229 protein-coding genes, 1 pseudogene and 1 riboswitch (2 of these 231 cut by a window edge) are annotated in these 220036 nt (G+C 65.0%); of the genes and pseudogenes, 105 read left to right on the forward strand and 125 right to left on the reverse strand.

All coding sequences use genetic code 11. The annotated features are described in order from the left end of the window. The 3 genes from ML401_RS22430 to ML401_RS22440 all read right to left on the reverse strand — a co-directional run. Positions 1 to 1095 carry the 5' portion of a glycosyltransferase family 2 protein gene (locus ML401_RS22430; RefSeq protein WP_211419009.1) on the reverse strand. Its footprint begins 39 nt before the window's first position, so 1095 of the gene's 1134 nt are visible here — the first part of the coding sequence; its start codon is at positions 1093 to 1095; its stop codon lies off the left edge, out of view. A 243-nt stretch (positions 1096 to 1338) separates the two neighbouring features. Then, positions 1339 to 1542, reverse strand: coding sequence for a hypothetical protein (locus ML401_RS22435; protein WP_128926573.1), 204 nt, complete (start codon positions 1540 to 1542; stop codon positions 1339 to 1341). 70 nt (positions 1543 to 1612) lie between these two features. Continuing rightward, complete coding sequence (locus tag ML401_RS22440; protein ID WP_285806945.1) at positions 1613 to 1993, reverse strand: hypothetical protein; 381 nt, start codon at positions 1991 to 1993, stop codon at positions 1613 to 1615. Between the two features lie 117 nt (positions 1994 to 2110). Between ML401_RS22440 and ML401_RS22445 the strand changes: the two genes are divergently transcribed. Continuing rightward, the gene (locus ML401_RS22445) at positions 2111 to 2932 is read left to right on the forward strand and encodes a DUF72 domain-containing protein (RefSeq protein ID WP_194403074.1); all 822 of its coding nucleotides are present in this window, start codon (positions 2111 to 2113) and stop codon (positions 2930 to 2932) included. A gap of 8 nt (positions 2933 to 2940) precedes the next feature. After that, positions 2941 to 3402, forward strand: a complete 462-nt coding sequence (locus ML401_RS22450) for a DUF488 family protein (protein WP_259213556.1) — start codon at positions 2941 to 2943, stop codon at positions 3400 to 3402. A gap of 51 nt (positions 3403 to 3453) precedes the next feature. Here the strand turns inward: ML401_RS22450 and ML401_RS22455 are convergent, their stop codons facing one another. The 6 genes from ML401_RS22455 to ML401_RS22480 form a co-directional block, all read right to left on the reverse strand. Further along, complete coding sequence (locus ML401_RS22455) at positions 3454 to 4368, reverse strand: PhzF family phenazine biosynthesis protein (protein ID WP_285806946.1); 915 nt, start codon at positions 4366 to 4368, stop codon at positions 3454 to 3456. 554 nt (positions 4369 to 4922) lie between these two features. Next, the gene (locus ML401_RS22460; RefSeq protein WP_259213561.1) at positions 4923 to 6230 is read right to left on the reverse strand and encodes an adenylate/guanylate cyclase domain-containing protein; all 1308 of its coding nucleotides are present in this window, start codon (positions 6228 to 6230) and stop codon (positions 4923 to 4925) included. A 120-nt stretch (positions 6231 to 6350) separates the two neighbouring features. Beyond that, complete coding sequence (locus ML401_RS22465; protein ID WP_211419003.1) at positions 6351 to 7514, reverse strand: ABC transporter permease; 1164 nt, start codon at positions 7512 to 7514, stop codon at positions 6351 to 6353. Next, positions 7511 to 8443, reverse strand: a complete 933-nt coding sequence (locus tag ML401_RS22470) for an ABC transporter ATP-binding protein (RefSeq protein ID WP_285806947.1) — start codon at positions 8441 to 8443, stop codon at positions 7511 to 7513. Before ML401_RS22470 ends, ML401_RS22465 begins: the two co-directional genes overlap by 4 nt. Further along, the gene (locus tag ML401_RS22475; RefSeq protein ID WP_211419001.1) at positions 8440 to 9228 is read right to left on the reverse strand and encodes an HlyD family secretion protein; all 789 of its coding nucleotides are present in this window, start codon (positions 9226 to 9228) and stop codon (positions 8440 to 8442) included. The genes ML401_RS22470 and ML401_RS22475 overlap by 4 nt, the downstream gene beginning before the upstream one ends. Further along, entirely contained in the window at positions 9225 to 9920 is a 696-nt protein-coding gene (locus ML401_RS22480) for a TetR/AcrR family transcriptional regulator (protein WP_285806948.1), read from the reverse strand. Before ML401_RS22480 ends, ML401_RS22475 begins: the two co-directional genes overlap by 4 nt. A 109-nt stretch (positions 9921 to 10029) precedes the next feature. Between ML401_RS22480 and ML401_RS22485 the strand changes: the two genes are divergently transcribed. The 3 genes from ML401_RS22485 to ML401_RS22495 are packed head-to-tail and all read left to right on the forward strand — an operon-like array spanning position 10030 to position 11252. After that, a complete protein-coding gene (locus tag ML401_RS22485; RefSeq protein ID WP_254120966.1) occupies positions 10030 to 10365 on the forward strand; it encodes a helix-turn-helix transcriptional regulator in 336 nt (111 codons plus the stop codon). Then, entirely contained in the window at positions 10362 to 10826 is a 465-nt protein-coding gene (locus tag ML401_RS22490) for an SRPBCC domain-containing protein (protein WP_211418998.1), read from the forward strand. The genes ML401_RS22485 and ML401_RS22490 overlap by 4 nt, the downstream gene beginning before the upstream one ends. 12 nt (positions 10827 to 10838) lie before the next feature. After that, the gene (locus ML401_RS22495) at positions 10839 to 11252 is read left to right on the forward strand and encodes a GFA family protein (RefSeq protein WP_259213597.1); all 414 of its coding nucleotides are present in this window, start codon (positions 10839 to 10841) and stop codon (positions 11250 to 11252) included. 4 nt (positions 11253 to 11256) lie between these two features. Here the strand turns inward: ML401_RS22495 and adhP are convergent, their stop codons facing one another. From adhP to ML401_RS22510, 3 genes are all read right to left on the reverse strand, one after another. Then, positions 11257 to 12282, reverse strand: coding sequence for an alcohol dehydrogenase AdhP (gene adhP, locus ML401_RS22500; protein WP_285806949.1), 1026 nt, complete (start codon positions 12280 to 12282; stop codon positions 11257 to 11259). A gap of 137 nt (positions 12283 to 12419) precedes the next feature. Continuing rightward, a complete protein-coding gene (locus tag ML401_RS22505) occupies positions 12420 to 12830 on the reverse strand; it encodes a DUF2000 family protein (RefSeq protein ID WP_194408378.1) in 411 nt (136 codons plus the stop codon). Between the two features lie 150 nt (positions 12831 to 12980). Beyond that, positions 12981 to 13370: a DUF4189 domain-containing protein gene (locus ML401_RS22510; RefSeq protein ID WP_259213606.1), complete on the reverse strand. Its 390-nt coding sequence runs from the start codon at positions 13368 to 13370 to the stop codon at positions 12981 to 12983. Positions 13371 to 13615: 245 nt separating this feature from the next. Between ML401_RS22510 and ML401_RS22515 the strand changes: the two genes are divergently transcribed. Next, positions 13616 to 13759, forward strand: a complete 144-nt coding sequence (locus ML401_RS22515; RefSeq protein ID WP_285806950.1) for a hypothetical protein — start codon at positions 13616 to 13618, stop codon at positions 13757 to 13759. A 190-nt stretch (positions 13760 to 13949) separates the two neighbouring features. Then, the gene (locus ML401_RS22520; protein ID WP_285806951.1) at positions 13950 to 14744 is read left to right on the forward strand and encodes a hypothetical protein; all 795 of its coding nucleotides are present in this window, start codon (positions 13950 to 13952) and stop codon (positions 14742 to 14744) included. 100 nt (positions 14745 to 14844) lie between these two features. Here the strand turns inward: ML401_RS22520 and ML401_RS22525 are convergent, their stop codons facing one another. From ML401_RS22525 to ML401_RS22560, 8 genes are all read right to left on the reverse strand, one after another. Then, positions 14845 to 16449, reverse strand: coding sequence for a molybdopterin-binding/glycosyltransferase family 2 protein (locus ML401_RS22525; RefSeq protein ID WP_285806952.1), 1605 nt, complete (start codon positions 16447 to 16449; stop codon positions 14845 to 14847). Then, the gene (locus ML401_RS22530) at positions 16446 to 17147 is read right to left on the reverse strand and encodes an XdhC family protein (protein ID WP_285806953.1); all 702 of its coding nucleotides are present in this window, start codon (positions 17145 to 17147) and stop codon (positions 16446 to 16448) included. The genes ML401_RS22525 and ML401_RS22530 overlap by 4 nt, the downstream gene beginning before the upstream one ends. A 2-nt stretch (positions 17148 to 17149) precedes the next feature. Then, a complete protein-coding gene (locus ML401_RS22535; RefSeq protein ID WP_097658284.1) occupies positions 17150 to 17473 on the reverse strand; it encodes an XdhC family protein in 324 nt (107 codons plus the stop codon). A 10-nt stretch (positions 17474 to 17483) separates the two neighbouring features. Continuing rightward, positions 17484 to 18686: a VWA domain-containing protein gene (locus ML401_RS22540; RefSeq protein WP_194403090.1), complete on the reverse strand. Its 1203-nt coding sequence runs from the start codon at positions 18684 to 18686 to the stop codon at positions 17484 to 17486. A gap of 101 nt (positions 18687 to 18787) precedes the next feature. Beyond that, positions 18788 to 19726 carry a MoxR family ATPase gene (locus ML401_RS22545; protein ID WP_211418991.1) on the reverse strand — a complete coding sequence of 313 codons (939 nt, stop codon included), beginning with the start codon at positions 19724 to 19726 and terminating at the stop codon, positions 18788 to 18790. A 62-nt stretch (positions 19727 to 19788) separates the two neighbouring features. Beyond that, positions 19789 to 20595, reverse strand: a complete 807-nt coding sequence (locus ML401_RS22550) for a xanthine dehydrogenase family protein subunit M (protein ID WP_194403092.1) — start codon at positions 20593 to 20595, stop codon at positions 19789 to 19791. 27 nt (positions 20596 to 20622) lie between these two features. After that, positions 20623 to 21108: a (2Fe-2S)-binding protein gene (locus ML401_RS22555; RefSeq protein WP_285806954.1), complete on the reverse strand. Its 486-nt coding sequence runs from the start codon at positions 21106 to 21108 to the stop codon at positions 20623 to 20625. Positions 21109 to 21242: 134 nt separating this feature from the next. Beyond that, the gene (locus ML401_RS22560) at positions 21243 to 21689 is read right to left on the reverse strand and encodes a carbon monoxide dehydrogenase subunit G (RefSeq protein ID WP_285806955.1); all 447 of its coding nucleotides are present in this window, start codon (positions 21687 to 21689) and stop codon (positions 21243 to 21245) included. A gap of 172 nt (positions 21690 to 21861) precedes the next feature. Between ML401_RS22560 and ML401_RS22565 the strand changes: the two genes are divergently transcribed. The 3 genes from ML401_RS22565 to ML401_RS22575 are packed head-to-tail and all read left to right on the forward strand — an operon-like array spanning position 21862 to position 24450. Continuing rightward, a complete protein-coding gene (locus tag ML401_RS22565) occupies positions 21862 to 23217 on the forward strand; it encodes a 3-carboxy-cis,cis-muconate cycloisomerase (RefSeq protein ID WP_285806956.1) in 1356 nt (451 codons plus the stop codon). A 28-nt stretch (positions 23218 to 23245) separates the two neighbouring features. Then, positions 23246 to 24028 (forward strand): 3-oxoadipate enol-lactonase, encoded by a 783-nt coding sequence (pcaD, locus tag ML401_RS22570; protein WP_285806957.1) that lies wholly within the window; start codon positions 23246 to 23248, stop codon positions 24026 to 24028. 29 nt (positions 24029 to 24057) lie between these two features. Next, positions 24058 to 24450 carry a carboxymuconolactone decarboxylase family protein gene (locus ML401_RS22575; RefSeq protein ID WP_285806958.1) on the forward strand — a complete coding sequence of 131 codons (393 nt, stop codon included), beginning with the start codon at positions 24058 to 24060 and terminating at the stop codon, positions 24448 to 24450. Here ML401_RS22575 and ML401_RS22580 read toward each other — a convergent pair. Together ML401_RS22580 and ML401_RS22585 are read right to left on the reverse strand one after the other, a co-directional pair. Continuing rightward, positions 24412 to 24960 (reverse strand): hypothetical protein, encoded by a 549-nt coding sequence (locus ML401_RS22580; protein ID WP_285806959.1) that lies wholly within the window; start codon positions 24958 to 24960, stop codon positions 24412 to 24414. The genes ML401_RS22575 and ML401_RS22580 overlap by 39 nt on opposite strands. Positions 24961 to 25239: 279 nt before the next feature. Then, positions 25240 to 25413 (reverse strand): hypothetical protein, encoded by a 174-nt coding sequence (locus ML401_RS22585; protein WP_181769418.1) that lies wholly within the window; start codon positions 25411 to 25413, stop codon positions 25240 to 25242. 288 nt (positions 25414 to 25701) lie between these two features. Here ML401_RS22585 and ML401_RS22590 point away from each other — a divergent pair, with 288 nt between their 5' ends. From ML401_RS22590 to ML401_RS22610, 5 genes are all read left to right on the forward strand, one after another. Then, positions 25702 to 26619 (forward strand): branched-chain amino acid ABC transporter permease LivH, encoded by a 918-nt coding sequence (locus ML401_RS22590; RefSeq protein WP_285806960.1) that lies wholly within the window; start codon positions 25702 to 25704, stop codon positions 26617 to 26619. Positions 26620 to 26646: 27 nt separating this feature from the next. Continuing rightward, complete coding sequence (livM, locus tag ML401_RS22595; protein WP_194403099.1) at positions 26647 to 27942, forward strand: high-affinity branched-chain amino acid ABC transporter permease LivM; 1296 nt, start codon at positions 26647 to 26649, stop codon at positions 27940 to 27942. Beyond that, a complete protein-coding gene (locus ML401_RS22600; protein WP_285806961.1) occupies positions 27939 to 28772 on the forward strand; it encodes an ABC transporter ATP-binding protein in 834 nt (277 codons plus the stop codon). Before livM ends, ML401_RS22600 begins: the two co-directional genes overlap by 4 nt. Next, positions 28769 to 29512, forward strand: coding sequence for an ABC transporter ATP-binding protein (locus ML401_RS22605; protein ID WP_285806962.1), 744 nt, complete (start codon positions 28769 to 28771; stop codon positions 29510 to 29512). The genes ML401_RS22600 and ML401_RS22605 overlap by 4 nt, the downstream gene beginning before the upstream one ends. Positions 29513 to 29673: 161 nt before the next feature. Then, on the forward strand, positions 29674 to 30792 hold the full coding sequence (locus ML401_RS22610; protein WP_194403102.1) for a branched-chain amino acid ABC transporter substrate-binding protein: 1119 nt from the start codon (positions 29674 to 29676) through the stop codon (positions 30790 to 30792). Between the two features lie 81 nt (positions 30793 to 30873). On the opposite strand, the gene ML401_RS22615 is transcribed toward ML401_RS22610, so the two are convergent. Next, a complete protein-coding gene (locus tag ML401_RS22615; RefSeq protein WP_285806963.1) occupies positions 30874 to 31260 on the reverse strand; it encodes a response regulator in 387 nt (128 codons plus the stop codon). A gap of 236 nt (positions 31261 to 31496) precedes the next feature. Here ML401_RS22615 and ML401_RS22620 point away from each other — a divergent pair, with 236 nt between their 5' ends. Genes ML401_RS22620 through ML401_RS22630 form a run of 3 tightly spaced genes read left to right on the forward strand, consistent with a single transcriptional unit; the run spans position 31497 to position 35620 of the window. After that, positions 31497 to 34304, forward strand: a complete 2808-nt coding sequence (locus ML401_RS22620; protein WP_285806964.1) for a PAS domain S-box protein — start codon at positions 31497 to 31499, stop codon at positions 34302 to 34304. A gap of 57 nt (positions 34305 to 34361) precedes the next feature. Beyond that, positions 34362 to 35357, forward strand: coding sequence for a P1 family peptidase (locus ML401_RS22625; RefSeq protein ID WP_211418983.1), 996 nt, complete (start codon positions 34362 to 34364; stop codon positions 35355 to 35357). Between the two features lie 50 nt (positions 35358 to 35407). Continuing rightward, positions 35408 to 35620 (forward strand): KTSC domain-containing protein, encoded by a 213-nt coding sequence (locus ML401_RS22630; protein WP_211418982.1) that lies wholly within the window; start codon positions 35408 to 35410, stop codon positions 35618 to 35620. Positions 35621 to 35634: 14 nt separating this feature from the next. Here the strand turns inward: ML401_RS22630 and ML401_RS22635 are convergent, their stop codons facing one another. Then, positions 35635 to 36441: an EF-hand domain-containing protein gene (locus tag ML401_RS22635; protein WP_285806965.1), complete on the reverse strand. Its 807-nt coding sequence runs from the start codon at positions 36439 to 36441 to the stop codon at positions 35635 to 35637. A 254-nt stretch (positions 36442 to 36695) separates the two neighbouring features. Between ML401_RS22635 and rpe the strand changes: the two genes are divergently transcribed. The 4 genes from rpe (at position 36696) to ML401_RS22655 (ending at position 38108) form a co-directional block, all read left to right on the forward strand. Next, positions 36696 to 37397 carry a ribulose-phosphate 3-epimerase gene (gene rpe, locus ML401_RS22640; protein WP_211418980.1) on the forward strand — a complete coding sequence of 234 codons (702 nt, stop codon included), beginning with the start codon at positions 36696 to 36698 and terminating at the stop codon, positions 37395 to 37397. A 165-nt stretch (positions 37398 to 37562) separates the two neighbouring features. Continuing rightward, the gene (locus tag ML401_RS22645) at positions 37563 to 37706 is read left to right on the forward strand and encodes a hypothetical protein (RefSeq protein ID WP_211418979.1); all 144 of its coding nucleotides are present in this window, start codon (positions 37563 to 37565) and stop codon (positions 37704 to 37706) included. A 5-nt stretch (positions 37707 to 37711) separates the two neighbouring features. Further along, positions 37712 to 37891: a hypothetical protein gene (locus ML401_RS22650; RefSeq protein WP_194403110.1), complete on the forward strand. Its 180-nt coding sequence runs from the start codon at positions 37712 to 37714 to the stop codon at positions 37889 to 37891. A gap of 25 nt (positions 37892 to 37916) precedes the next feature. After that, positions 37917 to 38108: a hypothetical protein gene (locus ML401_RS22655; RefSeq protein WP_194403111.1), complete on the forward strand. Its 192-nt coding sequence runs from the start codon at positions 37917 to 37919 to the stop codon at positions 38106 to 38108. Between the two features lie 21 nt (positions 38109 to 38129). On the opposite strand, the gene ML401_RS22660 is transcribed toward ML401_RS22655, so the two are convergent. The 5 genes from ML401_RS22660 to ML401_RS22680 all read right to left on the reverse strand — a co-directional run bounded on the left by ML401_RS22660 (position 38130) and on the right by ML401_RS22680 (position 42483). Beyond that, positions 38130 to 39569, reverse strand: a complete 1440-nt coding sequence (locus tag ML401_RS22660; protein WP_285806966.1) for a bifunctional serine/threonine-protein kinase/universal stress protein — start codon at positions 39567 to 39569, stop codon at positions 38130 to 38132. Between the two features lie 6 nt (positions 39570 to 39575). Then, complete coding sequence (locus tag ML401_RS22665; RefSeq protein ID WP_285806967.1) at positions 39576 to 40316, reverse strand: metallophosphoesterase; 741 nt, start codon at positions 40314 to 40316, stop codon at positions 39576 to 39578. 115 nt (positions 40317 to 40431) lie between these two features. Then, positions 40432 to 41037, reverse strand: a complete 606-nt coding sequence (locus tag ML401_RS22670; RefSeq protein ID WP_285806968.1) for a hypothetical protein — start codon at positions 41035 to 41037, stop codon at positions 40432 to 40434. Continuing rightward, on the reverse strand, positions 41030 to 41716 hold the full coding sequence (locus ML401_RS22675) for a hypothetical protein (protein ID WP_259213697.1): 687 nt from the start codon (positions 41714 to 41716) through the stop codon (positions 41030 to 41032). The genes ML401_RS22670 and ML401_RS22675 overlap by 8 nt, the downstream gene beginning before the upstream one ends. Next, positions 41713 to 42483 (reverse strand): MotA/TolQ/ExbB proton channel family protein, encoded by a 771-nt coding sequence (locus tag ML401_RS22680; protein WP_285806969.1) that lies wholly within the window; start codon positions 42481 to 42483, stop codon positions 41713 to 41715. The genes ML401_RS22675 and ML401_RS22680 overlap by 4 nt, the downstream gene beginning before the upstream one ends. 199 nt (positions 42484 to 42682) lie before the next feature. Between ML401_RS22680 and ML401_RS22685 the strand changes: the two genes are divergently transcribed. The 3 genes from ML401_RS22685 (at position 42683) to ML401_RS22695 (ending at position 45120) form a co-directional block, all read left to right on the forward strand. After that, the gene (locus ML401_RS22685; RefSeq protein ID WP_285806970.1) at positions 42683 to 44053 is read left to right on the forward strand and encodes a sensor histidine kinase; all 1371 of its coding nucleotides are present in this window, start codon (positions 42683 to 42685) and stop codon (positions 44051 to 44053) included. A gap of 7 nt (positions 44054 to 44060) precedes the next feature. Next, positions 44061 to 44711 carry a response regulator transcription factor gene (locus ML401_RS22690; protein ID WP_194403118.1) on the forward strand — a complete coding sequence of 217 codons (651 nt, stop codon included), beginning with the start codon at positions 44061 to 44063 and terminating at the stop codon, positions 44709 to 44711. A 112-nt stretch (positions 44712 to 44823) separates the two neighbouring features. Then, a complete protein-coding gene (locus ML401_RS22695) occupies positions 44824 to 45120 on the forward strand; it encodes a hypothetical protein (protein ID WP_285806971.1) in 297 nt (98 codons plus the stop codon). A 32-nt stretch (positions 45121 to 45152) separates the two neighbouring features. On the opposite strand, the gene ML401_RS22700 is transcribed toward ML401_RS22695, so the two are convergent. Then, a complete protein-coding gene (locus ML401_RS22700) occupies positions 45153 to 45740 on the reverse strand; it encodes a TetR family transcriptional regulator (RefSeq protein ID WP_194403120.1) in 588 nt (195 codons plus the stop codon). Between the two features lie 561 nt (positions 45741 to 46301). Between ML401_RS22700 and purB the strand changes: the two genes are divergently transcribed. Together purB and ML401_RS22710 are read left to right on the forward strand one after the other, a co-directional pair. Beyond that, positions 46302 to 47609: an adenylosuccinate lyase gene (purB, locus tag ML401_RS22705; protein WP_285806972.1), complete on the forward strand. Its 1308-nt coding sequence runs from the start codon at positions 46302 to 46304 to the stop codon at positions 47607 to 47609. Positions 47610 to 47716: 107 nt separating this feature from the next. Beyond that, a complete protein-coding gene (locus ML401_RS22710) occupies positions 47717 to 48889 on the forward strand; it encodes a M20 aminoacylase family protein (protein ID WP_285806973.1) in 1173 nt (390 codons plus the stop codon). A 106-nt stretch (positions 48890 to 48995) separates the two neighbouring features. Here ML401_RS22710 and ML401_RS22715 read toward each other — a convergent pair whose 3' ends face one another. Further along, complete coding sequence (locus ML401_RS22715; protein WP_285806974.1) at positions 48996 to 50903, reverse strand: acyl-CoA synthetase; 1908 nt, start codon at positions 50901 to 50903, stop codon at positions 48996 to 48998. Between the two features lie 249 nt (positions 50904 to 51152). On the opposite strand from ML401_RS22715, the gene ML401_RS22720 reads away from it, so the two are divergent. After that, positions 51153 to 52232: a preprotein translocase subunit SecD gene (locus ML401_RS22720; RefSeq protein ID WP_285806975.1), complete on the forward strand. Its 1080-nt coding sequence runs from the start codon at positions 51153 to 51155 to the stop codon at positions 52230 to 52232. A 243-nt stretch (positions 52233 to 52475) separates the two neighbouring features. After that, positions 52476 to 53282: a Crp/Fnr family transcriptional regulator gene (locus ML401_RS22725; RefSeq protein ID WP_211418965.1), complete on the forward strand. Its 807-nt coding sequence runs from the start codon at positions 52476 to 52478 to the stop codon at positions 53280 to 53282. Positions 53283 to 53289: 7 nt separating this feature from the next. Here the strand turns inward: ML401_RS22725 and ML401_RS22730 are convergent, their stop codons facing one another. Beyond that, positions 53290 to 53931, reverse strand: a complete 642-nt coding sequence (locus tag ML401_RS22730) for a glutathione S-transferase family protein (protein WP_211418964.1) — start codon at positions 53929 to 53931, stop codon at positions 53290 to 53292. A gap of 206 nt (positions 53932 to 54137) precedes the next feature. Between ML401_RS22730 and murI the strand changes: the two genes are divergently transcribed. The 6 genes from murI to ML401_RS22760 all read left to right on the forward strand — a co-directional run bounded on the left by murI (position 54138) and on the right by ML401_RS22760 (position 59067). Beyond that, complete coding sequence (gene murI / locus ML401_RS22735; protein ID WP_285806976.1) at positions 54138 to 54935, forward strand: glutamate racemase; 798 nt, start codon at positions 54138 to 54140, stop codon at positions 54933 to 54935. Between the two features lie 61 nt (positions 54936 to 54996). Next, positions 54997 to 55770 carry an HpcH/HpaI aldolase/citrate lyase family protein gene (locus tag ML401_RS22740; protein ID WP_285806977.1) on the forward strand — a complete coding sequence of 258 codons (774 nt, stop codon included), beginning with the start codon at positions 54997 to 54999 and terminating at the stop codon, positions 55768 to 55770. A 67-nt stretch (positions 55771 to 55837) separates the two neighbouring features. Further along, on the forward strand, positions 55838 to 56221 hold the full coding sequence (locus ML401_RS22745) for a cupin domain-containing protein (protein WP_285806978.1): 384 nt from the start codon (positions 55838 to 55840) through the stop codon (positions 56219 to 56221). 105 nt (positions 56222 to 56326) lie between these two features. After that, positions 56327 to 57094 (forward strand): acyltransferase, encoded by a 768-nt coding sequence (locus ML401_RS22750; RefSeq protein ID WP_285806979.1) that lies wholly within the window; start codon positions 56327 to 56329, stop codon positions 57092 to 57094. A gap of 199 nt (positions 57095 to 57293) precedes the next feature. Further along, positions 57294 to 57911 (forward strand): 30S ribosomal protein S4, encoded by a 618-nt coding sequence (gene rpsD, locus ML401_RS22755; RefSeq protein WP_027548656.1) that lies wholly within the window; start codon positions 57294 to 57296, stop codon positions 57909 to 57911. Positions 57912 to 57999: 88 nt separating this feature from the next. Continuing rightward, entirely contained in the window at positions 58000 to 59067 is a 1068-nt protein-coding gene (locus tag ML401_RS22760; protein WP_285806980.1) for a low specificity L-threonine aldolase, read from the forward strand. A 103-nt stretch (positions 59068 to 59170) separates the two neighbouring features. Here ML401_RS22760 and ML401_RS22765 read toward each other — a convergent pair whose 3' ends face one another. From ML401_RS22765 to grxD, 4 genes are read right to left on the reverse strand one after another with little or no spacing between them, the layout of a single operon-like run. Then, positions 59171 to 60433, reverse strand: a complete 1263-nt coding sequence (locus ML401_RS22765; RefSeq protein ID WP_285806981.1) for a serine hydrolase — start codon at positions 60431 to 60433, stop codon at positions 59171 to 59173. A gap of 1 nt (position 60434) precedes the next feature. Beyond that, positions 60435 to 61721, reverse strand: coding sequence for a serine hydrolase (locus ML401_RS22770; RefSeq protein ID WP_285806982.1), 1287 nt, complete (start codon positions 61719 to 61721; stop codon positions 60435 to 60437). A 43-nt stretch (positions 61722 to 61764) separates the two neighbouring features. Then, positions 61765 to 62319, reverse strand: a complete 555-nt coding sequence (locus ML401_RS22775; protein ID WP_285806983.1) for an O-acetyl-ADP-ribose deacetylase — start codon at positions 62317 to 62319, stop codon at positions 61765 to 61767. 2 nt (positions 62320 to 62321) lie between these two features. Next, positions 62322 to 62648 (reverse strand): Grx4 family monothiol glutaredoxin, encoded by a 327-nt coding sequence (grxD, locus tag ML401_RS22780; protein ID WP_181769420.1) that lies wholly within the window; start codon positions 62646 to 62648, stop codon positions 62322 to 62324. 251 nt (positions 62649 to 62899) lie between these two features. On the opposite strand from grxD, the gene egtB reads away from it, so the two are divergent. Together egtB and egtD are read left to right on the forward strand one after the other, a co-directional pair. Next, complete coding sequence (gene egtB, locus ML401_RS22785) at positions 62900 to 64195, forward strand: ergothioneine biosynthesis protein EgtB (RefSeq protein WP_285806984.1); 1296 nt, start codon at positions 62900 to 62902, stop codon at positions 64193 to 64195. Between the two features lie 50 nt (positions 64196 to 64245). Beyond that, positions 64246 to 65217: an L-histidine N(alpha)-methyltransferase gene (gene egtD, locus ML401_RS22790; RefSeq protein WP_285806985.1), complete on the forward strand. Its 972-nt coding sequence runs from the start codon at positions 64246 to 64248 to the stop codon at positions 65215 to 65217. Between the two features lie 11 nt (positions 65218 to 65228). On the opposite strand, the gene ML401_RS22795 is transcribed toward egtD, so the two are convergent. Beyond that, positions 65229 to 66410, reverse strand: coding sequence for a low temperature requirement protein A (locus ML401_RS22795; protein ID WP_285812723.1), 1182 nt, complete (start codon positions 66408 to 66410; stop codon positions 65229 to 65231). Between the two features lie 43 nt (positions 66411 to 66453). Then, positions 66454 to 66690 (reverse strand): BolA family protein, encoded by a 237-nt coding sequence (locus tag ML401_RS22800; RefSeq protein WP_018316584.1) that lies wholly within the window; start codon positions 66688 to 66690, stop codon positions 66454 to 66456. A 174-nt stretch (positions 66691 to 66864) separates the two neighbouring features. Between ML401_RS22800 and ML401_RS22805 the strand changes: the two genes are divergently transcribed. Next, positions 66865 to 67224 carry a DUF427 domain-containing protein gene (locus ML401_RS22805; RefSeq protein WP_285806986.1) on the forward strand — a complete coding sequence of 120 codons (360 nt, stop codon included), beginning with the start codon at positions 66865 to 66867 and terminating at the stop codon, positions 67222 to 67224. Between the two features lie 131 nt (positions 67225 to 67355). Here the strand turns inward: ML401_RS22805 and ML401_RS22810 are convergent, their stop codons facing one another. Then, on the reverse strand, positions 67356 to 67529 hold the full coding sequence (locus ML401_RS22810) for a DUF1328 domain-containing protein (protein WP_027548646.1): 174 nt from the start codon (positions 67527 to 67529) through the stop codon (positions 67356 to 67358). Positions 67530 to 67704: 175 nt separating this feature from the next. Between ML401_RS22810 and ML401_RS22815 the strand changes: the two genes are divergently transcribed. Continuing rightward, positions 67705 to 68883 carry an acyltransferase gene (locus ML401_RS22815; protein ID WP_285812724.1) on the forward strand — a complete coding sequence of 393 codons (1179 nt, stop codon included), beginning with the start codon at positions 67705 to 67707 and terminating at the stop codon, positions 68881 to 68883. Positions 68884 to 69042: 159 nt separating this feature from the next. Here the strand turns inward: ML401_RS22815 and purL are convergent, their stop codons facing one another. After that, complete coding sequence (purL, locus tag ML401_RS22820; RefSeq protein ID WP_285806987.1) at positions 69043 to 71253, reverse strand: phosphoribosylformylglycinamidine synthase subunit PurL; 2211 nt, start codon at positions 71251 to 71253, stop codon at positions 69043 to 69045. A 185-nt stretch (positions 71254 to 71438) separates the two neighbouring features. On the opposite strand from purL, the gene ML401_RS22825 reads away from it, so the two are divergent. Next, positions 71439 to 71918 carry a PaaI family thioesterase gene (locus tag ML401_RS22825; protein ID WP_285806988.1) on the forward strand — a complete coding sequence of 160 codons (480 nt, stop codon included), beginning with the start codon at positions 71439 to 71441 and terminating at the stop codon, positions 71916 to 71918. 76 nt (positions 71919 to 71994) lie between these two features. Beyond that, positions 71995 to 72957, forward strand: coding sequence for a DMT family transporter (locus ML401_RS22830; RefSeq protein ID WP_285806989.1), 963 nt, complete (start codon positions 71995 to 71997; stop codon positions 72955 to 72957). Between the two features lie 3 nt (positions 72958 to 72960). Here the strand turns inward: ML401_RS22830 and ML401_RS22835 are convergent, their stop codons facing one another. Both ML401_RS22835 and purQ read right to left on the reverse strand, forming a co-directional pair. Continuing rightward, positions 72961 to 73932 (reverse strand): tripartite tricarboxylate transporter substrate binding protein BugD, encoded by a 972-nt coding sequence (locus ML401_RS22835; RefSeq protein WP_285806990.1) that lies wholly within the window; start codon positions 73930 to 73932, stop codon positions 72961 to 72963. Then, entirely contained in the window at positions 73929 to 74630 is a 702-nt protein-coding gene (purQ, locus tag ML401_RS22840) for a phosphoribosylformylglycinamidine synthase subunit PurQ (RefSeq protein ID WP_194403143.1), read from the reverse strand. The genes ML401_RS22835 and purQ overlap by 4 nt, the downstream gene beginning before the upstream one ends. Positions 74631 to 74797: 167 nt before the next feature. Here purQ and ML401_RS22845 point away from each other — a divergent pair, with 167 nt between their 5' ends. Next, positions 74798 to 75814, forward strand: coding sequence for a magnesium and cobalt transport protein CorA (locus ML401_RS22845; RefSeq protein ID WP_194403144.1), 1017 nt, complete (start codon positions 74798 to 74800; stop codon positions 75812 to 75814). A gap of 10 nt (positions 75815 to 75824) precedes the next feature. Here ML401_RS22845 and purS read toward each other — a convergent pair whose 3' ends face one another. Continuing rightward, complete coding sequence (gene purS / locus ML401_RS22850; protein WP_007602264.1) at positions 75825 to 76067, reverse strand: phosphoribosylformylglycinamidine synthase subunit PurS; 243 nt, start codon at positions 76065 to 76067, stop codon at positions 75825 to 75827. A gap of 13 nt (positions 76068 to 76080) precedes the next feature. After that, a complete protein-coding gene (gene purC / locus ML401_RS22855) occupies positions 76081 to 76848 on the reverse strand; it encodes a phosphoribosylaminoimidazolesuccinocarboxamide synthase (protein ID WP_173015815.1) in 768 nt (255 codons plus the stop codon). A gap of 321 nt (positions 76849 to 77169) precedes the next feature. On the opposite strand from purC, the gene ML401_RS22860 reads away from it, so the two are divergent. Then, complete coding sequence (locus tag ML401_RS22860; protein WP_194403145.1) at positions 77170 to 77493, forward strand: DUF1476 domain-containing protein; 324 nt, start codon at positions 77170 to 77172, stop codon at positions 77491 to 77493. A gap of 5 nt (positions 77494 to 77498) precedes the next feature. Here the strand turns inward: ML401_RS22860 and ML401_RS22865 are convergent, their stop codons facing one another. Both ML401_RS22865 and ML401_RS22870 read right to left on the reverse strand, forming a co-directional pair. Continuing rightward, positions 77499 to 78068, reverse strand: coding sequence for a substrate-binding domain-containing protein (locus ML401_RS22865; protein ID WP_376717378.1), 570 nt, complete (start codon positions 78066 to 78068; stop codon positions 77499 to 77501). Next, positions 77990 to 78472, reverse strand: coding sequence for a LysR family transcriptional regulator (locus ML401_RS22870; RefSeq protein ID WP_285806991.1), 483 nt, complete (start codon positions 78470 to 78472; stop codon positions 77990 to 77992). The genes ML401_RS22865 and ML401_RS22870 overlap by 79 nt, the downstream gene beginning before the upstream one ends. Before the next feature lie 104 nt (positions 78473 to 78576). Between ML401_RS22870 and ML401_RS22875 the strand changes: the two genes are divergently transcribed. Continuing rightward, positions 78577 to 79404, forward strand: a complete 828-nt coding sequence (locus tag ML401_RS22875) for an oxaloacetate decarboxylase (RefSeq protein ID WP_285806992.1) — start codon at positions 78577 to 78579, stop codon at positions 79402 to 79404. Here ML401_RS22875 and cynS read toward each other — a convergent pair. From cynS to ML401_RS22910, 7 genes and pseudogenes are all read right to left on the reverse strand, one after another. Further along, on the reverse strand, positions 79391 to 79873 hold the full coding sequence (gene cynS / locus ML401_RS22880) for a cyanase (RefSeq protein WP_194403148.1): 483 nt from the start codon (positions 79871 to 79873) through the stop codon (positions 79391 to 79393). The two genes, ML401_RS22875 and cynS, sit on opposite strands and share 14 nt — an antisense overlap. A 1-nt stretch (position 79874) precedes the next feature. Beyond that, entirely contained in the window at positions 79875 to 80810 is a 936-nt protein-coding gene (locus tag ML401_RS22885; protein WP_285806993.1) for an ABC transporter ATP-binding protein, read from the reverse strand. 2 nt (positions 80811 to 80812) lie between these two features. Beyond that, positions 80813 to 81651 (reverse strand): annotated as a pseudogene (gene ntrB / locus ML401_RS22890) (nitrate ABC transporter permease). Between the two features lie 84 nt (positions 81652 to 81735). Then, a complete protein-coding gene (locus tag ML401_RS22895; protein ID WP_285806994.1) occupies positions 81736 to 83115 on the reverse strand; it encodes a CmpA/NrtA family ABC transporter substrate-binding protein in 1380 nt (459 codons plus the stop codon). Between the two features lie 119 nt (positions 83116 to 83234). Beyond that, on the reverse strand, positions 83235 to 84113 hold the full coding sequence (locus ML401_RS22900; RefSeq protein WP_259213942.1) for a sulfurtransferase: 879 nt from the start codon (positions 84111 to 84113) through the stop codon (positions 83235 to 83237). A 50-nt stretch (positions 84114 to 84163) separates the two neighbouring features. Continuing rightward, positions 84164 to 85276 (reverse strand): acyl-CoA dehydrogenase family protein, encoded by a 1113-nt coding sequence (locus ML401_RS22905; RefSeq protein ID WP_285806995.1) that lies wholly within the window; start codon positions 85274 to 85276, stop codon positions 84164 to 84166. Between the two features lie 36 nt (positions 85277 to 85312). After that, positions 85313 to 85855 carry an OsmC family protein gene (locus ML401_RS22910; protein WP_194403154.1) on the reverse strand — a complete coding sequence of 181 codons (543 nt, stop codon included), beginning with the start codon at positions 85853 to 85855 and terminating at the stop codon, positions 85313 to 85315. 246 nt (positions 85856 to 86101) lie between these two features. Between ML401_RS22910 and ML401_RS22915 the strand changes: the two genes are divergently transcribed. Further along, positions 86102 to 86749, forward strand: coding sequence for a TetR/AcrR family transcriptional regulator (locus ML401_RS22915; protein WP_285806996.1), 648 nt, complete (start codon positions 86102 to 86104; stop codon positions 86747 to 86749). An 81-nt stretch (positions 86750 to 86830) separates the two neighbouring features. Here the strand turns inward: ML401_RS22915 and ML401_RS22920 are convergent, their stop codons facing one another. Continuing rightward, the gene (locus ML401_RS22920) at positions 86831 to 88384 is read right to left on the reverse strand and encodes an alpha/beta fold hydrolase (protein WP_285806997.1); all 1554 of its coding nucleotides are present in this window, start codon (positions 88382 to 88384) and stop codon (positions 86831 to 86833) included. A 147-nt stretch (positions 88385 to 88531) separates the two neighbouring features. Between ML401_RS22920 and mddA the strand changes: the two genes are divergently transcribed. From mddA to ML401_RS22935, 3 genes are read left to right on the forward strand one after another with little or no spacing between them, the layout of a single operon-like run. After that, positions 88532 to 89302: a methanethiol S-methyltransferase gene (mddA, locus tag ML401_RS22925; RefSeq protein ID WP_285806998.1), complete on the forward strand. Its 771-nt coding sequence runs from the start codon at positions 88532 to 88534 to the stop codon at positions 89300 to 89302. Then, on the forward strand, positions 89299 to 90276 hold the full coding sequence (locus tag ML401_RS22930) for an NADPH:quinone oxidoreductase family protein (RefSeq protein ID WP_285806999.1): 978 nt from the start codon (positions 89299 to 89301) through the stop codon (positions 90274 to 90276). The genes mddA and ML401_RS22930 overlap by 4 nt, the downstream gene beginning before the upstream one ends. 36 nt (positions 90277 to 90312) lie before the next feature. Then, entirely contained in the window at positions 90313 to 91062 is a 750-nt protein-coding gene (locus ML401_RS22935; protein ID WP_285807000.1) for a hypothetical protein, read from the forward strand. Positions 91063 to 91304: 242 nt separating this feature from the next. On the opposite strand, the gene ML401_RS22940 is transcribed toward ML401_RS22935, so the two are convergent. Continuing rightward, the gene (locus ML401_RS22940; RefSeq protein WP_285807001.1) at positions 91305 to 92504 is read right to left on the reverse strand and encodes a TrmJ/YjtD family RNA methyltransferase; all 1200 of its coding nucleotides are present in this window, start codon (positions 92502 to 92504) and stop codon (positions 91305 to 91307) included. Between the two features lie 339 nt (positions 92505 to 92843). Between ML401_RS22940 and ML401_RS22945 the strand changes: the two genes are divergently transcribed. Together ML401_RS22945 and ML401_RS22950 are read left to right on the forward strand one after the other, a co-directional pair. Continuing rightward, positions 92844 to 94058 (forward strand): NADP-dependent isocitrate dehydrogenase, encoded by a 1215-nt coding sequence (locus tag ML401_RS22945; RefSeq protein WP_211418936.1) that lies wholly within the window; start codon positions 92844 to 92846, stop codon positions 94056 to 94058. A 98-nt stretch (positions 94059 to 94156) separates the two neighbouring features. Continuing rightward, complete coding sequence (locus tag ML401_RS22950) at positions 94157 to 94651, forward strand: DUF3455 domain-containing protein (RefSeq protein WP_285807002.1); 495 nt, start codon at positions 94157 to 94159, stop codon at positions 94649 to 94651. A 4-nt stretch (positions 94652 to 94655) separates the two neighbouring features. On the opposite strand, the gene ML401_RS22955 is transcribed toward ML401_RS22950, so the two are convergent. After that, complete coding sequence (locus ML401_RS22955; protein WP_285807003.1) at positions 94656 to 95882, reverse strand: cyclic nucleotide-gated ion channel; 1227 nt, start codon at positions 95880 to 95882, stop codon at positions 94656 to 94658. Positions 95883 to 95886: 4 nt separating this feature from the next. After that, the gene (gene alaS, locus ML401_RS22960; RefSeq protein WP_285807004.1) at positions 95887 to 98565 is read right to left on the reverse strand and encodes an alanine--tRNA ligase; all 2679 of its coding nucleotides are present in this window, start codon (positions 98563 to 98565) and stop codon (positions 95887 to 95889) included. 234 nt (positions 98566 to 98799) lie between these two features. Continuing rightward, positions 98800 to 98889: riboswitch (glycine riboswitch) on the forward strand. 163 nt (positions 98890 to 99052) lie between these two features. Here alaS and gcvT point away from each other — a divergent pair. The 3 genes from gcvT to gcvP are packed head-to-tail and all read left to right on the forward strand — an operon-like array spanning position 99053 to position 103464. Next, positions 99053 to 100201, forward strand: coding sequence for a glycine cleavage system aminomethyltransferase GcvT (gene gcvT / locus ML401_RS22965; protein WP_285807005.1), 1149 nt, complete (start codon positions 99053 to 99055; stop codon positions 100199 to 100201). 9 nt (positions 100202 to 100210) lie between these two features. Further along, positions 100211 to 100579, forward strand: a complete 369-nt coding sequence (gene gcvH / locus ML401_RS22970; protein ID WP_194403166.1) for a glycine cleavage system protein GcvH — start codon at positions 100211 to 100213, stop codon at positions 100577 to 100579. A gap of 17 nt (positions 100580 to 100596) precedes the next feature. Beyond that, on the forward strand, positions 100597 to 103464 hold the full coding sequence (gene gcvP / locus ML401_RS22975) for an aminomethyl-transferring glycine dehydrogenase (RefSeq protein WP_285807006.1): 2868 nt from the start codon (positions 100597 to 100599) through the stop codon (positions 103462 to 103464). Between the two features lie 323 nt (positions 103465 to 103787). On the opposite strand, the gene recA is transcribed toward gcvP, so the two are convergent. Next, positions 103788 to 104876 (reverse strand): recombinase RecA, encoded by a 1089-nt coding sequence (gene recA, locus ML401_RS22980; RefSeq protein WP_126260835.1) that lies wholly within the window; start codon positions 104874 to 104876, stop codon positions 103788 to 103790. Positions 104877 to 105212: 336 nt separating this feature from the next. Here recA and ML401_RS22985 point away from each other — a divergent pair, with 336 nt between their 5' ends. Both ML401_RS22985 and ML401_RS22990 read left to right on the forward strand, forming a co-directional pair. Continuing rightward, positions 105213 to 105413: a hypothetical protein gene (locus tag ML401_RS22985; RefSeq protein WP_285807008.1), complete on the forward strand. Its 201-nt coding sequence runs from the start codon at positions 105213 to 105215 to the stop codon at positions 105411 to 105413. Between the two features lie 153 nt (positions 105414 to 105566). After that, on the forward strand, positions 105567 to 105734 hold the full coding sequence (locus tag ML401_RS22990; RefSeq protein ID WP_285807009.1) for a hypothetical protein: 168 nt from the start codon (positions 105567 to 105569) through the stop codon (positions 105732 to 105734). A gap of 639 nt (positions 105735 to 106373) precedes the next feature. On the opposite strand, the gene ML401_RS22995 is transcribed toward ML401_RS22990, so the two are convergent. Then, positions 106374 to 106631: a DUF2798 domain-containing protein gene (locus tag ML401_RS22995; protein WP_285807010.1), complete on the reverse strand. Its 258-nt coding sequence runs from the start codon at positions 106629 to 106631 to the stop codon at positions 106374 to 106376. 230 nt (positions 106632 to 106861) lie between these two features. Here ML401_RS22995 and ML401_RS23000 point away from each other — a divergent pair, with 230 nt between their 5' ends. Both ML401_RS23000 and ML401_RS23005 read left to right on the forward strand, forming a co-directional pair. After that, on the forward strand, positions 106862 to 107062 hold the full coding sequence (locus ML401_RS23000; RefSeq protein ID WP_285807011.1) for a hypothetical protein: 201 nt from the start codon (positions 106862 to 106864) through the stop codon (positions 107060 to 107062). A gap of 166 nt (positions 107063 to 107228) precedes the next feature. After that, positions 107229 to 107462, forward strand: coding sequence for a DUF6894 family protein (locus tag ML401_RS23005; protein ID WP_212068217.1), 234 nt, complete (start codon positions 107229 to 107231; stop codon positions 107460 to 107462). A 24-nt stretch (positions 107463 to 107486) separates the two neighbouring features. Here the strand turns inward: ML401_RS23005 and ML401_RS23010 are convergent, their stop codons facing one another. After that, entirely contained in the window at positions 107487 to 107741 is a 255-nt protein-coding gene (locus ML401_RS23010) for a hypothetical protein (RefSeq protein ID WP_212068218.1), read from the reverse strand. Between the two features lie 108 nt (positions 107742 to 107849). Further along, complete coding sequence (locus tag ML401_RS23015; RefSeq protein WP_194403173.1) at positions 107850 to 108143, reverse strand: hypothetical protein; 294 nt, start codon at positions 108141 to 108143, stop codon at positions 107850 to 107852. Between the two features lie 362 nt (positions 108144 to 108505). Between ML401_RS23015 and ML401_RS23020 the strand changes: the two genes are divergently transcribed. Continuing rightward, positions 108506 to 108970 carry a PaaI family thioesterase gene (locus ML401_RS23020; protein WP_259213994.1) on the forward strand — a complete coding sequence of 155 codons (465 nt, stop codon included), beginning with the start codon at positions 108506 to 108508 and terminating at the stop codon, positions 108968 to 108970. Between the two features lie 95 nt (positions 108971 to 109065). Here ML401_RS23020 and ML401_RS23025 read toward each other — a convergent pair whose 3' ends face one another. After that, positions 109066 to 109359 carry an HdeA family protein gene (locus ML401_RS23025; RefSeq protein ID WP_259213996.1) on the reverse strand — a complete coding sequence of 98 codons (294 nt, stop codon included), beginning with the start codon at positions 109357 to 109359 and terminating at the stop codon, positions 109066 to 109068. A gap of 182 nt (positions 109360 to 109541) precedes the next feature. On the opposite strand from ML401_RS23025, the gene ML401_RS23030 reads away from it, so the two are divergent. After that, positions 109542 to 109784, forward strand: coding sequence for a PilZ domain-containing protein (locus ML401_RS23030; RefSeq protein WP_194403175.1), 243 nt, complete (start codon positions 109542 to 109544; stop codon positions 109782 to 109784). A gap of 156 nt (positions 109785 to 109940) precedes the next feature. Here the strand turns inward: ML401_RS23030 and ML401_RS23035 are convergent, their stop codons facing one another. Beyond that, complete coding sequence (locus ML401_RS23035; RefSeq protein ID WP_285807012.1) at positions 109941 to 110165, reverse strand: hypothetical protein; 225 nt, start codon at positions 110163 to 110165, stop codon at positions 109941 to 109943. Positions 110166 to 110341: 176 nt separating this feature from the next. On the opposite strand from ML401_RS23035, the gene ML401_RS23040 reads away from it, so the two are divergent. Next, entirely contained in the window at positions 110342 to 110746 is a 405-nt protein-coding gene (locus ML401_RS23040; protein WP_211418924.1) for a hypothetical protein, read from the forward strand. Positions 110747 to 110846: 100 nt separating this feature from the next. Further along, the gene (locus tag ML401_RS23045; protein ID WP_285807013.1) at positions 110847 to 111179 is read left to right on the forward strand and encodes a hypothetical protein; all 333 of its coding nucleotides are present in this window, start codon (positions 110847 to 110849) and stop codon (positions 111177 to 111179) included. 89 nt (positions 111180 to 111268) lie between these two features. On the opposite strand, the gene ML401_RS23050 is transcribed toward ML401_RS23045, so the two are convergent. From ML401_RS23050 to ML401_RS23065, 4 genes are all read right to left on the reverse strand, one after another. Continuing rightward, positions 111269 to 111625, reverse strand: a complete 357-nt coding sequence (locus tag ML401_RS23050) for a carboxymuconolactone decarboxylase family protein (protein ID WP_212068221.1) — start codon at positions 111623 to 111625, stop codon at positions 111269 to 111271. 10 nt (positions 111626 to 111635) lie between these two features. Further along, positions 111636 to 114860, reverse strand: a complete 3225-nt coding sequence (locus ML401_RS23055) for an efflux RND transporter permease subunit (protein WP_285807014.1) — start codon at positions 114858 to 114860, stop codon at positions 111636 to 111638. Next, positions 114857 to 115867: an efflux RND transporter periplasmic adaptor subunit gene (locus ML401_RS23060; RefSeq protein ID WP_285812726.1), complete on the reverse strand. Its 1011-nt coding sequence runs from the start codon at positions 115865 to 115867 to the stop codon at positions 114857 to 114859. The genes ML401_RS23055 and ML401_RS23060 overlap by 4 nt, the downstream gene beginning before the upstream one ends. Before the next feature lie 113 nt (positions 115868 to 115980). Then, positions 115981 to 116280 carry a helix-turn-helix transcriptional regulator gene (locus tag ML401_RS23065; RefSeq protein ID WP_025037340.1) on the reverse strand — a complete coding sequence of 100 codons (300 nt, stop codon included), beginning with the start codon at positions 116278 to 116280 and terminating at the stop codon, positions 115981 to 115983. Positions 116281 to 116395: 115 nt separating this feature from the next. On the opposite strand from ML401_RS23065, the gene ML401_RS23070 reads away from it, so the two are divergent. From ML401_RS23070 to ML401_RS23090, 5 genes are all read left to right on the forward strand, one after another. After that, positions 116396 to 117682: an NAD(P)/FAD-dependent oxidoreductase gene (locus ML401_RS23070; RefSeq protein ID WP_285807015.1), complete on the forward strand. Its 1287-nt coding sequence runs from the start codon at positions 116396 to 116398 to the stop codon at positions 117680 to 117682. Further along, positions 117679 to 118122 (forward strand): thioredoxin TrxC, encoded by a 444-nt coding sequence (trxC, locus tag ML401_RS23075; RefSeq protein ID WP_285807016.1) that lies wholly within the window; start codon positions 117679 to 117681, stop codon positions 118120 to 118122. Before ML401_RS23070 ends, trxC begins: the two co-directional genes overlap by 4 nt. Positions 118123 to 118135: 13 nt before the next feature. After that, a complete protein-coding gene (locus tag ML401_RS23080) occupies positions 118136 to 118339 on the forward strand; it encodes a DUF2892 domain-containing protein (protein WP_183234801.1) in 204 nt (67 codons plus the stop codon). Positions 118340 to 118375: 36 nt separating this feature from the next. Beyond that, entirely contained in the window at positions 118376 to 119815 is a 1440-nt protein-coding gene (gene ccoG / locus ML401_RS23085) for a cytochrome c oxidase accessory protein CcoG (RefSeq protein WP_285807017.1), read from the forward strand. 151 nt (positions 119816 to 119966) lie between these two features. Next, positions 119967 to 121130, forward strand: a complete 1164-nt coding sequence (locus ML401_RS23090) for a GNAT family N-acetyltransferase (RefSeq protein WP_285807019.1) — start codon at positions 119967 to 119969, stop codon at positions 121128 to 121130. Positions 121131 to 121137: 7 nt separating this feature from the next. On the opposite strand, the gene ML401_RS23095 is transcribed toward ML401_RS23090, so the two are convergent. Next, positions 121138 to 121803 carry a DsbA family oxidoreductase gene (locus tag ML401_RS23095; RefSeq protein ID WP_212068228.1) on the reverse strand — a complete coding sequence of 222 codons (666 nt, stop codon included), beginning with the start codon at positions 121801 to 121803 and terminating at the stop codon, positions 121138 to 121140. Between the two features lie 169 nt (positions 121804 to 121972). Between ML401_RS23095 and ML401_RS23100 the strand changes: the two genes are divergently transcribed. Continuing rightward, a complete protein-coding gene (locus tag ML401_RS23100; protein WP_285807020.1) occupies positions 121973 to 122773 on the forward strand; it encodes a thioesterase family protein in 801 nt (266 codons plus the stop codon). On the opposite strand, the gene ML401_RS23105 is transcribed toward ML401_RS23100, so the two are convergent. The 14 genes from ML401_RS23105 to ML401_RS23170 form a co-directional block, all read right to left on the reverse strand. Continuing rightward, positions 122761 to 123561, reverse strand: a complete 801-nt coding sequence (locus ML401_RS23105) for a helix-turn-helix domain-containing protein (protein ID WP_285807021.1) — start codon at positions 123559 to 123561, stop codon at positions 122761 to 122763. The two genes, ML401_RS23100 and ML401_RS23105, sit on opposite strands and share 13 nt — an antisense overlap. A 65-nt stretch (positions 123562 to 123626) precedes the next feature. Continuing rightward, complete coding sequence (locus ML401_RS23110) at positions 123627 to 124448, reverse strand: helix-turn-helix domain-containing protein (protein ID WP_285807022.1); 822 nt, start codon at positions 124446 to 124448, stop codon at positions 123627 to 123629. Between the two features lie 66 nt (positions 124449 to 124514). Beyond that, entirely contained in the window at positions 124515 to 125588 is a 1074-nt protein-coding gene (locus ML401_RS23115) for a YeeE/YedE family protein (RefSeq protein WP_285807023.1), read from the reverse strand. 96 nt (positions 125589 to 125684) lie between these two features. Continuing rightward, complete coding sequence (locus ML401_RS23120) at positions 125685 to 126128, reverse strand: DsrE family protein (protein ID WP_285807024.1); 444 nt, start codon at positions 126126 to 126128, stop codon at positions 125685 to 125687. 10 nt (positions 126129 to 126138) lie between these two features. Then, positions 126139 to 127044, reverse strand: a complete 906-nt coding sequence (locus tag ML401_RS23125; RefSeq protein ID WP_285807025.1) for an alpha/beta hydrolase — start codon at positions 127042 to 127044, stop codon at positions 126139 to 126141. 15 nt (positions 127045 to 127059) lie between these two features. Beyond that, positions 127060 to 127494 carry a DsrE family protein gene (locus tag ML401_RS23130; protein WP_285812727.1) on the reverse strand — a complete coding sequence of 145 codons (435 nt, stop codon included), beginning with the start codon at positions 127492 to 127494 and terminating at the stop codon, positions 127060 to 127062. Between the two features lie 26 nt (positions 127495 to 127520). Further along, complete coding sequence (locus tag ML401_RS23135) at positions 127521 to 128258, reverse strand: cytochrome c (RefSeq protein ID WP_194403192.1); 738 nt, start codon at positions 128256 to 128258, stop codon at positions 127521 to 127523. Continuing rightward, a complete protein-coding gene (gene soxC, locus ML401_RS23140) occupies positions 128197 to 129468 on the reverse strand; it encodes a sulfite dehydrogenase (protein ID WP_212068233.1) in 1272 nt (423 codons plus the stop codon). The genes ML401_RS23135 and soxC overlap by 62 nt, the downstream gene beginning before the upstream one ends. 6 nt (positions 129469 to 129474) lie before the next feature. Beyond that, positions 129475 to 131166 (reverse strand): thiosulfohydrolase SoxB, encoded by a 1692-nt coding sequence (gene soxB, locus ML401_RS23145; protein ID WP_285807026.1) that lies wholly within the window; start codon positions 131164 to 131166, stop codon positions 129475 to 129477. A gap of 27 nt (positions 131167 to 131193) precedes the next feature. Then, on the reverse strand, positions 131194 to 132015 hold the full coding sequence (soxA, locus tag ML401_RS23150; RefSeq protein WP_285807027.1) for a sulfur oxidation c-type cytochrome SoxA: 822 nt from the start codon (positions 132013 to 132015) through the stop codon (positions 131194 to 131196). Between the two features lie 28 nt (positions 132016 to 132043). Beyond that, on the reverse strand, positions 132044 to 132370 hold the full coding sequence (soxZ, locus tag ML401_RS23155; RefSeq protein WP_212068235.1) for a thiosulfate oxidation carrier complex protein SoxZ: 327 nt from the start codon (positions 132368 to 132370) through the stop codon (positions 132044 to 132046). 19 nt (positions 132371 to 132389) lie between these two features. Then, complete coding sequence (gene soxY / locus ML401_RS23160) at positions 132390 to 132842, reverse strand: thiosulfate oxidation carrier protein SoxY (protein WP_285807028.1); 453 nt, start codon at positions 132840 to 132842, stop codon at positions 132390 to 132392. 18 nt (positions 132843 to 132860) lie between these two features. Beyond that, positions 132861 to 133316 carry a sulfur oxidation c-type cytochrome SoxX gene (gene soxX, locus ML401_RS23165; protein WP_211418904.1) on the reverse strand — a complete coding sequence of 152 codons (456 nt, stop codon included), beginning with the start codon at positions 133314 to 133316 and terminating at the stop codon, positions 132861 to 132863. 129 nt (positions 133317 to 133445) lie between these two features. Beyond that, positions 133446 to 134066, reverse strand: coding sequence for a thioredoxin family protein (locus ML401_RS23170; RefSeq protein WP_285807029.1), 621 nt, complete (start codon positions 134064 to 134066; stop codon positions 133446 to 133448). A gap of 41 nt (positions 134067 to 134107) precedes the next feature. On the opposite strand from ML401_RS23170, the gene ML401_RS23175 reads away from it, so the two are divergent. Beyond that, positions 134108 to 134809: a hypothetical protein gene (locus tag ML401_RS23175; RefSeq protein WP_285807030.1), complete on the forward strand. Its 702-nt coding sequence runs from the start codon at positions 134108 to 134110 to the stop codon at positions 134807 to 134809. Between the two features lie 2 nt (positions 134810 to 134811). Here the strand turns inward: ML401_RS23175 and ML401_RS23180 are convergent, their stop codons facing one another. After that, a complete protein-coding gene (locus ML401_RS23180; RefSeq protein ID WP_285807031.1) occupies positions 134812 to 135543 on the reverse strand; it encodes a cytochrome c biogenesis CcdA family protein in 732 nt (243 codons plus the stop codon). Between the two features lie 102 nt (positions 135544 to 135645). Here ML401_RS23180 and ML401_RS23185 point away from each other — a divergent pair, with 102 nt between their 5' ends. From ML401_RS23185 to ML401_RS23205, 5 genes are all read left to right on the forward strand, one after another. Continuing rightward, positions 135646 to 136017, forward strand: a complete 372-nt coding sequence (locus ML401_RS23185; protein WP_285807032.1) for a thioredoxin — start codon at positions 135646 to 135648, stop codon at positions 136015 to 136017. 37 nt (positions 136018 to 136054) lie between these two features. After that, complete coding sequence (locus ML401_RS23190; RefSeq protein ID WP_024337386.1) at positions 136055 to 136405, forward strand: metalloregulator ArsR/SmtB family transcription factor; 351 nt, start codon at positions 136055 to 136057, stop codon at positions 136403 to 136405. 71 nt (positions 136406 to 136476) lie between these two features. Next, positions 136477 to 137556 (forward strand): YeeE/YedE family protein, encoded by a 1080-nt coding sequence (locus ML401_RS23195; RefSeq protein ID WP_285807034.1) that lies wholly within the window; start codon positions 136477 to 136479, stop codon positions 137554 to 137556. A gap of 138 nt (positions 137557 to 137694) precedes the next feature. Beyond that, positions 137695 to 137925, forward strand: a complete 231-nt coding sequence (locus tag ML401_RS23200) for a hypothetical protein (RefSeq protein WP_259214082.1) — start codon at positions 137695 to 137697, stop codon at positions 137923 to 137925. A gap of 33 nt (positions 137926 to 137958) precedes the next feature. Continuing rightward, positions 137959 to 138357 carry a hypothetical protein gene (locus ML401_RS23205; RefSeq protein ID WP_259214084.1) on the forward strand — a complete coding sequence of 133 codons (399 nt, stop codon included), beginning with the start codon at positions 137959 to 137961 and terminating at the stop codon, positions 138355 to 138357. 93 nt (positions 138358 to 138450) lie between these two features. Here ML401_RS23205 and ML401_RS23210 read toward each other — a convergent pair whose 3' ends face one another. After that, positions 138451 to 139032, reverse strand: coding sequence for an SET domain-containing protein (locus ML401_RS23210; protein WP_212068242.1), 582 nt, complete (start codon positions 139030 to 139032; stop codon positions 138451 to 138453). Between the two features lie 163 nt (positions 139033 to 139195). Between ML401_RS23210 and ML401_RS23215 the strand changes: the two genes are divergently transcribed. Continuing rightward, positions 139196 to 139801 (forward strand): hypothetical protein, encoded by a 606-nt coding sequence (locus ML401_RS23215; RefSeq protein ID WP_259215064.1) that lies wholly within the window; start codon positions 139196 to 139198, stop codon positions 139799 to 139801. On the opposite strand, the gene ML401_RS23220 is transcribed toward ML401_RS23215, so the two are convergent. Next, the gene (locus ML401_RS23220; RefSeq protein WP_285807035.1) at positions 139798 to 140433 is read right to left on the reverse strand and encodes a DUF6321 domain-containing protein; all 636 of its coding nucleotides are present in this window, start codon (positions 140431 to 140433) and stop codon (positions 139798 to 139800) included. The genes ML401_RS23215 and ML401_RS23220 overlap by 4 nt on opposite strands. A gap of 48 nt (positions 140434 to 140481) precedes the next feature. Continuing rightward, the gene (locus ML401_RS23225) at positions 140482 to 141213 is read right to left on the reverse strand and encodes a TetR/AcrR family transcriptional regulator (protein WP_285807037.1); all 732 of its coding nucleotides are present in this window, start codon (positions 141211 to 141213) and stop codon (positions 140482 to 140484) included. A 105-nt stretch (positions 141214 to 141318) separates the two neighbouring features. Here ML401_RS23225 and ML401_RS23230 point away from each other — a divergent pair, with 105 nt between their 5' ends. The 6 genes from ML401_RS23230 (at position 141319) to ML401_RS23255 (ending at position 145611) form a co-directional block, all read left to right on the forward strand. Further along, positions 141319 to 142716 (forward strand): carotenoid oxygenase family protein, encoded by a 1398-nt coding sequence (locus ML401_RS23230; RefSeq protein ID WP_285807038.1) that lies wholly within the window; start codon positions 141319 to 141321, stop codon positions 142714 to 142716. Positions 142717 to 142787: 71 nt separating this feature from the next. After that, positions 142788 to 143051 (forward strand): hypothetical protein, encoded by a 264-nt coding sequence (locus ML401_RS23235; RefSeq protein ID WP_285807039.1) that lies wholly within the window; start codon positions 142788 to 142790, stop codon positions 143049 to 143051. A 75-nt stretch (positions 143052 to 143126) separates the two neighbouring features. Then, complete coding sequence (locus ML401_RS23240; protein WP_285807040.1) at positions 143127 to 143702, forward strand: hypothetical protein; 576 nt, start codon at positions 143127 to 143129, stop codon at positions 143700 to 143702. A gap of 12 nt (positions 143703 to 143714) precedes the next feature. Next, the gene (locus ML401_RS23245) at positions 143715 to 144269 is read left to right on the forward strand and encodes an inner membrane-spanning protein YciB (RefSeq protein ID WP_285807041.1); all 555 of its coding nucleotides are present in this window, start codon (positions 143715 to 143717) and stop codon (positions 144267 to 144269) included. Positions 144270 to 144374: 105 nt separating this feature from the next. After that, a complete protein-coding gene (locus ML401_RS23250) occupies positions 144375 to 144671 on the forward strand; it encodes a hypothetical protein (RefSeq protein WP_194403213.1) in 297 nt (98 codons plus the stop codon). Positions 144672 to 144690: 19 nt separating this feature from the next. Then, complete coding sequence (locus ML401_RS23255) at positions 144691 to 145611, forward strand: SH3 domain-containing protein (RefSeq protein ID WP_285807042.1); 921 nt, start codon at positions 144691 to 144693, stop codon at positions 145609 to 145611. A 123-nt stretch (positions 145612 to 145734) separates the two neighbouring features. Here the strand turns inward: ML401_RS23255 and ML401_RS23260 are convergent, their stop codons facing one another. Then, positions 145735 to 147390 carry a fumarate hydratase gene (locus tag ML401_RS23260; protein WP_211418890.1) on the reverse strand — a complete coding sequence of 552 codons (1656 nt, stop codon included), beginning with the start codon at positions 147388 to 147390 and terminating at the stop codon, positions 145735 to 145737. Between the two features lie 211 nt (positions 147391 to 147601). Between ML401_RS23260 and ML401_RS23265 the strand changes: the two genes are divergently transcribed. From ML401_RS23265 to ML401_RS23280, 4 genes are all read left to right on the forward strand, one after another. Continuing rightward, entirely contained in the window at positions 147602 to 148075 is a 474-nt protein-coding gene (locus ML401_RS23265; RefSeq protein WP_285807044.1) for a hypothetical protein, read from the forward strand. A gap of 310 nt (positions 148076 to 148385) precedes the next feature. Then, positions 148386 to 148559 carry a hypothetical protein gene (locus ML401_RS23270; protein WP_018321873.1) on the forward strand — a complete coding sequence of 58 codons (174 nt, stop codon included), beginning with the start codon at positions 148386 to 148388 and terminating at the stop codon, positions 148557 to 148559. Between the two features lie 388 nt (positions 148560 to 148947). Next, the gene (locus tag ML401_RS23275) at positions 148948 to 150069 is read left to right on the forward strand and encodes a helix-turn-helix transcriptional regulator (RefSeq protein ID WP_285807045.1); all 1122 of its coding nucleotides are present in this window, start codon (positions 148948 to 148950) and stop codon (positions 150067 to 150069) included. A 19-nt stretch (positions 150070 to 150088) separates the two neighbouring features. After that, positions 150089 to 150763 (forward strand): isoprenylcysteine carboxylmethyltransferase family protein, encoded by a 675-nt coding sequence (locus ML401_RS23280; protein ID WP_285807046.1) that lies wholly within the window; start codon positions 150089 to 150091, stop codon positions 150761 to 150763. A 279-nt stretch (positions 150764 to 151042) separates the two neighbouring features. On the opposite strand, the gene ML401_RS23285 is transcribed toward ML401_RS23280, so the two are convergent. The 10 genes from ML401_RS23285 to flgB form a co-directional block, all read right to left on the reverse strand. Continuing rightward, on the reverse strand, positions 151043 to 151750 hold the full coding sequence (locus ML401_RS23285; RefSeq protein ID WP_285807047.1) for a glutathione S-transferase: 708 nt from the start codon (positions 151748 to 151750) through the stop codon (positions 151043 to 151045). 230 nt (positions 151751 to 151980) lie between these two features. Next, positions 151981 to 152661: a lectin gene (locus tag ML401_RS23290; protein WP_285807048.1), complete on the reverse strand. Its 681-nt coding sequence runs from the start codon at positions 152659 to 152661 to the stop codon at positions 151981 to 151983. Between the two features lie 145 nt (positions 152662 to 152806). After that, entirely contained in the window at positions 152807 to 153829 is a 1023-nt protein-coding gene (locus ML401_RS23295; protein ID WP_211418884.1) for a Tim44 domain-containing protein, read from the reverse strand. A 210-nt stretch (positions 153830 to 154039) separates the two neighbouring features. Beyond that, positions 154040 to 156616 carry a cell cycle histidine kinase CckA gene (gene cckA, locus ML401_RS23300; RefSeq protein ID WP_194403221.1) on the reverse strand — a complete coding sequence of 859 codons (2577 nt, stop codon included), beginning with the start codon at positions 156614 to 156616 and terminating at the stop codon, positions 154040 to 154042. Between the two features lie 154 nt (positions 156617 to 156770). Then, positions 156771 to 157850, reverse strand: coding sequence for a flagellar biosynthesis protein FlhB (gene flhB / locus ML401_RS23305; protein WP_211418883.1), 1080 nt, complete (start codon positions 157848 to 157850; stop codon positions 156771 to 156773). 10 nt (positions 157851 to 157860) lie between these two features. Beyond that, positions 157861 to 158631 (reverse strand): flagellar biosynthetic protein FliR, encoded by a 771-nt coding sequence (gene fliR / locus ML401_RS23310; RefSeq protein WP_194403223.1) that lies wholly within the window; start codon positions 158629 to 158631, stop codon positions 157861 to 157863. Between the two features lie 17 nt (positions 158632 to 158648). Beyond that, entirely contained in the window at positions 158649 to 158912 is a 264-nt protein-coding gene (fliQ, locus tag ML401_RS23315; protein WP_015684971.1) for a flagellar biosynthesis protein FliQ, read from the reverse strand. A gap of 114 nt (positions 158913 to 159026) precedes the next feature. Beyond that, positions 159027 to 159347 carry a flagellar hook-basal body complex protein FliE gene (gene fliE, locus ML401_RS23320; protein WP_194403224.1) on the reverse strand — a complete coding sequence of 107 codons (321 nt, stop codon included), beginning with the start codon at positions 159345 to 159347 and terminating at the stop codon, positions 159027 to 159029. 16 nt (positions 159348 to 159363) lie between these two features. After that, positions 159364 to 159789: a flagellar basal body rod protein FlgC gene (gene flgC, locus ML401_RS23325; protein ID WP_194403225.1), complete on the reverse strand. Its 426-nt coding sequence runs from the start codon at positions 159787 to 159789 to the stop codon at positions 159364 to 159366. 41 nt (positions 159790 to 159830) lie between these two features. Further along, entirely contained in the window at positions 159831 to 160235 is a 405-nt protein-coding gene (gene flgB / locus ML401_RS23330) for a flagellar basal body rod protein FlgB (RefSeq protein WP_194403226.1), read from the reverse strand. A gap of 353 nt (positions 160236 to 160588) precedes the next feature. Here flgB and ML401_RS23335 point away from each other — a divergent pair, with 353 nt between their 5' ends. Together ML401_RS23335 and fliP are read left to right on the forward strand one after the other, a co-directional pair. Then, positions 160589 to 161569: a flagellar biosynthetic protein FliO gene (locus tag ML401_RS23335; RefSeq protein WP_285807049.1), complete on the forward strand. Its 981-nt coding sequence runs from the start codon at positions 160589 to 160591 to the stop codon at positions 161567 to 161569. Next, positions 161566 to 162327 (forward strand): flagellar type III secretion system pore protein FliP, encoded by a 762-nt coding sequence (gene fliP / locus ML401_RS23340; protein ID WP_211418881.1) that lies wholly within the window; start codon positions 161566 to 161568, stop codon positions 162325 to 162327. Before ML401_RS23335 ends, fliP begins: the two co-directional genes overlap by 4 nt. 132 nt (positions 162328 to 162459) lie before the next feature. Here fliP and ML401_RS23345 read toward each other — a convergent pair whose 3' ends face one another. The 3 genes from ML401_RS23345 to ML401_RS23355 all read right to left on the reverse strand — a co-directional run bounded on the left by ML401_RS23345 (position 162460) and on the right by ML401_RS23355 (position 168024). Then, complete coding sequence (locus tag ML401_RS23345; protein ID WP_285807050.1) at positions 162460 to 166188, reverse strand: tetratricopeptide repeat protein; 3729 nt, start codon at positions 166186 to 166188, stop codon at positions 162460 to 162462. A 233-nt stretch (positions 166189 to 166421) separates the two neighbouring features. Continuing rightward, positions 166422 to 167315: a tetratricopeptide repeat protein gene (locus tag ML401_RS23350; RefSeq protein ID WP_285807051.1), complete on the reverse strand. Its 894-nt coding sequence runs from the start codon at positions 167313 to 167315 to the stop codon at positions 166422 to 166424. Between the two features lie 58 nt (positions 167316 to 167373). Then, positions 167374 to 168024, reverse strand: coding sequence for a FecR family protein (locus ML401_RS23355; protein WP_285807052.1), 651 nt, complete (start codon positions 168022 to 168024; stop codon positions 167374 to 167376). 365 nt (positions 168025 to 168389) lie between these two features. Here ML401_RS23355 and ML401_RS23360 point away from each other — a divergent pair, with 365 nt between their 5' ends. Then, positions 168390 to 172535, forward strand: coding sequence for a VCBS domain-containing protein (locus ML401_RS23360; protein WP_285807053.1), 4146 nt, complete (start codon positions 168390 to 168392; stop codon positions 172533 to 172535). Between the two features lie 20 nt (positions 172536 to 172555). Here ML401_RS23360 and ML401_RS23365 read toward each other — a convergent pair whose 3' ends face one another. The 5 genes from ML401_RS23365 to fliL all read right to left on the reverse strand — a co-directional run bounded on the left by ML401_RS23365 (position 172556) and on the right by fliL (position 176295). Next, positions 172556 to 172753 (reverse strand): hypothetical protein, encoded by a 198-nt coding sequence (locus ML401_RS23365; RefSeq protein ID WP_285807054.1) that lies wholly within the window; start codon positions 172751 to 172753, stop codon positions 172556 to 172558. A gap of 591 nt (positions 172754 to 173344) precedes the next feature. After that, the gene (locus ML401_RS23370; RefSeq protein ID WP_194403232.1) at positions 173345 to 174109 is read right to left on the reverse strand and encodes a MotE family protein; all 765 of its coding nucleotides are present in this window, start codon (positions 174107 to 174109) and stop codon (positions 173345 to 173347) included. Between the two features lie 9 nt (positions 174110 to 174118). Then, a complete protein-coding gene (locus tag ML401_RS23375) occupies positions 174119 to 174565 on the reverse strand; it encodes a DUF6468 domain-containing protein (RefSeq protein WP_194403233.1) in 447 nt (148 codons plus the stop codon). Beyond that, positions 174562 to 175764, reverse strand: a complete 1203-nt coding sequence (gene fliM / locus ML401_RS23380; protein WP_018321852.1) for a flagellar motor switch protein FliM — start codon at positions 175762 to 175764, stop codon at positions 174562 to 174564. The genes ML401_RS23375 and fliM overlap by 4 nt, the downstream gene beginning before the upstream one ends. A gap of 30 nt (positions 175765 to 175794) precedes the next feature. Then, a complete protein-coding gene (gene fliL, locus ML401_RS23385) occupies positions 175795 to 176295 on the reverse strand; it encodes a flagellar basal body-associated protein FliL (protein ID WP_194403234.1) in 501 nt (166 codons plus the stop codon). A 378-nt stretch (positions 176296 to 176673) separates the two neighbouring features. On the opposite strand from fliL, the gene flgF reads away from it, so the two are divergent. The 4 genes from flgF to flgH are packed head-to-tail and all read left to right on the forward strand — an operon-like array spanning position 176674 to position 180184. After that, positions 176674 to 177435, forward strand: coding sequence for a flagellar basal-body rod protein FlgF (flgF, locus tag ML401_RS23390; RefSeq protein ID WP_211418876.1), 762 nt, complete (start codon positions 176674 to 176676; stop codon positions 177433 to 177435). A gap of 16 nt (positions 177436 to 177451) precedes the next feature. After that, positions 177452 to 178240, forward strand: coding sequence for a flagellar basal-body rod protein FlgG (flgG, locus tag ML401_RS23395; protein ID WP_194403236.1), 789 nt, complete (start codon positions 177452 to 177454; stop codon positions 178238 to 178240). 36 nt (positions 178241 to 178276) lie between these two features. Continuing rightward, on the forward strand, positions 178277 to 179410 hold the full coding sequence (gene flgA / locus ML401_RS23400) for a flagellar basal body P-ring formation chaperone FlgA (RefSeq protein WP_285807056.1): 1134 nt from the start codon (positions 178277 to 178279) through the stop codon (positions 179408 to 179410). Between the two features lie 9 nt (positions 179411 to 179419). Beyond that, positions 179420 to 180184, forward strand: a complete 765-nt coding sequence (gene flgH, locus ML401_RS23405; RefSeq protein ID WP_211418874.1) for a flagellar basal body L-ring protein FlgH — start codon at positions 179420 to 179422, stop codon at positions 180182 to 180184. 190 nt (positions 180185 to 180374) lie between these two features. On the opposite strand, the gene ML401_RS23410 is transcribed toward flgH, so the two are convergent. From ML401_RS23410 to ML401_RS23425, 4 genes are all read right to left on the reverse strand, one after another. After that, positions 180375 to 181154, reverse strand: a complete 780-nt coding sequence (locus tag ML401_RS23410) for a 2-keto-4-pentenoate hydratase (RefSeq protein ID WP_285807057.1) — start codon at positions 181152 to 181154, stop codon at positions 180375 to 180377. Between the two features lie 432 nt (positions 181155 to 181586). Continuing rightward, a complete protein-coding gene (locus tag ML401_RS23415) occupies positions 181587 to 182387 on the reverse strand; it encodes a phytanoyl-CoA dioxygenase family protein (RefSeq protein ID WP_285807058.1) in 801 nt (266 codons plus the stop codon). Positions 182388 to 182683: 296 nt separating this feature from the next. Continuing rightward, a complete protein-coding gene (dksA, locus tag ML401_RS23420; RefSeq protein WP_008554760.1) occupies positions 182684 to 183049 on the reverse strand; it encodes an RNA polymerase-binding protein DksA in 366 nt (121 codons plus the stop codon). Between the two features lie 215 nt (positions 183050 to 183264). After that, positions 183265 to 183876, reverse strand: coding sequence for an NAD(P)-dependent oxidoreductase (locus ML401_RS23425; protein ID WP_285807059.1), 612 nt, complete (start codon positions 183874 to 183876; stop codon positions 183265 to 183267). Between the two features lie 177 nt (positions 183877 to 184053). On the opposite strand from ML401_RS23425, the gene ML401_RS23430 reads away from it, so the two are divergent. Continuing rightward, positions 184054 to 184425: a helix-turn-helix domain-containing protein gene (locus tag ML401_RS23430; protein WP_128917938.1), complete on the forward strand. Its 372-nt coding sequence runs from the start codon at positions 184054 to 184056 to the stop codon at positions 184423 to 184425. A 13-nt stretch (positions 184426 to 184438) separates the two neighbouring features. Here ML401_RS23430 and ML401_RS23435 read toward each other — a convergent pair whose 3' ends face one another. Further along, a complete protein-coding gene (locus ML401_RS23435) occupies positions 184439 to 184852 on the reverse strand; it encodes a flagellar assembly protein FliX (protein ID WP_194403242.1) in 414 nt (137 codons plus the stop codon). Positions 184853 to 185138: 286 nt separating this feature from the next. Between ML401_RS23435 and ML401_RS23440 the strand changes: the two genes are divergently transcribed. From ML401_RS23440 to ML401_RS23455, 4 genes are all read left to right on the forward strand, one after another. Beyond that, entirely contained in the window at positions 185139 to 186263 is a 1125-nt protein-coding gene (locus ML401_RS23440) for a flagellar basal body P-ring protein FlgI (RefSeq protein WP_194403243.1), read from the forward strand. Continuing rightward, positions 186263 to 186631, forward strand: a complete 369-nt coding sequence (gene flgJ, locus ML401_RS23445; protein ID WP_211418869.1) for a flagellar assembly peptidoglycan hydrolase FlgJ — start codon at positions 186263 to 186265, stop codon at positions 186629 to 186631. Before ML401_RS23440 ends, flgJ begins: the two co-directional genes overlap by 1 nt. Positions 186632 to 186642: 11 nt before the next feature. Next, complete coding sequence (locus tag ML401_RS23450) at positions 186643 to 187140, forward strand: hypothetical protein (RefSeq protein WP_194403245.1); 498 nt, start codon at positions 186643 to 186645, stop codon at positions 187138 to 187140. A gap of 159 nt (positions 187141 to 187299) precedes the next feature. Beyond that, complete coding sequence (locus tag ML401_RS23455) at positions 187300 to 187659, forward strand: hypothetical protein (protein ID WP_194403246.1); 360 nt, start codon at positions 187300 to 187302, stop codon at positions 187657 to 187659. A gap of 134 nt (positions 187660 to 187793) precedes the next feature. Here ML401_RS23455 and flaF read toward each other — a convergent pair whose 3' ends face one another. The 5 genes from flaF to ML401_RS23480 all read right to left on the reverse strand — a co-directional run bounded on the left by flaF (position 187794) and on the right by ML401_RS23480 (position 198496). Beyond that, entirely contained in the window at positions 187794 to 188162 is a 369-nt protein-coding gene (flaF, locus tag ML401_RS23460; protein ID WP_008554779.1) for a flagellar biosynthesis regulator FlaF, read from the reverse strand. Between the two features lie 294 nt (positions 188163 to 188456). Further along, on the reverse strand, positions 188457 to 190751 hold the full coding sequence (locus ML401_RS23465) for a DUF1522 domain-containing protein (RefSeq protein WP_194403247.1): 2295 nt from the start codon (positions 190749 to 190751) through the stop codon (positions 188457 to 188459). 219 nt (positions 190752 to 190970) lie between these two features. Further along, complete coding sequence (locus tag ML401_RS23470) at positions 190971 to 193250, reverse strand: DUF1522 domain-containing protein (RefSeq protein WP_285807060.1); 2280 nt, start codon at positions 193248 to 193250, stop codon at positions 190971 to 190973. Between the two features lie 328 nt (positions 193251 to 193578). Continuing rightward, complete coding sequence (locus ML401_RS23475) at positions 193579 to 195858, reverse strand: DUF1522 domain-containing protein (RefSeq protein WP_285807061.1); 2280 nt, start codon at positions 195856 to 195858, stop codon at positions 193579 to 193581. A 358-nt stretch (positions 195859 to 196216) separates the two neighbouring features. Continuing rightward, complete coding sequence (locus ML401_RS23480; RefSeq protein WP_285807062.1) at positions 196217 to 198496, reverse strand: DUF1522 domain-containing protein; 2280 nt, start codon at positions 198494 to 198496, stop codon at positions 196217 to 196219. Positions 198497 to 198815: 319 nt separating this feature from the next. On the opposite strand from ML401_RS23480, the gene flbT reads away from it, so the two are divergent. Beyond that, complete coding sequence (gene flbT, locus ML401_RS23485; protein WP_285807063.1) at positions 198816 to 199256, forward strand: flagellar biosynthesis repressor FlbT; 441 nt, start codon at positions 198816 to 198818, stop codon at positions 199254 to 199256. Positions 199257 to 199331: 75 nt separating this feature from the next. Here flbT and ML401_RS23490 read toward each other — a convergent pair whose 3' ends face one another. From ML401_RS23490 to ML401_RS23530, 9 genes are all read right to left on the reverse strand, one after another. Then, positions 199332 to 200831 (reverse strand): aspartate aminotransferase family protein, encoded by a 1500-nt coding sequence (locus tag ML401_RS23490; protein ID WP_285807064.1) that lies wholly within the window; start codon positions 200829 to 200831, stop codon positions 199332 to 199334. Further along, entirely contained in the window at positions 200828 to 202078 is a 1251-nt protein-coding gene (locus ML401_RS23495; protein ID WP_285807065.1) for a RimK family alpha-L-glutamate ligase, read from the reverse strand. The genes ML401_RS23490 and ML401_RS23495 overlap by 4 nt, the downstream gene beginning before the upstream one ends. A 1-nt stretch (position 202079) precedes the next feature. Beyond that, a complete protein-coding gene (locus tag ML401_RS23500) occupies positions 202080 to 203729 on the reverse strand; it encodes a hypothetical protein (RefSeq protein WP_285807066.1) in 1650 nt (549 codons plus the stop codon). After that, the gene (locus tag ML401_RS23505; protein WP_285807067.1) at positions 203719 to 204504 is read right to left on the reverse strand and encodes a hypothetical protein; all 786 of its coding nucleotides are present in this window, start codon (positions 204502 to 204504) and stop codon (positions 203719 to 203721) included. The genes ML401_RS23500 and ML401_RS23505 overlap by 11 nt, the downstream gene beginning before the upstream one ends. Positions 204505 to 204575: 71 nt before the next feature. Further along, on the reverse strand, positions 204576 to 206459 hold the full coding sequence (locus ML401_RS23510; protein WP_285807068.1) for a flagellar protein: 1884 nt from the start codon (positions 206457 to 206459) through the stop codon (positions 204576 to 204578). Between the two features lie 20 nt (positions 206460 to 206479). Beyond that, complete coding sequence (gene flgK, locus ML401_RS23515; RefSeq protein ID WP_212068762.1) at positions 206480 to 208363, reverse strand: flagellar hook-associated protein FlgK; 1884 nt, start codon at positions 208361 to 208363, stop codon at positions 206480 to 206482. A gap of 34 nt (positions 208364 to 208397) precedes the next feature. Beyond that, positions 208398 to 210656, reverse strand: a complete 2259-nt coding sequence (locus ML401_RS23520; RefSeq protein WP_194403258.1) for a flagellar hook-basal body complex protein — start codon at positions 210654 to 210656, stop codon at positions 208398 to 208400. A gap of 176 nt (positions 210657 to 210832) precedes the next feature. Further along, the gene (gene msrB / locus ML401_RS23525; protein WP_211419746.1) at positions 210833 to 211345 is read right to left on the reverse strand and encodes a peptide-methionine (R)-S-oxide reductase MsrB; all 513 of its coding nucleotides are present in this window, start codon (positions 211343 to 211345) and stop codon (positions 210833 to 210835) included. An 85-nt stretch (positions 211346 to 211430) separates the two neighbouring features. Continuing rightward, positions 211431 to 212900, reverse strand: coding sequence for an FAD-binding oxidoreductase (locus tag ML401_RS23530; RefSeq protein WP_285807069.1), 1470 nt, complete (start codon positions 212898 to 212900; stop codon positions 211431 to 211433). A gap of 92 nt (positions 212901 to 212992) precedes the next feature. On the opposite strand from ML401_RS23530, the gene ML401_RS23535 reads away from it, so the two are divergent. From ML401_RS23535 to ML401_RS23565, 7 genes are all read left to right on the forward strand, one after another. Beyond that, entirely contained in the window at positions 212993 to 213529 is a 537-nt protein-coding gene (locus tag ML401_RS23535; RefSeq protein ID WP_285807070.1) for a histidine phosphatase family protein, read from the forward strand. Positions 213530 to 213595: 66 nt separating this feature from the next. Next, positions 213596 to 214021 (forward strand): universal stress protein, encoded by a 426-nt coding sequence (locus ML401_RS23540; protein ID WP_194403262.1) that lies wholly within the window; start codon positions 213596 to 213598, stop codon positions 214019 to 214021. 42 nt (positions 214022 to 214063) lie between these two features. After that, positions 214064 to 214678 (forward strand): hypothetical protein, encoded by a 615-nt coding sequence (locus ML401_RS23545; protein WP_285807071.1) that lies wholly within the window; start codon positions 214064 to 214066, stop codon positions 214676 to 214678. A 453-nt stretch (positions 214679 to 215131) separates the two neighbouring features. After that, complete coding sequence (locus ML401_RS23550; RefSeq protein WP_285807072.1) at positions 215132 to 216136, forward strand: alpha/beta fold hydrolase; 1005 nt, start codon at positions 215132 to 215134, stop codon at positions 216134 to 216136. 244 nt (positions 216137 to 216380) lie between these two features. Further along, the gene (locus ML401_RS23555; RefSeq protein ID WP_285807073.1) at positions 216381 to 217187 is read left to right on the forward strand and encodes a transglutaminase family protein; all 807 of its coding nucleotides are present in this window, start codon (positions 216381 to 216383) and stop codon (positions 217185 to 217187) included. Beyond that, positions 217174 to 217302: a hypothetical protein gene (locus ML401_RS23560; protein WP_256438851.1), complete on the forward strand. Its 129-nt coding sequence runs from the start codon at positions 217174 to 217176 to the stop codon at positions 217300 to 217302. The genes ML401_RS23555 and ML401_RS23560 overlap by 14 nt, the downstream gene beginning before the upstream one ends. Before the next feature lie 865 nt (positions 217303 to 218167). Then, positions 218168 to 218374, forward strand: a complete 207-nt coding sequence (locus ML401_RS23565; RefSeq protein ID WP_249132327.1) for a hypothetical protein — start codon at positions 218168 to 218170, stop codon at positions 218372 to 218374. A 940-nt stretch (positions 218375 to 219314) separates the two neighbouring features. Here ML401_RS23565 and ML401_RS23570 read toward each other — a convergent pair. Next, positions 219315 to 219551, reverse strand: coding sequence for a DUF1127 domain-containing protein (locus ML401_RS23570; protein WP_259214262.1), 237 nt, complete (start codon positions 219549 to 219551; stop codon positions 219315 to 219317). A gap of 187 nt (positions 219552 to 219738) precedes the next feature. Between ML401_RS23570 and ML401_RS23575 the strand changes: the two genes are divergently transcribed. After that, positions 219739 to 220036, forward strand: the 5' end (the start) of a protein-coding gene (locus tag ML401_RS23575; RefSeq protein WP_194403268.1) for a PLP-dependent aminotransferase family protein. The gene runs 1046 nt beyond the window's last position; 298 of the gene's 1344 nt are visible here — the first part of the coding sequence; its start codon is at positions 219739 to 219741; its stop codon lies off the right edge, out of view.

Here is a 220036-nt window from a genome sequence, read left to right on the forward strand (position 1 = left end):
GTTCCACACCACGCCCATCAGCGCACCGGCCATGCCGGCCAGCCACCAGATCGGCTCCTGGTCGTACACCGAGAAGGCGACGCCGACATTGGCGAGCAGACCGACGCTGCACACGATGTAGAAGGCGATCAGGCCGCGCAGCAGCGCAAAACCCTTCAGCCGCTGGTCGCGATAGGTGAGGAAGTTGTTGAGGATGAAATTGCTGGTCATGGCGACGATGGCGCCGGCGGCCTGCGCCTCCGCGAACGGCGCCTTGAACAGCTGAAGTCCGATGAATAGCGTGGTGAGGTGCACCACGAGGCCGATGCCGCCGACCATCGCGAACAGGATGAAGCGCAGCGAGACGATGTCGTTGCTCAGCTTGGCGAGCACGAGACCGAGGAAATCGAGCGCGACCATGGAATCGAGCTTGCTCTCGCCGTGCTGGCGGGCGCCGAACGTGTAGGGAATCTCGACCGCCCGCAAGGTACCATGCGCGGTCGCGACGACGTCGAGCAGGATCTTGAAGCCGTGCACCGACAGCTCCGGCGCGAGCTGCTCGAACCGGTCGCGGCGGATCATGAAGAAGCCGCTCATGGGATCGGCGATCTCGACCCGGAGCATCTTCCTGGCGACTTCGGTCGCCAGCGCGCTGGCGCCGGCGCGCTGCTTGTTGAAGCCTTCGCTCTTGTAGCCCTCGATGTAGCGGCTGCCGACCACGAGATCGGCCTGGTCGCTCGCGAGCAGCAACAGCATCTTCGGCAGCTGGGTCTCGTCGTGCTGGAGGTCGGCATCGATCACGGCGACAAAGGGCGCACTGGAGGCCAGGATGCCCTCGATGCAGGCGCCCGACAGGCCACGGCGGCCGATGCGGCGAATACAGCGCACGCGGCTATCCTGCTGCGCCAGCGCGCGCACGACGTCCCAGGTGCCGTCGGGCGAATTGTCGTCGACGAACACGACCTCCCAGGCGACGTTGGCGAGCGTCGCCTCCAGGCGCCGATACAGCACCGTGACGTTGTCGCGCTCGTTGAAGGTCGGGACGATGACCGACAGTTCCGGGCCCTCTTGGGCCTGCTGCGGAACGTCGGAGCCCGGTCTGATCGCTTCATTCATGACGGCAGCGTATATCTGCCGCATCCTGCGCTGCCAAGCCGGGAGGTCTGTGGGAAACGCCCCAAAAAGGGGCCCTAAAATGCCAACGACCCCGGAACGGCGGGCCGCGCGTACATCCGGCGCAAGCCCAAGCTATTCCAAGGTCGTCCCAGCGCCGGAGTTTTCGCTCAACGTCGCCGTTAAGGGCTAGATAGGAACGACAAGACCGCTTCGCAAGGGGCCGGAAACCGGAATCCTTGTGCCTTATTGGTTGGGCACTTCCCGGATGATCGGGCCCCGCGGCGCCGGCGCGGCAGGGGCTGCGGGTGCCGCAGCCGGAGCCGGCTCGACCTTTGCCGGTTTGGGCGGCTTGCCATACTGGCCGATCGGCCCGAACACGACGGCAACTGCAAGCACGATCGCGGCAACGATCGCGCCCAAAATGCCCCCCACCGACTCAGACGCCATGGAAACCCATCCCTGTTCCAGATGCATCCTGTGATACCACGGATGCGCGCGGCGCCGGAAGGGCCACGCCCTACTTCGCCGGCGGCCTGTGCTTGACGAAGGCCGTCACGATGTCCTTCTGCGCGGATTCCACCGCCCTGTTCGCGGTGGCGAGATGGGCGCCGGCATCGATATCGGGATACTGCGTGGTGAGGTAGTCGAGCAGCGTCACCCGGTAATATTGGCGCTCCGACGGACAGGCGCCCGCGACCGAGCGGCCAAAATCCTGTTCCGTCATTCCTTGATTGCTGTCGCGCGAATATTCCCGCGCCAGGCAATGCCAGTAATCGTCGCGGCCCTGCTGGGCGAGCTTCCGCGCGCCCTTGGCGTCGTCGTCATCGGCCGTGACCGAGGACATCATGGCAGCAGATGTCATCATGACGAGCGCCGCTCCCAGCGTTGGCATCCGCATCTTGTTCTCCCTTGTCGCAGATCGCATTGCCGAGCTTAGGCTGGAGGCGAGAACTGGCCAATCACATCTCGTTTGACTAGGATGACGTCTTCCCTCCCCGTCGATGCGAGATCCTCCGTGGCCAAAGCAAAAACCGCGTCCAAAAAATCCGGCAACATCTTCATCGGCATCGGCGGCTGGACCTTCGAGCCTTGGCGCGGCGTGTTCTATCCGGAGAAGCTCACGCAGGCAAAGGAGCTGTCTTACGCGGCCTCGAAGCTGACTTCGATCGAGATCAACGGCACCTATTACGGCTCGCAGAAGCCGGAGAGCTTTCGCAAATGGGCGAGCGAGGTGCCCGACGGTTTCGTGTTCTCTGTGAAGGGACCACGCTTCGCCACCAATCGCCGCGTGCTGGCGGAGGCCGGCGATTCCATCAAGCGGTTCTATGATTCCGGCGTGCTGGAACTCGGCGATCATCTCGGGCCGGTGCTGTGGCAGTTCGCGCCAACCAAGAAATTCGACGGCGCCGATTTCGGCAAGTTCCTCGAGCTGTTGCCGCGCAAGCTCGACGGGCGCGCACTGCGCCACGTCGTCGAGGTCCGCCACGACAGTTTCTGCACGCCGGATTTCGTGACGCTGATCCGCGAGTTCGAGACGCCTGTCGTGTTCGCCGAGCACGGCAAATATCCCGCGATTGCCGACGTTGCCGGCGATTTCGTCTATGCCCGGCTTCAGAAGGGCAATGACGAGATCAAGACTTGCTACCCGCCAAAGCAGCTCGACGCCTGGGCCGAGCGCTTTCAAGCCTGGGCTTCGGGCGGTGAACCGGACGACCTCCCGAAAGTCGACAAGGCCAAACCGAAGAAGGAGCCGCGCGACGTGTTCGCCTACGTCATCCACGAGGGCAAGGTGCGCGCACCGGCCGGCGCCATGGAACTGATCGCGCGGGTGAGTTGAGGTGATCCATGGCAAAGGCGAAAAAGCTGTTCACCATCGGCTATGAGCAGACGCCACCCAAGGCGGTGCTGGACGAACTGGAGCAGGCCGGCGTCAAGCTCGTGGTCGACGTGCGCGCGGTGACGTCGTCGCGGCGCCCGGGCTTCTCCAAGAAGCAGTTGTCGGCCGGGCTCGACGAACGCGGCATCGCCTATGTCCACCTCGCCGCCCTCGGCACGCCGAAGGAAGGCCGCCTCGCCGCGCGCAGCGGACAGTACGACGTGCTCGAGAAGATCTTCTCGAAGCACCTGAAGGCACCCGAGGCCAAGGAAGCGATGGACGAGCTCTCGGCACTGGTGAAGAAGGCCGGACCCGTGTGCCTGCTCTGCTACGAGCGCGACCACACCCATTGCCACCGCCAGATGATCGCGGAGATCATCGAGGAGCGCGATGGGGTGACGGTGAAGAATTTGGCGGGACGGCAGGTGTAGTTGGCGCCGTCATTCCGGGGCGCGCCTCTTGGCGCGAACCCGGAATGACGGTTAAGCCTCCCCCGCGAGCCGAAACGTCCCTTCCATCATCTGCACGCAGCTGCCGCCGACATGGGCGGAGACGATCTTGCCGTCCTGCTTGCGCACGCGCGTCAGCAGGATGCTCGGACGGCCCATGTCAAAACCCTGGCCGACTGTGAGCTTGAGCTCGCCTTCCCGCGCGGGGTCGAGGTCGGCGAACAGCGCGGCCGCGGCGACCGTCGCGCTGCCGGTTGCTGGGTCCTCGGCGAGGCCGCCGGCGCCCCGCATGAACATTCGCGCCTGGCGTTCGGTAGGCGCCTCCGACGCGGGCACGTCGCGCGTATAGAACCACACCGAGCGGGCGTCATCGCGCGGCAAGAAACTGCCGAACGCGGCCGCATCTGGCCTCGCTCGCTTGAGGGCATCGCGCGAATGCACCTCCGCCACCAGGAACGGCGTTCCGACGCCGACGACTTGCGGCGCATGATGATCGGTCCGGATGTCATCGGCGCTCAACGAGAGGCAGGCTGCAACGTCAGCGGCGGAAACTTCCGCCAGCCGCGACAGCGGCTGCGGGGCAGTGAGCTCGGTGCTGATGACCCTGCCCTGCTCGCGAAAAATGTCGACCGGCACGATGCCCGCGATCTCCTCGAACAGCAGACGCGGCTTCGGCTCCTTGGCGAGACTCGCCAGCACGAAGGAGGTGCCGACATTGGGATGCCCCGCGAACGGCATCTCCCTTACAGGCGTGAAAATGCGCACCTCCGCATCATTGGCCTTGTCGCGCGGCGGCAGCACGAAGGTGGTCTCGGAATAGTTGAACTCGGTGGCGATCGCCTGCATCTGCGCCGTGGAAAGCCCGCCGGCATCGAGCACAACGGCAAGCTGGTTGCCGCCGAAGGCGCGATCGGTGAACACGTCGACGGTGATGTAGCGGCGCTGCATCGTCACTTCCCCATGCAAAAGGCGGCCGCAACCGACCGCATCGCCGACAGTCTACAAGCCGAAAACATCGCCCGTCATGCCCCAAAATTCGGAGCAATCGGAGCAATTGCAATGACGCGTTGGAAGACGACGCTACAGAGATACACAACGCCGGGCCGGCAAGCTTTGCGCCGGCCCGGCACCGTGTATGCGTCAGTAACCGTATGAGGCGCCCGTGTTCGGCAGGCACGGCGGCTGCGTGTACGGCGCAGAGACATACGCTCCCTCTGCCGGAGCCCTGACGCAGGAGTCGGTCGCCGCCTGAGTGACAACAGCGCGAGGCGGCGTGGCATGGCGCACCGTTGCGGCCTGAGTTGGGGTGACGGCAGCTGCAATCAAGGCGGCCGCAACGAGGGTCAATCGGATCATTGGCTTTCTCCGTGTCACAAAGGGAAGCCGAGACGTTTCAGCTTCCACAGTGCAATACGCGAAAGCTAACCGAGATATTTCATCACGCGCCTTCACCGAAGCGCGACCCCGCTTCAACGAACCGCGACTCACATGTGAAAGGCACGTTAGCCCAGCTGAAACACCGGCACCTTCTGCTCATAGCCGCGCACCTCGACCTCGCCGAGCGCGACCGCGTCGCTGCCGTCCTCGCCCAGCGTCTCGCGCACGGTCGCAGAGATCAGCAATTGCGAGCCGAACTCCTTGTTGAGCGCCTCCAGCCGCGAGGCGAAGTTCACGGTGTCGCCGATCACGGTATATTCCTTGCGCCTGGGCGAGCCGATATTGCCGGCGACGACCTCGCCGAAATGAATGCCTATGCCGATGCGCAGCGGCCAGCTCGTCTGCGCGTTGATGCGGTCCATCGCGCTCAGCATCTCACGGCCTGCGGCAACCGCACGCTGCGCGGCGTCGGAAGCCTCCAGCGGCGCGCCGAACAGCGCGAGAAAGCCATCACCCAGGAACTTGTTCACGATGCCGCCGTGACGGTCGAGGATGTCCACCAGCACCGCGAAGGCGCCGTCGAGCCGGTCGACCACCTCCTGCGGACTGCGCGACTGCGCAGCGGCGGTGAAGCCGCGGAAATCGACGAACATCACAGCAACACGGCGCACGTCACCGCCCGAGCTGGTTCCTGCCGCCATCAGCCGCTCCACCACCTGCGGAGAGACGTGCTGGCCGAACAGGTTCGTCACCCGGTCGCGCGCCGTCGCCGCCGCAATGCTCGCGGCGAACTGCCGGCGCAGCTGGGCGCCGACGGCGCCCGCCAGCACGCCACAGATCAGGATGACGACGCTGCGCACGGCGTGCAGATAGATCAGGGGGTCGCCGGCCTCGTCAGCCGAGTTGAAGTACAGCGCGACGGAGAGAAGCCCGGCCGCGGCCACGAAACCCGTGAATGCGGAGAGCCAGAAGTCGAGCCGTAGGGTCGAGAGGATGACGAAAATGAAGTACATCAGCGGCACGGCGAAGCCGAGCGCTTGGGCCGCGCCCATCGTCCGGATCTGCAGAACGAGAATCAGCGTAGGCAGCGACGTCTCGATCAGCGTGCCGATGTAACGCCGGAATACGGGCAGGTCGCGATCGAGGCGGAGATTCTTCCTGATCTGGGTATGGACCCAGACTTCGAACAGGATGAAGCCGACCAGAAGGCCGTAGACCTCGACGATCCCCTCCGTTCCGCGCCAGACCCGGTTCACCACACTGGGCTCGATCAGATAGATCGCGGTGAGCAACACCATCATGATGCAGCCCGTCATGATCAGCGCGCGCACCCGGAGCAGCTCGGTGCGCAGCACTTCCCGCGTCAGCTCGCGCTCGAAATCCTCCGACAGCGCCGCGTGGTGCCGTGTCTTCCTGCTCGCAAACCTGACCATTCCGCCCCCTTGTCATTCCGGGGCGCGGCGAAGCCGTGAACCCCGGAATCTCGAGATTCTCAGGTGCGCAATTGCGCACCAAAGTTCGATGCCAGCGCATCGCCCCGGCGACAGTTTGCCTCAATCCAGCGTGCGGCGGAAGCGCGTCACGGCGATGGTCATGGCGAGCAGCATCAGGGCCGCCAGCGCCAGCGTGTCGAAGCGCAGATTCTGCATGGTGGCGCCCTTCAGCATGATGGCCCGGACGATTCGCAGATAATGGGTCAGCGGCAGGCATTCGCCGACATATTGCGCCCAGGTCGGCATCCCCGCGAACGGGAACATGAAGCCGGACAGCAGGATGCTCGGCAGGAAGAACATCATCGACATCTGCATGGCCTGGAGCTGGTTCTGCACCACGGTCGAGATCGTGTAGCCGATCGACAGATTGGTGGTGATGAACAATGTCGAGAGCAGCGCCAGCAGGAACAGATTGCCGAGCACGGGGACGCCGAACAGGCCGACGCCGATGCCAATGATGAGGAAGGCCTGGACGAAGCCGACCAGCACGTAAGGCACGATCTTGCCGAACATCACCTCGACTGGCTTGATCGGCATCGACAACAGGCTCTCCATGGTGCCGCGCTCGACCTCGCGCGTCACCGACAGCGCGGTGAAGATCAGCATGGTCATGGTGAGGATGGTGCCGACGAGACCCGGCACGATGTTGAGGCTGGAGCTAGCTGCCGGATTGTAGCGGGCATGCGCGCGGATCTCGAACGGCATCTCGGGGGGATCGCCGATATAGAGATCGTGCTTGAGCGCGGTCTGCACGACCATGCCGAGCGAGCCGATCGCCGAGCTCGCCGCCACCGGATCGGTCGCATCGGCCGCAACCAGCAGCGCCGGCCTGTCGCCGCGCCGCACCGCCCGCTCGAAGCCGCGCGGGATCTCGACGCCGAACAGCACCTTGCCGGATTTCAGCAGGTTGTCGAAATCCTCGACATCGTGCACCTCATAGAGGAAGCGGAAATAGGCCGTGTTCTCCAGCGCCTTCAGGATCGAGCGGGCGAGATCGGAATCCTCCTGGAGCAACACCGCGCTCGGCAGATGGTGCGGCGTCGTGTTGATGGCATAGCCGAACAACATCAGCTGCATCACGGGCAGCATCACGATCATCGCAAACGAGACGCGGTCGCGCCTCAGCTGGATGAACTCCTTGATCAGCATCGCATAGGAGCGCCGCAGGAAGCCGAAGCGCTCCCGGATGTCGCGCCTTGGTGCGGAATGTTCGACGGCGCTCATTGGAAATTATCCTTGGAGCGCCCCATCAGCTCGATGAACACGTCTTCCAGCGAGGGCGACGATTTGTGCCAGTGCAGGCCGCTTCTTTCCCGCCACGGCCCAATGCTGGCTTCAAGCGCGGCGACGTCGCGCCCCGAAACGTGCAGCGAGGTACCGAACGGTGCCACCATGTCGATCCCGGATTTGCCGGTGAGCTCGGCCGCGAGAGCGTTGAGGTCCTCGCCCGTCACCGTGTAGGTCGTCAGCGCGGATTTCGAGATCACCTCCTCCACCGTGCCGTGGGTCAGCAGATGGCCGTAGGCGATGTAGGCGATCTCGTGGCAGCGCTCGGCTTCGTCCATGTAATGGGTCGACACCAGCACGGTGAGGCCCTCGGCGGCCAGCGCGTGGATCTCGTTCCAGAAATCGCGCCGCGCCTTGGGATCGACGCCGGCGGTGGGCTCGTCCAGCAGCAGCAATTGTGGATTGGGCAGCGTGCACGCCCCCAGCGCCAACCGCTGCTTCCAGCCGCCCGAGAGCTCGCCCGCGAGCTGCTCCTCGCGCCCGGAGAGCCCGAGCCGCTTGATCATGTCGCGCGCGGCGCCTCGCGCGTCAGCGAGGCCATAGAGCCGCGCGACGAATTCTAGGTTCTCGCGCACGGAGAGATCCTGGTACAGGCTGAAACGCTGGGTCATATAGCCGACCTGACGCTTGATCTTCTCGGCATCTTTCAGGATGTCGTAGCCAAGGCAGGTGCCCTCGCCACTATCGGGCGTGAGCAACCCGCAGAGGATGCGGATGGTCGTGGTCTTGCCCGAACCGTTCGGACCGAGGAAGCCGTAGATCGAGCCGCGCTTCACCTGCATCGACAAATCGTGCACGACCTCGCGGCCGCCGAACGATTTCGTCAGGCCCTTGACGTCGATCGCGATGCCGTTGCCACCGTTCATCGCTTGTCCGCCACCGGAGTCTTGGGATTGAGATAGACGTCGATCGGCTGTCCGACCCGCAGGGCATCAGGGCGCGAGGGCCGCGCCTGGATCAAATAGACCAGCTTGTTGCGCTCCTCGAGGCTGTAGATGACAGGCGGGGTGTATTCGGCCGAGGTTGCGATGAAATAGACCTTTGCGGTGAGATCGGCCGCGCAATTGTCGCAGGAGACGCGCACCGTATCGCCGATCGAAAGCTTCGGCAGCGCGGTCTCCGGCACGAAGAAACGCAGCTTCATGTTGCCGGGCGGCATGATCGACAGCACCGGCCGCTGCGCCGCCACCATCTCTCCCTCGCGGAAATAGATCTGCTGGATGGTGCCGGCGACCGGCGCAAAGCCCTTGCGCCGCGCCATCCGTGTTTCAGACGTCGCCACCCGCGCCTCCGCGACGCGCAATGCCGAAACAGCGGAGTCGAGATTGGCCTGCGTGCCCGAGCCGGTCTTGCTCAATGAGGCCGCGCGATCATAGGTCTGCTGCGCATTCGCCAGCGTCGCCTTTTGCTGATTGAGATCGGCAAGCTGGAGGTCGTCGTCGACGGAATAGAGGGCGTCGCCGACCTTGACCTCATCGCCCTCGCGGACATTGAGCTTGGTCACCCGCCCCGCCTCGTCCGGGCTGACGAAGATCATGTCGGCCTCGACCCAGCCCTGAAAGCCGGGATCGCGCTTCTCGTTGCAGCCGGCCAGAGAGGTCGCGAGCGCGAGAACCAATGCAATACTGAGAAGTGCGTGCGACGACCTCATGTCGTCCTCCGTTCGCCAAAAATCAAATCGAGATGGACGCGCACCATCTCCTGCGCGTCGAGCGGCGCATGCCGCGCAAACAGGCTCTGCCAGATCACCGCGATCATCGCCGGCGCGACCAGGATCTGCGGATAGCGCGCGAGGTCCTTCTGACGGATCTCGCCGCGGGCAATGCCGAGCTCGATCAGGGCGCGCATGGCGGCGACGCCGCGCGAGACGACCTCGCGATAATAGAAGTCGGCGACGGCCGGAAAGCGCGGCCCCTCCGCCACGATCAGCCGCACCAGATCGCCGCGCCTGGTGCCGATGACCTCTTTGAGGAAGTTGCCGGCAAAGGCCTCGACGAGGTCGCGCACCGAGCCCGTCGGTGGCGGCAACCTCGTCAGCCGCTCCACCACCGGCACGATCACGATGCGCACCAGCTCCTCGAACATCGATTCCTTGTCCTTGAAGTGCAGGTAGATCGTGCCCTTGGCGACACCGGCACGCTTGGCGATGTCGTCGAGCCGCGTCGCGGCAAAGCCGCGGGCGATGAATTCCTCCATCGCGGCCTCCACGATCGCCGCGCGCCGCTCCAGCGCGCGCGCAGCGCGGTTCGACGCGGGCATCCCCTCGCTGCCTGCGCGCGCAGCGCCTTTCGCGCCGGCACGAGCTGCGGATGACGAGGCGGCTTTGGAGGGCTTCTGGGTCATCTTGAATTTATGACTGACTGGTCAGTCATAGTCAAGACAACAGAGCAGACCTGTCGTCCACGAACGAATTAGCCTTGACTAATTCATTAGTAATTGCTAATTGAAATCCATGATCGAAGCTGCTCCAAATTCCGTCACCACCGTGATGCGCGCTCTGGCCGATCCGACTCGCCGCGCCGTGTTCGAGCGCGTGTTCGAGAGCAAGGAGATCAGCGTCGCCGAGCTGACGCGCGGCAGCGGCGTGACCCAGGGCGCGATCTCGCAGCACCTGAAGTCCCTCAAGCAGGCCGGCCTCGTCGCCGAGCGCGCCGAGGGCCGCAACGTCTATTACCGCGCCGCGCCGCAAGGGCTCGAGCCCCTGGTCACCTGGATGGACCATTACGGCGTGTTCTGGCGCGAGCGCTTCCAGAACCTGCGTGACCTCTTGAAGGAGATCGATCCGTGAGTGCAGTTGCTTCCAAAGTCCAAACTCAAGACATCGTCATCGACGAGGTCTTCCCTCACGCGGTCGCGACGATCTGGAAGGCGCTGACCAGCGCCCAGTTGATCGCGCGCTGGCTGATGCCGCCGACCGGTTTCGAGGCCGTCGAAGGCAACACCTTCACGTTCAAGACCAATCCGGCCGGCGCGTGGGATGGCACGATCCAGTGCCGCGTTCTGGAGGTCGTGCCGAACCAGCGCTTTGCCTATGCCTGGAAGGGTGGCGACGAGAGCAATACCGGCTACGGCTCGGCGCTGGATACGGTCGTCACCTGGTCGCTCACACCGGTCGAGGCAGGGACGCGCGTGCGCGTGGTGCATTCCGGCTTCGTGACGCCGAAGAACGATACCGCTTACCGCAACATGAACGACGGCTGGGTCAAGGTGCTGCAGCGCCTCGATGCCATCTCGGGCGAAGACAAGTAAGGAAGCCTCGCGATGGACAAGCCCTATACCGGCGGCTGCGCCTGCGGCGCGATCCGCTACTCGATTGCCGGCGAGCCCCTGTTCAGCAATCACTGCCAGTGCCGGGACTGCCAACGCGAAAGCGGCGGTGCGCACGGCTCGTACGCGACGTTCGCGCGTGCTGGGGTCACGCTCACCGGCGATGCCAAGCATTGGGACATGGTCGCCGACAGCGGCAACGTGAAGACGCGCGGCTTCTGCACGCAATGCGGCGTGCCCGTGTACATGACCTTCGCAGCGCACCCCGGCGTCTTCACGATCCGCGCCGGAAGCCTCGACGAGCCGGCCCGCTACAAGCCGCAGGTGGTCACCTTTGCCGCGCGCGGTCACAACTGGGATCAGATCGATCCCAGCCTGACGAAGTTTGCAGGCATGCCGACAGGCTGAGGCGCTAGCCGAAATCCAGCACCATGCGGCCGTCGATCTTGCCGGCTTTCATCCGGTCGAAGACCTCGTTGATTTGCGCGAGCGGCACCTTCGTCACCTCGGCCTTCACCTTGCCATCCGCAGCGAATGCGACGGCTTCGTCGAGGTCGCGCCGCGTGCCGACGATCGAGCCGCGCACCGTGATGCGCTTGAGGACGACGTCGAAGATCGGCGTCGGGAATTCGCCCGGCGGCAGGCCGACAAGGCTGACGGTGCCCTTCCGGCGCACCATCTTCAGCGCCTGGCTGAACGCGGCGGTCGAGACCGCCGTCACCAGCACGCCGTGAGCCCCGCCACCGGTTGCCGCGAGAACCTTGTCGACCGCGCCATCCGTGAGCGCATTGACCGCGAGATCGGCGCCGGTCTCGCGCGCGAGCGCAAGCTTGTCTTCGGCGATGTCGACGGCGGCAACCTTGAGGCCCATCGCCTTGGCGTACTGGATTGCGACATGGCCGAGCCCGCCGACGCCCGAGATCACCACCCACTCGCCGGGCCTGGCTTCGGTCTCCTTCAATCCCTTGTAGGTGGTGACGCCGGCGCACAGGATCGGCGCGATGGCGGCGAAGTCGACCGTCGCCGGCAGCTTCGCCGCAAAGGCGGCCGAGGCGACGACATATTCGGCGAAGCCGCCGTTGACGCTGTAGCCGGTGTTGTGCTGGTGCTCGCACAGGGTCTCCCAGCCGGTCTCGCAATATTCGCAGGACATGCAGGCATCATGCAGCCAGGCGACGCCCACGGCATCTCCCACCTTCAGATTTTTCACGCCGGGCCCGAGCGCGGCGACGATGCCGGCCGCCTCGTGGCCGGGAATGAAGGGCGGCACCGGCTTCACCGGCCAGTCGCCGGAGGCTGCGTGCAGATCGGTATGACAGACACCGCACGCCTTGACCTTCACCAGGACCTCGCCGGGACCGGGCTGCGGCACCGGCACGTCCTCGATCACCAGTGGCTTGCCGAATTGCTTGACGATTGCGGCTTTCATGGTCGGCATCTGCTGCTCCTATGCGCTTTGGAAGCAGACTAACGATGCCGCCGCGGTGCTCCTTTGACGGGGGTCAAACAGCACAAAGTTTGCGCAAGACCAGCTCCATCATGACACCATAATGACGCTGCGCGAATGTCGAATTGTCAGTTGTGGAACTTGAGGCCGTCGAGGATCTTGTCGATCACCTTGCGCTCGGCGCGCATGGCGATGCCGACGAGATTGAGATCGTCGCGCGCTACTGCCCTCACCGCCTCGCGGTTGGCGGCGTCGTGCGTGGTGCTGAACATCTCCTCGGTATAGACCGCCGGCTTGACGTTGCGCGTGAGCGCACGGTCCAGCGCGCGCGACAACGCCGGACCGTCGGCGCCATAGATCAGGATCGGCTGACCGATCAGCGCATGATATTTCGTGCCTGAGGCGTCTTCATAGGCTTCGCCGATGCATTCGGGAAAAGCCGCGGCGATGCCGCTGGTGAGAAAGGACGCGACGTTGAGCTTCTGCCAGGCCTGGAGATCGGTACGGATCACGACGGCGATCTTGGTGTCGAACTGCATATGGTTCCTCAGTGTCCTTCCAGGCGCGCCAATTGGCGCGAGCTACGGTGCGCAATTGCGCGTCGAGAATCCATATTCACGATGGTGGTCATGGATTCCGGGCGCGATGCTACGCATCGCCCGAAATGACAGCAAGATAGATGGACGGAATCAACCCTTGGCGTCGCAGGCCCAGGCGCGGATCACGCATTCCTTGCCGCCGTATTTGTAGCATTCACGCGTGGCGGCGTTGAGCGAGGCGGAAATCTTCGGCTTGACGGCGTAGCCATAGGCGCCGCAGGGATTTGCGAGATCGACCGACATTGCCGCGCAGGCGCGCTTCATCGTCACGGTGGTGCAATCGCCCTTGCACTGCTTCTGCGCCGCGGCGCGCGCGTCGTGCTCGTGACCATAATCGAAGGCCTGGCCATAAGCGCCGCACTTGCCGACCGCAAACGCGCCCGCGGCATGGGCTTCGGTGATGTAGCGTGCGCCCGTAACGGCAACTGAAAAGACAAAGACAAACATCGCGCAACGGCGCGCGACGACGTTCGAAGCCATGGAAAAACCCCTCCCCCCAAGGCAGGTGGAGGCAACTCTAAGCGGCGGTCGTTTCCACTTGGTGAACGGGTGGTTGAAAAGCGATGCCGGACTAGTGATGCCGCACTTTATAGTTGTATTTTTTCATCGTATTATTTAAGGTCGTCACGTGGCAAGCAGGGCCAAAGGAGGCGACCATGCGTCCAAACAAAACAATGCTGCTGGGATGATAGCGTCAGCCTGTCTGATCGGACTTCCGTCCGCGCATGCGCGAAGCCGTCGCATGGAACGGCATCAGCGCCGGGGCTGATACATTCACGTTCAGCAGCGGCAACAAGGCGCAGCTGACGAAGCAAGGCGTCGAGCTGAGAGCCGGCGGGGTCGAGAAGCTTTCGAACACCAAGAAGTAACAAGCCAGGAACGTGTGCGAGGTGATTGGCGACGCGCCATCCACCTCTTTCGTTTCCGCGAAGGGACGGTCAGTGCGGCCCCCTTGACGGCACCTCATCGCGCCAACAGACGTTGCCAATCAAAACCCTCTGGCCTGATGGCGTCCGCCTGTTTAGGCTTGCCGTCGCAAGCCCGGGAAGCTCGATCGCTATGAAGTACCTTTTGCTCATCATACTCGCCGTCTTGTCGACGACGCCCGCCTGTTCCGCCGCGCAACAAGGCGCCCTGTTTCGCGACGCTTACGCCTGTCCGGATCGGGGGCGGTCTTCCATCTGCGTTTACGGCACAATTCCTAAGGGAGCGCAGGTCACCGTGATCGCCAAGGGCTGGAAGAGCGCAGCCGAGGTCAAGGAACGGTTCTCGAACAAGAACGAGGAATTCCGCAACGGCATTGACACCAGCACACGGCTCAAGGTTGCGACGATGCCGCCGAAGAACGCGCCCATCATCGCCGTCCTGGCTGCGGCAAATGCCGTCAACGAAATCAAGCCAGAGAACGTTCAGGATCGACAGATCGTCGAAAGAATTGGCGGGCACATCAAGAAGGCCCAGGAGCTCAACCTCGAACCCGACATTCGCCTGTTGCAGACGCGCCTGCTCAGGCTGTCTCCGGCGATTCTTCTCTCCGAGACATTTCTCAGTCCGGCCAGCGACGTGGCTGAGCTGCAAAAGCAACTGCCGACCGGATGCGAAGGTTGCGAGAACGTACCGCTGATGGTCGGCGGAAGCGGCCTGCACGACCTGTTCAAGCCGGTCCGCTCATCGAAAAGGAGCAGCGTGGAGCACCTCTGCGGCGGCATCAAGCTGGCGTTCACGGTGTCCGACCGAACCTATGCTCTCAGTCACGCCTTCATCTGCGAAAGCGACGCGATGATGGCAACGCTGGTCCACGATCTCTCGGGGCCAGCTCCAGCACTGGTGCTCAAAGTGGTTGGCGGGCTTTAGGCGTGGTTTCGACAGGGTGGATTAGCGAAGCGCAATCCACCGCCTTGTGTTGCCGCGGACAGGTGGACCACGCCTTCGGTTAATCCACCCTACGGCACCGTCATCCCCGCCGGGCCGCCTCAAGCGCCTGAGGCGTGTCGATATCGAGGAAGGCGCTCTCGCCATCCACCGGCACGTCGGCCACCGCCTCGGCATGCTTGGCGATCAGATGCCGCGCGCCGACGTCGCCGTCGAGCGTCATCAATTCCTTGAAGAACCGGCGCGACCACAGCACGGGATTGCCGCGGCGGCCTTCGCTGACGGGCACGACGATGAGGTTGCCGCGGTCCGGCGCAAAGCCGTCGATGAGGCGGTCGATCAGGCCGGCATCGATAAGCGGCATGTCGCCGAGACAGATCAGCGCGCCGTCGCAAGTTTCCGGCACGGCCGCGATGCCTGATTTGACCGAGCTTGCAATGCCGCCGGCGAAATCCGGATTGCGGACGAATTTCACCTTCAGGCCCTGCAGTGCCTGCTCGACCAGCTCGGCCTGATGCCCGACGACCACGATCACCTCGGACGCCTTCGAGGCCAGCGCCTGCTCGGTCGCGAGGCGCACCAGCTTTTTTCCGTCGAGTTCGGCGAGCAGCTTGTTCGGTCCGCCCATCCGGGTCGAACGACCCGCCGCGAGCACGATGGCCGCGACCTGGCTGTTGCCCTCGGTCTCGGGTTTTGCGCGCGGCTGCGGGCGCGTGACGATCTCCATCAGGAGGCCGCCGACGCCCATGCCCATCAGCTCGGCGCGCGTCACCTTGATGCCGGCAAGAAGCCGCATCAGGACCCAGTCGAACCCGTTCTCGACGGGTGAGCGGGCGCAACCCGGTGCGCCCAGCACCGGCACGCCGCCGGCGCGCGCGATCAGCAAGAGATTGCCGGGATCGACCGGCATGCCGAAATGCTCGATCTCGCCGCCAATGCCGGTGACGGCCGCGGGGATGACGTCACGGCGATCGGCGATGGCGGACGCTCCGAACACGATGACGAGCTCGGCCCCCAGCGCGAGCAATTCCTTGATCGCGGCTGACAGCTCGCGTTCATCGTGCTGGACACGCCGCTCGGCGATGATGGTGGCCCCCGCAGGCGCGAGCCGCTCGGCGGTGACGCGCAGCGTCTTGTCGATCACCTTGGAGGACAGGCCCGGCAGCAGGGTCGAGACCACGCCGACACGCTGGATCACGTAAGGCGCGATTCTGAGCACGTCCTTGCCCGCCGCCTTCACCGCGGCATCGCGCAAGCTTTCTTCGACGCCGAACGGGATGATCTTGACGGTGCCGACCATCTCGCCCTCGACCACCGGCTTGTAGGCGGAGAGCGTCGCAAAGGTGATAGCTTCGTCGATATTGTTGATGCGGTCGACCGCGGCGCGGTCGATCACCAGCACGCCGGGGCGCGCGGCAAACAGATTGGCGCGGCCGGTGAAGGCGCGCTCGACATGGATGCCCTCGCCGCCGACGGCCAGCGCAATGCCGGCGGCCGCGACGTCCTCGGAGACGTCGCCCTTCTCCATGCGCACCACGACGATGTCCTTGATGCCCGCGCGCGTGAGCTGCTCGACCTCGGCAGGGCCGATCGTCGTGCCTTTCTTCAGCACCAGCGGCCCCTGGCGCAGGGTATGGACGGTCACCCCGCCGATCGCATCCTTGGGACTCGCTGGGCCGAATTTCATGCCGCCTCTTCTTTTTCCTTGGGAGGCAGGCGGAGCACCGCCGTGATCTCTGCCATGATCGCGACCGCGATCTCGGAGGGAGAGACCGCGCCGATTGCAAGCCCGATCGGCGCGTGGATGCGCGCGATGTCGCTCTCCTTCGCACCCTGCGCCCGCAGCCGCTCGCCGCGCTTGGCGTGCGTCTTCCGCGAGCCGAGCGCGCCGATATAGAAACAACCGCGCTCGAAGGCGTGCAACAGCGCGGGATCGTCGATCTTGGGATCGTGCGTCACCGCGACGAAGGCGGTGTAGGCATCGACATTGAGCGGCGGCAGCGCGGTATCAGGCCATTCGGCCACCAGCGGAATATCGGGGAAGCGCTCGGGGCTCGCAAAGGCCGTGCGCGGATCGACCACCGTGACGTCGTAACCGAGCGAGCGCGCCAGCGGCGCCAAGGCCTGGCTGATATGCACCGCGCCCACGATGACGAGCTTTGCGGTCGGGGCGTAGACGTTGAGGAACAGCTTCTTGCCACCGGCCTCGACGCTGGCGCTCTTGCCCGTGCGAAGCTGCTTCTCCAGCTCGGCCCGCAGCGGATCTTTGGCAAAGTCCTTGGCCTTCACCAGGCGCTGCTCGCCGCTCTCGGTGTCCGTCACCAGGATCGCCGGCCGGCGCGCGGCCCGCTCGGCATTGAGTTCGTGCAGGATCTCGAGCTTCACGGCTAACCGACCTTCTCGACGAAGACGCGGATGGTGCCGCCGCAGGACAGCCCGACATTCCAGGCCGTCTCGTCGGCGACGCCGAACTCCAGCATCCGGGGTTTGCCGCTCTGGATCACATCCATGGCCTCGGTGACCACGGCGCCTTCGACGCAGCCGCCGGAGACCGAGCCCAGGAACGTGCCCTCGTCGTTGATGACGAGGCTCGAGCCCGCCGGGCGCGGCGCCGAGCCCCAGGTCTCGACGACCGTCGCCAGCGCGACGCCATGGCCGGCCTTCTGCCAGTCCTCCGCCGCCTTCAGGATATCCTCGTCGCGATCGAGCATGGCTGGCCTCTCAAGCTGCGGAACGGATCAGGCTGCGGTGATGCGGCGGCAGCGGCCGGGAGAGCGTCGTGATCAGCTCCTGGATCGAACTCAAATTATGTACCGGGCGGAATTCGTCAACGTGCGGGAGCATCATTTTGATGCCCTGCGCCTTGGCCTCGAAGCCGCCGAACCGCAAGAGCGGGTTGAGCCAGATCAGCCGGCGGCAGGAGCGATGCAGCCGGTCCATCTCGAAGGCGAGCTTGGAATCGGCCTCCCGCTCCAGCCCGTCCGAGATCAGGAGCACGATGGCGCCCTGGCTCAGCACGCGCCGCGCCCATAATTTGTTGAAGTTGTGCAGCGAGGCCGAGATCCGGGTACCGCCGGCCCAGTCCTCGACCGAGGCCGAGCAGCTCGCCAGCGCCTCGTCGGGATCGCGCTGGCGCAGCGCGCGGGTGACGTTGGTGAGGCGGGTGCCGAACAGGAATACCGAAACGCGCTTGCGGGCGTCGCCGATGGCGTGGAGGAAATGCAGGAACAGACGGGTGTACTCGCTCATCGAGCCCGAGATGTCGAGCAGCGCCACGATCGGCGCCGGCTTCTCGATCCGCCCGAGGCGATGGATGTCGATGATGTCGCCGCCGGTGCGCAAGGACGCACGCAGCGTGCGGCGGAGGTCGAGCCGAAGCCCGCGCGGATCGGGCAGATAGCGGCGCGTCAAAAGCTCGGCCTGCGGCAACCTCATCCGCTCGATGGCGCGCAGCGCCTCGGTGATCTCGGCCGCACTCATCTGGGCAAAATCCTTCTTCTGGAGGATTTCCCTGTCGGAGACCGACAGGCGCAGATCCTGCTCCTGATGCTGCGGCGTCTCCGTCATGCGCGGCTGCGACATCGCCTCCTGCACGCGGCGGGAGCCGGCCTGCGGCTTCTTCTTGGCCTCGTCCGGCAGCGGCACCGAATCCAGCATGTGCTTCCACTCCTCGGAGGCGCGGAAGAACAGGTTGAAGGCTTGCTTGAAGATCAGCGCGTGCTCATGGCGCTTGACGAAGATCGCCTCCAGCGTGGTGAAGACGTCGGCGCGGTTGCCGATGTCGATGACCTGGAGCGCGCTCATGGCGTCGATGACGGCACCCGGCCCCACCGGCATGCCCGCAGCACGCAGCGCGCGGGCAAAGCCGACGATGTTGTCGGCGAACTGCTCGGTCTGCTCCGGGGCAAGGTGGTTGATGGCCATGGTCTATCCCCGCTCCGTCATTCCGGGGCGCCGCGCAGCGACCAACCCGGAATCTCGAGGTTCCGGGTGCGATGCCGCGCATCGCCCCGGAACGACGACGATCAATTCTCGCTCGTCGCGTCCTTCAGCACCTTCTGCAGGGTGTCGCCCTGCATGCGGGTGATGTCGTCCTGATACTTCAGGAGCGCGCCCAGCGTGTCGCCGACCACTTGCGGGGTCAGCGAGCGGGCGTCGAGCTCGGACAAAGCGGTGGCCCAGTCGATGGTCTCGGCGACACCCGGCGACTTGTAGAAGTCCTGGTCGCGCAAAGCTTGCACGAAGCGCACGACCTGCTGCGACAGCTTTGCGGAGATGCCGGGCACGCGCGACTTGACGATCGCAAGCTCGCGCTCGGCGGCGGGATAATCGACCCAGTGATAGAGACAGCGCCGCTTCAGCGCGTCGTGAATCTCGCGGGTGCGGTTGGAGGTGATGATGACGATCGGCGGGCTTGGCGCCTTCACGGTGCCGAATTCGGGGATCGTCACCTGGAAGTCACTGAGGATTTCGAGCAGGTAAGCCTCGAACGCCTCGTCGGCCCGGTCGAGCTCGTCGATCAAGAGGACCGGCGGGCCTGCGACGTCGGGCTCCAGTGCCTGGAGCAGCGGCCGCTTGATCATGTAGCGGTCGGCGAAGATGTCGGAGGAAAGCTGATCACGATCGGTGTCGCCCGCGGCTTCCGCCATCCGGATCGCGATCATCTGCGCGGCGCTATTCCACTCATAGACCGCCGAGGAGACGTCGAGTCCTTCGTAGCATTGCAGACGGATCAGCTTCCGCCCCAGCGCCGCCGAGAGCACCTTGGCGATCTCCGTCTTGCCGACTCCGGCCTCGCCTTCCAGGAACAGCGGCCGGCCCATGCGCAGCGAGAGGTACGTCACCGTCGCCAGCGATCGCTCGGCGAGATAGCCGCGCGAGGTCAGGAGTTCGAGCATCGCATCGACCGATGCCGGCAATACAACTGAAGTATTGGCCCCGGAAGTGTTGGCCGCTGAAGTCATGAAATAGCCAGTCTCGCTACGCCCTCACCGGGGACAAGTTTGGGCCGAGGCGTGAGATCACCTCACTCCTTGGCGTTGGCGGCATCGAGCGCGCGCCGCGTCAGCACACCGATGAGATGCGCGCGGTATTCGGCACTGCCGTGGATGTCGCTGTTGAGACCTTCCGCCGGCACCGCGATGCCTTCAATCGCCTTCGACGCGAAGCGCTTCTTGAGGGCTTCCTCAAACGCCTCGACGCGGAACACGCCTTCGGACCCGGCGCCGGTCACGGCCACCCGGACGTCCGACGGACGCCGCGCCACGAACACGCCGACCAGCGCATAACGCGAGGCCTGGTTGCGGAACTTGATGTAGGCCGCCTTCTTCGGCAGCGGGAACATCACCTTGGTGATGATCTCGTCGGCTTCGAGGGCGGTCGTGAACAGGCCCTGGAAAAACTCTTCGGCCTTGAGGCGGCGCTTGTTGGTGACGATGGTCGCCCCCAGCGCGAGCACGGCAGCCGGATAGTCCGCGGTCGGATCGTTGTTGGCGAGCGAGCCGCCGATCGTGCCCTTGTGGCGCACGGCGGGGTCGCCGATCTGGCTCGCGAGATTGGCCAGCGCCGGGATCGCCTCGCCGACGATCGCCGAGGTCGCGACCTCGGCGTGCCTGGCGGTGGCGCCGATCACCAGCGAACGGCCCTTCATCTCGATCGTGTTGAGCCCCTCGATGTGGGAGAGGTCGACCAGATGCGGCGGGCTCGCCAGGCGCTGCTTCATGACGGGAATCAGCGTGTGGCCGCCGGCGATCACCTTGGCGTCTTCGTTCTTCACCAGGAGGTTGGCGGCCTGCCGCACGGTCCCGGGGCGATGGTATTTGAATTCGTACATCTGAATGTCCTGATCGCGGGATGCGCGTTACGCGAGATCGGATTTGGCCATCGCCTTGGCGCCGGCGGAGATCGAGGCGACGATGTTCTGGTAGCCGGTGCAGCGGCAGAGATTGCCTTCCAGCTCTTCCCGGATCGTATGGTCGTCGAGCTCGTGGCCCTTGCGATGCACGATGTCGATCGCGGTCATGATCATGCCCGGCGTGCAGAAGCCGCATTGCAGGCCGTGGTGCTCGCGGAAGGCTTCCTGCATGGGATGCAGCGGCGCGCCGTCGGCGGCCAGCCCCTCGATCGTCTTGACCTCGTGGCCGTCGGCCATCACCGCGAGCGTGGTGCAGGACTTCACGGCCTTGCCGTCGAGATGCACGACGCAGGCGCCGCACTGCGAGGTGTCGCAGCCGACATGGGTGCCGGTCAGGCGCAGATTTTCGCGCAGGAACTGCACCAGCAGGGTGCGGGGATCGACGCTGGCCGTAACAGGATTGCCGTTCACGATGAGGGAGATTTTTGCCATAAGCACTCTCTATCAGCGCCCCGACGGGTCCCATCGAAGCGGTTCTTATAATTATTCCAACCCATCATATGGGCCATTATGCCCCGGGGCAACATCGCCCAGGGCGCAAGCCGCCATGCCGAAGGCGATGACCTTCAGCTCTGTACGGCCTTGGCGAAGTTCGCGAAAAACTCGTCGGCGAGCTTCTTGGCGGCGCCGTTGATGAGGCGCTGGCCGAGCTGCGCCAACTTGCCGCCGATCTGTGCCTCGACCTCGTAGGAAAGCAGCGTGCCGCCGTCCTTCTCCGCCAGCCTGACCACCGCGCCACCCTTGGCGAAGCCGGCAACACCGCCCTCGCCCTCACCCGAAATCTTGTAGCCGTTCGGCGGGTCGAGATCGGACAGCGTGACCTTGCCCTTGAAGCGCGCCGATACAGGGCCGACCTTCATTTTCGCCGTTGCGCGAAAGCCGCCGTCGTCGGTCTTCTCGAGCTCCTCGCAGCCGGGGATGCAGGCCTTCAGCACCTCGGGATCGTTGAGCTTGGCCCACACGGCCTCGCGCGACGCCGCAAGCTGGACTTCGCCGTTCATCGTCATGGCCATGAGGGTGCCTCCCGGATCGCGTAACTATAGTGCTGATCAAGTAACGCAGGGACGCGGCAAAGGAAAGGCCGGTGCCCGGTCACGTGCAATGCATATTCGCAACTGCAAAAAGACGTGTGCGGGCGGTGGGGGATTGGCACAGCCCGGCCATGATGATTAGGTCGCGCGCAATATGAGCACATCCCTCTCCCCCCTGCTCGCACCGATGCTGTCGAGCGCCGCCATGCGCGCCGTCTGCGACGACCGGTCGACCCTGCAGAACATGCTTGATTTCGAGGCAGCTCTGGCCCGCGCCGAGGCCGCCACGGATGTGATTCCGGCATCCGCCGTCGGCCCGATCGAGGCCGCGTGCAAGGCCGATTCCATTGACATGACCGCACTGGCGGAGGCCGCGACGCGATCGGGCAATCTCGCGATTCCCCTGGTCAAGGCCCTGACGGTCAATGTCGGCAAGGCCGACAAGGAGGCCGCGCGCTATGTGCATTGGGGTGCGACCAGCCAGGATGTCATCGACACCGCGACCATGCTCACGCTTCGCGCCGGCATCGATGCGCTGGACGCCGACCTCAGCCGCGCCATCAAGAGCTTTGCCGCCCTGGCGCGCAGCCATCGCAATACCGCGATGGTGGCACGGACCTGGCTCCAGCACGCACTGCCGATGCCGTTCGGCCTGAAGGCCGCAGAATATGCCTCGAGCCTCGCCCGCGCCCGCTGCCGCCTGCGGCGGCTGCGCCGCGAGGGCCTCGCGCTGCAATTCGGCGGCGCGGCCGGCACGCTCGCGGCCCTCGGCGACAAGGGCCTTGCGGTAGCGGAACGCCTCGCGCACGAGCTCGACCTGCCGCTACCGGAAGCGCCCTGGCACACCCATCGCGACCGGATCGCGGAGGCCGCGTCCTGCTTCGCCATTCTGGCGGGAAGCTGCGGCAAGATCGCGCGCGACGTCTCGCTGATGATGCAGACCGATGTCGCCGAAGCATTCGAACCGGCCGGCGAAGGCCGCGGCGGCTCCTCGACCATGCCGCACAAGCGCAACCCGGTCGCCGCCGCAAGCGCGCTGGGCGCCGCCACCATGGCTCCGCAGCTTGCCGCTACGATCTTCGCGGCTCAAGTGCAGGACCACGAGCGCAGCGCCGGTCCCTGGCACGCGGAGTGGCCGACGCTGCCGCAATTGATGCTGGTCACCTCGGGCGCACTGGCCGCCATCGTCGACATCGCCGAGGGCCTCGACGTCGACGCCGCGCGCATGCGCAGCAATCTCGATGCGACGCACGGGCTGATCATGGCGGAGGCGATCACCTTTGCGCTGGCCGAGACGATCGGCAAGAGCGATGCGCATCATCTCGTCGAGGCCGCCAGCAAGCGCGCGGTCGCCGAGAAGAAGCATCTGCGCGAGGTGCTGTCGGCCGATTCGCTAGTCACCGCGCAGCTTTCGCCGGAAAAAATTGCGGCATTGTTCGAGCCGATGGCCTATCAAGGGGCTTCCCAAGCCCTGATCGACCGGCTGCTCGACAGCCTCGACCGCGAATAAGAACTGCAAGATACGACGGAGACGCCGCATGCCCATGATCGATGCCGACGGATGCCTGCTCAACGTCTCCGTCGAGGGCCGCGACGGCGGGCCGACCTTGATGCTCTCCAACTCGCTCGGCTGCACGCTGCAGATGTGGGAGCCGCAGATGAAGGCGCTGACACAGGTGTTCCGCGTCATTCGCTATGACCGCCGCGGCCATGGCAAGTCCAACGTTCCGCCCGGCCCCTATACGATGGAGCGCTTCGGCCGCGACGTGCTCGCGATCCTCGACGACCTCAACATCGAGAAGGTGCATTGGTGCGGCCTGTCGATGGGCGGCATGGTCGGGCAGTGGCTGGGCGCCAACGCACCGGAACGCTTCGGCAAGCTCATCCTCGCCAACACCTCCTGCTATTATGCAGAGCCGACCAAATGGCTGGAACGCATCGACGCCGTGAAGAAGGGCGGCATCGCCGCGGTCGCCGATGCCGTGATCGCGGGCTGGCTGACGCAGGATTTTCGCGAGCGCGAGCCCGACATCACCGCCAGGATGAAGTCGATGCTGCTCGCCTCGCCGGTCGAAGGTTATCTCGCCTGCTGCGAAGCACTGTCGACGCTGGACCAGCGCGAGCTGCTTCCCAAGATCAAGAATCCGACGCTGGTGATCGCCGGCCGCCACGACATGGCGACGCCGATCTCGGCAGGTGAATTGATCCGCTCGAAGATTCCCGGCGCGAGCATGACCATCATCGACGCCGCACATATTTCCAACATCGAGCAGCCGCACGCGTTCACGGATGCGGTGGTGGGATTCTTGACGCAGCGCTAGCCACCATCTTCGTCATCCCGGAGGACAGAATGGACGACCAGAAGCGCCGCGATGCCGGCATGAACATTCGCCGCAAGGTGCTGGGCAATGCCTGGGTCGACAAGTCGATCGCGAACCGCAACGCCTTCAACACCGATTTCCAGGACATGATCACGCGCTACGCCTGGGGCGAGATCTGGACGCGGCCGCATTTCGACGAGCGCACGCGGCGGGTGCTGGTGATCGGCACCATGGTTGCGCTCGGGCAATGGGACGAATTCCGCCTGCACGTGCGGGCGGCGCTCGCCGAAGGCGGCTTCACGCCCGACGACATCAAGGAAATCCTGCTGCAGCAGGCGATCTATTGCGGCGTGCCGGCAGTGAACCACGCCGTCAAGGAAGCCTCAGCGATTGTGCAGGAGCTCGGCCTGCTCAAGGCCTAGGGGAGCTGCGATCGCGGCGGTCTCTTGAACCGCCTTGTGGACCGTCTTGGGCGCGGTCTCGGGCCGTTCGATCACCACCACGATGGCGGCGCCGAGCAGGAGCAGCAGCTCGGTGGCATGCAGCCGGAGCGCGGCCATCTCGCCGACCTTCGAGGCCATGACCATGCTGGCGAACGAGATCAGGCTGCCGATCGCCAGGGCAATGCCGAGCGCCTCGTCGCTGCCGCCATTCCTGCGGGTGCGAGGAATGCAGAGCAGCACGAGATAGATCGCAAAGAACGCCACGACCGTCAGCCGGCCCAGCGCCAGCAGCCACGCGGCGCGCACCGTGTCCATGCCGGCCATCTGGAGATGGTCGCTCAGGTACAGCGCAACCGCAACGCTCGGCCGCTCGTAGAGGCCATGCACGGGTGCGATGATGATGTTGAAGGCGACAAGCGCCCAGGCCGGGATGAAATAGGCCGCCAGCAGCGCGCCGTTGACCGAGCCGATCCGCCAATTCCCGAACATAGCCGCTTCCCGCTTCGCCTGCCGTTCGCCTTCGACCGAAGGCTTTGCGGGGAGCTAACTCGCATCAGACTGTGGCGGCAATTTAAACCCTTTGTTTACCTTAACTGCCCTCGCGATCGTCATTCCGGGGCGGGCTCGCAGAGCCGAACCCGGAATTTCGGGATTCCAGGTCTGGCGCCAACGCACCATCCCGGAAGGACGCGGACAAGCGCTTGACCCGAAAGAAAAAAGGCCCCGCCTTCCGGCGGGGCCCTCTCTACTCCTCGGCTCCCAAACTCGCTATTCCTGGTCGCGCTGGCCGCCCTGCTGCTGGCCGGGCCGATCGCCCTGGCGCATCGGGTCGTTCTGCTGCTGCTGTCCGGGTTTCTGACCACCGCCCTGCTGCTGCCCGGGGCGCTGCTGGCCGGGGTTCTGACTCTGCTGACCCGGATTCTGGTTCTGCTGCTTCGTCATTCGGGGAACTCCCTTGTTGGACGTCAGAGCCGAGACAACGGCCGGCGGCCATTTTGGTTGCTCTGCGGAACCCAGTTCCTCGCAGCTGCGGAACCCGAGCTCAAATCACCTCTGTACAAGACCTCCTGCTGTCGCGTGAGCTGTTGCAGCCGTCAGTTCCCTCCTGTTACAAAACGGCAAGAACGCTGAGGGGCTGCCGGGGCCCAATAAAAACACGCTCAAACCACACTCCAACCCACTCTCCTCAGAGCTCACCTTGAGCCCGCGTCAGGTTTGGTACGGCAGCCCATGGATTATTTCACCCAGCAGCTCATCAACGGTCTCGTCCTGGGCTCGATCTACGGCCTGATCGCCATCGGCTATACGATGGTCTATGGCATCGTCGGCATGATCAACTTCGCCCATGGCGACGTCTTCATGGTCGGCGGCTTCATTGCCTTGATCACCTTCCTGATCCTGATCTCGCTCGGGCTGACCGCGATACCGCTGATCCTGCTCGTCGTGCTGCTCGTCTCGATGGCGATCACCGCGCTTTATGGCTGGACCATCGAGCGCATCGCCTACCGGCCGCTGCGCCATTCCTTTCGCCTTGCCCCGATGCTGTCGGCGATCGGCATGTCCTTCGTGCTGACCAATTACTCGCAGGTGGCGCAGGGCGCGCGCGTCAAGCCGATCCCGCCCTTCATCACCGGCGGCTACACCCTGCACGAGAGCACGGACGGCTTCGTGATCCAGCTCTCCAACATCCAGATCATGGTGGTCGTCACCACCATCGTGCTGCTGGCCCTCTTCACCTGGCTGGTGTCGCGCACCCGGCTCGGGCGCGACATGCGCGCCTGCGAGCAGGACCAGACCATGGCGGCGCTGCTCGGGGTCGACGTCGACCGCACCATCTCCATGACCTTCGTGATCGGTGCCGCGCTCGCCGCAGTCGCGGGCCTGATGTACCTGCTCTATTACGGCCTCGTCGATTTCTTCATGGGCTTCGTCGCGGGCATCAAGGCGTTCACCGCCGCCGTGCTCGGCGGCATCGGCTCGCTGCCCGGCGCCATGCTCGGCGGCCTTGCGATCGGCCTGATCGAGACGTTCTGGTCGGCCTATTTCTCGGTCGAATACAAGGACGTCGCGGCGTTCTCGATCCTGATCGTCGTGCTGATCTTCATGCCGACCGGCTTGCTCGGTCGTCCCGAAGTCGAAAAAGTCTGACGGTCGCGCGTGGCAGCTTCCTCACCCATGAAGGCCAAATCTGGCATCCCCGCCATCCTGAAGACGGCTTTGGTCAACGCGCTGGTCGCGCTGGTGCTGTTCTCGTTGATGGTCGGCATCCGCACCGAGGCGGGCGCCTCCGGCCAGCTCACTTATTGGACGCGCTTCGGCGAGCTCGCGTCCCTCGTCGCTGCAGTGTTCGGCGGCTCGATCGTCATCGAGGTGCTGCGGCAATGGATCGGCCCGACCGGCGCCGAGAAACTGGTGCCACCGGCGGTCTCGAACGGCATGTCGTTCATCGGCCGCTACCTCGCTCCGGCGCTTTTGATCTTCACGCTGCTGGTGCCGGTGATCTTCTATAACCAGCGCTACATCCTCGACCTTGCGATCCTCGTGCTCACCTATGTCATGCTGGGCTGGGGGTTAAACGTCGTGGTCGGGCTCGCGGGCCTGCTCGATCTCGGCTACGTCGCCTTTTATGCGGTCGGCGCCTATTCCTACGGGCTGCTTGCGACCAATTTCGGCTGGTCGTTCTGGATCTGCCTGCCGCTCGCCGGCATCCTCGCGGCGTTCTGGGGCGTCCTGCTCGGCTTCCCCGTGCTGCGCCTGCGCGGCGACTATCTCGCCATCGTGACGCTCGCCTTTGGCGAGATCATCCGCCTCGTCATCATCAACTGGCAGGAGCTCACCGGCGGCCCCAACGGCGTCTCCGGCATTCCCCGCCCCACCTTCTTCGGCATCCCGCTCGACAACAGCGATGACGGCCTCGCCGCCAAGCTCGGCATCGAATATTCGCCGACGCACCGCATCGTCTTCCTGTTCTATCTGATCCTGGCGCTGGCGCTGCTCACCAACTGGGCGACGATCCGCCTGCGCCGCCTGCCGATCGGGCGCGCCTGGGAAGCCTTGCGCGAGGACGAGGTCGCCTGCCGCGCGCTCGGCATCAACACCACGACCACCAAGCTCACGGCGTTCGCGACGGGTGCGATGTTCGGCGGCTTTGCCGGCGCGTTCTTCGCCACTCGCCAGGGCTTCATCAGCCCGGAATCCTTCACCTTCCAGGAATCGGCGCTGGTGCTCGCCATCGTCGTGCTCGGCGGCATGGGCTCGCAGCTCGGCGTCGCGCTGTCCGCGCTCGCCATGATCGGCGGCTTCGAGCTGTTCCGCAGCCTCGAAACCTATCGCATGCTGGTGTTCGGCATGGCCATGGTGCTGATCATGATCTGGCGGCCGCGTGGCCTGGTCGGCCATCGCGCCCCGACCGTCTATCTCACCAAGGCGCACGCGATCTCCTCCGACCTCGTCAAGGAAGGGCACGGATGAGCGGCGACAAGATTCTCGACGTCGACAGGCTCACCATGCGCTTCGGCGGCATCGTCGCCGTGCAGGACCTGTCATTCTCGGCGGCGCGCAAGAAGATCACTGCCCTGATCGGACCGAACGGCGCCGGCAAGACCACCGTGTTCAACTGCATCACCGGCTTCTACAAGCCGAGCGGCGGCGCCATCCACCTCACCCATGACGACGGCAGGACGGTCGCGCTGGAGCGGCTGAATGATTTCCGCATTGCCAAGCAGGCCAAGGTCGCCCGCACCTTCCAGAACATCAGGCTGTTTCCCGGCATGACTGCGCTGGAAAACCTGATGGTGGCGCAGCACAACGCACTGATGCGCGCCTCCGGATTCACTCTCCTCGGTCTCCTCGGCGTTCCTACCTACCGTGACGCCGAAAAACGCGCCATCGACCTCGCCATCGACTGGCTCAAGCGGGTCAACCTGCTCGACCGCGCCGACGATGCCGCCGGCAATTTCGCCTATGGCGACCAGCGCCGGCTCGAGATCGCGCGCGCCATGTGCACCGAGCCCGCGCTTCTGTGCCTGGACGAACCCGCCGCCGGCCTCAATGCGCGCGAGAGCGCGGCCTTGAGCGAGCTCCTGCTCTCGATCCGCGATGAACTCGGCACCTCGATCCTCCTGATCGAGCACGATATGTCGGTCGTGATGGAGATCTCCGACCACATCGTGGTGATGGACCATGGCGTCAAGATCGCGGAAGGCACGCCGCGCGAGATTCGCGACGATCCCAAGGTGATCGCCGCCTATCTCGGCGCCGACGAGGAAGAGGCGGCTGCTGTGATGGAGGGCGGCTCGTGACGCCGGCACCCTCTCCTCTGCTCGTGATCCGCGGCTTGCGCGCCGCCTACGGCAAGATCGAGGCGCTGAAGGGCGTCGACGTCGAGATCAATGCCGGCGAGATCGTGGCCCTGATCGGCGCCAACGGTGCCGGCAAGTCGACCCTGATGATGACGATCTTCGGCAAGCCGCGCGCCCGTGCCGGCCAGATCCTGTATGAAGGCCGCGACATCACCGACGTCCCCACGCACGCGATCGCGCATTTGCGCATCGCCCAATCCCCGGAGGGCCGCCGCATCTTCCCGCGCATGAGCGTGGCGGAAAACCTCCAGATGGGGGCGGACGCCACCGAATGCACCGAGACCGAACGGGAGGCCACGCTCCAGCGTGTCTTCACGCTGTTTCCGCGGCTGAGGGAACGCTACGCCCAGCGCGGCGGAACCCTGTCCGGCGGCGAGCAGCAGATGCTGGCGATCGGCCGCGCCTTGATGAGCCGTCCTCGCCTGCTGCTGCTCGACGAGCCCTCGCTGGGCCTCGCGCCGCTGATCGCGCGCCAGATATTCGATGCGATCCGCACCCTGAACCGCCAGGACGGCCTGACCGTCCTGATCGTCGAGCAGAACGCCAACCATGCCCTCAAGCTCGCCCATCGCGGCTATGTCATGGTCAATGGCCTGATCACGCTGGCCGGCACCGGCGCCGAATTGTTGCAGCGCCCCGAGATTCGCGCCGCCTATCTGGAGGGCGGCCGGCACGGCTGACCGAACCACGAGCCAGCCAGCGTGCGGCCGAATGCGGCGAGATATCTGCGCCAATGCCCGTATTTTGCCGGTGACTTCTCCTGAGATTCATTCAAGAATGGCGCCGGTTTGAACCGGGCATGCCCGGCAACGTCCACAGGCGACCACCCGCGAGGTATCTCATGAAATCACTGAAGCTCATCGGTCTGGCATTCGGCGTATCGATCGCGCTGTCGAGCGCGGCATTCGCGCAGGATGTCACCGTCGCAGTCGCAGGCCCGATGACCGGCGGCGAGTCCGCCTTCGGCCGCCAGATGAAGAACGGCGCCGAAATGGCCGTGGCCGATATCAATGCCGCCGGCGGCGTCAACGGCAAGAAGCTCGCGCTGTCCGTCGAGGACGACGCGTGCGACCCGAAGCAGGCGCGCTCGATCGCCGAAAAGATCGCCGGCGCCAAGATGCCCTTCGTCGCCGGGCACTACTGCTCCTCGTCGTCGATCCCCGCCTCGGAGGCCTATGCGGACGGCAACGTCCTGCAGATCACCCCCGCCTCGACCAACCCGCTCTTCACCGAGCGCAAGCTGTGGAACGTGGCACGCGTCTGCGGCCGTGACGACCAGCAGGGCTTGATCGCGGCGCAGTACATCGCCAAGAACTACAAGGGCAAGAACATCGCGATCCTCAACGACAAGACCACCTACGGCAAGGGTCTTGCCGACGAGACCAAGAAGGCGCTCAACAAGGCGGGCGTCACCGAGAAGATGTACGAGTCCTACAACAAGGGCGACAAGGACTTCAACGCGATCGTCTCGCGCCTGAAGCGCGACAATATCGACCTCGTCTATGTCGGCGGTTACCACCAGGAGAGCGGCCTGATCCTGCGTCAGATGCGCGACCAGGGCCTCAAGACCGTGCTGATGGCCGGCGACGCGCTTGCCGACAAGGAGTACGCCTCGATCACCGGCCCCGCCGGCGAAGGCACCCTGTTCACCTTCGGCCCCGATCCGCGCAACAAGCCGACCGCCAAGAAGATCGTCGACGCCTTCAAGGCCAAGAACATCGATCCGGAGGGCTACACCCTCTACACCTATGCGGCGATGCAGGTCTGGTCACAGGCGGCCAAGAAGGCCGGCACCACCGACGCCAAGAAGGTCATGGAGGCGATGAAGGCCGGCAAGTGGGACACCGTGATCGGCCCGATCGAGTATGACGCCAAGGGCGACATCAAGCAGATCGACTACGTCGTCTACAAATGGGACGCCAAGGGCGGCTACTCCGAGATCAAGGGCAACGGCACCTGAGCGCGGCTCCGGGACTCAAATCCCGCCATGCGATCATCCTCACGCCCCGGCTTGCCCCGGGGCGTTTTCTTTGTGGCAGGATCAGACGGCTGCGGGCAGCTCGCCGGCGGCCGCGGCCTGGGCCTTGCGAAGCACCTGCAGGAGGTCGTTCGGACGAAACGGCTTCTGCAGGCAAATCACGCTGGCGAGGTGGGGCGACTGCTCCATGAAATCCAGCGCCGTCATTCCGGACACGGCAACGACGGGAAGCCCCGGTGCGCGCTCGCGCAGGGTCGCAATGACGTCGACACCGCTGATATCGCCGAGGAAAATATCGACGATCACCGCGTCAAAGCGGCCTTCTGCGAAGGTCTTCAGCCCGGCCGCACCGCCGTCGGCCTCGGCAACCCCGTAATGGTTGACCCGAAGCACGATCGCGACCATCGCGCGGACGTCCTTCTGGTCGTCGATGATGAGAACGCGAGGCATGGGAACAACTCCCGCAGATCGATCAAATGATATGATTCAAACCTGGAACCCGGCACCGTGGCAGGGCATTATGACACCACCCAGTAAAGCGCATCTTACCTGGTCCCCATTCCGCGTTCCCCCTCAAATTAAGTAAGCTGTAACCTTCGGTTGAGTCGCCGCGGTATCAGTTCACGACACGCGCCCGGAACGGGCTACCGTAGGAGGTCAGGACTGCCGATCTTGGAACTGCGGAGATGCTCAAAACGGGTCTGCACGAGATGAACGCGCCTGCGATCGACCGAAGCACATTTCTTTCGACTCTGCCGGCAGCGTCGACCGACCGGACCGCGGCTTTGTGGATCGTCGGCATCTCCTCGATCCTGTTCGCATTGGCCGTTCCGTTCGCAGGTATCCCGCTGCCGCCGGTCCCGGCCTTTGTCGCGAGCTATCAATCGGCGCTGGCCGTCAGCGACATCATCACGGCCGTGCTGCTGCTGTCGCAGTTTTCGGTGGTGCGGACCCGCGCCCTGCTGTGGCTGTCGACCGGCTACCTGTTCACCGCCGCGGCAGCGCTGGTCCATGCCCTCACCTTCCCCGGCCTGTTCACGCCGACCGGGCTGTTTGGCGCGGGCAGCCAGACCACGGTCTGGCTCTATATGATCTGGCACGGCGTCTTCCCGCTGTTCGTGCTGGGCTATGCCTGGCTGAAGGAACAGGACGGCGGCCCCAGGATCCAGGGCCCGACCAGCACCGCGATCTACGCGACCGTGCTCGGCGTCGTCGCGACCATGGGCGCCTTCGCCTGGATCGTCACCGCCCAGCACGATTTGTTGCCGGTTCTGCTCCGCGACGGCCGTTACACACCGACCATGATCGGCGTCGTCTCCTTCGTGTGGTCGCTGAGCTTCGCCGCGCTGGTATCGCTCTGGTTCCGCCGCCCGCATTCGGTGATCGACGTCTGGCTCATGGTCGTGATGTGCGCATGGCTGTTCGACATCGCGCTGTCCGCGATCGTCAACGTCGCGCGCTTCGATCTCGGTTTCTACGCCGGCCGCCTCTATGGCCTCTGCGCCTCGAGCTTCGTGCTCGCGGTGCTGCTGATCGAGAACGTCCGCCTTCAGGTGCACACCGTCGGCCTCGTCGGCAGGCTGCGCCAGCAATCGGCGTCGGAACGCGACTATTACGGCAAGCGCCTCGCCCTGTACGGCGCCGTCGTCGAATCCTCCAACGATGCCATCATCACGAAGACGCTCGACGGCATCATCACCGGCTGGAACAAGGCCGCCGAGCATCTGTTCGGCTATTCCGCCGCGGAGGCCGTCGGCAGGTCGATCGACATCATCGTGCCGCCGGACCGAAAAGGCGAAGTCAGGAGCATCCTCAACCAGATCGCCGGCAACGAATCGATCGCCCAGCACGAGACGGTGCGGATTCGAAAGGATGGCCGCGCGCTCGACGTCGTCCTGAACGTATCACCCTTGAGATCGGACAACGGAGAGATCATCGGGGCCTCCAAGATCGCCCATGACATCACGGAGGAGAAACAGGCGCGCGAGAAGCTGCGCCGCGAGACCGAGGAGCGCCAGCGCATCTTCGAGACCTCGCAGGACCTGATCCTGGTCACCGATGGTTTCGGCAATTTCATCCAGGTCAGCCCGAGCGTGAAGGACATTCTCGGCTTCAGCCCGGACGACATGATCGGGCACAGCGCGACCGAGTTCATCCACCCTGACGACCTCGAGAGGACGCGCGACGAGATGCGGGCGGCACGGCGCGGCGCGGTCAAGCGCAGCTTCGAGGCGCGCTACTATCATTACGACGGTCACGAGGTCACGCTGAACTGGATGGGCACCTGGTCCGAGCCGGTGAAGCGCCATTTCTTCATCGGCCGGGACCTCACGGAGAAGCAGGCCGCCGAAGCCCAGTTCCGGCAGGTCCAGAAGATGGACTCCATCGGCCAGCTGACCGGCGGCGTCGCGCACGACTTCAACAACGTGCTGACCGTCATCACCGGCACGATCGGCATCCTGGCCGACGCGGTTGCCGACCGCCCCGAGCTGGCTGCGATCACCAAGCTGATCGACGACGCGGCCGAGCGCGGCGCCCAGCTGACCAAGCATCTGCTGGCCTTCGCCCGCAAGCAGCCGCTCCAGCCTCGCGAGATCGACGTCAACGCGCTGGCGCTCGAAGCCGCCAAACTGCTGCATCCGACGCTGGGCGAGCAGATCACGATCATGCCGCAGCTCACCGAGGACGCCTGGCCGACGCTGGTCGATCCCGGCCAGCTATCCACCGCGATCCTCAATCTCGCGTTGAACGCGCGTGACGCCATGCCCGAGGGCGGCACCTTGGTGCTGGAGACCCGCAACATCTTTCTCGACGACGGTTATGCCAGCATGAATCCCGACGTCGTCGCCGGCAATTACGTGATGATTGCCGTCAGCGACACCGGCAGCGGGATTCCGCCGGACCTGATCGACCGGGTGTTCGACCCGTTCTTCACCACCAAGGAGGTCGGCAAGGGCACCGGCCTCGGCTTGAGCATGGTGTTCGGCTTCGTCAAGCAGTCGGGCGGCCACATCAAGATCTACAGCGAGGTAGGCCACGGCACGAGCGTGAAGATCTACCTGCCGCGCTCGACCGGGGTGCAGGAGACCGAGTTCGAGGCGCAGCAGAACGCGCCCATTACCGGCGGCAACGAGAAGATCCTGATCGTCGAGGACGACGCGCTGGTGCGGCAATATGTGGTGACCCAGGTCAAGAGCCTCGGCTATACCGCGCTCGAGGCCGCCAACGGCGCGGAGGCCCTGACCATCATCGACAGCGACAAGACCATCGACCTGCTCTTCACCGACATCATCATGCCCGGCAACATGAACGGCCGTCAGCTCGCCGACGAGGCCGCTCGCCGCCGTCCCGACCTGAAGACATTGTTCACCTCGGGCTACACCGAGAATGCCATCGTCCATCACGGCCGGCTCGATTCCGGCGTGCTGCTGCTGGCAAAGCCCTACCGCAAGTCCGAACTCGCCAAGATGCTCAGGACCGCGCTGGCGAGTTGAGCCTGCGGCGTCCCTGCGCTATCGCAAGGCGAACTCCTTTCAGCGCGCGAGGCCACCTTGAAGGATCTGCTCACCGACATTGCCGGAGTCCGCGTCGGCCATGCCGAGGATGCCAAAGTCGCCACCGGCACGACCGCAATCATCTTCGACCAGCCCGCGGTCGCGGCGATCGACGTGCGCGGCGGCGGTCCCGGCACGCGCGAGGATGCGCTGCTCGATCTCGCCAACACCGTCGAGCGCGTCGACGCGATCGCCCTGTCCGGCGGCTCCGCCTTCGGTCTCGATGCCGGCGGCGGCATCCAGGCGTGGCTCGCCGAGCAGGGGCGCGGCCATCGCGTTCGCGAGGCGCTGATTCCGATCGTGCCGGGGGCCATCCTGTTCGACCTCCTCAACGGCGGCGACAAGGCCTGGGGACGCTTCTCGCCCTATCGCGACCTTGGCTACGCCGCCGCGGCCGCTGCCAGCACCGACTTCCCGCTCGGCAGCGTCGGCGCCGGCTTGGGGGCCACCACCGCGACGTTCAAGGGCGGACTCGGCTCGGCGTCGGCGGCGACACCTGACGGCGTGAAGGTCGCGGCGATCGTCGCCGTCAACGCGGTGGGCAGCGTGACCGTCGGCAACGGGCCGTGGTTCTGGGCGGCACCGTTCGAGGTCGGCAGCGAGTTCGGCGGGCGCGGCCTGCCCGACAAATTCACCGACGACATGCTCCGGATGCGCATCAAGGGCGGTCCCGCGGCGAGCGCGCGCGAAAACACCACCATCGGCGCCGTCGTCACTGACGCGGTGCTGACCAAGCCCCAGGCCAAGCGTCTGGCGATGATCGCGCACACCGGCTTTGCCCGCGCCATCTATCCGGTGCACGCACCGACCGATGGCGACGTGCTGTTTGCGGCTGCGACCGGCGAGAAGCCGATCGAACCGCTGGTCGGCCTCACCGAGCTCGGTACGGTCGCCGCCAACGTGGTCGCGCGTGCGATCGCCCGCGCCGTGTACAGCGCGACCGCGCTGCCGTTCCCGGGGGCACAGCCGGCGTGGAAGGACAGGTTCGGTTAGAAACGAAACGGCCGAGACGGCATTACCCTGGCGGCCTCAGGTGGACCGCCATGCCGTCGTCCGTAATCCGCTTCGTTCGCTATGCCCCCGACACGCGGGAGCTGAAAGTGACCTTCGTCAGCGGACGCTCCTATGTCTACGAGGACGTTCCACCCGAGGTCGCCGCAGCGTTCCGGGACGCGCGCTCAAAGGGCGCGTTCTTCAACCACGAAATCCGTGACCGCTATGCCTATCGTGACATCACGCGCGAATATGCCGGCTGATCCCGGATGGCGGCTCACACGCTCATCGACATCGACGAACCGGCAGCCGCCGAAGCGCCCTGCCCCTGGCCGCCTTGCTGCTGCATCAACTGCGCGAACAGATCGTAAGCCGAATTACGCGGGCTGGAGGTGCCCGGCACCGTCGTCGACATCTTGAAGCCGTCGGCATAGGTGACGGTCGTCGTGGTCGAGCCGTCGGCAGCGGTCGTCGTGGTCGAGGTCGATCCGCCCTTGGAATTCGACGAGGAATTCGATCCATCGCCCGAGCCGTCGGCACCTTGCGCGTGATGGTGGTCGTGGTGACCGCTCTTCAGCGCCTTCGACATCTCGTCCAGGCTCACGCTGCCGTCCGCGTTCGAGTCCAGCTTGGAGAATACGTCGTCGGCCTGCGCGAGGTTGGTTCCGCCGGCACCCAGCGCGTCCTCGAACTCGGACTTGGTGATGTTGCCGTCGCCGTCCCCGTCGATCTGGGAGAACAGGTGCTTGAGCGCGGCCTCACGGCTCGTTGTCGTCGAGGACGTCGAGGACGTGGAGTCCGACGAGGTCGAGCTGGCCGTGCTGGTGGTGTCCGAGGACTGGCTTTGCGCGGCGAACAACGCGTTCATCGTCTCCGGCGCGATCTGCGGATATTTGCCCGAGTTGACCGACGAGGTCGCGCCGCTGGTCGTGTTGCTGCTGCCGCTGTCGATGGCAAAGGGATTGGTTGCACCCTGCGCCGCCCCCGTCTTGTGCGTCGAGGCGGACGATTTCGAGTTCGTCAGCGTCTGAATCGCGTCGAGTGCGCTCGACACGGCACCGACGGCACCAAGGGCAAACAACATTGCACAACTCCAACCGATGCGGCACGCCGCGGCCAATGTTCTGAAGGTGACGTCAGCAAGCGTCGTGCCAGCGTAAAAAGCTCAATGATATCCGCGACCGTTGCGCTTTGGACGGCCTGGGATCACCGGCAATTCGTGCCGGCCGCGGCAGATTTTTCCGCCCACAGGAAGCACGCCTCCCCTGCATTGCCCGCCATGGAGGCCCATGTTAGGCGAGGCCATCTTTCACGCCCCCGCCTCCGGGAAACCGCGCCATGACCCAAGCCTTCGCCCCCCGCCCCCTGGCAATCGCACCCTCGATTCTGGCTTCGGATTTCTCCAGGCTCGGCGAGGAGGTGCGCGCCGTGGATGCCGCCGGCGCCGACTGGATCCATCTCGACGTGATGGACGGCCATTTCGTTCCGAACATTTCCTACGGCCCCGACATCATCAAGGCGATGCGCCCCCACACCAAGAAGGTGTTCGACGCGCATCTGATGATCTCGCCCTGCGACCCCTATCTCGAGGCCTTTGCGAAGGCCGGCTGCGACCACATCACCGTGCACGCGGAGGCTGGTCCCCATTTGCACCGTTCGCTGCAGGCCATCCGCGCGCTCGGCAAGAAGGCCGGCGTCTCGCTCAATCCGGGCACGCCGGTCAGCGCGCTCGAATACGTCCTCGATCTCGTCGATCTCGTGCTGGTGATGTCAGTCAATCCCGGCTTCGGCGGTCAGGCCTTCATTCCCTCCGCGATCGGAAAGATTCGCGACATCCGCGCGATGACGGCGGGACGACCGATCGACATCGAGGTCGACGGCGGCGTCGGCCCCGATGTCGCCGGCGCGCTCGCCGCGGCCGGCGCCAACGCCTTCGTCGCCGGCACATCCGTATTCCGGGGCGGCACGCAGGAGGCCTACAGGACCAACATCGCCGCGATCCGCAACGCGGCGCTCGGGGCCCGCGGCGAAGCGATTTGAGCCGGATCAAACGGCGCACGCGGACGAGGCGAAATCCCGCGGCTTTTACGGGTGCTGCAGCGCCCAATATCTAAAATTGCAATGGTGATCCGTACTCATCCGGACTTCACTGATTCGCGCAAATCACCGCAAGTGAGTCCTGCCTGCTTTTGACGGGAGGACATCATGACGACGACCCTGGTTTGGACTGGCGTAGCGTTGTGGTTGGCGTTCAATGCAGCGATTGCGGCTCGTAGCCTCTACGTGATGCGACCGGTGAAGGCCGAGGCTTCTGCCCGCATCATTCACCTTCACCGTCGCCGGGTCTGAGCGCCATGCAGATCGCACTCGTGAAGCGTCAGCCGAAGCGCAGGTGCCGGATCCCGCGGCGCCCACATCCGGGCCTCGATTATTTCTTCGGCCGCCTCGAGAGCACCGATAGCAGGCTGGACGACGACGCCGCGCTCGACACGACGGACCCCGATCATTCGTTTGCCTCGCAGCACCGACACTGAGACTTTCCTTTTTTCGGACCACTCCATGAAACCGCACTGCCCGAACTGCCTGAAGGAAATGACCAAGGCATCCGCGTCGCGTAACCTGTTCAATTGCGAGCCCTGCCGCGAGATCATCCAGTATTTCGGCGGCAGCCCGGATCACGGCGAGCCCGGCCCGCAATTCTCCTGGCCGATCCGCCGCAAGCGCGTCGCTCATTCCGCCCACGCGGCCTGACCGCCCTTCAAGCCGGCGGGCCTATCCCGGCCCTTCGCCGGCGTCGGTCCCGCCGATATCCCCTGCCATCCGCGGCGGTCGCACCACCGTGACGGTGCAGGCCGCTTCCGAGGCCACCTTGGCCGAGACGCTGCCGAGCAGCGTGCGGCGGAACGAGCCCTGCCGCGCGCCGATGATGACGTGGTCGACGTGGTTGACCTCGGCGAACTCCAGGATCGCGGCAGCGGGATCAACCGCCTCCAGCACATGAGCCGACAGCCGGCTCTCATCCAATTTGAGCGGCGTCGCCCAATGCCGCAGCGCGACCAGGCGGTCGATATGCTTGTTGGACCCCTGCTCGTCCAGGGTACGGTCGATCGCGATCCGGTTCAGCTTGAGCACGTTGACGCAAGCGAGCCGCGCTGACGGCAAGGTGGCGAGGATGCGCTCGGTGGTCACGCGCAGCGCCTCGTTGAGCTCCGGCGCGCCTTCCACCGTGTCGAGCGCGACAGCGAGGATCGGGCTCGATGCGATTTGCGCGGCGACATCCGATTTCGCGCGCGGCGCCATGACGCCCAGATTGAAGCGGCGACGCCAGGCGACGCTGAGCGGGTCGCGCTTGACCCGCTCCGCACGCGTGGTGAGCTTGACCTGATCGGGATGGGCGAGATCGAAGGCGAGCTGGGACGCCGTCGGATAGCGCCACACCGGCTCGATCTCGAGACACCGCAGCACCACCTCCTGCAGCCAGGGCGGATAGTCGGCGCGCACGCTTCGCGGCGGATGCGGATCGCGCCACAGCCGGCGCCGCATCGCGCGCAGCGTCTCGCCCTCGCCGAACGGCCGTTCGCCGGTGGTGAAGAAATAGAGCAGCACGCCGAGCGAAAACAGATCGCTGCGCGGATCGTCGCGCACCCCGGACAGCCGCTCGGGCGCCATGTAGGGCGCGGTGCCGTAAGGCAGGCGGAACTCCTCCTGCAACAGATCCGGCAAGTGATTGTGATGCGACAGGCCGTAGTCGATCAGCACCGCCTCGCCGCTCTCGCGGAACATGATGCTGCTCGGCTTGATGTCGTGATGGATCACGTTCTGGCGGTGCAGATCGGCCAGCGCGGTTGCGATCCTGGCGACGAGCTGCCGCGCCTCGTCATAAGGCAGCGGGAGCTCAGGCAGTCGCTTGTAGAGCGTGGTGCCGCCGATGCGCTCGATCACGACATAGGCCTGGTGCGCGAAATCGCCGGTGCCGAAGCAGGTCGGGACGTGCGGACCCGCGAGCCGCGGCAGGATCATCATCTCCATCTCGAAGGAGACGATCGCGGCGGGGTCCTCGCCCTCCGAGACCCGCGGGATCTTCATCAGCAGCGGCACGTCGATGCCGGGATGGGTAACGGTCCACAGCGTCGCCATGCCGCCGGCATGGACGCATTCACCGATGGTGTAGCCATCGATCACCGCGCCTGTTGTGACCAGTGATTTCGGCATCGGCCTCTAGCGCCCCTGCGACAGCCGGTCGGCGAGCCAGTGCGGCAGACCGTTGTCGCGAATTCTGCTCGCCGCGGTCGCGATGTCGTAGGGCGCGCGGCAATAGGTGATCTGGCAGGACTCGGTGTCGAACAAGGCGAAGGCCGCCGACGGATCGCTGTCGCGGGGCTGGCCGACCGAGCCGAGCACGGCGAGCCATTGCCGTCCGCGCAGAAGCTGCACCGGGACGTCGGTCTTCGGCACGAAGCTCGTCATCTTCGCCGTCACCGACATCGAATAGAGCGCGGGGCGATGGATATGCCCGCAGAACGTGACATGGGCGGGGGTCGCGATCAGGCTCTTGGCAGCGTCCACGGTGGAGCGGACATAGTGCCAGCGCTGCGGGTGAGAGGCTTCCGAATGCACGAACAGACGGTCGCTGTCCTCGACCAGCATCGGCAATTCGCTCAGGAATCGGCGCTGCGCTGCGCCAAGCCGGCCGCGGGTCCATTCGATTGCGACCTGCGCCTCGGCGTTCATCGTCTCCGCCGAGGAGCTGACTGCCTGGTCGTGATTGCCGCGCACGGCGATAGCACCTTGGGCCACGAGCTCCATCGCGGTGTCCACCACCCATTCCGGATCGGCGCCGTAGCCGACGAAATCACCGAGCAGGACGAACCGCTCCGCGCCCTTCGCACGCGCGACCTTCAGGCAGGCCTCGAAGGCCTGCCTGTTGCCGTGGATATCCGAGAAGACAGCGAGAAGCACGCACCCTCCACCCTTCAATTCTTATTGAAGCCCGATACGGCCAAATTGAGGGAGGTCAAGACATGCGCCAGCGCCGCGCCGATTACCAGCCCCCCTGCGGACGATCGCGAAGAGCCTATTGCTCGTCCTTCGGGGGCATTCGGGGCGGCGGCAGCGGGGTGAACACGGCGCCTTGTGCGCCGGCCGGCGGGGCGATGAACTCGCCGGTCGAGGAATCGCCGCCGGTGGTCTCCATGATCGTCTTGGGCGTCACATATTCGCGGACCATGTCGAGGAGGCTGCCATCGCCGCCGCCGAAATCTGCGGCGCGACCACCTTGCAGATGTCCCAGGGCGATTTCGTTTTCCGCGGCATGGGTCTTGTCGGCGAGCCCATCGTTGTAGGGCACGCGGAAGGCCCTCGGGATGCCGCTCGGACGATTGTCCTCGTCGAGCTGCTCGACCCACAGATAGATCGAGCCGGGATCGCCCTGAAGCGAGTGCGGCTCGACGATGCGGGACTTCAGCAGCTTGAAGGTCGTCGGCAGCCGGTCGGTACTGGCCCAGCCGAGCAGGCCGCGCATCTCGCTGAAGCTGACGACATAGAAGGCGCTGGTCACGACCACCGCGACCGCCTTCAGCGACCAGTGCAGCCGCGCATAGACCAGCACGACCAGCAGCAGCGCGCCGATCACGGCGTAGGCGACCGACAGCGTGAGGATGACCGTTTGCAGATCAGTCACGGCGTATCCTCTTGGCGTTGCTGCTCACACCCGTCCTCGGGTCGAGATCGGCCCCGTTGCGCCAGCTGCTGCGGAACGTCTCGAGCAGCGATTTCGGCCGCTGACTCACATCGACGACCTTGCCCTCCGTGTCGAGCCGGAATCGCACCGCGGTCTTCTCGTCGCCGGTGTGGTCGAGCGTGAACTTGTTGTCGAACACGACCTGCGCTGTCGGATTGAGTTTCTGCACCTTCACATTCGCCGTCACGGGCTCGCCGGTGGTGGCGACGAAATGCGAGACGTTGACGGTGTATTCACCGGGGATCATGCCGCGCAGCGTCACGATCTCCTCGCGGATCGGCGAGGCGATCTTCTTGCCGGCGACCATGATGAAGTCGTTGGCTCCGCCGCGGTCGTCGCGGTCGAGCGTCAGGAAACCGGCCTCGCGGTGGCGATACCAAGCGATGTTGCCGGCGGGATCCTGCACGAACAGATCGAGATCGTCGGGGTGATTGTCCGGCCAGTCCAGCGTGATGATGAACTCCGCCTTGGAGTCGATCTTGCCGTCCTTGGCGTCCGGAGAGACCGCGAGCAGCGCCAGGAAGAACAGAAACGCGATCACCTGGAGTGCCTTGAACAGCATCACGCCCAGCGGATCGAACGGCTCCTCGCGCGGATAGAGACCGAAATCATCCATCATGACGGGGATCCGGCGCCTTTGCGCTCGAGCACCGGCGTCACATAGGTCTCGGTCAGCACCACCGCGTCGGAGAACACCTTCTGGGTCGCGGCATCCAGCATGTAATACTGGATGCGGACCAGGATCGAGCCGACGAGACCGGCAAGCGTCGTGTACATCGCGACCGCCATGCCGTCGCTCATCAGTCCCATCGAGGAGCGCATCGCGACCTTGTCGGCGGCATCCAGCCCCGCGATCGGCGCCAGCATGATGATGAAACCGACGATGGTGCCGAGCAGGCCGAGCTTCATCAGCGTGTCCGAGACGAAGGCGCCGAATCCGTTGGAGCCGCGCAGGCGATCGGCGAGCGTTCGCAGCAGCAGCGTCTGATCCACCGGGCGATAATCCTGCGCGGCGGCCTTGGTCACCAGGCTTTCGATGTGATCCCGCACCAGCCCGCGCGGCAGCGCCGTCGCACGCGCATCGAGGACCTTGCCGCCATCAGGCGCCGCGAGCGCCGTACGGCAGCGCCGCGCCGCCGCGCCTTCCCGCGCGATCGCCCGCGTGCGCAGGAAGCAGTGGCCGCAGGTCAGGATATAGAGCACCGCGATGACGCTCGAAATGTAGGTGCGGTCCGAGGTCAGCATCAGGTGGATCAGGCCGAACCGCCACAGCAGCACGACGGCGAAGATCGAAAGCCCGGTGAAAATCATCCAGAACAGGAGCGCGCTGCGCTCGGTTGGGTCGGTCGTGACAGGCGCGATCGGTCCAATCGTCATCGAACTCATGCTGCACCGCTCCTCGGCCGCAACGATCGGCCCATCAAGATTTCCACCCGATTAGATCAAAGCCGCCGTCTCAGGTCCAAAGACCCATGCCCAATCCGGCTTGGGAAATTTGCCCGAACTGCGATCGTGCAGAACCCTGCGATTGGCAAGGCGCGGCGGCGTTGTTAGGCTGACCTTATCAAACGTTGAGGGTGATCGCATGCGCCTCGTGCTTCAGCTCGTCGCCCGTCTGCTGCTCATCGTGGCGCTTTGCCTCGGAGCCGCGACCGTATGGGCCACAATCGACGCCTATCGCAGCGTCGACCGGGCGACCGCGGCCTCCGCGCAGCGGGTCGCGCAGGCCCTTCAGGCCCTGTACTGGCATGAGTTCTTGTTGCGCAGCAGCAGAACGCGCGAGCAGCTTCTGCCAGTTCCGGAATGGCGCACATTGGAGACGATGAAGCTGATTTCGCCGGGCGTCTGCGTCGAGTTCCAGCCGGCCATCGCATTCGAAAAGCCGCTTTGCGGCCAGAGCGAGGGACTCGGCAAGACCCCGCCGCACTGGTTCGCATCGATCGTGCCGTTCTTCCTCGGCAGCCACGCCGAGGTGGTTCGGCCGGTCAGTCCCCGCGCCGCTTCGGCCGGCACCGTGGTCGCGACGCCGGACGCAGCGGCCGCGATCTCGCTCGCCTGGGAATACATCCTCAACGTGATCGACGTCGCGCTGTTGATGGCCGCGGCGATCGCGCTGCTGGCATCGCTGGCGATCGCACATGCGCTGGCCCCGGCGCGCGCGATCGTGACCGCCTTGCAGCGCATGGCGCGCGGCCAATATCGCACCAGGCTGCCGCGTTTCCGCTCGATGGAGCTGGCGATGATCGGCAACGCCGTCGGCGAGCTCGGCACCCGCCTGGAGGAAGCAACCGAGCAGCGCGCGTCGCTGACGCGGCGCCTGATCGAGATCCGCGACGACGAGCGCCGCGCCCTCGCCCGCGAGCTGCATGACGAGTTCGGGCAAAATCTCTCCGCTATCCTCGCCTTCGCCAACACGATCGAGACGGCCAGTGCGAAAGGAACCACCGACAGCGGCATCGCACAGGATGCGCGCATGATCTCGCAAGCCACCCATCATTTGATGGCCTCGCTCCGCGATGCGCTGAAGCGCCTGCGCAATCCCCTGCCCGAGGAGCTCGGGCTCGAGGCGAGCCTCGTCAATCTCGTCGACAGCTGGCGCTCGCAGAGCGCGGCGCGGCCGACCATCCAGCTCGACCTCAGGGGCGACCTGACGAACGTGCGGGGAGCAGCCGCCACCACGGCCTATCGCGTGGCCCAGGAATGCCTGACCAACGCGTTGCGCCACAGCGCGGCGCGCGAGATCTCCTTGCGCATCGAGCGTCGGGCCGGCGACGACAACGCGCTGCTGATCCGCGTCGAGGACGACGGCGGTGGCGATGCGGAACGCGTCGCCCGATCGGCCGGCTTCGGCCTCACCGGCATCCGCGAGCGCGTCACGGCGGCCGGGGGAACGCTCTCGATCCTGCCGGCCCGCGGCGGCCTCAGCGTTGCCGCCACCATCCCGCTCGCTGCGTGAGGCGGGCATGAGCGAGGTGGCAGCAACAGGCATCTCCGTGCTGCTCGTCGACGACCATCCGATCGTCCGGCAGGGCTACCGGCGCGTGCTGGAGAGCCAGGGCGACCTCCACGTCGTGGCGGAAGCCGACAATGCCGCGGACGCCTATGGCGCGTTCAAGGCGCACGACCCCGACGTCGTCGTGCTCGACATCTCGATGCCGGGCGCGAGCGGGCTGGAGGCGATCCGCAACATCCGCGCGCGCAGCCCGCGGGCGCGGATCCTGGTCTTCACCATGCACAACGAGGCCGTGCTGGTGAAAGCCGCCTTCAGCGCCGGCGCCAGCGGCTTCGTCACCAAGAGCAGCGAGCCGTCCTCGGTGGTCGGCGCCATCCGCAGCGTGGCCCGCGGCGAACGCGCCATGAGCGACGATATCGCGCATATCCTCGCTGAGGACAGCCTGTCGTCGGGTTCGGTGCTGGATCAGCTGGGCGAGCGCGAGATCGAGATCTTGCGCCAGTTCGCAGGCGGCGCCACCACCGAGCAGATCGCGACGCATCTCAATCTCAGTGTCAAGACGGTGCAGAACTATCACTACCTGATCAAGACCAAGACCGGCGCACGCACCGATGCGCAGCTGGTGCGGCTCGCCGCGACGTGCGGGCTGACGAGGATTTAGCAGCAGGACTGCCGCATTCCTTCGAATGGCGTGAAATTTCTCAATCTGCCGGGCTCATTGGAACAGAGCCTATTCCGTTCCGGTTAGCAGCAGAGTGAAGGAGTCAAAGGTCATGAGTAAGGGTCATCACAAAGCAGTCGCCCCTCCCTCGATCATCACGGTGGGCGAGCTCATCGACGAGCTCTGCCGCCTGCCGGATACCGCTGTCGTCCATTTCCGCTGCCCCATGCTCGGTCAGGAGCTGGCATTCGAGCGCCTTCGAAAGCGGTCAAAGGACGACGTCGAGATCGCCATCAATGCCTATCCGGAGAGCCCGCCGGTCGTACCGTCATCCGACGGCGCTTTCGGCCCGCGAACGTCTTTGCCGTCGCTTCGCACCGGCGCACTTCTTCACAAGGCGAGAGGTTGATCGGCCGCAGCGTAGCGACCAACAGCAGCGGTCTAACAGACTTTCAATCCGCGCAGCACCAGCGCCAGGGTCGCATCGACGCGCGCGGAGAGATCGGCGTCCTTCCACTCGTCGGCATGGGCCGGATGATGGAAACGGACGGTCGCATCGAAGATCGCGCGCGCTGTGGTCTTCGTGTCGGCCACGTCAAACACGCCCTGCTTCACGCCGTCGGTCAGGATCGCCGCGATCTGGTCGATCATGGTGTCCTTGTGACACTTCACGGCGGCGCAGGCCTCGCGCGCCAGCGTCAGATAGGTCTCGAACATCTCGGGGTCGTCGAGCACGCGCGAACGCTTGGCGGCGAACAGCGTGCGCAGCCAGCGGTCGAGCCTCGCCGGCGCCGGGCCCTGCTCCCCGGCGATCTGGCGCAACGGCGCGTCGATGCGGTCCAGCCAGCGTTTGGCAACGGCCTCGCGCAGCGAGGCCTTGCTCGGGAAATGGCGATAGACGCTGCCGTGGCTCACATCGAGCGCACGGGCCACGTCGACCACGGTGGCCTTGGCAAGTCCAAAGCGCCTGAGCACGTCCTCGGTCACTTCGAGGATCCGCTCCGGCGTCAAGACAACAGCTTCATTCATGCCAGCACCATGTTCCCGTTCAGGGCTCAGTTACCCGGCAGTAGGGCTGCTTCCGAAGCGCCCTGACCGGTCGTCTCGGAAAGCCTATGCCTTAATGAGGCAGTTTTGCAGCCTGCGCCGCGATCTGGCGCGCCACCAGCAAATTGAGCCAATGCCCAATCACGCCGGTCAAATTGAGGATTTCGGTCGTCATCGTCTTAAGTCTCCATTCGTCCGCGGTCCCGTTCTTCAATTTGCCCTCCGATCCGCTTTGGATGTCGGGCTTTCCGGGGCTTGTCGCGGGACGCCCAATCGGAGCGTCCGAGAACGGATATACATGTCTCGCTGACAGATTTCAATATCTGTCAGTCAATGATCCGTGATTGACAGCAGATTTTTGACCACCGGCGGGCCAGCTCGGCCCCCCAGCGGTGGATTAGCCCTCCCCAAACCCGTTCCGGGGGTCGGATCGTTTGTTTCGCCCTCCCTGCTCTGTTAAATCACAGCGTAAAAAACATTCCGGCCGGACCTGCCCCTCGGACCATTCCTTGGGCCGCCCGCCCACCTTCCTGGAGCCGCCCCATGATCCCCCGCTATACCCGTCCCGAAATGGCCTCGATCTGGGAGCCGCAGACCCGGTTCAAGATCTGGTTCGAGATCGAGGCGCACGCGGCGGACGCCCTCGCCGAACTCGGGACCATCCCCAAGGAGGCCGCCAGGACGGTCTGGGCCAAGGCCAAGAACGCCACTTTCGACGTCGCCCGCATCGACGAGATCGAGCGCGAGACCAAGCACGACGTCATCGCCTTCCTCACCCACCTCGCCGAGATCGTCGGGCCCGAGGCGCGCTTCGTCCACCAGGGCATGACGTCCTCGGACGTGCTCGACACCTGCCTCAACGTCCAGCTCACCCGCGCCGCGGACCTCTTGCTCGCCGGCCTCGACAAGGTTTTGGCCGCGCTGAAGAAGCGCGCCTTCGAGCACAAGATGACGCCGACCATCGGCCGCAGCCACGGCATCCACGCCGAGCCGGTGACGTTCGGTCTCAAGCTCGCTTATGCCTATGCCGAGTTCACGCGCGCCAAGGAGCGCCTGATCGCGGCGCGCAAGGAGGTCGCGACCTGCGCCATCTCGGGCGCCGTCGGCACCTTCGCGCAGATCGATCCACGCGTCGAAGAGCACGTCGCGAAAGCCATGGGCCTCGTCCCCGAACCGATCTCGACTCAGGTGATCCCGCGCGACCGCCACGCGATGTATTTCTCGACGCTCGGCGTGATCGCCTCTTCGGTCGAGCGCATCGCGGTGGAGATCCGCCACATGCAGCGCACCGAGGTGCTGGAGGCCGAAGAGTTCTTCTCCGAGGGGCAGAAGGGTTCGTCCGCCATGCCGCACAAGCGCAACCCGGTGCTGTCGGAGAATCTCACCGGCCTGTCGCGCATGGTACGGGCCTATGTGACGCCGGCGCTGGAGAACGTCGTGCTCTGGCACGAGCGCGACATCTCGCACTCCTCGGCCGAGCGCATGATGGGCCCCGATGCCACCGTGACGCTCGATTTCGCGCTGGTGCGCCTCGCCGGCCTGATCGAAAAGCTCTTGGTCTATCCCGCCAACATGCAGAAGAACCTCGACCGTCTCGGCGGCCTCGTCCATTCGCAGCGCGTGCTGCTGGCGCTGACGCAGAAGGGCGCGAGCCGCGAGGATTCCTACAAGCTCGTGCAGCGCAATGCGATGCCGGTCTGGCGCGGCGAAGGCGACTTCCTCCAGCTCCTGAAGAAGGACGCGGAGGTGAAGAAATATCTCACCGACGCCGAGATCGAGGAGCAGTTCGACCTCGGCTATCACCTCAAGCACGTCGACACGATCTTCAAGCGCGTGTTCGGGGAAAGCTGACAACTTCCCATAAGGCGGATGAGCGCAGCGTAATCCGCCTTCCGTCCCAGCATCGCGGCGGGTTACGCTACGCTGACCCGCCCTACGAACAAGAAACGGATCCCCCTATGCCCATCGTCAACCGCGTTGCCGCCCTCTCCGACGAAATGGCCGCCTGGCGCCATGACTTCCACGAGAACCCGGAGCTGCTCTACGAGGTCCATCGCACCGCCGGCATCGTCGCCGACAAGCTGCGCGAGTTTGGCTGCGACGAGGTGGTGACGGGTATCGGCCGCACCGGCGTGGTCGGCGTGGTCCGCGGGCGCAAGTCCGCTTCCGGCAAGACCATTGGCCTGCGCGCCGACATGGACGCGCTGCCGATCCTGGAAACCTCGGGCGTCGCCTACGCCTCAAAGGTCCCCGGCAAGATGCATGCCTGCGGCCATGACGGCCACACCGCGATGCTGCTCGGCGCCGCAAAGTACCTGACCGAGACGCGCAATTTCGACGGCACCGCGGTCCTGATCTTCCAGCCCGCCGAGGAAGGCGGTGGCGGCGGCAAGGCCATGGTCAAGGACGGGCTGATGACGCGCTGGAACATCCAGGAGGTCTACGGCATGCACAACATGCCGAACCTGCCGGAAGGGCATTTCGCCACCACACCCGGCGCGATGCTCGCCTCCTCCGACAACATCCAGATCACGGTGCACGGCAAGGGCGGCCACGCCGGCGCCGGTCCGCACAAATCCGTCGACAGCGTGCTGATCGGCTCGCAGATCGTCAATGCGCTGCAATCGATCGTGGCGCGCAATGTCGATCCGCTGAAGTCGGCGGTCATCTCGATCACGCAATTCCACTCCGGCACGGCCTTCAACATCATCCCAGAGATCGCCGAGCTCGGCGGCACCGTGCGCACGCTCGATCCCGAGGTGCGCGATCTCGTCGAACGCCGCATCGGCGAAGTCGCCGACAGCGTCGCCCGCGCCTATGGCGGGTCGGCCGAGACCAAATACACGCGGATGTATCCCGTGACGATGAACCATGCCCGCGAGGCCGGCCTAGCCGCCGACGTCGCCCGCGACATCGTCGGCGCCGATCGCGTCAACGACAAGTTCATCCCCATGATGGGCGCGGAGGACTTCTCGTTCATGCTGGAGGCGCGCCCCGGCGCCATGGTGCTGGTCGGCATGGGTGACGGCAACGAGTGCCACCATCCGTCCTATGTCTTCAACGACAACATCTTGGGCCACGGCGCCTCGTTCTGGGCGCGTCTGGTCGAGACGCGGATGCCGGCGGGCTAGGGCCGCCCGTACGCTGCTGTAGCCCGGGTGAGCGAAAGCGACACCCGGGACAGTAGCTTTCCCGGATATCGCTCCGCTCATCCGGGCTACAATCCAACGCAAGCACCTATGCCTGCACCACCTCATGGCGCATCACGAACGGCGCGAGCAGCGTGTGGACTTCGTCCGCAACCGCTTCGCGCTGATCCTCCGCCAACCCCGTCAGCGTGACGGTCGCGATGGACCCGTGGCTGCCATGGGCACCGACCTTGACCTTGCAATCGATGCCGCGCTCGACCAGTGGCGATAGCACCTTGGTAAAGACGCGCTCGGCCGCGTCCCAGCGCAGCTGCGGCTTGAACACCTTGCCGACGCCGGTCACCGGCATCGGATCGATCGGGATGACCTGCACCGGGACGGCGGCCCGCTCCGGCGTACGCTCACGCACCCACGTTTCCAGTTCGCCGGGCTCGACTTTGGCGCCCGGCTTCAACTGCACGTAGCCCACAGGCAATTCGCCGGCATAGGCGTCGGGCTGGCCGACCACGGCAGCGAAGCCGACCGCGGGATGGCGGAACATGATCTCCTCGATCGGCGCCGGGTCGATGTTGTGGCCGCCGCGGATCACCAGGTCCTTGGCGCGGCCGGTGATCCAGAGATAGCCGTCGGCATCGAGCCGGCCGAGATCGCCGGAATTGACCCAGACGTCGTCGATGAAGGCGCCCTTGTTGTGCTCGTCGTTGAGGTAGCCGCTGAACACGCCCGGCCCGGCCATGATGACGACGCCGATCTCGTCCGGCTTGCAGTCGCGGATCAGGCGGCCGTCGGCGTCGAGCTGCACGATGCGCACGCGCGCATAAGGCATCGGCAAGCCGACGGAGCCGAGCCGGATCGGTCGTGACGGATAAGCCAGCGTGTGCACGCTCGACGTCTCGGTCATGCCGTAGACTTCGACCACCGGCAGCTTCAGCTTCTCCTGGATCGCAGAGCCGACGGCGACGGGGATCGCCGAACCGCCGCCGGCGGCATATTTCAGGCTGGAGATATCGGCATTGCCCGGCGGCACCGCGAGCGTCGCGGCCAGCACCGTCGGCACGCTCGACAGCGCCTCGGGCTTGAAGCGCTCGACCAGTCCCCAGATGTTCTTGACCGCATTCGGATTGCGCCAGCCGCTCGGCGACAGCACGACCAGCGAGCCGCCGCTCGACAGCATCGTCAGCACCTGAGTCAGCGATCCCCCGACGTGAAACAGCGGCATGCCGAACAGCAAATTGGTGCCGGGCTTCCCCTTCAGCAGCAGATTGAGCGCCCACGCCTGATAGACCTGGTTGGTATGGGTGTGCCGCACCAGCTTCGGCGTGCCGGTGGTGCCGCCGGTGTGGAAATAGGCGGCGATGTCACTGCCGCGAATCTTGCGCCCGCTGACGAGCCGATCCGACGGCTGCTGCTTGATCAGGTCGCCAAAGGCGAAGATGCCCTTGTCCGGATCACCGCCGCCGAACACCTGCACGGTCGCCTTGAGGTGCTTGAGCTGCGGGCGGATCTGCTCGACCTTCTGCCAGATGTCGGTGCCCGGCATCGGCCCGAGCGCGACCAGGATCTTGGTGTTCGCAGCTTCCAGGATTTCCGCGATCTGGTGCGGTTCGAGCAGCGGATTGACGGGATTGGCGATGCCGGCGGCCTCCGCGCCGAACAGCGTCACGAAGGCATCGGGCACCAGCGGCAGCATGAAGCTGATGACGTCGCCCTTCTCCGCGCCGAGCGCGTGAAACATGTTGGCGGCCTGCGTGACGCGCGCGATGAAATCGCGGTACGTGACCACGACCGGCGTGTCGGCGGGATCGGCATTCTGCAGAAACTGGAGCGCGGCCCCGTCGGGGTTGCGCGCCGCGCCTAACGTGATGGCGTCGTAAGTGCTCTCGGCTGCGATGCGCTCGGCGTAGGGCACCTGCTGGAAGGCCTGCACCTCCGCGTCGGTCAGAAGATCAGGATAGTCGTTGCCGATGAGCCGATCGAGCGCGTGGATGCCCGCCATGGAATTCCGTCCTCCCTCAGGTTCATTTCCCCGCCTCCTGTCTTTTGACATTTTGGGTCGACGAGGCCCGGACCGGTGACCGGTCGAGCGCGGACAGAATGATGGATGATTTGGCGTTCGTCCATTCCCTAACGAGTGCGGCGATCAGGCTCGGCCTGGACGGCCATTGAACCTCCACGCCCGATCCGGGGACCAAAAACCGGCACTGGACTTCATTGCCAGCGTCCTGCCGCAAGACTCGAGGTTATCATGATTGGGCCCCTGCGAGACCGCTTCACACGGCTGATCGTCGCGCTCGTCCTCGTCCCGGCCATCGCCCTGCCCTGCACCGCGCTCGCCGACAGCCAGTTCGACAAGATGCGCGCCAAGATCGCGGCCTTCGTCGCCGACAAGATGGAGAAGCTGGGCGGCTCGCGCATCATCTACAAGGTGGACAGCGAAGGTTTGCGCGAGAGCGTCGTCACGGATTTGCGCGACGAGGTCTACAAGACTCTGCGCGAAGGCAGGATCGCCTTTTCGGGCCTTGCGATCCGCGACGGCGGCGTCGAATTGAGGATCGCGGACGCCAAGGGCCGCGAACAACTCGCTCGCAAGCTCGCACCAGACGCGGAGGGACTTCCCTCGCACGCGCTCACCGTGACGGATGGCGGCGACGGCCTGGTCAGGCTCGCGCCGACCGATGCCGCGTCGGCTGCGCGGCTGCGCGATCTCGTCAACGATTCCATCGCCATGATCGAGCAGCGCCTCAAGGACGCCGGCATCAAGCTCGCCAGCGTCCAGCCGGATGGAACGGATCGCATTCGCATCTTCCTGCCCGGCATGATGGAGCCCGAACGGATCACCGCGACCTTTGCCAGGAAGGTCAAGGTCAGCTTCCGCCTGATCGATCTCTCGATGGCGCCGGAGCAGGCACAATCCGCCACGCCTCCGGCGGGCACGGAAGTCCTGCTCGGCCTCAAGGACAACAAGCCCTATCTCGTTGCCAGGGACAGCGCGCTCGAGGGCGACGATATCAGCCATGCGGGCCCGGGATTTGCGAGCGGCACGAAGGAGCCGATCGCCTCGTTCCGCTTCAACGGCCGCGGCACGCGCCGCTTCGCCCATATCACCGCAGAGAATATCGGAAGGCCCTTCGCCATCGTGCTCGAGGACAGGGTGATCTCCGCCCCCGTGATCCGCGAACCCATCACCGGCGGCTCGGGGCAGATCTCCGGCAATTTCACCCTGGAGGAAGCGAGCAGCGTGGCCATGATGCTGCGCGCCGGCTCACTGCCGGGACATCTTGGCCTCATCGAGCAGCAGGTCGTGCAGCCCGCCGCCAAGCCATAAGCCGAAGATCGCCCCCCGCCCTGGGGCAGCAACCCCCTCCGCGCCGCCGCCCCTGCCCGAATCACGGCCGCCGCGGGCTAGCGGGACAACCAACGGGCAATTGCCGAAACGCCCGATCGGGCTAAAATTTGCCTCTTGCGACATGGCGGCTGAAGGCTTCATTTCAGGCGGCCGTCATGCGATTTCGGCTATACGTGTCGAGCACACCGACCAGGACTGAAGGCCTTACGCGGGATTAGTACCATGCCGTCCGGCAGCGCAGACATTTCCTCGATCCTCGACCGCATTCTCGAGGCGGCCACGGACAACCTCAGGATCGCGAAGATCCTGGTGCAGATGGGCCTCGATCCCAACAACGTCACCTACGACGCGATCTTCAACCGGCTGCTGGAGATCTTCGTCAGCAACATCACGCTGGCCAATATGTTCGCCGTGGTCGGGGCGGTCTTCTTCGTCGCCACCCTCTTGATGCGGACGATGGTGCCGCTGCGCGTCGCCAACATGATCGGCTGCGCGTTCTTTGCGATCTTCGGCGCGCTGTCCGCCAACGTCGCAACCTTCCTGCTCTATCTGCTGATGCTTCCGATCAACGCCTTGCGCCTGCGGCAGATGCTCAAGCTGGTCAAGAAGGCGCGCCATGCCGCCGAAGGCGACATGTCGATCGAATGGCTCAAGCCCTTCATGACCGAGCGCAGATATCGCCGCGGCGACACGCTGTTCAAGCTGGGCGATCCCGCGAAGGAAATGCTCCTCACGGTCACCGGCAAGTTCCTGGTCAAGGAGATCAACGTCGAGATCGGGCCGGGCGCACTGATGGGCGAGCTCGGCTTCCTGACGCCCGACAACCGGCGCACCGGAACGATCGAATGCATCGAAGACGGCCAGGTGCTCACGATCACCTATGACCGGCTGCTCGAGATCTACTTCCAGGATCCGCAGTTCGGCTATTATTTCCTGGTGCTGACCAGCCAGCGCCTCCTGCAGAACATCGATCGCCTGCAGAAGCAGCTGGCGACGGAACGGGCCGCCACCACGAACAGGATCGCGTGACCGCCACTCAGCTCAGCAGCAGCGCCATGCCCGGATCGCCCTTCTCCATCGCGCGCCGATAGGCTGGACGGCCGCCGATGCGGCCGAGATATTTGACCACGTTCGGGCAACGCTGGAGGTCATAAGGCTGGAAGTAGCGCATCGTGGTGAGCGAGAAGCCGATCATGATGTCGGCGGTGGTGAAGGTGGTGCCGGCCAGATATTCGGCATCGCGGACGCGCGCATCGACCAGATCGAAGGCACGGTCGACGCGCCCTTTGGTGGCGACCAGCATCGAATTGTCCTCGGCGAGCTTGAGCCTACTCAGGATCATCAGGCGGCCCATGCCGGCCTGCAGCGTGCCGTTGGCGAAGTGAAACCAGTACAGGAACTGGGCGAAATCCGGATCATCGGGCCGGAGCACGAGGCGCCCATTGCCATATCTGGCCATGATGTAGTCGACGATGGCGCCGGATTCGGCCAGCACGAGATCGCCGTCGGTGATCACCGGCGCCGCCCCGATCGGATGCAGCGCCTTGTAGTCGGGCGGCGCCAGCATGGTGACGGGATCGCGTGTGTAGCGCTTCAACTCGTAAGGAATTCCCAGCTCCTCACAGAGCCAGACGATGCGCTCGGACTGCGATTTGCCGAGATGATGGACGGTGAGCATGACGCCTCCTGCGAGCGCAAATTGGACCAGCCGCGAGGTATCTTACGCCCTCGTGCGGAGAAGGTGCGCGTCGTACCTTCCTATCTCCCCGGAATTTTGCGGATATGATCGGGCACCGAAATGAGCCTCGCCAACGCGTTCTGGGTGCTCCGCCGCAAAACCGCCCCAAAAACCGAATGGTAACCATGGTGGGCTAGGGTAATGACGTGACCAATTCTCCGACGATCCTGATGTTCGATTCCGGCCTTGGCGGGCTCACGGTGCTGCGTGAGGTCGTGGCGGCGCGCGCCGACGCGCACTTTGTCTACGTCGCCGACGACGCCTTCTTCCCCTACGGCCACCACAGCGAGGACGAGATCATCGCCCGCGTCGTGCCGCTGATGGGGGAGCTGATCGGCACGCATGACCCTGATATCGTCGTCATCGCCTGCAACACGGCGTCCACCCTGGTCCTGTCTCACTTGCGCGCCGCTTATTCCGTGCCCTTCGTCGGCACCGTGCCGGCGATCAAGCCGGCCTGCGCACAGTCGAGGACCCGCCGCGTCTCGGTGCTCGGCACCAAGGGCACGGTGAAGCGCGAATACACCAAGGCCCTGATCCGCGATTTCGCGCAAGGCTGCGAGGTGACGCTGGTCGGCTCACACGAGCTCGCCTCGCTCGCCGAAGCCGCGCTTGGCGGCCACGCGATCAGCGACGGCGACGTCCTTGCCGAGCTCGCCCCCTGCTTCGTCGGCGATGCCGAGGACGCCGGCGCACGCACCGACACAATCGTGCTCGCCTGCACCCATTATCCGCTGCTGCTGGACCGTCTGAAGCGGCTGGCACCCTGGCCGGTCGACTGGATCGATCCGGCGCCGGCAATCGCCCGCCGCGTCTCGGATCTACTCGGCCCGCGCACTGGCGACATCGTGCAGTCCGGTGCCGAGATGATCTTCACTTCGAACCGCGCGCACGGCCTTTCGGCCACGCTGACGCCGTTCTTCGGCGGGCGCGCGCTGGCCTGACCTTGCGCCTCGGTGCTGCGCTGTTAGGCTTCGCCGTCGTCACCTAGCTGCAGGCCTTCCCATGTCGATCCCGTCCACGCCACTCAACCGTCTCCGCCAGCTCTGGCGCGACGGGCGCCCCGCCTTCGGCGCGATCGCGACCATCCCGAGCGTGCAGATAGTGCAGATCATGGCGCGCTCGCTCGACTGGATCATCGTCGATCTCGAGCATGGACCGATCGGGCTGACCGAAGCGCACGCGATGATCGCCGCGACGACGGGCACGCCGTGCACGCCGCTAGTGCGGATCGCGGCCAACGAGCCGTGGCTTGCGAAGGCGCCGATGGACATCGGTGCCTTCGGCATCAACTTCCCGATGATCACAAGCCGCGCGGACGCCGAAAAGGCGGTGCGCAGCGTGCGCTATCCGCCGCGCGGCGATCGGCTCTGGGGTCCCTTCCATGCCCCCTTCCGCTGGGGCCAGTCGATGCCGGACTACATGGCCAGCGCCGACGACGAGATGATCTGCATGATCACCATCGAGCATGTCGAGGCCGTCAACCGCATCGACGAGATCATGGCGACGCCGGGCATCGACGTCGCGGTGATCGGCCCCGGCGACCTCGCGACGTCCATCAACAAGCGCGGCCAGATGGACGATCCGGAATTGCTGGAGCTGGTCGCGCGCGCGGAGGCCGGCATTCTCAGAAGCGGCGTGCCGATCGGCGGCGTCGCCCGCACCGCCGACCAGGCCAACGCGCTTGTCGATCGCGGCTACCGCGCCATCGCGCTCGGCTTCGACTGGTCACTTTTCCAGCGCGGCATCATGGCGGCGTTCGACGGCATCAAGCGCTGAGCGAGCTGATGGCCACCTTGCCGGGAACCGCGACGCTGCTAGGGTCGCGCCCGGGAGGAAAACAACCATGCTCAAAAAGACTTTGCTCGCTTTGACCTTTGCCGGCCTTGCCGTGGCCGCCTTCGCCCAGCAGCCCGGAATCAAGCGCACCCCGCTTCAGAAGGTCGAATTCCCGGAGGGCTATAATACCGTCACCGCCATCGCGGAAATCCCGGCCGGGGGTACCGCCGGACGTCATACCCATCCCGGCATCGAGACCGGCTACGTCCTGGAAGGCGAGCTGGACCTCCTGATTGATAGGCAGCCCGAGAAAACCCTGAAAGCCGGCGATTCCTACCAGATCCCGGCAGGCGTCGTGCACGACGCCAAGGCTCATGGCGATAAGGCCATGAAGGTGCTGGGAGTTTACGTCGTCGACAAGACCAAGCCGCTGGCCTCGCCGGCGCCCTGATGCGTCGAACCGACCGACCCCAGGCGGGTTGGTTCGTGCTAAAGCAGGCGGCGAGCGGGAACCCGCTCGCTGCACATTTTTTCATCTGCGGGAATTGAACGAGCGATGCGCGGGACGCCCAAGACCATTTCGCTGCCGCGCCGCCTGATTTGCGACCTCATGCGGGCGTCGATGGACGTGCCGTTCGTGTCGCTGTCTCGTTCGCTCCAGATCCGCCCCCTGCTGGAGGCCCGCGCCGGGGCAGCCGCGCCGGCCGGCTGGGCCGCGATGTTCGTCAAGGCCTTCGCCCTGGTCGCCAGGGACGAGCCGATCCTGCGCACCGTCTACGCCAAATGGCCCCGTCCCATGCTCTACGAGCTGCCCAGGAGCGTGGCTCTGGTGGCAATTGCCCGGGTCGAGGCTGGCGAGGAATGCGTGATGCCGCAGCGAATCGCGGCGCCCGAGGCCATGGCACTGGCCGCGGTCGAAGCGGAGATCCGGCGCGCCAAGACGGCACCGATCGACGACGTCCCGATGTTCCGCAAGATCATGCGGGCGACCCGCCTGCCGCTGCCGCTGCGCCGCCTGTCCTGGGCGATCGGCCTGAATTTCGGGCGGCAGCGCGGCAACTGGTTCGGCAGCTTTGCGGTCAGCTCGGTGGCCGCCTATGGCGGCGGCGAGCTCCATCCGGTCACGCCGGGCCCCTTCATCGTCAGCTACGGGGTGGTCGAGCCCGACCAGACCATCCACGTCGTGATCCGCTGGGATCACCGGGTCACCGACGCCGCCCCCATTGCCCGGGTCCTGACCCGGCTGGAACAGGTCCTGAACACTGAAATCGCTGCCGAATTGCGAGCGGCCGGCGCAAAGCCGATCCGGGCAGTCGGGACGTGATTCCGGGCCATTCGCATTGACAGCGAACCCCAAACTCCCCTAAAAGCCGCCTGCTCGCGGGCCGATTTCGGCCCGCGAAGCGTTTCGCGACCCGTGGTCCACTCCCTTAAGCTTTGGGGATCGGACCTGTCGGTGCCGGGATCCATCCCGTCACACAGGAGGGCGCGTTTCCTCAAACCATGCAACCGAAGAGGACGCGATGACTAAGCGCAGTGAGGCGAAGTACAAGATCGATCGCCGTATGGGCCAGAACATCTGGGGCCGCCCGAAGAGCCCCGTGAACCGCCGCGAGTACGGCCCCGGCCAGCACGGCCAGCGCCGCAAGGGCAAGCTCTCCGACTTCGGCGTGCAGCTGCGCGCCAAGCAGAAGCTGAAGGGCTACTACGCCAACATCAGCGAGCGCCAGTTCCACGGCATCTATGTCGAGGCGAGCCGCCTCAAGGGTGACACCGGCGAGAACCTGATCGGCCTGCTTGAGCGCCGTCTCGACGCGGTCGTGTACCGCGCCAAGTTCGTCTCGACGATCTTTGCCGCCCGCCAGTTCATCAACCACGGCCACATCAAGGTGAACGGCCGCAAGGTCAACATCTCGAGCTATCAGCTCAAGGTCGGCGACGTGATCGAGGTCAAGGAAGCCTCCAAGCAGCTCGCCCATGTGCTCGAAGCCAGCCAGCTCCCCGAGCGCGACACGCCCGACTATCTCGAAGTCGACCACGGCAAGATGACTGCCAAGTACATCCGCATCCCCGGCCTCTCCGACGTGCCGTTCCCGGTGCAGATGGAGCCCCATCTGGTCGTCGAATTCTATTCGCGCTAAGATCTGAATATCGAAAGGCCCCGGTTCGCCGGGGCCTTTTTGCTTAAGAGCCACACTTCAGTGGCCGCAACGCGTTAGGAGCCGTCGTATGCTCTACACCCCTCCCCCTGTTGATCCCAAGGCGCCGCCGGTGCGCATCAATCTGCTCTCGGACACGCAGACCAAGCCGACCGCGGGAATGCGCGAGGCCATGGCGCGTGCCGAGGTCGGCGACGAGCAGGTCGGCGACGACCCGACCGTGAATGCGCTGTGCGAGCGCGTTGCGGATCTGCTCGGCAAGGAAGCCGCGGTCTACATGCCCTCGGGCACGATGTGCAACGTCACCGCGACGCTTGTGCATTGCCGCCCCGGCGACGAGATCCTCGCGCATGAGACCGCGCACATCATCGCCCGCGAAGGCGGCGCGCATGCCGCGATCGGCGGCTTCCAGGTCACGCAGCTCAAGGGCCCCGACGGCCAGTTCACGCCGGAAACCTTTCGCAAGGCGCTGCATCCGCGCACGCGCTACCAGCCGCCGCAGACCGTCGTGAGCGTCGAGCAGACCGCCAACATCGGCGGCGGCACGATCTGGAAGAAGGCCGCGCTCGACGAGATCGTCGCGATTGCCAAGCAGCATGGCCTCGTCACTCACATGGACGGCGCACGCCTGCTCAATGCCACCGTCGCCAGTGGTATCTCCCCGCGCGACATGACCGCGGGCTGGGATTCGGCCTGGATCGATTTCTCCAAGGGCCTCGGCGCGCCGATCGGCGGCGTGCTCGCAGGCTCGCGCACCTTCATCGACGCGGTCTGGCAGTGGAAGCAGCGTCTCGGCGGCTCGATGCGCCAGGCCGGAATCTGCGCCGCCGCCTGCATCTACGCGCTCGACCACCACGTCGACCGCCTCGCCGACGACCATGCCAATGCACGGGCCCTCGCCCGCGGGCTGTCGCAGATCGCAGGGATCGAGGTGCAGGAGCCCGAGACCAACCTCGTGTTCTTCAAGCCCGACGGCGCCGGCATTGCCGGCGACAAGATGGTCGCGGCGCTGCGCCAGCGCGGCGTCACGCTCGCGATGATGGACGGCCGCATCCGCGCCTGCACCCATCTCGACGTCGACGCGGGCCAGATCGAGGAGACGATCGGCTACGTGCGCGAGATCGTGCGCGGAGCGTAATTGAGCTGCCGTAGCCCGGATGGAGCGCAAGTCCGGGTCATCTTTCGGCGGCAAGACTCCCGGATTGCGCTGCGCTCCATCCGGGCTACGAAGCCATCCGCGCTCACCGCCCCATCGCCTGATAGATCAGCGTCTTCAGCGCCAATTGAATCCGGCCGCGCTGCGAGGGCGTCTGCACCATGAAGATTCCGAACAGATCGTCTTCGGGATCGATGAAGAAGAAGGTGCCGCCGACGCCGTCCCAGCGATATTCGCCCAGCGGCCATGACGTCCCCGGCGGCACCGAGGTGCGCACGGCGAAGCCGAGGCCGAAGCCGGAACTGCCGCCCGGATAATAGTTCTGGTCGCGCCCGATGTTGGTTTCGGGGCCGACGTGATCCGACGCCATCAGCGCAATGGTCTCGGGCTTGAGATAGCGCCGGCCTTCATACTTGCCGCCATTCAGCAGCATCTGCGCGAACCGCGCATAGTCGCCGACCGTGCCGACCAGGCCGGCGCCGCCCGATTCCCAGGTCACGGGCCGCCTGACGTCGCGTATCTGCGTCGTCGGACTGATGTTGCGGTCCTCCGGCATCGGCTCGGCGATACGCGGAAACTTGCCGGCATCGGCGACATGAAACGCGGTTTCGCTCATGCCGAGCGGATCGAGCAGCCTTTCCTTTTCGAACTGGAACAGCGTCTTGCCCGAGATGATTTCGACAACGCGGCCGAGCACGTCGGTGGCAAAGCCGTAATCCCACACCGTGCCCGGCTGCTCGGCGAGCGGCAGCGTCGCGAGCTTCGCGACGAAATCGGCGTTGGACAGATCGCTATTGAAGAGATTGGCCGCAGCGTAGAGCTCGCGCACCCTACTGCCGCCCGTGACTCCGTAGGGCAGGCCCGCGGTATGGCGCAGCAGATCCTTGATCGTGACGGGACGCTGTTGCGGCTCCAGCGTGAGCGCAACCTTGTCCGCCGTGCCCCTCCTCTCGACGCCGACCTTCATCTCGGCAAAAGCCGGAATGTACTTTGCGACGGGATCCTCGAGCGCGAGCCTGCCCTCCTCGACCAGCATCATCGCCATCACCGACGTGATCGGCTTCGACATCGAATAGAGGCGGAAGATCGTATCCGCACTCATGGGGATCGCGGTGGCGACGTCGCGGACGCCGAAATTCTCGCAATAGACCGGCTTGCCGTGCTGCTGCAGCAGCAGGATGGCGCCGGGAATCTTCCGGGTCGCGACCTCGTTCCTGATGTAGGTGGAGACCTTCGCCAGCCCTTCGGCCGAGAGCGTGCGGGCAGCACGCGTCTCGGAGCCGGCCTTCGCACCGACCACTCCGACCAGAAGAACGAGCGCCGCGAGAAAGGCGCGGCGCCTGCTCATGTCACTTCTCCATGGCTTCGTAGACCAGCTGCTTCAAGGTCCGCTGCACGCGCTGGCGCTCGGTCGGGGTCTGCTCCAGCAGCACGAAGAACATGTCCTGCTTGGGATCGATCACGAAATAGCAGCCGGACGCGCCGTCCCACTTCAATTCACCGAGGTCGCCGGGCGGCGGCGGCTTGGCGTTGCCGGGATCGGTGCGAACCGCGAGCCCGAGGCCGAAGCCGAAACCGTCGCCGGGGAAGTAGAAATAATCGCGATCGACGCCGGAGCCCGGGCCGATCTGGTCGGTGGTCATCAGCTTGAACGTCGCGGGCTTGAGGATGGTCTTGCCGTCGAGGCTGCCGCCATTGAGCAGCATCTGCGCGAAGCGCTCATAGTCGGCCATGGTCGTGACCATGCCGCCGCTGGCGAACTGGATCTTCTTGACGACGGTTGGATCGTTGATCCGGCCGACCCGGAAATCGGCATCGTTCGGCACCGGCTGCGCCATCAGCTTCTGCTTCTCGGGGGCGGTGACGAAGAAGCCGGTGTCGACCATGCCGAGCGGATCGAGCAGCTTCTCCCGCATGATGTCGATCAGCGGCTTGCCGGCCGCGATCTCCATCACGCGCGCCAGGACGTCGGTGGAGTGGCCATATTGCCAGAGCGCGCCCGGCTGGTTGTGCAACGGCAGTTTCGCGATGCGCTCGGCGAACTCGGCAAGATCGAAATCGCCGGCATAGATGTTGGCGTCGCGATACGCCTTGCGGACCAGGCTGTCGCCATAGAAGCCATAGGTGATGCCCGAGGTGTGCGTCATCAGATCGTGCACCGTCATCGGCCGGTTGGGCGGCACCAGCTCCAGCGACTTGGTGCCGTCCTCGGCCTTCTTCTCGACGCCGACCTTCACATTGGCGAAGGATGGAATGTATTTCGAGACGGGATCATCGAGCTTGATCTTGCCATCTTCGACCAATTGCATCGCGACGACCGAGGTGATCGCCTTGGACATCGAGAACAGGCGGAAGATGGTCTTGTCGGTGATCGGCGCCTTGCTGACCACATCCTGCACGCCGAAGGCTTCGTGATAGACCGGCTTGCCGTGCTGCCGGATCAGGACGGTTGCGCCGGCGATCTTGCCGGTCGCGACCTCGTTCTTGAAGAACTCGCTGATCCTGCCGAGCTTGTCCTGGTTGAAATGCGCCCCCGCCGGAATCTCGTAAGTGCCCTCCGCCCGCGCCAGCGACATCGCGCCGAGCGACACCAGCGCGCCGCAAACCAGCGCACGCAGTCCAGACTCTAAAATCATATCCCCTCCCCGGAACATGGTTCGGCGGAGTGTACCGACCGCCTCAGTCGGCACAAGGGCCGGAGTGGCGAGCAAGCGCCTCGGCATGGAGTTTGGCGCCTGGCTCGGCGAAGCAGCAGAACACGACCCGGGTCACGGACGGCGCAGCCGTCAGGCCCTCGATCGTCGTGCGCACGGCGATGTCGGCAGCCCGGTCGGCTGGAAAACGGAAAACGCCGGTCGAAATCGCGGGGAATGCCACCGAGGTCAGCCTGTGCGTCCCGCACAGCTCCATCGAACGGCGATAGCAGGAGGCGAGCAGGCCATCCTCGCCGATCGTGCCGCCGTTCCAGACCGGCCCGACGGTGTGGATCACATGGGCGGCCTTGAGCCGGTAGCCCCCGGTGATCTTGGCATCGCCGGTCTTGCAGCCGTGGAGTGTGCGGCATTCGGCGAGCAGATCGGGGCCGGCTGCCCGATGGATCGCGCCATCCACGCCGCCCCCGCCAAGGAGCGACGTGTTGGCTGCGTTGACGATGGCGTCAACGCTCAGTGTGGTGATGTCGGCAACAATGACCTCGAGCACCGCGCCGCCAATCCGGCGCGTCGGCACGGTCACGATCAGGCGGCGACGACGACGCCCTTCTCGGAGAACAGCTGCTGGAGTTCGCCAGCCTGGAACATCTCGCGGACGATGTCGCAGCCGCCGACGAACTCGCCCTTCACATAAAGCTGCGGGATGGTCGGCCAGTTGGAGAAGGTCTTGATGCCGTTACGCAGTTCTGCGGATTCGAGAACGTTGAGGCCCTTATAGCCGACGCCGATATGGTCGAGGATCTGGACGACCTGGCCGGAGAAACCGCACTGCGGAAATTGCGGTGTGCCCTTCATGAACAGAACCACGTCGTTCGACTTCACTTCGTTTGCGATGAATTCCTCGATGCTCATATCCATGTCCTTTTGGGGCGAAGCCCTCACCGATCGCTTCGGGCTGGCTCAGCCGATCTAACCCGATACCTGCCTATATATGTAGCCCAAACCGTTGTGCATCCAAAGTAAAATGGCGGCGACAAGCTCCCCGGTGGCCGGCTTGACCCCAGCGGGCCCCAAGCCTGGTCCATAGGCTGATGACATCAATATCATCGCCCGAGAGGACTTTCATACCGTAACGGAGCCCCTATCTAGGACGAACCCTGGTTTTGGAACCCGGCAACGCCAACAACGTTCTCTTGTCCTGTCTGGAGAAAAACGTGACGAAACAAGCCTCCGCTACGGCCACTGCCCCGCTTTCGTCATTGTCCGGTCAGGGCGGCCTCGCCCAGAGGCTTCACGACGCATTTCTTGCCGTCCGCAATGAGACCGAACGCCGGGCCGCGCCGCTTTCGCCGGAGGACCAGCAGATCCAGTCCATGCCGGATGCCAGCCCGACGAAATGGCATCGGGCGCATACCACCTGGTTCTGGGAGCAATTCCTGCTCGGCGAGCACGCCGCGGGCTATCGGCCCTTCCACCCCGATTTCGCGTTCCTGTTCAATTCCTATTACGTCAGCGCCGGCCCGCGTCATGCGCGCAATCATCGCGGCGACATCACCCGTCCCAGCGCCGACGAAGTCGGTGCCTATCGCAGACATGTCGATGCGGCCGTCGTCAAATTCTTCCGCGAGGCCGGCGCGGACAAGCTTCGCGAGATCGCGCCGCTGGTCGAGGTCGGGCTGAACCACGAGCAGCAGCATCAGGAATTGATGTTCACCGACATCCTGCACGCTTTTGCGCAGAACCCGGTCTATCCGGCCTACGACCCGGACTGGCGCTTTCCCGCCGCGACCCGCACCGGTGATGACTGGCCGCACCTCAACGAGGGCATCCACACCGTCGGCCATGTCGAGGACAGCTTTCATTTCGACAACGAGAAGCCGGCCCATCGCGCTCTCGTCGGGCCGGTCAAGGTCGCGCGCAATCTCGTCACCAATGGTGAGTGGCTCGCCTTCATGCGCGACGGCGGCTATCGGACCGCGACGTTGTGGCTGATGGACGGCTTTGCCGCGGCCAGCAAGGACGACTGGCAGGCACCCGGCCATTGGCGCGAGGCCGATGGCGGGTGGCAGATGATGACGCTCGCCGGCCTCAGGCCGGTCGACCCGGACGCACCGGTCTGCCATGTCAGCTATTACGAGGCCGACGCCTATGCCCGCTGGGCCGGCAAGCATCTGCCGACCGAGATGGAATGGGAGGTCGCGGCCCGCGCGGGCCAGCTCAACGACGCCTTCGGCATCGTCTGGCAATGGACGCGCAGCTCCTATTCGCCCTACCCGGGCTATCGCGCCGTCGAAGGGGCGCTCGGCGAGTACAACGGCAAGTTCATGGTCAACCAATTGGTGCTGCGCGGCTCCTCGCTTGCAACTCCGGAGGGCCATAGTCGTATCACTTATCGGAACTTCTTCTATCCGCACCACCGCTGGCAGTTCACCGGGCTGCGGCTCGCCGACTACGAGTAGAAACTATCCCACGACAAATGCGCGCCGGACAGCGCGTTCAGGAGAGTATCATGAATGTGCACGCCAGCGCTTTGGCCGAAGCCCATCTTCCCGACGAGCAGACGACCGCCTTCGCCCGCGAGGCGATCGAGGACCTCTCGCAGCAGCCGAAAAAGCTGTCGCCGAAATACTTTTATGACGCGACAGGATCGGAGCTGTTCGAGGCGATCACGAAGCTGCCGGAGTATTATCCGACACGCACCGAGCTTGCGATCCTGACGGAGCGCGGCCGCGAGATCGCGAAGATCATTCCGGAGCACGCAGCGCTGGTCGAGTTCGGCGCCGGCGCGACCACCAAGGTTCGCCTGCTGCTGGATCATTGCAAATTCGCGGCCTATGTCCCCGTCGACATCTCCGGCGACTTCCTGAAAGCGCAGGCGAACGGCCTGAAGCGGGATTTCCCCGCGCTCGGCATCTATCCGGTCGCGGCCGATTTCACCACGCCGTTCGAGCTGCCGAAGGCGGTCGCGTCCATGCCCAAGGTCGGCTTCTTCCCCGGCTCGACCATCGGCAATTTCGAGCCGCATGAGGCGCAGGCCTTCCTGATGAGCGCACGCAAGATCCTCGGCCGCGGCGCGCAGATGATCATCGGCGCCGACCTCGAGAAGGACGAGCGCGTGCTTCATGACGCCTACAACGATGCTGCCGGCGTCACCGCGCGCTTCAACCTCAATGTCTTGGTCCGCATCAACCGCGAGCTCGGCGGTAATTTCGATCTGTCCGCCTTCACCCATCGCGCGATCTACAACCGCGAGCGGCACCGCATCGAGATGCATCTGATCAGCAAAAAGAGCCAGACCGTCCGCCTGCTCGGCACCAGCTTCTCGTTCCGCCCGGGCGAGAGCATCCACACCGAGAACAGCTACAAATACAGCCTCGAGCGCTTTTCCGCGCTGGCGCAAGGCGCCGGCTGGCGAGTGCGCGAAAGCTGGACGGATGCGTCGAAGATGTTCTCGGTGCACGCGCTGGAGGTCGAGGAGTAGGCTTCCCGCGCCTACTCCTCGGTTGCCGACCCCAGCGACACCGACTCCCACACCGCGACGACGATCATGATCGCGCTGGTGGCGACCGAGAGCCAGAATGGCGAGAGATCGGCGGCGAACCACCAGAGCACCAGCAGCAGGATGATGCCGACGCCGTGGGAGAGCTGGAGGAAGCCGCGGATCGCGTGCTTGAACAGGATTGTGCCGACCAGGAATACCAAGGGACCGCCGATCGTGCTCACGATGGTCCTGAAGTCGGAATGGCCGGTCGGATGCTTCAGCACCAGCTCATCCGACACCGCGGTCAGAATGATGCCGGCGATGATCGGCATGTGCAGATAGGTATAGGCGAGCCGCGCCAGCCGGCCGGATTCGGCGGACTTCGAGATCCGCTCGGCGCCGGCTTCCGCTCCCTTGTGGAAATAGATCCACCACATGGCGATGGCGCCGACCAGCGCGGAGACGAAGGCAAGGATGTTGGCTGCGGTCCATTCCAGCTCGGCAAAGGTCGCGCCGTTGACGACGACGGCCTCGCCCAGCGCTATGATCACGAAGAGGGAGCAGCGCTCGGCCATGTGGCCGCCTTCGACAGCCCAGGCTTCAACCGACGAGAAGCCCAGCTTCGGCACCCAGAACCGCGCCGCCGGAGAGACGTACTCCCAGGTGACGGCCGCAATCCACAGCCATAGCCGCGTCTCGCCCTCGTACAGGCCGCCTGCGATCCACAACACCGCGGAGATCGACAGCCAGGTCAGGATGCGGATCGCGTTGTGGCGCACCGCGGTCCGATGCCGCGGCGTTGCGAACAGCCAAAAGGCGGTGCGTCCGAGCTGCATGGTCGCGTAGGCGATCGCAAACCACAGGCCCCGCCCCTCGAACGCGGTCGGGATCGTCGTCGACAGCACGAGGCCGCCCAACATCATGAGGAAGAGCATGACGCGGACAGGCGTCAGCTCGGGATTGAGCCAATTGGTGACCCAGGCGGTGTAAACCCAGACCCACCACACCGCGAGAAACAACACCGTGACATGCACCGCGCCGAGCGGCGTGAAATGGTGCAGCAGCGTGTGCGAGACCTGCGTGACCGCGAAGACGAAAACGAGGTCGAAGAACAGCTCGACATTGGTGACGCGGCTGTGCTGGTTCGGCACGATGACGCGAAACATCGCGCCGCGAGGATTGTCCGCAGCCATCATCCTTCCCCCGTCGCGCGATCAGATCAGGCAGCCGGTCAGATCAAGCGCCCGGCACGCCGGTTTGCAGCGCCAGCGCGTGCAGCACGCCGCCCATCTGGCCGCGCAGGGACTGATAGACGATCTGGTGCTGCTGGACGCGGGACTTGCCGCGGAAGGATTCCGAGATCACGGTCGCGGCATAGTGATCGCCGTCCCCGGCGAGGTCACGGATGGTCACCTCGGCATCGGGGATCGCCGCCTTGATCATCGCCTCGATATCGTGGGCGTCCATGGGCATTCGGGTCGTGCTCCTGTCTCGTCGAATCGCGCCGGGGTCCCCTTGCCGGCTGGGTCAAACTTAGCGTGAACAGTCTTCTTCGTCACGCATTCCGGCACTATATCCCTGATCCCATCGGGATAAAGGCACGACAAAGTGCCGCGCAAGGCAGATCGATCGAAAAGGCGTGACATCATGAAGCTTCCAGGGCCCGACCACCCCATCACCATCACCCAAAATCCCCGGCGCGTTCGGGTCACCGCGGGCGACATCGTGATCGCCGAGACCAGCAAGGCGCTGACCCTGAAAGAGGCGAAATACCCGGCGGTCCAGTATGTGCCGCGGGAGGACGCCAATATGGCCCTGCTGGAGCGCACCGAGCGCACCACCCATTGCCCCTACAAGGGCGACGCCAACTATTTCAGCGTCAAGGCCGACGGCAAGACGCTCGACAATGCGATCTGGACTTACGAGATGCCCTTCCCCGCGATGACGGAGATTTCCGGCCATCTCGCCTTCTATCCGGACAAGGTGAAGATCGAGGAAGTGGGGTAGGCCCGCGCTGTAGCGCCACGTCATGGCCGGGTTTATTCCGGCCATCCACATTCTTGGATAATCGCAGATACCGAAACAGGTGGATGCCCGGGACGAGCCCGGGCATGACGATGAGTGCTGTACCGGTCGGGCTATGCCCTGAAAATCGTCAGCCCCAGTATCAGCAGCACCAGGAAGATCACGACAAACACGTAGAACAGGAAGCGAGCGATATCGGCGGAGGCAGCCGAGATTCCGGTGAAGCCGAGCACGCCGGCCACAATCGAGATCAGCAGGAAGATCAGCGCCCATTTCAGGATCGTCATCGCCAGCTCCGCAATCGATTGCCGCTTGCCGCGGCCCTCTACGCCCTTTCGCGAATGCTAACTTTGCTGCGCGGAACTGGTTCCTCCGGTTGCCGCTGCCGAAACGACCCTTGCTGAATCCGGTTCCCGGCGGCACAGTCCCGGCGGGACGGGACGCGGGGCGACCATAATGACGATGTTACATTCAGCGACGATGGGCGCGGAGGCGCAGGCTGCGCCGAAGAGCAAGGCGCGCAATCTCTCGCTCGATCGTGCCCGTACCTTCCTGACGCTGGTGGTGCTGCTGCATCACGCGGTGATTCCCTACACGCATTTCGGTCACACCGATCCGGCCTCCTTCGCCGGCTTCGACATGATCGTGCTCGCCACCGACAGCTTCTTCATGGCGATGTTCTTCTTCCTGTCGGGCCTGTTCACCTGGCCCGGCATCGCGCGCAAGGCACCGTCGGTCTTTTTGCGCGACCGCCTGTTGCGGCTCGGGCTGCCGTTCGCGATCGCGGCCCTCACCGTCATCCCGCTCGCCTACTACGCCATCGCGCTGCGGGCTGAGCCCGAGCTGACCTTCGCTGCATTCTGGTGGAAGACGGTGACGGCAGGGCCGTGGCCGAGCGGCCCGATCTGGTTCGTGTGGGTGCTGCTCGCCTTCGATCTCACCGCGAGCCTGCTCTACCGGGTCTCCGCGCATCTGGTCGACCCGATCAACCGCGTCTCGTTGCGCGGATTCGACCAGCCGGCCGCGTTCTGGCTGGTGCTCGCCGCGATCAGCGTCCTCGTCTACCTGCCGGCGCTGGTCTATTTCGGCGCCAACAAATGGTTCGAGTCCGGACCGTTCTCGGTGCAAGCGAGCCGCATCCTGCTCTACTTCAGCTACTTCTTCATCGGCGCCAGCGTCGGCTCGGCGAACTTCGATCGCGGCATCCTCAGCTCGGACGGTCAGCTGCCGAACGACCGCTGGCGGTGGGTGTTCATCACGCTGGTGCCGTACTGCCTGATGTGGGGCATGATCTACATCAAGCGCGAAATCCTCGGCAATCCCGATCCGCTGCCGCACTGGTACCACGTGTTCTACGGCACGTTCCTGGTGCTGTTCTCGGCCTCGATCCTGCTCACGATCCTCGCCTTCTTCCTGCATTCGAAAGCGCCGGGGCCAACCCTGCTCGACCGCATGCAGGCCGACGCCTACGGCATCTTCCTGGTGCACTACCCGATCGCACTGTGGATCCAGTATGCGCTGTTCGATTACGAGCTGCCTGCGATCGCGAAAGCGGCGATCGGCTTCGTGCTCACGGTGATCCTGAGCTGGGGCCTGACGGCGGCTTTGCGCAAGATACCGGGGGCGTCGTCGGTGTTGTGAAAGCGCGCGGTCTCTCGGCTCGTCAAGGAGCCCTTGCGACGACGGAATCGTAGCCCGGATGGAGCGCAGCGCAATCCGGGAGTGATGCCACACGCGATAGCGGTCCCGGATTACGCTTTCGCTCCATCCGGGCTACGGCTCTGAGTTTGTGGAAGCGCCTTACGCCGCCTTGCCGGCCATATAGTCCGGCAGCCAGCGCTCGTGCGAGATCCGCAAGCTGTCGATCGTGACAGGCGCTTCGCCGGCAATGGCAATCGCGTCGCCGCCGGTGGTGCCGATACGGACGCAGGGCACCTCGCAGCCGCGCATCTTGGCGAGCACGCGGCCGGCTTCCGTTTCCGGCACGGTGACGAGATAGCGCGCCTGGTCCTCGCCGAACCAATAGGCCTGCGACACCAGCGAGGTCGGCGCCGCCAGCAGCTTGGCGCCGATGCCGCTCGCCATCGCCATCTCGGCGAGCGCGATCAGGAGGCCGCCATCGGAGAGGTCGTGCACGGCTGTGGCGGTGCCCGCGTGGATCATGCCGCGCACGCAATCGCCATTGCGCTTCTCGGCGGCGAGATCGACCGGCGGTGGCGCGCCCTCCTCGCGGCCGCAGATGTCGCGCAGATACACCGACTGGCCGAGCCAGCCATGGGTCTCGCCGACCAGGAGGATCGCTTCGCCCTCGGCCTTGAAGGCAAGCGAGGCCGACTTGGTGAAATCGTCGAGCAGGCCGACGCCGCCGATCGAGGGCGTCGGCAGGATCGCGCGGCCATTGGTCTCGTTGTAGAGCGAGACGTTGCCGGAGACGACCGGGAAATCCAGCATACGGCAGGCTTCCGAAATGCCCTTCAGGCAGCCGACGAACTGGCCCATGATCTCGGGCCGCTCAGGGTTGCCGAAATTAAGGTTGTCGGTGATCGCGAGCGGCTTGCCGCCGACCGCGGTGATGTTGCGCCAGGCTTCGGCCACCGCCTGCTTGCCGCCCTCGAACGGATCGGCCTCGCAATAGCGTGGCGTCACGTCGACGGTCAGCGCGAGGCCCTTCGGCCCGTCCTGCACGCGCACCACAGCGGCATCGCCGCCGGGACGCTGCATAGTGTTGCCGAGGATGACGTGGTCGTATTGCTCCCAGACCCAGCGCTTGCTGCACATGTCGGGCGTGCCGATCAGCTTCTCCAGCGCGCTGCCTAAGCCCATCGGCGCCGGCACTTCGCGCGCATGCACGACCGGCAGCGCGGTGGAGGGAACGTGCGGGCGGTCATAGAGCGGCGCCTCGTCACCGAGCTCCTTGATCGGCAGGTCGGCCATGACGTCGCCGCCATGCTTGACCACGAAACGCTTGCTCGGCGTGGTGTAGCCGACGACGGCGAAATCGAGGCCCCACTTCTTGAAGATCGCCTCGGCTTCCTTTTCCTTCTCGGGCTTGAGCACCATGAGCATGCGCTCCTGGCTTTCCGAGAGCATCATCTCGTAGGCGCTCATGCCGGTCTCGCGCGTCGGCACTGCGTCGAGATCGAGGTCGACGCCGAGATCACCCTTGGCGCCCATCTCCACCGCCGAGCAGGTCAGGCCGGCCGCGCCCATGTCCTGGATCGCGATGACGCAGCCCTTCTCCATGATCTCGAGGCAGGCTTCCAACAGCAGCTTCTCGGCGAAGGGATCGCCGACCTGCACGGTCGGACGCTTCTCCTCGGACTTGTCGTCGAACTCGGCCGAGGCCATCGAGGCGCCGTGGATGCCGTCGCGGCCGGTCTTGGAGCCCAAATAGACGATCGGCATGTTCACGCCGGAGGCCGCCGCATAGAAGATCTTGTCGGCATCGGCGAGGCCGACCGCCATCGCGTTGACCAGGATGTTGCCGTCATAGCGGGTGTGGAAGCGCACCTGGCCGCCGACCGTCGGCACGCCGAAGGAATTGCCGTAGCCGCCAACGCCCGCGACGACGCCGGAGACGAGGTGCCGGGTCTTGGCGTGCTCGGGCGCGCCGAAGCTCAGCGCGTTGAGACACGCGATCGGGCGCGCACCCATGGTGAAGACGTCGCGCAAGATGCCGCCGACGCCGGTGGTCGCGCCCTGGTAGGGCTCGATGTAGCTCGGGTGGTTGTGGCTCTCCATCTTGAAGACCACGGCCTGGCCGTCGCCGATGTCGATCACGCCGGCGTTCTCGCCTGGGCCCTGGATCACCCAGGGCGCCTTGGTCGGCAGGCCCTTCAGATGGATGCGGGAGGATTTGTACGAGCAGTGCTCGTTCCACATCGCCGAGAAGATGCCGAGCTCGGTGAAGGTCGGCTCCCGCCCGATCAGCTTCAGGATGCGCTCATATTCGTCGGGCTTGAGCCCGTGGGCGGCAACCAGTTCGGGGGTGATCTTGGGTTCATTCTTCATGGCTTCAGGGGCTTTCGGCGGCGGTTTGGCCGTTCTTAGGAACATCCGGGGCTCGCGAAAAGCCCTTTATGGCGCATTTTCCCGCTGTCCCACGTTTTGCAGGCGGGGACGGCGGGAACAGGAATTGCACGGCGCCGACGGATCGGATTTAAGGGCTCGAGATCCGCAATTGAAGGCCTATTTCCTTGCACGAATTGACCAAAGCGCCCCCACCCCGCCGCCCCGACCTCCACGTCGCCACCCAGGGCGAATTCGTGGGCTGGCGGACCTGGATTCGCGACAGTTTCGAGGCCCATGTCGGCCCTTTCTGGCACCGGATCGAGGCCGACGGCAGCGTCCGCAGCGCCTTCCGGGTCGAGAAAAAGCACCTCAACGGCTCCGGGAACGTCCATGGCGGCTGCTACATGGCCTTCGCCGACTACTCCCTGTTCGCGATCGCCACCCATGTCCTGGACAGCCGGGCGGTGACGACCAATTTTGCCTGCGAATTCCTCGACGCGGCACGCGAGGGCGAGCTGATCGAGTGCACCGGCGAGGTCACCCGCGCCGGCGGCTCGCTGATCTTCCTGCGCGGCAAGATGATGTCTGCCGACCGGGTGCTGCTGACCTTTTCCGGCACGATCAAGCGGATGAAGCGGAAGGCGCTCCCTCAGCCAAACGCATAGCTCGGCGCCTTCCCTTTTCGCGCGCCCTCGCCCAGACTTCCCGGCAAGCGCTGTCGCGCCGGGGAGCAAGAACAAGGTGCCGCAGAGCACGTCGGAGGCGGGTCGCGCGACGGCGGCCGCATCAACGCCGTTGCCGTCCATCGCCACCGGCGCCCGCAACTGGCGCGACTATGCGCTGCTGCTCGCGCTCGCCTGCTGCTGGAGCTCGACCTATCCGCTGGCCAAGCTGGCGCTTCCCATCATCCCGCCCATCACCTTCATCTCCGCACGCTCGCTGATCGCGGCCGCCTTCCTGTTCGCGATCCTGTGGATGCGCGGCATCAGGATTCCGACCGACGCGAAAGCCTGGAAGCTGTTCGCGACCCAGCAGCTGATCAATTCGACCTTCCCCTTCCTGATCATCACCTGGTCGCAGCAATATGTGCCGGCGTCGAACACGGTGGTGCTGGCCTCGACGACGCCGATCTTCGCCTTCCTGATCACCTCTCTGATCACGCGGCACGAGCCGGCGACGCTGCTCAAGCTCGCGGGCGCGGTGCTCGGCCTCGCCGGCACGATTCTCATCGTCGGCCTCGATGCGCTGCACGGCTTCGGCAGCGAGATCGTGGCGGAGATCGCGATCCTTCTCGCCACCATCTCCTTTGCCTGCGCGACTATCTTCGGTCTGCGCCTGTCGGAGTACGATCCGATGGTGGTGGCTGCCGGCTCGCTATTGTTCGGCGGCCTCATCCTGCTGCCGCCCTCGCTGATCATCGACCAGCCCTGGACGCTGCAGCCGACGCCGACGGCGATCGTCGCCACCATCGTCATGGGCATCGTCTCGAGCGCGCTCGGGCTGATGCTGTTCTACGTCTGCCTCGGCCGCCTTGGCACGCTGACCACCAACGCACAAGGATACTTGCGCATCCCCATCGGCGTCGGCCTGTCCGTGGCTCTGCTCGGCGAGAGCGTGCCGTCGAACCTGGCGCTCGGGCTGTTGCTGGTGATGGCCGGCGTCGCCGCGATGACGGTGCCGGCGGAGCGGCTGAAGCGGCGCTGACGATTACTTGGCGTCGTCCGCCAGCATCTTCCGGTATTTCTCGACGTCGCGCGTCACGAGCTTCTGCAGCACTTCGGGCGCGTGCTCGTCGGCATCAGGGGCGACAGTGGAAAGATCGGCAAAACGCTTCTTCACGGCATCGGTCTCGACCGCAGTGCGCGCAGCGGCGTTCAGCTTGGCGATCACGGCCGGCGCCGTGCCCTTGGGCGCGAACAGGCCGTTCCAGCCCTGCGCCTCGAATTCGGGCAAACCCGCTTCCGCCGAGGTCGGCAGGTCCGGCAGCGTGGCGAGCCGCACGGTCGAGCCGACCACGAGACCCTTTACCAGCTTCTCGTTGATCGACTGCGAGACCGAGGCCGCCGCATCGCAGACGCCGTCGATCTGGCTGCCGACCGCATCGGTCAACGCAGGCGCAGCACCACGGTAGCCGACCAGCGTCGCGTCGATGCCGGCAGCGGTGACGAAGCTCTTGCAGATCAGATAGTTCGACGAGCCGACGCCGGCATGGCCGAGATTGATCTTGCCCGGATTGGCCTTGGCGTAGGCGATGAACTCTTTCAGGTCCTTGGCCGGAAAGTCCTTGCGCAGCGCGATGATGCCGAATGTCTTCGCCACCATGGCGATCGGCACGAAGGACTCAGGCGTGAACGGCAGTTTCGGATAGATCGTGTAGGTCGCCGCATTCGTGCCGGCATTGCCGATCGCGATGGTGTAGCCGTCGGGCTCGGCGCGGGAGGCGCGCGCCAGCGCGGTCGAGCCGCCGGCACCGGCAACGTTCTCGATCACGATGGTCTGGCCGAGCGCGATGCCCATCTGCTCGGCGACCGCACGCGCGATCACGTCCGAGGTGCCGCCGGCCGCGAACGGCACGATCATGGTGACCGGACGCTTGGGATAGTCTTGGCCAAACGCGGCCGTCGCGAAAGCAATTGCGGCGACCGCGATCGACAGCCGCTTCACCACGAACGAAATCACGCGGCTTTTTCCAGATGCTGAGCGAGGCCGGCGAACAGGCCGCGGCCGTCCGTGCAGCCCATGATGTCTTCGACGTGGTTTTCCGGATGCGGCATCATGCCGAGCACGTTGCCCTTGTCGTTCACGATGCCGGCGATGGAGTGCGCGGCGCCGTTGATGTTGCTGTTATCGTCCACCACACCTTCGGCCGAGCAATAGCGATAGAGCACCCGCCCCTCGCCTTCGAGCCGCTTGATGGTTTCTTCGTCCGCCTCGTAATTGCCTTCGCCATGGGCGACCGGCACACGGATCACCTGCCCGGCATTGTAGCCGCGGGTGAACGGCGTGTCGGAACGCTCGACGCGCAGATGCACGTCGTGGCAGATGAACTTCAGCCGCGCGTTGCGCATCAGCACGCCGGGCAGCAGGCCGGACTCGCAGAGGATCTGAAACCCGTTGCAGACGCCGAGCACGAGGCCGCCCTTGGCCGCGTAGTCGCGCACCGCGTCCATCACCGGCGCACGTGCCGCGATGGCGCCACAGCGCAAATAATCGCCGTAGGAGAAACCGCCCGGCACCACCACGAGGTCGGTCCCCGGAGGCAGCGAGGTCTCGGCGTGCCAGACCATCGCCGGCTCGTGGCCCGAGATCAGCCTCAGCGCACGCGCCATGTCGCGCTCGCGGTTGATTCCGGGAAAGACGAGGATGGCGGCTTTCATGTTCGGGTTCCGACGGTGACGGGAATCGGGCTGGCCGAAGGGGCCAATTCGCTGGGAGACATAGCCATTTGACGGGGATTTTACCAGTGCTAGCCTCGCCGGGCGGCCTTGTACACAGGCCATAGCCACGGCAGTTTTGCCCAACGATCTTGCCCGGGATTGCAGCCATGAACGTCCCGTCGCTGCCCACCTCCCTCGCCGAGCCGGTATCCGCCGAGGGCGTCGTCGCGGCCGGTGCCTATGTTGACGGCCGGCGCGTTGCCAATATCGCGATCAGCGAGGCCTCGAGCTGGCGCGCCAAGCCCGGCCACGTGGTCTGGATCGGCCTGCATGAGCCCGACATGGCGCTGCTCAGCGCGGTGCAGAAGCAGTTCGACCTGCACGAGCTCGCGATCGAGGACGCCAACCACGCCCATCAGCGTCCCAAGATCGAGCAATATGGCGAGGCCCTGTTCATCGTGGCGCGCACCGCGCAACTGATCGAGGGCCGCATCGCCTTCGGCGAGACCCACATCTTCGTCGGCGAAGGCTATCTGGTCTCGGTGCGCCACGGCGCTTCGACCTCCTACAAGCCGGTGCGCGAGCGTTGCGAGAGCTGCCCGCGGGCGCTGGCTCGCGGCGAGGATTACATCCTCTACGCCATCCTCGATTTCATCGTCGACAATTACTCGCCCGTGCTCGAGAGCATTCACGACGAGGTCGAAGGCATCGAGGATGACGTGCTGTCGAAGCCGATCAGCAAGGCGCAGATCGAGCGGCTCTACATGCTGCGCCGCGACCTCTTGCGCCTGCGCAACGCGATCGGGCCGCTGGTGGAGGTCTGCCGCCGGCTGGAGCATGACGAGCTGGCGATGGTGCGGCAGGCCATGCAGCCGCTATTCCGCGACGTCACCGACCACGTCCGCAACATCCAGGAGCGCATCGATTCCATGCGCGAGGTGCTGGCCTTCGCCTTCGAGGCGAGCCTCCTGGTCGGCCAGGCGCAGGAGACGGCGGTATCGAAGAAGCTCGCCTCCTGGCTTGCGATCATCGCGATCCCGACCGCGCTCGCCGGCATCTACGGCATGAACTTCAAGCACATGCCGGAGCTGGAATGGGAGTACGGCTACTTCATGCTGCTCGGCGTGATGTTGACCGCCTGCGGCGCGCTGTACTGGCGGTTTCGCCGCGCGGGATGGCTGTGAGCCGTCCTGCTCACCCGATCAGCTCGACCCGATAATTCTCGATCACGGTGTTCGCGAGCAGCTTGTCTGCGGCGTCCTTCAGCGCGGCTTCCGCCTTGGCCTTGTCGGCGCCGGCAAGCTCGATGTCGAACACCTTGCCCTGGCGGACGCTGGCGACGCCATCGACGCCGAGCGACTTCAGCGCGCCTTCGATGGCCTTGCCCTGCGGATCGAGGATGCCCGTCTTCAGGGTAACGGTGACACGTGCCTTCACGTCAAAATCCTCTTCAGCTCTTCACCAGCACCGGGCCGGAGCCCTGCGGACGCTCGTTCTCCATCAGGATGCCGAGACGCTTTGCAACTTCCGTATAGGCCTCGAGCAGACCGCCGAGATCCCTGCGGAAACGATCCTTGTCGAGCTTCTCGTTCGACTTGATGTCCCAGAGACGGCAGCTGTCCGGCGAGATCTCGTCGGCGACGATGATGCGCATCATCTCGTTCTCGAACAGGCGCCCGCACTCCATCTTGAAGTCGACGAGGCGGATGCCGATGCCGAGGAAGAGGCCGGTAAGGAAGTCGTTGACACGGATGGCGAGCGCCATGATGTCGTCGATCTCCTGGGGCGTCGCCCAGCCGAAGGCCGTGATGTGCTCTTCCGACACCATGGGATCGTTGAGCTGGTCGTTCTTGTAGTAGAATTCGATGATCGAACGGGGCAGCTGGGTGCCCTCCTCGATGCCGAGGCGCTGCGACAGCGAGCCGGCGGCGACGTTCCGCACCACCACCTCGAGCGGCACGATCTCGACCTCGCGAATCAACTGCTCGCGCATGTTGAGGCGGCGGATGAAATGGGTCGGCACCCCGATGTCGTTGAGGTGCTGAAACAGGTACTCCGAGATCCGGTTGTTGAGGACACCCTTGCCCTCGATCACCTGATGCTTTTTCGCATTGAACGCGGTGGCGTCGTCCTTGAAGTGCTGGATCAAGGTACCGGGCTCCGGGCCTTCATACAGAACCTTTGCCTTGCCTTCATAAATACGACGCCGACGGCTCATGGGGATGTACCGTGTTTTGTTGAAATCCATGTATTTGGTGTGCTCCGGTTACTAGGATTTACGACCCACAGCGGAGCTGCCGTGAACAGCCCGGAACCCATCTATAAACCCTTGGAAACAGAACGGGAACTAAGCCTTTAGGCAACCTATCCGATTGGCAGTCCGAGCACAATCGATCCGGCCGTCCGGCGCCAACTTATACCGTCTTGCCTGCGGCTTAACGGCCCGTTGTTTTGCCGATATGTGCTATCTATGTAGGCACGCAGCCGGGCGGTCGCAACGGATGGCCCCCCGCGCCATCAGAGGGATTTGGAACAAGGCATGAGCGAGTTCGACAAGCGCCAGGAAGGTTTCGAGAAGAAATACGCCCTCGACGAGGAGCAGAAATTCAAGGCGGAGGCCCGCCGCAACCGGCTGCTCGGGCTGTGGGCCGCCGAAAAGCTCGGTATCTCCGGCGATGCCGCTACCGCCTATGCCAAGGAAGTGGTTGCGGCCGACTTCGAGGAGGCCGGCGATGCCGACGTCGTGCGCAAGCTGACGGCCGATTTCGCCGCCAAGAACGTCGCCGTCACCGAGCAGGCGATTCGCGCCAAGATGAGCGAGCTGCTCGCGGTCGCAGCCGCCGAGGTCAAGGCCGGGAAATAACTGAGTTAAGCGAGGCGCCGGCGCGCAATACCCTTGCGCGCCGGCGATCGCCTTCCGGTGTCCCGCGTGGTCGGGACGTCCCGCCCGGCATAGTTGCGCCGGATGGTCTCGAGCAGGCGCTCGGCCGCAGCGCTCAGAAAACCACCGCGGCGCGTGACGAGAACGATGTCCTGATCCGCCGCCAGATCGCCGACCACGATCGTCGCGAGCGAGGCCGTACGCAGCTCCTCCGCCATGTGGCTCCGTGCCAGCAGCGCAACACCAAAGCCCGCCTCGACGAGCCGCTTCTGGGCGGTGAGGCTGTCCACGGCCGTCCACTCCACTTCGCCGAGCCCTTGCGTGAGAAACAGCGCGAACACGTGAGCCGCGGCGATCTCGCGGCGCCCGCGCGTCGCCGGGAATGCGATCCAGCGCTCGCCGCTGAGCTCCGCGAGGCGCGTCACCCGCTTTCCAGCCAGGGGATGGTCGGGCGCACAGACCACCTGCAACGCCTCGCTCAGCACCAGCTCGCAGGTGAGGTCGCCGGAGCGGTCGGTGTTGTAACGCAGGCCGATCGTCGCCTCGCCGCGCCGGATGAGATCGCTGACCTCCGCGCTGGTCGCGTCTGCAAGGCCAGCGTGACGGCCGGATTCTCCTTTGCGAACCGCTTCATGATGGTCGACAGGCGACTATCGGCCAGCGTTCCGGTCACCGCGAGCGAAACCGGCCCTGCATTCTGCTTGGTCAACGCGCGGATCGCCTGTTCGGCGTCCTGCGCCGCGGCAACCGCGCGCTCGGCATAGGGAATCAGCACGCGTCCGGCATCGCTGAGCCGGGTGCGGCCTGCCACCCGTTCGAACAGGGGCACGCCGAGCTCATGCTCCAGCAGGGCGATGCGGCGCGAGATCGCCGGCTGCGAGCGGTGCAGGAATTTCGCGGCATTCGAAATCCCTCCCTTGCGATGAACGGTCAGAAAGGTGTTGAGGGCGTCACTGTCCATCGCGACCTCATGCAAAAAACTGATGTCTTCCGCAAGAATAACAAATTTGGCGGATGGCGAAAATGCTCCTAAGCCTGCCTCGACCGACAACACGGAGACGAGCCATGACGAGCCAGCTGGACAAGGCGACGGCGTTCCGCGCCCTGCACGAGCGCCGAGGCGCCTTCATCATTCCCAATCCATGGGACGCCGGCACCGCCAAGCTGCTCGCGGCGATGGGCTTCGAGGCCCTGGCGACGACGAGCCTCGGGGTCGCCAACATGCTCGGCACCACCGGCGTCAGCCTCGATGTCATCCTCGCCAACGCGCGCGCGATCGTCGAGGCGACCGACCTGCCCGTCAGTGTCGACCTCGAGAATTGCGGTGCGGACGAGCCGAAGCGTGCCGCCCAGGCGATACAGCGCGCCGCCGAGACCGGCGCCGTCGGCGGCTCGATCGAGGATTTCAGTGGCGATCGCGATCGCCCCATTTACGACTTTTCCCACGCCGTCGAGCGCGTCCAGGCCGCTGTCGAAGCGGCGCGCGCGCTGCCGTTTCCGTTCACGCTGACCGCGCGGGCCGAGAACTTCCTGCACGGCCGCCAGGACATCGACGACACGGTTCGCCGCCTGCAGGCCTTCGAGGCCGCGGGCGCCGATGTCCTCTATGCGCCCGGCCTGTACGACCTCGGCACGATCCGGACCGTCGTCTCCTCGCTCGGTAAGCCGTTCAACCACGTCATGGGCTTTGCCGACCCGACGCTGACGGCCGAGCAATTGTCGGCCGCCGGCGTCAAGCGCATCAGCGTCGGCGGGGCGATGTCACGCTACGCGCTTGCCGCGTTCCTGACCTGCGCGCGCGAGATGAAGGACAAGGGATCCTTCACCTATATTCGCGAGATGGCAGAGGTCGGCGCGTTGCGCGCCGCCTTCGCCGCGGTCACTCCTCCTTGAAGCCGTATTCCGGCACGTTGCCGCTGGCGCCGTAATATTTGTACGGCAGGAATTTGCCGCTCATGGTGATCTTGACGCGGTCGCCCTTCGGGTTGGGCTGTCGTTCCATCACCATGTCGAAGTCGATCGCCGACATGATGCCGTCGCCGTACTCCTCCTCGATCAAGGCCTTCCAGGCCGGCCCGTTCACCATCACGAGTTCGTAGAAGCGATAGATCAGGGGATCGGTCGGGGGCATCGGCATGCCGCGCATCGGCGTCTCGTTCAGCATGGCGACTTCAGCCTTCGACAGACCGAACAGCTCGCCGGCATTGGCCGCCTGCGGCTTCGTCAGCTTCATCTGGCCGAGGATGGCGCCCGTGATCAGCACCTCGGAATAGCCGCCGATCTTGTCGCAGATGTGCTTCCAGCTCCAGCCCTTCTCGCGCTTGATGTCGAGCAGCTTTTCGGTGAGGTCTTCGCGTTTCATGTCAGGGTCTCCTCTCAGGCGGTGAGTCCGGGACTGGGCCCGGTATCCAGGTCTGTCTTTGCTCCTCGACGTTCGAGGCGATCGTCAGCCCGGGCTTGCCGATATGTACCGTCGGCACGTTGCGTGGATCGTGGCCCAGCGTTTCGGCGGCAAAGGTCTTGCTGCGCGTCACCAGGAAATCGATGATGTGGTTGCGCAGCGCATAATAGAGCGGATGGCGGTGAAGATCGATGCGGCCGCGATCCCGCGGCAGCGGATTCTCGACGACCTCGGCGAGCACCGCACCCGGCCCGTTGGTCATCAGGAAGATCTTGTCGGCGAGATAGATCGCCTCGTCGACGTCGTGGGTGATCATGAATGCGGTCTGACCGGTCTCGAGGCAGATACGCCGGACCTCGTCCTGCAGCGTGCCCCGCGTCAGCGCGTCCAGCGCCGAGAAGGGCTCGTCCATCAGCATCATCTTCGGCGTGATCGACAAGGCACGCGCGATACCGACGCGCTGCTTCATGCCGCCCGATAGTTCCGATGGCCGCTTGTGTTCGGAGCCGGCGAGGCCGACGAGATCGATGAAGTTCTGCGCGTGCGCCCTTACCTTGGCGCGGTCCCAGTTTCGCCATTTCGAGCTCACGGCGTAGCTGACGTTGCCGAGCACGGTGCGCCAGGGCAACAGCGCATGGCTCTGGAAGATCACGGCACGATCGAGGCTGGTACCGGAGATCGCCTGTCCGTCGACGATGACCGCGCCCTCGCTCGGCGCGTCGAGGCCGGCGAGGATGTTGAGCACCGTGGTCTTGCCGCAGCCGGAATGGCCGATCACGCAGGCAAACTCGCCGCGCGCCATCGACAGCCAGAGATTCTCGAAGATGGTGGTCGTAGCGCCACCCGCGCCGGGATAGCGCTTGGCGATGCCCTCGATGGAGATGAATTTCTCGGTCATGTCTACTCCGGAAACGTGACCATGCGGGTGAAGCGCGCCAGAATCTGGTCGAGCAGCATGCCGATGACTCCGATCAGCAGGATTGCGATGATGACGTTGGTGATCGACAGATTATTCCACTCGTTCCAGACGAAATATCCGATGCCGGTGCCGCCGACGAGCATCTCGGCGGCGACGATGACGAGCCATGCGATGCCGACCGAGATGCGCATTCCGGTCAGGATCGTCGGCGCCGCGGCGGGGAGGATCACGGTGAAGGCGCGCCTGACGGTGCCGACTTCGAGCGTGCGCGCCACGTTGATCCATTCCTTGCGCACGCTGGCAACACCGAACACGGTGTTGAGCAGCATCGGCCAGATCGAGCAGATGAAGATGACGAAGATCGCCGAGACCGAGGAATCCTTGATGGTGTAGAGCGCGAGCGGCATCCAGGCCAGCGGCGAGATCGGCTTGAGCACCTGAATGAAGGGATCGAGCGCCTTGCTGAGCAGCGGCGACATGCCGATCAGGAAGCCGAGCGGGATCGCGACCAGCACTGCAAGCAGATAGCCGGTGCCGACGCGCGCGATCGAATAAGCGAGCTGGATGCCGAGGCCCTTGTCGTTCGGGCCGTTATCGTAGAATGGCCGTTTCAAATGCTCCAACAGCTTGGCGCCGACATCGAGCGGTCCCGGCATCGCTGATTTGCCCTGCGTCGCCGTGAGGCCCATCAGCTTGGCGTATTCCGGGCTCATCGTCGTGGTAGCACCGGTCGAGCGCGTGGCCAGGTGCCAATGCCGAGAAACGCAGCGAGCAGCACGATGGAGACGAGGCCCGCACGGAGGCGGAGGGAGGAATTCATCGCGCCGACCTCACCGCTTGGGTCCCGGTTCTGCGTCGCACCGCTTTGCGCTGCGCCGCGCCCGGGACACGAGAGCCCAGCCCATCACGACGCCTTCCTGATCTTGAAGCTCGCCACATAATCCTCCGGCTTGGCCGGATCGAACGTCTTGCCCATCACCGCGAAAGACTTGTAGGCGCTCGCCGGCGGCGACAGCCCCATTTCGGTCATCAGCTTCTTGGTGTCGGTGGCGAGATACACCTGCTCGGCGACGGCCTTGTAATCGACCTCGCCCTTGATCTGGCCCCAGCGCTTCATCTGCGTCAGCATCCACACCGCGAAGGACTGCCAGGGGAACGGATCGAAATCGACGCGCTTGGCGTCGGTCTTCACCCCGCCGAGCCCGTCGGCATAGGTGCCGGTCAGCACCTGCTCGAGCACCGTCACCGGCGCGTTGATATAGTTGGCCGGCGCAATCGCTTCAGCGATCTGCTTGCGGTTCTCCGCTTTCGATGCAAAGGCGGTGGCATCGACGATGGCGCGCGTCAGCGCTGCAAAGCTGTTCGGTGCCGTCGTGATGAACTCGCGACTGGCGGCGAAGCTGCAGCAGGGATGGCCGTCCCAAATCTCCTTCGACAGGATGTGCATGAAGCCGACGCCGTCATAGATCGCGCGCTGGCAGATGTTGTCGGGAGCGAGGAAGCCGTCGATGTTGTCGGCGCGCAGATTCGCGACCATTTCCGGCGGCGGCACCGAGCGCAGCTGCACGTCGGTGTCGGGGTCGAGACCGTGCTCGGCGAGATAATACCGCAAGAGATAATTGTGCATCGAATAGTCGAAGGGAATTGCGAACTTCATCCCCTTCCAGTCCTTCGGATCGCGCTTGTCCTTGTGCTTCATGGCAAGCGTGATGCCCTGCCCGTTGATGTTCCCGATCGCAGGGACGGCAAATGGAACCGGGTTGGCACCCAGGCCGAGCGAGATCGCAATCGGCATCGGCGCCAGCATGTGCGCGGCGTCGTATTCCTTGTTGATGGTCTTGTCGCGAACCACGGCCCAGCCGGCGGTCTTGACCACCTCGACGTTCAGACCGTGCTTCGAATAGAATCCCATCGGGGCCGCCATGATGATGGGCGTGGCGCAGGTGATCGGGATGAAGCCGACCTTGAGGTCCTTTTTCTCCGGCCCGCCGGCTTGCGCGAACACCTCGGTCGCGGTCTTGAGCGGGAAGAACTGCGACAGCGCGGCGAGCGCAGTGGAGGCCCCGACCGATTTCAGGAATGCGCGCCGCGCCCCATCCTGCGGAAACATGGCGCGCATCACGGCAGACGCAACCACGCCCTCATAGCGCTTCTCCTCGCTCTCAACGGGCTCGCAGCGCAGGGGCAGCGCGGCCTCGTGCTCTCCCGCAGAAGCGTGCTGGCCGCACACACATCCGGACTGAAGAGTGCGGTCGGCATCGAACGGATCGTTAAACGTGGACATGTTTCTGCGCCCCTTTGTCACACCGTGCGGCGGACGCCGTTGTCCGCCGCGTCGGCCCAAAATTCCATCGTGGCCCGGCTGCCCCCTTGCGCAGCCGGGCCACGGGAAACATGCAGGTTCTATGCCGCCTTGCCTGTTACCTGGGCAGCCACCGGCAGCCCCTGCTCAATCGGCAGCGACGGATCGCGCGACCATTCGTTCCAGGAGCCGAAATACATCCGCACGTCCTTCACGCCGGCGTTCTTCAGCGCCAAGAACGTGTTCGAGGCCCGCGCGCCCTTGAAGCAGTAGAGATAAACTGGCGTGCTCGGCGAGATGCCGACGGTGGCACATTCCGCCAAAATCTCGTCCTTGGACTTGAAGCGCGGGCCTTCCGCGGTCGGCTTCATCATGCGGTACCATTCCAGCCACACTGCGCCGGGGATACGGCCCTTGCGCGGGCAGAAATCCTTGCCGTAGGGCGAGGAGCTGTCGCCAATCCACTCGTCGACGTCGCGCACGTCTAGAATGGCAATGCCGGGCTTGCCGACCGCGGCGAGCATGGTCTTGGCGTCGATCAGGATCTCGCCGGCCTCGGGTACGATCGCGAACGAGGCTTTCGCCGGCGCCGGGACATCCTTCGTCACCGGGAAGCCCGCGGCTGCCCACGCGTCGAAGCCGCCATGCAACACCTTGACCTTGGGATAGCCAAGCATGGTGAGGAGGTAGTAGCCGCGGCAGGACTGGCCGAAGCCGGAATTCATCGACTGCTCGTAGATCACGGCCGTTTCCTTGCCGGAGAGGCCGGCCGCGCCGAAAGCATCGGCGAATTTGGTCTTCAGCTCGCTGATGCCCTCCGGCGTCGAGGTTGCAAGGAACGTGAAGATCTCGTGCACGTTCACGGCATTGGGCAGGTGCCCGGCGGCATAAGCGTCGGGATTGCGGGTGTCGATCACGACACAGGGTTCAAGCTTCAAGAGATCGGCAAGTTCGCTGGCAGAAATCAGAACGTCCGTCATTGGCGGCCTCTCCGTTGAGGTTGGGGGTCTTCTGGGTGGACTCGTGAAGCTCAGCAATCGGCGAGCATCTTGCGCAGCTGCTTGGTAGCCGGCGTGACGATCGCAATGAAATAGGCCTCGCGCAGGCGCCGCTGCGCGCGGTGGCTCTTGAGGTAGCCGCGCGCGCCACAATGCAGCATCGCCGCATGCGCCGCCGCGACGCTGGCCTCGCCGGCGCGAAGCCTGAGCGCGATCACCTTGCGCCAGTAGGTTTCCTCCTCGTTGTAGGGATCGCACGCCAGCGCCATGGTCTCGGCCTCGAGCTCGGCGGCGAGATCGCGGAAATGCACCGGCTGCTGCGGCAGATAGCGGTTGATATGGCCGAGGGGATTGTCCACCTCATCCATGATGTTGATGCAGTCCTTGATGAGGCCGAGCGCCATGCCGGCCTGCAGCAGGATGAAGCCGGCGCGGATTTTCTTGACGAAGGGGCCGGCGGGATCGGCGAGGATCAATTCGTCCGGCACGAAGACGTCGCGGAACTGCACGCCATAGGTGCCGGTGCCGTCCATCGCCATGAACGGCTTGCACGGCGTCAGCGTGATCGCGGGATCGGAGCAATCGGCGAGGAACATCACCGTCTCCTCTGTGTCCTCGCGCTCGAAAATCGTACCGAAGTAATGATCGGGACCGAGGTTGGAGACCCAGGGCAGCGCCCCCCGCACGACATAGCCACCCTCGACCTTGCGCCCCTTCAATTTCAGCTTCTCGATGCCGAAGAAGCTCTTCATCGGATTGGAGAGCCCGGTGCCGCCGAGCACTCGGCCGGTCGAGAAGGCATCGCCGAAGCGCTTTGCGAGCTTCAGGTTGGTCGAGTTGGCGGCGTACCAAACCAACGTGTTCTGGCACCAGGCCATGAAGGCCGTGGCCCCGCAGACCTCTCCGATCGCCGCCATGGCCTGGATCGCGCAGCGCAGATCGGCGGGACCCTCTTGCGGCACGTGACTTCCCCAGGCGCCGACCTCGCCGAATTTGCGCAGCAAATCGGCCGGATAGACCGAACCGTCGTCGATGCCGGCCGCGAGCGGCGCGAGTTGCTCCCGTGCGATCCGCGCCACTTCTCCTGCAATGGAAGGTGCGGGCTGATCCAGAACCTCGACCCGCGATAAAGCCAGTGAACCCATGATCGTCTCCCGCACCTTGTCCTGGTTGCTATTCAGCTAGATGCCGACCTCGAGATTGACCGGACGGGTGAAGGTGTTGGCGACCGGCGACCATTTCTTGACATGGGCGACCAGCGCGTCGATCTCGTCCTGCGCGATGCCCTCGCATTCCATGTCGACCTTGACGCGGACGTCGGTGAAGCCGACGGGCTTGTCGGAGGTGTCGCCGGTGCCCCACACCGCGGTGATGTTGAGGTCGCCTTCGAGCTCGAGCTCGAGCTTGTTGACGATCCAGCCGCGGTGCACCGCATTGGCGTGCAGGCCAACTGCAAGGCACGAGCCGAGCGCGGCGAGCGAGGCTTCCGACGGATTGGGGGCGGTGTCGTCGCCCAGGAGCCCCGGCGGCTCATCGACGATGTAGGGCGGCAGATTGCGGATATAGTTGGCGTGGCGGAACTTGCCTTCCGCGACCGTCTTGCACTTCAAGGTCTTGACGACCTTCGGATTAGCCTTGCCGCTCGCGATCAGTTGCTCGAGGCCATTCTTGTCGATGGGCGCAAGGCACCCCGTCAGCACTGTCTTTTGAACGACGGCAGTCATCTTTTTCTCCCTGGCAGCCGTGGAAAACGGCAGGATACCGAACGGTCTGTTTCCTTGCATGGGGCGTGCCAAAGCGGGCGGAAAACGAAATGCGAGGCGATGGAGCCGCTTAGACGTGGCTGCCCGCGGATTGATCAGCCGCGCTCTGCTCAAAGGCGATGCAGATGCGCGCGCCGATGCGAATCTTTTCGGCGCGAAACAGATGCGGCTTGATGATACCGCGCGGCTGCGGGTAAGTTCGTCGCCATGGCCAAGACGTCATCGAAGAAGACCTCGCCCCACGCCGGTATCGGCGACGACGAATCCGCGCGCGGGCGCCTGCTCAGCGCCGCATCGCATCTGTTCTGCAAGAACGGAATCAACGCCACCGGTATCGATGCGATCATCGAGGAGGCAGGCACCGCGAAGACCACGCTCTACAAGCTGTTCGGCTCCAAGACCAACCTCGTCAACGCAGTGCTGGAGAGCGAAGGCAAGCAGTGGCGCGAATGGTTCATCGCCGCCATGGAGGAAGGCGGCGGCGACGCGCAGGCCAAGCTGGCGCGCATCTTCCCGGCGCTGAAGAGCTGGTTTGGCGAAGAGCGCTTCTACGGCTGCCCCTTCATCAACGCCGTCGGCGAGCACGACAAGGACGCCAAGCACTTCCGGAACATCGCGCTGAAGCACAAGAAGATCGTGCTCGGCCACATCGAGAAGCTCGCCGGCGAGCTCGGATCAAACGAGCCGGTCGTGCTCGCGCATCAACTCGGCCTCCTCATCGATGGCGCGATCGTCGCCGCGATGGTGTCGCGCGATCCCGGCGTTGCCGATACGGCCGCGCTCGCTGCGGGCCCCCTGCTCGGTCAGGCAAAGACGAAGAAGAGGCGCGGGGCGGACCATTTGGAGGCGGTGTGATCGCTCTCTCACTTTGTAGCCCGCATGGAGCGGAGCGGAATGCGGGAACGCCCTCCCGGATTGCGCTCCGCTCCATCCGGGCTACGGCGGAGGACGATTCAACGTCTCCACAAACTGCCCGATCGCCGCCAACACCGGCTGCTGATCGCCTGCGAAGAACCAGTGATCCTCGCCATCGAGCTCGACGAACTGCGCACCCTTGATCCGGCTCGCGATATCCCGCCCGGCGGCGATCCGCACGGCCCGGTCGCCGCGCCGGTGCAGCACCAGCGTCGGCACGGTGATCTCAGGCAGAAGGTGCCGCACGTCGGCGTCGCGAAAGGCTTCGAGCACGGCCGAGATGCCGCCGGGACTGGACGCCGCGCGCAGCAATCCGGCCCACCAGGCGCGCGCCTTCGGATCACCCGCAAGGCTCGGCGCGAAGGTCTCGATCCCGACCGGCCCGCCCCATTGCGCGACCAGATGCCTGCTCCAGGCGTCATACTGACTGGCGCGCAAGGCATGCGGGTAATCCTCCGACCAGCATCCCTTGGCCAAAGCGCCGAACAGGATGAGCCCGGCCACGACGCGCGGCTGATCAACCGCAAATTTGACGCAAGCCGGCCCGCATTCGGACGCGCCGAACAGCACGACGCGGCGCGAATCCACCGCGCGCAGCACGGTGCCGATATCCTCCGCGGTGACGTCGATACCAGGCGCCGATCCGACCCGGTCGGACAGCCCGATGCCACGACGATCGAACACGATGAGGCGCCCGAGCTTCATCAATGACGCCAGGAACGTCCGGCTCGCAGGGCTCTCCCAGGCGCGCTCCACATGCGACACGAAGCCCGGCATCACCAGAATATCGAGCGGGCCGCTGCCATAGGCCTGATAGGCCAGATGCACGCCGACGCCCTTCACGTAGCGCGTCGTCGGAGCGGCGTGCGGTGCCGCGGCCGGACTCATGAGCGTCTCGGTCTCGGCCTCCGGTGCGACCCCGAGCTCGTCCCGCAGCCGCTGCGTGAGTGCCGCGTGATGACGTTCTGCCGCGCTTCGGTCGCCTGATAGCAGCAGGCTGCGGATCAAGTGCCGGCCATAGACTTCGCTGAGCGGATCGAGCTCGACCAGGCGCTGCGCATGTGCCGTCGCGGCAAAATGATCTCCGGCCGCGTTCTTGTCCTGCACGAGACGTTCCAGTGCATGCACCAGCCGTCCCCGCAGCGCCTCGCGGCGGAAGAACGCCCAGTCGTCGAACTCGGGGCAGTCTCCCGGCGCGAAGCCCGCCAGGAAGTCGCCCCGGTAGATCAGGCACGCCTGTTCGAACGCGCCGCGATCGCAGGCGTCCTCGAACAGACGCGAGTCGAGCTTCAGCTCGACGTCCGGCGACCATCGCAGACTGGTGCGGTCGGTCTCGAACACCGCTTGGCCCAGCGTGAGCTCGACGCGGTGAAGCAGCCGCCGCAAGCGCGCAAGGCCGGTCTCCCGGGGCGTCTCCGGCCACAGCAGCGTGGCTATGATCTCGCGCGCGACGGTGCCCTTGGCCTCCCCGAGATAGACCAGCAGCGCAAGCCCCTTGCGCAAGGCCAGCTTGATCGGGCGGCCGTCGGCGTAGACCTCGGGGAACCCGAACGTCTCCAGCGAGAAAGCCGTCATGGAAATCCTCTTCTTCCGGCTTGCGTTCTCCGGGGGACGCGCAGGGGACGGTCCGGCGGATACGGTCGCGCCAGATCGAGCCTGCTCGCCGGCGAGCGCCCAGGCTCTGCATGCGGCACCGTCGCCATCGGCACAATAGGAAAACCCATGTTCGCGCGCCTCGCAATCCTGCTCTACGCCCTCGTGAGCTATGCCGTCTTCACGGTTTCATTTCTCTACGCGCTCGGTTTCGTCGGCAATTATGTCGTGCCGAAGTCCATCGATGTCGGTCCCGCTTCGAATGTAAGCGAGGCCGTCGTCGTCGACCTGCTGCTGATGAGCCTGTTCGCCATCCAGCACAGCGTCATGGCGCGTCCGGCCTTCAAGCGATGGCTGGCCCGATTCATTCCCGAGGCCTGCCAGCGCAGCACCTATGTGTTGCTCTCGAGCCTGATCCTCCTCTTGCTGTTCTGGCAATGGCGACCGATCCCTGCACCGGTCTGGCAGGCGAGCGGTATTGCGGCCTGGCTGCTGACCTCCGTGCATTGGCTCGGCTGGCTGATCGCGTTCGCCTCGACCCACATGATCGATCATTTCGATCTGTTCGGCTTGCGCCAGGCTCTTTCCGCGCTGCGCGGGGCCGAGATGCCGGGCCAGTCGTTCCGGACGCCGCTGCTCTGCAAGATCGTGCGGCATCCGATCATGCTCGGCTTCCTGCTCGCGTTCTGGGCCACGCCCGAGATGACGGAAGGGCACCTGCTGTTCGCGCTCGCCAACACGGCCTACATCCTGGTCGCATTGCAGTTCGAAGAGCGGGACCTCATCGCCGTGTTCGGGGCGACGTATCAGGACTATCGCCGGCGCGTTCCGATGCTGGTGCCGGGCCTGTTCGCGCGCCGCCGCAGCGAAGATCGCCGGCCTGTGGGAGCGCCCCGATGAAAGCCGTGCTGTGCCATTCGTTCACCGGGCCCGGCGATCTGCGGCTCGGTGAGATCACCGAGCCCCGGCCCGCCGCTGACGAGATCCTCATCGACGTCCATGCCGCGTCGGTCAGCTTCATGGACCAGTTGCTGGTCTCCGGCCTCTACCAGATGCGGCCGCCGACGCCTTTCGTGCCCGGCACCGAAGCATCCGGAACCGTCATCGCCATCGGCGACAAGGTGACAAGGTTCGCCCCCGGCGATCGCGTGGCCTGCAGCAGCTGGACCGGCGGCTACGCCGAGCGGATGATTGCGAAAGAATCGAAGAGCGTGCGCCTGCCGGATGGCGTCGCATTCGAAGCGGCGGCCACGGTGCTGCACAATTACGGCACGGCCTATTACGCGCTGGTCGGGCGGGCACGGGCCCAGCGTGGCGAAACGTTGTTCGTCACGGGCGCGGCGGGCGGGGTTGGCCTTGCCGCCGTCGATCTCGGCCGGCATCTCGGCCTGCGCGTCGTCGCCGGCGTCGGCGCCGACGACAAAGCGGCCCTGGTCCGCGGTTACGGTGCCAGCGAGGTCATCAACTATCGCAGCGAGGATCTGCGCGAGCGGATCAAGGCGATCACATCGGGAGAAGGCATCGACATCGGCTTCGACAATGTCGGCGGCGCGATCTTCGAGCAGATGGCCCGGCTGATGGCCTGGGGCGGGCGCCTGATGCCGATCGGCTTCACCGGCGGCGAGATTCCGTCCCTTCCGATGAACCTGCCGCTGCTGAAGAACTATTCCATCGTCGGTGTCTTCGCCGGTGCCTGGGCGGAGAAATGCTCTGATGAAGCCGCGCGGATGAACGACACGCTGATGCAAATGCTGGCCGAAGGACAAATCCGTCCGCATATCGACCGCGTCCTCCCTTTGGAGGAGGCCGCGGACGCCATGCGCGCCGTGGCCAACCGTACGGTTCAGGGAAGAATTGTGCTCAGGATTCGATAGAATGGGCTGGCAACGGCAACAAAGGGACGTCCGACGTTGACAGAAATCATCATCGCCAACCGCTATTGCGGCCCTCCGAACTCCGGCAATGGCGGCTATGTCTGCGGCCGGCTGGCCCGGCACATTCCCGGCGGCGCAGAGGTGACGCTGCGCGCGCCGCCGCCGCTGGACACGCCGCTCGATGCGGCCGCGACCGACGACGGCATGTGGGAGCTTCGCGACGGCGCCAAGGTCGTTGCGACAGGCAGGGCGTCGAATGTCGAGCTCGCCCGGATCGAGACGGCCAGCTTGCAGGACGCACGCGCGGCCGGATTGCTGGCGCTGTTCGAACCGCACGAGCATCCGCTGCCGAACTGCTTCGTCTGCGGCCCCGCGCGTGCGCAAGGCGACGGCCTGCGCATCTTCACCGGGCCGCTCCGCCGCCGGCGAGAGAACGCCGTTCTTGCGGCGAGCTGGACGCCGGATCCGGACCTCGCCGCCGAGGACGGCTTGGTCGCTTCTGAATTCCTCTGGTCGGCGCTCGACTGCCCGACCGGCTTCGCCTGCAATTGCAATCAGCAGAGCGGCACCTACGACAAGACACCGCTCCTTCTCGGACGGATGGCGGCCCGGATCGAGGCCCGCCCCCGCCCCGGCGAGCCCTGCATCATCACGGCCTGGCCCACCGGCCGCGACGGCCGCAAGCGGACCGCGGACGCCGCGCTGCATGATGAAGGTGGCAGGTTGCTCGCCGTAGCGCGGACGACATGGATCGCAGTGGAGCGCGACGTGCTGCTCGGGCGATAGATGTGTGAGGGTGGATTAGCCGAAGGCATAATCCAGCGCAGCTCTTTCCGTTCGGATCGCAAAGAGGCGAGTTACGCTACGCCAACCCGCCCTGCAAACTACAAGCGCGGTCCCGCGGGGTGTGCCCACGACTTCTGTTTCAGCTCCCTTGATCGAGAGGGTGGGTACATTTTCGCTTTCGCTCTTCGAGCTACGGCAGACAAGTCGCTTTGCCGACCCTGCGAGACCTTCCGCGACGGCACCTACGTTGCCTGCTCCATCATCCCAGCAAGCCGCACCAGCTCCGCCTCCAGATCCCGCTCCACATCCGCGGCGCGAATGTCCAGCACCCGATAGTCGCGCGCTTCCAGCCAGCTCCGCCGCCCCGCACGGTCGGCCGCGATCGCCTCGCCTTCGCCCGGGTTGACCAGCTCGATCGCGATCCGGTGCGGGAAGGAGACGAAGTCCGGGATATGCCGCCCCACCGGGGTCTGGCGCTTGAACTGACCTGCGAAGCGGCGGTCGCGGGTCAGCGCCTGCCAGAGCAGGCGCTCGGCGTCGGTCGGGTTGCGGCGGAGCAGACGGGCGAGGCCGCGCACGGTCGAGCCGCTGTCTGAGACGCCGCCGCCCTGCCCGTGTTCGGCCAGAAGGGCGCGCAGGCGCGTCGCCTGCTCGCCGTCGAGCACGCCCCCCTTGGCCGGGCCCTTGCGCCCCTCGGCAATCGCCATCACCACGCCGTGGAGGGTGTGCATGTCCTGCTTGGTCGGCTCCATCCGCGTGAAGATGTTGCGCAGATTCACCAGCATGGTGTCGCGCTTCTCGGCCGGCCGCAAAAATTCCACCTTGTCGAGCTCGCGCACGAGGTTGTCGAAGAAGGCCTGCATCTGGTGCTGCGAGGCGCGCTCGGAGCGCTCCGGCATGGCATGCGGCAGCTCGCCGGAGGTCGCGCGCTTGAACCATTCATAGCCGACCAGCAGCACGGCCTGGGCGAGGTTGAGCGAGGCAAAGCCGGGATTGACCGGGAAGGTGATGATGCGATTGGAGAGCCCGACCTCCTCATTGGTCAGCCCCCAGCGCTCCCTGCCGAACAGGATACCGCACCTGCCGCCGGTCGCGACGTGCCCGGCGATCTCGGCCGCTGCGGCCTCCGGCCCGACCACCGGCTTGGCCTGGTCGTGGGGGCGCGCGGTGGTGGCGAACAGGAGGTCGAGGTCGGCGACCGCCTCTTCCACCGTGCCAAACAATTCGACCTTTTCCAGAATGTGGTCGGCGCCGGCGGCGGCGCGCTGGGCAGCGATGTTGGGCCAGCCATCCCGGGGGTTGACGATGCGAAGGGCGGACAGCGCAAAATTGCCCATGGCCCGTGCGGCCATGCCGATGTTTTCACCGAGCTGCGGTTCGACCAGGATCACGATGGGACCGCCGAGGGACAGGCCCGTTTTGCTCTTGTCAGTCCCCGACATCTCGCTTCGCTTTCACGCTTCGTCTCAAGGCCTTGGCAAGGCCGCCTGAGGAATTGATTCAGGCGGCCCCAGGATCGGCGCCCGCCCTCGCGGTCTGTCGTTTGCCTGTCCTGACGAAATTCTCAAGGGAAATAACGGGTTGGATTCGACTTTTGAATCTCCTCCGGATCCCCCGGATTCGGCCCTGCGGCAGGGCGGCTCCCCGCCCCCCGTCTGGGGAAGCTGGATGAGCTAAAAGTGCATAATCCCTTGGCTTTCGCCCGCCGCGCGGCGGTGCTAAGAGGCGGCGGATATTCCCGTGGCGCGCCAAAAGCGCCGTTCCAAGAGGCTTCCCCGATCATGGCAAAAATCAAGGTATCCAATCCCGTCGTCGAACTCGATGGCGACGAGATGACCCGGATCATCTGGCAGTACATCAAGGACAAGCTGATCAACCCGTTCCTGGATGTCGAGCTGCTCTATTTCGACCTGGGCATGGAATACCGCGACCACACCAACGATCAGGTGACCATCGACGCGGCCGAGGCCATCAAGAAGGTCGGCGTCGGCGTCAAGTGCGCTACCATCACCCCCGATGAAGCCCGGGTGAAGGAGTTCAACCTCAAGCAGATGTGGAAGTCACCGAACGGCACCATCCGCAACATCCTCGGCGGCTGCATCTTCCGCGAGCCGATCATCTGCAAGAACGTGCCGCGCCTGGTTCCCGGCTGGAGCAAGCCGATCATCATCGGCCGCCACGCCTATGGCGATCAGTACCGCGCCACCGACATCAAGTTCCCGGGCAAGGGCACCCTCTCGATGAAGTTCGTCGGCGAGGACGGCACCGTGATCGAGAAGGAAGTGTTCAAGGCTCCCGGCGCCGGCGTCGCCATGGAGATGTACAATCTCGACGACTCCATCATCGACTTCGCCCGCGCCTCGTTCAACTACGGCCTGCTGCGCAACTACCCCGTCTATCTCTCGACCAAGAACACGATTCTGAAGGTCTATGACGGCCGCTTCAAGGACATCTTCCAGGACATCTTCGACCGCGAGTTCAAGAAGGAATTCGACGCCAAGGGCCTGACCTACGAGCACCGCCTGATCGACGACATGGTGGCCTCGGCGCTGAAATGGTCCGGCGGCTATGTCTGGGCCTGCAAGAACTACGACGGCGACGTGCAGTCCGATACGGTCGCGCAGGGCTACGGCTCGCTCGGCCTGATGACCTCGGTGCTGCTCACCCCCGACGGCAAGACCGTCGAGGCGGAAGCCGCCCACGGCACGGTGACCCGCCACTACCGCGAGCACCAGAAGGGCAAGGAGACCTCGACCAACTCGATCGCGTCGATCTTCGCCTGGACGAGAGGCCTCGCCCACCGCGCCAAGCTCGACAACAATGCCGAGCTCGCCAAGTTCGCCAACACGCTGGAGAAGGTCTGCGTCGACACCGTCGAGGCCGGCTACATGACCAAGGACCTCGCGCTGCTGGTCGGCGCCGACCAGCGCTGGCTCTCGACCACCGGCTTCCTCGACAAGGTCGCCGAGAACCTCACCAAGGAGCTGGCGGCGTAAGCCGACCGCAATTTCGCCCGACTGGGCCAGACATCATCACGGGCCGCGCCTTCAAGCGCGGCCCGTTTCTTTTGAGGCCCCCGCGCGGAGATGCGACCATGTCGATCAAGCTTGCCGTCCCCTGCCTGTTGCTGCTCGCTGGATCTGCTGCGGCCGCAGAATCCCTTCCCGACGCCATCGCAGCCCCCGGCGAGAGCATGGTGCTCAGCGTCCACGCCGAGGGCGCGCAGGTCTATGAGTGCAAGGCAGGCCCCGACGGCAAGCTCGCCTGGGCCTTCCGCGAGCCGATCGCGACGCTGCTGTCCGAGGGCAAGACGGTCGGACGACACTATGCCGGCCCGAACTGGGAGCTCACCGATGGCAGTGCGGTGGTCGGCAAGGCCGCCGGCAACGCGCCGGGCGCGACGGCGGCCGACATCCCCTGGCTGAAGCTGGAGATCACCGCCCGCCGCGGCAGCGGCACGCTCACGCCCGTCACCACCGTCCAGCGCATCAACACCCATGGCGGCAAGCTCGACGGCGCCTGCGACAAGGCCGGCGAGTTCAGAAGCGCGTCCTACTCGGCCGACTACGTCTTCCTGAAGAAAAGCTGACCGCTCAGCGGTCGGTGTCGTCCTTCTCCGCCTGCGCCAGCTCCGCCAGCGCGAGGTCGCCGGTGTCGGCGAGCCTCGCCTTGGCAGTTTCGTGGACGTGGTCGGCGAGCGTCGGCATGCGCGCGATCAAGGCGTGAAAATCCTGGGCGTCGAGCACGAGCAGGCGCGTCTTGCGCGTCGCCGTCACCGTGCCGCTGCGTTTTGTTTTATGCAGCAACGCGATCTCACCGAAGAAGGTGCCGTCGGCGAGGAGCACATGCTGGCTCGGCAGCGCGATCTCGACCTCGCCGGCCGTGATGAAATACATCGAGGACGCGGCATCGCCCCGCCGCACCAGGATCTCGCCCTGCTCGATCGTGCGCGCGCGCAGGAGCCGCATGATGTCGGCGATCTCCGCGGCCGACAGATGCGAGAACAGCGGCACCCGCGCCAGCATGCCCCAGGTGACGACGAAGTCGCGCCGCTTCACCTCTTCGGCAAAGGCGGTGGAGATGATCGCGACCGGCAGCGCGATCATGGCGAAGCCGCTGATGATGGCGAATGTGGAGATCAGCTTGCCGAACGGCGTCACTGGCACCACGTCGCCATAGCCGACGGTGCCGAGTGTCACGATCGCCCACCACATCGCCTGCGGGATGGTGCCGAGCTTGTCCGGCTGCACGTCGCGCTCGATGGCGTAGAGCAGCGAGGCGAAGGTCAGGACCGCGCCGATCAGGATGACGATGCAGCCGATCAGCGCCCGCCGTTCGGCATGCACGGCGGCGAGCAGCGAGCGCATCGCCGGCGAGTACCGTATCAGCTTGAAGAACGGCAGCACGCCGAGCGCTGCCAGCGTCGCGTGCCGGCCGGTGGCGAGCACGATGGCCGCAGGCAGGAATGCCATGAGGTCGACGATGCCGAGCGCCGACAGGGCATAGCCGAGCCGGTCGGACAGCGCGGACGCCTTGCGGGGAGTGTGGCCCGCCACGGTCCACAGCCGCGCCAGATATTCCAGCGCGAACACGATCACGGACAGGATGGTGATGGCTTCGAACAGCGTGCCGAACTGCGCGTCCAGCTCCGGCACCGAAGCGAGGATCATCGCGACCACGTTGAGCACGATGACGCCGATGATGATCTGGATGAAGCGCGACCCGGCCGAATAGGCCAGCGGGTCGTGCTCCAGCAATTCGTAGAGGCGATCCCTCACATTGGGATCGCGAAGCCCACGCCCTCGCGGACCGGGGCGCATGGCTTCACGCAGCCCCCATCGCTTTTTCGATCGCCGCCAGCGCCTCGGTCGCCTTGGCTCCATCGGGGCCGCCGGCCTGCGCCATGTCGGGCCGGCCGCCGCCGCCCTTGCCGCCGAGCGCCTCGGAGGCAACGCGCACCAGGTTCACGGCATTGAAGCGCGCGGTGAGATCGGCGGTGACGCCGACCACGACACCGGCCTTGCCGTCCTCGGTGACGCCGACGATGGCGACGACGCCGGAGCCGATCTGCTTCTTGGCCTCGTCGGCGAGGCTCTTGAGATCCTTCATCTCGATGCCCTCGACCGCGCGCGCCATCAGCTTGACACCGCCGGCGTCGCGCACGCTGGCCGCTGCGCCATCGCCGCTCGACACGCCGCCGCCCATCGCCAGCTTCTTGCGGGCGTCGGAGAGCTCGCGCTCGAGCTTCTTGCGCTCTTCCATCAGCGCGGCGATGCGCGCCGGGACGTCGTCGAGCGAGGTACGCAGCTCGCTCGCCGCGGTCTTCGCCAGCGCCATGGTGTCGTTGGCGTGCCGGCGCGCATAGTTGCCGGTCAGCGCCTCGATGCGGCGCACGCCGGAGGCGACCGCGCTCTCGCTCGTCAGCGTGATCAGGCCGATGTCGCCGGTGCGCTTGACATGCGTACCGCCGCAGAGCTCGACCGACCAGCCGAGCGCGTTGGTGCCGCGCTCGCGCGCGGTGCGGCCCATCGAGACGACGCGGACTTCGTCGCCGTATTTCTCACCGAACAGGGCGCGGGCACCGGCTTCGCGGGCTTCATCGACGCCCATCACGCGGGTGGTCACCTCGTCGTTCTCCAGCACCACGTCGTTGGCGATGTCCTCGACACGCGCGAGCTCCTCCGCCGTGATCGGCTTCGGATGCACGAAGTCGAAGCGCAGGCGGTCCGGCGCCACCATCGAGCCGCGCTGGGCGATGTGATCGCCGAGCACCTGGCGCAGCGCCTCGTGAATGAGATGCGTCGCCGAGTGATGCGCGCGGATCGAGGAGCGCCGCGAATGATCCACTTCGAGCTGCAGCGCCGTGCCGACTTTCAGCTCGCCGCTCTCGACGGCGCCGACATGGACGAAGAAATCGCCGAGCTTCTTCTGGGTGTCGGTGACGCGGAACTTGATGCCGCCCTCACCCGAGAGCACGCCGGTGTCGCCGACCTGGCCGCCGGATTCCGCATAGAACGGCGTCTGGTTCAGCACGATCGCGCCGGTCTCGCCGGCCTTGAGGCTTGCGACCTCCGCACCATCTTTCACCAGCGCGGACACCACGCCCTCGGCGCTCTCGGTCTCGTAGCCCAGGAATTCGGTCGCACCCAGCTTCTCGCGCAGCGGGAACCAGATCGCTTCGGACGCAGCTTCGCCAGAGCCCTTCCAGGACTCGCGCGCCTTGGCCTTCTGCCGCTCCATCGCGTCGGTGAACGCGGCCTGGTCGACGCCGATGCCGCGCGACTTCAGCGCGTCCTGCGTCAGATCCAGCGGGAAGCCATAGGTGTCGTACAGCGTGAAGGCGACGTCGCCGTCGAACATGTCGCCCTTCTTCAGCGACGCGCTCTTCTCGTCGAGGATGGCAAGGCCGCGGACCAGCGTCTTCCGGAAGCGGGTCTCTTCCAGCCGCAGCGTTTCCTCGATGAGATTTTCGGCGCGCATCAAATCCGGATAGGCCTGGCCCATCTCGCGCACCAGCGCCCAGACCAGCCGATGCATCAGCGGCTCCTTGGCGCCCAGGAGCTGTGCATGGCGCATCGCGCGGCGCATGATCCGGCGCAGCACGTAGCCGCGGCCCTCGTTCGAGGGCAGCACGCCGTCCGCGACCAGGAAGGCGGAGGAGCGCAAGTGGTCGGCGATGACGCGGAACGAGGCGACGTTCTGCTCGTTCGGCCCGCTGCCGAGCGCGGACGAGGTCGCGTCGATCAGGTGACGGAACAGGTCGGTCTCGAACACGCTGTCGACGCCCTGCATGATGCAGGCCATGCGCTCGAGGCCCATGCCGGTGTCGATCGAGGGACGCGGCAGGTCGACGCGCTCCTCCTTCGTCACCTGCTCGTATTGCATGAACACGAGATTCCAGAATTCGAGGAAGCGGTCGCCGTCCTCTTCCGGCGAGCCGGGAGGCCCGCCCCAGATGTGATCGCCGCGGTCGATGAAGATCTCCGAGCACGGGCCGCACGGGCCGGTGTCGCCCATCGCCCAGAAATTGTCCGAGGTCGGAATACGGATGATGCGGTCGTCGGAGAAGCCGGCGATCTTCTTCCAGAGCCCGTGTGCCTCGTCGTCCGTGTGGTAGACGGTGACGAGCAGCTTGTCCTTGTTGAGCCCGAAATCCTTGGTGATCAGCTTCCAGGCCAGCTCGATCGCGCGCTCCTTGAAATAGTCGCCGAACGAGAAGTTGCCGAGCATCTCGAAGAAGGTGAGATGGCGCGCGGTGTAGCCGACATTGTCGAGGTCGTTGTGCTTGCCGCCGGCGCGCACGCATTTCTGCGACGTGGTGGCGCGCTGATAGGGCCGCTTCTCGACGCCGGTGAAGACGTTCTTGAACTGCACCATGCCGGCATTGGTGAACATCAACGTCGGATCGTTGCGCGGCACGAGAGGCGAGGACGACACGATCTCGTGGCCGTTCTCGGCAAAGAAGTTCAGAAAGGTCGACCTGATCTCGTTGACGCCGCTCATGTTCATCCACTCGGGTATGCTTGGACCCGCTTCCCAGCCATCCAAACCGCGCGTTTGGGCTGATATCTGCGGGCCAAAGCGCTTTTAGACAAGGCCAGCTTCGCTGTCCAGAAACTGTGCAGAGAGATCAGAGGGTTGCCGCAGGCGCTCAGTCCCCCTTGCAATCCCGTTGAAAGGCACGGATGCCGCGTTGACAGGCTTGGCCAGCCTGTGGTCTTTACCCATTTGTATCGTACGGCCACGTCGGGAGAGACCGGCTTAGGCAGCCGGCGCCGAAGGAGCAACCGCCCCGGAAACTCTCAGGCAAAAGGACCGCGTGGCTTTGACGACATCTGGAAAGAGGCGCCGGCGGGCAAATACCTTCTAAGGAAGGTTGGCCCGGATAGCGTCCGCCGACGGGATAATACTCTCAGGCACAGCGACAGATGGGGCTTCGACTGGTTTGTCTCGGGGAATCGTCCCCGGGGAACCGCCGAGGGCCCCTGTGATGCTGGCGCGTGACGACAAAGACTCCCTGAAACGTACCCCCCTTTACGATCTGCATGTGTCGCTCGGCGGCAAGATGGTGCCGTTCGCGGGCTACGACATGCCCGTGCAATACCCCGCGGGCGTCCTCAAAGAGCACCTCCAGACCCGCAGCTCCGCCGGCCTGTTCGACGTCTCCCATATGGGCCAGCTCACGCTCCGGCCGAAATCCGGCAAGGTGGAGGACGCCGCCCGTGCGCTGGAGCGGCTGGTGCCGCAGGACATTCTGGCGATCGCGCCCGGCCGGCAGCGCTACGCCCAGTTCACCAATCCGGACGGCGGCATTCTCGACGATCTCATGGTCGCCAACTTCGGCGACCACCTGTTCCTGGTCGTCAACGCCGCCTGCAAGGCGGAGGACGAGGCGCATCTGCGCGCGAATCTCTCGGACGATTGCATCATCGATTCGCTTCAGGACCGCGCGCTGATCGCGCTCCAGGGCCCGAAAGCGGAAGCGGCGCTGGCGAAATTCTGTGCAGAGGCGCCCGCCATGACATTCATGGATGCCGGCCCGCACGAGGTCGCCGGCATCAAGTGTTTCGTCTCGCGCTCCGGCTACACCGGCGAGGACGGTTTTGAGATTTCCGTCCCGGCCGCCGATGCCGAGCGGCTCGCGAAGACGCTGCTGGAAAACCCCGACGTGATGCCGATCGGCCTTGGCGCCCGCGACAGCCTGCGGCTGGAAGCAGGCCTCTGCCTCTACGGCCACGACATCGACACCGCGACCACGCCGGTCGAGGCCGCGCTGGAATGGTCGGTGCAGAAGAGCCGCCGCAGCGGCGGCGCGCGCGCCGGCGGCTTTCCCGGCACTGAGACAATCCTCGCCCATTTCGACAACGGGGCATCCCGCCGCCGCGTCGGTCTGCGTGCCGAGGGCCGCGCGCCGGTGCGCGAAGGCGCGCTGCTGTTTGCGGACGCGGCCTCCGGCGAGCCGATCGGACAAGTCACTTCGGGCGGTTTTGGGCCGACCCTGAACGCGCCGGTCGCGATGGGCTACGTGCCCACGAAGCTGAGCGCGCTCGGCACCAAACTGTTCGCCGAGGTGCGCGGCCAGCGGCTGCCGCTCGCCGTCGCCGCCATGCCCTTCGTGAAAAACACCTACAAACGCTGAGGACTTGAAATGACCACGACGCTGTACACCTCCGACCACGAATGGCTGGCGATCGACGGCGATGTCGCGACCGTCGGCATCACCGATTATGCCCAGCAGCAGCTCGGCGATGTCGTGTTCGTGGAGTTGCCCAAGGTCGGCCGCACGCTGAAGAAGGCGGAAGCCGCCGCCGTGGTGGAATCGGTCAAGGCCGCCTCCGACGTCTACGCGCCTGTCACCGGCGAGGTGCTCGAGACCAATGCCGAGCTCGCAGCCGAGCCGGCGCTGGTGAACTCGGACGCGCAAGGCAAGGCCTGGTTCTTCAAGATCAAGATCGCCGACAAGAACGAGCTCGGCGGCCTCATGGATGAAGCTGCGTACAAGGCGCATACGGCTTAGGGACGATGGAGCAAGCGATGACCGCGCACCGCAAGACCAACGGCGACACCGCCGCCAGTTTCGTTCGCCGCCATATCGGCCCTTCGGCGCGCGATGTCACCGCCATGCTGGAGGCCGTCAGCGCCAAGAGCGTCGATGCCTTGATGGCGGAGACGCTGCCGGCCTCGATCCGGCAGGCCGCGCCGCTCGATCTCGGCAAGCCGCTGAGCGAGACCGAGGCGATCGCGCACATGGCCGAGCTGGCGCGACAGAACCAGGTCTTCACCTCGCTGATCGGCCAAGGCTATTCCGGCACGATCCTGCCCGCGGTGATCCAGCGCAACATTTTGGAGAACCCGGCCTGGTACACGGCCTACACGCCCTATCAGCCCGAGATCAGCCAGGGCCGGCTGGAGGCGCTGCTCAACTTCCAGACCATGATCTGCGACCTCACCGGGCTCGACGTCGCCAACGCCTCGCTGCTCGATGAAGCCACCGCGGCGGCCGAAGCCATGGCGCTCGCCGAGCGGCACTCGCAGGTCGAGGCGCAAGCCTTCTTCGTCGACAAGGACGTGCATCCGCAGACGCTGGCGGTGATGCGCACCCGCGCCGAGCCGCTCGGCTGGAAGCTGATCGTCGGCGATCCCCTCACCGATCTCGACAAGGCCGACGTGCTCGGCGCGCTGCTGCAATACCCGGGTTCTTCCGGCGCCGTGCGCGACCTCAGGCCCGCGATAGCAGCGTTGAAAGCCAAGGGCGCGCTCGCGATTCTCGCCGCCGATCTCCTCGCGCTGACGTTGCTCGCCTCCCCGGGCGAACTGGGTGCCGACATCGCGATCGGCTCCGCCCAGCGTTTTGGCGTGCCGATGGGCTATGGCGGACCGCACGCGGCCTATATGGCGGTGCGCGATGCGCTCAAGCGCTCGCTGCCCGGCCGCATCGTCGGCCTCTCCGTGGATTCGCGCGGAGCACCCGCCTATCGGCTTGCGCTGCAGACCCGCGAGCAGCACATCCGCCGCGAGAAGGCGACCTCCAACATCTGCACCGCCCAGGTGCTGCTCGCCGTGATCGCCTCGATGTATGCGGTCTATCATGGCCCCGAGGGCCTCTCGCAGATCGCGCGCAATGTGCATCGCCGCGCCGCGGTGCTCGCGGCCGGCCTGCGCAAGCTCGGCTTTGCGCCGCAGTCGGAGGCCTTCTTCGACACGCTGAGCGTCGATGCCGGCGCCAGGCGCGCCGAGATCGTCGCGCGCGCGGCCGCAGAGAAGATCAATCTCGGCGTCGGTGACACCGCCCTGCGCATTGCGCTCGACGAGACCACAACGCCCGCGACCGTCGAAGCGGTCTGGCGCGCGTTCGGCGGCACGCTGTCCTATGCCGAGATCGACGCGACCACGCGCGAGGCGCTGCCGGAGGCGCTGAAGCGCACCACGGCTTTCCTCACCCATCCCGTGTTCCACGCGCATCGCTCCGAGACCGAGATGCTGCGCTACATGCGCAAGCTCTCAGATCGCGACCTCGCGCTCGACCGTGCGATGATCCCGCTGGGATCGTGCACCATGAAGCTGAACGCGACCACCGAGATGATGCCGCTGACCTGGCCGGAATTCGCGACCCTGCACCCGTTCGTGCCGCGCGAGCAGGCGGCCGGCTATCACGCGCTGTTCGCACGGCTGGAAAAGTGGCTGTGCGACATCACCGGCTATGATGCGATCTCGCTACAGCCGAATTCCGGCGCGCAGGGCGAATATGCCGGGCTGCTCGCGATCCGCGGCTACCATGCCGCGCGCGGCGAGAGCCACCGCAAGATCTGCCTGATCCCGTCCTCCGCCCACGGCACCAACCCGGCTTCGGCCGCGATGGTCGGCATGGACGTGGTGGTGGTGTCCTGCGAGAAGAACGGCGACGTCGACGTCAACGATCTCCGCGCCAAGGCCGAGAAGCATTCGAACGACCTCGCCGCGGTCATGATCACCTATCCCTCGACCCACGGCGTGTTCGAGGAGCACATCCGCGAGATCTGCGACATCGTGCACGGCCATGGCGGCCAGGTCTATCTCGACGGTGCCAACCTCAATGCGCAGGTCGGCCTCTCCAGGCCCGGCGATTACGGTGCCGACGTCAGCCACCTCAATTTGCACAAGACCTTCTGCATCCCGCATGGCGGCGGCGGCCCCGGCATGGGCCCGATCGGCGTGAAGGCGCATCTCGCGCCGTTCCTGCCGGGTCATCCTGCGACGAACGGCGAGGCACCGGTCGGCCCGGTCTCGGCCGCGCCGTTCGGCTCGGCCTCGATCCTGACCATCTCCTACATCTACATCCTGATGATGGGCGGCGAAGGCTTGAAGCGCGCCACCGAGATCGCAATCCTCAACGCCAACTACATCGCCGCGCGCCTCGATCCGCACTTCCCGGTGCTCTACAAGAACGAGAAGGGCCGCGTCGCCCATGAGTGCATCGTCGATCCCCGTCCGCTGAAGGTCACGTCCGGCGTCACCGTAGACGACATCGCCAAGCGCCTGATCGACTACGGCTTCCACGCCCCGACCATGAGCTTCCCGGTGCCGGGCACGCTGATGATCGAGCCGACCGAGTCGGAATCCAAGGCCGAGCTGGATCGTTTCTGCGACGCCATGATCGCGATCCGCAAGGAGATCGCCGAGGTCGAGGCCGGCCGCTTCAAGATCGAGGCCTCGCCGCTGCGCAACGCCCCGCACACCGTGCACGATATCGCGGATGACGATTGGACGCGCGCCTACACCCGCAGCGAAGGCTGCTTCCCCGCGGGCACCTCGCGCACCGACAAATACTGGAGCCCCGTGGGGCGCGTCGACAACGTCTATGGCGACCGCAACCTCGTGTGCTCCTGCCCGCCGGTGAGCGATTACGCGCAAGCGGCGGAGTGAGGTTTCGTAGGGTGGGTTAGCGGGCGGCGGCGCGAAGCGCAGGCCGCTGGCGTAGCCCACCACGTCTGCTTTCGCGGAAAATTGGGTGGATTACGCCTTCGGCTAATCCACCCTACGGCACCGAATGCGCCGCTAGGGCGCAATCAGCGAGCTCGTCCTCTGGCGGCCCCGCTTCTTTCTCGTCATCTGGTTCGTTCATTGCTGCGGCTTGCCGTTCCAGCAACTCCAGAAAGTCGTGCTGATCATCACGAAACGGGCACCGAAGACGTCGGCAACTCAACGTCCTCAGTGCCCGCTCCTCGCGATAACTCTGTACTCGAAAACTACTCGTCCGTCGGCTCCTCGCCGTCGGCGTCGCGCTCGGGCGTGCCGGCCAGGATCTGCTCGGCGATCAGGCCAGAGTTCTGGCGGATCGCGGTCTCGATCTTGGCGGTGATGTCGGGGTTGGCCTTCAAGAACGCTTTCGAGTTCTCGCGGCCTTGGCCGAGGCGCTGGCTGTCATAGGAGAACCAGGCGCCGGACTTTTCGACGATGCCGGCCTTGACGCCGAGATCGAGGATCTCGCCCATCTTGGACACGCCCTCGCCGTACATGATGTCGAACTCGACCTGCTTGAACGGCGGTGCCAGCTTGTTCTTGACCACTTTGACGCGCGTGGTGTTGCCGACCACCTCGTCGCGCTCCTTGATCGCGCCGATGCGGCGAATGTCGAGGCGGACGGAGGCGTAGAATTTCAGCGCGTTGCCGCCGGTGGTAGTTTCGGGCGAGCCGTACATCACACCGATCTTCATGCGGATCTGGTTGATGAAGATCACCATGGTGTTGGACTTGTTGATGGAGGCCGTCAGCTTGCGCAGCGCCTGGCTCATCAGCCGCGCCTGCAGACCCGGCAGCGCATCGCCCATCTCGCCCTCGAGCTCGGCCTTCGGCACCAGCGCCGCGACCGAATCGATCACCAGCACGTCGACCGCGCCGGAGCGCACCAGCGTGTCGCAGATTTCCAGCGCCTGCTCGCCGGTGTCCGGCTGCGAGATCAAGAGCTCGTCGATGTTGACGCCAAGCTTGCGGGCATAGACCGGGTCGAGCGCGTGCTCGGCGTCGATGAAGGCGCAGATGCCGCCCTTCTTCTGCGCTTCCGCCACCGTATGCAGCGCCAGCGTGGTTTTACCTGAGGATTCCGGCCCGTAGATCTCGACGATGCGGCCCTTGGGCAGGCCGCCAATGCCCAGCGCGATATCCAGCCCGAGCGATCCCGAAGACACCGCCTCGATGTCCATGGAGCGATCGTTCTTGCCCAGCTTCATCACCGAGCCCTTGCCGAACTGGCGCTCGATCTGAGAGAGCGCGGCGGCCAGAGCTTTACTCTTGTCCATGGAGGATCCTTCGACGATACGCAGGGCAGTTGCGGACATTGGGTCGTGCTCCTTATGGCGAGGATTCGCGTGAGGGACAAACGGTTGCGAGGGCGGCTCGGCGATAAAAGCAATGTACCCTATTTGTTCTAGGTTCGCAATATGTTCTTTGCGGATTTGGGTGCTGTCCGTATTTAAACCCCCTGCCAAGCGACCCGGTGGCGACAGCTCGACCTTCAAACCCGGCTCGCCCCTGCGCGTTGTGCGCACAATTGAACAGACGCCGTTCCGTTTCTGGATCCTAATCCATCATCATCCGCGAGGGACCGCGGCAGCTACCGGTGATGCGAACGCCGATTGCGCTCCCCGCCTTCCTCGCACGGACAATGGCGGGTCATGCTCAAGCGGCGACGGTTCAAGCAACAACTGACCCTCCAAGACCGGCTCTCCGCATGGGTGAAGCAGGTCAAGGAGGACGCTGCCAGGCTGCCTCCCAGCCCGGAGCGGGATGCCCTGCTCAAGAAGGCGCGCCAGGCCGAGTTGGCAAATCATCTGCAGGACTGGGCCAAATCCCCCGGGCTGCAACCGCCGAAATAACAGCGCGGCCACGACATCCCTCCCGACCGAAGCTGACGCGCGTCGAAGGCCTATGACCTGTCGTCGTCATAATTCCGCAATCCTGCGGCACCGAACCTTTTCGCGGTCTCAGCCTTGTCCAGGACAAGACCGCAACTGTTGGGGACCTCAGTCATGACGGACAACGAGCACCGCGAAACGACCAGGCGTAAACCCCTGCTGCAGGCGGCGCAGGAGGAGATGACGAAGTTCGAGCGCAAGGAGAACGAGTTCCGCAAGAAGGACCGCGACGAGCGCGCCAGCGAGCTCCGTCTTCCCCTGAACGAAATCAAGGTCCACTGAAGCCTGTCGAGACCCGCCTTCGGAATCGACGACGACGGCGCTGTCAGAGGAGCTTCAGCCGCCGGGCCTGGGTGCGCATGGCGGGATGACGCGCCAAGCTCATACAGCCTGCCGCGCACGATGACGGTATCTAAATACTACCTGTAAGCCATTGAAAGAACAACAAATTTCCATGCGGCCTACTGTGCATGGGGTTGTTTTCCAGTTTTGAGATTGGCGGCATGCCCGTTGCCCGCGATCATCGCAGGGTACGGCTGCCGCCTGCACGATCCCCTACAGCAGCGCCAGCAGCACGAGGCCGATCACCAGCACCACGAAGCCAGCCGCTGTCGCGGCGGCAAATGACCGCTCTACGTTATCCATGATGCCACCCCGTTGCCGGCGTGCCACGTTTCCCCCATGGCTGCGCCGAACGGTGTGAAATCTTGCCGACCTGTGTGTCGGCAGTTGTGCGAACGGATGTCGAAATTGGGACCGGTGCGGGGCCAGTCTGCGGCCTGTGCCAGGCCCGGAAAGCTGCCGCCTGTCAGGCTGCCGTAAGCGGAGCCGGCTAGGATGATGCGGCTATGGTGTTGCAGCCCAGCACCTCAGCCTCCAACAACTCTCTGCCCCGCTTGGCTCTCCCCAGGCGGGGCTTTTTCATGCCTGCCGGCCCGCCGCCGACTGACGTTCCTCTCGCGTCAGGCGCAGCGAGAAGGCGCGGATCGCGGGCGCAGCCAACAGCACGATCGGCACCATGGCGGCCCAGGCGATGAGCCACGACACCATCCAATGTTCAAAAAAGATCATGCCATCGCCGGCAGGAAAGCTGGCGACCCACGCTGCAATCAGCGAGGTCAATCCGGACTGGATGATTCCGAAGACGAAATGACTGTACCGCCGGGGAATGCCGAGCATGTCGAGCCCATGATGCTTGCTCTCATCGAAGCAAGCAAACCACATGCCGCCGCTGGCAGGGAACCGGAATCCACTGCAGCGCGAACACCCCCAAGCCTGCGGTTCAGGAACTCTGTTCATGGTCGGAGAACCACGGGCTTCGCCCGGCAATCTGCAGATTTTGCTTGTGCCTGGAATATTATGACGACCACCATGTTAACAATGATCAGGGTGAATCGTGGGAGGTCGCCATGAATCACAGGGGCATCGAGTTCACCGTCGCCAAGACGGCGATTCCCGGAATCTGGCAATGGCAGTTCCGCATCGGCGAGTTGGTCAAGACCGGCAAGACCGAGACGAAAATTGATCTGCTCGCGATCCGCCGCGTGCAGTTGCGGATCGATCGGGAGCTGAAGCGATCGGCCGGACAACGGCCTGAACCGGCCGGATGAATTGTCGGCAATCGCAAGGCGCCTTGCGCCCCGCCACGGCTGGCAGGCCCGCTGCTGCAGCATCATCCGTAGCCGCCCGGAATTGATCTGACGCCGGTTTGGGATTGGACTGCGCGCGCCCATGGCCGTGGGGACGAGGCCATCACGCGCGCGACCGGTGCTACTCATGCCGCTCTATTTCTTTCGAATCCGGAATGGCCGTTATTCCGGCTGCGCCGACCAGGCGACGGAATTCGCCGATCGCGATTCGGCCTGGAAAGAGATGACCAGTGTCTGCGCCGACATGACCGCCGGCATCGCCCGCAAGCTCCAGGAAAATTCCGAATGGCACATGGAGCTGTTGGACGAGACTAAGGAGCCCGTGTTCCGGATCCGCATCGTCGCCGAAACCCTCGAGTAGCATGAGCCCTCGGAGCAGGCCCGCCTAGTCCGCGCTGGGCAGCCGCCGCATGGTGAATTCGATCTCGCCGCCGGGCAGTTCGCGCCAGGTCTCGACCGCGCTCATATAGCCGGCCTTGGGGTAGCGCGCGAAGAAGGCCTGCGCCCGTTCCCGCGCCGCGGTGCGCGGCAGCGTGAAGGTCTCGCGCAGATAACCGTCGCCGCCCGTTCGGCCGGGCTTGCCGGCCGCCTTGCGCCGGCGCGCCATCCGCTCGGCGAGATCCCGCGGACGATCGGCCATATCGTGCCCTCCTCTACGCGCTACGCTCAGAGGCAAATGTAGGGCGCGGGCCGGCTGAAGAGGAGTCCCGTTCGCAAGACGTCGGACCGCCCCCGAGCGCGGCCGAACTCAGTTGGCGGCCGTGCCGCTCTTGGACTTCTTCGGCGCGCTGGTTGCGGCCGATGCCTTCGGCGCCGGCTGTTTCGGCGGATCGGAGCGCATGCCGCCCCAGGGATCGTTGGACGCCTTGTTGTCCGGAATCTTCTTCAGCGTTTCCTTGTAGGCCTTGTCGCGCTCGGCTTCCGCGGCCTTCTCCTCGGGGGTCTTGCTCGGGGCGTCCTGCAGCAAATTGAGCTGGGGCATTTGCGCGTAGGCCGGGCCGGCCAGCACGGCCAGCACCGCGGCCAAACGGAAAAGCTTCATCATCCACTCCTTGATCATCCATGATGCACGGATCGCCCGCGCCGTGTCATCCGTGTCGCCCCGGGCGCGTTCGGAGCCCCCGCTAGAGCGGATCCGACCGGCACGATTTGGGCCCATGCAGCCAATCGTCCCAGATCGGGCCGCATCTGGTGCACCCGCTCAGCGCGAGGCCGAGCGCGACCATACAAAAAACCAGGACACACCGACGCAACATCATCCACCCGTACCCCAAGCGAGGCATCATACCGGGCCAAGTCAGGCATTTTCAAGCCGGCGGGACCGCCGCGACCGGGTGACTTTGCCGCGCCGATGCGCGCACAATGGGAGCGAAACATCCGGCAATACAGGAGTGTGCGACAGCAATGCAAAGGCAGCCAGACGCCGAATTCGGCCTCCCCGACGCCAGACGCATCCTCGGCGAGGTTTTCGCGCCCTGGGTCCAGGATCTCAACCTCGCGATCGAGCGCCTCGAGCACGCGCAGCCGGCGGATGTCCCGGACTGGCAACCGGGCGCGCTCCTGCGCATGCCGTTTTCGGACCGGTTGTGCCGGAACGGCGGCGTGGTCTGCGGCCAGGCCCTGATGGCGCTCGCCGACACCGCAATGGTGATCGCGAACCTCGCGGCCAATCGCGGCTACCGCCCCATGACCACGGTCGACCAGACCACGCATTTCATGCGCGCGGTGTCCTCCTCGGACGTGCTGGCGGACGCACGCGTGGTGCGGCTCGGGCGCACCATGAGCTTTGGCCGCGTCACGCTGCTCTCGGCGACCGACAACAAGCCGGTCGCGATGGTGTCCAGCGCCTTCGCGATGTTGCCGGGCTGATCCAAAAAACGAGAGCCGCGTGAGCGCAAAGCGCACCCGCGGCTCTCCATCACGGTCGCGTCGAAGCAGTCGCGCTTCGGCCCGCGTGCGTCACATCACTTGCCGAGCACTTCGTCGGCCGCGGTGACGATGCTGGCCGTCGGGTTCTTTCCGCAATAAGAACCGAATTTCTTGGCGTTCTCGATGAACACGTCGGTGTCGATGATCGCGTTGTCCTCGTCGCCCTTGTACCAGCCATCCATCCAGGTCAGCACCACCTGGATGTTGTCTTCGCCGCTCTCGAGGAACTGCTTGCAGCTCATGGTCGAGAGGTCCCACTTGACGGCGTGGGCGGGCATCGACGACAGCGAGAATGCTGCAGCGAACAGAAGCGAAAGCGTGGTCTTCATCGGAATCTCCATCGGCGCGTAACGCCATAAAAGAAAGGCTTGTCGGGAAAGTCGGCGGAGAGCCTCTCCGCCCGAACGTCGTAAACGAAGTCTGAAACGCCAGGTAAGTAGCGCCAGTATTGAATTTAGTTCAACGCAATTTCTATGCACTACTCCTTGATCATCATGATGGATCGACTCGGATGATCGAGAGGCGTACAGCGCAACGTCACCGTGTTTTCAAGGGTGGAACGATCACCTTCGAAAACAACGGCATCGCTTGCACGGTGCGAAACATGTCGGCGGGCGGCGCGGCGATCGACCTCGACGCTCCCGTCACGTTGCCGCAATCGTTCACGCTCTCGATCGCGCGCGACGACTTCGTACGGAATTGTCGCACAGTTTGGCGCAGTAACAAGCGCGTCGGCCTCGCCTTTGTGCAATAGCGCGCGCGATGTGAACGAGTGTTCGCATCACATCCACAATACGATGATGATTGCGCGACACGACGAGGGCGCTGCCTCGCGAAGCAGGCGATTGTGGGTACTCGTCGTCGATCCCGCCGGAACATGATTCGAAAAGCCCGAATCAGACCCGCTACTCTATTTCGGCTTCTTGGCCGGTTCGCTCGGGCGGGCGCCGCCCCATGGGTCGTACTTGTCCTTGGGCTCGGGAATGCGCTCGAGCGCAGCCTTGTAGGCCTTCTCGTCGACCTTGGGCTTGTTGTCCGCGCGCTTGGCCGAGTCCTGGGGCGGCCGCCGGCCCTGTGCCTGCGCCGGGGCAGCCGTCAGCGCCAGCGCGGCGGCCGCGATGACCAAAATCCTCATTGGTGCAATCCCCTTCGTCTGGGGTACACGCTAGCCTGCAATCGCGGAATAGCAAATACCGCGGGCTCCAAGGATTGATCTCAAGGCTTGGTGGAGGCTTCAGCAAATCTTGATCGGCGAGGACTTCGCCGGACCGCATTCGTGCCTATCTGTTGGCCCGCAGGGGACTTTCACGGATGTTACGGATTGTTGCTCAAGCGGCGCTGCTCGCCGGCGCGCTCGCGCTCGGCGCCTGCGGCTTTGCCGACAGCCGCGCGCCGGTGCCTGAGTTCATGCGCATGAAGGAGGCCGAGCAACCGGCGCCCGAAGCGCCCCCCGACGTCAAGCGTGTGGTGCGCGAACAGATCGACGTTGTCTTCCTCACCACCTCCTATCCGCGCGAGGTGCACGTCGCCCCGCCCCATCGCGAGGTGCGAGGACCGGGCTGGACCGCCTGCGTCCGCGCCCAGCTCACCTCCGCGACCGGCACGTCGCTTGGCGCCCAGACCTACATCGTGACGATCAATGGCGGAAAGGTCGTCGACCGCCGGCGCGCCGAAGCCGACGACATCTGCGGGACCGAGACTTACGAGCCGATCTAGGAGCGCTGAAAGAGAAAGTTCCGGGAAAAACCAGCATTTTGGCCGGGAACGATAGCCGCCTCCCCTTCTTGTTACCGCCGAGGGCAGTTTCGAGGAGGACATGATGAAGACATTTGCGATTGCGCTGCTGGCGGGCGTGGGTGCCCTGGCGTCCGCCTCGGGCGCGAAGGCTTCCGATATCTACACGACCAGCGAGTACACCAATCCGGATCTGGTTCAGCAGGTGCGGCTCGTCTGCGACGACGCCGGCCGCTGCTATCGCACACGTGGCGGCGCGCGCGTGATCGTGCGCGATTCCTACAACTACATGCCGCGCGAACGCTATTACGAGCGCCGAACCTATCATCGCGATTGGGATGACGGTCCGCGCGCCGGCGTCGGCATCCGCGCGCCTGGCGTCAGCGTCGGCGTCGGTGTCGGCGACCGCTGGTAATCGCTAGTCATCACTAAGCCGATGGACGGGACCGGACGAGAGAACTCGTCCGGTCACGTCCGCGCGTCAACCTGCCCGACAAACGGAAATCAGGCCACAACCGATTGCTGCTGAAACTGCTCGTAGGCCGCGATCGCGTCAGCAGCGTACATCAGCGACGGCCCGCCGCCCATGTAGACGGCCATGCCGAGCGTTTCCTCGATCTCCTCGCGGGTCGCACCAAGCTTGACGAGCGCTTCGGCGTGAAACCCGATGCAGCCGTCGCAATGCGCGGCGACGCCGAGTGCCAGCGCCATCAGTTCCTTGGTCTTCTTGTCCAGCGCGCCGTCACGCGTGGCGGCCTGGGCGAGCGCGGAAAATCCCTTCATGGTGTCGGGAATGTCGCTACGAAGCTTCTTCAGATTGGCCGAAATGTTCCTGGTGATGTCGACGTAGTTCTTGTCCATCGGACCCTCGTTAGTTGGATTTGGCTGCGGTCGGAGCCGCCTCGCGCGGTGCGCGCAGGGCGATATAGATCGCGGGGATCACCAGCACGGTGAGCAGTGTCGACGAGGCGAGCCCGAACAGGAGCGAGATCGCCAACCCCTGAAAGATCGGATCGAGCAGGATGGTTGCGGCCCCGATCATGGCGGCGAGCGCGGTGAGCAGGATTGGCTTGAAACGCACAGCGCCCGCCTGCAGCACCACATCGCGCAGCGACTTGCCGTCTGCGTTGCTGTGCCGGATGAAATCGACCAGCAGGATCGAGTTGCGCACGATGATGCCGGCAAGCGCGATGAAGCCAATCATCGAGGTCGCGGTGAACGGCGCACCCAGCAGCCAGTGCCCGATCAGGATGCCGATCAACGTCAGCGGAATTGGCGTCAGGATGACCAGTGGCAGACGGAAGCTCCGGAACTGGGCGACGACCAGCACGTAGATGCCGAGGATGGCTGCCCCGAAGGCGGCGCCCATGTCGCGGAAGGTCACCCAGGTGATCTCCCATTCGCCGTCCCATAGCAGCGTCGGCCGCGACTCGTCCGAGGGCTGGCCGTGCAGGCTGATCGCGGGCTTCGGCAGCCGGCCCCAGTCATGAGTCTCGACGCGATCGGCAACCGCGAGCATGCCGTAAAGCGGCGCCTCGAAGCGCCCGGCGAGTTCGGCCATCACCATGTCGGCGAAGCGGCCGTCGCGGCGGAAGATCGTCGGCGAGCCCTCCTCCATGGTCGCCTTCACGACCTGGCCAAGCTCGACCACCGTCTTACTGCCGGGCAAGGTGTTGGCCGGCACCGGAGTCGAGGCCAGCGCCTCGTCCCAGACCAGATCGCGCTTTCCGAGATGCACCGCGATCTCGATCGGATTGCGATCCTCGCCGCGATGCGAATAGCCGATCGAGATGCCGCCAAACAGCGCCTGGATGGTGTCGTAGACGTCGCGCTGCTCGACGCCGAAGAATTCGAGCCGGTCCTGGTCGATCGAGAGCCGCAGCCGCGGCCGCTTCTCGCCGATGGAATCGTCGATATCGACGATGAACGGCACGTCCGCGAACACCTTCTTGAGCTCCGCCGTGACCGCACGGCGCGTGGCCGCATCGGGACCGTAGACTTCGGCGAGCAGCGTCGACAGCACCGGCGGCCCCGGCGGCACCTCGACCACCTTGAGGCTGGTGCCCGCAGGCGGATCAAGCGCCTTCAGCTTCTCGCGCAGCTCCAGCGCGATCTCGTGGCTCGCGCGCTTGCGCTCGCCGCGCGCGGCCAGATTGACCTGCACTTCGCCGAGCTCGGGCCTCTCCCGCAGATAATAGTGACGCACCAGGCCGTTGAAATTGAAGGGAGCCGGCGTGCCGGCATAGGATTGCAGCGAGGTGACCTCGGGCAGTTGCCGCGCGATCTCGGCCGCGCCGAACAGCGTGCGCTCGGTCGCCTCGAGGCTCGCGCCTTCCGGCAGGTCGACGACCACGGCGATTTCGGACTTGTTGTCGAACGGCAGCAGCTTGACCGTCACCGACTTGGTCGCGAACAGCGTCATCGACAGCAGCGTCGCGATGCCGACGCCGAGCAGAAAGATCCAGGCTGACCGCTTGCTCCGCACGATTGGCGCGGCGAAGCGGCGGTAGAGCCGGCCGAGCCGGCCCTCGTCGTGCTCCGCATGCGCGGAGGCAATTTCGCCCTTCGGGGCAAGCTTGAGCATCAGCCAGGGCGCCACCACCATCGCGACGAAGAACGAGAACAGCATCGCCGCCGACGCATTGGCCGGGATCGGCGCCATATAGGGACCCATCAGGCCCGACACGAACAACATCGGCAGCAGCGCGGCGACCACGGTCAGCGTTGCGACGATGGTGGGATTGCCGACCTCCGCAACCGCCTCGATCGTCGCCTGCAGCCGCGGCCGGCCGTCGCGCATGCCCCAGTGCCGCGCGATGTTCTCGACCACGACGATGGCGTCGTCGACCAGAATGCCGATGGAGAAGATCAGCGCGAACAGGCTGACGCGGTTGATGGTGTAGCCCATCAAATTGGCCGCGAACATCGTGAGGAGAATCGTCGTGGGAATCACGACGAAGGTCACCAGCGCCTCGCGCCAACCGATCGCGACCGCGATCAGGACGACGATCGAGACCGTCGCGAGGCCGAGGTGGAACAAGAGCTCGTTGGCCTTCTCGTTGGCCGTCTCACCATAGTCGCGCGTCACCGTCACCTGGATATCATCCGGGATCAGGCGCGACTTCAATCCGTCGAGGCGCTTGGCGATGTTCTCGGACACGACGACAGCATTGGCGCCGGCCCGCTTCGCCAGCGCCAGGCTGACGGCGGGCGTGCGCGTCCACTGCCCGGCGGGCCCGCGCGAATCCGTCCAGACCCGATGCTCGATGGTGCTCGGACCGACGACGACGGAGGCGACGTCCTTGACATAGACCGGCCGGCCGTCGCGGCTCGTGATCAGCAACAATCCGATGTCGGGAACGCCTGACAGCGTCTGCCCCGCCGCAACGCCTCGGACGATGCCGGCATCGCGGACCTGCCCGGCCAGGAACGAGCGGTTGGCGTCCTTCACCTTGGCCACGAGCTGCTGCAGCGTGACGCCGAACAACGACAGCTTCTCCGGATCGGGCTCGACCCGGATCTGTTGCGCCGCGCCGCCGGGGATGTAGGTGAGACCGATGTCGTCGACCTTCATCAGCTCCGCGCGCAGCTTGTCGGCGAGCTCAAAGAGATCCTTGTCGGTCCAGCGGCTGGCCGCCTCCGGCTTCGGCGACAGCGTCAACACCGACACCGCGACGTCATTGATGCCCCGTCCCACGATCAGCGGCTCGGGGATGCCGACGGGAATGCGGTCCAGATTGGCGCGGATTTTCTCGTGCACCCGAAGGATGGCATCCTCGAACTTGGTGCCCACCAGGAAGCGCGCGGTGACCATCACGCGGTCGTCCTCGGTCTGGCTGTAGACGTGCTCGATGCCATCGATGCCTTTGACGATCGATTCCAGCGGCTTGCTCACCAGTTCCACGGCGTCGGGCGCGCGCAGGCCGTCGGCATTGACGCGGATGTCCACCATGGGAACGCTGATCTGCGGCTCTTCCTCGCGCGGGATCACCACGACGGCGATCAGCCCCACGACGAGCGCGCCGAGCAGGAACAGCGGCGTCAGCGGCGATGCAATGGTCGACCGGGTCAACCGTCCTGACAGACCGAGATTCATGGCCGCACCAACTCGTCGCCGGCCCGGATGCCCGACAGGATCTCGAGCCCGTCAGGAAGCGAAGGGGTCGGCATCTCGCGGCCGCGCTGCACCGGCACGTCAATCGTCCCATCCACTTTCCGAAGCTGGACGTAGTCGACGCCGAACCGGGTCGTCACATAGCTGGAAGGAATGACGAAGGCCGACCGCACGCCGCCGGCGATCCAGACCCGCAAGCGATCTCCGACGAAATATTCGCCGAGCCCCTCGACGGTCGCGTCCGCGATCACCCGCCCCTCCTCGATCTGAGGATAGACGAGGTCGACCACACCCCATTTCGAGGCTTCGCCTGCCAGCTCTGCACCATCGACGCGGACCTTGTCGCCGGCCTTGAGGAAGCGCGCGTGGCGCTCCGGCACGCGCAGCCGCAGCTTGAAGTTCTGCTCGGCGACCGTGACGATCGGATCGCCGGCGAGCACCACGGAACCCATGGTGATGAGCCTCTTCAGCACACGACCGTCCGCGGGCGCGAGCACCTGCCCCTGGTTGAGCTGCTCGTTGATGACGGCGCGCTCCGCGGTCCTAGCGCGCAGGCCGTTGTCGGCGACGTTGAGCGCCGTGCGCTGCTCGTCGAGCTTGACGCGCGGCAGGATGCCGCGCTCGACCAGCCCTTCAGTCCGGGTGAAGTCGAGCTGCGCCTGCTTGGCCTGGGCCTGCAGCGCCTCGATCTGCGCATCGAGCGATGTCATCTGGAGGACGAGCTTCTCGTCCCCGATCGCTGCGATGATTTGACCCGCGGCGACGCGATCCCCTTCCCGCACCTTGAGCTGAACGACGGTGCCGCCGATGCGGCTACGCGCCGGGACCACGCTGATGCTCTCGACGGTCGCGAAGACCGCCTTCTCGTCGGCGACCTTCTGCTGCGCAACGCCAAACGTCTCCGCGGCGGCAAGGGATGCCGGCGGTACCCCGATCGCCGCCCACGCGGCCAACAGCCCCAGGCGCGCCAGATATTGCAAGGGACGCATCCGTGTCCTCATTGGTTCATCGCACCGCGCCGCGGTGTCCTCTGATTTCATCGACATCGGGCGGAGGCGCGTTGATCTCGCGCAAGGCGCACCCGCCCGCCATTGCCTAGGCTTCACTTTGTCCTTGCGGACTTCGGCGCGCAGAACACCTGATAAAGCGTCTTCAGGATCTCGCGCGCCGGCTCGCTGGCGATCGAATAGAAGATCGTCTGCGCATCACGCCTGGCGGCAACGAGGCCGTCCTTGCGAAGGAGCGCAAGATGCTGAGAGACCGTGGAGTCCCGCAGGCTGAGGAACTCAGCCAGCTCGCCGACCGACCGCTCGCCGTCGATCAACTGGCAGATGATGAGAAGACGGTGGCGGTTCGAGAGTGCCTTGAGCAACTCGCTCGCCTGATCCGCCGCCCGCTCCATGATTTCGCTATCTATTTTCATACCTGCGTATATACGCAAGTACGAATATATAGTCAAGCGCTGCACGACAGCCGGCACAGAACCGGTGATGCGGCCTGATCCAACGGAGGTACCCATGGCGGAAGTTGTCGTAATCGGAGCCGGTCTGAGCGGAACGCTGATGGCCTATGAATTGCTGCCCCAGTTGCGAAAGGAGGACCGCCTCAGCGTCGTCTCGCAAGGCGCGGTCTATCATTTCGTTCCCTCGAATCCGTGGGTAGCCGTCGGCTGGCGCAAGCGCGAGGAGATCGAGATCGATCTCGCCGACATCATGAAACGCAAGGGCGTGCGGCTGCTGACGCAGGGGGCAAAGCGCGTCCACCCCGAGGAGAACCGTGTCGAGCTCGGCGACGGCACGTCGATCGACTATGATTATCTGGTCGTCGCGACCGGTCCTGAACTTGCCTTCGACGAGATCCCCGGTCTCGGGCCGCAGGGTCATACGCAATCGATCTGTCATGTCGATCACGCCGCGCACGCCCGTGAAGCTTTCGAGAAGCTCGCGGCCAATCCCGGTCCGGTCGTGATCGGTGCCGTTCAGGGCGCCTCCTGCTTCGGGCCAGCCTACGAATTCCTTTTCATCCTGGAAACGGAGCTGCGCCGCCGAAAGCTGCGCGACCGGGTGCCGATGACCTTCGTCACCTCGGAGCCCTATATCGGCCATCTCGGTCTCGACGGCGTCGGAGATACCAAGGGTCTGCTCGAAAGCGAGATGCGGGAGAAGCACATCAAATGGATCACCAACGCCCGCGTCGACAAGATCGACGCGGGCCTCATGACGGTCGAGGAGTTGTCCGACAACGGCACCTCTCGCAAGGCCCATGAGCTGCCATTCGCCTATTCGATGATGTTGCCCGCCTTTCGCGGGGTCGAAGCGGTTCGCGGCATCGAGAAGCTGACCAACCCGCGCGGCTTCGTCCTCGTCGACAAGCATCAGCAGAACCCGACCTTCCCCAATATCTTTGCAGTCGGCGTCTGCGTGGCGATCGCGCCGGTCGGCGCGACGCCGGTGCCGGTGGGCGTGCCCAAGACCGGCTTCATGATCGAATCCATGGTGACGGCGACCGCGATCAACATCGGCGCCCTGCTCCGCGGCAAGGCGCCCACGGCGCAGCCAACCTGGAACGCGATCTGCCTCGCCGATTTCGGCGATTCCGGCGTCGCCTTCCTGGCGCAGCCGCAGATCCCGCCGCGCAACGTCAATTGGTCCTCAAAAGGCGAATGGGTGCACTTCGCCAAGGTCGCCTTCGAGAAATACTTCCTGCGCAAGATGCGGCGCGGCGAGAGTGAGCCGTTCTACGAGCGCTTCCTGCTCGACAGGCTGAACATCGCCAAGATCAAGGAGGTCCGAACCGGCACATGAGCACGACACGCCAGATCGTCTGCGGACATTGCGGGCGCATCAACCGCCTGCCCGCCGAGCGCGCACCGGAAGGTGCGCGCTGCGGCGCCTGTCATCAGCCGATGTTCACCGGCCATCCGATCGAGGTGGACGAGAAAGCCTTCGACCGCCATGTCGCCAGCAGCGACATTCCCGTGCTGATCGACGTCTGGGCGCCGTGGTGCGGACCCTGCCGCGCCATGGCCCCGATGTTCGAGCGTGCGGCGCAACAGCTCGAGCCCGGCGTGCGGCTGTTGAAGCTGAATTCGGACAACGCGCCCGCCTTGTCGTCGCGGCTCAACATCAGCGGCATTCCGACGCTGCTCTTGATGCGCGGCGGCCGCGAGATCGCCCGCCAATCCGGCGCGATGGATACGCGCAGCATCGTCACCTGGACCGAAGCCAACCTGACCCGAAACTAAGAAGGAGCCTGCCATGAATGTCGATAAAGCCGTCCTCGCCTTTGCGGGGTGCGTTGTCCTGCTCGGTCTCGCACTGGGCACCTATGTGAACGCGTATTGGTACCTGCTGACGGCCTTCGCCGGGCTGAACATGTTGCAGGCCTCGATCACCGGCTTCTGCCCGGCAGCGATCGTATTCAGGAAGCTGGGCCTAAGCAGCGGCTGCGCGTTCTCCTGAACGGGCGAATCCAGCCATTGATGCGGGGAATTTACCATGACCGACGACACCTTCATTGAAGGGCCTCTCTACGAAAAGCGCAGGAAGGTCTATCCGCAGTCGGTCCATGGGCCGTTCCGCCGCATCAAATGGGCGATCCTCTGCGTCACGCTCGGGATCTATTATCTCCTGCCGTTCGTGCGCTGGAATCGCGGACCTGGCCTGCCCGACCAGGCCGTGCTGATCGACTTGCCGCATCGCCGCTTCTACTTCTTCTTCATCGAGCTGTGGCCGCAGGAGGTCTATTATTTCACCGGCCTGCTCATCCTCGCGGCGATGGCACTGTTTCTGATGAACGCGGTCGCGGGACGGCTGTGGTGCGGCTATCTGTGCCCGCAGACGGTGTGGACCGACCTGTTCTACGCCGTGGAGCGCTGGGTCGAGGGCGACCGCCGCGAGCGCATGCAGGGCGACAAGCGCTACTGGACGTTCGATCACATCCGGAAGGTCGCGCTGAAGCATTTTCTCTGGATCATGATCGCCTGGTGGACCGGCGGCGCCTGGGTGCTCTATTTCGACGATGCGCCGACGCTGGTGAAGGAGCTCGCGACCTTCCAGGCTCCGTTCATCGCCTATCTCTGGATCGGCATCCTGACCGCAACGACCTACGTCTTTGCCGGCCACGCCCGCGAGCAGATGTGCATCTATATGTGCCCGTGGCCGCGCATCCAGGCGGCCCTGACCGACGAATGGGCACTCAACGTCACCTATCGCCGGGACCGCGGCGAGCCTCGCATGTCCGTGAAGAAGGCGGAGGCCGCCCGCATCCAGGGCGATCTCGCCGGCGATTGCGTCGACTGTCACCAGTGCATCAACGTCTGCCCGACCGGCGTCGACATCCGCCACGGCATCCAGCTCGGCTGCATCCAATGCGGCCTCTGCATCGACGCCTGCGACAACGTCATGAGCGAGATCGGCCGGCCGAAGGGCCTGATCGGCTACGACACCGACATCAACATGCAGCGCCGCCGCGAGGGCAAGCCGCCGATCTACCGCATCATCCGCCCGCGCACGCTGATCTATACGGCCGCCATTGCCATCGTCGGCACGATCATGATCTACACCCTCGCCACGCGCGCGACCATGGACGTCAACGTGCTGCACGAGCGCAACCCGCTGTTCGTGCAACTGTCGGACGGCGGCGTGCGCAACGACTACACCGTGCGTATTCTCAACAAGGGCGCACAGCGATCGTTCACGCTAGACGTTTCGGGACTGCCCGGTGCAACCATTCGGGTCGCCGGCATCGAAGCCGCTCCCGATGGCAAGCCGATCGTCGAGGTCGGGCAGGACCAGACCCGCGAGGTCAGGCTTTCGGTGCAGGTCGGGCCGGCCGATCTGCCGAAGAGTTCGCGCGATCTCGAGGTCGTGATCACCGATACGGCCAGCGGTGGACAAGCGAGCGCCCGTGATCACTTCCTGCCCGGCGACAAGTGAGGTTCAAATTCGAGCATCCGGCACCGGATGGTCAATGAGACGTTAACATTACCGTTCGAATTGAAACGGCGCGCCAACGGTATTTTCGAATCTTTGCGCTAATCATGGCCCCGTGACGCGGCATTTGCCCGCGCGAACGGAACGAGGGGACGTGGTCGACATCGCGCAGCAGGCAGCGATCCATTCGGCATCCGCAAAGGATGCCATGGCCGCGCGCGTCCCGCTCCATGCGATCGACCCCGGACAATGGCGTGCTCTCGCGCAGCGGGCGATCGAGCCGAACGGATATTACCTGCCCGCCTGGGAGCTCGCCGTCAGCGCATCCGCGCGCGGCCGCACCTCGGCCTCGGCGTTGTCCGCGTTCGACGGCGCTTCGACGCGGCTGATCGGGCTGATGCCCGTGATCTCGCTGTGGCAAGCCTTGAAGATTCCCCTGCCCGCGCTGGTGAGCGCGCATCCCTACGGCACGCTGTGCAGCCCGCTGATCGACCGCGACGCCCCGATCGAGGCGGCCACGCGGCTGTTCCAGCAGGCCCGCGAGTCCGGCGCACACGCGCTGGTGCTGAACGATGTCGCGATCGACGGTGCCGCGATGAATGCGCTCAGGCAGGTCTTGAACCACGACGGCCTGAAGCCGCGCGTCCTGTTCTCCTATCTCCGCGCCAGCCTCGATGCGACGCAGGATGACGAAACGCTATTGCGCGAGGCCCTCGGCGCAAAGAAGCTCAAGGAGCTGCGCCGCCTGCGCCATCGCCTCGACGAGCACGGCCCCGTCACGTTCGACGTCGCGCGCCGGCCGGACGAGATCGGGCCCGCGCTCGAGACCTTCCTGCAGCTCGAAGCCAGCGGCTGGAAAGGCAAGCGCGGGACCGCGCTGGTTCAGCATGCCGGCGATGCGACCTTCATCCGCCGCGCCGTGCCGGCGCTGGCGGAGACCGCGCAGTGCGAGATCGTCACGCTTCGCGCCGGGACGACACCGGTGGCCGCCGGCATCGTGCTGCGCCATCAGGATCGCGCCTTCTTCTTCAAGCTCGGCATCGACGAGCGCTTTGCAAAATATTCGCCGGGCGTGCAGCTCACGCTCGAGCTCACGCGGCACCTCTGCGCCGATCCCGCCATCGCCAGCGCGGATTCCACCGCGAGCGCCGACCACCCCATGATCAACCCGATCTGGCGGGGACGCTTCGCGATCGGCGACGTGCTGATCCCGCTGCGGCGGCACGATCCGGTCGTCGCGCTCATTCACGGCGCGTTGGTCGGCCTCAACGCCGCGCACGAGACCGCGCGACGCTTGGTTCGCAGCCTCCGGAAATAAGCGGACGCTACTCCGCCGCCTCGGCGTTGATCTCCTCAGAGACCTGACGGATGGCGCGAGCGAGCAGGTTCGGATCCTGCGCGCCGGAGACGGCGTATTTCTGCGCGAAGACATACGTGGGCACGCCGGAGATGCCCTTCTCGGCGGCCTCCTGCGCGTCCGCCGAGACGCGTGCGACGTCCTCGTCGGTGGCAAGGCGCTTGCGCACGTCGTCGGCATCGAGGCCGATATCTGCAGCCGCCTGCACCAGCACGTTGACGTCGGTGAGATCGCCGCCGTCGCGGAAATACAGCTCCATCAGGCGCTGCTTCATCTCGGGCGCCTTGCCGATCGCTTCCGCCCACAGGATCAGGCGATGGCAGTCGGTGGTGTTGGGCTGGCGCGCGACCAGCTCGGGCTTGTAGACGAGGCCCTCCTCGCTTGCAGCCGCAACGACGCGCCCCGCAATGCCCTTATAGGCCTCGACCGAACCGAACTTCTGGGTGAGGTAGGCCTCGCGGCTGATGCCCTCGCGCGGCACCCAGGGATTGAGGAAGAAGGGGCGGAAACTGAGCTTGACCGGAACGTCAGGAACGAGCGCCAGCGCGCTCTCGATCCGGTGCTTGCCGATATAGCACCAGGGGCACACCACGTCGGAGACGACGTCGATCTGGAGCGGTTTCAGCGTGCTCATGTCAGGCGCCTCCTTCGGGCGGATACCGGGTTCGCCGGAAGATAAGCCGAACCGGGGACGGCGCAAGGCACCCGTCCTGCATGGCTCACGACTGCACCTCTGCGGTTATTGTGACGGCTCCGGCCCGCCGGGATACTCGCGGCCAGGATCAAGGCCGAAGGAGACCGCAATGAGCGCCATTTTCAGGCCGGAAGGCCAGCAATTCCGGGCCACCGAGCATGCCGGCGGGCCATGGTCGCCGGAGATGTTGCAGGGTAGCGCCACCACCGCGCTGATGGCTCGCGAGGTCGAGCGCCTCGCCGCCGCCTCCGGCTTTGCGGTGCGGCGCCTGACCTTCGATCTGTGGCGGCCGGCGGGCCTGCGTGCCTTCGGCACCATTGCCGAATTGCTGCGCGACGGCCGCAAGGCCAAGACCTTGCAGGTGCGGCTGATGGACGGCGAGACCGAGATCGGCCGTTGCACGGCGCTGCTGACGGCACCGAGTGGAGAATCGCCGGTCGATCCCTTCGCAAGTCCCGCAGCCGTCGACGAGGCACCCGAAGCAGGCAGCCCGCCGCCGGCCTTTGCGCAGAAATGGAGCCGCTACTTCCAGAACGTCTCGGTGCGGCTGATCGAGGGCGCGCTGGAGAAGCCGGGCCCGGCGGCGGCCTGGATGCGGCTCGATGCGCAGCTGGTCGAGGGCGAGCCGAACACGCCGTTGCTGCAGGCGGTGCAGGCCGCGGACTTTTCCAGCGGCGTTGCGCAGATCGTCGACATGCGCGACTGGACCTTCATCAACCCCGAGATCAGCCTCTACTTCTTCCGTCCGCCGGAGGACGAATGGATCTTGATCCGCGCGGCCACGCGCGTCGGCGCCAACGGCGCGGGCCTCACCACGGCGACATTGAGCGACCGCAAGGGTCCGTTCGCGGAGGTGATGCAGGCCATGAGCTTCGAGCGGCGCAAGGCCGCGCAAGCTCAGGCGTCCTGAGCCGCAAGCGCGACCAGGGCGGCTTCGGATGCGGCATCGGCCGGCATGAACATCTCGACGCGAAGCTCTTGCAGCGTCACATCCTGCGGCGTGCCGAGCGTCAGCACCGCACCGATCAGGCCGATGCCGAGATCGCCCCTGCGCAGGCGCACCTCGCAGAGCGGCCCCGGCACGGCGTGATCCTCGACCCCACATGCGGGAAGCTCCGGCAGCCGCATCAATTCACGCCAGGTCGATTGCAGGGCTTCGTCGAGCGGCGCTGCCATCGCCTCGTGGCGCGCACGCGACAGCAGCGCGGCGGCCACTGTGGGCCAGTTCTCGACGAACGGCTTGAGCTCGTTCGGCGCGAGGAACATGCGCATATGGTTGAGCGGCCGCTGCATGCGCTCCGCGCCGAGCAACATGGTCATCAGGCGCGAGGCAGCGCGATTGGCCTGCTTCACATTCCAGCGCCGATCGGTGACGATTGCGGGAAACGGCTCGTGCCGCCGGAGCAGAAGATCGATGGCACGCCGCGCGTCGGCGAGCTCCGGCGCGGCGAGATCGCGTTCGCCATATTGCCGGGCAAAGCCACCGGCCTCGAGCAGCGCGTTGCGGTCGCGCAGCGACAGATCGAGCGCGGATGCAAGCTGCAGCAGAATGTCCCGGCTTGCTGCCGCCTTGCCGGTCTCGACATAGCTCAGATGCTTGATCGAGATGCCGGCCTCGAACGCCAATTCCGCCTGGCTCAAGCTGCGTCGCGTGCGCCAGCCGCGCAGGAGATCGCCGACGGGGTTGGCCGGCCGCATTCGCCGGAACGCGCGTGTATCCATCCCGAGGATTATGCGGGGGCCGCCGCTGTCTGTAAACGCCGCTATGACAGCCCGGCCGCCATCTGCTTCAGCCGTTCGGCGGTGCGCTCGTCCGCCGGGAAGAACGTCTCCAACGCCAGTTCCGACAGGGTGATGTCGACGGGCGTGCCGAACACCATGGTGGTGGAGAAGAAACTCAGTATCTCCCCGCCATGGCGCAGCTTGAAGGGAATCGCGACATTGTCGCTCGACAGCGGCCCTGCGCGCGCGGGAATCGGGTAGCTCTTGAGGTCGTTATAGAGCTTGATCAATTCAGGATCGGCCGTCGCCTCGCATTGCCGATGCAGCCGCTCCAACAGATGTCCGCACCATTCCGCGAGATTGACCGTGCGCGGCGCCAACGCCTCGGGATGGAAGGCGAGCCGCAGCACGTTGAAGGGCTGGCCGAGCAGATGCTGCGGAATGCCGTCCAGCAGCGGCGCCACCATGCGATTGGCCGACACCAGGTTCCAGTGCCGGTCCACCGCGAGCGCGGGGTTGGGCTCATGGGCTTTGAGCACGAGATCGATCGCCTGGCGGGCTGATTTCAAGGCGGGATCCTCCAGCGGGCGCTGCTGGAAGGCCGGCGCGTAGCCGGCCGCGACCAGCAGCACGTTGCGGTCGCGCAAGGGCACGTCGAGACGTTCGGCGAGCCTGAGCACCATGTCGCGCGAGGGCGCGGCGCGGCCGGTCTCGACGAAGCTCAGGTGACGCGCCGAGATTTCGGCTTCGCCCGCGAGATCGAGCTGGCTCATGCGGCGGCGCTGCCGCCAATCGCGCAAATGGTCGCCGATATGGACCGGTTGGCTTCGATCAGTACGTGCCGTGACTGCATGTGCGTTCATGACCGGAAACCTATCACGCAGGTTTCCGCCCTTCCATTACCTCGGAGGTCATGGTTTCCGCGTTGCCTAGCCCGGCACCGGTCGCGCTTGCGGCATGCCGCCGCGCTCGACGATCAAGTCCGTGAGGCCCGCTCCCAGCCACATGCCGCCGAGCACGAGCCAGGCGGTGAGCGCGAAGACCGAGGCGCCGGTCACGCCGGCGCCGACCGCGCAGCCCCCGGCGAGCATCGCGCCGAACCCCATCAGCACCGCGCCGAGCAGATAACGGCGCATGCCGAGCCCGTCCGAAAATCCTTCCAGCTTCAGCTCACCCGCCTGCGCCGCCGCGGCGAACGAGCCGAGGAACACGCCCGGAATGATGCCGAGGTCGAAGCCAAGCCGGAGCTGGGAGCTGTTCAGGACCAGCATCAGCAATTCGGCCGACGGTCCGCTGAAGGTGAGGCTCTTCAGCGTCACCGGCGCGAAGGAGGCCTGCGACAGCTGGTAGGTGAAAAACCAGCCGGCGACGACGGCCGCCCCCGCAGCGAGCGCGGCCAGAAGCAGCCGACGCGGCAAATGGCTGCGAAAGGCAAAGGCGAGCCCTGCGATCAGCCACGATGCGCCAAAAGCGAGCTTCTCCTGTGTGCCGCCTCCGAACACCGCCATGATGTCACGCGACGGCCCACCGTCGACCAGCCACAGATTGGTGACCCACTCGCGCGCGGGCGACAGCAAGCCGCGATAGGAGGCCTGAGCGGTGACAGCAAACACCAGGCCCGACAGCAGCGCCCTGAGATTGCCGTTGGCCGAGAGCACGAGCAGCCGGCTGGCGCAGCCGCGAGCGAGGATCATGCCGCAGCCGAACATCACCCCACCGGCCAGCGCACCGGAGATACTTCCCTGTTGCGCGAGCTGCCGCGCCTCGGAGACGTCGAGCCAGCCGAGCGCGACCAGGCCTTGCGTGCCCACCAGCGCGGCGGCGAAGGTCAACAGCCACACCGCAAGGCGCGGCCCGCCCTCGCCGCGGGAGAACTCGACGGCGGCAGCGCGCAGGCAAAAGCGGCTGCGCTGGGCGAAGAATCCAAAGAGGCCGCCGACCAGGAGGCCGCCCAGCCATGACAGCCGGTCTTCCCCCATGAAATCGATGAGTGTCGTCAGCACGGCCGCCACAATATGCCCTGGACTTGCCAATCTATCGCGCGGCGCGGCCGCGCTGTATGAGCGAGATCAAGCCCCGGCGCACAAGCCCATGCCTGTTTAGGGGCGCAAATACGCAAATCCCTGCTGTTGCAGCTCGGCGAGCCGCACCACGCCGCCCTTCTCGGCGACGACGAAGCCGGGCGTGAGGTCGTCCAGCTTGACGCCCTGGGCCTTCATCGTGTTGGCGCAGGCGTCGAAGCCGACGCCGGCATCGACCAGCTTCGCCATCATCGCAATTGTGTGGTCCTGGGCCGCAAGCGCATGGAAGGCGCGCAGCGCCGGCCCGTGCACGACCAGCCTGATGTCGGCCTTGCCGGGTCCACCGACGCCATCGACATGGTTCTGGAGGTTGCCCAGAACGAAGACGACGCGATCGGCATCGGCGAGATGATAGACGACGCGCTGCCGCGCGGGCGTTTCCGTCGCCGCGGACGCCTGGCGCACTGCGAAAGCACCAAATAGTCCGACAAGGCTCGCGCGAAGCATGGATCGACGCTGCATGGTCCCCCTCCTATCGTGTCTGCTTGATGAACTCGGCGATGCGGTCGGCGACGTCCTCCGCGAACAGGTCGCGGAAGAAATGATCGGCATCTTCGATCGTGTCGAGCTGGACCCGGCCGCCGCTCGACCCGGCAAGAGAGCCGAAGGCGGCTGCGACGTCGGGCACGACGCTATCCTTGGTCGCGGCGAGCACCAGCACCGGCGGCTTCATGCGCGCCACGAGCGCGGCGGTATCCTGGCCGGCATCGGCAGCGTAAAATGACGCAAAGGCCCGTGCCGTCACCACGGCATTGCGACAATAGATGAAGCCGGGCACGTCCATCCACTCCCCGCCGCGGCCGGCTGCAACCGCCTTCGTTGCCAGCTCCAGAATCGGCTCGAGCGGCTTGCCATAGGTCGTGGCGTAGGAAACCCGCACATCGGCCTCGGCTTTTGCGGTCACCGGCGCCAGCAGCACCGCACCCGTCACCGGCGGGGTTTCGCTTGGTGCGAGATACCGCGCGACCTGGTTGCCGCCGCGCGAATGGCCGAGCACGAAGACGAGCCGCGATACGCCTTTCGCCCGCGCGACCCAGGCGCCGATCTCGGCGACCGCATCCTCGACGACATAATCATGCCGTACAGCGCAATCGTACATGCCCTGGCGGCGATCGAGCCCGAGCGACAGCGTATGGGCGAGGGAGGCGATGCCGCGCTGCTCCAGTGCCTTCGCAACGCCCTGGATGACCTCCATGTCCTTGTGCGCGAGCGTGCCATGGGTCATCACGACGAGCGGCGTGTCCGGTGTCATCGCCGCGGGTGTCCGCAGCGTCGCGAGCGTCGTGCGGCCCTCGACCGACAGTTCGAGCTCCTGCTCGGCGGCACAAGCGGGCCCAGCGAACACGAGCACGAAAGCCAGTCCCATCAACCATCGCATCGTCGGCTATCTCCCCTACGGCCGGACAATCGTCCAGTTCTTTTCGGCGAGATCCATCAGCGCGGCAACCCCGACCTGCGTGACACCGATGCCTTCGAGCAGCGCAGGCCGCCTGCCCTCCTTCACCGCCAGCGTCTCCAGCGTATTGCCGCAGGCAATGAAACTCACATTGGGCATCGATTTCAGGAAATTCACCAGGCGCTCCTTCACCGGCGAGCGGTCGTCGAGCAGCATGTCGAGGCCGCCGTTGAAGGCGACCACTACAATCTCGACGTCCTCGCCCTGCCCGGAGTAATGCCGAGAGACGTTGGCGGCGACATCGAGCACGGCGCGCATCTTGACCGGGTCGTCGTCGCTGATCTGCAGCGCGAGCCTGTGAGGCTCCGCCGCCTGGACCACGGCCGGATGGATCGTGACGAGCAGGCCGGCCGCGAGAACCGCATGCAGCAGCGTGCGGCGGCTCGCCCGGCCGTGCCTCACTCCACGCCCCGCGACTTCTTCTCCTTGCCGTCCTCGGGCGTCACGTCGATGGCGGCAGCGCGTCCGGTGATCTTCACCGGGGCGATGCAATCCTTCATGCAGGGATCCTTCTGCCAGAACGACTTCTCACTGGTGGCACGGTCGTCCATCACGAAGCCCTGCTCGTTCGGCATCTTGATCGTGGCGAGGGTCTTCCTGTTCACCTCGAAGTTCTGATCGGTGACGACGTCGTTCAGATAGAGGACGTAGGCGACCAGCGCATAATATTCATCGACGGACAGGGAGCCCGTGTTGCCGTATGGCATGGCATGACGGACATAGTCGAACACGGTGGAGGCGTAGGGCCAGTAGGAGCCCACGGTCTTGACCGGATTGTCCGAGGTCAGCGAGCCCTTGCCGCCGGCCAGCACCGGCCAGCGGCCGTTGCCCTCGCCGAATTCGCCGTGGCAGCTCGCGCAATTGTCCATGAACAGCTTCTCGCCCTGCATGGCGGTGCCCTTGCCTTCCGGCAGGCCCTGGCCGTCCGGCCGCACGTCGATATCCCAGCCGCGGATCTCGTCCGCGGTCGGCGCGCGGCCGATGTGGTAGCGCGGACCGCTCTTGGCATCCGCCTTCTGCTGCGCAAGCGCCGGCGCGCTCAGCGTGGAGGCGAGCAGCGCGGCTGCAATGAGCTTAAGCGACTTCGACATTCTCGACCTCACCATTGGCCTGCACATGCCAGGTCTGGATGCCATTGTTGTGATAGATGGAGTTGACGCCGCGGATCTTGCGCAGCTCGGCCTTGCTCGGCTGCACGTAGCCGGTCTCGTCCTGCACGCGCGATTGCAGCAGCAGCGGCTCGCCGTTCCAGTCGAACTCGTAGTAGAATCGCGTCAGCGCCTTGTCGAGAACGGGACCGTCGAGGCGCGCCGGCCACCAATTGCGGCCGCCGTCGAGCGAGACGTCCACGCGCTTGACCTTGCCGTTGCCGCTCCAGGCGAGTCCTGACACGACGGTAAAGCCCTTGCCGTGCCTGATCGGCGCCTGCGGGCTCGGACTCGTGATCACGGATTTCGCATCCATTGACCAGGTGAAACGGCGTGCCTTGCCGTTCGGCAGGAGGTCCGTGTACTTCGACGTCTCCTCGCGGGTGTGCCAGGGCTGGTCGCCGACCTTGATGCGGCGCAGCCACTTGACCCAGAGATTGCCCTGCCAGCCCGGCACCACGAGCCGCATCGGATAGCCCTGCTCGGGATAGAGCGCCTCGCCGTTCATCTTGTAGGCGATGATGCAATCGTCGAGCGCCTTCTCGATCGGCAGGCTGCGGTCCATCGCGGCCGCATCGGCGCCCTCGACCAAGAGCCACTTGCCGTTGGTCTTGACGCCGGCCTCCTCCAAGAGGGTGCGCAGCGAGACGCCGGTGTACTGCACGCAATGGATCATGCCGTGGGTGAACTGGCAGCCATTGAGCTGGGCGCCGCGCCATTCCATGCCTGAATTCGCCGCGCATTCCATGAAGTGGATGCGGTTGACGCGCGGATAGCGCTTCAGCTCCTCCAGCGTGAGGATGAGCGGACGCTCGACGAGGCCATGGATCATCAGGCGATGATCGGCCGGATCGACCTCGGCAATGCCGCCGTGATGCCGCTCGAAGCAGAGACCGTTCGGCGTGATGATGCCTTCGAGCTCGTGCAGCGGCGTGAAGCTCACTGAGGATTCGCGCGAGGCGGTCAACCATTCGACGTCGCGCCGCACGACGTCCTTCTCGAATTTCGACGGCTTGCCGTACGGGCGCACAGCGACGCCCTCGCCGAGCGATTTGGTCCATTCGGGAACGTTGGGCGGCTGGTTGGCGGGATTGCCGGCGCCGGCCGCGGCGGGCTTCGCGAGCACGGACGCCGCAACGCCGGCGCCAGCGGCCAGGAAACTGCGTCGGGATTGCCGGGGATTGTCCATCTTCGACATCGCTTCTTACGCTCCGGTAACTTTGACGGCCCGGTTGGGTTCGAGCCGAACGGTCTTTTGTCGCGCCAGATAGTTCGCGACGACGTCCCAGATCGGCGGTCCTTCGGTGCCTTCGTTGACGCTGGCCCAGCCCGCGACCTGATATTCCCTGGCGGGATCGATCGGCGCGCCGGTCTTGACCATCTGCATGTCCGAGATGCGCTGCCCCTGCGGCTTGGCGACGTCGATCGCGTAAGCGAGCCCGCCGATGCGCACCATGTCGCCGCCCTGCTGATAGTAGGGATCGATGTTGAAGAGATTGTCGGCGACGTCCTCGATGATCTCTTTCAGCCGCGCGCCCGTCATGCCCATGCGGTAGACGGCGGGATAGGTAATCGCGGTGGCGTTGGTGACGTCCTCGAAGGTGATGTCCTGCCCCGGCAGCACGCTGGTGCCCCAGCGGAAACCGGGCGAGAGCGCGATCTCGGCGTCGCGCTCCTGCAGCAGTGCCTGACAGATCAAATCGTCGAACGTGCCGTTGAAATTACCGCGCCGGTACAGCAGCGTGTCGGTCTTGCCGAGCACCTTGGTGAGATCAGACGCGAAAGGCTTGCGGACCTCGGCGATCTTCGCGGCCATCTCGGCGTCCGCGCCGATCACGTCGGAGAACAGCGGAATGAGCTTGTACCTGTAAGCTTTGATCTCGCCGTCGCGGACGTCGAGATCGAGCCGCGAGACGAACTTGCCGGACGAGCCCGAAGCGATCAGCAGCGTCTTGCCGACCTTGACGGCTTCGGGCAATGCGTCATGGGTGTGTCCGGTCAGGATGACGTCGAGGCCTTTGACGCGGCTTGCGAGCTTGCGATCGACGTCGAAGCCGTTGTGGGAGAGCAGCACGACCAGTTGCGCGCCGCCCTTGCGCGCCTTGTCGACCTGCGCCTGTACGTCCTCCTCGCGCACGCCGAACGACCAGGTCGGAATCATCCAGCGCGGATTGGCGACCGGCGTATAGGGGAAGGCCTGGCCGAGCACCGCGATCTTGACGCCGCCGCGCTCGATCATGGTCGAGGCGTCGAACGCGGCCTCGTTCCATTCGGTGTCGCGGATGTTGAGGCCGAGGAACGGAAAGCCGAGGCCTTCGATCGCCTGCTTGACCCGCTCGGTGCCGTAGGTGAATTCCCAATGTCCGGTCATGGCGTCGGGCTTCAGCAGCGCCATGCAGTCGATCATGTCCTGGCCGCGCGTCTTCAGCGACGACCACGAGCCCTGCCAGGTATCGCCACCGTCGAGCAGCGCGACCTTGTCGCCGCGCTCGGCGCGGATTGCCTTGATCACGGTCGCGGCGCGATCGAGGCCGCCGATCCGGCCATAGCTCTTGGCGAGCGCCTCGAAATCCTCCGAGGTCAGCGCGTAGGCCGCCGACGAGCCCGGCGCGATGCCGAAGCGCGCGAGAAACTCCTTGCCGGTGACGTGCGGCGGAAGGCCCTTGGCCTCGCCCACCCCGAGATTGGTCGAGGGCTCGCGGAAATACAGCGGCATCAGCTGACCGTGGATATCGGTCACATGCACCAGCGTGACGTTGCCGAGCGGCTCGAAGGCCAGCAATTCCTTTTCGGTCAGGCGCTCCTGGGCGACCGCACGCGTCAGGCCGGAGCCGACGCCGCTCGACAGGGCCGCCGTTGCCGCGGCAACCTGAATGAACTCGCGGCGAGAGATCATGCGCAGTGCTCCTGCAAGCTCATCGTTTCAGTTGCGCACCGACGGCGTCTCGACCGGCAGACCGATGCCGCGCCAGGCCACATAGAGCTCGAGCGCGAGAAACTCGTCCGAGAGCGGCTTGAACGGCTCGGCGCGCACGTCGAACATGCAGCCTTCGAAACGCTCATGCAGCGGCACCAGGCGCTGGTCGCGCAGCCGGTAGGTCGGAAAGCCGTTGGTCTGGCCCTGGCTGAGGAAATCGGCGCGCATGAACTTGCCGTTGTTGCGCTCGTGGCAGGATTCGCAGGCGAGGTCGAGCTGGCCGTAGCGCGTATAATAGATCTGCTTGCCGCGCTCGAACCAGGGCGACATCGGCCCGTCGGTCTTCACCGAGACCTTCATGCCGTGCGACTGATAGCGCACGAACGTCGTCATGTCAGTCAGCTCGCGGGACTTGAACTTCCAGGGCTCGGCCTTCATCTGCTCGCTCCGGCAGATGTTGATGCGCTGCTCGAGATTGACCGGCTTCTTCAACTTGTCGTCCCATTTCGGCATGGCGGCGCCGACGCCCTTCATGCTGGTCTCGGCCTCGCCGTGGCAGCTCATGCAGGACTTGCCCTCGCTGCCCTCGGCCTTTTTCCAGGCATCCGCCGCGCGTTCCACGGCGAGGAAGCCCGGATTTTCGAGATCGTCGTCCTGCAGCGCGCGGGTCTCCTTGCTGCGGAACTCGTAGCCGGAGATGATGGTCTTGAAGACGTGGCCGGGCGGCGCCGCGATGCCCTTGCGCTCGGTTTCCTCTGCGTAGGCGAGCGTCGCAACCGATGCGGCGGCCACGATCGCAGCGGCCAAAGCAAGATATCGTGGCGCCATTCGAGTCTCCCTCAATGCGCGATGCGCATCATGCCTTGAGCGCGATCTTCTCTTCGGCCGTGATCACCGTGCCGTCGTCATCCGTCCAGGAGAACTTGAACGTGCCGGCCTCGTCGATCCTGGCGTCGAACTGGACGTAGGGATTGGCCGAGATCGCCGGCTCCAGCGCGCAGGAGAACACCGGCTTGCCGTTGAACTCGCACGCGAACTTGTTGATGATCTTGCGCGGAATGGCCTTGCCCTGCGCATCCTTGCGCTGGCCCGATTCCATGACATGCGAGACCAGGGTCTTGATCTGGATGACCTCGCCCTTGGCGGCTTCCTTGGGAAGCTTGATGCGCGGTTTGTCTGCCATCTGTTTTCTCCTGACGCCCTTAGCCGCCGCAGCCGCCGATAGTGACCTTGACGGTCTTCTGCTCGGTGAACAGCGAGCCGTCGCTCATCTTCGCGATCGCCACCACGTTCTGCGTGGACGCGAGCCGGATCCGGATCGAGGCTTCCGCCTTGCCAGACAAGGGGGTGAACGAGAGCGTCGCCACGCCCGCATTCGGGTTGCCGTCCGCGATGATCAGGACGTCCTTGACGTAGGCCTCCGCGGTCATCGGGCTCTCGATGTTGATCGACAGCGGAACGGTGTTGCCGTTCTCCGCGATCTCCGGCAGGTCGAGCGAGATCTTGCCCTTGGCCGGCTGCTTGCCGCCGGTGAACTTCTCGATCCACTTCGCCGCATCGTTCGTCACTTCGGCATCGGCCGCCATCGGCATCAGCGTCAGCACGACGAAGCCGCCCCCGAGCGCAAATGCCTGCCGTCGATTGATCGCCTTCATTCCTGATCCTCCTCGCCGTCAGTTCAGCGTCTTGAGAAAAGCGATGACGTCCTCGACCTGCGCGGCCGTCAAAATGGATTTGCCGACGAATTCCGGTCGCACCCGGCTCAGGCCTTCGTTCCTGAAGAACGCCGGCATGACCGTGTTGGTGAAGATGCGCTTGGGGTCGGCGACGATGAGGCGCAATTGCGCCTCGCTGTAGCGGCCGGCGACACCGTCGAGCGACGGACCGAACTCGCCGTGAAATTCCTGGGACTTCAGGCTGGTGACCTGGTGGCAGGCCAGGCAATTGCCGAGCGTGCGCGTCAGAAACACCTTCTTGCCGGCGGCGGCATCGCCGGGCGCACCGGTCAGGGATTTCGGCAGGGAGTCGTCGACGATATCGAGCTTGATCGGCTCTTTGACAGCCTCTTGCGCGAGACCACCTCCGGCGGACAGACAAAGTGCAAACGCAGCCGCAAGCGAGCGCCGCATGTTTCCTACCCTTATCGCGGGTGACGCCCGCCTTCGATCCCGACGGACTCACGGTCCATCAAATTCAGTTATTATGATATGTTCATGTGATCGGCGCGGCGTCAAGCGAAATTCGAAAGACGTCTGCGCTCAGCCGTTCGCGGCCAGGAAATCACGGAATGAGCCGCGCTCATAAGCACGCTCGCGCACGAAGCGGAACATCGCCAGGAAGTGCGGCGGCTTGAGATAACCGGGGGCCCGCGCCACCTCGCGCGCCATCGCGTCCTTCACGTCGAGGCCGTCGGCGGACGGCGGAAAGAACTGAAAGGTCGGCGTGAACCTGATGCCGTATTTGCGGGCGAGATCCTTTTCGGCCAATTCCTCGCGGTCGAAATCGGTCACCTTGCGCGAGCCGATCAAATTGAGCTGCAACACCTCGAAATTGTCACGGATATAGCTCGCGATGCCGGCATCGGCGAAGTTCACCAGATGTGTCTCGCGGCAATAGGGGCAGCCGCGCAGCTCCCACATGATGGCGAGGCGCTTGCCGCCCGCCGCCGCGCTCTCCAGGTTCTCGCGCAGATCGAGGAAGCTCTGCAAGAACCAGGGCTCGTGATAGAGCCCGTCTTCTCCGACCGTGGGCTCTGCGGCCGCAGCGCGGCGGCCGGCGAAGGCCGTGCCCACAGCGAGTGCAAGGAGGCCGCGCCGCGTCGGCAGAAGCGATAGCGGGGCATGGTGCGTCGGAATATCTTGCGCAATGCTCATTTTCATTATGATATTCGAATACACGAATGTGACAAGGAGTTCCGATCTTGCGTTGCACCATCGTGCTGCTGGCGTGGCTGGCCTCGAACACGCTTGCGCTCGGCGCGGAGACCGGCAAGCGTGCCGAATTTGCATCGGCGATGGCGCCGGTCATGGCCAATCTTCGCACGGCCGCGAGCTATGCGCGCACCGGCAACGTCGCGCTGGCGCAGATCGAGACGGACGAGGCCGTCACCCGGTGGAGGCGGTTCGCGCAAGACAGCTCCCTGCCAGCCGAATTGGCGGGATTTCTCGCGCGGGGGCGCGACCGGCTCACGGCGATCACGGGCGCGCTGGACCGCGGCGACAATGTCGCCGCCGGCCGCGAGCTGCTGGCGCTTCGACAGGCTCTCCACGCACTGAGGCAAGATGCTGGCCTCTACGATCTCGGCGATTGCATCTTCGAGATCGCGCCCGCCATGGAGAGGTTGCGGGTCGCAGCCGTCAGATTCGGCGAGCAGCCGGCGCCAGCGAACGCCGAGGAGACGGTCGCGGACGCAAGCGCGTTCCGCGATCGGCTTCAACGCTGCAACGAACAGGCAAATGGCGAGATCGCCGCTCAGGGCGAATTCCGCCGCCTGATCGATGGCGCCATCGCCAGCAGCGGCGAGATCGCCCATGCCGCGAAGGCCGGCGACGGCCCCCTCGTGCATCGCTACCTCATCGAGCTGCAGTCCTTCGCCCAGTTGCTCGACTTCCGCTACGGCTAGCCTCAGCCGATGCTGGTCAAAGCAGGGAAATGCTCGAGCAGCCATTCCGAGACCGCAGGCATCAACCCGGTCAGGAACATCAAGCCGGTCGCAACCAGGAAGACGCCCATCGTCTTCTCGATCAGGCCGAGATGCCGGCGCATGCGGCCCAGCGCTGTGATGAAGCGGCCGGTGAAGGCCGCTGCGATCAGGAAGGGAATGCCGGTCCCGACCGAATAGGCGAGCAGCAGCAGCGCCCCTCGCCCGGTCGTGTCCTCCGAGCCCGCCATCAGCAACACCGCGGCGAGGATAGGGCCCGCGCAGGGCGTCCAGCCGAACGCAAATGCCAGGCCCATGACGAAGGCCCCCGCCACGCCGGCCGGACGGTTGTCGACCTGAACGGTCGCGCTGCGATATAGCAGCGGAATCCTGAGCAGCCCGATAAAATGCAGGCCCATGACGATGATCAGCCCGCCCGCGACGATGCCGAGCGTCGACAGATGCGCGGAGACGAAGCGCCCCGCGATCGAGGCGGTCGAGCCGAGCGCGACGAAGACCAGCGAAAAACCCGCCACGAAGGACAGCGCGGAGACCAGGATGCGGGGCCGCAGATCCGGCCTGTCGCCGGACATATCCGTGACGGAGACGCCGGCCATGTAGCACAGGAAGGGCGGGACCAGCGGCAGGATGCAGGGCGACAGAAACGACAACAGGCCCGCGACGAAGGCCGCACCCAGCGTGACGTCCAAGGTCATTTCCGCCCCATCCCTAGCACATATACGAATTTAATGATATAAAGCGCCAGGCACGTTTGCAATGCAAGCCCGTCAGGCAATCCAGAAGACCGGTCACGCAGCATGACAAGAACCATCGTTTTGCTCGCCCTCGCCTTCGGACTGGCGCTGCCGGCGACCGCCTCGCGCGCCGCCGAGCTCGTCATGTTCGAACGGGCCGGTTGCGCCTGGTGCGCGCGCTTCAACGCCGAGATCGCGCCGATCTACGGCAAGACCTGGGAAAGCCGGACCGCACCGCTGCGCCGGGTCGACCTGAACGGCCCCCTTCCCGCCGATCTCGCCGGAATCGATCCGGGTGCCTTCACGCCGACTTTCGTCGTGGTACAAGAGGGCCGCGAGATCGGACGCATTCGCGGCTATCCGGGGGATGCCTTCTTCTTCGGCCTCTTGGACCGAATCCTGTCAAATGCGGGTTCGGAACCCGAGAGGTCGTGATTGGTCTTGCGGATTTTGGTGAGAGGAACTTGACGCGATGCCGTTGCCGAAGCTGAAGGAGATTGAAGGCTCCGCCGAACTCGAGCAGATGATCGAGAAGGCGCGCGAGGCCAGCGACATGCTCAAGGCGCTGTCGCATGAATCCCGCTTGCTGCTGCTTTGCATCCTCGCCGAGGGCGAGAAGTCGGTGACTGAGCTCGAGCAATTCCTCGGCGAGCGGCAATCCACGGTATCCCAGCAGCTCGCGCGGCTGAGGCTCGACCGTCTGGTCACCACGCGCCGCGACGGCAAGACCATCTACTACAGCCTCGCCAACGAGGACGTCCGCAAGATCCTGACCGCCGTCTACGACGTGTTCTGCGAGCCGGTGCGCCGGCGGCGCAGGTAATTGTCCGCTCTGGATTTCCACAACCCTCCGGCGCAAACTGCCGGAAGGAAGAATGAACATCCCCGGGAGGAATGCTGAACCCCTCGACCATAGCGTTCGCATGCGGGCTTGCGGCCGGCGCCATGCTCGGTGTCGCGGGTCGCGCGGGACGATTTTGCACACTGGCGATGCTCGAGGATGCGTTCTTCGGAGCGGATCTGCGCCGGCTGAAATCCTTTGCGCTGGCTGCGGCCGTGGCGCTGCTCGCGACCCAGGCGCTCGCCGAGTTCGGCATCATCGACCTGTCGCGGTCGATCTACCTGACGCCGTCGATCGGACTTGGCGGTGCGATTCTGGGCGGGCTGACGTTCGGCATCGGCATGGCGCTGGTCGGCACCTGCGGCTTCGGCACGTTGGTCCGTGTCGGCGGCGGAGACCTCAGGGCCATCGTGGTCTTTCTCGTGCTCGGCCTCTCGGCGCTCGCGACCATGCGCGGGATCACGGGCATGTTGCGCATGACGCTGATCGAACCGTTGTCTCTCCGGCTCTCCGAGGGCAATAACCAGACGCTGACCTCGCTGCTGGGCGCGGGAGGCGCGGCCCGCGCGCTCCTCGTCGTGTCGATCGCCGCGGCGCTTGCCTTCTGGGCGCTTGCCGACGGCAGGCTGGTCCGATCGCCTCGGCTGCTGGCCTCCGGCCTTGCCGTCGGCTGCGCGGTCGCATTCGGCTGGTTCGCGACCGGATGGCTCGCCGATGACGAATTCGATCCCGCCCGCGTCTCGTCGCTCAGTTTCGTCGCACCGCTCGGCGACAGCATCCTCTACATCGCGACCTTCTCCGGGGCGCGGCTGAATTTCGGCATCGGCTCCGTCGCCGGCGTCGTTGCCGGCTCGTTCGCCGCAGCGATGCTCGCGCGCGGCTTCCGTTGGGAGGCCTGCGACGACGCGCGCGAACTGAAGCGTCACATGACCGGGGCGCTGCTGATGGGCATCGGGGGCGTCATGTCGATGGGGTGCACGATCGGCCAGGGATTGACGGCGTTCTCGACGCTCGCCGTCTCGGCGCCGATCACCCTGCTGGCGATCGCCTGCGGAGCCCGGCTCGGGCTCGAGTTCACGATGACCGGCGAGTGGTGGCCGGCGCTGCGCAGGCTGTTCGGCGCCTCGACGTAGCCAAAACGCCGCGATCCTCGCGAATCGCAAGCCGCGTTGAACATCCCAAAACTGTCCTGAATAGCGATCTGCCTTACCCCTGAGGTAATCGAATTGGCCACCGGCCCGGCGCATCTTCTGTTGCAACAGGAGATGACCATGATCGCGCTGCTGCTCTACCGGATCCTCGCCGACCACCTTGTTCCCTGGGCCGTGACGTTCGCGACCCGCATGCTGGCGCGCAGCCTCAACATGCCCGAGCCGCTGGTGCATTCGACCGGCGATTACGTGGTCGCACAGGTCATCGCCTTCGAGCACGGCGTCGGCAAGAGCCTCTGTCCGTTCCGCCTCGCCCGCCTGCTCCGCGCCCGCTGGCGCGGATGGCGCTGAGTGCCCCCCAGCCCCCAAGCAAGGAGACCTACGATGATCGACGCTTCCACCTTCCTGCGCCGCGCCCTGCTCGCAGATAGCATCTTCAGCGGCGTTGCCGCGCTCGGCTTCAGCTTCGGCGCGGGCGCGTTCGCAGCTCTGTTCAATCTGCCGGAAGCGCTGCTGCGCGAGACCGGCCTGTTCCTGATTGTCTACGCCGCGCTGGTCGGCTGGCTGGCCTCGCGCGCCTCGGTGGCGAAGGCGCTGGTACTGCTGGTCGTGGTCGGCAATGCGGCCTGGACCGTCGGCAGCATCGCCCTGCTGCTCTCAGGCGCGGTGTCGCCGAATCTCGCCGGCGAACTCATGGTCGTCGCGCAGGCGATCGCGACCGGCGTGTTCGCAGAGCTGCAATATGTGGGACTGCGCAGGAGCGAGCGCGTAGCGGCGGCGTGAGGCCTCTCGTGTCCCGGACGCGCTGCAACGCTTTCGGCGTTGCGGCGCGTCGCCAAGAGGCGCTGCGCTGCGTCCGGGGCACGAGAGCAGAGGCTAGGCCCGCGCGCGACCGTTCGCCTTCACAACGGCATGACCGTTGAGCTTCTTCTTTTTGGCGGCCTTGCTCTTCGAAGCCTTCGCGAGCACGTTCTTCGCCACCACTTTCTTCGCCTTGCGCGCCTTCACCTTGGCGGCTTCCGCCCGTGCCTCGGCGCGCAGCTTCTTGCGCTTCTTCTCGCAGGACTCGCATTTGCAGCCGATCGGCTTCAGATAGGCTTTGAAATAGTCGGTGCCGTAATCGTAGTTGATCTCGTCGCCGGGCTCGATGTTCCTGATGGCGCGGATGAACACCTTGCGCTCGCGCGGCCTGACGTCGGACTCGGCGTTGGGCCGGCAGGAATGATTGATGTAGCGGGCGAGATTCTTGCGCACCGAGCCGTCGATGGTCCAGCGGCCGTTGAGCTCGAACAGGTATTTGTTCTCGATGTCGTCCTGCTCGGGAATCCGCGAATCCAGGATCGGTCCGAAATAGCGGATGATCCGGGTACCCTTCTTGATTGGCTTGGTGGCGAAGAGGCCGAGCCCGGTTTTGGAACGGCCGACGCGATAGGATTTGCTGGAAGCGATGGCTGGCATGATCAAGAGAAATGAGGACGCGAACGAGGCACGATGCCTCAGGCGAAGCCGCTCTTCTAGAACGATTCCGCGCCGCTGTCAGGTATATCCCAGGCCTGTTTGAACCTTGCCCACAATGAAGACGTCAGACGGTACGGAGTTCCCGTATCATCAAGACCCCATGATGAAGCACATCACCCGCCTTGGCCTCGCTGCCCTGATGATTTGCATCGGCCTGAGCAGCGCCGACGCCCAATCGGTGGGCAGCACGTACACCTCGACCGCGCCGAAGGATTGCCGGCAGATCGGCAAGCCCAGCGAGCTCGACGGCAGCACGACGCGCCTCTGTCCGGGCAAGAACGGCTTCCTGGTGCTGATTGCCGAGGACGATCTCCGCGAAATCGTCTCGGTCGGCCGCAATCGCAAGCAAGCGGCCGAGGAACCTGCCGCCAAGGTCTGGTTCGCCCCGTTCAATTCGTCGGAGACCACGATCGAGTGGCGCGCAATGGGCGCAAAGCCGTTTGCGATCATCCAGCGCTGGCACATCGCCGACAACACGGATCCCGACAAGCAGGGGCGGCCCAACACCAAGGCCATGCTGGTCGTGACCCGGCTGCCGCCGGGCCCGGTCTGCCACGTCGCCTATGTCGATGCGATCGCCAATCCCACCGCCAACGAGCTGGCGCGCAAGGCCGCGGACGATTTCGCCCGCAGCTTCACTTGCGGCAAGGACGAGGTGAAGATCATCGGCACGCGCGGCCGCGCGGTCGAGCTTGCGACGATGCGCTAGGCTCTCGCCTTGGCGCGCCGATAGCGCGCCAGCAGCCGCTCGCCCTTCGCGGCAATGCGCCGTGCCGCCGCCACCGTCTTCGGAACCGGCTCGCCCCAGGCATGGGCCGACAGCGCGTGCCGGGTCGGCTGCCCCTTCCCATCGACCAACGGCGGCAGTTTCGCGCGGCCATAGAAGCGAACGGCCCAGCTGCCTTTGCGTCGCATCTCCTGCGGCGTCATCTCTGATTCTGGCTTGGTGACACCCGGCCGCAAATGAGCGCCCTGCTTGCGGGCGAACGCCTTGCGGCCCGCTGCGGTCAGACCGCCGCGCGGATCCTTTTCGCGCGCGGATGCGCGGCGCTTCCGGGACTTGGCCTTCTTCGCGTTGCGCTTGCGGGTCTTCTTCGCGGATGTCGTCGACTTTGCCTTTGATGCCTTCGACTTTGACGTTTTCTTGGAGCTCTTCTTCTTGGAGGACTTCTTCTTTCTTGCCATGCGCATGTTGTCCACGAGGTTGGGATAGCGGCGGCCGGCGCGGCGGGCGCCGGCTTTCGCCGCTGATTTCTGCGCGGGACTGAGATGCTTGGAGGCCTTGCCGGCCCGCTTGCGGGGATTTGAGCGTTTCCAGGGAGCGCGCGTCGATTTTGCCATGCGGCGTCAACGCCTGACCACCGCAAGAGTTGCGCTCGCTCCTGATGATCAGGAGCCGAGCGGCTTCGCGGCGATAGGCGCGGTCAGCATCGCCTCGAGCAGGCGTTCGGCCGTCGTTCCCTCGGGCAGCCGCTCCAGGATATCCTTGAGGCGCCCATCGAGCAGCAGCGTGGTGAAGCCGTGCACCATCGACCAGGCGCGCGCGATCGCGGCGCCCTGGTTCAGCGTCAGCGCATCCTCGCTGATCTGCTCCTGCCGCATCGCGCCGATGGCATTCGCCAGGCCGGCAAACGAGGCTTCAGCCGCCTCGTGCAGCGAGGGTCTGGAATAATCAAGCCGCTCGGTGCGAAACATGATGCCGTACATCCCGGGATGAGCCTGCGCATAGGCGACATAGGCTTTCGGCCGCGCCAGGGCGCGTTCGAGCGGCGTGCCGGCAGCGTCAGAGGACGAGGCCATCGCGGCATTGAACTGACGGAAACCGACGGCCGCAAGTTCGCTGAGCAGGCCAGTGAGATCGCCGAAATGATGGGTGGGCGCGGCGTGCGAAACGCCCGCCTCGCGTGCCACCGCACGCAATGTGAGGCCCGCGAGCCCGTCGCGTTCCAGCACCCGTTCGGCGGCCTGGAGCAGCGCATCGCGCAGGGCGCCGTGATGATACGGCGTCTCGGCCTTCGCGCTCGCCGTGCGGCGCGAGGTGCGCGATGCCGCGGTCGACGTCGTTCGTCTGGGGGCGCGCGAGCTTCGCGCGGTTTCGCTCTTGGTGTCGGTCTTCGTCATTTACAAGCTATATGACGCAATATTGACAGTGTAAAGATTTCACTTGACCGGAATGGCAAGTGGCGCTATCTGATCTTTACGATGTAAAGATAGGGAGGATATGCCGTGCAGCACGACGCCATCGCCGAGCGCCGCAACAATATCGCGCCGATCCCGTTCGAAGCGGACGCGCCATTCCTGCCGGTCATCGGCGAATTGCCGCGCGATCTGAACGGGGTGCTCTATCGCAACGGTCCCAATCCGCAGTTCTCTTCGCCGGGCGCGCATTGGTTCGTGGGCGACGGCATGTTGCACGCCTTCCATCTCGAGAACGGCCGCGCCAGCTACCGCAACCGCTGGGTCCGAACGCCGAAATGGCTTGCCGAGCACGATGCCGGCCGCGCTTTGTTCGGCGGCTTCGGCCGCAAGCTGCCCGATGCCCCGGCGGATCTCACCGACGGCGGCGTCGCCAACACCAACATCGTCTTCCATGCCGGCAAGCTGCTGGCGCTGGAAGAGGCGCATCTGCCGACCGAGATCGAGCCGGGCACGCTGGCGACGCGCGGCTATCACAATTATCAGGGCCGCGTCGCCGGCAGCTTCACCGCGCATCCGAAGATCGACCCCGTCACCGGCGAGCTCGTGTTCTTCGGCTACAACGCCGCGGGTCCGTTGACGCCCGCCCTCTCCTACGGCTCGATCGACGCCTCCGGCAAGGCGACGCGCTTCGAACGCTTCGAGGCGCCCTATGCCAGCATGGTGCACGACTTCATCGTCACCGCGAATCATTTGCTGTTTCCGATCCTGCCGATCACCGGCAGCATGGAGCGCGCCATGAGCGGACGGCCGCCCTACGCCTGGGAGCCGGACAAGGGCGCCTATGTCGGGGTGATGAAGCGCAACGGCACGGCCAAGGACATCGTCTGGTTCCGCGGTGAAGCCTGCTACGTCTTCCACGTCATGAATGCGTGGGAGGACGACAACCGAATCGTCGCGGACGTCATGCAGTTCGAGGAAGCGCCGCTGTTTCCGCATCCCGATGGACGGCCGACCGATCCGGAGAAGTCGCGCGCCCGGCACTGCCGCTGGACCTTCGACCTCTCGGGCAATACCGATCGCTTCCAGCAGACCTACCTCGACGATCTCACCGGCGAATTCCCGCGCATCGACGACCGCCGCGCCGGGCTGAAGAACCGTCACGGCTGGTACGCCTGCGCCAATCCGAAACTGCCGATGTTCGGCGCGCTCGCCGGCGTCGTCCATGTCGACGGCAACGGCAGGCGGCTCGGCCATTATCTGCTGCCCGCCGGCGACACCATCTCCGAGCCTGTGTTCGTCGAGCGCTCGAAGGATGCGAGCGAGGGCGATGGCTGGCTGCTCGCGGTGGTCTGGCGCGCGCGCGAGAACCGCAGCGACCTCGCGGTGTTCAACGCCACCGATGTCGAAGCGGGCCCCGTCGCGCTGGTGCAGCTCGGCCATCGCGTGCCCGACGGGTTTCACGGCAATTGGGTGGGCGCGCAGTAACGCCCGTCATGCCGCGGCGCGCCATTTGGCGCGCCCGGAGCCACAGCACGGTCGTGTCACGAAGAGGTCCTATGCAGATGCCCTCAATCACCGCAGACTTCCTCGCCATCCTCGCCCTGATCTGCGCCGCGCTAGCACTCGAGGTGGCCCATCTGCGGCGGAGCGGCCAGGTCATTTTCAACGGCGGCATCCTGCTCGCCCTCGGCCTCGCGATCATCTGCGCGCTGCCTCTTCTGTCGGGACTGCCCTGGGCGGAATTGGCTAACGAGGCATTCGACCAAGTCGTTGCAACGTTTCAGCTTTTGCACATTGCCTACGTCATTTTGACACTGTAAAGATTTTGCTTGACCCCGCGCCGCGCCTGAATTATTTATCTTTACATCGTAAAGATCGGCCTTACCGAGGTGGCCATGGCGATTTTCCTGATTCTCGCGCCCTACGGCGCCTACACGTTCCTGATGCTGGTGACCTCGGCCACGGTGAGCGTGTTCGCGGCCTCCGCGATCTGCCTCACCACCGTCGCGATCGATGTGGCACGCGGCCGCTCGGTGAAGACCCTGGCCGCAGGGTCGGCGGTCGTATTCGCCGCCATCGGGCTCTATCTCGCACTGCTCGATCCGCAGTTCGGCACGCTCGGCGTCAAGCTGTCGGTTGATATCGGCATCTTCATCATCTCGCTCGGCTCGATGCTGATGCGCCGCCCCTTCACGCTGCAATATGCGCTGGAAGCGGTGCCGGCCGAGACCGCGGCGATGCCCGGCTTTCTCTATGCCAATTACGTCATCACCGGCGCCTGGACGGCGGCGGCGCTGTTGATGGCGGCCGCCAATCTGGTGCTGCTCTACGTCCCCGGCCTGCCGCTCTGGTCCAGCCTTGCCGTCGCCTTCGCCGCCCGCAACAGCGCGATCTACTTCACACAGTGGTATCCCGAGTATCGCCAGATCAAGTACGGTACGCCCGCCCGCGCATTGCCCAACGCCCGCTGAACAGGATTGACGATGAAGGACGTATTCGCCCGCCTCGCCTCCGACCTCTTCTCCGCCATCCTCTTCCTGGTCATCTATCTCGTCACCGACAACGTCATCCTGGCAACCTCGGTGGCGATCGCCGGCGCGGTCGCGCAGGTGATCCACGCCCGCATCAAAGGGCAGCAACTCAATTACATGACCTATGCGAGCCTCGCGCTCGTCGTTGGCCTCGGCACGATCACGCTGCTGACCAACGATCCTCGCTTCATGATGGCAAAGCCCTCGATCGCGCATTTCGCGATCGGCGCGATCATGCTCAAGCGCGGCTGGATGCTGCGCTACATGCCGCCGCTGGTCGTCGAGACCGTTCCGGAATATGTGACGGCCGCGGGCTATGCCTGGGCGGTGCTGATGTTCGTGATCGGCGCCGGCATGATCGTGGTCGCCTCCACCGGCGATCTGAAGCTGTGGGCGTTCTACCTCACGGTGGTCGCGGGCGGCGCCAAGATCCTCGCCTTTGCCGTGCAGTACGTTGTGCTCCGGCTCGTCGTCACCAGCCGCCGGCGGGCTGCCGCCCGCGCCTAAATGCCCTATTCAAGGGTTAGGCAGGAACTGCGAGTTGGGCTATAGGCTCGCTCGGGACTGGCCGCGGATCGTCGCGGTCCGCCGGGATTTGTTCGGGAGACGGGAATGGCCGTAGACGGCAACTGGAATCTGACCATGACGACGCCGATGGGCGAGCGCCAGGCGACGCTGAGCCTGAAGGCGGCGGGCGGCACACTCACGGGCACGCAGGGTGCGGAAGGTAATACCACCGAGATTTTCGACGGCACCGTCTCTGGCGACAACGTCTCCTGGAAGGTCTCGATCGACAAGCCCATGCCGCTCACGCTCGAATTCACCGGCACCGTCTCCGGCGACAGCATCAACGGCGAGATGGGCATCGGCCCGATGGGCAGCTTCCCGTTCACGGGCGCCCGCGCCTAACGCATCGCGTTGAATGACCATGCGTGCGCTCCGTTTCGTCGCGGCAACGATCCTGTGCGTCGTGACGCAAGCGGCGCGTGCGGACGACACCGAACCGGCGTGGCGCGCAAGCGCGCTCGCCCTGGTGCCGGCGGGCTACGTCGCAGGCCACGCCTATCGTACTGAAGGTGCAACCGGTTACCTCGCCGTCTATCCCGCGACATCGAACGATCCAAAGACACCGGCCAGCGTGTTCGCCGCGCGTCAGGCCCTCGTCGTCACGCTGACCCCAGATGCGACGCGCGCGGTCTCGGCCGAATTGAAGCCGCGCGCCGAGCCGGCCCCTGACGACGACGACACCGATTTCGCCAAGCTGCATGCCGATCTCGCCGCAAAGCGCTCAACACTGCCCGAGGGCACCGAGCCCTGCAGTCTCGGCGCCTGGTCCATCGACAAGGATGCGAGCGGCCTCAATGTGCGTGCCGAGCCATCGGTGCAAGCGCGCGTGCTCGGCACGTTGCCGCCGCCTTATATGCTGAAGCTCGGCGGCGCCGAGAACACGCCCGACGGCGGCTGGCTCACCGAATTCCGCATCATCGGTTTCAAGAGCGGCTGGTTCCTGATCGAAGGTGCCAAGCCTCCGGGCAAGGACTACGAGGACGAGAAGCGATATCCGCGCAGCGCACCAAAGCCCTATGCCGGTCGCGGCTGGGTCGCGTCCAACAAGGTCGGCGCGAACTACGCCAATGGCGGCACGCGCGCCGGCGGCCTGTTTCAGGCGCCCTTCGTCGACGCCAAATGGATGCCGGCCCAGCGCGAGCTCGGCGGCCCGATCGACGGTGACGGCGGGCCGAAGCGCCTCTTCGCCTGCAGCGGATATTGGGGCCTCGTCGAGAGCCACGACGGCGTGCGCGGCTGGTGGCGCGCGCTGTGCTCCAACCAGGTCACGAACTGCAGCTGAGCGGGTAAATCTCGTGTCCCGGACGCGATGCAGCGCGTCGCAGAGCCGGGACCCATGCCGCCACGTGGACCCCGGATCAGCAGCGCATCATTCCATGCTACGCAGCGTCCGGGGAAGGTCACCTCAGCCCAGATTCAACTCCTTGAAGAAGTCGTTGCCCTTGTCGTCGATGATGATGAACGCCGGGAAGTCGACGACCTCGATGCGCCAGATCGCTTCCATGCCGAGCTCGGGATATTCGAGCACCTCGACCTTTTTGATGCAGTGCTCAGCGAGGTTCGCCGCGGCGCCGCCGATCGAGCCGAGATAGAAGCCGCCATATTTCTTGCAGGCCTCGCGCACGGCGGGCGCGCGGTTGCCCTTGGCGACCATCACCATCGAGCCGCCCGCGGCCTGGAACTGGTCGACGAAGGAATCCATGCGGCCTGCGGTGGTCGGACCGAACGCACCGGAGGCGTAGCCCTCGGGCGTCTTGGCGGGGCCGGCGTAGTAGACCGGATGGTTCTTGAAGTAATCCGGCAGCGGCTCGCCCTTCTCCAGCCGCTCGCGCAGCTTGGCGTGCGCGCTATCGCGCGCGACGATCATGGTGCCGGTCATCGAGACGCGCGTCTTGATCGGGTGCTTCGAGAACGTCGCCAGGATGTCCTTCATCGGCTGGTTGAGGTCGATCTTGACGACCTCGCCGCCGAGCGACTGCTCGACCTCAGGCAGATATTGCGCTGGGTTATGCTCGAGCTCTTCGAGATAGACGCCGTCCCTGGTGATCTTGCCGAGCACCTGGCGGTCGGCCGAGCAGGACACGCCAAGCCCGATGGGAAGCGATGCGCCATGGCGCGGCATGCGGATCACGCGCACGTCGTGGCAGAAATACTTGCCGCCGAACTGCGCACCGACGCCGAGCGACTGCGTCATCTTATGGATCTCCTGCTCCATCTCGACGTCGCGGAAGGCGTTGCCGTCGGGCGAGCCGTGGGTCGGGAGCGCATCGAGATAGCGAGCGGAAGCGAGCTTCACCGTCTTCATGCAGAGCTCGGCCGAGGTGCCGCCGATCACGATCGCGAGGTGATAGGGCGGGCACGCCGCGGTGCCCAGCGTCAGGATCTTCTCCTTCAGGAACGCGAGCAGCCGATCCTTGGTCAGCACCGAGGGCGTGGCCTGGAACAGGAAGCTCTTGTTGGCGGAGCCGCCGCCCTTCGCCATGAACATGAACTTGTAGGCATCATCGCCCTCGGCGTAGATCTCGCACTGCGCAGGCATGTTGTTGGCGGTGTTCTTCTCCTCATACATCGAGAGCGGCGCGACCTGCGAGTAGCGCAGATTGCGGCGGAGGTACGCATCACGCGCACCTTCCGACAGCGCCGCCTCGTCGTCACCGTCGGTGATGACGTTGCAGCCCTTCTTGCCCATGATGATCGCGGTGCCGGTGTCCTGGCACATCGGCAGCACGCCGCCGGCCGCGATATTGGCGTTCTTCAAGAAGTCCAGCGCGACGAACTTGTCGTTGGGGCTCGCCTCGCCGTCCTCCAGGATGGCGCGGAGCTGCTTCAGATGGCCGGGCCGCAGGTAATGGTTGATGTCGCCGAAGGCCGCCTCCGACAGCGCCCGCAGCGCCTCGCGCGATACCACCAGCATGTCCTTGCCCAGGACCTTCTCGACCCGGACGCCCTCGGTCGTGATCTTCTTGTAGGGCGTCTCGTCCTTGCCCAGCGGAAACAGCGGGGTGTGCTTGTAGGGCGGGACGGGCTTGGACTGGTCGGGAAAGGCGGTGGGAGCGTTCATGGGCGAATCCAGGGGGTTTGGGGCCACGCGCAGGCCCTCGCGTAGAAGCGTTCTAAGCCCATTTTGGACGGAAAAGGAAGGGACTGGTGTGCATGAGACAGGGCGGCCAGGGCTCGGGAAAGCATTGGCGCAGCACGTGGAAAGCCCAGATCCCACTCTTGCGCTTCGCGGCCGCCGACGCTTGAATGCGCGCCCTAAGGGGCTTTTCATCATGACATTGAACTTGAACGTCCGCGGCGCGATCCTCCTCGCCGCCGCCATCACCGGCCTTGTGACCCTCACCTCGCCCGCGCGCGCCGATCGCTGCGACGACAGCGCCAAGGAGCTGGCGAACCAGGTCGACCGCCTGAAGGTGAATTTCCGGGCCGCCAACGTCGTCTATCTCACGCATCCGGCTGCCAAAGAGCTGTCCGTCGGCTGCCGCGGCGACAAATATTCGATCGAGCTCTACGCCAAGGGCGATCGCAAGCCGAAGCCCGAGTTCTATACGCTGGTGGGGTCGATGGCCGCGATCGTCTTCACCGTGACCAAGGACGACACCACGACGGGCGCGACACGCTGCCTGAAGCGGATGGGCCTGCTCCGCGGCGACAAGGTCACCATGCGCTACCGGCGCCTCAACATGGAATGCACGCGCACCAAGTCGGACGCGTCGATCGCGATCACGCGCGGCAAGGACGAATAGAAGGGGCACGGCCGCTCGTTCCGCATGCTGGCGGCGCACGCATCGCGGCGCCGCTCGCCATACACTCCGTCATTGCGAGCGTAGCGAAGCAATCCAGAAATCTCTCCGCCGACGGACACTGGATTGCTTCGTCGCAAGAGCTCCTCGCAATGACGGGGAGAGGCTCGTCGTGTGGGTTTGGCACCGCGCGGATGCGACGCAAACACGGCCCTCCCCCGCACCAATTGCCTCGCATTTTAACGATTGGCTTGAAGGAATTTTCGCTCCTCACGGCGCAGGTTCAATTGTTTCCATGTGTGAGGATTTGCGGATGAAGGTTTCTACCGTAGCACCGCCGCCGATCGCGATCGTGGTTCCGAGCTACGACACGACCAAGCAGCAGGACGACCAGACCAAGACCAAGGACGCCGACCCGACCTACAAGCCGCAGCCGCCCGCGCCGCTGCCGCCGGGTCAGGGCACGCGGATCGATCAGCTCGCCTGATCGATCCCCCCGCGGGCGGATCGCCCGGTCCGATCGATCAGACCTGTTTCGCATCCAGCCGCATCTTTGCCGGATAGCGGAATCAATATCGTGCGCGGCCAGCCCGGGACCTGCGCATGATCGCAACTGCAACTGCCCGAACACGGTCTTCGCCGCCACGGCGGCGCGGCTGCTCGCGTTCGCGCGAGAGTTGCACTTGCCCTGGATACTCCCCGCCGCGGCGACCTTCCCTTGGCGCACGATGGGCTCGCAAACCGCCGCCTTTCGAATCGGCGCACGCCTTCAAGTGTGATCCGGCTCATCAAGTTTCCGCATTCGGCGTGCTCATCTGCGAGGCCGATCGAGTCCATCCCAACGTCTGGTGGGCAAGCGTCTGTGGGACAAGCCAATGGAACTGAATGAAAAGCTGCTGTCGCTAGTGGCGGACATCTACGATGCAGCGCTTGACGATTCGCGATGGTCCACGACACTTGCAGGTATTGTCGACCTGGCGGGCGGCCAGAGCGGCGGGCTGGTCCGGATCGGAGCTGCCGGCGAGGCCGCGATCTCGCATGCCGTCGGCGTCGACCCCGCCTATATTCAGTCCTACATCGGGACCTACGAGCCATTCGATCCGTCGCGCGGCGTGCTCCACGCACCGGTCGGCCAGATCCAGACCATCAGGGACTGGATCGACGTCGACGAATTCCGGACCACCATGTTCTACAACGAATGGACGCGGCCGCAGGGCCTCGAAGACGCCGCCAATATCCTGCTCGACAAATCGGCCGAGGGAATATCCCGCCTCTCGATCATGAAGGCCGGTGGTCCTGTCGATCGCAGGATGTACCAGGTGATCTCCCACCTCACGCCGCACGTGCAGCGAGCCATGCTGGTCAGGCAGAAGCTGCAGCAGCAGAATGAGCAGGAGACGAATTCGGTCAGCACCCTCGACGCCCTGCGAACCGCCGTGCTGCTGCTCGATGCAGAGGGGCATATCACGCACGCCAATGCGAGCGCGCGCGACTTCCTGGGCGAGGGCGAAATCCTTCGGTCGGTTCGTGGCCGGCTGGTGACAAACGACATGAATGTCGATCGCGTGCTGCGGCAGGCGCTGGCGGGCACGGTGGTCGGAGACCGGGCGATAACGAGCGCGAGCATCTCGCTGCATATGACCGCCCGCGACGGCTCGCATTATGTCGGACATCTCCTGCCGCTGACCGCCGGCCGCCGGCAAAGATTCGGCGCCAGCTACGATGCCTGCGCCGTGCTGTTCGTCAGCAAGGCAGCACTCGATACGATCGTCGCGCCCGACCTCATCCGCAAGCTGTTCAAGCTGACGCCGACCGAACTGCGGGTCTTCCTGGCCATTGTCGAGATCGGCGGGGTGCCGGACGTGGCCAGGAGCATGGGCATCGCCGAAACGACCATCAAGACCCATCTTGCACGGATCTTCGTCAAGACCGGAACCAAACGGCAGGCGGATCTGGTTCGGCTCATCGCGGCCTTTACACCGCCGATCAAGGTCTGACACCCGGACGAGATCGACCATGATCGCCAGACTGCTGCTGCAGAACACGATCACCACCGTCGCGATGGGCGCGCTGCTGTTCGCATCCGCAGGGACCTTGCGCTGGCCCGCAGCCTGGGCGTTCCTCGCGACATGCATCCTGCTCGGCCCGCTCTGCGGCTGGTGGCTGCACCGGATCGATCCGGCGCTGCTCGCCGAGCGTCTGCGACCACTTCTGCAAAAGGATCAGCCCGCCGCCGACAAGGTGTTCATGGGCGCCCTCATCGTTGCGATGCTGGCCTGGCTGGTGCTGATCGGCATCGACCGGCGCGTTGAAGGGTCCGACATGCCGGTCGCGTTGCAGGCAGCCGGCGTCGCGCTGTTCCTGCTGTCGACGCTGTTCACGCTGTGGGTCTTTCGCGAGAACTCGTTCGCCGCCCCCGTGGTGAAGCTGCAAGCCGAGCGCGCACAACGCGTGATCTCGACTGGGCCCTACGCCCATGTGCGTCATCCCATGTATAGCGGCATGGTGCTGTTCTTCACCGGGTTGCCGCTGCTGCTGGGCTCGTGGTGGGGACTCGCGATGGTCCCGGTCTTCATCGCCTTGTTCGCGATCCGTATCGGCATCGAGGAACGCATCCTGCGCGACGGCCTGCCGGGCTATGCCGACTACGCGGCCCGGGTGCGCTATCGCCTGGTGCCGGGCGTCTGGTGAAGGCCCACTGCACAGAAAATCGTGCCACCTCCTCCGATCGACTGACGTCGCGGCCAGCGAGCCCCGCTAAGGGAACCCGCACCTTTGTGACGGAGACGCGACGATGTTCTGCAAGCCCCCCTGCCCCGACGAGCACGACCTCTCTCCCGTCCCCGATGACGAGCGATCCGGACCGGAGCGTTCACGGACGCTCCCCGGCCACGACGCGTTCGGGCGACTGATCGCGCCCGAAGCGGCCGGTCCGGAACGGAGGCTGCCGCCAGTCTTCGTCCGGACCGGCTAATTATCCAGCTCGCGATACCGGCGGAAGATGCCCTGCTCGTTGAAGGGAATGCGGCGAGGGCTTGCGAGATAGGCCTTGATGTTCGGCCGCGCGGCGATCCGATCGTGCAGGCCGAGCAGGCCCGGAATGTCTGTCTCGAACGCCTTCATGCGCTTGGGAAAGGCATAGCGCAGCCCCGCGACGATCTGGAACAGCGAGAGGTCGACATAGGTCAGCCTCCGGCCGGTGACATAGGCGCCGCCATTGGCCGCGAGAAGCTGCTCGAAATAGCCGAGATATTTCGGCACGCGCTCGTCCCAGAAATCGGCCGTGCGCTTCTTCGCCGGCGGCTTCTGGTCCTCGTAATAGAGCGAGGGTCCGAGCGGATGATGGGTGTCGTGAATCTCGACCACGAGGTCGGTGATGGTGAGCTGGAGCTGATGCACCCAGAGCTTTCCTGCCTCCGTCTTCGGTGCGAGTCCGTGTCGGCTACCGAGATAGAGCAGGATATTGGCGGTCTGGCCGATGACGAGCTTGCCCGCTTTCAGGAATGGCGGCGCAAAGGGCGGCGTGCCCTTCTGCGCGTCCATCATCTTCATCATCGCAGCCGTGCCGCGCGCTCCCCGCGCGACATCGACGTAAGCCGCACTCGCCTCCTCCAGCGCCAGCCGCACATATTCGCCGCGGCCCTGGATCTCGGGCCAGTAATAGAGTTCGTATTTCATGGGAGGGGTCCGTGAGCTTGGATGCTAGCGGACCAATGTAACATGCGGCCTCGGGTTCCGTCAGAGTGTGATGGAACCCTCTCGCAGCCCACTCGCCATTGCGAGCGCAGCGAAGCAATCCGGAGTGTCTCTGCGGAACGACTCTGGATTGCTTCGTTGCATCTGCGCAAAATTGCTACGCAATTTTGTCGCTGAGCTCCTCGCAATGACGCGTGGAGAGAGCTCAGCCCTCAATTCGCAGCGAAACAATACAGCAGCCCGTCGCCGCCGGTGCTCTTCAGATCGGCCTGCGAGCAGCCGCCGTCGGGGCCGCGCGAGGGGTGCGAGCTGTTCCAGGATTTCGACGGTTCGTCATCGCGCAAGCCTAGACGATCGGCGTGGCCAACGATCGCCGCACCTTGCGTGCTCGATGTCCAGTTCTTGCAGGTCTTGTCGTCGCCGGCGGCGAACGCGGTGCCGTCGGGCTGCGTTCCCGTCAGGATGTCATGCCGGTTCGGCGTGTCGCCGCGACCGTTGGTGACCTCGCCCTTCTCGGTGAGGGCGGTCTGCTTGGTGAGGTTGTTGGCGGGGCCGTGCAGGTCGGCCACGTCCTTGGCGATCACCGCGCCCTTCGCGTTCTGCCACGGTCCCTTGCCGATGCGGTCCTTGGCATTGACGGCCGGCTTGCCGTCGGCGGCCTGCGCCGAGAGATAAGCGCGCCAGGTTTTGGCTGCTGCGCCGGAGGCCTGCGCGAGCCTCGTACAGTGCGCGTCGGCTCCCTCGAGGCCGCCGAGATCGGCGCCCTTGCCCGGGCCGCTGGAGGTCACGAAGAACGTCATGTCGGCCGATTGCGCCTGCGCAGTTGGCGCCGCCGCCAAGGCCAGCACCAGCGCGAGCCCTGAAATCGTCACGGATCTCTCGATACGAATCATCTTGTCCTCCCAATCGTGTTTGTCGTTGGCCGCCTGAATTTCAACCCAAGTCGCATCCGCTTATTCCAATGCCGCGTGAAGCGCCCAAAGAAAAAGGGCGCCGTGCGGCAAGCACGACGCCCTTCTCGTCTCGATCGCGTTGCGATCAGTTGGTCTGCTGGATCGCCGACAATTCCCAGCCGCTGCCGGGCCGGCGGGCGAACGTCCAGACCTCGGTGACTTCGCCCGGCTGTTCGCTGCCGGCGACGACCGTGCCGCTGTTGCGGTCCAGCGTCTTGTCGGTGAGCGCGAAGCGCAGCGCCACCGTGGCGTAATCGGTCTCGCCTTCGCGCCAGGCTTCGGCAAGGTCGCCCTGCAGCAGCTTGACGTTGGTCACCTTGTTGACGACGTTGCGCGCGCGGTTCTGGGCGAGGTCCTGCTCGAAATAGGAGACCATCTCCGGCGTCGCGAGCGTGTGCAGCTTGGCCACGTCCTCGTTCGACCAGGCGGTCTGGATCTCGCCGAGCAGGCGCTCGAACGCTTCATAGTCGTCCGGCTTGATCTCGAGCGGCGCGTTGTTGGCATTGGCGCCGAAGCCGAAGCCGCCGAGACCACCGCCAAGGCCGCCACCGAGACCGCTGCGCTGGTTCGGCTGCGGTCCTGAAGCTGCGCCTGCGTCGGCATTGGCATAGGCCGCCTGCGGCGAGTGACGTCGCTGCCACCAGGACATCGCCAGCCGCACCACCAGCACCACCAGCACGATCTGGATGATCAGGCCCAGGATCGAGGACAGACCGCCGAGGCCGCCAAACAGGCCGCCGCCGAACAGCATGCCGAGCAGGCCGGCGCCCAGGAAGCCGGCCGCAAGGCCGCCCATGAAGCCGCCGGCGCGGCCGCCGAACAGGCCGCCACGCGCGGGCGCGGACGCAGCCGAGTTCATGCCTGCACCCGGCTGGGTGTAGGTGCGGTTGAATTGCGAGGCCGAGCCCGGCGCCGTGGAGGTCGAGGGCGGTGCCGAAAAGGTGCGCGAGCCGCGTGAGCCCGACGAGCCGCCGCCGCCGACGCGCGCGTCGGCGGACGAAATGACGAGCGCTGTCGGCAGCGCAAGCGCCAGCATGACGGCGAGCGTCTTGAAGAGATTGCGGGATCGTAGCGAGAAATTCATGTGCGTTTCCCAAATCCCCGGCATGGGGACGTGCCCCTAAGATGGGCAGACTTCCCAAAAAGTGAAGTGTGTTTGGGAACTTGCGGCTGCGGCCCTCAGTCGCGGGGATGTGGCAAAAGCCCATATTTGGCGGGGGCTTGGTCGGGTGGCGAGGGAACCGTGGTCACCGGCTACCGGCGGTTTCGGGGGGAGATTTCCACCCTTTCCCCCTCATTGCGAGCTTCTCGCGAAACCTCACCCCTGCTTCGTCATCGTCTCCTTCACCGCCGCCACGAGCTGGCTGAGCGTGAACGGTTTCGGCAGGAAGTCGAACTGCTGGCCCTCGGGCAGGCTCTTCTCGAAGGCGTCCTCGGCATAGCCGGAGACGAAGATGAACTTGATGTCGGGGTTCTTTTCCCGCATCGCCTTCAGGAGCGTCGGGCCGTCCATCTCGGGCATGACGACGTCGGAGACGACGAGATCGATCCCGCCGCTCTGCTCCTCCAGCATCTCCATGGCTTCGACGCCGTTCTCGGCCTCGACCACGGTATAGCCGCGCGAGCGCAGGCCACGTGCGTTCAGCGCGCGCAGGCCCTCTTCGTCCTCGACCAGCAGGATGGTGCCCTGCCCCGTGAGATCGGTGCGCGGCTTGGCCTCGACGGCCACAGCTTCCTTCGCGGCGCCATTCGTCGCGGTGGCAACGGCCGGCTGCTCGACCTGCACCTCCGGCTCGGCGTGATGGCGCGGCAGGAAGATGTGGAACGAGGTGCCCTGCCCCGGCTCGGAATCCACGTAGATGAAACCGCCGGTCTGCTTGACGATGCCGTAGACCGTCGAGAGGCCAAGGCCGGTGCCTTTGCCCACTTCCTTGGTCGAGAAGAACGGCTCGAAAATCTTGTCGCGGATATCGGCGGGAATGCCGGTGCCGGTGTCGGCGACCTCGATCCGCACATAATCCGCGGCCGGCATGCCCTTGTAGGCGAGCTTGCCCGCGTCCTCGGTGGTGACGTTGGCGGTGCGGATGATCAGCTTGCCGCCGTCGGGCATGGCGTCGCGCGCGTTCACCGCGAGGTTGACGATCACCTGCTCGAATTGGGAGACGTCGACCTTCACCGGCCAGAGATCGCGGCCGTGGACGAGGTCGAGCTTGACCTTCTCGCCGATCAGCCGGCGCAGCAGCATGGTGAGATCGGAGAGCGCGTCGCCGAGATCGAGCACCTGCGGCCGCAGCGTCTGCCGCCGCGAGAACGCCAGCAGCTGCCGCACCAGCGTCGCGGCGCGCGTCGCGTTCTGCTTGATCTGCATGATGTCCTGGAACGACGGGTCGGTCGGCTTGTGCGCGTTCAGCAGGAAGTCGTTCGCCATCATGATGGCGGACAGCACGTTGTTGAAGTCGTGGGCGATGCCGCCGGCGAGCTGGCCGACCGTCTCCATCTTCTGCGACTGGTTGATCTGGTTCTCCAGCGCGCGCCGCTCGGTGGTCTCGAGCATGTGCACAATGGCGGCTTCCGTCTCGTTCTCGGCGGAATCGACCGGCGTGACGAAGAACTGGCCCCAGCGCTCCTTAGTCCCTTCCAGCGCCACCTCGACCGGCGCGATGTCGGCCTGGCCTTCGGCGGCCTGGTTGATGGCGGCGATCAGGAGATGCCGGTCGCGCGAATTGACCGCGCGGAAGATCGACTTGGAGGCGCTGTCGAGCCCCAGCGCCTGGCCGAGCTTGGCATAGCGCGCATTGGCCCGCACGACGTTGCCGCCGCGGTCGACGGTCGCGATCGCCATCGGCGTGTGGTCGAAGAAGCGCATGAAGCGCACTTCGGCGGCGCGATCGGGGTCGCTGCGCTCGTCGCGGGCGCGGCTGATGACCAGCGTGCGCGAGGGGCCCGGCGCGCCGTCGGCGCCGAAGGCGAGCTTGTGATAGAGCCGCACCGGCATGGTCTTGCCGGTGCGCATGCGCAGGTCGATGTCGAAGACTTCCGTCTTCACCTCGCCCGGCACCGCCACGATCGAGGTCAGCAGCGAGGCGCCGTCGCCGGAGACGATGTCGGTCAGCTTCAGGCCGCCCGAGCCGATCTCGGCGAGGTCGTAGTCGAGCCAGTTCGCCAGCGTCGCGTTGACATAAGCAAGCTCCCCGGCCGGATTGACCGAGAAGAAGCCGCACGGGGCATGATCGAGATATTCGATGGCGTGTTGCAGCTCCTGGAACACGTCTTCCTGGCGCTCGCGATCACGGGTGATGTCGGCGATCGACCATACCGCGTATTTGGACTCACGCTTGCCGGTGCCAAGCGGGCGCACCCGCATGCGCAGCCAGCGGCCCTGGCTGCCGTCCTGGCCGGAGATGCGCACCTCCTCCTGCTGACGCTTGCCTTCGCGGGCCGCTTTCAGCAGACGGAACACGGCTTCGGAAACGTCGGGATTGCCGATGAAGACGCGTTCCACCGGGCGCACGTCCTGCGGGCCGGCGGCGCCGGTCAGCGTCAGATAGGCTGCATTGGAATAGACCACGTGGCCGCGGGCATCGGTGACCGCCAACCCGTCGAATCCATGATCGGCGATCCGGCCCACCACGGGATCATCGAGATTGCGGTCGGCGAAGCGGATGATGCCGGCGGCGAAGGCGAACAGGTTGAACAGGCCGACCATCGCCAGCACGGCGAGGATGCCGAGGATATAGGGCTGCGCCTGCGCGCGGCCGAGCGTCATCAGCCCGACGGCGACGGCGACGAGGCCGGCGGCCACCAGCAGCACCAGCGCAATGCTGCCCGAGCGCTGCGACGGCTCGTGCGCCGCAACGGGCTCGCGTGTGAGGTCGTGGTCGGTCTCGGCGGTCATCTCAAGCTGGCGCGGCCTGTCGGCAGAGAATCAACGCGCCACGGGGCGCATGGGGTCCTCCCTGCCTGAATCGGACCCCGAGGTGCAAGGGCAGCGGGAGCGAAAGGTAAGCTGATTCCCAGATTACAGCCATTTCCGGACCTTTTCGGGTGTTTTAGCCGCGTCCGGCACGGAATCCCTGCTTCAGCCGCATGACGTAACCGATCACCTCGGCGACCGCGTGATAGTGCTCGGTCGGGATTTCCTGGTCGATCTCGACGGTAGCGTAGAGCGCGCGGGCCAGCGGCACGTTCTCCACGATCGGGATGTCGTGTGCGCGCGCGATCTCCCGGATCTTGAAGGCGAGGTTGTCGACGCCCTTGGCGACGCAGATCGGCGCCGACATGCCGCGCTCGTAGGACAGCGCGATCGAATAGTGGGTCGGGTTGGTGATGATCACCGAGGCCTTGGGAACCGCCGCCATCATGCGCTTCTTGGAGCGCTGCTGCCGCAACTGCCTAAGCTTGCCCTTGATGTGCGGATCGCCTTCGGACTGCTTGAATTCTTCCTTGATCTCCTGGAGCGACATCTTCTGCCGCTGGAACCAGCTGCGATACTGGAAGAAATAATCGGCGATGGCGACGACCGCGAGCGCCGCGACCACAGCGCCGAGCAGATGAATGGTCATGCTGGTGCTGGCGCCGAGCATGGCGGCCGGATCGAGCCTGACCATCGCCTCCATGCGATGCCGCTCCGGCCAAAGGATCATGGTCATGACCACGCCGAGCAGCACCAGCTTGCCGATGCCCTTGAGAAAATTGGCCGCCGCCTGCTTGCCGAAGATGCGCTTGAAGCCGGCGCCGGGCGAGATCTTGCTGAACTTCGGCGTCAGGGATTCGGTCGACCAGACCAGGCGGTGCTGGAGCATGTTGCCGGCGACCGCCGCCAGCATCAGCATCAACAGCGGCACGCCGATCGCCGCGAGAATGGCGAATTCGATGTGCTGCATCAGCGCCAGCAGCGCCTTGCCGTCGGTCTTGATCATCCAGGAATTGGCGAGCAGATTGCGCATCGGCGCCAGCAGCCCGCTGCCCACCGAACCCGAGAAGGTCGAGACCACGAGCGTGCCGCCCGCCATCATGAACCAGGTGTTGATCTCCTGGCTCTTGGCAACGTCGCCGCGCTCGAGCGCATCGTCCAGACGCTTTTGTGTCGGGTCTTCTGTTTGACTCTCTGGATCGTTGTCTTCCGCCATCGATCCCTCGTTACCTGAGCGGCATCAACTGGTGCATGACACCGATGAAGTAATCCAGATAGGTGCCCATCATCGCCGTGAGCACGACGGCGAGCACCAGGAAGCCTGCGAAGATGGAGAGCGGCACACCGACGAAATAGACCTGCATCTGCGGCATCAGCCGCGCCAGCACCCCTAAGCCGATGTTGAAGACGAGGCCAAACACCAGGAACGGCCCCGAGAGTTGCAGCCCTAAGCGAAACGCGGCGGCGAAGGCGCGGGTTGCGAGCGCGGCGACGTCGCCGCTCGACACGGTCTCGCCCGGCGAGAAGATCGTATAGCTGTCGTTCAGCGCCGCGATCACCAGATGATGGCTGTCCGTGGCGAACAGCAGCGTCACGCCCAGCATGGTCAGGAAGTTGCCGACCAGCACGCCCTGCTGCCCCTGCGTCGGATCGACCGAGGTGACGAAGCCGAGCCCCATCTGCTGCGCGATCACGGATCCCGCGACCTGCAGCGCCGACAGCGTCACGCGCGCGGTCGCGCCCAGCACGATGCCGATCGCGATCTCATGCAGCATCAGGACCAGCAACGGCGCCAGCGAGCCCATGTCGACCTGGTAGGCGTTGCGGTGCAGCGGCAGGATGATCATCGTCAGCAGCAGCGCGATCGAGAGCTTGATCCGGGTCGGAATGTTGGTCTCGCCGAGCCCCGGCAACAGCATCACCATCGCGCCGACCCGGGCGAAGACGAGCATGAAGGAAGCGGCGAGCGCCGGCAGCAGCGAGACGTCGATGCGCATAATTGCCGCATCTTGCCTCAGCCGCCGATGATTCGCGACGAGATCCGCAGCATGTGGGAGTGCAGCGCGTCGGCCATGAACGGCAGCGCCAGCAGCATCGTGGCAAAGATGGCGAGGATCTTCGGCACGTAGATCAGCGTCTGTTCCTGGATCTGCGTCAGCGCCTGGAACAGCGACACGATGACGCCGACCACGAGGCCCACCACCATCAGGGGTGAGGACACGATCACGATCGTCCAGATCGCATCGCGCGCAACGTCGAGGGTCTCGGGTCCGGTCATTTGGGAATTCTCACTGTAAGTATTTCCGTCATTCCGGGGCTCGCGAAGCGAGAACCCGGAATCTCGAGATTCCGGGCTCGGTGCTTCGCACCGCCCCGGAATGACCGGTGCAAATCAGATCGGCATCTTCATGATGTCTTCATAGGCCGCGATCATGCGGTCGCGGACCGAGACCAGGGTGGACACCGCGACGTCGGTGTCGGCGACCGCGGTCACCACGTCCATCACATTGGCCTTGCCGGAGGCCATCGCGACCGTCTGCGCATCGGACTTGCGGCCGGACTCCATGACGCTGCCGACGGCGTCCTTCAGCAGCGAGGCAAAGGACTGCCCGCCGGCCTCGGTGCCCTTACCGGCACCGGCACCGGCGCCGGTGTTGTCCAGCACGCGGGCGAGGTTGGCATATGCATTGGCGGCGACTGACGGTGATGCCATGGCTCAATTGTCCTGTTCAGCTCTTGAGGATGTCGAGCGTGCGCTGGATCATCCGGCGCGTCGCACTGATGATGTTGAGGTTGGCCTCGTAGGACCGCTGCGCATCGCGCATGTCGGTCATCTCGACCACCGAGTTCACGTTGGGATATTTGACGTTGCCGCTGGCGTCCGCGACCGGATTGTTCGGCTCGTATTTGACGCGGAAGTTCGACTGGTCGGGCTTGATCTTGCCGAGGGTGACGACCTGCGCGTCGAGCGAGCGGTCGAGCGCGGAGGAGAAGGTCGGAACCTTGCGCCGGTAGGGATCGCCGCCTGACGTCTGCGCGGTCGAATCCGCGTTGGCGATGTTTTCCGAGATCACCCGCATGCGGCCGGCTTGCGCCCGCAGACCGGAGGTCGCGATTGCCATCGAACGGGCAAAGTCGCTGCTGTCATTGGCCATGATGCGCCTCCCCTAGCCGTTCTGTTCCGTCGATCATGCGGCTAGCCCTTGCCGATCGCGGTCTTGAGCAGATGCAGGCTCTTCGAATAGAGCGAGGTCGCCGCCGCGTAGTCCATCTGGTTGCTGGCGGCCTTCATCATCTCCTCTTCGAGATTGACGGCGTTGCCCGCGGGGCGGGTTTCGAAGCCCGCGTTCTTGTTCTGGTCGAATCCGGACGCCGCGCCCGACGGGGTCATGTGAGAGCCGCTGGTGCGCATCATCGCCAGGGGTCCCATCGAGCCGGTGACGGCCCCGGACTTGTCGAGTTTCGGCTCGACCAGGTCGCGCGGCCGGAATTTGGGCGTGTCGGAATTGGAGACGTTCTCGGACAGGACGCGCTGGCGTTCCTGGTGCCACTGCATCTTGGTGCGAAGCGCCGACAGTACCGGGAGGTCGTTGATGGACATCGTCGCGGCTCCTTCCGCCTCTCACGGACCCCTGAGGTCCGCAGCTAGGCAGAATTTGCCGTGTGTATGGTTAACAGCTGGTTAAGAGGATCCCCGACACCTGTCCCCGTGCGGGACAGTCATCTACGCCCCCGTGATTCTACGTCTCCAAAAGTGGCATTAACCCAACCGTTTGGCGGCGCCGGCACGGGCCAAGAAGTCGTTTTGGATCGAGCGATTCATGGGTTATTAAGAGTTGGGGACGGCAAAACTTGCCGTGGGACGTTAAGAAATCGCAGTTTGGGGCATCGTAGGCCCGTGGTTGGCGCATCCGACCATGGGCACGACAGAAGCGCCATTTGTCGGGGACAAGTATGCAAGGCAGCCCTATCACCTTCATCGTCGCGTTCATCGTCGTCCTGGCGTTGATCGGCGTCGCTGCTTGGCTGGTTCGCCGATTCGCCACCAGCCGGCTCGGCGCCAACACCCAGCGTGGCAGGATGCCCCGCCTTGCCGTGATCGATGCCGCCGCGGTCGACGGAAGGCGCCGCCTGGTGCTGGTCCGGCGTGACAATGTCGAGCACCTCCTGATGATCGGCGGCCCCACCGACATCGTCGTCGAGCCCAACATCGTTCGCGCCGCGCATGGCCGCGATCAGCTGCCGCAGCGTCCCAACGCCGCCGAGCCGCCGCGCCTTGCCCCGATGCCCGATGCCGGCGGCTGGGCCGACGAAGCGCCGCGGCCCGAGCTGCTCGATCATCCCGAGCCGCAAATGCCGGAGCCGCCGCCGCGGCCCGCACGCCCGTCCTTCGCCGACGAACTGCGCCGGCCCGCTCCCGCGCTGGCCGAACGCCGCAGCGAACCGCCGATGGGCGGCTTTCCGCCCGAACCGATGGCGCCCCGTCCCGAGCGCGAACCACGCCCCGAGCCGCTGCCGCCGCGCGTCCCGCGCAGCGAGCCGCCGCTGATGCCGCGTCCGCCGCGTCAGAGCGAGCCGGCCAAGATGCCGCCACCGCGCGCCGAGCGCGCCGCCGCACCGCCGCCTCCTCCGCCCGTGCCGCAGGCGCCGCCCGTTCCGCCGCCGGCGCCCGCTCCCGCGAGCCCTTCGAGCGCCGAGCAGAACCTCGCCGAAATGGCGCAGCGGTTGGAGGCTGCGCTACGCCGACCCGCCGGCGAAACGGTGGCCCCTCCCGTCGCGCCGGAGCCGCCGGCCGCGCCGCCCCCGCGGGCGGCTCGCAGCGAGCCGGCCGGGCCCCCGGCTCCGCCACCGAAGCCGGCCGCGGAAAAGACCAGCTTTGAAAACCTCGAAGACGAGATGGCATCGCTGCTCGGCCGTCCGAAGCCGTCTTCGTGAGGCTGCCGTCCCTCCCGCGTAGAGTTGTTTTCCTTTCTGTCCTGATCGCCGCGGCTTCGCTCGCGGGCCCTGCGCATGCGCAGGACATCAGCATCAATCTCGGCGGCGGCGGTGCTGGCGGTGGCGGCGTCACCGAGCGCGCGATCCAGCTCATCGCGCTGCTCACCGTGCTGTCGATCGCTCCGTCGATCCTTATCATGATGACGTCGTTCACGCGCATCGTGGTCGTGCTGTCGCTACTGCGCACCGCGATGGGCACGGCGACCGCGCCACCGAACTCGGTGATCATCGCGCTCGCGATGTTCCTCACCTTCTTCGTGATGGGCCCGGTGCTGCAGAAATCCTACGACGACGGCATCCGGCCGCTCGTCGCCAACCAGATCGGCGTCGAGGACGCGCTGCAGCGCGCCTCCGTCCCGCTGCGCGGCTTCATGCAGAAGAACGTGCGCGAGAAGGACCTCAGGCTGTTCCTGGATCTCTCCGGCGAGGCGGCGCCGGCCACCCCCGACGACCTCGCCCTTCGCATCCTCGTCCCCGCCTTCATGATCTCCGAGCTGAAGCGCGCCTTCGAGATCGGCTTCCTGTTGTTCCTGCCCTTCCTGATCATCGACCTCGTCGTCGCCTCCGTGCTGATGTCGATGGGCATGATGATGCTGCCGCCAGCGACGATCTCGCTGCCGTTCAAGCTGATCTTCTTCGTGCTGGTCGACGGCTGGTCGCTGGTGGCGGGGAGCCTGGTGCAGAGTTACGGGGGATGAGAGGGACACCGCCCCTTCAACAAGGAAAGCCGGCTCCGTCCCGCATCGACAACGGAGTTGCACTCCCTCTCCCGCTTGCGGGAGAGGTGCCCCCAGCCAGCAGTGATTGGTTTCAACCTGAAGCCGTCGGTGTTACCGCGTCATCTTGATCTGCCGCACCACCGGGATCGTGGGCAGCGAGCCGGTGTGCTCCGCTTCGTCCTTGGCGTGGGGGGCGGCCGGTGCGCGGGCGGTGGCGTCGGGGAAACGCTGCTTCATCTCGCGCAGGAATCCGTCGAGCGTGTCGACGCTGGCGGCCAGCTTGGCGATCTCGGCGAATTCGGCGCTGGAGGCGGCGGCCGGCTTGCTGGCGATGTCGAAGGCGAGACGATCGGCGCTCTCGCTCATCAGCGGCGCGTATTTCTCGCGGAAGCGCGACAGGCCGATCGAGTCGTCGGCGAGCGCATAGCCGACGGCGGCGCGGATGATGTCGCTCTTCTCCACCGCGTTGAGCGGCTTGAAGTCGCGGAAGCGCTCGCCGTAATAGAGTTCGATCTGCTCGGCGGACTCGCGCCAGCGCCGTGCCGCCCAGAAGATGTCGGAGCGCAGGCGGAGCACTTCGCGCCCGGAGACGTTGGAGACGATGTCGAGCGCGAGATCGTGACGGCCGACGTCGCTCTGCGCGCGCGCCTCCAGCAGCAGGCGCTGCTGCCTGAGCTCGCCGGAGAGATCGCTGATGCGGCTGGCGCGCAGCGCGGTGATCGCCATGTCGGGCTTGCGGTTGGCGAGATAGATCATGGAAAGGCGCGCGGCGACCTGGGCACGCGCGGCGCCTTCGAGGCGATGGTCGACCTGGTACTGCAGGAGCTCGGCAGCCTGATCGAGCAGATCGATCGAGGCGAGACGGTCGGCGAGCCGGCGGATCAGTTCGTCGCCGCGACGGCCGATCGGCGTCAGCTCGCGGAACTCGTAGAACATCCCGAGCGCTTCGACCGGCGGCAGCTCGTCACCCTTCGGTCCCAGGAAGATTTGCGTGAACAGCTCGGAGGCGAGGTCCTGCGCCTGACGGGAGGCTTCCGCGTTCGGCTGCAGCCGCGTCGCGGTGCGCGCCGCGGTGAGCGCGTCGCGGTAGCGACCGCTGTCGGCATACATGCGCGACAGCATCTGCAGCGTCCTGACCTCGATCGTATCGCCGCGCCAGGTCATGGACAGGGTCTCGAGCTCGCGTAGCGCGTCTTCCTTGCCGATCTCGTCGCGCTTCTGTCGCAGCGCGACTTCGAGCTGCTTGGCTTCGGCGGCCGCCGGCCGGTCGGCCGAGGCGGCAGCGAACTTGTAATCGTCGAGCGCGTCCTTGTCGTGGCCGAGCGCCTCGGCGAGCCGGCCGCGCAGCACGGCGAAGCCGGGCGCAGCCTCGGGCGAGACGCCGACCACTTCGAGCTCGCTGCGGCGCTTGGAAGCGCCGGCATAGTCCTTCACCTCGAGCGACGCGCGCATCGCATCCATCGTCACGATGCGCTGGATGTCGAGCGGCAGCGAGGCGATGGCGAATTCGACGTTCTTGAACTTCTCGCGCGCATCCGCCCATTTGCCCTGACGCGCAAAGGCGAGCGCCTTCCAGAGCTGGGAATCGTGGCTGTTGCCGATCACGGGGTTGGCGAGGTCCTTCAGGCCCTGCGTCGGGCGGCCGATCAGGATGTTGGCGATCGCATGCATGATCAGCGCGCCGCTCTCCTCCTTGTTGAGGGGATCGGTCAGCATGACGTCGGTGACGGCCTTGGCCTCGTGATACATCGCACGCGACATGTAGAACTGCGCGAGGTCGAGCCGCGGCAGCGAGCGCAGCGCCGGCTCGACGGCCGAGATCGCCGTCAACAGCTCGCTCTGGCGCGCCATGAAGTTTTCCGACTGGCCCTTGCGCCAGCCTTCGGGACTGAAGACGGGGCGGACCGCGGTCGGCGCGCGCTCGGCCGAGATGTCGACCGGCGAGAGCGTCAATCCGCCCTTCTTGCCGAGGATCACCTTGTCGGAGCCGACCTCGACGCCGACCTCGTCGGAGTTCGGCCGGATCGCGATGCCATGCGCGGATTCCAGCAGCGAGAGATCGACGAGGTCCTGCCGCTTGATGAAGCCGCGCACCGGCCGCTGCGCGGTGACGACATAGAGCGTGTCGCCGGCGTCGGGATCGGTGAGCTTGTGCAATTGGCCGGGATTGGCGAAGGGGATAGCGATGTTGGCGAGCGCGGGGTCGGTGATGTTGCGCGACATCATCAGCGGCAGCGGCGTCGCCGAGATCTTGTCGGCGAGCGTCAGAAGCCAGTTGGTCTCCTTGCCGACCTCCTCGCTCGCCAGCGAATAGACCAGCGGACGGGTGAGACGGATGCGCACCGCCTGCCCCTTGTCGAGCGGGATGCGGCCGACCTCACCGATCATCGCGCCGCCCCTGGCGCGGATCGCCTCGACATCGATGGGCTTCGGCGTATCGAACACCAGCCACACCGTGTCGCCGCGGCGGAACGCGGCCGCGGGCGTTGCGACAGGAATCGGGAACGTCACGCGCAAGCCGTCGCTGTCGCGGCGCGCATCGACGCTGGCGATGCTCGGCTGCGGCGCGGCCGGCGCAGCCTTTGCGGTTTCCTTGGCACTTTCCTTGACCGGCTCCTTCGCGGCCTCTTTCGGCGCTTCGGCAGGCGCGGGCTTGGCCGGCGGGGCCGCAGCTTCAGCGACGGGAGCCGCGGGCTTCGGGGCTTCCTTCAAAGCGTCCTTGGGCGCTTCCGGAGCATGCGCCGCCTCAACCGCGGGCGCCGGCTTCGGTGCTTCAGCGGCCGGCATCGCGGCGGGCGCTTCCGCCTTGACCTCGGGTTTGACGTCAATCCTGGCTTCGCGCGCGATCATCTCGGAGGTCGGCGGCGCGATCTCGCGATGGGCCTCCTTCGGCTTCTCGGCCGCGGGCTTCTCGGGCGCCGGCTGGGGCCCGTGACCGGCGGGCTTCATCTGCGCGATCGCCGCCTCGGGCGTCGCGGCCATCTTGCCCTTGTCGGGCTGGAAAGACACGTCGACGACGTAGTTCTTCTCGTCGCGGAACGAATGCACGTCGGAATCGCCGATCAGCGCGATCTCGACATTGGTCTGGTCGATGTCGGCCTTCTGCTTGATCGAGGCAACGTTGGGCGGCGCCGCGACGACCGCGTCCGCCAGGTCGAAATTGAGGTTGGCGTTGAAAGCGAGCGTGAGCTTCTGCTCGTTGAGCACGGAGGACACGCCGACACCGTCGGGCATCTCGAACACGAAGCGCACGAAAGTCGGCTGCACCGAGGCGCGCACGCGGATCGGCGGACGCTTCTTGGACTCGGCCGCGGCGCGCTGGGCGCGCAGCGCGCGCTCGGCGACGCGTGCGCGCTCGGCAAGCTCCTTGACGACGTCCATCGGCAGGCTCGGCGGAGGCCCCTTCCACCCCTCGGGCAAAAGGTCGATGAAAGTGCGCTCGCCGGCGTTCATGGTGTTGACGGTGACGCGCCGCGCCAGCGACAGGCGGATGGCGCTGCCGTCGGGATCGCGGCGCGCGGAATTGATGTAGTCAGGCGCGCCTGCCGGCACGCGATCGACGGGAACGTCGACGGGCCGGTCGAACCGGATGACGAGGATGGAGCCCGCGGTCGTCACCTCGGAGGGAACGTCCTCGCCGAGCTTGATGACGAGACGGGCAAAGCCGCCGCCGGCCGAAAAACTCGCCTCGCCCCTGACCGGATCAGTCGCCCGGGCAGGCGTACCAAGGCTGATCAGCAGGCAGACCGCCAGCATGGCCGCGCTTCGGACATGACGCGACAGGCCCGGCGCGAAAGCGCGGGCTCGCGACACAAATCCAGCGGCAGCCTCTCGCCCCATTGGCGGCATGTCTTCCGTTTCGATGGTCCAGCACGGCACTGATGCCGGCCCCTGCCGTCGACTGTAGGTCTCGCCAATTAAGGACTTGTTAATGCTATATCTTGATTTGCTCTGGAGGCAGCACGCCGTGCCGCATCGAGCGTCGACGGGTCCGCCGTATTTGAATTTGAGACGCCGATGGTTAAGGATTTGTTAACGCCTGCACAACGGTCCTGCCGGGGTTGGCCACCCCCTCACGGCATCCCATAGCGGACAAAGGCTTCGTCGATCCGAGCGTCGATCTTCTTGGCCGCCGACATATCGCTTTGGCCACCATCTGCGTCGCCGAGTTTGAAGCGGGCAAGCCCTCGGCCGTACAGCGCGCTAGCAAGCTTGGGCGCGAACCGCAGCGCTGAGTTGTAATCATCTATCGCCGCGGAGAATTGCCCCAATTTCAGATTTATAAGAGCTCGCGAGTCGTATGCTGCCGCGTTGTTCGTTTCCGATCGAAGCACAATATCGCAGTCTTCCAGCGCAGCCTGCAAAGCGCCAAGGACGGCTCGGGTCCAACAGCGGCCGCTCCGCGCCGCCTCCAGCTTCGGATCAAGGCGAATTGCCTCGTCATAGTCCTGCGCGGCACGGTCGTACGCGTTCGCCTTCAGGTACGCCGCCGCGCGGTTGGCGTAGGCAGCGCCATAGTTCGGGTTGAGCTTGAGCGCCTCCTCAAAAGCGCTGATCGCTAAATCGTTCGCGCCCGTTTTCAGATAGGCCACCCCGAGGTTGTTGAAGGCTTTCGCATAGTTCGGGTCAAGCCTGGTCGCTTCGAGGAAATCCTTGATCGCGCGTTCGTAGTCGGCTTTAGCGCTATAGGCATTCCCCCTGTTGTTGTAGGCGACAACGAAGCCGTTCAGCGCCCCCTCGCCCGCTTCGATGAACGCCGTGCAGCCATCGATCCGAGCTTCGGGTGAGACATGGTCTGAGCCGTTACACAGTTCAACCGTCTTGAGGGAGCTGCCCTTCTGCTTCTGCGCCCAGCCCGACGAACTGGACAGGACAAGCATAAGAGCGAGCATCACGGCCTGGATGAAACTGGCTCTTGCGGTCATTTCCACACCACGTGTCGAGTCCGACAGTGAATGAAGCGTCACTGCTCATTCTCCCCGGCCGGCGCTGCAGCGCTCGGCGGCTTCGGACCAAGCGAGTTTCTCAGCAGCCCCGACAGATGTTGAGCCTTCGATTGCTGCTTCGATCGGGCTCCGGCGCCGCGGATGTCGGCGGCTTCTTCAGGAGCTTGCTCTTGCCCTCTTCGATCAAGGTAGAGAATCTGACCGACCCATCATCCAAAATCTCGATGTGCGGCGTCGTGCCCCGGATCCCGAGCGTGGCGACGGGGGTATCGACCTTCATGTCGCCTGTCTCTGCGACGCTGCCTGCGACAAAAGTGAACGTCCCCTTGGCGAGATTGAATAGGCTCGCATTGGACTTGCCGGCCGGCTCATACACATAATGATCCAATACCATACGGGCGTTGCTCGATAGATTGAACGAGCTGCCGTCGGTAAAGTTGATGGCGACCCGGCCATCGACCCCCGTCTGCACCACATCACCAAGATAGACGGGATCACCCGTATTGGCCCGGATGGGGTCACCCGAGACATTCGCCTGAACGATCACTGCGCCCGCATGTTCGATCGTGACCGAGCCGGTGGCAACCACCACCTTCCCAATCGGTTTCGATGACGAGGTAGCGACGGCGGGCTTGGCGGAATCGATTTGCGCTCGAGCCGCACCCGGTAAGAAGCAGGCAAGCGCCACAACGAGGACGGTCGCCAGAGCGGCTATCGCAGGTCTGCACATGATCCCCCCTTTCTGAGAAGATCTTGCCGCTAATCCGCGGTCTATCCTGACCCGCGCGACGCAGCCGCAATAACTATAATATTGTTTAATTTTATTAACTGGACTACCTTATCTCCGGCGCTGCGCAAGCACCATCAATTAAATCCATCTCGTTTGTCAATTTAATCACATTGGCGGGAGGGGCACGGCGGGGAATGGGCGGTGAGCTTCGCTGTCCCCGGCGCAATGCGTCTCCCTCTTAGACTTGATTTTTTTCGGCGGGCAAGCCTTCGGGGCTGCCGGCGCCAAGAACTTTTTTGCCTTGGCGAGGACCCGAGCAAGGCAGCACGCCGAGCCTGAAACGATCACCCAGGCGAGGTCGAGCCATGTTAGTTGCATCCGGCATCCAGGTTGATAACGGGGCCGCCATGGCCCTGCCCGCCGAACTCATCGGCCATATTCCGAAAGTGATCGGTCGCTGCACGCTGACGCGAGCGAGCGGCATCGCCACACAGGCAGCGGCTGGTGCGCCTATCTACCGGGGCGACGTGCTGGAGACCGATGCCGACGGACAGATCACAATTCGCTTCATCGACGGTACTTTCTTCAACCTCGGCTGCGGCACTCGCGTTGAGCTGAGCGAGTTCGTCTTCGACGTCGAAGGCATGCCACTCGCAGCCCTGTTCGACGTGACCCGAGGGACCTTCAGTTTCGTACCAGGCCGGCTGGCACAAGCCGGGGCGCTCCAGCTCAATACCCCCATTGCAGGCATTCGCGCCCGGGGGCACGCGGGCGGTTTCGGGATGCTGACGCTTGCAGCATTGACTTTCTCGGCCGCGCAAGACGCCGAGGCGGCGGATCCGGATGTCACATTCCTGGATGACGATTCCATCACCTACAAGGACCTTGCGCACGGTGCATTCGAGCTCGTGACCAAGGAGCGGATCCCGCGGCACATCATCGTCGAAGATCCCGGCGAGACGATCGTCATCAAGAAGGTGGGATCAACCATCAGCGTCAACCAGGTCACGAACACGTCCGCTCGCATGGACGAATTGCGCGCCGCTCAGCAGGACGTACTCGCCAATCTCTCCGACGGGCAAGGTCCACACGGATCGAGCACACCACCCTTTGTCAAATCCCTGTCCCTGCAGCCGATCAATTTCATTCCGTCCGATGCGCCCACGCCGCAGAACCTGCTGGCCCCAGTGACACCCTTCGCTATTCCCGTTTTCGACCCTGTGCCGCCGACGCTCAGCACCGGAGCGGGGCCAACCGAGCTCGATACGGTGGTGTTTGATACATTCACTCCGACGAGCGGAGTTTTCGCCGCCAGCAGCACCAGCAGCGGCGCCAAGCTGACCTTTGGTGTCATAGGGGCGGCCGCCGGCGAGATGATCCTCAACGGAGTGACATACGATCTGTCAAAGCCAAGTCCGTACGGGACGCTCTACGTCAACAGTGTGAGCGGTGCCTACACGTTCGTGCCTGACAGCGCCGCGATCAATGCGTTGAAGGCACCCTCGACAGACGATTTCGTCATCACGGTTTCCGACGGCCTCAATTCTGCGAGCAAGACGTTCACGATCATCATCAACGGTGTCAACGACGCTGCAATCATCTCTGGCAATACGACCGGTTCGACCATTGAGGCTGGCGGCATAGACAATGGAGCGCCCGGCACGCCGATTGCGACCGGCACCCTTTCCGATACCGACGTCGACGATCCGCCCAATACGTTCACGGCGGTGAGTTCGCCAACCACCAGCACCGGTGGCTATGGCACCTTCACGATGACAGCGTCCGGCTTGTGGACCTACACTTTGGACAACGCCAATCCTGCAGTGCAGCGACTCAATGTCGGCGACACGCTCACCGACAACTTTACGGTGACCACGAGCGGAGGCACCGCCCAAGTGGTGACGATCACGATCCACGGAGTCAGTGACGCCGCGATCATCTCCGGCGCAACGACCGGCGCAGTGATCGAGGCTGGCGGCCTCGCCAATGCAAACCCCGGCACGCCCACCGCGACCGGCATCCTCACCGATACCGACGTCGACACGACCGCAAATGCTTTCACGGCGGTCTCCTCGCCAACGGCGAGCGCCGCCGGCTATGGCACCTTCACCATGACGGCAGCCGGCGTGTGGACCTATGAGCTCGACAATATCAACGCTGCGGTGCAGGCGCTCAACACCGGCGAGACATTGACCGATACGTTCACAGTGACCACCCTGGACGGAACTGCCCAGGTCGTGACGGTCACCATCCATGGCACCAACGATGCTGCCATCGTTTCAGGCACCACGACCGGCTCGGTGACTGAGGCAGGCGGCATCGCCAATGCGACACCCGGCAGCCCGAGCGCAACGGGCACGCTCTCTGCCGCCGACGTCGACAATGCGCCTAACACCTTCACCGCGGTGAGTTCGCCGAGGGCAAGCAAGAATGGGTATGGCACCTTTACGTTAACCGCCGCCGGCGTGTGGATCTACACGCTCGACAACGCCAGCGGCGCGGTGCAGGCGCTCAATGTCGGCGGTACGCTCACCGACAGTTTCACTGTCACAACCCTCGACGGCACGCCGCAGGTGGTGACGATCACCATTCAGGGCAGCAACGACGCGGCCCTCATTTCTGGCACCACGACCGGCTCGGTGATCGAGGCAGGAACTTTCTCACCTGGCGCTCCCATCGCGACGGGCACGCTCACCGATACAGACGTCGACAACCAGCCGAACACGTTCACCGCAGTCTCTTCGACAGCAAGTGACGGCGGATACGGCACCTTCACGATGACCGCGGCCGGCGTATGGACTTACACCCTAGATAACAACAACAGCGTGGTTCAGGCGCTCGACGTCGGCGACACGTTGACCGACACGTTCACAGTAACCGCCATCGATGGTACGACGCAGACGGTGACCGTCGCCATTCATGGCGCCAGCGATGCAGACCCCAACGATTTTGATAACCTGGCCACGGGATCTGCAGTGATCTCCGATCCTCCGAACGTGTATGGAACACCGGGGAGCGAAACCATCGCCGGCGGCGGCGATCGAGGTCAGATCATCTACGCGGGAGCGAGCAGCGATACCGTCAACGGCACCGGCAAAGCCGACGTTCTCTATGGCGGCTCTGGCGATGACACCATCAAGGGCAACGATGGGGATGACGTGATCTATGGCGGCTCGGGCAGCGATACAATCAACGGCAACAACGGCAACGACGTCATAACCGGTGGTTTTGGTGCGGATCAACTCACCGGCAGCAATGGCAACGACCGCTTCGCTTATTTGTTCGTAGCCGATTCCAACGCAAACCAGTACGACACCATCACCGACTTCGCCTCGGGGGCTGACAAGATCGACCTGACTGCCTTTGGCGCGCTTGGGTTTGTCATATTGGCCTTGAGCTCAACCAGCACCGTCGTGCCGGCACATACGATCGCCTGGCTCTACGACAGCGCGGCCAATCAAACGATCGTGTACGTCAATCCGACGGATCAGACCCTGCATGTCGGCGATTCCGGTCTGCTCGAAATTCATTTGCAGGGGGTTGCAACCATCGACGCGTCGGACTTCATCACGGCGCCGGCGGCGGCACCGGTGATGGCGGTAGCCGGCGATCTGCTCGACCTAACCGCAACCGCGCAGAATGACGCGACCGCCGTGATGACGACCACTTCCGAAGTCTCGTCCGATGTCGGCGGCGGCGACGGCACGCTTCTCGCTGCGGGGAGTTCGGCAATCCAACCAACCGAGCCGGCCTCAAGCCTCGATTCGAGCTGGGACCAGATCGCAGCGAGAGAATATTCCAGCTTGCCCGGTTCAGACGAGGTGCAAACGCTCGTGATCGAAACGCCCCGCAGCGACGCGGCACCTGCCCCAGCCGGTGCGCTGGCGGTGATCATGCAGCACATGGTCACACACACGGAGACCAGCTTTGTCTTCGACAACCTGACCGGTTTCGACGCCGCCTCAATGGCTGGCAAAAGCGGCACGATTGCCGCGAGTGGCCAGGTGCCCGACATTCCGATCGCCATGCTGAATTTTGCCCATGACGCTGCCGAACACCACGCTGGAGGCAGGTTTGCGCCGGGGAGCGATGCTGACGACGGCACCTTGCCACCGGGACGCGCCGCCAAGGCGGCTCATGCCCATGATCAAACCGGCGATGAAACGGCAGACACGACGCTCAACCCAAGCCTCCTGAAGTCAGCGACCGGCGGCGTCAACCATTTGCCGACCGGCGAGGCGGAACAGCACAACCCGTCCCAGGGAGCGTCTGGATCCCACCCTGCCGGTCCGCAGCAGCTCGGCGACTCATTCGAGTTTAAAGGTGACGCTTCGCCTGGCTCACTGCACAGCGCAGTGTTGGCTCGTCTCTCGGACATCGTCGGTCAGCACGAGCAGGATGAGGGATTCCATGCGTCCGAGCTGGCGTCCATGCCTGAAACTTCCGGTGTTGAGTCGCCTCACGGCGCAGGAACAGTTCACGCCCATGTGTTGCACGATCTGATCGTATGACGCTCAGGCCGGTTGCGTTTTCAGTGTTGCTTGTCGGCGCCTTCTGGCGCCGAGGAGTTCTGTACGCCGAGGGAAGATCCATCATCGTTACCGTCGTCAACTTCTGGCGGCGCTACATTCTGATGGCTAAGGGCGGACGTCCACGCTGATGTCATCGCCGCTATGAGCAGCCGGTTGACGGCCTCAATGACGCGCTCCGCTGCGGACGAGTAGTTCATGGCCTCCTCCTGCGCTGCCGATTGCGAACGGCCGAAGCGTAGGACCGCGGCTTGAGCGCAACTGTACGGCACTTCACACCTGCGCGCGTCAACTCATCGCGGTCCCAGAGGGTGCCGCCTGGATCGACTGCATCCGCCGCGGGAGTTCGATCGAGTTGCTGGGCGCGCGCTCTCACAACCTTCGGCACGTTGCGGTTCGCGCGCGACTCTGAATCAGATGTGACCTCGGCGATGCGAATCGCATTGGTTAGCTTTTGGGGGGTAATCAATGAACGGAGAAGCCGGTTGCATTGTGTGTAGCAGGGCAAGAGCGGTCGTAGCGATGGTTCCGATCGCCAGCGGATACTCCCTGAAAACATTTGAGTGCTCCTGTTGCCATAGCACCCTGCAGCTCGTCACTCGCGTCACAGAGGCGCCGCTGATCAAGCAGCAGCTAGATACTCTTCCTCGGGTGGAGAAGCAGTTGCGCCCGCCTGTTCGCAGGGTGCAACAGGTCTTCGCGAATTAGGCACGCAAGGCTCTCGTTGGGCTCCAGTCGAACGACCACGCTGCAACGCGTCCGGTCGCGCCAGCTCCGTTCGCCCTGCGCCCTCAATTCGGCTTTTGCGTCGGCTTGCCCTCGATCTTGGGCAACTCGGCGGCCGAGGCGGACTGATCGCCGCCGCCATTGGCGCGGCGGGCCATCTCGACCGTCAGCTTCTCCGCCGCTTCCGGCGACATCAGTCCCATGATGTCCGACATCTTCCGCGGCGCGATGGCCGAGGCGATCTCGATCAGCACACCCATCTCGAGGCGGTCGAACACCCGCGCGGCGTCCTTGGGCTTCATGCCCTCGTACATGGTGACGAGACCCTTCATGCGCTGGGCTTCGGCGGCCTTCTGCTCGGCCTGCGTCGCGGAGATGCGGGTTTCCACCGCCTTCATCTCCTCGACCTTGCCTTCGATGCGCTTCTCGGCCGATTTGAGCAGGCTTTCGCGGATGTCGATCTCGCGCTGACGGGCCTCGATCTCCTGGCGGCGCGCCTGCAACCGCTCGAGGATCGCGCGCTCGGAGGCCGAGACCTGCGGCTGGCCCTCCTCGACCTTGACCACGGTGCCTTCCGGCTTGGTCTCGGGCGCGGCGGGCTTCGGTGCCTCCTTCGGCGCGCCATGGGTCGAGCCGGTGATGATCTCGGGTTCCTCGCGGCCGGTCGGGAAGTTCAGGTTCTCCTGGGCCCAGGACTTCTTGGTCTGGTTTGGCTTGTAGTCGAAGACATAGCCGCCATTGATCACGAGGCCCGCGACCTTCAGCGTGGCGAGGCCAGCGACGGCAACCAGGACGACCGGAATGACGCGGATGTTACGAAAGGATTTCATATCCTGGCTTCATGCGGCAAGGCCGTTGGATCGCCGGCGCTCGGAGAAGGCTTCGGCGGCCGCCGCCACCGCCTTCGCCGTCGATGGCTTGGCTGCGGGCGCGACGACCGTTTCGGGCCCGGCGACGGGGCGCGCGGCGATCGCGATCTTGGACAGCCGCCGCACCACGTTGTCGGCTTCGCCGAGCTGCTTGTGGAGCTGGTCCGACATCTGCGTCGCCGCGGCGAGCTGGCTGCCGAGGTTCTCGTTGACGTCGCGCACGGCGAGCTTCAGCCCGCCGATCGCGCGCTCGGCGATCTCTGTCGCCGTGATCAACTCGCCGATCACCGCCTTCAGCGAATGCTCGTCCGCCTTCAGCCGCGTCAGCCGCTTGTTGAGCATGACGCAATAGACGATCGTCAGCATCAGCAGGATAGCCACCAGCGTCTCGATCGCCATTCCCAGGGAGTGGTTCATGGGGCCTCCATCATCTTGTTCTGCTCGTCCACCTTCTCGAACATCGCAAGTGTCGTACTTGGCTTGCGCAAGGGTTTCGTCACGCGGATCGCGACGCGGTCGCCGACCCGGCCCATCCGCCCCTCGGTCAGCGTGACGTCGCCGCAGCGCACGGTGACGTTGGCATCCGCACGCATGTCCAGCGGCAGGGTGTCGCCGACCTTGAGCCGCATCAGCTGCTTGAGCGGGATGTCGGCCTCGTAGAGCACGGCATCGACGGCGATCTCGGCCTGCACGATCTCGGTGGCGAAATGGCCTTCCCAGACCGGGTCGCGGCCGAATTTTTCGCCCATGAACATCTGGAGCAGGACGCCCCGGATCGGCTCGATGGTCGCGTAAGGCAGCAGCAGTTCGATGTTGCCGCCGCGGTCTTCCATGTCGATGCGCAGGCGCACCAGGATCGCGGCATTGGCGGGACGGCTGATCGCGGCGAAACGCGGGTTGGTCTCGAGCCGGTCGATCGTGAAGGTCACCGGCGACAGCGGCCGGAACGCCTGCTCGGCGTCGGCCAGCACCACCTCGACCAGCCGCTTGACCAGCTCGGTCTCGATCGTGGTGTAGGGCCGGCCCTCGATGCGGAGCTGGCTGGTGCCGCGGCGGCCGCCGAGCAGCACGTCGATCATCGAATAGATCAGGTTGGAATCGACCGTCGCCATGCCGAAGTTTTCCCACTCCTCGGCCTTAAAGACGGTGAGGACGGCGGGCAGCGGGATCGAGTTCATGTAGTCGCCGAAGCGCACCGAGGTGATGCGGTCGAGCGAGACTTCGACGTTGTCGGAGGTGAAATTGCGCAAGGACGTCGTCATCAACCGCACCAGGCGGTCGAAGACGATTTCGAGCATCGGCAGACGCTCGTAGGAGACCATCGCCGAATCGATGATGGCGCGAATGCCGGAATGGTCGTCGAGCGTGACGTCGCCGACGGTGAAGCCGAGGAGATTGTCGATCTCCTCCTGCGACAGCACCCTCTCGCCGGAGTTCTTGCCGCTGCCGAGGTCGCGGCTGCCGTCCTCGACCATGGCCGCCCATTGCAGGGCCATGGTCTCCGACAATTCGTTTTCGGCGGCAGCCTTTGCGGCCTCCGCGGGATCCTCGGAATCGAGCGACGCCTCCCATTGGGCGGCAATCGCATCCTGGTCCATTTGCTCGTTGCCGGCCATGACGCTAGCCCATTGCCTCCCGCAGCGCCATCACTGGACCACGACTTCCTTGAACAGCACCGCGCTGACCTGGATCGGGGCGACCGCCGCGTTGACGCGCTTGGTCAGCTCCTCCTTGAGGCGGAAGATGCCGGCGGATCCGTTGAGGTCGGAGGGGCGCAGCTCGCGCACATAGGTCTGGAAGATGTCGGTGACGCGCGGCATCGTCGGCTTGATCGCCTCGATCTGCTTCTCTTCCTTCAGCTCCAGCACGATCTTCAGCCGCAGATATTGCACGCGCTCGCCCGGCGCACCGGCGAGGTTGACCATCATGTCGGGGACGTCGACGAAGGCCGGCGGCTTCGGCGGCGGCGCGGCCTCGGCATGATGCTCGTCGTCGCCGTGGCGGAAGAAGAAGAACCATGTCGCAGCACCGCCGCCGAGGATTGCGAGCAGGCCGACGGCCATGATGATGAGCTTCAGCTTGTTCTTGGGCGGAGCGGCTTCCGCGCCTTCGGCGGCTGCGCCGCCTTCTGCTTCATTCTCTGCCATGGTCGCCGCGCCCGGATCTCTGAAAGGGGTCGAAAGAGCGAAGCCTCAAGACAGTGACGCGATACAAATGCCCCGGCGCAATGCGCTCCTCTTCATGGCAAACGCTACGGTAATAATGGTTAACGGAATCTTTCAATTGGGCTTCCGCTAGGAAAAATCTGCCGGGCATACATGGCTAACAGAACCTTTCTGCCGCCCTCCCGCGCCCCTCCAAAATCTGCAAGATATTGAAATCACACAATTTTCCGAGTTGGCACGGCTTTCGCTGAGAGAGCGCCGAGACCCCAAGGTTTGGGAGAACCTGAAGGTCTCGATCACGGGGTCGGCCAAGGCGCTTGGGAGAGCGAAATGGCAGGCCTCACTCAGGGGAGATTTCCGATGCAGAACGCGCTTCTGATCGGCCTGTCACGGCAGATGACGTTGGAACGGCAGATGGATGTCATCGCCAACAACGTCGCCAATGCCAACACCAACGGCTTCAAGGCCGATCATTCGCTGTTCGAGGAGTTTCTCAACTCGAACGCGCGCGAGGACAATTTCATCGGCGCCGACCGCCGCGTCTCCTATGTGCAGGACCGCGGCACCTTCCGCGACGTCGGCCCGGGGCCGATGGAGATGACCAAGAACCCGCTCGATATGGCGATCAGCGGCGACGCCTATTTCGCCGTGCAGGTCAATGGCGGCGAGCGCTACACCCGCGACGGCAAGTTCTCGCTCAACTCGACCGGCCAGCTCGTGACCTCCGACGGCAACCTCGTGCTCGGCACCGGCGGCCCGATCACCTTCCAGCCGACCGACCACGACATCAACATCGCCCCCGACGGCACCATCACGGTGCTCGAGGGCACGGCGAAGACCGACTCGATCCGCGGCAAGATCAAGATGGTGTCGTTCGACAATCCGGCCAAGCTGACCAAGCTCGGCGCCAATCTCTATGACACCGGCTCCGCGACCGTGCAGCCCGCCACCAAGTCCACCGTGGAGCAGGGTTACATCGAGAAGTCGAACGTGAATTCGGTCGGCGAGATGACCCGCATGGTCGAAGTCATGCGCAGCTACACCGCCATCGCCAATCTGCTGCAGCAGCAGAGCGACCTCCACAAATCGGCGATCGAAAAGCTCGCCGACGTTCCGGCCTGATTGAGGGAGAACTGAGATGCAGGCACTTCACACCGCAGCGACCGGAATGGCGGCACAGGAACTCAACGTTCAGGTGATCTCCAACAACATCGCCAACCTGCGCACCACCGGCTTCAAGAAGCAGACCGCGGCGTTCCAGGACCTGATCTACGAGCACGTGCGCCGCGTCGGCGCGCAGGCCTCGGACCAGGGCACCATCCTGCCCGTCGGCGTCGACATCGGCGGCGGCGTCAAGACCGTCGGCACGCCGCGCAGCATGACGCAGGGCACGCTGTCGCAGACCGGCAACGATCTCGACCTCGCGATCTCGGGCGAAGGCTTCTTCAAGATCCTGATGCCCGACGGCAGCTACCAGTACACCCGCGACGGCACCTTCCAGATGGACAATCAGGGCCGCGTCGTCACTGCCCAGGGCAACCCGGTGCAGCCGACGATCACGATCCCGCAAAACGCCTCGGGCCTCACGGTCAACGTGCAGGGCCAGGTTTCGGTGACGCTGCCGGGCTCGTCGACCTCCACCATCCAGGGCCAGCTCGGCCTGACCCGCTTCATCAACAAGGCGGGCCTGCAGCCGGTCGGCAACAATCAGTTCGTCGAGACGCCCTCCTCCGGCCCGCCCCAGGACGGCACGGCGAGCGCGGAAGGCTACGGCAACATCACGCAAGGCAGCCTCGAGCAGGCCAATGTCGACGTCGTGTCGGAGATGAGCGACCTGATCGCCGCCCAGCGCGCCTACGAGATGAACGCCAAGGTGATCAGCGCCGCCGACCAGATGATGCAATCGACCACGGCGCTGTTCCGCTGAGGCCAAGTCTGAAGCAATGACACTGAAGCAATGACGATGATCCGCGCCACACTCGCCACGATCTCCACCCTGCTCGCGCTGGCCTTGCCGGCAGCCGCCGCGGACGATTTCATCGTTTCGCCGACACTGCGCGCAAGCGTCACCGTGACCTCGGACGTGGTGCGGGTCGGCGATCTCATCGACAATGCCGGATCGGCCGCCCTGATCCCGGTCTACCGCTCGCCCGATCTCGGCACCACCGGCGCGCTGCCGGTCGCGCACGTCCTCAGCGTGCTCCGTGCCAAGCAGGTGATCGGCGTGATGACCGGCGACATCAAGGAGGTCCAGGTCACCCGCCTCGCCCGCACGCTCGCGAGCAAGGATATCGAGAACGCGGTCGCTTCGGCACTCGAGCGCCGCTTCGGCCTCGGGGACGCCGCCAACATCACCGTCACGTTCGACCGCGGCGGTGCCGAAATGCGGCTGGATGCCTCCAACAGCGGCGCGCTGCAGCCGGTCGCGACCCGCTACGACGCGCGCAGCGGCCGCTTCGACATCGCCTTCGAGATCGCCAACGACACCAATGCGAGCCCGACCAAGCTGCGCTTCTCCGGCACCGCGATCGAAACGGTGGAAGTGGCCGTGCTGACGCGCGACATCGACCGTACCGACACGCTGAAGGCCTCCGACGTCGCGCTGGAGCGCCGGCCGAAGGCCGAGGTCACCGGCGAGCCGGCCTCGCGCGATCGCAGCGTCGGCATGCAGCTGCGCCGGGCGATGCGGGCGGGCACGCCGCTTCGTGCCGCCGACGTCGTCAAGCCCGATTTCGTGGTGCGCGACCAGGCCGTGACCGTCATCTTCCAGGCGCCGGGCCTCTACCTCACCACGCGCGGCAAGGCGATCGAGAGCGGCGCCGAGGGCGACACCGTCAGCGTCCTCAATCTGCAATCCAAGCGCACCCTGACCGGGGTCGTCACCGGCCGCGGCCAGGTGACGATCCAGGGCGCGAGCCAATCCGCGCCGATGGCGCCCGCGGTCGAGCAGACCTCCTCGCTCAAGCGCGATGAAGCGCCGGCCCCCGTCGACACCGCAGCACTCCTGCGGAACCTGGTGCAGGCCCCCGCCTCGCCCGCCCAGATCGCAGAAGCCCAGATCCCGCAAGCTCGCGTCTCGCAAGCTCAAGCAAAGTAAGAGTTCGTCATGTCCTCGTTCAGTTCGGCTTACCGTCTTCGTCGCATCGCGATCTCTGCCCTGCTGCTGACCTCCTGCGCGCTGGGCGGCTGCTCGTCGATCGACCGCCTGTCGCAGATCGGCGAGCAGCCGAAACTGTCGGCGATCGACAATCCGACGACGCAGCCCGGCTACAAGCCGGTGCAGATGCCGATGCCGAAGCCGGAAGTCGCCTCCTACAATCCGAACTCGCTGTGGCGCAACGGCAGCCGCGCCTTCTTCAAGGACCAGCGCGCCCGCCAGGTCGGCGACCTCCTGACCGTGACCGTCAACATCACGGACAAAGCCAACATCGCCAACGAGACCCAGCGCAGCCGCACCAATTCGGAAGATTCCGGCATCACCGACTTCATCGGCGCCAAGACGCTCGGCGCGCAGGCGCAAAAAGTGCTGCCCGGTCGCATCCTCACGGCGGACTCCTCCGCCTCCAGCGACGGCAAGGGCTCGGTCAACCGTACGGAAGCCTTGCAGACCAACGTCGCCGCGGTCGTCACCCAGGTGCTGCCGAACGGCAACCTCGTGGTCGAGGGCAAGCAGGAGATCCGCGTCAACTACGAGATCCGCGAGCTCGTGGTCGCCGGCATCGTCCGCCCCGAGGACATCCAGAGCGACAACACCATCGATTCCACCAAGATCGCGCAGGCCCGCATCGCCTACGGCGGCCGCGGCCAGATCATGGACGTGCAGCAGCCGCGCTACGGCCAGCAAGTCATGGACGTGCTGCTGCCCTTCTAAATTCTCCCGAGCTCCCACATCGTGTTCGCGAACCTAGGCGCGAGCGACGATGTACAACGCGGCCCTCGCTAGCTCCCCTGGCGAGGGCCGCATGTATTTTGAGCGGTGGTCATCGCGCAGTCGCAGGTCCGGCCCGTATATCGACGCGGCTGCGCCAACTCCGCAATGACGCCGAAGCAACTTCTGCCCCTCAGGTAAACTCCGCCTCCACCACGCCGAGCCCGTCCAGCTCCATCCGCACCTTGTCGCCGGCCTTCAGCCACAGCGTCTTGACCAGGCTGCCGGTGAGCACGAGTTGCCCCGCGTGCAGTCCCTTGCCCTCGGCGGCGAGATGGTTGGCGAGCCAGGCGAGCGCGTTGTGCGGATGGCCGAGCACGTCGGCGCCGGTGCCTTGGCTGACCTCCTCGCCGTTGACGATGGCGCGGCCCTTGACCGCCTTCAGGTCCGGCACGGACGAGCGCGGAACCGACGGGCCCAGCACGCAGCCGGCGGCGAAGAAATCGTCGGCGATCAGGGTCGGGGCGCCCATGGTCTCCCACTTCACATAGCGGTCGTCGACGATCTCGATGGCGGGCTGGTAACTTTCAACGGCCTCGCCGACCCATTCGGCCGTGAACGGCGCCTCGCCGGCGGCAAGGTTGCGCTTCAGCCGGACCGCGATCTCGCATTCGACGCCGACCCGGACATAGTTCGAGGCGGCGAGCTTGGCCCCGCTGTCATGCACGCCCTTCTGGAACACGCCGCCGCCGCAGGGGTGGGGGATGCCGATATAGTCCTGCATCACCTGGCTGGTGCAGCCGATCTTGTAGCCGACCAGCGGCCCGGCATGCGCCAGCAGCAGATCATGCAGCGCGCGCTGGACCTGATAGCCCTCGGCTTCATCCATCGGCGGACGTTCCAGCGCCGCAAGCGGCGCATGGTTGCGGCGCGCCAGCGCGATCGCCTTCGCGGCTTCGAGAATCTTGTCCATCGGCGCCGCCTCCCACGCTACGCAATTGTGGGCGACACTTCAGCATTCCAACCCGGGCCTGACAAGCGCCGCTCGGCGCTCGGCCGGGTCGATTACGGGGGGAGCCCGCCGCTTAAGGAAAAATTGAGTCGGTCCGGTCTTTATGGAGCCACGCGCCAGAGGCCCATGCGCCCGCGCGGCACGAGAACCCTGATTGCAGCGATGCATGAAGCCGCTGCGCCGCCGTCTCAAGATGCCGGTCGATCTCCTTGATGCGACTCGCAAAACGTCCCGCACCTGAAGTGAAAGCTTTTTCTCATGCGAACTCACGTGAGCACGGAGGATTTGACTCTAGCCCATTGATCGCGATTCATTTTTCGCGATCAAACCAACCGTCGTCACACGACAGGGGCGTTGTGGCACAAGCGTGCGCCACAACGCCGAGAGCGTCCCTCAATTGCGTCCGAGTGCGATGCGGATGGCGACCTCGACCGGCGAGTAGTCGCCCTCGCTTCGCTCCAGCCGGTATGGCTCGGCGAGATGCAGCGGCGGCTGCGCCAGGAAGCGCGGTCGCGTTCCCTGATGCTTCTGCGCGGCATGAACCAGGAAGGGATGGCAGAGATAGACCGTGCCGGCCGCACCGGTCGCAAGGACAACCGGACAATCGGCCCCCATCTGCTCAAGCATCATGTGCGCTCGCCCCGCATCGCCGGCCGGTGCCAGATAGCGCGCCATCGGCATATGCGAGCCGACCCGGATCCGCGTCGGCGCATCGTCGTCACCGATGTCGGAGAACAGGAACAGCAGCAGCAACGCCCGCCCGCGCGAGGTGACGTTGACGCGCCAGGCCATGTGATCCTGCGCTTCGTTTGGGTTGTCATCCTCGCCGGGAAAGCTGAGATCGACGTGCCAGCCGGCATCGCCGGGGTCGTCGGGATGCGGGAAGCGCACCGGAAAGGTGCCAATGTCGCGCCGCGGCCGCCATCGCCCCTGCCCGACGATCTGGTCGAAGGCTGCATGGAGCAATGCGGTGTTGATGGCATCGCGGAACGGCGGGTCGCCATAATAGGGCAGCCGCACCACGGGCCGGGTCCAGCTCGCGGGGTCGTGCTCGCTGCACGGCAGATCGCGCCACATGATGACGCGGGCCGCCTCGGCGAGCTCACGGGGGAAAGCATTGTCGATCCGGACAAAGCCGTCGCGGATGAATTGGGCAATTTGCGCGTCGTCCAACGCGCGGGGAACGGCGGTCATGATGATCTCTCGATGCCTCGCCCAGCCCTCATGGTCCGCTCGCTGCGGAACCGGCTGGGTCGATCGGTGGGAATCCGCAAGCCGGGCTCGCGGGACGCAATGCCTCCGCGGCGGAGGCGCCTGCGCTCAACCCAGGAAGAAGACCGATGCGATGTTGAGAGTGCAAATCATCATGGCGGCGCGAATCTACGCGCCGGAGAGGCGGCGTTCAAGCGGCAGGCAAACGCCGAACGCGGCGCGAAACAGCGCACCTTACGCCACAAAAACAAAAGAGCCGCATCGCTACGGCTCCGTCTCTATTCGTCGCGATAGACCTTCTCGCGTTTCTCGTGGCGCTCCTGCGCTTCCACCGAGAGCGTCGCGATGGGCCGGGCCTCGAGCCGCTTCAACGAGATCGGCTCGCCGGTGTCCTCGCAATAGCCATAGGTGTTGTCCTCGATGCGCTGGAGCGCGGCGTCGATCTTGGCGATCAACTTGCGCTGGCGGTCGCGGGCGCGGAGTTCGATGGCGCGGTCGGTTTCGGACGATGCCCGATCGGCAAGATCGGGGTGGTTCACGTTCTCCTCCTGCAGAGCCTGCAGGGTGAGCTTGGACTCTTTGAGGATCTCATCCTTCCAGGCAAGGAGCTTCAAACGGAAGTACTCCTTCTGCCGGTCGTTCATGAAAGGCTCTTTTTCGGTCGGTCGGTAGTTTTTCAACTTTTCCAAGGGCGGCCTATCTGTCTAAGCAACGACTCGCAACGGAAACAGGGTCCGTTGAGCGGGGCGTTATATAGCGGCCTCCTGTGACAGACAATCTTTCCCTGAGGGCCCGGCCGGTACCCCCAAGCCCTTGCACAGGAAGGTTTATCCTGGAGGGCCCGGGGGCGGCCGAAGGCCTAGTATCCGACCGTGAAACGCTGCCGCAGATGGGCCGGCCGCTCGATCTCGTCGGCGAGCGCGATGGCGTAGTCGGCGAAAGTGATCCAGCTCTTGCCGTTCGCATCTGCGAGAAGCTGATCGGTCCCGAGCCGGAACTTGCCCGTGCGTTCCCCCTCGACGAACAGCGCGGACGGCGAAATGAAGGTCCAGTTCAGCTCCTTGTCCTGCCGCAACAGGTCGAGGAAGGCCGAGCCGGCCTCGGCTTCCGCCTTGTACTGAGCCGGAAAGTTGGGAGTCGTGACCAGCTTCACGCCCGGCGCGACCTCAAGACTGCCGGCGCCGCCGACCACGAGATAACGGCCAACCTTGGCGTCCTTCGCCGCGCCGATCAGCTTGCGCGCGTCGCTGGCCAGGAAGTGCACGGAACTCACGGCGACGTCGTGGCCGGCCCACAGCTTGGCAAGGCCGGCCTGGTCGAGCACGTCTCCCTTGGTGGGCGTGACGTTCGGCAGCGCCGCGATCTTTTCCGGGTTGCGGGCGATGGCGGTGACCGCGTGGCCGCGGCGGGACAGTTCCTTGGTGATCTCCGACCCGGCCCGGCCCGAGGCGCCGGCAACTGCGATTTTCATGGAAGGTTCCTTCGCTTCTGTGGTAACCAATAGCGACTAGATATCAAAAAGAATGCTGGTGTTAAGAGAGCACTTTGTGCTTACCTGATTACGCCGGGGTAACCCGGGCGCTTGACCCAGCGCCCTCCCGACCGACGCCCGGACCGCAAGCGACCGAACGAACTCTGAGGACCGACGATGAAACCCGACGTCTACGCAGCAAACTGCCCCACCCGCCAGATCCTCGACCGCGTCGGCGACAAATGGGCGGTGCTGATCCTCCTGCTGCTGCGCGAGGAGCCGATGCGCTTCAATCAGCTGCGCCGCACGATCGAAGGCATTTCGCAGAAGATGCTGAGCCAGGTTCTCAAATCGCTCGAGCGCGACGGCCTGCTCAAGCGCCACGCGATCGCGACCGTACCCGTGACGGTGGAGTATTCGATCACGCAGCTCGGGCTGACGCTCGCCGGCGCCGTTGATCCGCTGCGCGATTGGGCCGAGCAGAATCTGAAAGACGTTCTCGCCGCCCAGCGCCGCTATGATGCGCAGCAGAAGGAGGAAGCGGCGTAGGCGCGGTCGGAGGTTACGCCTGCCCGGCCTTCGCCAGCTCGACCTCGACGCGCAGCTCGATCTCGGCAAGCACCGCATCGAGACCCGCATCGCCCGAGGACGATTTCAGGTTCGCCGCGGCATCCCGCAGCCGCATTACGGTCGAGGCGTCGAGATTGCCGGACAATAGGCCCATCTTGAGATCGTCGAGCACGTCGAGCGCAGTCCTGCCGCGCGTGACCGAGCGCTTGCGACGCTCGACCGGATCCTCCTCGACACCTTGCAAGGCAAGCAGCCCGTCGATGTTGGCGGCAGCCTTCGGTGCGGCGGCGCTCCGCGTCTCCTGCGCCGACGAGGCGTCGGGCAGCACGAAGGTGCCGGAGCCGGTCCGCCTGGCCTGGCTGGCCGGCGTTCCAAGCGTGGTGCCATTCGGTCCGTAGATGCGCATCGGAAAGGAATCCGGGTGATCGATGCCTCACCTTCGCCGTCTTATGGTTAACGGCGCGTAAACGGCCCGGCAAAATCTGCCGACAGGCGGCATTTTCGCTCCTCAGGGCGAACGCCGGCTGACACCGGTCGAGACAGATTTATTCAACCTATTCAGCCACCTAGCCTCGCCGGCCTGGGTTGGCACAGCCCTCGCATGGACAGCGTCGGACCAGCTCGTCATGGGAGTGTCGTGCAGGTCTTTCCGATTTGAGGCGCCCCTTTAGGGGACCTTTGGGGAGCAGGGGATGTCAGGCGTTCGTTGGGTGAGGATTGTTGGGGTGGCCTGCGCTGCGCTATCGGCGCTGGCGCTCTCGGTCGCGCCGGCGGCTGCGACCTCGCGCATCAAGGATCTCGCCAACATCGAGGGCGTGCGACAGAACCAGCTCATCGGCTACGGCCTCGTCGTCGGCCTCAACGGCACCGGCGACACGCTCAACAACATCCCCTTCACCAAGCAGTCGCTTCAGGCGATGCTCGAGCGCATGGGCGTCAACATCCGCGGCGCCACCATCCGCACCGGCAACGTCGCCGCCGTGATGGTCACGGGCAATCTGCCGGCGTTCGCCACCCAGGGCACGCGCATGGACGTCACCGTCTCCGCGCTCGGCGATGCCAAGAACCTCCAGGGCGGCACCCTGCTCGTCACCCCTCTGTTGGGCGCCGACGGCAATGTCTACGCGGTGGCGCAGGGCTCGCTCGCGATCTCCGGCTTCCAGGCCGAGGGCGAGGCGGCCAAGATCGTGCGCGGCGTTCCGACCGTGGGACGCATCGCGAACGGCGCCATCATCGAGCGCGAGATCGAGTTCGCGCTCAACCGCCTGCCGAACGTGCGCCTGGCGCTGCGCAACGCCGACTTCACCACCGCCAAGCGCATCGCGGCCGCCATCAACGACTATCTCGGCGTGAAGTCCGCCGAACCGATCGATCCCTCGACGGTGCAGCTCTCGATCCCGCCGGAGTTCAAGGGCAACGTCGTCGCGTTCCTCACCGAGATCGAGCAGCTGCAGGTCGATCCCGATCTGGCCGCCAAGATCATCATCGACGAACGCAGCGGCATCATCGTGATGGGCCGCGACGTTCGCGTCGCCACCGTCGCGGTGGCGCAGGGCAACCTCACCGTCACCATCTCCGAGAGCCCCCAGGTCAGCCAGCCCAATCCGCTGTCGCGCGGCCGAACCGTGGTCGCGCCACGCAGCAGCGTCACGGTCACCGAGGACGGCAAGAAGCTGGCCGTGGTCAAGGACGGCGTCTCGCTCCAGCAGCTCGTCGACGGCCTCAACGGCCTCGGCATCGGCCCGCGCGACATGATCAGCATCCTCCAGGCGATCAAGGCCGCCGGCGCCATCGAAGCCGACATCGAGGTGATGTGATGCAGACCAGCACGATCAACACCCCGCGTGTCGCCAACTCCTCGGCCTTCTCGGTCGAGAGCCGCAACGGCCGGCCCGATTTCGATCTCGCGAGCGCTCTGCAAAAGGTCTCGCCGAAGCAGCAGGCCAAGGCGCAGAAGACCGCCACCGATTTCGAGGCGATGTTCCTCAACAGCATGTTCTCGCAGATGACCTCGGGCCTGAAGGGCGAAGGCCCGTTCGGCGACACACCCGGCACCGGCGTGTGGCGCTCGATGCTGACCGAGCAATATTCCAAGACCTTCGCCAATGCCGGCGGCGTCGGCATCGCCAGCGAAGTCTACCGCACCCTCATCATGCAGCAGGCGAAAACGATCCGCACGGCATAAGGTCAATCGAGATGAACCATTTCAACGCCTCACGTCAGCCGATGCAGGCCCAGCGTCCGAACACCGCGCCCGGCAGCGCCGAGGCGCGCAAGCTCGCCGAAGACCTGATGGATGCGATGAGCGCCCTGCTCGGACTGATCGAGCGCGAGACCGAGCTGGTTCGCGCCGGCAAGGTTCGCGAGGCGATGATGCTCGAGAGCAAGAAGCAGGAGCTCTCGCGAAACTATGTCGGTGCCGTCAGCCAGCTGAAGGCCAATCAGCCTCAACTCGCGAAGTCCGCGCCGGAGCTGCTCTCGACGCTGCACCGCCACCACGATGCATTCCGCGCGATGCTCCAGGTCAATCTCACCGTGCTCGCGACCGCGCACGCGGTTTCCGAAAGTGTCGTGCGCGGCGTCAATGCCGAGATCCAGAAGCGCAACGTGCCGAACACCTATACGGCCGCAGGTCGTCGCGCAGCTCCAGGCCCGCGCCACATCACCCCGCTCGCGGTCAGCCGCTCGCTCTGAGCGCACACGAAAACAACCGACAATTTTACGAAAAACCGCGCGGCGATTTCGTTGCGCGGTTAGGCACGTTTCCTTACCGGGTCTTCAGTCCTGGTGTTCCATGGTTGCGTTATGAGAGGGGTTGGGATTTGACTCACGTGAGGCAACCAGGAGGCTGCCATGAGTACAGATTTCAGCATCAGGCCGGTGGGGATCCCGGCCCCCGTGCAGATCGTAACGACGTCCAGCGTGGCGGCGAACGAGGCTGTGCAAACTGATCTTCCGGTGAGCCAGACGGTCGCCGCGGCGGATACGAGCGCGCCCGTGCGCAATGATCTGCCGAACCACGAGAACATCTCGCGCCAGGTCGTGTTCGACCAGGCGGCCGCATCCTTCGTCTTCCAGGTCGTCAACGACAGGACCGACGCGGTGGTCAATCAGTTCCCCGACGAAGCGATGCTGCGCCGGCGAGCCTATTTCCACGCAGAGGATCTGAAGTCCCAGCCCTCGCGTCCGCTCAGCACGGATGTCAGCGCCTGACGATCACGCGTCGCGATCGCGGGATCGGTGACGATGTTCTGCCCTGCGTCTGACCGGCACCGGTCAGCGTCAAATTGTCATTTCTGAAAGACGACAGGTCCCATGCTCGTGATGTCGACCATCACGAGTTCCCGTCACGGCCGTCCGGACAGGCCCGCAGCGATGTTGCGGTTGATCTCGATCAGCGGACGGAAGTGATCGAACTGCGGGCTCATCTGGAGCGCGGCGGTCTGGCTCAACACGAACACGCTGATGTTGGCGATCTTCTGCCGAACGTCGATCGGCTGCGGATTGTTGTCGCGCATCGCCTCGCTCAGGAAGATCGTCCAGAGCTTGCGGTTGAACATCAGGGCCTGCATGGTCTGCTCGCTGAGCGGATCGGCATTGTTCACCGCATCCTGGAGCTTGTTCGCGGCCTTCAGCAGAGTCTGCGCCTCGATGTCGCGAGGAGATGCGGTGGTCGTTGCAACACGCGCATAAGCCGAGGCAGCGGAATTCGACATCAATCACACCCTGGAGGTTACCTAGCGCGTTGTAAGCGCTTAAGGATTTCTTTCCCAACCCTAGGCAGCACCGCTTAAGATTTGCTTACGTGTGTGCTTGGAAGCACTCCGGACAATTACGGGTCGCGGAGCTCTTCGTCAGCGCAACGCTAGATCCACGCACGCACGATGTAAACGCGCTTCGCGCGAGGCGTGCTGATCTCAGCTAATCTTGTCTTAGCGATCTCCCTCAAAAGAACGGCGGGGCGTTAGCCCCGCCGCGAAATCTCGAAGAGCGAGCTTTGGCGCTCGAAATTAGCGGAGCAGCTGCAGCACGCTCTGCTGCGACTGGTTGGCCAGCGACAGCGCGGAGACCGCGATCGACTGGCGGGTCGACAGCGCCTGGCTGTTGGCCGCTTCCTCGTTGGTGTCGGCGAGCGTCAGGTTGGACGAGCCGGTCTGCAGCACGTTGATCAGGTTCTTGGAGAAGTCCTGACGCACCTGCACGATCGAGAGATTCGAACCGAGCGAAGAGCCCTCCGAGCGCAGTCTGCTCGAGGCGGCATTCAGGCTGGCCAGCACCTTGTTGGTGGCGCCGTTGTCGATGAAGTCCGTGCCGGGAACGAGATTGCTGAGACCGAGACCCGCCGCGTTGAACACGACGCCGTTGATGCCGAGCGTGGAGCTGCCGGTCTCGTTGAAGACCAGCTTCAGCGTATCGCCGTTGAGCAGGTTGATGCCGTTGAAGGACGAGTCCTGCGACGTCGTGTCGATCTGCGCCAGGATATTATTGAACTGGCTGACCAGGCTCGAACGCGCCGTCTGCGCGACGGGATCCTGGATCGGTGGCTGCGCGGTGGTAAAGGCGAGCACGCCGGTGAGCGTACCACCGACCGCGCCGCCGGCAGCAGTCGAACCGAGGGTCGAGGACGCGTACTCGTTGACGGTGGTGACCGTCAGCACGCCATTGGCATCGATCGTCGCCGTCAGGTGGTTCGCCTGCAATTGCACGTTCAGCTGATCGAGCGTCTTGACGGTGCCGTTGGTGCCGTCGCCGAAGGTGACGTTCACCGGCGTACCGCCGTTGAAGGACGAGAAGGTCAGCGTCTTGCCGCTGACGCCGCCGACGCCCGAGGTGCGCGCCGCGGTGAAGGCGGTCGCCGTTCCCGTATTGCCGCTGAGGCCGAAGGCGCTCAGGGCATTGCCGGTGCCGGTGATCGACAGGTCGGAATTGATGCCGGTGGAGAGCGCAAGCTGGCCGCTGCTGTTGACCGACGAGGGGATCTGGCCCGCGGTGGTCGACAGCGTCGCCGCGCCGTTGAAGATGCCGGCCGTCTTGACGCCGGTGGCAAGGTCGATCGAGTTGAGCAGGTCGGTCAACGTCGCGCTCTGAAGATAGACGGTCGAGTTGCCGTTGCCGTCGGTGACGACGTTGCCGCTGACGCCATAGCCGGTGGCCACGCTCGCCGCCGATTGCGGCGTCTGCGCGTTCTTGAAGGTGATGGTGTGACCGTCGATGTTCAGCGTCGAGCCGTCCTGGACGAGAGTGCCGAGCGAGCCGGCGGTCGTCGACCGGTTCGCAGTGACGCTCGCATTGCCCGCGCCGGTGGCCGCAGTCAGCCCGAGCTTGTTCAGGAAGTCGGCCTTGCCGGTCAGGCTGAGATCGGCGCCGGTCGAGCTCTTCAGCGTGATCTGGCCGCCGCCCGAGATGGATGATGCCGTCTGGAGCGTGCCGACGGGTCCGGCCGCGCCGCTGATGGCGATGGTCGCCGCGCTCGCGCTGATGGTTGCAGTCTTGACGCCGCTGGCGAGGTCGATCGCGGTGAGGACGTCGTTGATGGTCGCACCGGGCGCAGTCGGCGTTCCCTCGTAGACGATCGAATTGCCGTTGCCGTCCGTGGCGATGTGGCCGCTGGCGTCGAGGCCCCAGCCGGTCGGCTGCGTGCTCGGGGCAATACCGGTGCGGAAGGTGATGGATTTGCCGTTCACGGTGATCGTATCGCCGTCGGCGGGCGCGGCGCCGAAGGTGGTGGACGCGGTTGTGCCGACGAGCGTGGCGGTGCCGCTGAGCACCGTGGTGCCGTCAGCCGCGGTCGCGGCGAACCCGACCACCGTGCCGGCGCTCGAGCCCAGCGAGGCGCCGAGCGCGGCGGTTCCCGTAACCGGGGTCACGCCGCCGGCGGCGCCGGTATAAAGCACGTTGCTCTTGGCGGTCGCGCTCGCATAGGAGGTCGTGCCGCGCAGGTCCGCAGGCGTCGCGCCGGGAATCGTGGTCGAGACGTTCGACTTGGTGGAGTAGCCGACCGTGGTCTGCAGCGCCTGGTTGGCGATCGATTTCGCGCTGTCGATCAGCTTCTGCAGCGAGGTGATGCCGGTGTTGGCGGCCTGCAGCACCTGGACACCGTTATTAATGCCGTCGAGCAGGTTGCTGATGTCGCTCGCCCGGTTGTCCAACCCCTGCGCCGTGAAGAAGTTGGTGGGATTGTCGAGCGCGGTGTTGACCTTCTTGCCGGTCGACAGCCGCTCCTGCGTCGTGGCCAGCAAGTCGGCCGTCGACTGCAGCGACAACAGGTTCTGGCGAACGGACGCCGAGAGAACGATGTTGGACATTGGCGAGTCTTCCTCTTGAACCGGATACGAATCGGCCGCGCGGTCTGCAAAGCGGGCTTTTGTCCAGTTTTAGGAGGTGTCCTTTAAAGTATGGTTAACGCCGGTTTAAGGGACAGGGTTAATGGCGGGTGAACGCCCCTGCCCGCCCAGGACGCAAAAAAAGAGCGGCGGGGCAAACGGCCCCGCCGCTCGATTTTATCCAGTTATTTCAGCCGCTTACTATCTGAGTAACTGAAGCACGCTCTGCTGCGAGGTATTGGCCAGCGACAGCGCGGAGACCGCGATCGACTGCCGGGTCGACAGCGCCTGGCTGTTGGCCGCTTCGACGTTGGTGTCGGCCAGGGTCAGGTTGGACGAACCGGTCTGCAGCACGTTGATCAGGTTCTTGTTGAAGTCCTGACGGATCTGAACGACCGAGAGGTTCGAGCCGAGGCTCGAGGCTTCCGAGCGCAGCGTGCTCGACGCGGCGTTCAAATTGGTCAGCACGCGGTTGGCCGCGGCGTTGTCGATGAAGTCGACGCCGACGGTCAGCGCGGCAAGACCGAGACCCTTGGAGTTGTAGGTCACGCCGGTGATGTTGAGGCTCGACTTGCCGGTCTCGTCGAACACCAGCTTGAGCTGGTCGCCGTTCAAGAGGTTGACGCCGTTGAACGAGGAGTCCTGCGAGGTCGTGTCGATCTGGTTCAGGATGTTGTTGTACTGAGACACCAGATTGGCACGCGCCGTCTGGGCAACACCGTCTTGGACGGGGTTGGAAGCCGTCGAGAAGGTCAGCGCCGAAGTGAGCGTGCCGCCGATCGCACCACCCGCCGCGGTCGAACCGAGCGTCGATGACGCGTAGTCGTTGGATGCGGTGATGGTGAGCAGGCCGTTGGCGTCGATCGTCGCCGACAGGTTGTTGGCCTGCAGCTTGGTGTTGAGCTGGTCGAGCGTCTTGACCGTGCCGTTGGTGCCGTCGCCGAAGGTGACGTTGACCGCTGTGCCGCCGTTGAAGGAGGTGAAGGTCAGCGTCTTGCCGGCGATGCCGCCGATGCCCGAGGTGCGGGCCGCGGTGAAGGCGGTGGCGTTGCCGGTGTTGCCGGCGAGACCGAACACGTTGAGCGCGTTGCCGGTGCCGGTGATCGACAGATCGGCGTTGATGCCGGTCGAGAGCTTGAGCTGGCCGGACGTGTTGATCGTCGAGTTCGACTGGCCGGTCGCCGTCGCCAGCGTCGCGGTACCGTTGGCAGCGATCGTTGCGGTCTGCACACCGGTGGCAAGGTCGATCGCCTTCAGCACGTCGTTGACCGTGCCGGCCTGAAGATAAACCGTCGAGTTGCCGTTGCCGTCGGTGACGACGTTACCGTTCACACCGTAGCCGGTCGGAACGCTCGGAGCGCCAGTCGAACCCGGGACCGGTGCGTTCTTGAAGGTAATGACGTGGCCGTCGACGTTCAGCGTCGAGCCGTCGGTGATGGTCGCGCCCAGCGAGGCCGCGCTCGTGGTGCGGTTGACGGCCACAGTGGCATTGCCTGCACCCGTGGATGTCGTCAGGGCAAGCGCCTTGAGCAGGTCGGCCTTGCCGGTAACGCTCAGATCCGCACCCGTCGAGCTCCTCAGCGTGACGGCGCCACCCGCCGCGGTCGATGCGGTCTGGCCGACGCTCGTGGAGATCGTCGCAGCGCCCGAGCTGATGGACACCGTCTTGACGCCGCTGGCAAGATCGATCGCGGACAACAGATCGTTGACCGTCGCAGTCGGCGTGCCGGCGGTGCCGAGATAGACGGTGGTGTTGCCGTTGCCGTCTGTGACGAGGTTGCCGCTGACGCCCGATCCGGCAGAAACCGCGCTGGCGGCCGGAGCCGAGCCGCTGCGGAAGGTGATGGTTTTGCCGTTCACTGTCAGCGTGTCGCCGTCGGCGGGCTGAGCGTTGCTGGCAAGGCCGGTCGCGGTGGTGCCGTTGGTGGCGATCAGGGTGATCGCGCCGGTCAACGCCGTGGTGCCGTCGCCGGCGGTTGCGCCCGTGCTCGCGAAGGAGCCGATGCTGGCGCCGAGCGTGGTGGTGCCGGTTGCCGCGGTGGTGCCGCCGGCCGTGCCGTTATACAGCACGTTGCTGCTCGCGGTCGCGCTGGCGAACGAAGTCGTCCCGCGCAGGTCGGCCGCAGTCGCACCGGCGATCGTGGTGGAGACGTTGGACTTGGTGGAGTAGCCGACCGTGGTCTGCAGCGCCTGGTTGGCGATCGACTTGGCGCTGTCGATCAACTTCTGCAGCGAGGTCAGGCCGGTGTTGGCAGCCTGCAGCACCTGCACGCCGTTGGCGATGCCATCGAGCAGGTTGTTGATGTCGCTGGCGCGGTTGTCGAGCGACTGGGCCGTGAAATAGTTGGTGGGATTGTCCAGGGCCGAGTTGACGCTCCGGCCGGTCGACAGGCGATTCTGTGTGGTGGCGAGGAGGTCGGCGGTGGACTGGAGAGAGAGCAGGTTCTGACGAACCGACGCAGAGAGAACGATACCGGACATGACTCTTACCCTTCTGGCTTACGCGTCTTCGTTCGATCGCTTCTGGATCGAGTGACGGGGCCAGCGTGCCGTGACGTGGCTAACAAAGGGTGAATGGCGTGATGCCGGCATAAGCGCCGGTTCACCATAAGCGAGTGAGGCTCCCCGCCGCGGTTCAAAATCCAATTGAAATCGTTGTCGATTTCGGGCGCTTACGCTCCATTAACCATAACCGTTGGTTACTTTTCGAACGTCACTTGCCCTGCCGAATCTCCGAGCGATGCGCAAAAAGAAAGCGGCGGGGCCGAAGCCCCGCCGCCTGATCTTGCTCTGCGATGTCGTCCGCGACTTAGCGAAGCAGCTGCAGCACGCTCTGCTGCGACTGGTTGGCCAGCGACAGCGCGGAGACCGCGATCGACTGGCGGGTCGACAGCGCTTGGCTGTTGGCCGCTTCGACGTTGGTGTCGGCCAGCGTCAGGTTGGACGAGCCGGTCTGCAGCACGTTGATCAGGTTCTTGTTGAAGTCCTGACGAACCTGCACGATCGTCAGGTTCGAACCCAGAGCCGAAGCTTCCGAGCGCAGCGTGCTCGACGCGGAGTTCAGGTTGGTCAGCACCTTGTTGGTGGCGGCGTTGTCGATGAAGTCGATACCGCTGGTCAGCGCGGCAAGGCCCAGACCCTTGGAGTTGTAGGTCACGCCGGTGATGCTCAAGCTCGACTTTGCAGTCTCGTCGAACACCAGCTTGAGCTGGTCGCCGTTGAGCAGGTTGACACCGTTGAAGGAGGAGTCCTGAGCGGTGGAGTCAATCTGCTGGAGGATGTTGTTGTACTGGTTGACCAGATTGGCACGCGAGGTCTGCGCAACCGTATCCTGGACGGGGGTAGAAGCCGTCGAGAACGTGAGCGAGGTCGTCAGCGTTCCGCCGATGGCACCACCTGCGGCGCTCGAACCGATGGTCGAGGACGCGTAGTCGTTGGTGGTCGAGACCGTCAGCAGGCCGTTGGCGTCGATCGTCGCCGTCAGGTTGTTGGCCTGCAGCTTGGTGTTGAGCTGATCGAGCGTCTTGACCGTGCCGTTGGTGCCGTCGCCGAAGGTGACATTGACCGCCGTGCCGCCGTTGAAGGAGGTGAAGGTCAAGGTCTTGCCGCTGATGCCGCCGACGCCGGAGGTGCGCGCCGCGGTGAAGGCGGTCGCCGTCCCGGTGTTGCCGGCGAGGCCGAGCGCGTTCAGAGCATTGCCGGTGCCGGTGACCGACAGATCGGCGTTGACGCCGGTCGAGAGCTTGAGCTGGCCCGAGGCGTTGATCGACGAGTTGGTCTGGCCGGTCGCCGTCGCAAGCGTCGCGGTGCCGTTGGCATTGACCGTCGCGGTCTGCACGCCGGTGGCAAGGTCGATCGCCTTCAGGACGTCGTTGATCGTGCCGCCCTGCAGATAGACCGTCGAGTTGCCGGCGCCGTCGGTGAGGACGTTACCGCTCGCACCGAAGCCGCTCGGAACGCTCGGAGCACCGGTCGAACCTGGGATCGGCGCGTTCTTGAAGGTGATGACGTGACCGTCGACGTTCAGCGTCGAACCATCAGCGATCGTCGCACCCAGCGAGCCCGAGCTCGTGGTCCGGTTGACGCTCACGGTGGCGTTGCCGCCGCCCACAGACGTGGTCAGGCCGAGAGACTTGAGCAGGTCGGCCTTGCCGGTCACGCTCAGATCCGCACCCGTCGAGCTCTTCAGCGTGACGGCACCCGCACCAACGCTCGAAGCGGTCTGGTTGACGCTGGTGGCGATCGTCGCAGCACCCGAGGTGATCGAAGCCGTCTTGACGCCGCTGGCCAGATCGACCGCGGTCAACAGATCGCTGACGGTCGCAGCCGGGGTGCCCGCGGTGCCGAGGTAGACAGTGGTGTTGCCGCTGCCGTCGGTGACGAGGTTGCCGCTGACGCCCGAACCGGACGCAACCGCAGTCGAAGCCGGAGCAGAGCCCGAGCGGAAGGTGATGGTCTTGCCGTTCACGGTCAGCGTGTCGCCGTCGGCAGGCTGGGCGTTGCTGGCGAGGCCGGTTGCGGTCGTGCCGTTGGTGGCGATCAGAGTGATGGCGCCGGTCAAGGCGGTGGTGCCGTCACCGGCCGTCCCCGCGGTGCCCGTAAAGGAGCCGATAGTGGCGCCGAGGGTCGTGGTGCCGCTCGCCGCGGTGGTGCCGCCGGCAGCGCCGCTATACACGACGTTGCTGCTCGCCGTCGCGCTGGCAAAGGAGGTCGTGCCGCGCAGGTCGGCCGCCGTCGCACCGGAGATCGTGGTGGAGACGTTCGACTTGGTGGAGTAGCCGACCGTGGTCTGGAGCGCCTGGTTGGCGATCGACTTCGCAGAGTCGATCAGCTTCTGCAGTGAGGTGATGCCGGTGTTGGCAGCCTGCAGCACCTGCACGCCGTTGGCGATGCCATCGAGCAGGTTGTTGATGTCGCTGGCGCGGTTGTCGAGCGACTGTGCCGTGAAGAAGTTGGTCGGATTGTCGAGGGCCGAGTTGACGCTCTTGCCGGTCGACAGACGGCTCTGCGTGGTGGCGAGGAGGTCAGCGGTGGACTGGAGGGAGAGCAGGTTCTGACGAACCGATGCGGAGAGGACGATACCGGACATTGAGTGTTACCCTTCTGGTACGCAACGCAACAAAACTTCGATTAGGATTAATCGATGCCGGGACGGTGAACGTCGAGGGCTAACAAAACATGAAGCGTGTCGCTCCAGTCCCTCCGCGGATTCACCATGTGCGCAATCGGAGCCGAACCGCGCTTCGTCGTATCGTCATGATCACATGATGCTTTTTGGTGCAGCGGCGACGCGTTTGCCACTTGTCAACCATAACTCAGAGTGAGCAATTCGCTGGACTCGAACGCATCATTCGAGATTGCCAAAAGGCATCCCGATGCCGACGCAAAAAGAAAGCGGCGGGGCCGAAGCCCCGCCGCCGGATCTTGCTTGCGATGTCGTCCGCGACTTAGCGGAGCAGCTGCAGCACGCTCTGCTGCGACTGGTTGGCCAGCGACAGCGCGGAGACCGCGATCGACTGGCGGGTTGACAGCGCCTGGCTGTTGGCCGCTTCGGTGTTGGTGTCGGCCAGCGTCAGGTTGGACGAACCGGTCTGCAGCACGTTGATCAGGCTCTTGTTGAAGTCCTGACGAACCTGCACCACCGAGAGGTTCGAACCGAGGCTCGAGGCTTCCGAGCGCAGCGTGCTCGACGCGGCGTTCAGGTTGGTCAGCACCTTGTTGGTGGCAGCGTTGTCGATGAAGTCGACACCGCTGGTCAGCGAGGCGAGGCCCAGACCCTTGGAGTTGTAGGTCACGCCGGTGATGCTCAGGTTCGACTTGCCGGTCTCGTCGAACACCAGCTTGAGCTGGTCGCCGTTCAAGAGGTTAACGCCGTTGAACGAGGAGTCCTGCGAGGTCGTGTCGATCTGGTTCAGGATGTTGTTGTACTGAGACACCAGGTTCGCACGCGACGTCTGCGCAACCGTATCCTGGACGGGGGTAGAAGCCGTCGAGAACGTGAGCGAGGTCGTCAGCGTTCCGCCGATGGCACCACCTGCGGCGCTCGAACCGATGGTCGAGGACGCGTAGTCGTTGGTGGTCGAGACCGTCAGCAGGCCGTTGGCGTCGATCGTCGCCGTCAGGTTGTTGGCCTGCAGCTTGGTGTTGAGCTGATCGAGCGTCTTGACCGTGCCGTTGGTGCCGTCGCCGAAGGTGACATTGACCGCCGTGCCGCCGTTGAAGGAGGTGAAGGTCAAGGTCTTGCCGCTGATGCCGCCGACGCCGGAGGTGCGCGCCGCGGTGAAGGCGGTCGCCGTCCCGGTGTTGCCGGCGAGGCCGAGCGCGTTCAGAGCATTGCCGGTGCCGGTGACCGACAGATCGGCGTTGACGCCGGTCGAGAGCTTGAGCTGGCCCGAGGCGTTGATCGACGAGTTGGTCTGGCCGGTCGCCGTCGCAAGCGTCGCGGTGCCGTTGGCATTGACCGTCGCGGTCTGCACGCCGGTGGCAAGGTCGATCGCCTTCAGGACGTCGTTGATCGTGCCGCCCTGCAGATAGACCGTCGAGTTGCCGGCGCCGTCGGTGAGGACGTTACCGCTCGCACCGAAGCCGCTCGGAACGCTCGGAGCACCGGTCGAACCTGGGATCGGCGCGTTCTTGAAGGTGATGACGTGACCGTCGACGTTCAGCGTCGAACCATCAGCGATCGTCGCACCCAGCGAGCCCGAGCTCGTGGTCCGGTTGACGCTCACGGTGGCGTTGCCGCCGCCCACAGACGTGGTCAGGCCGAGAGACTTGAGCAGGTCGGCCTTGCCGGTCACGCTCAGATCCGCACCCGTCGAGCTCTTCAGCGTGACGGCACCCGCACCAACGCTCGAAGCGGTCTGGTTGACGCTGGTGGCGATCGTCGCAGCACCCGAGGTGATCGAAGCCGTCTTGACGCCGCTGGCCAGATCGACCGCGGTCAACAGATCGCTGACGGTCGCAGCCGGGGTGCCCGCGGTGCCGAGGTAGACGGTGGTGTTGCCGCTGCCGTCGGTGACGAGGTTGCCGCTGACGCCCGAACCGGACGCAACCGCAGTCGAAGCCGGAGCAGAGCCCGAGCGGAAGGTGATGGTCTTGCCGTTCACGGTCAGCGTGTCGCCGTCGGCAGGCTGGGCGTTGCTGGCGAGGCCGGTTGCGGTCGTGCCGTTGGTGGCGATCAGAGTGATGGCGCCGGTCAAGGCGGTGGTGCCGTCACCGGCCGTCCCCGCGGTGCCCGTAAAGGAGCCGATGGTGGCGCCGAGGGTCGTGGTGCCGCTCGCCGCGGTGGTGCCGCCGGCAGCGCCGCTATACACGACGTTGCTGCTCGCCGTCGCGCTGGCAAAGGAGGTCGTGCCGCGCAGGTCGGCCGCGGTCGCACCCGAAATGGTGGCGGAGACGTTCGACTTGGTGGAGTAGCCGACCGTGGTCTGCAGCGCCTGGTTGGCGATCGACTTCGCGCTATCGATCAGCTTCTGCAGTGAGGTGATGCCGGTGTTGGCAGCCTGCAGCACCTGCACGCCGTTGGCAATGCCATCGAGGAGGTTGTTGATGTCGCTGGCGCGGTTGTCGAGCGACTGTGCCGTGAAGAAGTTGGTCGGATTGTCGAGAGCCGAGTTGACGCTCTTGCCGGTCGACAGACGGTTCTGCGTGGTGGCGAGGAGGTCAGCGGTGGACTGGAGGGAGAGCAGGTTCTGACGAACCGATGCGGAGAGGACGATACCGGACATGACTCTGTTACCTTTCTGGTAAACGACGCTACTGTTACACGTCTGCTTGGATCGCGAGTGATCCAGCGACGGCGGACCGTGGCGCCGAGACCTCTAACGAAACATGAAATGAAACCCGCACTTTCGCCGGGTCACGTGTGATTCGGCCCGGGGAACGGCGCGGATCGCTGCGCCGCCGCACAAATGCACCTTTGAAAATATTGGGCTTTTCAGTGCGACCGGTGTGGATTTACAGCTCGTTAACTAATTGCGAGCGAGAATCACGTCTTCAGAGGCCGCAACGAACGCTCGGTTACGAAAGCGTTGATGGAGAACAGGCATGGCCCTCAAGGTCGAGCTCAGACCGCACGAACGCATCATCGTCGGTAACTGCGTGATTACCAACACGGAGCAGCGCGCCCGCCTCCTGATCGACGGCGACAACGTGCCCATCCTGCGCGAGCGCGACATCCTCACGCCGGAGACCGCCGATACGCCTGCCAAGCTCGTCTATCTGGCGGTGCAGCTCATGTACATCTCGCCGGATCCGCAGACCCAGCACGGCACCTATTTCAACCTGGTGCGCGACATCGTCACCGCCGTGCCGAGTGCCTGGCCGATCATCGAGGCCATCAACAACAACATCCTGAATGGCGACCTCTACCGGGCGCTCAAGGATGCCCGCAAACTGATCGCCTATGAGGAGAAGCTGCGAAGCCAGTTCGAGGCCACGCATCCCACGGCTGAAGCGGCCAAAGACGACGTGAGCTCCGCCGCCTGATCAACGACACAGTCCCGCAGACGACAACGGCCCCGGATCATCTCCGGGGCCGTTGTCGTTTCAACAATGCGTGCGCTATTGCGCCGCGAGCGGCGGTGCCTCGACCTCGATCAGATCCTCGCCGCAGCGCCGTCCGCCGAACTCCAGCACCGCCGCGACGAGCGCATCGATGTCCGCCGCCTCGGTGCGGTGGTTGACGATCGCGGCGCGGATCGCGAACTTGCCGTCCAGCGTCGTGCTCGACGGTGCCGCTATTCCGGACTCCTGGATGTCGGCAACGATCTCGCGGTTGACCGCGTCAATGGCACGGTAGCGGAAACAGACGATGTTTAGGTTGACCGGCGCCAGCAATTCCAATCGCGGTTCGGCCAGCACGCGTGCTTCGAGATACTTCGCCAGCGCGCAGCTTCGCGCGATCGCCGCACCGAGCCGGTCGGTGCCGAACGTCTTCAGCGTGAACCACGTCTTCAGCGCACGGAAGCCGCGCGACAGATCGGGGCCGAGATCGCAAGGCCAGACCGCCCCCGCCGCAAGCCCCCTCGCCTCGCGGCGCAGATAGGCCGCGGGCTGCGCAAAGGCCTGCCGATGCTGCTCGCCATCGCGCACCAGCAGGAAGCCGGCATCGTAAGGCACCTGACCCCATTTGTGGAAGTCGAGTGCAATGGAATCGGCGAGCTCGATACCGCCGAGCAGCGGCGCGAGCTCGGGCGACAGAATCGCGAGCGCGCCGAAAGCGCCGTCGACGTGAAACCAGATTCCCTCCTCGCGGCACAGCTGTGCAATGGCCTTGAGATCGTCGATCGCACCAATGTCCACCGTGCCGGCAGACGCGACGACCAGGAACGGCTTGAAGCCGACCTCGCGATCGACGGCGATCTGCGCGCGCAGCGCGGCAACGTCGATGCGATGATCGGCATCGACGCCGATCTTGCGCAGCGCATCGGTGCCGAGCCCGGCAATGTCCATCGCCCTGGAGACACAGCCATGCGCGGCCTGCGACGTATAGGCTGCGAGCAGCGCGCCGTCATTGCCGATGCCGTACTGCCGCGCCAGCGTGCCCAGCGCTGCCGTGCGCGCCACCAGCACCGCCATCAGATTGGCCATCGACGTGCCCGTGACGAAGATGCCGCTCGCGCTGTCCGGAAAAGCGAACAGGCGGCGCATCCAGTCGACGATCTGGCGCTCGACCTCGATCGGCATATGGTCCCGTCCGCCAAGATTCGCGTTGAGGCCGGCCGCGAGCATTTCCGCGAGCATGCCGACCGCGGTGCCGCCGCCATGCACCCAGCCCATGAAGCCGGGATGGACGTTGCCGGTCGCATAGGGCGCGATGTGTTCGGCGAATTCGCCGTAGACCTCGGCGAGATCGCTCGCCTCGCGCGGCACGTCGGCCTTGAATGAAGCGCGGACCTCATCGGGGATCGGCTGCCAGACGGGACGCGTCCGGACATTGGCGATGCCGTCGATCGTCTCGTCGAGCATGCGATGAGCCAGCGCGCGAAATGCGCTCCAGTCCTGCGGATCGAGCGAGGTGTGCGCAGTGGTGCTTTGCGCGTTGCGGATGATCTCATTCATGTTGCGCTCTCCACGGCTGCAGCATGCCGCGACAGCATCGCCGCGAACGCCGCGAAGATCTTGCGCATCTGCGGCGGCTTGTAGGGAAACACGTCTTGCGAATCCATGTTGTGCACGACGGCGGTGTTGTCGGCTTCGAAGACCAGGAGTTCGCCAGCCTGGTTCTCCGCGCAATCGACGATGAAATAATCGAGGCCGACGCGCCTGCTCATCTCGTCGAGCGCGCTGCTGTGACGCGCCGCGAAGGCGTGATGGAAATCGCGCATGAAGAGCGCCTCTTCTGCTCGCTTCTCCTCGCTGAATGCCATGTAGGCGTTGAGATACCAGATATCCCAACGGTCGGCGATCGCCATGTGGCAGGCGTAAGGCTTTCCGTCGACCATCGCGAGACGATACTTGCGATAGAGCCCGTCGCCGTTCACATAGTCGACGAAGCGCGCGACGAAGAAATCCTGCTCGTCGCGCTCGGCGAGATAGGATGCGAGCGCCGCCGCATCGTCGAGCTTTGCGAGCCCGACGCCGGCATGCGAGCCGCGCGGCCGCGCGATCATCGGAAAGCGCAGTTCACCCGCGATGTCTCGGCAAGCGATCCGCCCTTGCGAAAGATCCGACAATTGCGCGCGCGCCGCGTGGATGGTCGCGGGAATGTCGAGACCCGGTACGCCGGCCAGCAGCCGATGCAGCTTGTCGCGATCGAGATTGCCGATGCGATCGGGACGATTGAGCAGCGGCCGCGGCCATTGCGGTGCGGCCTTCTCGATCAGGTCGAGCGCCTCACGGCATTCCTCGGAATCGGAGGCGACAACGATGGCAACGTCGTGCTCGGGCAGACTCTCCGGCAGGCCGACGCCCTTGACCACGTAGAGCGTCAACAGCTCGATGTCGGAGCCTTCAAGCAGAAAATCGATCGGGGTATTGCCGCCCATGTCGATGTCGGCGGCAAGCGCCAGCACGCGCAAGCCCGGCTTCACAGCAGTGCTCGGCGTGCGGAACAATTGATGGAAGGCCAGCACCTCCGACTGGATCGCAAGACCTCGATCCTTGTCGCCGAGAAGCTGGGTGATCAGCGACAGGTCCAGTCCTTCGCCCGCCTGCGCCGTTCCTGCCGCGATCCGCGCCACCAGATGATCGCGCAGCGGATGCAGGTCGACACCTTCGAAGGCCCGGCGCGTCAACTGCGCAAAGCCGATGCGATCGGCAAAGTTCGCCGCGGTCATGCGAAGCGGCGCGGAAACCGGATGCTGCATCTCACACCTCGAACGCGAAGTTTACCGGCGTGGCCGCAACTGCGCCACGGTCAAGCAGCAGCTCGATCTTTACCAGCACATGGGCGATGCGATCGAGAATATGCTGCACATTGCGTTGCGCCTCGGCCGTATCAGGCGACCAGGCTTCGGTCACCAGACGGGCGCCGACGCAAACGCGCAGCACCGCCTGTGGTGCCGCGTCAGGCCGCTCCAGACGGACCGGCTGGCCGATCAGGCAGCGCTGCGCGGCGACCTGCCGGTCTGCCGCACTGCCGCCGATCTTCTCGTTCATGTCACGCGCCAACGCCTGATGAATGGCATTGGTCTCGGCGATCGAGACCGGCTTGCCACCGCGCAGCAGCATGAACGGAAAAATCGTAGATTGTGCAAATTCCTCGTCATCCACGCCGGCCGTGCCGGTCACGGTTGGCACGGGTTGAAGCGACGGCGACAACGCGATCATACTGTCGATGCCGGCGGCGAGCTCGGCGAGCACCCTGGCGCGGAAAGCGCCCGGTACGGCATAATACCCGCCGATCTCGGCGAGCGCCGCCTCCCAGCGCAGCCATTGACCGAAATTGGGACGGCGGTCGAAGCGCGAACGCAGCGCCGTCCAGGCCATCGGCCAATCGCAGCGGCCAGCATAATCGAAGATGCCGGGCGCGATTCCCTCGATCCGGTCGATCGAGCGCGACAGGCCCTTCGGCACCAGTAGCGCACCGATGAAGGCGGGGCCGCCGAAGAATTTCGAACCGGTCATCAGCACCATATGGCCGCGGTCGAGATAGGCGCGCAGCCGGCGGCGGCCGAGCCGCGCCTGACAGGCGTCGATGACGATCTGGACCTTGCGCGGCCAACGCCGCGCGATCTCATCGAGGCAGGCCGCGCTCGGTGCGCGCCAGCCGAGCTTCGATGCATCCATGATCTGGAGCAGCACGGGCGCGCCTTGCGCGATCACAGCCTCGACCGCATGCAGCACCGCGGCATCGGCCTCCCCGCGCATCGCAATCCCGGGCCCCTCCTGAAGCAGCGGCAGCGCAAGACTGGCGCCGGCGAGCCCCGCAATCGCGCCATCCTTGCGAACCGCAAGGCCGCTCGCCGTCATGGAGCTGAAATGGTGCCCGCGAGCGGTATGGCTCGTCCCGCTTCCGGTCTGGTCGGCGCCGACCACGATCGTCACCGGCGGCGCCCCGAGCACCGCGCGCGCCAGGAACAAAGCGTGGAGCTGGGAGTCCGTGCCGGAGGGCGAGAACACGATGTCGACGCGCGGCGGCAGCTGGAGGTGGCCGCGCAGCTCGCTGCGCATGTCCTCGCAACGTGCGTCGAAGGCGACCTCGACTTCGTCGAACAGGCATTTGTGCACCAGCTCTTCGCGCGCCAACGCGGCGCGGTCATAGCCAGCTTGCGAGATCGTCGACGCGGTCGAGGACGCGAAATTCCAGAGCTCCGGCTCCGGCGAGGCCGCGCAGCCATATAGGTTGACGCGATCCGTGGCGTCGAGCGCCAGCCGCGGATCTCCGCCGGAAACGAGCAGCGTGTCGAGTGGCGTGAAGAGATCGCGCAGGCGATAGCGCGAACCGCTGTCGGATGCGCGTTCGAATTCTGACAGACGGGATGCGCCGGCGCTCATCCCGAAAGGCTCACGCCGCATCGGCCGCCGCCCCTCCGGGCGCGGGTGCGAATTGCGAGGCGATGTCGCCGTGGAACACCGACGGTCCGACGTGATCGAGCGAGCTCTGGATGTCGGCCCAGATCTCGCCGCCGATATCGGTCCAGCGCTTGCAGAAAGCGAAGTCCTCGGACAGATAAGTGCCGGTCGCCGGATCGATCATGCATTCGAACAGCGCGAAGCGGTTCTGGCTCGTGACCAGCGTGTCGTGCGAATGCTCGCGGAAGAACTGCAGGCTGGCATAGTCCGGATGGCGGCACATCGCCTCCAGCGCGTGGCGCCGGATCATCAGAAATCCGGTGCCTGCGTAGCGCACGCGGGTAAAGCCGTTGACGACGACGATGCGGTCGGGATCCTCGATCTCGAGCACATAATCCAGCGAAGCCGCCGGCACGTCGGCCCTGCCGGACTGGATCGCCCGCGCGGCCTTGTCCCAGTTGACACGCTTGATCGGATAGCAGCCGGCCACGACGTCCGCGCCGCATTCGATCAGCCGGAACACCTGCTCCGGCTTGAAGCCGATATCGGCGTCGATGAACAGGAAATGCGTCGCCTTGGGATCGTCCAGGAACATCGCGACGAGATTGGCCCGCGCCCGGGTGATCAGCGCGTCGCCGTCGCGCAGCAGCACCTTGAGCTCGAGATTGGACATGCCGTGCACGGCACGCTGAAGCGCGAAGATCGAACTCGCATAGATGCTCGACACCTGCCCGCCGAAGCACGGCGTTGCTACCACCAGTTGCATCTTGTCCGACATCGGCAGCTCCGCCCCGCTCCAATCCTCACCAAGAGGTAAAGAGGCATGGTTAACGGCGCCTTAACGCGCCCTTACAGGAACTTGACGAGCGAGAGCTGCGCGAGATTCGAGGTCACCTGATAGGATGCCTGCAGCGCATTCTGCAGCGCCAGGATTTGGCTCGCCACCTGGTCGGGCGAAGCCGATTCCGCCTGGTCGATGATGGTCTGGAGCTGCGCCTTGGCCTGGGTCTGGCGCGTGGAGGCGTCCTTCATCGTGTTCTGGGCCATCGCGATGTCGGTCTGGATGTCCTCGATGCGCTGCTGACCGGCCTGCTGCGTCAGCGCCTGCGTCACCCTCTGGCTCAGCGCGGAGACCTGCCCGCCCGAATACTGCCCGGTCGGCGAGGTCGAGAACGTTCCGAACACCGCGATCGCCTGCAATTGCCGGCGGATCGCATCCTCGTTGGCCTGGGCGCCATACTGCACCGTGATGGAATCGTCGACCCGCGCCATCGCGGTCGAGCGCGCCGAGCCGGGGCCGTCATTGCCCTGGTACCATTTCACGGTGTTGGCCGAACCGTTGACCAACGTCGTCGCCGAACTCGCGGGCGAGGAGCCGACGCGCAGCGGCGGCTGCGTGGCGGTCACGGGCGTCGCGCCGAAGCCGAGCGAACCGAGCGCGCCGGTGTTCGAGCTGTTGATGTTCAGGCTCGCCGCATCGTCGGTGCTGATCGTGATCGAGCCGCCGTGGACCGTCGAGGGCTTCGACGTTCCCGTGATCGCGTCGATCTTGGTCAGCAGGTTCTGGATGCTGTCGCCGACATTGAGCTGGTTGCCGGTCGCGCCCGAGGCCACGAAGGTCAGCGTGGTGCCGTTGACGGTGATGGTGTCGCCGGCGACGAAGCCCGGCGAGATCGAATCCGAGGGGCTAGCCCCGGACAGTGCCGTCGCGCCGCTGACCGGTGCCGGCGGTGCCGCCTGGTTGTTGACCGGCGTGCCGATCGCAGAGCTGGCGGTATTGAAGAAATTGTCGCCGGCGACGATCGCCGAGGCCGCGACCAGCGAGGTGTTGGCGAGCTTGGTGATCGCGGTGTTCAGCGCCGTGTTGAGGTTGTTCGCGGTATTGGTCGGGTTTACGGGCGTGCTGGCATCGATCGCGAAACTGCCGAGCGGCGTCGGCGTCGCCGAGGACGCGGTCAGGTCGATCTGCTCGGTCGTGCCGTCCGGCAGCGTGAATTGGACGCTGAGCTTGTCGCCATTATTCGGGTTGACGCCGTTGAGATCGACAGAGAACGACACCGGCGAGCCGCTCGGGCCGGTGATCGTCGCACCCGTCAGCGTCGAGGACACCGCCTTGAGCTTGAGGCCGAACGGCGAGCCGGCGACGTCCTCCGAGACCTGGATCGAGCTCGGCGTCGGCTGCGTCTGCACCAGACGGCCCAAGCCGTTGGCTCCGAGGTCGGCGGCCTGACGCTCGGCCATCACGGTCTTGAAGCCCGCTTGCGTCGTGGTGCCGTTGATGATGTCGCCGGCATCCGCGACCGACTGCGTGTTGACGGCGGTTCCGGAGAACAGATAGCGGTTGCCCGTCTGGGTGTTGAGGACGCCGACCATCGAGCCGAACTGGGCGGCGGCGGTGTTCTGCGCGATCGTCTGGCCGTTGACGTTGAGATCCTGCGCGGTGTTGGCGGCGCCGGTCTGCACGGTGCTGCGGATCTTGGTCAGCGACTGCAACGCGGTGTTGGCGAGGTTGATGCTGACATTGACGTTGGTGATCGTGTCGGTATAGGCGGCGATGTTGGAGAGCTGCGCGCGTCCGGCGATCGCAAAGCCCTCGTTGGTGCCCATCCCGGAATAGTTCTGCGACAGCTTGCCGGTCGAGAGCTGCGTCGACAGATCGGTGAGCTGCTGATTGATGTTGCGGATCTGCGAGCCGAGAACCGACGAGGAGTAATTGATACTGCTGATCGACATATTTCAGCGCTCCGTTACTTCTACACTTGAGCCTGGATCAACGTGTTCATCATGCTCTGCACCACCGACATGACGTGGGCGTTGGCGGCGTAGGCATTCTGCAGCTGGATCAGGTTCGACATCTCCGAGTCCAGATTGACCTTGGAGGTCGAGTCGAACTTGGCCTGCAGCGTCGAGACCACGACGCCCTGCCCCTCTTGGAGCTGGGTGGCCTGAGTTGAGGCGTTGGCCTGAATGCTGAGGAATTGCTGCAGATAGCCCGAAACGCTGCCGGTGAAGGGCTGGTTGGCCGAGCCGAGGCCGCTCTGCGGTGAATAGGAGAACACCGCGCTGGTGAGCTGCGAGTAGAGATAGTCCGAACGCGTGGTGTCGCCCGCTGGCGTCACCGGCGAGGTGTTGTACACCGACATCCTGGTGGGGTCGGCGGTCAGCTGCGTGTTCACCTTGATGCGACCGGCAAAGCCGGTCAGCTGCGAGCCCGAGCCGGTGATCGCGCCGGTGTAGAGCGCCTGCCCGCCATCGGTGAACACCGCCAGTTGCGGATTGCCCGAGGTCAGCGACGACACGGTCTTGCTCGTCGAGGCCGAATTGACCCTGGCGAGACCGGAATTGTCGTCCGTAACCCGCAGCGTTGTGGCGCTCGCCGGCGCTGGCGCGGCAGAGAAGCTGAGATGCGAGGTCGAAAGCGCGGTGTTGAGCGCCGAGGCGATCGCGCCCATGCCGCCGGAAAAGTTCACGCCGATCTGCATCGGGTTGGCGTTGGTCGCATTCTGCAGCGGCAAGGCAGCCGGATCGGTCACGTTCACCAGCGTGATCTGGCGCTGGGTGTTGGTGGCCGTGTCGGTGTAAGTGAAGGTGGCGGTGTTGCCCGGGAGCGCGCCGCCGAGGTCGACGTCAAAGCCGGCGGGCGGACCCGACACCGTGCTGCCGGCCGTGGTCTTGTCGGACAATGCGCTCGACATCGTCGCGGCGAGCTGGTCGATCTGGTTCTGCGCCTGCACCAGCGTCTGGTCGCGCAGCTTCAGATCAGCCGCGATCTGGCCCGATGAGACCACGTTGTTGGCGACGACGTCGACCTTCGAGCCGTTCGGCAGCACGATATTGAGCGCGCCGACGCCCGACTTGGCCGGATCGATGTTGTAGAGCGAGGTCGCAGACATCGCCCCGGCGGAAGCGAAAGTGAATTGTGAGGCGAGCCCGGCACCGACCAGCTGGATGCCCGTCGTGGTGTAGATGTTGGCCTGGTTCGATCCGTCGGTGGTGACGCGGACGTCGACATATTTCGACAGCGTGTTGATGGCCTGGTCGCGTTGGTCCATCAGCGTCGCGGCCGAGGGGTCGTTGGCCGACAGGCCCTGCAGCTTGGTGTTGATGTTGGCAACCTGCTGCATGGCAGCGTTCGCGGCCTGCGCCGAGGTGCCGAGATCCTGCTCGACGTTGGAGCGCAGCGACTGGATGCCCTTGGTGGTGACGTTGAGCTGCGTGGCCAGCGCCTGCGCCGCACCGAGGGCCACCGTTTGCGCCGACGACGCGCCCGAGCTGGTCGACAGCGCCTGCAGCGCCGTGGTGAAGTTGTTCAGCGCGGTTTCCAGCGTGCCGCTGTTGCCGGGCGTGCCATAGACACTCTGAAGCTGCTTCAGGATGTTGGCCATCTGGTCGGCGTAACCGCTGCCGCCGGTCTCGGTGCGCAGCTGGTTCAGCACGAAGGTGTCGAGCTCCCGGCTGACGCCGGTCGTCATCGCCGTCGAGCCGAAATCGCCCGTGGTGACCTCGATCTGGTTCGGGGTCTGGACGACGTAACCCGGCGTCTGCGCATTCGCGACGTTCGAGGAGACGATCGAGAGCGCGGCCTGGTTGGCACGCAGGCCGCTCATCGCGCTGGCGAGGGCTGAACTCAAACCCATGTTACTTGCCGCCTTTGGTTACGTCACGCGCCGATCAGCGCAACACGTTCAGGAGGTCCTGCACCATCGAATTCGCGGTCGTGATCACCTTGGTGTTGGCCGAATAGGCCTGCTGGGTCACGATCAGCTTGGTGAATTCGTCGGCGATGTCGGTGTTCGAGCCTTCAAGCGACGAGCCGCTGATGCTCCCCGATGCGCCGTCGATCGCCGCACCCGACTGTTCGGTCGCGGCATACGCGCCACCATCCATCGCCTTCAAATAGTTGGTGCCGTTGAAGTGCGACAGCGAGACTTGAGCGAGGTTGAGGTTCTGGCCGTTCGAGAAGGTGCCGACCACGAGGCCGCTGTTGTTGACCGCGACCGACCGCAACTGGCCGGCGGCGTAGCCGTTCTGCGTGATGGTGTTGATGGTCACCGCGCCCGACGTGCTGGCATATTGCGTCAGTCCGCCGGTCGAGATGTTGAAGGCGACGGAGCCGAGCGACTGGCCGCTGACGCTGACATTGTTGATGGTGATGCCCGAGCCGCTCGGCGTGGTCAGCGAGCCGTCGGAAGCGAAGGTGAAGGCCTGCCCCGTATTGACCCAGCCGACGGTGGTGCCGGTCGCGTTCGGATCGGTCTGGTAGAACAGGTTCCAGCTGTCGGAGTGACCTGCGCCGAGCGAGGCGCTGTCGGTCTTGGCCCAGCGCAATTGCAGGTTCACCGGCGTACCCGCAGCGTTGTAAGCGGTCACCGCGCCGCCGCTGATCGACTCCTTGGTGAAGGTCGCGATGTCGTTGCCGATCACCCCGCCGGTGCCCGCGGTGCCGCCGCCGTTACGGTTCTTGGTGATGGTGGATGTAAAGCCGAGCGCGGCGAAGGCGGCGCTGTTGGAGCTCGACACCGACAGGTTGGACACGGTGCCCGTGTTCAAGGTGATCACACCGCTGGTGCTGACGGACGAGCCGGTGGCGCCGGAGAGCGCATCGATCTTGCTGAGCAGGGTCGTGATGTTGTCGGTGACGTTGATCTGGTTCGGACCGCTCGCGCCCGAAGCCACGAAGGTCAGCGTCTGGCCGTTGACGGTGATCGTGTCGGCAGGCGGGCCCGCCGAAAAGCCGGATGTGAGAACCTCGGCGCCGCCGGCCGTCGCGCTGCCGCTCAGCAGCGTCGACCCCGAGATCGCGGGCGAGGACAGCACGTTGCCGCCGCGCGTCACGCTGGTGATGCCGAGCGCCGTGGCCGCGGTGCCGCTGTTCACCGCCACATCCGTGGAGGTGCCGCTCGAAATCACGATGTTGCCGCTGGTGTTGAGAGACGCGGTCACGCCCGCACCGCCTGCGTTCTGGATTGCGGTCAGAATGTCCTGGACCGTCGCAGGCGTGCCGGCGCCCAGGCCGATGGTCGAGTTGGTGCCGAGTGTGACGGTGTTGCCGGTGTTGAAGGTGATCGTGTTGCCGTTGATCGTCAGCGTCTGACCGCTCAGTGCGGTGAGGATGCTCGATGCGAGATGGGTGCCGACGGCGGCATCCAGCGACGTTGTCGTCGATGCCACGGCCGCCGAGTTGTTCTGGAGAGCGACCGATCCGGTGTTCGTCGTCGAAGAATAAGGCGAGCGGAGGTTGCCCGTGGCCGCGGCGCCCGAAGCGGTGTTGTTGGTATAGGGCGCGGGGGGCGTGCCGACCGGAAGCGGGTTGGCAGCGAAATCCGAAGGATTGAGGCCGCCAGCCGCCAGCAGCGACCCCGTCGTGGCGGTCGAGCTCGCTGCAGTGTTCGGCTGGGTCGGCAGGTTTGCCGCATACTGGATCGAGGTGGTCGCTTGCGCCGGAATGAAGTTGTTCTGGAATTTGAGGACGTTCGCCACGTTGCCGGTCGGGTTGCCGGTCTTGGGGTCGACCGTGACGCCCATCAAATAATAGCCGGCGCCGTTGACCAGATTGCCGTTGGCATTGAGCTGGAAGTCGCCGCGGCGGGTGTAATAGGTGACGCCGCTGAACACCGGCACGTTGTCGACGACGCCGGTCGCCTTCTGGATCGAGAAAAAGCCGTCACCGGTGATCGCCATGTTGGTGGCGACGGTGGAGCCCGAGATCGTGCCCTGCGTGGTGATGGTGGCCTTGGCATTGGCCGTCACGCCGCCCGCGACCTGCTTGCTCGGAACCGAGGAGTCGGGGATGAGATCGACGAAGCTGGTGCCGATGCCCTTGTAACCGGTAGTCGATGAGTTCGCGATGTTGCCGGAAATGTTCTGCAGCGCGTAGGACTGCGCCTGCAGGCCACCCACCGAGGTGTTCATTGCATCGAAGATACCCATAACTTTGTCTCCAAATCCGATCTCGGCGGCCGGTCGACCATGGCCGCAGTCGGGGGAGACAGTCGCAAGGGCCATGCCAATGCGGGTATCTCTGAGAAATCAATGGCTTAACGAAAAGCCCCGGCCTGACGACCGGGGCACAATTGCCGGGACCGGCAACAATTGCCGGGGCTTTTTTACGTCGCCGACGCTGCTGCGGGATGGAAAACCAGCCCGAAACCGTCGATGCAATAGCGCAGGCCGGTCGGCTTCGGACCGTCGTCGAAGACGTGGCCGAGATGGCCGCCGCAGCGCCGGCAGTGCACCTCGGTGCGGACCATGCCGTAGGCCCGGTCTTCGGTCTTGCCGACATTGCCTTCGATCGGCTGGTAGAAGCTCGGCCAGCCCGTGCCGCTCTCGAATTTGGTTTCGGACGCGAACAGCGGCAGGTCGCAGCCGGCGCAGGCGAAGGTGCCCTTGCGGTGCTCCTTCAACAGCGGGCTGGAGCCCGGCCGCTCGGTGCCGTGATTGCGCAGGATCTCATATTGCTGCGGCGTGAGCTGGGCGCGCCATTCAGCCTCCGTCTTCGTGATCTCGAATTTTTCCGCGGTCTTCTCGCCGGCCTCGGCGGGCGTTGCTCTGAGCCAGCGGAAGGCCCCAAGGCCGAACAGGCCGGCGGCGGTCGTCAACAGGATGCGGCGATCAAACATCTCATTCTCCGTGCGGGAGCTCCACGCCCTGAGATACGGGCTCTAACGGTCGAAGTTACACGTCCGGGCGGAATTTTTCGCCGGTTTATCGCGCAACGCCGGCGTCGTGGGAGGCCGGTTCCGAAGGCGGGTCGCCCGCTTGGACGGCGGGTTTCGGCGGCGGGGCCGGCCGCGGCCTAACGCCGGGCGGCGGGCGGCGCGGACCGGTGCCGGCGGCCCGGTTGGCTTCGGCAAGACGCGCCTCGCGCTGACGATCCCTGATCCTGGCCCGTTCACGGTACCGGGCAAGCGAGCCTGCGGCTGCGGAACTCGCCCTGCCCCAGATCCCGACCAATTGGCCCGCGACCCGTCCGGTGGCGCCGCCAGCCCAGACCAGCTCGAACGGCGAGAACAACTTCCAGCGCTCATCGCCCCACAGGATGCTCCGCACGATCATCTGCCCGGCCATGGCCGAGGTATTCATGCCCTGGCGGCCGAACCCGCTCGCCACCCACAGGCCTTTGCGCAACTGGCCGATCTGCGGCATGCCGTGCACGGTCTGGCCGGTGGCGCCGCCGAACATGTCGGTGACCTCGACATTGCCGAGCGCCGGAAAGATCGTGCGGATCCGCCGCCTGACGGCGCCCGCAAAGCGCTGCGGACGCGCAGCCCAGGTGGTCTCGGGGCTCTCCCACATCAGCCGGTCGCCGTCGACGATGCGAAAATGATCGACGCCGTCGGAGTCCATCACCGATCCCTTGAAGGCGATGATCTCATGCACGCGCTCGCCGAGCGGCGCGGTGATTCCGGCATAGCGCCAGACCGGCAGCAGCGTCTCCGACAGGCGCCGCAGGGGCGCGCCGAGATGGATGTTGCCCGCGAGCACGATGTGGGTGGCGCGCAGCCGCGCCGAGGGCGTGACGATGCGCTTGCGGATGCCGGAATGATCGATGCTGACGACCGGCGTGTCCTGGAAAATGCGGGCGCCTGCCCGACGCGCTAGCGCCGCGAGGCCATGGACATATTTGCGGCCGTCGACCTGAAACGCCTTCGGATAATGCACGCCGTGGAAGTAACGATCGGTCTTGAGCACCTCGCGGACGCGATCGACCTGCCAACCCTCGACCTCGGTGTCGAAGTCCTCGTTCAGCATCTGCAACCGGCTGATCAGCCGGTCGCCAGCATCGACGTTGGAGACCTCCAGCACACCCTCGCTCAGTCCGATCCCCGGCATGTTCTCTTCCGTGGCGTTGGCCCGGACGAACTCTGCGCCCTCCTTCGACAGCGTCCACAATTCACGCGCGTCCTCGAAGCCGATGCGCTCGATCAGGTCAGTGAGCGGCAGGGCAAAGCCCGGCATCACCGTGCCGAGCTGGTTGCCGGACGCGTTCCAGCCGATATGACGGCCCTCGAGCACCGCGACACTGGCCCCCAACCGGGCCGCCTCCAGCGCGATGGTGAGCCCGGCCAGCCCGGCGCCGATGACGCAGATGTCGGCGTCAAGGTCGAACGACAGCCGTGTGCGGTCGCGAAAGCCGGCTTCGTCCTGGGACACGCTTGTGTAAGTCTCGCTCATGTCGTTTCTTAAGATACCAACCGGGCGCCTGTCACCTTGTCCTCAACCGGCACCTGTAGATTATTCTGGACGTGGAACGATTCGAGAATGACATGCGCCGTTTGATGCTGCTGCGTCACGCCAAGACAGAGATTGACGCGCCGAGCGGCCGTGACCAGGACCGCCGCCTCGACGACCGCGGCCATAGGGATGCCGCGCAGATCGGCGACTGGATCGCCACCCATCCGCCCTTCCCCGATACCGTGCTGGTGTCGCACGCCGTCCGTGCCAGGCAGACCTGGGACACCGCCTGGGCGGCCATGAAGGACCGCGTCCCGGTGCCGGAGGTCGAGATCCTGCCGGAACTCTATGGCGCCGATCCCGCGCAGATCCTGGACTCCATTCGCACTGCAACGGCTCCTGCCAATCCCAGGCAATTGCTGTTGGTCGCCCATAATCCCGGCATGCACGAGGCCGCGCTGATGCTGATGGGCGGCGGCGATCCCGCCGGTGCCAAGGCGCTCGCCGACAATCTGCCCACCTCGGGGATTGCGATCTTCGACTTTGACGTCAAGGATTGGGGTGACGTGGCCTACCGCCGCGGCAAACTGGTGCTGTTCACCAGCCCCAAGCTGCTTCGATCGGCTTGAGACGCGCGAGCGCCGTCTCGACCGGTTGATGCAGTGCGATCAAGGGCTGAAGATTTGGAGGCGCAGATGTTCAAGTCCATCCTCGTGCCCATCGACCTCGCCGACACGGATCTGGCCAAGCCGGCGATCGCGACCGCGGCCACGCTGTCGCAGACCTGGAGCGGCCAGGTGCGGCTGCTCAACGTGCTGCCGATGACGCCGGTGATGCTGGCCGAATACGTGCCGGCCGATTTCGACGAGCAGCAGCGCCAGACCTCGGAGGAGGCGCTCGCCATCGTCGCGCGCGAATCCGGCATCGACCCCGCCCGCATCTCCAGCGTGGTCCGCCAGGGCGGCATCTACCACGAGATCCTGGAGGAAGCCGTGCACATGAAGGCCGATCTGATCGTGATGACCTCGCACCGGCCGGCGATGCGCACCTATTTCCTCGGCTCCAACGCCGGCCACGTCGTGCGCTACGCAAAATGCTCGGTGCTGGTGGTGAGGCACTAGCTCGGAGCAAACGCGGTCGTAGCCCGGATGGAGCGCAGCGTCATGAAGCAATGGTGGCGAAGATGGACCTACGAGGTCCCGCTCGCGATCGGTGATGCGCTGTGGGAGGTGCTGGTCGTCCAACTGGCTGCGCAGCTGGACAGGCTGACCGCGCGGAGGATCATCGCCTTGATCCCCGTCGCGATCATCGTTCTGGCCTACTATCACAGGATTCCGATTCCACCGGAACTGATGCTGATCGGCGACTTCCTCGCCTATATCGACATCTTCTCTGTCCTCATCCTGGTCGGCGTGCTGAGCCGCGTCGCGACGATCCTGTTCATCGTCAAACAGGCCGCGGCGCGCATCACCCTGCTCGGCGGCCGCGTCATCACGCGCTTGCGACGGCTCGACGTCCGGCACCGGCGCCAGCACGGCGCCGCGACACGGCCTCGCCGCAAGCCCGAGAGGTCCGAAGATGATCGAGCTTATGGCTGTCCCTGGGATGACCTCGCATCGGCGATGCGCACCTATTTCCTCGGCTCCAGCGCCGGCCACGTCGTGCGCTACACCAGCTGCGAGTTCGTAGAGCATGATAGGATGGAACAGTTCCTCGGTGGAACGTTCACCGTCATCGCCGCCCGGCTCTCGGCTATCATCGGTGATGAGAATGCCTGATCGCGCTCCCGCCCTCACGGAAAGGAACGCCAGATGCAGCGTCACCGGTTCAAACACACAAAATCGCTCAATGAGCGCCTCCTCGAAGAGGCTACAAGCTAAAAGAGGAAGCGAAGCTGCTACCGCATGGCCCGTTGCGGGAAGCTGCAACGAAAAGGGCCCGGCAGGCCGAGATGGCGGCACATATGGATGATTGGCTCTCCTCCCCGGCGTTGCGATCGCCGAAGAAGGACGAGACACCGGGCCCGGGCTAGGCATCTAGGCCCGCGACAGACTGGCGCTAACCTGCCCGCATGCAGGTGCGGCGCTTTGCCTAAGAGTAAATGCGGTAACAACAAGAACGATCAGATTCGGGCGCCGCACAGGAACCAACGGACGACGCCCTCGTTTGAATTACCTGCAACATTTCTCATTTTGCCCTGAGGCATCGTGCAGACCCACTGAGGTACTGCCATGACCTTGCTGCGCACACGCTCCCCTTCGCTCGTCCCCAACTGGCTCGGTGCCGCAAGGCAATATCCCGCGCTCGCCGCTGTTGCTGGAATTGGAGCGGTGCTTCTGGGGACAGCTCTCATCAATCGCCAGCTTGCCAGGAAGGCACAACGCGATAATCCGCCACAGGGGCGGTTCATCGAGGTCAATGGCGTGCGTCTGCACTATGTAGAACGCGGCAACGGCCGGCCACTGGTGCTCTTTCATGGCAACGGCAGCATGATCCAGGACTTCGAGTCGAGTGGCTTGATTGATCTGGCCGCCAAAAACTACCGGGTTATCGTCTTCGACCGCCCGGGATTCGGACATAGCTTGCGGCCCCGCAATGCGGTTTGGACCCCTGAGACCCAAGCAGATCTGTTCAGGGAAGCACTCGGCCGTCTGGGCGTTCAGCGCGCGATTGTGCTGGGACACTCATGGGGAGCGTCGCTCGCAGTGGCGCTGGCGATCAGGCATCCATCGCTGGTCGAAGCATTGGTGTTGGCGTCGGGATATTATTTCCCGACCGCCCGCACCGACGCCACGGCCTCTTTGGCACCTGCAATCCCTGGACTCGGCGATATCATCAGTTACACGATATCCCCGATCTTCGGGCGGCTGATGTGGCCTGTGATGTTGCGCAAGCTATTCGGCCCGCGCACAGTGCCCGAAAAATTCGCCGACTTTCCCAAGGCAATGGCTGTACGGCCAGCACAGATGCGTGCCAGTGCCGCAGAAGCGGCCTTGATGGTCCCGGCGGCTTTTGTCGCTGCGAAGACCTATAGTGAGCTCAGGATGCCCACGATCATCATCGGGGGTGAGGACGACCGTCTGATCGACATCGAAAAGCAATCGGTCAGGCTCCACGAAGAGATCAAGCAAAGCAAACTGCACCGGATCGCCGGCGTCGGTCATATGGTCCATCAATCTGCGACGCCCGATTTGATGGCGGCCATCGACGAAGCCGCTGCCGCGACGTTGCACTAGACAATGGCCGCCGCGAATGCTGGCGAGCACCGCGCCCTCCGCTCGGGATGGTCGGACACGGCATGGTGATGGGACGTGCCTTGGCCTTGCCGCACTTGGTATTGCGCTCGGTCAGCTGCATAGCCATCTCCTCCTCAGCGACGCCGCAGACCGGACTGTCGCAGCGATGCCGACCTGAGTTCGAGCCAACCCGACTCATCCGGCGGCCAATTCCAGTCAGCGCAGTTGGAGCCGAGGCCTAAGCATGCAGATCCGGGTCGGCTTCGAAATGGTCTACGATTTCCCGCAAGTCACGCCATTGATCGCGATGGTCGGAACGCATTTCACGCGGGCATCCGATGTTATTGTGCCAGATCACCTCATCACCTCGCCTTCTGTTCCGATCACGCCTTACCGCGACAGCTTCGGGAACTGGTGCAGCCGGATCGTTGCGCCCCGCGGCCGCATGCGCCTTACTGCCGACGGAACGGTGCGCGACAGCGGCTTGCCCGATGTGATCGTGCCTTCAGCCGCGCAGCACGCGGTCGAGGATCTTCCATCGGACACCCTGCTCTATCTGCTCGGCAGCAGGTATTGCGAAACAGATCGGCTTTCCGACATCGCGTGGAAGCTGTTCGAGAAAACGGCGCCTGGCTGGCTGCGCGTCCAGGCGATCTGCGATTTCGTCCACGATCACATCGCGTTCGGATACGAGCACGCGCGGGCGACCATGACGGCGTGGGAGGTCTTCAACGAGCAGAAGGGCGTCTGCCGCGACTATGCGCATCTCGCCATTGCGTTCTGCCGCTGCATGAACATTCCAGCGCGCTACTGCACCGGCTATCTCGGCGACATCGGCATTCCGCCGCCGCATGCCCCCGGCGACTTTGCTGGGTGGTTCGATGCCTACCTTGGCGGCCGGTGGTACACCTTCGATGCACGCAACAACACCCCGCGCATCGGCCGTGTGCTGATCGCCCAAGGCCGCGATGCGGCGGATGTTCCGATTGTTCATATTTTCGGACCAGGCGAGCTCATCAGCTTCAAGGTGTGGACTGATGAACTGGTATGAGCCGCTCGTCCGGGTCATTGCACGCAAGATCGACGAGATTGATCTCGCTAATTGGCAAGGTGAGTGCTACAAGGCTGGCATCACCGCGCGCTTCTTGGCTGTTATCGGTGACTGAGAGCATCGCGCTCCCGCCTCCACCCAACAGAAGGCGGTCAGATGTCCGAGTCGGTCAAATTCGACATTCGTGAGTGGCTCGTGCCACCTTTACTGGTACCTATTTTCCTCATTCTGCTGATCGCGATCGTGGCCGTTCTCTAGCGGCGGGCGGTCCGTCAATGACCCGCGCCAAAATGCAAGCGCGGCGCTTCGGCCAACTCGCGAGCACGCGAGCCGAGACAGGAGGCGGCAATGGCAAACACAGCAATCATCAGAGATGCCTACGGCGTTCCGGCGGTTTTCACGGGTTCGAAGACAGGTCGGGACGATGCTCCCTTCGTGTTCGTGAGGGTCGGAAACGAGGAGCGCAGGATGCGCTGGTCCGAATGGGATGCTCTGCCGGCCTGGACCGGCGAGCGGCCCATTTGGGCGGGTACAACCAAGTAATATGGAGTCTTCAGCATGACGCCGGCCCGAACGAGCACATGGACCAGAGCGCTCTTGCTGGCGGCGGTGGTGGGCACATCCACGACCGCAGCTGTGGCGGCGGAGCCAAACTGCCGTGCGATCGAAAGCACCAACGCGCGCCTGTCGTGTTACGATGCGGCATTTCCTCCAAGAACAGCGAGGCCCGCCCAAGCGAGCATCAGCTCATCGTCAGGTGACAAGGATCCGTTTCTTGCGGAAGACGCACGAACCGCCGCGAAGCTGAAGAATATTTGCCGCGGCTGCTGAGTTTCACAGACAGTTCCCGCGCGGAAGCGAAATAAAGCACTCGCAATCCAGCAGATAAAGTCGCATTGTCTCGCCACCGCCGAGCGGCCCGTAGCATCTATCGGTGGTGTGAACGCGAGTTGCGCTCCCGCTTTCCCCCGCAGCGGAGCATGAAAATCTTGGCTCGACGATTCCCAGAACCATCATCGACATTCGAATATCGCCTGGCGCAAGAGGCACTCAACCTTCGCCAGCAGGCCAAAGGGATGCCCGCTGGTATCCGCCGCTCGGAGCTTTTGCGAAAAGCCCGGCAGATCGATGTTGCCGGAGAGGTCAACAAGTGGTTGACCTCGCCGGGCCTGTTGGCCCCGCTTTAGGTCTCAATCTCTAATGGGCTGAACCTACGCCCTCTGCGTAAAGACCTATTGGTATCGGGATTTTACTCTCACCCTCCCGGGGCTGATCAGCCGCCGCCTGCGCTTCATTTCAAGCGGGCGGCGTTTTTGCTTGCGATGGCGAGCCCTTCTCCGGGACTGTTCCCCAGCAAGAGGGCTGCGCAGCCACAATCCCTTGCGCTGCCGCCGGGCCCGAGCTATGGGTCAACGCGCGCCGCGGAAAATATTCCGCTTTACCGAAATTCGGAAACCGCGTATGTGTCGCGGCAACCCAGCCCAAGGACAAGGGGCGTATCGCGATCGTCACGAACGCGGGCCGGGCGGCGGTGGACGCCGATGATACCGGCGCGAAGTGCTTTTGCAGGGCGGGCAACCGTGAGCAGAGCCGTCGCGCACACGACCGGTGTGATCAGCGTACGGCAAAATCGTGTGGTCCTGACGCCCGCAGTCTGGCGTCAAGTCTTGTGGTGACGTGCGGCTCGACCGGGCCACACATCAGCCATCCGCAAGGCGACGGGGCAATAGTGCAACGCTCCCGAGGAGAGCGCGACATAAGCCGTTCAAACCACTGCGCAGGGAAGGCCGGGATGTCCCCGGTTGCCCTGTTCTCCGCTATGCGCAGCACACGCAGTCTGCTTTTGGCGTGGCGGTCCACGGGAGCCAACCGGCTCCTGGCCTTCCCTGCGCCCTTGTTCGATCGAGGGCAAGGCAACGAAGCAAAGCTCGGGCGAAATGCGCCGCGAGAATGCGAAGCCGCGTCTGCAGAATTGCAGGATGGGTAGAGCGAAGCGAAACCCATAGCGCAGCGCCAAGCGGTGTGATGCAGAGCCGGGGCCCCTGTTGCAGCGTGTGCGCGGCCCCCGAGTCCCGGCTCTGCGCAGCAACGCGTTGCTGCGCGTCCGGGACGCGATAGTGGGGTGGCTTACAGATACCGCGTCAGCTCGGACTTGAACTGCCCGTAGACGGCGTCCTCGATCTGGCTGCGCGTGATCCCGATGTCGCGCAGGGCGCGGTCGTCGAGCTCGTTCAGCGTCTTGACGGCGGTACGGCGCTCGAGGCGATCGAACAGCGCATAAGCGGCGTGGGCGAGCGTGGTGAAAAATCCGCCCGTCGAGGATGGGCGTAAACTCCGCCCGGCAGTTTGCGAGATAATGGTCATTTTTCTTCTCCGGCCTGTCGTTCCGCGCGGCGAAAGCAAATGCCGTTGGCGCGGACGCACTGGGCGTCTGCACCTCATTTGCCGTCGGATTGCTCTCGCTCTCCTCGGCTCAATCGCGGACCTTGATGGAACTTAAATGCTTCAGTACACTACTCGGAGCAAGTAAAACATTGCTCTCGGTGCAATAATGTCCAAGTTCGAGTACGTGAAGCTTGCCGATGCCATTGCCTCGGATATCTCTAACGGCACGTTAAGGCCCGGCGATCGGCTGCCGCCGCAGCGCAATTTTGCCTATGACCGTGGCATCGCGGTCTCGACCGCGAGCCGGGTTTATACGGAGTTGCTCCGCCGTGGGCTCGTGGTCGGCGAGGTCGGCCGCGGTACTTTCATCTCCGGCGACATCAGGCGCGAGGTCGAGGCGCTGAGCGAGCCGCGCGAGGCGCGGATCGATTTCGAGGTCAATTACCCGCTATTGCCGCAGCAAT

It is taken from the genome of Bradyrhizobium sp. 62B, assembly GCF_030272265.2.
In the GTDB taxonomy this organism is placed as follows: Bacteria; Pseudomonadota; Alphaproteobacteria; order Rhizobiales; family Xanthobacteraceae; genus Bradyrhizobium.

What these genes read in the sequence shown, in the direction of transcription:
- ML401_RS23345 (WP_285807050.1), bottom strand. Translation starts at nt 166,188, where the DNA reads ATGGGGCGAGAGGCTGCCGCTGGATTTGTGTCGCGAGCCCGCGCTTTC.
- ML401_RS23510 (WP_285807068.1), bottom strand. Translation starts at nt 206,459, where the DNA reads ATGTCGATCAGCAGTATCAATTACTCCTCGTCGGTTCTCGGCTCGCAG.
- ML401_RS22630 (WP_211418982.1), top strand. Translation starts at nt 35,408, where the DNA reads ATGCCGTCGTCCGTAATCCGCTTCGTTCGCTATGCCCCCGACACGCGG.
- ML401_RS23100 (WP_285807020.1), top strand. Translation starts at nt 121,973, where the DNA reads ATGAGCGCCATTTTCAGGCCGGAAGGCCAGCAATTCCGGGCCACCGAG.
- ML401_RS23035 (WP_285807012.1), bottom strand. Translation starts at nt 110,165, where the DNA reads ATGAGGATTTTGGTCATCGCGGCCGCCGCGCTGGCGCTGACGGCTGCC.
- ML401_RS23240 (WP_285807040.1), top strand. Translation starts at nt 143,127, where the DNA reads ATGGCGATTTTCCTGATTCTCGCGCCCTACGGCGCCTACACGTTCCTG.
- ML401_RS23530 (WP_285807069.1), bottom strand. Translation starts at nt 212,900, where the DNA reads ATGAGCGAGACTTACACAAGCGTGTCCCAGGACGAAGCCGGCTTTCGC.
- flgJ (WP_211418869.1), top strand. Translation starts at nt 186,263, where the DNA reads ATGCAGACCAGCACGATCAACACCCCGCGTGTCGCCAACTCCTCGGCC.
- ML401_RS22440 (WP_285806945.1), bottom strand. Translation starts at nt 1,993, where the DNA reads ATGCGGATGCCAACGCTGGGAGCGGCGCTCGTCATGATGACATCTGCT.
- ML401_RS23270 (WP_018321873.1), top strand. Translation starts at nt 148,386, where the DNA reads ATGAAGGTTTCTACCGTAGCACCGCCGCCGATCGCGATCGTGGTTCCG.
- ML401_RS23570 (WP_259214262.1), bottom strand. Translation starts at nt 219,551, where the DNA reads ATGACCATTATCTCGCAAACTGCCGGGCGGAGTTTACGCCCATCCTCG.
- ML401_RS23040 (WP_211418924.1), top strand. Translation starts at nt 110,342, where the DNA reads ATGTTACGGATTGTTGCTCAAGCGGCGCTGCTCGCCGGCGCGCTCGCG.
- ML401_RS23275 (WP_285807045.1), top strand. Translation starts at nt 148,948, where the DNA reads ATGGAACTGAATGAAAAGCTGCTGTCGCTAGTGGCGGACATCTACGAT.
- ML401_RS22660 (WP_285806966.1), bottom strand. Translation starts at nt 39,569, where the DNA reads ATGCCGAAATCACTGGTCACAACAGGCGCGGTGATCGATGGCTACACC.
- ML401_RS22795 (WP_285812723.1), bottom strand. Translation starts at nt 66,410, where the DNA reads ATGGCTGCGGACAATCCTCGCGGCGCGATGTTTCGCGTCATCGTGCCG.
- ML401_RS23225 (WP_285807037.1), bottom strand. Translation starts at nt 141,213, where the DNA reads ATGACGAAGACCGACACCAAGAGCGAAACCGCGCGAAGCTCGCGCGCC.
- ML401_RS23355 (WP_285807052.1), bottom strand. Translation starts at nt 168,024, where the DNA reads ATGTGCAGACCTGCGATAGCCGCTCTGGCGACCGTCCTCGTTGTGGCG.
- ML401_RS22990 (WP_285807009.1), top strand. Translation starts at nt 105,567, where the DNA reads ATGACGGACAACGAGCACCGCGAAACGACCAGGCGTAAACCCCTGCTG.
- ML401_RS23560 (WP_256438851.1), top strand. Translation starts at nt 217,174, where the DNA reads ATGAACTGGTATGAGCCGCTCGTCCGGGTCATTGCACGCAAGATCGAC.
- ML401_RS22635 (WP_285806965.1), bottom strand. Translation starts at nt 36,441, where the DNA reads ATGTTGTTTGCCCTTGGTGCCGTCGGTGCCGTGTCGAGCGCACTCGAC.
- ML401_RS23195 (WP_285807034.1), top strand. Translation starts at nt 136,477, where the DNA reads ATGCTGAACCCCTCGACCATAGCGTTCGCATGCGGGCTTGCGGCCGGC.
- ML401_RS23335 (WP_285807049.1), top strand. Translation starts at nt 160,589, where the DNA reads ATGCAAGGCAGCCCTATCACCTTCATCGTCGCGTTCATCGTCGTCCTG.
- fliR (WP_194403223.1), bottom strand. Translation starts at nt 158,631, where the DNA reads ATGCGCATCGACGTCTCGCTGCTGCCGGCGCTCGCCGCTTCCTTCATG.
- ccoG (WP_285807017.1), top strand. Translation starts at nt 118,376, where the DNA reads ATGACCGACGACACCTTCATTGAAGGGCCTCTCTACGAAAAGCGCAGG.
- dksA (WP_008554760.1), bottom strand. Translation starts at nt 183,049, where the DNA reads ATGAACGACCGGCAGAAGGAGTACTTCCGTTTGAAGCTCCTTGCCTGG.
- recA (WP_126260835.1), bottom strand. Translation starts at nt 104,876, where the DNA reads ATGTCCGCAACTGCCCTGCGTATCGTCGAAGGATCCTCCATGGACAAG.
- ML401_RS23260 (WP_211418890.1), bottom strand. Translation starts at nt 147,390, where the DNA reads ATGAACGCTCCCACCGCCTTTCCCGACCAGTCCAAGCCCGTCCCGCCC.
- ML401_RS23245 (WP_285807041.1), top strand. Translation starts at nt 143,715, where the DNA reads ATGAAGGACGTATTCGCCCGCCTCGCCTCCGACCTCTTCTCCGCCATC.
- alaS (WP_285807004.1), bottom strand. Translation starts at nt 98,565, where the DNA reads ATGAGCGGCGTCAACGAGATCAGGTCGACCTTTCTGAACTTCTTTGCC.
- ML401_RS22700 (WP_194403120.1), bottom strand. Translation starts at nt 45,740, where the DNA reads ATGAATGAAGCTGTTGTCTTGACGCCGGAGCGGATCCTCGAAGTGACC.
- ML401_RS22765 (WP_285806981.1), bottom strand. Translation starts at nt 60,433, where the DNA reads ATGAGCAGGCGCCGCGCCTTTCTCGCGGCGCTCGTTCTTCTGGTCGGA.
- soxY (WP_285807028.1), bottom strand. Translation starts at nt 132,842, where the DNA reads ATGAAGGCGATCAATCGACGGCAGGCATTTGCGCTCGGGGGCGGCTTC.
- ML401_RS22875 (WP_285806992.1), top strand. Translation starts at nt 78,577, where the DNA reads ATGACGAGCCAGCTGGACAAGGCGACGGCGTTCCGCGCCCTGCACGAG.
- ML401_RS23025 (WP_259213996.1), bottom strand. Translation starts at nt 109,359, where the DNA reads ATGAAGACCACGCTTTCGCTTCTGTTCGCTGCAGCATTCTCGCTGTCG.
- ML401_RS22655 (WP_194403111.1), top strand. Translation starts at nt 37,917, where the DNA reads ATGAAACCGCACTGCCCGAACTGCCTGAAGGAAATGACCAAGGCATCC.
- ML401_RS23205 (WP_259214084.1), top strand. Translation starts at nt 137,959, where the DNA reads ATGATCGACGCTTCCACCTTCCTGCGCCGCGCCCTGCTCGCAGATAGC.
- ML401_RS22550 (WP_194403092.1), bottom strand. Translation starts at nt 20,595, where the DNA reads ATGTACGAATTCAAATACCATCGCCCCGGGACCGTGCGGCAGGCCGCC.
- ML401_RS23490 (WP_285807064.1), bottom strand. Translation starts at nt 200,831, where the DNA reads ATGAATGAGATCATCCGCAACGCGCAAAGCACCACTGCGCACACCTCG.
- ML401_RS23050 (WP_212068221.1), bottom strand. Translation starts at nt 111,625, where the DNA reads ATGGACAAGAACTACGTCGACATCACCAGGAACATTTCGGCCAATCTG.
- ML401_RS22455 (WP_285806946.1), bottom strand. Translation starts at nt 4,368, where the DNA reads ATGCAGCGCCGCTACATCACCGTCGACGTGTTCACCGATCGCGCCTTC.
- ML401_RS22955 (WP_285807003.1), bottom strand. Translation starts at nt 95,882, where the DNA reads ATGCGCCCCGGTCCGCGAGGGCGTGGGCTTCGCGATCCCAATGTGAGG.
- ML401_RS22845 (WP_194403144.1), top strand. Translation starts at nt 74,798, where the DNA reads ATGAACGTCCCGTCGCTGCCCACCTCCCTCGCCGAGCCGGTATCCGCC.
- livM (WP_194403099.1), top strand. Translation starts at nt 26,647, where the DNA reads ATGAAGGCCAAATCTGGCATCCCCGCCATCCTGAAGACGGCTTTGGTC.
- flgC (WP_194403225.1), bottom strand. Translation starts at nt 159,789, where the DNA reads ATGGCCAATGACAGCAGCGACTTTGCCCGTTCGATGGCAATCGCGACC.
- ML401_RS23190 (WP_024337386.1), top strand. Translation starts at nt 136,055, where the DNA reads ATGCCGTTGCCGAAGCTGAAGGAGATTGAAGGCTCCGCCGAACTCGAG.
- flgH (WP_211418874.1), top strand. Translation starts at nt 179,420, where the DNA reads ATGTCCTCGTTCAGTTCGGCTTACCGTCTTCGTCGCATCGCGATCTCT.
- ML401_RS22930 (WP_285806999.1), top strand. Translation starts at nt 89,299, where the DNA reads ATGAAAGCCGTGCTGTGCCATTCGTTCACCGGGCCCGGCGATCTGCGG.
- ML401_RS23020 (WP_259213994.1), top strand. Translation starts at nt 108,506, where the DNA reads ATGCAAAGGCAGCCAGACGCCGAATTCGGCCTCCCCGACGCCAGACGC.
- ML401_RS22905 (WP_285806995.1), bottom strand. Translation starts at nt 85,276, where the DNA reads ATGGGTTCACTGGCTTTATCGCGGGTCGAGGTTCTGGATCAGCCCGCA.
- ML401_RS22575 (WP_285806958.1), top strand. Translation starts at nt 24,058, where the DNA reads ATGGACGACCAGAAGCGCCGCGATGCCGGCATGAACATTCGCCGCAAG.
- ML401_RS22710 (WP_285806973.1), top strand. Translation starts at nt 47,717, where the DNA reads ATGCCCATCGTCAACCGCGTTGCCGCCCTCTCCGACGAAATGGCCGCC.
- ML401_RS22695 (WP_285806971.1), top strand. Translation starts at nt 44,824, where the DNA reads ATGAGTAAGGGTCATCACAAAGCAGTCGCCCCTCCCTCGATCATCACG.
- ML401_RS23105 (WP_285807021.1), bottom strand. Translation starts at nt 123,561, where the DNA reads ATGCGGCCGGCCAACCCCGTCGGCGATCTCCTGCGCGGCTGGCGCACG.
- ML401_RS22745 (WP_285806978.1), top strand. Translation starts at nt 55,838, where the DNA reads ATGCTCAAAAAGACTTTGCTCGCTTTGACCTTTGCCGGCCTTGCCGTG.
- ML401_RS22620 (WP_285806964.1), top strand. Translation starts at nt 31,497, where the DNA reads ATGCTCAAAACGGGTCTGCACGAGATGAACGCGCCTGCGATCGACCGA.
- rpsD (WP_027548656.1), top strand. Translation starts at nt 57,294, where the DNA reads ATGACTAAGCGCAGTGAGGCGAAGTACAAGATCGATCGCCGTATGGGC.
- rpe (WP_211418980.1), top strand. Translation starts at nt 36,696, where the DNA reads ATGACCCAAGCCTTCGCCCCCCGCCCCCTGGCAATCGCACCCTCGATT.
- ML401_RS23370 (WP_194403232.1), bottom strand. Translation starts at nt 174,109, where the DNA reads ATGAAATCCTTTCGTAACATCCGCGTCATTCCGGTCGTCCTGGTTGCC.
- ML401_RS22545 (WP_211418991.1), bottom strand. Translation starts at nt 19,726, where the DNA reads ATGACTTCAGCGGCCAACACTTCCGGGGCCAATACTTCAGTTGTATTG.
- ML401_RS23125 (WP_285807025.1), bottom strand. Translation starts at nt 127,044, where the DNA reads ATGCGATGGTTGATGGGACTGGCTTTCGTGCTCGTGTTCGCTGGGCCC.
- ML401_RS23045 (WP_285807013.1), top strand. Translation starts at nt 110,847, where the DNA reads ATGATGAAGACATTTGCGATTGCGCTGCTGGCGGGCGTGGGTGCCCTG.
- ML401_RS22600 (WP_285806961.1), top strand. Translation starts at nt 27,939, where the DNA reads ATGAGCGGCGACAAGATTCTCGACGTCGACAGGCTCACCATGCGCTTC.
- ML401_RS22520 (WP_285806951.1), top strand. Translation starts at nt 13,950, where the DNA reads ATGAAGTACCTTTTGCTCATCATACTCGCCGTCTTGTCGACGACGCCC.
- ML401_RS22860 (WP_194403145.1), top strand. Translation starts at nt 77,170, where the DNA reads ATGAGCGAGTTCGACAAGCGCCAGGAAGGTTTCGAGAAGAAATACGCC.
- ML401_RS23095 (WP_212068228.1), bottom strand. Translation starts at nt 121,803, where the DNA reads ATGAGCACGCTGAAACCGCTCCAGATCGACGTCGTCTCCGACGTGGTG.
- ML401_RS22805 (WP_285806986.1), top strand. Translation starts at nt 66,865, where the DNA reads ATGAAGCTTCCAGGGCCCGACCACCCCATCACCATCACCCAAAATCCC.
- ML401_RS23055 (WP_285807014.1), bottom strand. Translation starts at nt 114,860, where the DNA reads ATGAATCTCGGTCTGTCAGGACGGTTGACCCGGTCGACCATTGCATCG.
- flgG (WP_194403236.1), top strand. Translation starts at nt 177,452, where the DNA reads ATGCAGGCACTTCACACCGCAGCGACCGGAATGGCGGCACAGGAACTC.
- ML401_RS23170 (WP_285807029.1), bottom strand. Translation starts at nt 134,066, where the DNA reads ATGAAAATGAGCATTGCGCAAGATATTCCGACGCACCATGCCCCGCTA.
- grxD (WP_181769420.1), bottom strand. Translation starts at nt 62,648, where the DNA reads ATGAGCATCGAGGAATTCATCGCAAACGAAGTGAAGTCGAACGACGTG.
- ML401_RS22470 (WP_285806947.1), bottom strand. Translation starts at nt 8,443, where the DNA reads ATGAACGGTGGCAACGGCATCGCGATCGACGTCAAGGGCCTGACGAAA.
- ML401_RS22715 (WP_285806974.1), bottom strand. Translation starts at nt 50,903, where the DNA reads ATGGCGGGCATCCACGCGCTCGATCGGCTCATCGGCAACGACTATCCT.
- ML401_RS23505 (WP_285807067.1), bottom strand. Translation starts at nt 204,504, where the DNA reads ATGTCGGACAAGATGCAACTGGTGGTAGCAACGCCGTGCTTCGGCGGG.
- ML401_RS22815 (WP_285812724.1), top strand. Translation starts at nt 67,705, where the DNA reads ATGTTACATTCAGCGACGATGGGCGCGGAGGCGCAGGCTGCGCCGAAG.
- ML401_RS23455 (WP_194403246.1), top strand. Translation starts at nt 187,300, where the DNA reads ATGAGTACAGATTTCAGCATCAGGCCGGTGGGGATCCCGGCCCCCGTG.
- ML401_RS23435 (WP_194403242.1), bottom strand. Translation starts at nt 184,852, where the DNA reads ATGCGCATCTACGGACCGAATGGCACCACGCTTGGAACGCCGGCCAGC.
- soxZ (WP_212068235.1), bottom strand. Translation starts at nt 132,370, where the DNA reads ATGGCAGACAAACCGCGCATCAAGCTTCCCAAGGAAGCCGCCAAGGGC.
- egtD (WP_285806985.1), top strand. Translation starts at nt 64,246, where the DNA reads ATGAATGTGCACGCCAGCGCTTTGGCCGAAGCCCATCTTCCCGACGAG.
- flhB (WP_211418883.1), bottom strand. Translation starts at nt 157,850, where the DNA reads ATGGCGGAAGACAACGATCCAGAGAGTCAAACAGAAGACCCGACACAA.
- ML401_RS22610 (WP_194403102.1), top strand. Translation starts at nt 29,674, where the DNA reads ATGAAATCACTGAAGCTCATCGGTCTGGCATTCGGCGTATCGATCGCG.
- ML401_RS22475 (WP_211419001.1), bottom strand. Translation starts at nt 9,228, where the DNA reads ATGAGGTCGTCGCACGCACTTCTCAGTATTGCATTGGTTCTCGCGCTC.
- ML401_RS22580 (WP_285806959.1), bottom strand. Translation starts at nt 24,960, where the DNA reads ATGTTCGGGAATTGGCGGATCGGCTCGGTCAACGGCGCGCTGCTGGCG.
- ML401_RS23200 (WP_259214082.1), top strand. Translation starts at nt 137,695, where the DNA reads ATGATCGCGCTGCTGCTCTACCGGATCCTCGCCGACCACCTTGTTCCC.
- ML401_RS23550 (WP_285807072.1), top strand. Translation starts at nt 215,132, where the DNA reads ATGACCTTGCTGCGCACACGCTCCCCTTCGCTCGTCCCCAACTGGCTC.
- soxX (WP_211418904.1), bottom strand. Translation starts at nt 133,316, where the DNA reads ATGCGGCGCTCGCTTGCGGCTGCGTTTGCACTTTGTCTGTCCGCCGGA.
- ML401_RS23520 (WP_194403258.1), bottom strand. Translation starts at nt 210,656, where the DNA reads ATGGGTATCTTCGATGCAATGAACACCTCGGTGGGTGGCCTGCAGGCG.
- ML401_RS22730 (WP_211418964.1), bottom strand. Translation starts at nt 53,931, where the DNA reads ATGCTCACCGTCCATCATCTCGGCAAATCGCAGTCCGAGCGCATCGTC.
- ML401_RS22900 (WP_259213942.1), bottom strand. Translation starts at nt 84,113, where the DNA reads ATGACGGACGTTCTGATTTCTGCCAGCGAACTTGCCGATCTCTTGAAG.
- soxB (WP_285807026.1), bottom strand. Translation starts at nt 131,166, where the DNA reads ATGATCTCTCGCCGCGAGTTCATTCAGGTTGCCGCGGCAACGGCGGCC.
- ML401_RS23015 (WP_194403173.1), bottom strand. Translation starts at nt 108,143, where the DNA reads ATGAAGCTTTTCCGTTTGGCCGCGGTGCTGGCCGTGCTGGCCGGCCCG.
- ML401_RS22435 (WP_128926573.1), bottom strand. Translation starts at nt 1,542, where the DNA reads ATGGCGTCTGAGTCGGTGGGGGGCATTTTGGGCGCGATCGTTGCCGCG.
- ML401_RS23545 (WP_285807071.1), top strand. Translation starts at nt 214,064, where the DNA reads ATGAAGCAATGGTGGCGAAGATGGACCTACGAGGTCCCGCTCGCGATC.
- ML401_RS23180 (WP_285807031.1), bottom strand. Translation starts at nt 135,543, where the DNA reads ATGACCTTGGACGTCACGCTGGGTGCGGCCTTCGTCGCGGGCCTGTTG.
- ML401_RS23265 (WP_285807044.1), top strand. Translation starts at nt 147,602, where the DNA reads ATGACATTGAACTTGAACGTCCGCGGCGCGATCCTCCTCGCCGCCGCC.
- ML401_RS22540 (WP_194403090.1), bottom strand. Translation starts at nt 18,686, where the DNA reads ATGGCCATCAACCACCTTGCCCCGGAGCAGACCGAGCAGTTCGCCGAC.
- ML401_RS23295 (WP_211418884.1), bottom strand. Translation starts at nt 153,829, where the DNA reads ATGCCGGGGATTTGGGAAACGCACATGAATTTCTCGCTACGATCCCGC.
- ML401_RS23005 (WP_212068217.1), top strand. Translation starts at nt 107,229, where the DNA reads ATGCCGCTCTATTTCTTTCGAATCCGGAATGGCCGTTATTCCGGCTGC.
- ML401_RS22590 (WP_285806960.1), top strand. Translation starts at nt 25,702, where the DNA reads ATGGATTATTTCACCCAGCAGCTCATCAACGGTCTCGTCCTGGGCTCG.
- ML401_RS22760 (WP_285806980.1), top strand. Translation starts at nt 58,000, where the DNA reads ATGCTCTACACCCCTCCCCCTGTTGATCCCAAGGCGCCGCCGGTGCGC.
- ML401_RS22995 (WP_285807010.1), bottom strand. Translation starts at nt 106,631, where the DNA reads ATGCTCGGCATTCCCCGGCGGTACAGTCATTTCGTCTTCGGAATCATC.
- ML401_RS22510 (WP_259213606.1), bottom strand. Translation starts at nt 13,370, where the DNA reads ATGGCTTCGAACGTCGTCGCGCGCCGTTGCGCGATGTTTGTCTTTGTC.
- ML401_RS23120 (WP_285807024.1), bottom strand. Translation starts at nt 126,128, where the DNA reads ATGCAGCGTCGATCCATGCTTCGCGCGAGCCTTGTCGGACTATTTGGT.
- gcvH (WP_194403166.1), top strand. Translation starts at nt 100,211, where the DNA reads ATGACCACGACGCTGTACACCTCCGACCACGAATGGCTGGCGATCGAC.
- ML401_RS23280 (WP_285807046.1), top strand. Translation starts at nt 150,089, where the DNA reads ATGATCGCCAGACTGCTGCTGCAGAACACGATCACCACCGTCGCGATG.
- gcvP (WP_285807006.1), top strand. Translation starts at nt 100,597, where the DNA reads ATGACCGCGCACCGCAAGACCAACGGCGACACCGCCGCCAGTTTCGTT.
- gcvT (WP_285807005.1), top strand. Translation starts at nt 99,053, where the DNA reads ATGCTGGCGCGTGACGACAAAGACTCCCTGAAACGTACCCCCCTTTAC.
- ML401_RS22750 (WP_285806979.1), top strand. Translation starts at nt 56,327, where the DNA reads ATGCGCGGGACGCCCAAGACCATTTCGCTGCCGCGCCGCCTGATTTGC.
- soxA (WP_285807027.1), bottom strand. Translation starts at nt 132,015, where the DNA reads ATGGCGCCACGATATCTTGCTTTGGCCGCTGCGATCGTGGCCGCCGCA.
- ML401_RS22495 (WP_259213597.1), top strand. Translation starts at nt 10,839, where the DNA reads ATGGACAAGCCCTATACCGGCGGCTGCGCCTGCGGCGCGATCCGCTAC.
- ML401_RS22885 (WP_285806993.1), bottom strand. Translation starts at nt 80,810, where the DNA reads ATGACCGAGAAATTCATCTCCATCGAGGGCATCGCCAAGCGCTATCCC.
- ML401_RS22800 (WP_018316584.1), bottom strand. Translation starts at nt 66,690, where the DNA reads ATGCCCATGGACGCCCACGATATCGAGGCGATGATCAAGGCGGCGATC.
- ML401_RS22505 (WP_194408378.1), bottom strand. Translation starts at nt 12,830, where the DNA reads ATGCAGTTCGACACCAAGATCGCCGTCGTGATCCGTACCGATCTCCAG.
- purQ (WP_194403143.1), bottom strand. Translation starts at nt 74,630, where the DNA reads ATGAAAGCCGCCATCCTCGTCTTTCCCGGAATCAACCGCGAGCGCGAC.
- ML401_RS23375 (WP_194403233.1), bottom strand. Translation starts at nt 174,565, where the DNA reads ATGAACCACTCCCTGGGAATGGCGATCGAGACGCTGGTGGCTATCCTG.
- fliM (WP_018321852.1), bottom strand. Translation starts at nt 175,764, where the DNA reads ATGGCCGGCAACGAGCAAATGGACCAGGATGCGATTGCCGCCCAATGG.
- ML401_RS22450 (WP_259213556.1), top strand. Translation starts at nt 2,941, where the DNA reads ATGGCAAAGGCGAAAAAGCTGTTCACCATCGGCTATGAGCAGACGCCA.
- ML401_RS23450 (WP_194403245.1), top strand. Translation starts at nt 186,643, where the DNA reads ATGAACCATTTCAACGCCTCACGTCAGCCGATGCAGGCCCAGCGTCCG.
- ML401_RS23430 (WP_128917938.1), top strand. Translation starts at nt 184,054, where the DNA reads ATGAAACCCGACGTCTACGCAGCAAACTGCCCCACCCGCCAGATCCTC.
- ML401_RS23480 (WP_285807062.1), bottom strand. Translation starts at nt 198,496, where the DNA reads ATGTCCGGTATCGTCCTCTCCGCATCGGTTCGTCAGAACCTGCTCTCC.
- ML401_RS22915 (WP_285806996.1), top strand. Translation starts at nt 86,102, where the DNA reads ATGGCCAAGACGTCATCGAAGAAGACCTCGCCCCACGCCGGTATCGGC.
- pcaD (WP_285806957.1), top strand. Translation starts at nt 23,246, where the DNA reads ATGCCCATGATCGATGCCGACGGATGCCTGCTCAACGTCTCCGTCGAG.
- ML401_RS22560 (WP_285806955.1), bottom strand. Translation starts at nt 21,689, where the DNA reads ATGGCCATGACGATGAACGGCGAAGTCCAGCTTGCGGCGTCGCGCGAG.
- cckA (WP_194403221.1), bottom strand. Translation starts at nt 156,616, where the DNA reads ATGACCGCCGAGACCGACCACGACCTCACACGCGAGCCCGTTGCGGCG.
- flgF (WP_211418876.1), top strand. Translation starts at nt 176,674, where the DNA reads ATGCAGAACGCGCTTCTGATCGGCCTGTCACGGCAGATGACGTTGGAA.
- ML401_RS23365 (WP_285807054.1), bottom strand. Translation starts at nt 172,753, where the DNA reads ATGAACTACTCGTCCGCAGCGGAGCGCGTCATTGAGGCCGTCAACCGG.
- ML401_RS22770 (WP_285806982.1), bottom strand. Translation starts at nt 61,721, where the DNA reads ATGATTTTAGAGTCTGGACTGCGTGCGCTGGTTTGCGGCGCGCTGGTG.
- ML401_RS23425 (WP_285807059.1), bottom strand. Translation starts at nt 183,876, where the DNA reads ATGAAAATCGCAGTTGCCGGCGCCTCGGGCCGGGCCGGGTCGGAGATC.
- ML401_RS22895 (WP_285806994.1), bottom strand. Translation starts at nt 83,115, where the DNA reads ATGTCCACGTTTAACGATCCGTTCGATGCCGACCGCACTCTTCAGTCC.
- ML401_RS23500 (WP_285807066.1), bottom strand. Translation starts at nt 203,729, where the DNA reads ATGCGGCGTGAGCCTTTCGGGATGAGCGCCGGCGCATCCCGTCTGTCA.
- ML401_RS23465 (WP_194403247.1), bottom strand. Translation starts at nt 190,751, where the DNA reads ATGTCCAACATCGTTCTCTCGGCGTCCGTTCGCCAGAACCTGTTGTCG.
- ML401_RS22870 (WP_285806991.1), bottom strand. Translation starts at nt 78,472, where the DNA reads ATGGACAGTGACGCCCTCAACACCTTTCTGACCGTTCATCGCAAGGGA.
- ML401_RS23080 (WP_183234801.1), top strand. Translation starts at nt 118,136, where the DNA reads ATGAATGTCGATAAAGCCGTCCTCGCCTTTGCGGGGTGCGTTGTCCTG.
- ML401_RS23360 (WP_285807053.1), top strand. Translation starts at nt 168,390, where the DNA reads ATGTTAGTTGCATCCGGCATCCAGGTTGATAACGGGGCCGCCATGGCC.
- ML401_RS22685 (WP_285806970.1), top strand. Translation starts at nt 42,683, where the DNA reads ATGCGCCTCGTGCTTCAGCTCGTCGCCCGTCTGCTGCTCATCGTGGCG.
- ML401_RS22615 (WP_285806963.1), bottom strand. Translation starts at nt 31,260, where the DNA reads ATGCCTCGCGTTCTCATCATCGACGACCAGAAGGACGTCCGCGCGATG.
- ML401_RS22810 (WP_027548646.1), bottom strand. Translation starts at nt 67,529, where the DNA reads ATGACGATCCTGAAATGGGCGCTGATCTTCCTGCTGATCTCGATTGTG.
- ML401_RS22985 (WP_285807008.1), top strand. Translation starts at nt 105,213, where the DNA reads ATGCTCAAGCGGCGACGGTTCAAGCAACAACTGACCCTCCAAGACCGG.
- ML401_RS22720 (WP_285806975.1), top strand. Translation starts at nt 51,153, where the DNA reads ATGATTGGGCCCCTGCGAGACCGCTTCACACGGCTGATCGTCGCGCTC.
- ML401_RS23000 (WP_285807011.1), top strand. Translation starts at nt 106,862, where the DNA reads ATGAATCACAGGGGCATCGAGTTCACCGTCGCCAAGACGGCGATTCCC.
- ML401_RS23470 (WP_285807060.1), bottom strand. Translation starts at nt 193,250, where the DNA reads ATGTCCGGTATCGTTCTCTCTGCGTCGGTTCGTCAGAACCTGCTCTCT.
- ML401_RS23475 (WP_285807061.1), bottom strand. Translation starts at nt 195,858, where the DNA reads ATGTCCGGTATCGTCCTCTCCGCATCGGTTCGTCAGAACCTGCTCTCC.
- ML401_RS22675 (WP_259213697.1), bottom strand. Translation starts at nt 41,716, where the DNA reads ATGATGGATGATTTCGGTCTCTATCCGCGCGAGGAGCCGTTCGATCCG.
- ML401_RS23030 (WP_194403175.1), top strand. Translation starts at nt 109,542, where the DNA reads ATGATCGAGAGGCGTACAGCGCAACGTCACCGTGTTTTCAAGGGTGGA.
- purC (WP_173015815.1), bottom strand. Translation starts at nt 76,848, where the DNA reads ATGAGCCGTCGGCGTCGTATTTATGAAGGCAAGGCAAAGGTTCTGTAT.
- ML401_RS23220 (WP_285807035.1), bottom strand. Translation starts at nt 140,433, where the DNA reads ATGGCAAAATCGACGCGCGCTCCCTGGAAACGCTCAAATCCCCGCAAG.
- ML401_RS22910 (WP_194403154.1), bottom strand. Translation starts at nt 85,855, where the DNA reads ATGACTGCCGTCGTTCAAAAGACAGTGCTGACGGGGTGCCTTGCGCCC.
- ML401_RS23535 (WP_285807070.1), top strand. Translation starts at nt 212,993, where the DNA reads ATGCGCCGTTTGATGCTGCTGCGTCACGCCAAGACAGAGATTGACGCG.
- soxC (WP_212068233.1), bottom strand. Translation starts at nt 129,468, where the DNA reads ATGTCGAAGATGGACAATCCCCGGCAATCCCGACGCAGTTTCCTGGCC.
- ML401_RS23210 (WP_212068242.1), bottom strand. Translation starts at nt 139,032, where the DNA reads ATGCCAGCCATCGCTTCCAGCAAATCCTATCGCGTCGGCCGTTCCAAA.
- ML401_RS22585 (WP_181769418.1), bottom strand. Translation starts at nt 25,413, where the DNA reads ATGACGAAGCAGCAGAACCAGAATCCGGGTCAGCAGAGTCAGAACCCC.
- flbT (WP_285807063.1), top strand. Translation starts at nt 198,816, where the DNA reads ATGGCCCTCAAGGTCGAGCTCAGACCGCACGAACGCATCATCGTCGGT.
- ML401_RS23135 (WP_194403192.1), bottom strand. Translation starts at nt 128,258, where the DNA reads ATGGCATCCAGACCTGGCATGTGCAGGCCAATGGTGAGGTCGAGAATG.
- purB (WP_285806972.1), top strand. Translation starts at nt 46,302, where the DNA reads ATGATCCCCCGCTATACCCGTCCCGAAATGGCCTCGATCTGGGAGCCG.
- flgB (WP_194403226.1), bottom strand. Translation starts at nt 160,235, where the DNA reads ATGTCCATCAACGACCTCCCGGTACTGTCGGCGCTTCGCACCAAGATG.
- mddA (WP_285806998.1), top strand. Translation starts at nt 88,532, where the DNA reads ATGTTCGCGCGCCTCGCAATCCTGCTCTACGCCCTCGTGAGCTATGCC.
- msrB (WP_211419746.1), bottom strand. Translation starts at nt 211,345, where the DNA reads ATGTTTGATCGCCGCATCCTGTTGACGACCGCCGCCGGCCTGTTCGGC.
- ML401_RS23010 (WP_212068218.1), bottom strand. Translation starts at nt 107,741, where the DNA reads ATGGCCGATCGTCCGCGGGATCTCGCCGAGCGGATGGCGCGCCGGCGC.
- ML401_RS23255 (WP_285807042.1), top strand. Translation starts at nt 144,691, where the DNA reads ATGCGTGCGCTCCGTTTCGTCGCGGCAACGATCCTGTGCGTCGTGACG.
- ML401_RS23440 (WP_194403243.1), top strand. Translation starts at nt 185,139, where the DNA reads ATGTCAGGCGTTCGTTGGGTGAGGATTGTTGGGGTGGCCTGCGCTGCG.
- ML401_RS23555 (WP_285807073.1), top strand. Translation starts at nt 216,381, where the DNA reads ATGCAGATCCGGGTCGGCTTCGAAATGGTCTACGATTTCCCGCAAGTC.
- flgK (WP_212068762.1), bottom strand. Translation starts at nt 208,363, where the DNA reads ATGGGTTTGAGTTCAGCCCTCGCCAGCGCGATGAGCGGCCTGCGTGCC.
- purL (WP_285806987.1), bottom strand. Translation starts at nt 71,253, where the DNA reads ATGAAGAATGAACCCAAGATCACCCCCGAACTGGTTGCCGCCCACGGG.
- ML401_RS22555 (WP_285806954.1), bottom strand. Translation starts at nt 21,108, where the DNA reads ATGGCAAAAATCTCCCTCATCGTGAACGGCAATCCTGTTACGGCCAGC.
- ML401_RS22480 (WP_285806948.1), bottom strand. Translation starts at nt 9,920, where the DNA reads ATGACCCAGAAGCCCTCCAAAGCCGCCTCGTCATCCGCAGCTCGTGCC.
- ML401_RS23215 (WP_259215064.1), top strand. Translation starts at nt 139,196, where the DNA reads ATGAAGCACATCACCCGCCTTGGCCTCGCTGCCCTGATGATTTGCATC.
- ML401_RS23060 (WP_285812726.1), bottom strand. Translation starts at nt 115,867, where the DNA reads ATGCGTCCCTTGCAATATCTGGCGCGCCTGGGGCTGTTGGCCGCGTGG.
- ML401_RS22740 (WP_285806977.1), top strand. Translation starts at nt 54,997, where the DNA reads ATGTCGATCCCGTCCACGCCACTCAACCGTCTCCGCCAGCTCTGGCGC.
- ML401_RS22535 (WP_097658284.1), bottom strand. Translation starts at nt 17,473, where the DNA reads ATGCTCGATCGCGACGAGGATATCCTGAAGGCGGCGGAGGACTGGCAG.
- ML401_RS23285 (WP_285807047.1), bottom strand. Translation starts at nt 151,750, where the DNA reads ATGAAATACGAACTCTATTACTGGCCCGAGATCCAGGGCCGCGGCGAA.
- ML401_RS23185 (WP_285807032.1), top strand. Translation starts at nt 135,646, where the DNA reads ATGACAAGAACCATCGTTTTGCTCGCCCTCGCCTTCGGACTGGCGCTG.
- ML401_RS22940 (WP_285807001.1), bottom strand. Translation starts at nt 92,504, where the DNA reads ATGTCGGGGACTGACAAGAGCAAAACGGGCCTGTCCCTCGGCGGTCCC.
- fliQ (WP_015684971.1), bottom strand. Translation starts at nt 158,912, where the DNA reads ATGACCGGACCCGAGACCCTCGACGTTGCGCGCGATGCGATCTGGACG.
- ML401_RS22465 (WP_211419003.1), bottom strand. Translation starts at nt 7,514, where the DNA reads ATGAGCGCCGTCGAACATTCCGCACCAAGGCGCGACATCCGGGAGCGC.
- fliL (WP_194403234.1), bottom strand. Translation starts at nt 176,295, where the DNA reads ATGGCAGAGAATGAAGCAGAAGGCGGCGCAGCCGCCGAAGGCGCGGAA.
- ML401_RS23070 (WP_285807015.1), top strand. Translation starts at nt 116,396, where the DNA reads ATGGCGGAAGTTGTCGTAATCGGAGCCGGTCTGAGCGGAACGCTGATG.
- ML401_RS22565 (WP_285806956.1), top strand. Translation starts at nt 21,862, where the DNA reads ATGAGCACATCCCTCTCCCCCCTGCTCGCACCGATGCTGTCGAGCGCC.
- ML401_RS22645 (WP_211418979.1), top strand. Translation starts at nt 37,563, where the DNA reads ATGACGACGACCCTGGTTTGGACTGGCGTAGCGTTGTGGTTGGCGTTC.
- flaF (WP_008554779.1), bottom strand. Translation starts at nt 188,162, where the DNA reads ATGTCGAATTCCGCTGCCTCGGCTTATGCGCGTGTTGCAACGACCACC.
- ML401_RS23290 (WP_285807048.1), bottom strand. Translation starts at nt 152,661, where the DNA reads ATGATTCGTATCGAGAGATCCGTGACGATTTCAGGGCTCGCGCTGGTG.
- ML401_RS22650 (WP_194403110.1), top strand. Translation starts at nt 37,712, where the DNA reads ATGCAGATCGCACTCGTGAAGCGTCAGCCGAAGCGCAGGTGCCGGATC.
- ML401_RS22690 (WP_194403118.1), top strand. Translation starts at nt 44,061, where the DNA reads ATGAGCGAGGTGGCAGCAACAGGCATCTCCGTGCTGCTCGTCGACGAC.
- ML401_RS22725 (WP_211418965.1), top strand. Translation starts at nt 52,476, where the DNA reads ATGCCGTCCGGCAGCGCAGACATTTCCTCGATCCTCGACCGCATTCTC.
- ML401_RS23415 (WP_285807058.1), bottom strand. Translation starts at nt 182,387, where the DNA reads ATGACCGCCGTTCCCCGCGCGTTGGACGACGCGCAAATTGCCCAATTC.
- ML401_RS23250 (WP_194403213.1), top strand. Translation starts at nt 144,375, where the DNA reads ATGGCCGTAGACGGCAACTGGAATCTGACCATGACGACGCCGATGGGC.
- fliE (WP_194403224.1), bottom strand. Translation starts at nt 159,347, where the DNA reads ATGGCATCACCGTCAGTCGCCGCCAATGCATATGCCAACCTCGCCCGC.
- ML401_RS23565 (WP_249132327.1), top strand. Translation starts at nt 218,168, where the DNA reads ATGAAAATCTTGGCTCGACGATTCCCAGAACCATCATCGACATTCGAA.
- cynS (WP_194403148.1), bottom strand. Translation starts at nt 79,873, where the DNA reads ATGAAACGCGAAGACCTCACCGAAAAGCTGCTCGACATCAAGCGCGAG.
- ML401_RS23410 (WP_285807057.1), bottom strand. Translation starts at nt 181,154, where the DNA reads ATGGACAAGATTCTCGAAGCCGCGAAGGCGATCGCGCTGGCGCGCCGC.
- ML401_RS22945 (WP_211418936.1), top strand. Translation starts at nt 92,844, where the DNA reads ATGGCAAAAATCAAGGTATCCAATCCCGTCGTCGAACTCGATGGCGAC.
- ML401_RS22950 (WP_285807002.1), top strand. Translation starts at nt 94,157, where the DNA reads ATGTCGATCAAGCTTGCCGTCCCCTGCCTGTTGCTGCTCGCTGGATCT.
- ML401_RS22920 (WP_285806997.1), bottom strand. Translation starts at nt 88,384, where the DNA reads ATGACGGCTTTCTCGCTGGAGACGTTCGGGTTCCCCGAGGTCTACGCC.
- adhP (WP_285806949.1), bottom strand. Translation starts at nt 12,282, where the DNA reads ATGCCGACCATGAAAGCCGCAATCGTCAAGCAATTCGGCAAGCCACTG.
- ML401_RS23495 (WP_285807065.1), bottom strand. Translation starts at nt 202,078, where the DNA reads ATGCAGCATCCGGTTTCCGCGCCGCTTCGCATGACCGCGGCGAACTTT.
- ML401_RS22460 (WP_259213561.1), bottom strand. Translation starts at nt 6,230, where the DNA reads ATGGTCAGGTTTGCGAGCAGGAAGACACGGCACCACGCGGCGCTGTCG.
- ML401_RS22485 (WP_254120966.1), top strand. Translation starts at nt 10,030, where the DNA reads ATGATCGAAGCTGCTCCAAATTCCGTCACCACCGTGATGCGCGCTCTG.
- ML401_RS23540 (WP_194403262.1), top strand. Translation starts at nt 213,596, where the DNA reads ATGTTCAAGTCCATCCTCGTGCCCATCGACCTCGCCGACACGGATCTG.
- ML401_RS23065 (WP_025037340.1), bottom strand. Translation starts at nt 116,280, where the DNA reads ATGGAGCGGGCGGCGGATCAGGCGAGCGAGTTGCTCAAGGCACTCTCG.
- ML401_RS23110 (WP_285807022.1), bottom strand. Translation starts at nt 124,448, where the DNA reads ATGAACGCACATGCAGTCACGGCACGTACTGATCGAAGCCAACCGGTC.
- ML401_RS22680 (WP_285806969.1), bottom strand. Translation starts at nt 42,483, where the DNA reads ATGAGTTCGATGACGATTGGACCGATCGCGCCTGTCACGACCGACCCA.
- ML401_RS22515 (WP_285806950.1), top strand. Translation starts at nt 13,616, where the DNA reads ATGCGCGAAGCCGTCGCATGGAACGGCATCAGCGCCGGGGCTGATACA.
- trxC (WP_285807016.1), top strand. Translation starts at nt 117,679, where the DNA reads ATGAGCACGACACGCCAGATCGTCTGCGGACATTGCGGGCGCATCAAC.
- ML401_RS23235 (WP_285807039.1), top strand. Translation starts at nt 142,788, where the DNA reads ATGCAGATGCCCTCAATCACCGCAGACTTCCTCGCCATCCTCGCCCTG.
- ML401_RS22525 (WP_285806952.1), bottom strand. Translation starts at nt 16,449, where the DNA reads ATGAAATTCGGCCCAGCGAGTCCCAAGGATGCGATCGGCGGGGTGACC.
- flgA (WP_285807056.1), top strand. Translation starts at nt 178,277, where the DNA reads ATGATCCGCGCCACACTCGCCACGATCTCCACCCTGCTCGCGCTGGCC.